Origin of the sequence: Tardiphaga sp. 172_B4_N1_3, from assembly GCF_052076035.1 — a bacterium.
Taxonomy (GTDB): Bacteria; Pseudomonadota; Alphaproteobacteria; order Rhizobiales; family Xanthobacteraceae; genus Tardiphaga; species Tardiphaga robiniae.
This window is the reverse complement of the sequence record NZ_CP197238.1, coordinates 171,126-401,811: the sequence shown is the minus strand read 5'-3', so window position 1 is coordinate 401,811 and position 230,686 is coordinate 171,126. Positions and strand designations below refer to the sequence as shown.

190 protein-coding genes, 1 tRNA gene and 1 pseudogene (2 of these 192 only partly in view) are annotated in these 230,686 nt (G+C 61.2%); 79 read left to right on the top strand and 113 right to left on the bottom strand.

All coding sequences use genetic code 11. The features are described 5' to 3' along the window. From AB7783_RS01755 to AB7783_RS01675, 17 genes are all read right to left on the bottom strand, one after another. Positions 1–8,380: the 5' portion of a filamentous haemagglutinin family protein gene (locus tag AB7783_RS01755; protein WP_441276644.1), read on the bottom strand. It extends 3,032 nt beyond the left edge of the window; only the first 8,380 of its 11,412 coding nucleotides appear in the window; its start codon is at positions 8,378–8,380; its stop codon lies off the left edge, out of view. Between the two features lie 317 nt (positions 8,381–8,697). Continuing rightward, positions 8,698–9,714 carry a FecR family protein gene (locus AB7783_RS01750; protein ID WP_441276643.1) on the bottom strand — a complete coding sequence of 339 codons (1,017 nt, stop codon included), beginning with the start codon at positions 9,712–9,714 and terminating at the stop codon, positions 8,698–8,700. A gap of 20 nt (positions 9,715–9,734) precedes the next feature. Next, on the bottom strand, positions 9,735–10,286 hold the full coding sequence (locus AB7783_RS01745) for an RNA polymerase sigma factor (protein ID WP_441276642.1): 552 nt from the start codon (positions 10,284–10,286) through the stop codon (positions 9,735–9,737). A 142-nt stretch (positions 10,287–10,428) separates the two neighbouring features. Beyond that, the gene (locus tag AB7783_RS01740) at positions 10,429–11,151 is read right to left on the bottom strand and encodes an energy transducer TonB (RefSeq protein WP_441276641.1); all 723 of its coding nucleotides are present in this window, start codon (positions 11,149–11,151) and stop codon (positions 10,429–10,431) included. 485 nt (positions 11,152–11,636) lie between these two features. Continuing rightward, complete coding sequence (locus AB7783_RS01735; RefSeq protein WP_089267984.1) at positions 11,637–12,290, bottom strand: Crp/Fnr family transcriptional regulator; 654 nt, start codon at positions 12,288–12,290, stop codon at positions 11,637–11,639. An 85-nt stretch (positions 12,291–12,375) separates the two neighbouring features. After that, positions 12,376–14,370 carry a S8 family serine peptidase gene (locus AB7783_RS01730; protein ID WP_441276640.1) on the bottom strand — a complete coding sequence of 665 codons (1,995 nt, stop codon included), beginning with the start codon at positions 14,368–14,370 and terminating at the stop codon, positions 12,376–12,378. A 47-nt stretch (positions 14,371–14,417) separates the two neighbouring features. Next, positions 14,418–15,593, bottom strand: a complete 1,176-nt coding sequence (locus tag AB7783_RS01725; protein ID WP_441276639.1) for a phosphatase PAP2 family protein — start codon at positions 15,591–15,593, stop codon at positions 14,418–14,420. Between the two features lie 27 nt (positions 15,594–15,620). Beyond that, positions 15,621–17,360 (bottom strand): adenylate/guanylate cyclase domain-containing protein, encoded by a 1,740-nt coding sequence (locus AB7783_RS01720; protein WP_441276638.1) that lies wholly within the window; start codon positions 17,358–17,360, stop codon positions 15,621–15,623. 197 nt (positions 17,361–17,557) lie between these two features. Then, a complete protein-coding gene (locus AB7783_RS01715; RefSeq protein ID WP_441276637.1) occupies positions 17,558–17,893 on the bottom strand; it encodes a hypothetical protein in 336 nt (111 codons plus the stop codon). A 146-nt stretch (positions 17,894–18,039) separates the two neighbouring features. Then, positions 18,040–19,002 carry a hypothetical protein gene (locus AB7783_RS01710; RefSeq protein WP_441276636.1) on the bottom strand — a complete coding sequence of 321 codons (963 nt, stop codon included), beginning with the start codon at positions 19,000–19,002 and terminating at the stop codon, positions 18,040–18,042. 41 nt (positions 19,003–19,043) lie between these two features. Beyond that, positions 19,044–22,355, bottom strand: a complete 3,312-nt coding sequence (locus AB7783_RS01705) for a carboxyl transferase domain-containing protein (RefSeq protein ID WP_441276635.1) — start codon at positions 22,353–22,355, stop codon at positions 19,044–19,046. Between the two features lie 73 nt (positions 22,356–22,428). After that, complete coding sequence (locus tag AB7783_RS01700) at positions 22,429–24,144, bottom strand: AMP-binding protein (RefSeq protein ID WP_441276634.1); 1,716 nt, start codon at positions 24,142–24,144, stop codon at positions 22,429–22,431. 27 nt (positions 24,145–24,171) lie between these two features. After that, positions 24,172–25,047, bottom strand: coding sequence for an ABC transporter permease (locus tag AB7783_RS01695; RefSeq protein ID WP_441276633.1), 876 nt, complete (start codon positions 25,045–25,047; stop codon positions 24,172–24,174). Continuing rightward, the gene (locus AB7783_RS01690) at positions 25,044–26,000 is read right to left on the bottom strand and encodes an ABC transporter permease (protein WP_441276632.1); all 957 of its coding nucleotides are present in this window, start codon (positions 25,998–26,000) and stop codon (positions 25,044–25,046) included. The genes AB7783_RS01695 and AB7783_RS01690 overlap by 4 nt, the downstream gene beginning before the upstream one ends. A gap of 63 nt (positions 26,001–26,063) precedes the next feature. Further along, the gene (locus AB7783_RS01685; RefSeq protein ID WP_441276631.1) at positions 26,064–27,617 is read right to left on the bottom strand and encodes an ABC transporter substrate-binding protein; all 1,554 of its coding nucleotides are present in this window, start codon (positions 27,615–27,617) and stop codon (positions 26,064–26,066) included. A gap of 19 nt (positions 27,618–27,636) precedes the next feature. Beyond that, positions 27,637–28,659 (bottom strand): ABC transporter ATP-binding protein, encoded by a 1,023-nt coding sequence (locus AB7783_RS01680; protein WP_441276630.1) that lies wholly within the window; start codon positions 28,657–28,659, stop codon positions 27,637–27,639. Positions 28,660–28,667: 8 nt separating this feature from the next. Beyond that, positions 28,668–29,729 (bottom strand): ABC transporter ATP-binding protein, encoded by a 1,062-nt coding sequence (locus tag AB7783_RS01675; RefSeq protein ID WP_441276629.1) that lies wholly within the window; start codon positions 29,727–29,729, stop codon positions 28,668–28,670. A 349-nt stretch (positions 29,730–30,078) separates the two neighbouring features. On the opposite strand from AB7783_RS01675, the gene AB7783_RS01670 reads away from it, so the two are divergent. Continuing rightward, complete coding sequence (locus AB7783_RS01670) at positions 30,079–30,879, top strand: GntR family transcriptional regulator (protein WP_441276628.1); 801 nt, start codon at positions 30,079–30,081, stop codon at positions 30,877–30,879. Between the two features lie 105 nt (positions 30,880–30,984). Here AB7783_RS01670 and AB7783_RS01665 read toward each other — a convergent pair whose 3' ends face one another. Then, complete coding sequence (locus AB7783_RS01665; protein WP_441276627.1) at positions 30,985–39,318, bottom strand: ExeM/NucH family extracellular endonuclease; 8,334 nt, start codon at positions 39,316–39,318, stop codon at positions 30,985–30,987. Between the two features lie 568 nt (positions 39,319–39,886). Between AB7783_RS01665 and AB7783_RS01660 the strand changes: the two genes are divergently transcribed. From AB7783_RS01660 to AB7783_RS01650, 3 genes are all read left to right on the top strand, one after another. Beyond that, the gene (locus tag AB7783_RS01660) at positions 39,887–41,665 is read left to right on the top strand and encodes a type I secretion system permease/ATPase (protein WP_441276626.1); all 1,779 of its coding nucleotides are present in this window, start codon (positions 39,887–39,889) and stop codon (positions 41,663–41,665) included. A 10-nt stretch (positions 41,666–41,675) separates the two neighbouring features. Next, positions 41,676–43,001, top strand: coding sequence for an HlyD family type I secretion periplasmic adaptor subunit (locus tag AB7783_RS01655; RefSeq protein WP_441276625.1), 1,326 nt, complete (start codon positions 41,676–41,678; stop codon positions 42,999–43,001). A gap of 132 nt (positions 43,002–43,133) precedes the next feature. Continuing rightward, positions 43,134–43,454, top strand: coding sequence for a hypothetical protein (locus AB7783_RS01650; RefSeq protein WP_441276624.1), 321 nt, complete (start codon positions 43,134–43,136; stop codon positions 43,452–43,454). A 249-nt stretch (positions 43,455–43,703) separates the two neighbouring features. On the opposite strand, the gene AB7783_RS01645 is transcribed toward AB7783_RS01650, so the two are convergent. Together AB7783_RS01645 and AB7783_RS01640 are read right to left on the bottom strand one after the other, a co-directional pair. Then, positions 43,704–43,925 (bottom strand): hypothetical protein, encoded by a 222-nt coding sequence (locus AB7783_RS01645; protein ID WP_441276623.1) that lies wholly within the window; start codon positions 43,923–43,925, stop codon positions 43,704–43,706. A gap of 115 nt (positions 43,926–44,040) precedes the next feature. Next, complete coding sequence (locus AB7783_RS01640) at positions 44,041–44,220, bottom strand: hypothetical protein (RefSeq protein ID WP_089268001.1); 180 nt, start codon at positions 44,218–44,220, stop codon at positions 44,041–44,043. 300 nt (positions 44,221–44,520) lie between these two features. On the opposite strand from AB7783_RS01640, the gene AB7783_RS01635 reads away from it, so the two are divergent. Then, positions 44,521–46,023 carry an aldehyde dehydrogenase gene (locus AB7783_RS01635; protein ID WP_441276622.1) on the top strand — a complete coding sequence of 501 codons (1,503 nt, stop codon included), beginning with the start codon at positions 44,521–44,523 and terminating at the stop codon, positions 46,021–46,023. 56 nt (positions 46,024–46,079) lie between these two features. Here AB7783_RS01635 and AB7783_RS01630 read toward each other — a convergent pair whose 3' ends face one another. The 3 genes from AB7783_RS01630 to AB7783_RS01620 form a co-directional block, all read right to left on the bottom strand. Further along, complete coding sequence (locus tag AB7783_RS01630) at positions 46,080–47,060, bottom strand: aldo/keto reductase (RefSeq protein WP_441276621.1); 981 nt, start codon at positions 47,058–47,060, stop codon at positions 46,080–46,082. A gap of 32 nt (positions 47,061–47,092) precedes the next feature. After that, positions 47,093–47,944, bottom strand: coding sequence for an SDR family NAD(P)-dependent oxidoreductase (locus AB7783_RS01625; RefSeq protein ID WP_441276620.1), 852 nt, complete (start codon positions 47,942–47,944; stop codon positions 47,093–47,095). Between the two features lie 107 nt (positions 47,945–48,051). After that, positions 48,052–49,128 (bottom strand): substrate-binding domain-containing protein, encoded by a 1,077-nt coding sequence (locus AB7783_RS01620; RefSeq protein WP_441276619.1) that lies wholly within the window; start codon positions 49,126–49,128, stop codon positions 48,052–48,054. A gap of 129 nt (positions 49,129–49,257) precedes the next feature. Here AB7783_RS01620 and AB7783_RS01615 point away from each other — a divergent pair, with 129 nt between their 5' ends. From AB7783_RS01615 to AB7783_RS01605, 3 genes are all read left to right on the top strand, one after another. After that, positions 49,258–50,742 (top strand): aldehyde dehydrogenase family protein, encoded by a 1,485-nt coding sequence (locus AB7783_RS01615; RefSeq protein ID WP_441276618.1) that lies wholly within the window; start codon positions 49,258–49,260, stop codon positions 50,740–50,742. A gap of 97 nt (positions 50,743–50,839) precedes the next feature. Continuing rightward, positions 50,840–51,553, top strand: a complete 714-nt coding sequence (locus AB7783_RS01610; protein WP_441276617.1) for a glutamine amidotransferase — start codon at positions 50,840–50,842, stop codon at positions 51,551–51,553. A 152-nt stretch (positions 51,554–51,705) separates the two neighbouring features. Next, positions 51,706–53,199 carry an aldehyde dehydrogenase family protein gene (locus tag AB7783_RS01605; RefSeq protein ID WP_441276616.1) on the top strand — a complete coding sequence of 498 codons (1,494 nt, stop codon included), beginning with the start codon at positions 51,706–51,708 and terminating at the stop codon, positions 53,197–53,199. Positions 53,200–53,268: 69 nt separating this feature from the next. On the opposite strand, the gene AB7783_RS01600 is transcribed toward AB7783_RS01605, so the two are convergent. From AB7783_RS01600 to AB7783_RS01590, 3 genes are all read right to left on the bottom strand, one after another. Next, on the bottom strand, positions 53,269–54,786 hold the full coding sequence (locus AB7783_RS01600) for an acyl-CoA synthetase (protein ID WP_120288827.1): 1,518 nt from the start codon (positions 54,784–54,786) through the stop codon (positions 53,269–53,271). A gap of 83 nt (positions 54,787–54,869) precedes the next feature. Further along, positions 54,870–56,066 (bottom strand): ABC transporter substrate-binding protein, encoded by a 1,197-nt coding sequence (locus AB7783_RS01595; protein ID WP_441276615.1) that lies wholly within the window; start codon positions 56,064–56,066, stop codon positions 54,870–54,872. A 38-nt stretch (positions 56,067–56,104) separates the two neighbouring features. Further along, the gene (locus AB7783_RS01590) at positions 56,105–57,079 is read right to left on the bottom strand and encodes an NAD(P)H-dependent flavin oxidoreductase (protein WP_089268011.1); all 975 of its coding nucleotides are present in this window, start codon (positions 57,077–57,079) and stop codon (positions 56,105–56,107) included. Positions 57,080–57,174: 95 nt separating this feature from the next. On the opposite strand from AB7783_RS01590, the gene AB7783_RS01585 reads away from it, so the two are divergent. Continuing rightward, entirely contained in the window at positions 57,175–58,065 is an 891-nt protein-coding gene (locus AB7783_RS01585; protein WP_092149293.1) for a LysR family transcriptional regulator, read from the top strand. Here AB7783_RS01585 and hydA (AB7783_RS01580) read toward each other — a convergent pair. From hydA (AB7783_RS01580) to AB7783_RS01560, 5 genes are read right to left on the bottom strand one after another with little or no spacing between them, the layout of a single operon-like run. Then, complete coding sequence (gene hydA, locus AB7783_RS01580; RefSeq protein ID WP_441276614.1) at positions 58,051–59,475, bottom strand: dihydropyrimidinase; 1,425 nt, start codon at positions 59,473–59,475, stop codon at positions 58,051–58,053. The genes AB7783_RS01585 and hydA (AB7783_RS01580) overlap by 15 nt on opposite strands. A 48-nt stretch (positions 59,476–59,523) precedes the next feature. Beyond that, the gene (locus AB7783_RS01575) at positions 59,524–60,249 is read right to left on the bottom strand and encodes a maleate cis-trans isomerase family protein (RefSeq protein WP_068737385.1); all 726 of its coding nucleotides are present in this window, start codon (positions 60,247–60,249) and stop codon (positions 59,524–59,526) included. Next, entirely contained in the window at positions 60,246–61,034 is a 789-nt protein-coding gene (locus AB7783_RS01570) for an ABC transporter ATP-binding protein (protein ID WP_441276613.1), read from the bottom strand. Before AB7783_RS01570 ends, AB7783_RS01575 begins: the two co-directional genes overlap by 4 nt. Positions 61,035–61,037: 3 nt before the next feature. Continuing rightward, positions 61,038–61,853, bottom strand: coding sequence for an ABC transporter permease (locus tag AB7783_RS01565; protein ID WP_441231861.1), 816 nt, complete (start codon positions 61,851–61,853; stop codon positions 61,038–61,040). Between the two features lie 8 nt (positions 61,854–61,861). Next, the gene (locus AB7783_RS01560) at positions 61,862–62,866 is read right to left on the bottom strand and encodes an ABC transporter substrate-binding protein (RefSeq protein ID WP_441276612.1); all 1,005 of its coding nucleotides are present in this window, start codon (positions 62,864–62,866) and stop codon (positions 61,862–61,864) included. Between the two features lie 204 nt (positions 62,867–63,070). Here AB7783_RS01560 and AB7783_RS01555 point away from each other — a divergent pair, with 204 nt between their 5' ends. The 9 genes from AB7783_RS01555 (at position 63,071) to AB7783_RS01515 (ending at position 73,718) form a co-directional block, all read left to right on the top strand. Further along, a complete protein-coding gene (locus tag AB7783_RS01555) occupies positions 63,071–63,817 on the top strand; it encodes a GntR family transcriptional regulator (RefSeq protein ID WP_441276611.1) in 747 nt (248 codons plus the stop codon). Between the two features lie 145 nt (positions 63,818–63,962). Continuing rightward, complete coding sequence (locus AB7783_RS01550) at positions 63,963–64,937, top strand: NAD-dependent epimerase/dehydratase family protein (RefSeq protein WP_441276610.1); 975 nt, start codon at positions 63,963–63,965, stop codon at positions 64,935–64,937. A gap of 4 nt (positions 64,938–64,941) precedes the next feature. Next, positions 64,942–65,700, top strand: a complete 759-nt coding sequence (locus AB7783_RS01545) for an SDR family oxidoreductase (RefSeq protein WP_441276609.1) — start codon at positions 64,942–64,944, stop codon at positions 65,698–65,700. Beyond that, positions 65,697–67,127, top strand: coding sequence for an NAD(P)-binding domain-containing protein (locus AB7783_RS01540; RefSeq protein ID WP_441276608.1), 1,431 nt, complete (start codon positions 65,697–65,699; stop codon positions 67,125–67,127). The genes AB7783_RS01545 and AB7783_RS01540 overlap by 4 nt, the downstream gene beginning before the upstream one ends. Positions 67,128–67,277: 150 nt before the next feature. Continuing rightward, a complete protein-coding gene (locus tag AB7783_RS01535; RefSeq protein ID WP_441276607.1) occupies positions 67,278–68,894 on the top strand; it encodes an ABC transporter substrate-binding protein in 1,617 nt (538 codons plus the stop codon). Between the two features lie 112 nt (positions 68,895–69,006). Beyond that, positions 69,007–70,038: an ABC transporter permease gene (locus AB7783_RS01530; protein WP_170849808.1), complete on the top strand. Its 1,032-nt coding sequence runs from the start codon at positions 69,007–69,009 to the stop codon at positions 70,036–70,038. Further along, positions 70,035–70,883: an ABC transporter permease gene (locus AB7783_RS01525; RefSeq protein ID WP_068737405.1), complete on the top strand. Its 849-nt coding sequence runs from the start codon at positions 70,035–70,037 to the stop codon at positions 70,881–70,883. Before AB7783_RS01530 ends, AB7783_RS01525 begins: the two co-directional genes overlap by 4 nt. Then, positions 70,883–72,565 (top strand): nickel ABC transporter ATP-binding protein NikE, encoded by a 1,683-nt coding sequence (nikE, locus tag AB7783_RS01520; RefSeq protein WP_441276606.1) that lies wholly within the window; start codon positions 70,883–70,885, stop codon positions 72,563–72,565. Before AB7783_RS01525 ends, nikE begins: the two co-directional genes overlap by 1 nt. Before the next feature lie 175 nt (positions 72,566–72,740). After that, a complete protein-coding gene (locus AB7783_RS01515; protein WP_441276605.1) occupies positions 72,741–73,718 on the top strand; it encodes a Bug family tripartite tricarboxylate transporter substrate binding protein in 978 nt (325 codons plus the stop codon). A 50-nt stretch (positions 73,719–73,768) separates the two neighbouring features. On the opposite strand, the gene AB7783_RS01510 is transcribed toward AB7783_RS01515, so the two are convergent. The 7 genes from AB7783_RS01510 to AB7783_RS01480 all read right to left on the bottom strand — a co-directional run bounded on the left by AB7783_RS01510 (position 73,769) and on the right by AB7783_RS01480 (position 83,285). After that, entirely contained in the window at positions 73,769–75,424 is a 1,656-nt protein-coding gene (locus tag AB7783_RS01510) for a dipeptide ABC transporter ATP-binding protein (protein ID WP_441276604.1), read from the bottom strand. Between the two features lie 5 nt (positions 75,425–75,429). Beyond that, positions 75,430–76,260 carry an ABC transporter permease gene (locus tag AB7783_RS01505; protein WP_120289223.1) on the bottom strand — a complete coding sequence of 277 codons (831 nt, stop codon included), beginning with the start codon at positions 76,258–76,260 and terminating at the stop codon, positions 75,430–75,432. Positions 76,261–76,273: 13 nt separating this feature from the next. Beyond that, positions 76,274–77,296, bottom strand: coding sequence for an ABC transporter permease (locus AB7783_RS01500; RefSeq protein ID WP_441276603.1), 1,023 nt, complete (start codon positions 77,294–77,296; stop codon positions 76,274–76,276). Then, a complete protein-coding gene (locus AB7783_RS01495; protein WP_441276602.1) occupies positions 77,293–78,879 on the bottom strand; it encodes an ABC transporter substrate-binding protein in 1,587 nt (528 codons plus the stop codon). The genes AB7783_RS01500 and AB7783_RS01495 overlap by 4 nt, the downstream gene beginning before the upstream one ends. Positions 78,880–78,980: 101 nt before the next feature. Then, positions 78,981–80,567, bottom strand: a complete 1,587-nt coding sequence (locus AB7783_RS01490; protein WP_441276601.1) for an ABC transporter substrate-binding protein — start codon at positions 80,565–80,567, stop codon at positions 78,981–78,983. A 40-nt stretch (positions 80,568–80,607) separates the two neighbouring features. Further along, entirely contained in the window at positions 80,608–82,194 is a 1,587-nt protein-coding gene (locus AB7783_RS01485; RefSeq protein ID WP_441276600.1) for an ABC transporter substrate-binding protein, read from the bottom strand. Between the two features lie 161 nt (positions 82,195–82,355). Next, on the bottom strand, positions 82,356–83,285 hold the full coding sequence (locus tag AB7783_RS01480; protein WP_441276599.1) for a 2-hydroxyacid dehydrogenase: 930 nt from the start codon (positions 83,283–83,285) through the stop codon (positions 82,356–82,358). Positions 83,286–83,529: 244 nt separating this feature from the next. Here AB7783_RS01480 and AB7783_RS01475 point away from each other — a divergent pair, with 244 nt between their 5' ends. Next, on the top strand, positions 83,530–84,408 hold the full coding sequence (locus tag AB7783_RS01475; protein ID WP_441276598.1) for an AraC family transcriptional regulator: 879 nt from the start codon (positions 83,530–83,532) through the stop codon (positions 84,406–84,408). Between the two features lie 15 nt (positions 84,409–84,423). On the opposite strand, the gene AB7783_RS01470 is transcribed toward AB7783_RS01475, so the two are convergent. The 3 genes from AB7783_RS01470 to AB7783_RS01460 all read right to left on the bottom strand — a co-directional run bounded on the left by AB7783_RS01470 (position 84,424) and on the right by AB7783_RS01460 (position 86,646). Beyond that, entirely contained in the window at positions 84,424–84,633 is a 210-nt protein-coding gene (locus AB7783_RS01470) for a hypothetical protein (protein WP_139285955.1), read from the bottom strand. A 17-nt stretch (positions 84,634–84,650) separates the two neighbouring features. After that, complete coding sequence (locus AB7783_RS01465; RefSeq protein WP_068737424.1) at positions 84,651–84,869, bottom strand: hypothetical protein; 219 nt, start codon at positions 84,867–84,869, stop codon at positions 84,651–84,653. Between the two features lie 235 nt (positions 84,870–85,104). After that, positions 85,105–86,646 (bottom strand): acetolactate synthase large subunit, encoded by a 1,542-nt coding sequence (locus AB7783_RS01460; protein WP_089268028.1) that lies wholly within the window; start codon positions 86,644–86,646, stop codon positions 85,105–85,107. A gap of 239 nt (positions 86,647–86,885) precedes the next feature. On the opposite strand from AB7783_RS01460, the gene AB7783_RS01455 reads away from it, so the two are divergent. Then, positions 86,886–87,500: a L,D-transpeptidase gene (locus tag AB7783_RS01455; protein ID WP_081422064.1), complete on the top strand. Its 615-nt coding sequence runs from the start codon at positions 86,886–86,888 to the stop codon at positions 87,498–87,500. Between the two features lie 105 nt (positions 87,501–87,605). Next, the gene (locus AB7783_RS01450) at positions 87,606–88,424 is read left to right on the top strand and encodes a DUF2927 domain-containing protein (protein WP_089268029.1); all 819 of its coding nucleotides are present in this window, start codon (positions 87,606–87,608) and stop codon (positions 88,422–88,424) included. Between the two features lie 856 nt (positions 88,425–89,280). Here the strand turns inward: AB7783_RS01450 and AB7783_RS01445 are convergent. From AB7783_RS01445 to AB7783_RS01435, 3 genes are all read right to left on the bottom strand, one after another. Continuing rightward, positions 89,281–90,867: an MFS transporter gene (locus AB7783_RS01445; RefSeq protein WP_441276597.1), complete on the bottom strand. Its 1,587-nt coding sequence runs from the start codon at positions 90,865–90,867 to the stop codon at positions 89,281–89,283. Continuing rightward, positions 90,854–92,035, bottom strand: coding sequence for an HlyD family secretion protein (locus tag AB7783_RS01440; RefSeq protein ID WP_441276596.1), 1,182 nt, complete (start codon positions 92,033–92,035; stop codon positions 90,854–90,856). Before AB7783_RS01440 ends, AB7783_RS01445 begins: the two co-directional genes overlap by 14 nt. Before the next feature lie 125 nt (positions 92,036–92,160). Continuing rightward, positions 92,161–92,853: a MarR family winged helix-turn-helix transcriptional regulator gene (locus AB7783_RS01435; RefSeq protein WP_441276595.1), complete on the bottom strand. Its 693-nt coding sequence runs from the start codon at positions 92,851–92,853 to the stop codon at positions 92,161–92,163. A 143-nt stretch (positions 92,854–92,996) separates the two neighbouring features. On the opposite strand from AB7783_RS01435, the gene AB7783_RS01430 reads away from it, so the two are divergent. Then, positions 92,997–93,578, top strand: coding sequence for an amino acid synthesis family protein (locus AB7783_RS01430; RefSeq protein ID WP_068738529.1), 582 nt, complete (start codon positions 92,997–92,999; stop codon positions 93,576–93,578). Between the two features lie 49 nt (positions 93,579–93,627). Further along, a complete protein-coding gene (locus AB7783_RS01425; protein WP_441276594.1) occupies positions 93,628–94,827 on the top strand; it encodes an amidohydrolase family protein in 1,200 nt (399 codons plus the stop codon). A 245-nt stretch (positions 94,828–95,072) separates the two neighbouring features. Here the strand turns inward: AB7783_RS01425 and AB7783_RS01420 are convergent, their stop codons facing one another. Continuing rightward, the gene (locus tag AB7783_RS01420; RefSeq protein ID WP_441276593.1) at positions 95,073–96,581 is read right to left on the bottom strand and encodes a 4-hydroxyphenylacetate 3-hydroxylase family protein; all 1,509 of its coding nucleotides are present in this window, start codon (positions 96,579–96,581) and stop codon (positions 95,073–95,075) included. Positions 96,582–96,768: 187 nt separating this feature from the next. Between AB7783_RS01420 and AB7783_RS01415 the strand changes: the two genes are divergently transcribed. The 6 genes from AB7783_RS01415 to AB7783_RS01390 all read left to right on the top strand — a co-directional run bounded on the left by AB7783_RS01415 (position 96,769) and on the right by AB7783_RS01390 (position 102,374). Further along, a complete protein-coding gene (locus tag AB7783_RS01415) occupies positions 96,769–97,440 on the top strand; it encodes a MarR family winged helix-turn-helix transcriptional regulator (protein ID WP_158596773.1) in 672 nt (223 codons plus the stop codon). Between the two features lie 447 nt (positions 97,441–97,887). Next, on the top strand, positions 97,888–99,114 hold the full coding sequence (locus AB7783_RS01410) for an ABC transporter substrate-binding protein (protein WP_170849727.1): 1,227 nt from the start codon (positions 97,888–97,890) through the stop codon (positions 99,112–99,114). 89 nt (positions 99,115–99,203) lie between these two features. Further along, on the top strand, positions 99,204–100,082 hold the full coding sequence (locus AB7783_RS01405; protein WP_068738539.1) for a branched-chain amino acid ABC transporter permease: 879 nt from the start codon (positions 99,204–99,206) through the stop codon (positions 100,080–100,082). Beyond that, positions 100,082–100,918, top strand: coding sequence for a branched-chain amino acid ABC transporter permease (locus AB7783_RS01400; RefSeq protein WP_441276592.1), 837 nt, complete (start codon positions 100,082–100,084; stop codon positions 100,916–100,918). The genes AB7783_RS01405 and AB7783_RS01400 overlap by 1 nt, the downstream gene beginning before the upstream one ends. Beyond that, positions 100,915–101,667: an ABC transporter ATP-binding protein gene (locus tag AB7783_RS01395; RefSeq protein ID WP_320447283.1), complete on the top strand. Its 753-nt coding sequence runs from the start codon at positions 100,915–100,917 to the stop codon at positions 101,665–101,667. Before AB7783_RS01400 ends, AB7783_RS01395 begins: the two co-directional genes overlap by 4 nt. Then, positions 101,667–102,374, top strand: coding sequence for an ABC transporter ATP-binding protein (locus AB7783_RS01390; protein ID WP_441276591.1), 708 nt, complete (start codon positions 101,667–101,669; stop codon positions 102,372–102,374). Before AB7783_RS01395 ends, AB7783_RS01390 begins: the two co-directional genes overlap by 1 nt. A gap of 163 nt (positions 102,375–102,537) precedes the next feature. On the opposite strand, the gene AB7783_RS01385 is transcribed toward AB7783_RS01390, so the two are convergent. Both AB7783_RS01385 and hydA (AB7783_RS01380) read right to left on the bottom strand, forming a co-directional pair. Beyond that, positions 102,538–103,653 (bottom strand): DSD1 family PLP-dependent enzyme, encoded by a 1,116-nt coding sequence (locus tag AB7783_RS01385; RefSeq protein WP_441276590.1) that lies wholly within the window; start codon positions 103,651–103,653, stop codon positions 102,538–102,540. Continuing rightward, positions 103,653–105,119, bottom strand: coding sequence for a dihydropyrimidinase (hydA, locus tag AB7783_RS01380; RefSeq protein WP_441276589.1), 1,467 nt, complete (start codon positions 105,117–105,119; stop codon positions 103,653–103,655). The genes AB7783_RS01385 and hydA (AB7783_RS01380) overlap by 1 nt, the downstream gene beginning before the upstream one ends. Positions 105,120–105,218: 99 nt before the next feature. Between hydA (AB7783_RS01380) and AB7783_RS01375 the strand changes: the two genes are divergently transcribed. Next, positions 105,219–105,878: an aspartate/glutamate racemase family protein gene (locus tag AB7783_RS01375; protein ID WP_170849729.1), complete on the top strand. Its 660-nt coding sequence runs from the start codon at positions 105,219–105,221 to the stop codon at positions 105,876–105,878. A 247-nt stretch (positions 105,879–106,125) separates the two neighbouring features. On the opposite strand, the gene AB7783_RS01370 is transcribed toward AB7783_RS01375, so the two are convergent. Then, positions 106,126–107,055 (bottom strand): N-carbamoyl-D-amino-acid hydrolase, encoded by a 930-nt coding sequence (locus tag AB7783_RS01370; RefSeq protein WP_441276588.1) that lies wholly within the window; start codon positions 107,053–107,055, stop codon positions 106,126–106,128. A gap of 212 nt (positions 107,056–107,267) precedes the next feature. Here AB7783_RS01370 and AB7783_RS01365 point away from each other — a divergent pair, with 212 nt between their 5' ends. The 6 genes from AB7783_RS01365 to AB7783_RS01340 all read left to right on the top strand — a co-directional run bounded on the left by AB7783_RS01365 (position 107,268) and on the right by AB7783_RS01340 (position 115,317). After that, entirely contained in the window at positions 107,268–107,810 is a 543-nt protein-coding gene (locus tag AB7783_RS01365; protein ID WP_441276587.1) for a DUF4142 domain-containing protein, read from the top strand. A gap of 80 nt (positions 107,811–107,890) precedes the next feature. After that, on the top strand, positions 107,891–110,008 hold the full coding sequence (locus AB7783_RS01360; RefSeq protein WP_441276586.1) for a catalase: 2,118 nt from the start codon (positions 107,891–107,893) through the stop codon (positions 110,006–110,008). Between the two features lie 227 nt (positions 110,009–110,235). After that, the gene (locus AB7783_RS01355; RefSeq protein WP_441276585.1) at positions 110,236–111,849 is read left to right on the top strand and encodes an ABC transporter substrate-binding protein; all 1,614 of its coding nucleotides are present in this window, start codon (positions 110,236–110,238) and stop codon (positions 111,847–111,849) included. Between the two features lie 24 nt (positions 111,850–111,873). Beyond that, entirely contained in the window at positions 111,874–112,851 is a 978-nt protein-coding gene (locus AB7783_RS01350; protein WP_441276584.1) for an ABC transporter permease, read from the top strand. Between the two features lie 4 nt (positions 112,852–112,855). Continuing rightward, positions 112,856–113,686, top strand: a complete 831-nt coding sequence (locus AB7783_RS01345; RefSeq protein WP_120289215.1) for an ABC transporter permease — start codon at positions 112,856–112,858, stop codon at positions 113,684–113,686. Next, complete coding sequence (locus AB7783_RS01340) at positions 113,683–115,317, top strand: ABC transporter ATP-binding protein (protein WP_441276583.1); 1,635 nt, start codon at positions 113,683–113,685, stop codon at positions 115,315–115,317. The genes AB7783_RS01345 and AB7783_RS01340 overlap by 4 nt, the downstream gene beginning before the upstream one ends. Positions 115,318–115,515: 198 nt before the next feature. Here the strand turns inward: AB7783_RS01340 and AB7783_RS01335 are convergent, their stop codons facing one another. Then, positions 115,516–116,820 (bottom strand): NAD(P)/FAD-dependent oxidoreductase, encoded by a 1,305-nt coding sequence (locus tag AB7783_RS01335; RefSeq protein WP_441276582.1) that lies wholly within the window; start codon positions 116,818–116,820, stop codon positions 115,516–115,518. 123 nt (positions 116,821–116,943) lie between these two features. Between AB7783_RS01335 and AB7783_RS01330 the strand changes: the two genes are divergently transcribed. Next, complete coding sequence (locus tag AB7783_RS01330; protein ID WP_441276581.1) at positions 116,944–117,801, top strand: VOC family protein; 858 nt, start codon at positions 116,944–116,946, stop codon at positions 117,799–117,801. A 189-nt stretch (positions 117,802–117,990) separates the two neighbouring features. Here the strand turns inward: AB7783_RS01330 and AB7783_RS01325 are convergent, their stop codons facing one another. The 6 genes from AB7783_RS01325 to AB7783_RS01300 all read right to left on the bottom strand — a co-directional run bounded on the left by AB7783_RS01325 (position 117,991) and on the right by AB7783_RS01300 (position 122,919). Beyond that, a complete protein-coding gene (locus AB7783_RS01325; RefSeq protein WP_441276580.1) occupies positions 117,991–119,376 on the bottom strand; it encodes a M20 family metallopeptidase in 1,386 nt (461 codons plus the stop codon). Position 119,377: 1 nt separating this feature from the next. Next, positions 119,378–120,721, bottom strand: coding sequence for an aspartate aminotransferase family protein (locus tag AB7783_RS01320; protein WP_441276579.1), 1,344 nt, complete (start codon positions 120,719–120,721; stop codon positions 119,378–119,380). A 41-nt stretch (positions 120,722–120,762) separates the two neighbouring features. Further along, the gene (locus AB7783_RS01315; RefSeq protein WP_441276578.1) at positions 120,763–121,761 is read right to left on the bottom strand and encodes a phosphotransferase; all 999 of its coding nucleotides are present in this window, start codon (positions 121,759–121,761) and stop codon (positions 120,763–120,765) included. A 353-nt stretch (positions 121,762–122,114) separates the two neighbouring features. Continuing rightward, positions 122,115–122,351: a DUF6719 family protein gene (locus tag AB7783_RS01310; protein WP_184514296.1), complete on the bottom strand. Its 237-nt coding sequence runs from the start codon at positions 122,349–122,351 to the stop codon at positions 122,115–122,117. Positions 122,352–122,356: 5 nt separating this feature from the next. After that, positions 122,357–122,497 carry a hypothetical protein gene (locus AB7783_RS01305; protein WP_158596770.1) on the bottom strand — a complete coding sequence of 47 codons (141 nt, stop codon included), beginning with the start codon at positions 122,495–122,497 and terminating at the stop codon, positions 122,357–122,359. A gap of 161 nt (positions 122,498–122,658) precedes the next feature. Then, on the bottom strand, positions 122,659–122,919 hold the full coding sequence (locus tag AB7783_RS01300; RefSeq protein WP_141137206.1) for a hypothetical protein: 261 nt from the start codon (positions 122,917–122,919) through the stop codon (positions 122,659–122,661). A gap of 312 nt (positions 122,920–123,231) precedes the next feature. On the opposite strand from AB7783_RS01300, the gene AB7783_RS01295 reads away from it, so the two are divergent. Next, positions 123,232–123,630 carry a hypothetical protein gene (locus AB7783_RS01295; RefSeq protein ID WP_441276577.1) on the top strand — a complete coding sequence of 133 codons (399 nt, stop codon included), beginning with the start codon at positions 123,232–123,234 and terminating at the stop codon, positions 123,628–123,630. 39 nt (positions 123,631–123,669) lie between these two features. Here AB7783_RS01295 and AB7783_RS01290 read toward each other — a convergent pair whose 3' ends face one another. From AB7783_RS01290 to AB7783_RS01280, 3 genes are all read right to left on the bottom strand, one after another. Then, entirely contained in the window at positions 123,670–124,989 is a 1,320-nt protein-coding gene (locus AB7783_RS01290) for a UDP-glucose dehydrogenase family protein (RefSeq protein WP_089268057.1), read from the bottom strand. 71 nt (positions 124,990–125,060) lie between these two features. Beyond that, complete coding sequence (locus AB7783_RS01285; protein ID WP_441276576.1) at positions 125,061–125,852, bottom strand: FkbM family methyltransferase; 792 nt, start codon at positions 125,850–125,852, stop codon at positions 125,061–125,063. A gap of 126 nt (positions 125,853–125,978) precedes the next feature. Next, complete coding sequence (locus tag AB7783_RS01280; RefSeq protein WP_441276575.1) at positions 125,979–126,746, bottom strand: sugar transferase; 768 nt, start codon at positions 126,744–126,746, stop codon at positions 125,979–125,981. An 818-nt stretch (positions 126,747–127,564) separates the two neighbouring features. On the opposite strand from AB7783_RS01280, the gene AB7783_RS01275 reads away from it, so the two are divergent. The 9 genes from AB7783_RS01275 (at position 127,565) to AB7783_RS01235 (ending at position 139,222) form a co-directional block, all read left to right on the top strand. Continuing rightward, a complete protein-coding gene (locus tag AB7783_RS01275; protein WP_315844356.1) occupies positions 127,565–128,293 on the top strand; it encodes a metallophosphoesterase family protein in 729 nt (242 codons plus the stop codon). Positions 128,294–128,409: 116 nt separating this feature from the next. Next, on the top strand, positions 128,410–129,024 hold the full coding sequence (locus AB7783_RS01270; RefSeq protein ID WP_441276574.1) for a polysaccharide biosynthesis/export family protein: 615 nt from the start codon (positions 128,410–128,412) through the stop codon (positions 129,022–129,024). A 309-nt stretch (positions 129,025–129,333) separates the two neighbouring features. Then, entirely contained in the window at positions 129,334–130,758 is a 1,425-nt protein-coding gene (locus AB7783_RS01265; RefSeq protein WP_120288782.1) for an outer membrane beta-barrel protein, read from the top strand. After that, positions 130,739–133,051 carry a GumC family protein gene (locus AB7783_RS01260; RefSeq protein WP_120288781.1) on the top strand — a complete coding sequence of 771 codons (2,313 nt, stop codon included), beginning with the start codon at positions 130,739–130,741 and terminating at the stop codon, positions 133,049–133,051. The genes AB7783_RS01265 and AB7783_RS01260 overlap by 20 nt, the downstream gene beginning before the upstream one ends. After that, positions 133,048–134,469: a VpsF family polysaccharide biosynthesis protein gene (locus AB7783_RS01255; protein WP_441276573.1), complete on the top strand. Its 1,422-nt coding sequence runs from the start codon at positions 133,048–133,050 to the stop codon at positions 134,467–134,469. The genes AB7783_RS01260 and AB7783_RS01255 overlap by 4 nt, the downstream gene beginning before the upstream one ends. Beyond that, positions 134,466–135,548, top strand: coding sequence for a glycosyltransferase family 4 protein (locus tag AB7783_RS01250; protein WP_441231830.1), 1,083 nt, complete (start codon positions 134,466–134,468; stop codon positions 135,546–135,548). The genes AB7783_RS01255 and AB7783_RS01250 overlap by 4 nt, the downstream gene beginning before the upstream one ends. 68 nt (positions 135,549–135,616) lie before the next feature. Then, the gene (locus AB7783_RS01245; RefSeq protein WP_441276572.1) at positions 135,617–136,723 is read left to right on the top strand and encodes an acyltransferase family protein; all 1,107 of its coding nucleotides are present in this window, start codon (positions 135,617–135,619) and stop codon (positions 136,721–136,723) included. A 76-nt stretch (positions 136,724–136,799) separates the two neighbouring features. Further along, positions 136,800–137,780 carry an acyltransferase family protein gene (locus tag AB7783_RS01240; protein ID WP_441276571.1) on the top strand — a complete coding sequence of 327 codons (981 nt, stop codon included), beginning with the start codon at positions 136,800–136,802 and terminating at the stop codon, positions 137,778–137,780. Between the two features lie 2 nt (positions 137,781–137,782). Continuing rightward, complete coding sequence (locus AB7783_RS01235; RefSeq protein ID WP_441276570.1) at positions 137,783–139,222, top strand: oligosaccharide flippase family protein; 1,440 nt, start codon at positions 137,783–137,785, stop codon at positions 139,220–139,222. A 13-nt stretch (positions 139,223–139,235) separates the two neighbouring features. On the opposite strand, the gene AB7783_RS01230 is transcribed toward AB7783_RS01235, so the two are convergent. After that, entirely contained in the window at positions 139,236–140,399 is a 1,164-nt protein-coding gene (locus AB7783_RS01230) for an endo-1,4-beta-xylanase (protein WP_441276569.1), read from the bottom strand. A 45-nt stretch (positions 140,400–140,444) separates the two neighbouring features. Here AB7783_RS01230 and AB7783_RS01225 point away from each other — a divergent pair, with 45 nt between their 5' ends. From AB7783_RS01225 to AB7783_RS01200, 6 genes are all read left to right on the top strand, one after another. After that, entirely contained in the window at positions 140,445–141,335 is an 891-nt protein-coding gene (locus tag AB7783_RS01225) for a WecB/TagA/CpsF family glycosyltransferase (RefSeq protein WP_439057515.1), read from the top strand. Next, positions 141,332–142,612, top strand: a complete 1,281-nt coding sequence (locus AB7783_RS01220; protein ID WP_441276568.1) for a glycosyltransferase — start codon at positions 141,332–141,334, stop codon at positions 142,610–142,612. The genes AB7783_RS01225 and AB7783_RS01220 overlap by 4 nt, the downstream gene beginning before the upstream one ends. Before the next feature lie 8 nt (positions 142,613–142,620). After that, positions 142,621–143,811, top strand: coding sequence for a glycosyltransferase family 4 protein (locus AB7783_RS01215; RefSeq protein ID WP_441276567.1), 1,191 nt, complete (start codon positions 142,621–142,623; stop codon positions 143,809–143,811). Further along, positions 143,808–144,215, top strand: a complete 408-nt coding sequence (locus AB7783_RS01210) for a hypothetical protein (RefSeq protein WP_184514274.1) — start codon at positions 143,808–143,810, stop codon at positions 144,213–144,215. Before AB7783_RS01215 ends, AB7783_RS01210 begins: the two co-directional genes overlap by 4 nt. Before the next feature lie 19 nt (positions 144,216–144,234). Further along, complete coding sequence (locus AB7783_RS01205; RefSeq protein WP_441276566.1) at positions 144,235–144,630, top strand: hypothetical protein; 396 nt, start codon at positions 144,235–144,237, stop codon at positions 144,628–144,630. 251 nt (positions 144,631–144,881) lie between these two features. Further along, positions 144,882–146,057, top strand: a complete 1,176-nt coding sequence (locus AB7783_RS01200) for an acyl-CoA dehydrogenase family protein (RefSeq protein WP_441276565.1) — start codon at positions 144,882–144,884, stop codon at positions 146,055–146,057. On the opposite strand, the gene AB7783_RS01195 is transcribed toward AB7783_RS01200, so the two are convergent. From AB7783_RS01195 to AB7783_RS01170, 6 genes are all read right to left on the bottom strand, one after another. Continuing rightward, positions 146,054–146,512: a carboxymuconolactone decarboxylase family protein gene (locus AB7783_RS01195; RefSeq protein ID WP_441276564.1), complete on the bottom strand. Its 459-nt coding sequence runs from the start codon at positions 146,510–146,512 to the stop codon at positions 146,054–146,056. The two genes, AB7783_RS01200 and AB7783_RS01195, sit on opposite strands and share 4 nt — an antisense overlap. Positions 146,513–146,594: 82 nt before the next feature. Continuing rightward, positions 146,595–147,509, bottom strand: a complete 915-nt coding sequence (locus AB7783_RS01190) for a branched-chain amino acid ABC transporter permease (protein WP_439073764.1) — start codon at positions 147,507–147,509, stop codon at positions 146,595–146,597. Continuing rightward, positions 147,506–148,366: a branched-chain amino acid ABC transporter permease gene (locus tag AB7783_RS01185; RefSeq protein ID WP_439073766.1), complete on the bottom strand. Its 861-nt coding sequence runs from the start codon at positions 148,364–148,366 to the stop codon at positions 147,506–147,508. The genes AB7783_RS01190 and AB7783_RS01185 overlap by 4 nt, the downstream gene beginning before the upstream one ends. After that, positions 148,366–149,061 (bottom strand): ABC transporter ATP-binding protein, encoded by a 696-nt coding sequence (locus tag AB7783_RS01180; RefSeq protein ID WP_441276563.1) that lies wholly within the window; start codon positions 149,059–149,061, stop codon positions 148,366–148,368. The genes AB7783_RS01185 and AB7783_RS01180 overlap by 1 nt, the downstream gene beginning before the upstream one ends. A gap of 32 nt (positions 149,062–149,093) precedes the next feature. Beyond that, the gene (locus AB7783_RS01175; protein ID WP_441276562.1) at positions 149,094–149,852 is read right to left on the bottom strand and encodes an ABC transporter ATP-binding protein; all 759 of its coding nucleotides are present in this window, start codon (positions 149,850–149,852) and stop codon (positions 149,094–149,096) included. A gap of 4 nt (positions 149,853–149,856) precedes the next feature. Further along, positions 149,857–151,077, bottom strand: a complete 1,221-nt coding sequence (locus AB7783_RS01170; RefSeq protein WP_441276561.1) for an ABC transporter substrate-binding protein — start codon at positions 151,075–151,077, stop codon at positions 149,857–149,859. 561 nt (positions 151,078–151,638) lie between these two features. On the opposite strand from AB7783_RS01170, the gene AB7783_RS01165 reads away from it, so the two are divergent. From AB7783_RS01165 to AB7783_RS01135, 7 genes are all read left to right on the top strand, one after another. Continuing rightward, positions 151,639–152,646: an ABC transporter substrate-binding protein gene (locus tag AB7783_RS01165; protein WP_441276560.1), complete on the top strand. Its 1,008-nt coding sequence runs from the start codon at positions 151,639–151,641 to the stop codon at positions 152,644–152,646. A gap of 1 nt (position 152,647) precedes the next feature. Continuing rightward, positions 152,648–153,463, top strand: a complete 816-nt coding sequence (locus tag AB7783_RS01160) for an ABC transporter ATP-binding protein (protein WP_441276559.1) — start codon at positions 152,648–152,650, stop codon at positions 153,461–153,463. Continuing rightward, positions 153,456–154,280: an ABC transporter permease gene (locus AB7783_RS01155; protein WP_441276558.1), complete on the top strand. Its 825-nt coding sequence runs from the start codon at positions 153,456–153,458 to the stop codon at positions 154,278–154,280. Before AB7783_RS01160 ends, AB7783_RS01155 begins: the two co-directional genes overlap by 8 nt. Positions 154,281–154,493: 213 nt before the next feature. Then, on the top strand, positions 154,494–155,426 hold the full coding sequence (locus AB7783_RS01150; protein WP_231081183.1) for a sulfonate ABC transporter substrate-binding protein: 933 nt from the start codon (positions 154,494–154,496) through the stop codon (positions 155,424–155,426). After that, a complete protein-coding gene (gene ssuD, locus AB7783_RS01145) occupies positions 155,423–156,583 on the top strand; it encodes an FMNH2-dependent alkanesulfonate monooxygenase (protein ID WP_441276557.1) in 1,161 nt (386 codons plus the stop codon). Before AB7783_RS01150 ends, ssuD begins: the two co-directional genes overlap by 4 nt. Positions 156,584–156,642: 59 nt before the next feature. Then, positions 156,643–158,034, top strand: a complete 1,392-nt coding sequence (locus tag AB7783_RS01140) for an LLM class flavin-dependent oxidoreductase (protein ID WP_441276556.1) — start codon at positions 156,643–156,645, stop codon at positions 158,032–158,034. 64 nt (positions 158,035–158,098) lie between these two features. Next, positions 158,099–158,701 carry an RBBP9/YdeN family alpha/beta hydrolase gene (locus AB7783_RS01135; RefSeq protein WP_184514252.1) on the top strand — a complete coding sequence of 201 codons (603 nt, stop codon included), beginning with the start codon at positions 158,099–158,101 and terminating at the stop codon, positions 158,699–158,701. 28 nt (positions 158,702–158,729) lie between these two features. Here AB7783_RS01135 and AB7783_RS01130 read toward each other — a convergent pair whose 3' ends face one another. From AB7783_RS01130 to AB7783_RS01115, 4 genes are read right to left on the bottom strand one after another with little or no spacing between them, the layout of a single operon-like run. Beyond that, a complete protein-coding gene (locus AB7783_RS01130) occupies positions 158,730–160,499 on the bottom strand; it encodes a dipeptide ABC transporter ATP-binding protein (RefSeq protein WP_441276555.1) in 1,770 nt (589 codons plus the stop codon). Then, positions 160,496–161,410 carry an ABC transporter permease gene (locus tag AB7783_RS01125; protein ID WP_441276554.1) on the bottom strand — a complete coding sequence of 305 codons (915 nt, stop codon included), beginning with the start codon at positions 161,408–161,410 and terminating at the stop codon, positions 160,496–160,498. Before AB7783_RS01125 ends, AB7783_RS01130 begins: the two co-directional genes overlap by 4 nt. Further along, positions 161,407–162,324 (bottom strand): ABC transporter permease, encoded by a 918-nt coding sequence (locus AB7783_RS01120; RefSeq protein WP_441276553.1) that lies wholly within the window; start codon positions 162,322–162,324, stop codon positions 161,407–161,409. The genes AB7783_RS01125 and AB7783_RS01120 overlap by 4 nt, the downstream gene beginning before the upstream one ends. An 8-nt stretch (positions 162,325–162,332) precedes the next feature. Next, a complete protein-coding gene (locus tag AB7783_RS01115) occupies positions 162,333–163,952 on the bottom strand; it encodes an ABC transporter substrate-binding protein (RefSeq protein ID WP_441276552.1) in 1,620 nt (539 codons plus the stop codon). Between the two features lie 296 nt (positions 163,953–164,248). On the opposite strand from AB7783_RS01115, the gene AB7783_RS01110 reads away from it, so the two are divergent. Then, complete coding sequence (locus tag AB7783_RS01110) at positions 164,249–165,586, top strand: LLM class flavin-dependent oxidoreductase (protein WP_441276551.1); 1,338 nt, start codon at positions 164,249–164,251, stop codon at positions 165,584–165,586. 63 nt (positions 165,587–165,649) lie between these two features. Here the strand turns inward: AB7783_RS01110 and AB7783_RS01105 are convergent, their stop codons facing one another. Further along, positions 165,650–166,492 (bottom strand): CmcJ/NvfI family oxidoreductase, encoded by an 843-nt coding sequence (locus tag AB7783_RS01105; protein ID WP_184514243.1) that lies wholly within the window; start codon positions 166,490–166,492, stop codon positions 165,650–165,652. Between the two features lie 368 nt (positions 166,493–166,860). Between AB7783_RS01105 and AB7783_RS01100 the strand changes: the two genes are divergently transcribed. Then, on the top strand, positions 166,861–167,064 hold the full coding sequence (locus AB7783_RS01100; protein ID WP_441276550.1) for a hypothetical protein: 204 nt from the start codon (positions 166,861–166,863) through the stop codon (positions 167,062–167,064). A gap of 141 nt (positions 167,065–167,205) precedes the next feature. On the opposite strand, the gene AB7783_RS01095 is transcribed toward AB7783_RS01100, so the two are convergent. Further along, positions 167,206–168,093 (bottom strand): LLM class flavin-dependent oxidoreductase, encoded by an 888-nt coding sequence (locus AB7783_RS01095; RefSeq protein ID WP_441276549.1) that lies wholly within the window; start codon positions 168,091–168,093, stop codon positions 167,206–167,208. A gap of 450 nt (positions 168,094–168,543) precedes the next feature. Between AB7783_RS01095 and AB7783_RS01090 the strand changes: the two genes are divergently transcribed. The 5 genes from AB7783_RS01090 to AB7783_RS01070 all read left to right on the top strand — a co-directional run bounded on the left by AB7783_RS01090 (position 168,544) and on the right by AB7783_RS01070 (position 173,226). After that, a complete protein-coding gene (locus AB7783_RS01090) occupies positions 168,544–169,332 on the top strand; it encodes an ABC transporter permease subunit (protein WP_315844353.1) in 789 nt (262 codons plus the stop codon). Beyond that, complete coding sequence (locus AB7783_RS01085) at positions 169,329–170,042, top strand: ABC transporter ATP-binding protein (RefSeq protein WP_441276548.1); 714 nt, start codon at positions 169,329–169,331, stop codon at positions 170,040–170,042. Before AB7783_RS01090 ends, AB7783_RS01085 begins: the two co-directional genes overlap by 4 nt. 24 nt (positions 170,043–170,066) lie before the next feature. Beyond that, entirely contained in the window at positions 170,067–171,077 is a 1,011-nt protein-coding gene (locus tag AB7783_RS01080; RefSeq protein WP_441276547.1) for an NrtA/SsuA/CpmA family ABC transporter substrate-binding protein, read from the top strand. A 50-nt stretch (positions 171,078–171,127) separates the two neighbouring features. Beyond that, positions 171,128–172,348, top strand: coding sequence for an acyl-CoA dehydrogenase (locus AB7783_RS01075; protein WP_441276546.1), 1,221 nt, complete (start codon positions 171,128–171,130; stop codon positions 172,346–172,348). A 68-nt stretch (positions 172,349–172,416) separates the two neighbouring features. Further along, positions 172,417–173,226: a MetQ/NlpA family ABC transporter substrate-binding protein gene (locus AB7783_RS01070; protein WP_441276545.1), complete on the top strand. Its 810-nt coding sequence runs from the start codon at positions 172,417–172,419 to the stop codon at positions 173,224–173,226. 113 nt (positions 173,227–173,339) lie between these two features. Here the strand turns inward: AB7783_RS01070 and epsC are convergent, their stop codons facing one another. Then, positions 173,340–174,284: a serine O-acetyltransferase EpsC gene (epsC, locus tag AB7783_RS01065; RefSeq protein WP_441276544.1), complete on the bottom strand. Its 945-nt coding sequence runs from the start codon at positions 174,282–174,284 to the stop codon at positions 173,340–173,342. 559 nt (positions 174,285–174,843) lie between these two features. On the opposite strand from epsC, the gene AB7783_RS01060 reads away from it, so the two are divergent. The 5 genes from AB7783_RS01060 (at position 174,844) to AB7783_RS01040 (ending at position 181,701) form a co-directional block, all read left to right on the top strand. Beyond that, entirely contained in the window at positions 174,844–175,059 is a 216-nt protein-coding gene (locus AB7783_RS01060) for a hypothetical protein (protein WP_068738647.1), read from the top strand. Positions 175,060–175,166: 107 nt separating this feature from the next. Beyond that, the gene (locus AB7783_RS01055) at positions 175,167–175,406 is read left to right on the top strand and encodes a hypothetical protein (RefSeq protein ID WP_441279782.1); all 240 of its coding nucleotides are present in this window, start codon (positions 175,167–175,169) and stop codon (positions 175,404–175,406) included. A gap of 58 nt (positions 175,407–175,464) precedes the next feature. After that, entirely contained in the window at positions 175,465–176,535 is a 1,071-nt protein-coding gene (locus AB7783_RS01050) for an LLM class flavin-dependent oxidoreductase (protein ID WP_441276543.1), read from the top strand. 761 nt (positions 176,536–177,296) lie between these two features. Continuing rightward, on the top strand, positions 177,297–178,868 hold the full coding sequence (locus tag AB7783_RS01045) for a CYTH and CHAD domain-containing protein (protein WP_441276542.1): 1,572 nt from the start codon (positions 177,297–177,299) through the stop codon (positions 178,866–178,868). A gap of 391 nt (positions 178,869–179,259) precedes the next feature. Continuing rightward, positions 179,260–181,701 (top strand): sensor domain-containing protein, encoded by a 2,442-nt coding sequence (locus tag AB7783_RS01040; RefSeq protein WP_441276541.1) that lies wholly within the window; start codon positions 179,260–179,262, stop codon positions 181,699–181,701. Between the two features lie 262 nt (positions 181,702–181,963). Here the strand turns inward: AB7783_RS01040 and AB7783_RS01035 are convergent, their stop codons facing one another. From AB7783_RS01035 to AB7783_RS01025, 3 genes are all read right to left on the bottom strand, one after another. Continuing rightward, positions 181,964–182,335: a hypothetical protein gene (locus AB7783_RS01035; RefSeq protein ID WP_441276540.1), complete on the bottom strand. Its 372-nt coding sequence runs from the start codon at positions 182,333–182,335 to the stop codon at positions 181,964–181,966. A 228-nt stretch (positions 182,336–182,563) separates the two neighbouring features. Next, positions 182,564–183,787: an ATP-binding protein gene (locus AB7783_RS01030; RefSeq protein ID WP_441276539.1), complete on the bottom strand. Its 1,224-nt coding sequence runs from the start codon at positions 183,785–183,787 to the stop codon at positions 182,564–182,566. Then, a complete protein-coding gene (locus AB7783_RS01025) occupies positions 183,784–184,506 on the bottom strand; it encodes a response regulator transcription factor (protein WP_441276538.1) in 723 nt (240 codons plus the stop codon). The genes AB7783_RS01030 and AB7783_RS01025 overlap by 4 nt, the downstream gene beginning before the upstream one ends. 245 nt (positions 184,507–184,751) lie before the next feature. Here AB7783_RS01025 and AB7783_RS01020 point away from each other — a divergent pair, with 245 nt between their 5' ends. Next, on the top strand, positions 184,752–185,657 hold the full coding sequence (locus AB7783_RS01020) for a DUF3313 domain-containing protein (protein WP_441276537.1): 906 nt from the start codon (positions 184,752–184,754) through the stop codon (positions 185,655–185,657). A gap of 459 nt (positions 185,658–186,116) precedes the next feature. Here AB7783_RS01020 and AB7783_RS01015 read toward each other — a convergent pair whose 3' ends face one another. The 23 genes and pseudogenes from AB7783_RS01015 to AB7783_RS00905 all read right to left on the bottom strand — a co-directional run bounded on the left by AB7783_RS01015 (position 186,117) and on the right by AB7783_RS00905 (position 213,942). Continuing rightward, positions 186,117–189,185 carry an efflux RND transporter permease subunit gene (locus AB7783_RS01015; RefSeq protein ID WP_441276536.1) on the bottom strand — a complete coding sequence of 1,023 codons (3,069 nt, stop codon included), beginning with the start codon at positions 189,183–189,185 and terminating at the stop codon, positions 186,117–186,119. Further along, the gene (locus AB7783_RS01010) at positions 189,182–190,270 is read right to left on the bottom strand and encodes an efflux RND transporter periplasmic adaptor subunit (RefSeq protein ID WP_441276535.1); all 1,089 of its coding nucleotides are present in this window, start codon (positions 190,268–190,270) and stop codon (positions 189,182–189,184) included. Before AB7783_RS01010 ends, AB7783_RS01015 begins: the two co-directional genes overlap by 4 nt. 199 nt (positions 190,271–190,469) lie before the next feature. Further along, complete coding sequence (locus AB7783_RS01005; protein ID WP_441276534.1) at positions 190,470–191,582, bottom strand: patatin-like phospholipase family protein; 1,113 nt, start codon at positions 191,580–191,582, stop codon at positions 190,470–190,472. Positions 191,583–191,596: 14 nt separating this feature from the next. Further along, a complete protein-coding gene (locus AB7783_RS01000) occupies positions 191,597–192,097 on the bottom strand; it encodes a DUF2147 domain-containing protein (protein ID WP_441276533.1) in 501 nt (166 codons plus the stop codon). Positions 192,098–192,851: 754 nt separating this feature from the next. Further along, a complete protein-coding gene (locus tag AB7783_RS00995) occupies positions 192,852–193,325 on the bottom strand; it encodes a hypothetical protein (protein ID WP_441276532.1) in 474 nt (157 codons plus the stop codon). Positions 193,326–194,926: 1,601 nt separating this feature from the next. Further along, positions 194,927–195,682, bottom strand: coding sequence for an SDR family NAD(P)-dependent oxidoreductase (locus AB7783_RS00990; RefSeq protein ID WP_441276531.1), 756 nt, complete (start codon positions 195,680–195,682; stop codon positions 194,927–194,929). 47 nt (positions 195,683–195,729) lie between these two features. After that, positions 195,730–197,487, bottom strand: coding sequence for a nitrilase-related carbon-nitrogen hydrolase (locus AB7783_RS00985; RefSeq protein WP_441276530.1), 1,758 nt, complete (start codon positions 197,485–197,487; stop codon positions 195,730–195,732). A 15-nt stretch (positions 197,488–197,502) separates the two neighbouring features. Then, positions 197,503–198,492: an acetamidase/formamidase family protein gene (locus AB7783_RS00980; protein WP_120292939.1), complete on the bottom strand. Its 990-nt coding sequence runs from the start codon at positions 198,490–198,492 to the stop codon at positions 197,503–197,505. A gap of 45 nt (positions 198,493–198,537) precedes the next feature. After that, positions 198,538–199,251: an ABC transporter ATP-binding protein gene (locus AB7783_RS00975; RefSeq protein WP_175365722.1), complete on the bottom strand. Its 714-nt coding sequence runs from the start codon at positions 199,249–199,251 to the stop codon at positions 198,538–198,540. Then, the gene (locus AB7783_RS00970; protein WP_441276529.1) at positions 199,244–199,960 is read right to left on the bottom strand and encodes an ABC transporter ATP-binding protein; all 717 of its coding nucleotides are present in this window, start codon (positions 199,958–199,960) and stop codon (positions 199,244–199,246) included. Before AB7783_RS00970 ends, AB7783_RS00975 begins: the two co-directional genes overlap by 8 nt. Then, positions 199,960–201,024 carry a branched-chain amino acid ABC transporter permease gene (locus AB7783_RS00965; RefSeq protein ID WP_309944904.1) on the bottom strand — a complete coding sequence of 355 codons (1,065 nt, stop codon included), beginning with the start codon at positions 201,022–201,024 and terminating at the stop codon, positions 199,960–199,962. Before AB7783_RS00965 ends, AB7783_RS00970 begins: the two co-directional genes overlap by 1 nt. A gap of 13 nt (positions 201,025–201,037) precedes the next feature. Then, positions 201,038–201,910 carry an ABC transporter permease subunit gene (locus AB7783_RS00960; protein WP_441276528.1) on the bottom strand — a complete coding sequence of 291 codons (873 nt, stop codon included), beginning with the start codon at positions 201,908–201,910 and terminating at the stop codon, positions 201,038–201,040. A 107-nt stretch (positions 201,911–202,017) separates the two neighbouring features. Beyond that, a complete protein-coding gene (locus AB7783_RS00955; protein WP_120292931.1) occupies positions 202,018–203,256 on the bottom strand; it encodes an urea ABC transporter substrate-binding protein in 1,239 nt (412 codons plus the stop codon). Between the two features lie 11 nt (positions 203,257–203,267). Further along, the gene (locus tag AB7783_RS00950; RefSeq protein WP_309944902.1) at positions 203,268–203,933 is read right to left on the bottom strand and encodes an ANTAR domain-containing response regulator; all 666 of its coding nucleotides are present in this window, start codon (positions 203,931–203,933) and stop codon (positions 203,268–203,270) included. After that, positions 203,930–205,090, bottom strand: coding sequence for a transporter substrate-binding domain-containing protein (locus AB7783_RS00945; RefSeq protein WP_441276527.1), 1,161 nt, complete (start codon positions 205,088–205,090; stop codon positions 203,930–203,932). Before AB7783_RS00945 ends, AB7783_RS00950 begins: the two co-directional genes overlap by 4 nt. A gap of 528 nt (positions 205,091–205,618) precedes the next feature. Beyond that, positions 205,619–205,855: pseudogene (locus AB7783_RS00940) on the bottom strand (LysR substrate-binding domain-containing protein); the annotation flags it as partial. A gap of 56 nt (positions 205,856–205,911) precedes the next feature. Next, positions 205,912–206,889 (bottom strand): DMT family transporter, encoded by a 978-nt coding sequence (locus tag AB7783_RS00935; RefSeq protein ID WP_441276526.1) that lies wholly within the window; start codon positions 206,887–206,889, stop codon positions 205,912–205,914. Next, positions 206,838–207,647 (bottom strand): ABC transporter permease, encoded by an 810-nt coding sequence (locus AB7783_RS00930; RefSeq protein WP_441276525.1) that lies wholly within the window; start codon positions 207,645–207,647, stop codon positions 206,838–206,840. Before AB7783_RS00930 ends, AB7783_RS00935 begins: the two co-directional genes overlap by 52 nt. Next, positions 207,644–208,441 carry an ABC transporter ATP-binding protein gene (locus tag AB7783_RS00925; protein ID WP_441276524.1) on the bottom strand — a complete coding sequence of 266 codons (798 nt, stop codon included), beginning with the start codon at positions 208,439–208,441 and terminating at the stop codon, positions 207,644–207,646. The genes AB7783_RS00930 and AB7783_RS00925 overlap by 4 nt, the downstream gene beginning before the upstream one ends. A gap of 1 nt (position 208,442) precedes the next feature. Continuing rightward, positions 208,443–209,423 (bottom strand): ABC transporter substrate-binding protein, encoded by a 981-nt coding sequence (locus AB7783_RS00920; protein WP_441276523.1) that lies wholly within the window; start codon positions 209,421–209,423, stop codon positions 208,443–208,445. A gap of 19 nt (positions 209,424–209,442) precedes the next feature. Next, a complete protein-coding gene (locus tag AB7783_RS00915) occupies positions 209,443–210,111 on the bottom strand; it encodes a TetR/AcrR family transcriptional regulator (RefSeq protein ID WP_441276522.1) in 669 nt (222 codons plus the stop codon). Position 210,112: 1 nt separating this feature from the next. Then, the gene (locus tag AB7783_RS00910) at positions 210,113–211,861 is read right to left on the bottom strand and encodes a hydantoinase B/oxoprolinase family protein (RefSeq protein WP_439079843.1); all 1,749 of its coding nucleotides are present in this window, start codon (positions 211,859–211,861) and stop codon (positions 210,113–210,115) included. Then, the gene (locus AB7783_RS00905) at positions 211,858–213,942 is read right to left on the bottom strand and encodes a hydantoinase/oxoprolinase family protein (protein ID WP_441279621.1); all 2,085 of its coding nucleotides are present in this window, start codon (positions 213,940–213,942) and stop codon (positions 211,858–211,860) included. Before AB7783_RS00905 ends, AB7783_RS00910 begins: the two co-directional genes overlap by 4 nt. Before the next feature lie 512 nt (positions 213,943–214,454). On the opposite strand from AB7783_RS00905, the gene AB7783_RS00900 reads away from it, so the two are divergent. Next, positions 214,455–214,640 (top strand): hypothetical protein, encoded by a 186-nt coding sequence (locus tag AB7783_RS00900; protein WP_439079842.1) that lies wholly within the window; start codon positions 214,455–214,457, stop codon positions 214,638–214,640. 1,081 nt (positions 214,641–215,721) lie between these two features. On the opposite strand, the gene AB7783_RS00895 is transcribed toward AB7783_RS00900, so the two are convergent. Further along, positions 215,722–216,129, bottom strand: coding sequence for a BLUF domain-containing protein (locus AB7783_RS00895; RefSeq protein WP_441276521.1), 408 nt, complete (start codon positions 216,127–216,129; stop codon positions 215,722–215,724). Between the two features lie 580 nt (positions 216,130–216,709). Here AB7783_RS00895 and AB7783_RS00890 point away from each other — a divergent pair. Together AB7783_RS00890 and AB7783_RS00885 are read left to right on the top strand one after the other, a co-directional pair. After that, positions 216,710–217,114 (top strand): MgtC/SapB family protein, encoded by a 405-nt coding sequence (locus tag AB7783_RS00890; protein ID WP_441276520.1) that lies wholly within the window; start codon positions 216,710–216,712, stop codon positions 217,112–217,114. 40 nt (positions 217,115–217,154) lie between these two features. Then, positions 217,155–217,415: a hypothetical protein gene (locus AB7783_RS00885; protein ID WP_441276519.1), complete on the top strand. Its 261-nt coding sequence runs from the start codon at positions 217,155–217,157 to the stop codon at positions 217,413–217,415. Between the two features lie 568 nt (positions 217,416–217,983). Here AB7783_RS00885 and AB7783_RS00880 read toward each other — a convergent pair. From AB7783_RS00880 to AB7783_RS00870, 3 genes are all read right to left on the bottom strand, one after another. Next, entirely contained in the window at positions 217,984–218,199 is a 216-nt protein-coding gene (locus AB7783_RS00880) for a hypothetical protein (protein ID WP_441276518.1), read from the bottom strand. Positions 218,200–218,308: 109 nt separating this feature from the next. After that, positions 218,309–218,383: transfer RNA gene (locus AB7783_RS00875), tRNA-Glu, on the bottom strand. A 108-nt stretch (positions 218,384–218,491) separates the two neighbouring features. After that, on the bottom strand, positions 218,492–218,833 hold the full coding sequence (locus AB7783_RS00870; protein ID WP_089261503.1) for a hypothetical protein: 342 nt from the start codon (positions 218,831–218,833) through the stop codon (positions 218,492–218,494). A 67-nt stretch (positions 218,834–218,900) separates the two neighbouring features. Between AB7783_RS00870 and AB7783_RS00865 the strand changes: the two genes are divergently transcribed. Continuing rightward, the gene (locus AB7783_RS00865) at positions 218,901–219,911 is read left to right on the top strand and encodes an RluA family pseudouridine synthase (protein ID WP_175366979.1); all 1,011 of its coding nucleotides are present in this window, start codon (positions 218,901–218,903) and stop codon (positions 219,909–219,911) included. A gap of 213 nt (positions 219,912–220,124) precedes the next feature. Continuing rightward, positions 220,125–221,024 carry an RNA polymerase sigma factor RpoH gene (rpoH, locus tag AB7783_RS00860; protein ID WP_089261507.1) on the top strand — a complete coding sequence of 300 codons (900 nt, stop codon included), beginning with the start codon at positions 220,125–220,127 and terminating at the stop codon, positions 221,022–221,024. A 64-nt stretch (positions 221,025–221,088) separates the two neighbouring features. Here the strand turns inward: rpoH and AB7783_RS00855 are convergent, their stop codons facing one another. The 6 genes from AB7783_RS00855 to ureC form a co-directional block, all read right to left on the bottom strand. Continuing rightward, positions 221,089–222,738, bottom strand: coding sequence for an HWE histidine kinase domain-containing protein (locus AB7783_RS00855; RefSeq protein WP_120288708.1), 1,650 nt, complete (start codon positions 222,736–222,738; stop codon positions 221,089–221,091). A 258-nt stretch (positions 222,739–222,996) separates the two neighbouring features. Further along, positions 222,997–223,626, bottom strand: a complete 630-nt coding sequence (gene ureG, locus AB7783_RS00850) for an urease accessory protein UreG (protein WP_068733948.1) — start codon at positions 223,624–223,626, stop codon at positions 222,997–222,999. A 192-nt stretch (positions 223,627–223,818) separates the two neighbouring features. After that, positions 223,819–224,565 carry an urease accessory protein UreF gene (locus AB7783_RS00845; RefSeq protein ID WP_441229013.1) on the bottom strand — a complete coding sequence of 249 codons (747 nt, stop codon included), beginning with the start codon at positions 224,563–224,565 and terminating at the stop codon, positions 223,819–223,821. After that, a complete protein-coding gene (locus tag AB7783_RS00840) occupies positions 224,546–225,238 on the bottom strand; it encodes an urease accessory protein UreE (protein ID WP_441276517.1) in 693 nt (230 codons plus the stop codon). Before AB7783_RS00840 ends, AB7783_RS00845 begins: the two co-directional genes overlap by 20 nt. A 17-nt stretch (positions 225,239–225,255) precedes the next feature. After that, positions 225,256–225,555 (bottom strand): putative quinol monooxygenase, encoded by a 300-nt coding sequence (locus tag AB7783_RS00835; protein WP_439057446.1) that lies wholly within the window; start codon positions 225,553–225,555, stop codon positions 225,256–225,258. Positions 225,556–225,694: 139 nt separating this feature from the next. Then, entirely contained in the window at positions 225,695–227,407 is a 1,713-nt protein-coding gene (gene ureC, locus AB7783_RS00830) for an urease subunit alpha (RefSeq protein WP_441276516.1), read from the bottom strand. Between the two features lie 192 nt (positions 227,408–227,599). Between ureC and AB7783_RS00825 the strand changes: the two genes are divergently transcribed. After that, a complete protein-coding gene (locus AB7783_RS00825; protein WP_441276515.1) occupies positions 227,600–227,929 on the top strand; it encodes a hypothetical protein in 330 nt (109 codons plus the stop codon). Positions 227,930–227,933: 4 nt separating this feature from the next. Here the strand turns inward: AB7783_RS00825 and AB7783_RS00820 are convergent, their stop codons facing one another. The 5 genes from AB7783_RS00820 to urtD all read right to left on the bottom strand — a co-directional run. Continuing rightward, positions 227,934–228,239 carry an urease subunit beta gene (locus AB7783_RS00820; RefSeq protein ID WP_116663917.1) on the bottom strand — a complete coding sequence of 102 codons (306 nt, stop codon included), beginning with the start codon at positions 228,237–228,239 and terminating at the stop codon, positions 227,934–227,936. A gap of 109 nt (positions 228,240–228,348) precedes the next feature. After that, entirely contained in the window at positions 228,349–228,651 is a 303-nt protein-coding gene (locus tag AB7783_RS00815) for an urease subunit gamma (RefSeq protein ID WP_068733936.1), read from the bottom strand. A gap of 18 nt (positions 228,652–228,669) precedes the next feature. Further along, positions 228,670–229,506, bottom strand: coding sequence for an urease accessory protein UreD (locus tag AB7783_RS00810; RefSeq protein ID WP_441276514.1), 837 nt, complete (start codon positions 229,504–229,506; stop codon positions 228,670–228,672). Positions 229,507–229,530: 24 nt separating this feature from the next. Further along, the gene (gene urtE / locus AB7783_RS00805) at positions 229,531–230,226 is read right to left on the bottom strand and encodes an urea ABC transporter ATP-binding subunit UrtE (protein WP_068733931.1); all 696 of its coding nucleotides are present in this window, start codon (positions 230,224–230,226) and stop codon (positions 229,531–229,533) included. A 62-nt stretch (positions 230,227–230,288) separates the two neighbouring features. Then, positions 230,289–230,686, bottom strand: the 3' portion of a protein-coding gene (gene urtD, locus AB7783_RS00800) for an urea ABC transporter ATP-binding protein UrtD (RefSeq protein ID WP_441276513.1). It continues 451 nt past the right edge of the window; the window shows 398 of its 849 coding nt (coding positions 452–849); the start codon falls outside the window, past its right edge — the gene reads right to left on this strand; the stop codon is at positions 230,289–230,291.

The window sequence follows — 230,686 nt, the reverse complement described above, 5'->3', positions numbered from 1 at the left end:
GTGTCGTATAGAAATCGGCGAAGGTTGAGTACTTCGTTACGACATTGACCCGGCTGCTGGCCGTGATGAGCTTATAGTCGGTTACTCCCTTCGCTGCTGCGTAAGCCGTCCACAAGTTCATCAGATATGTGTAGCCCGCTTCGCCGGTCGTCCCCAGATTGATGACTGCGCTTGAATCGGCATTCAGGCGTGTGCCTGCCGCAGCCTCGAGGGTCGAGAGCCAGGACGTCGGGCTCACTGCGCCCGCTGCGTTCGGCTTCAAGAGAGCGCTGTAGCCCGGATCCACGTCCACGAGAGTTATGTCGGACACGGTCGTCCCGCCGCTGACATAGGAGATGGGCGATTGGGCACTCAGGATGATGCTGCCGGCGGCGCCGGCGGCGCGACGCGTCGGGTCGGCGCTCTGGCCCACCGGTGCTGCGCCGGCGACAAGAGTTTCGCTCCAGGACGTCGCGGCCACGGTGGTCCCGTCCGTCCTGGTGATTGAGGGCAACAGCACCGCAATGCCGAGCCCATTGGGTGATGCGGCGGCGGGCGTATTCGCTGCTGGATCGAAGGGGACCGCGGTACTCCCCGTCACCGGGGTCTGCGTCTTCAGAATGCCCTGCGTCGAGAAGTTGATGCCCGCATAGACGGCAGGAAGGGCCGTCAGCGCGTTGCTGTAGGCCGTAAGGTTGTTGCTCGTGTTGTTTCGCCCGCCGTTGAGAACGAGCGTCAGCGCCGAGCCCGTCGTTTTATTGAGTTCGATGTATCTGCTGTCCAGCGTATTGCCGAACTGGAAGAAGCCGTCGCTGATGCTGCCTTTGAGATCGATATTGCCTTCGGCACGCAATGTCAGCACGCCGGACTCGCCGCGGATGCTGCCGCCGGTGCGGTAGACCATCGTCGTGTAGTCGCGCAGGAGCCTGCCTTCCTGGCCCGCAACCACGTAAGCCTTACCCAATAGCGGGTCGATGGCCATGACGCCGGCCGCCATCGCGGCAGCCTGATCGACGGTGCCCGCGCCAAGGTTCCAGTTGGACTTGAGTACGATATCGCCGGCGTAATTGAGCTCCATCCCGGGGCGGGCGTGGAAGTTCGACTGGCTGGCTAGGCCGCCGAGACTGGCGTAAGCGGCGGAGATGTCAAAATCGCGCACGAACTCGACCAGCGTGCCGGCGCCGTAATCCGCCAGCACGTTGAGCTTGCCGGCGGCCGTGGCGGCAAGATCGAGCTCCGCCTGGCCGCTGCCGTTGATCTTCACACCGACGAAGTTGGGATTGCTTGCAAAGCTCGCGAGATCGAACTGCCTGAAGCCTTCGAGAACGATCTCGCGCGCGCCGGCAATGCTGCCGGCAAAGGCGACGTTCACAGTGTCGGCACCCGGCTGCACGATCACCGGCGCCCGCAGGGTGACCTTGCCGCCCTCGCCGCCCGCCACATCGATCAGGCCTCCCTGAACCGCAAGCGTGCCGCCCGAGATGCCGAGGGTCACGCGGCCGGAGCCGAGGTAATCCACGCTATCGGTCGCGCCTGCCCGCAGCACGGCGGCGCTGGTCATGGTGAGACCGTTGCCGCCATAGATGGCGATCGAGCCGCCGTAGCGGGCACGCGCATCGATCGAGCCGGCGACGGTCACGCGGCCATGGTCTGCTGCCAGCGTGAACGACTCCGTCACCGTCGTGCCGTCCAACGTGACGTCCCCGGTGCGGATGCGGAAGCCACGTGATCTGGAGAAGCCTGCCTCGTTCAGGCGCTCGTTCAGCGCCGCGAAGTTCGGCAGTTGCACGATGTCGAGCGAGAATGAGCCGCCACGTTGCCCGGCCGCCGCCTGCGCCTTGATCGTGCCGTCGAGCACCACCTGACTGCCATCCGATGTGATGGCGAGCGAACCTGCACCGCCGCCGCCCGGCTGCGCAGCGAAGTCGAGCACAGCACCAGTAGCCACCTGCACCGATCCGCCAACAGCCGTTAGCGCAATGCGCCCTGCATCTGTATATTCCGCGACGTCGAAGAATTGCTTGCCAAAGCCGCCAACATCGATCAGCGCGCCCGCCGTGAGGGTCACATCGCCATGCGTGGCGGTCAGCTCGACAGCGCCGCCCAAAGCGTTGGCGCGTCCGCCGAAGAGAATAGAACTGCCCGTCAAGCTCCAGCGTGCGCCGAGGCTGCCCTGGTCACGCGCCGGTATTGTCGTCCCATGCGCCGCAACGGTGAGCCCACCAGTCGTGGTCAGTGATTGCGCGGCGCCACCGCGGCCGGTCAGAAGCGGCGCGAACAGTGTCACTTCCGCATTGCCGGCATCGAGCGAGCCTTTGCCTTCGCCAACCATGCGTGTCGTACCGGTCAGCACCGCCGTATCGAATCCGCGCAGCGCCTTGGCACCCTGACCAAAAGCCAATTCCTCCGCGACGAGATTCAAGCGGCCATGACCGGCGCCGATCGGCTCGCTGAAGGTGCTCGTCGAATTCTCCAGCACCAGCCGGCCGGCGACAACATCGATAGTGCCCATGCCATAGCCGGCGAGAACTGCCGCATCGAATGTCACCGCACGCTGGCCGGACAAGTCCACTGCATTGTGGAAGTCGATGCTTGTATAGCTGCGCAGGACGAGATTCTCAGTGTTGCGCAGCATGGCCAACGCCGCCGGATCGAGCACCAGGCCGCTGCCGCCGCCAAAGCCGATGCGGCCGGACGCCACCGACAAGGTTGCGCCCGAAAGCTGCGCGCCAGGCCTCATATAGGTGTTGCGCGTAGCGTCAATCAGCAGGGCGTTGCCGCCCGCAAGCGTCGCACCCGCGCCGATTGTCACCACTCCGCCGGCAGCGAGGTCCACGTTCTCGCGGATTGCACGCACCGCGTCACCGTTGGACAGCCGGATCAGTGCCCCCCAATCCCGCGATGGCGCCGCGGAAGCGTCGCCCGCCACTTGCGGCGCCACCACGAGGTCGCCCGCTCCGCGCGGGGCTTCGCCGTTCGCGGCGATGACACTGCCAGCGCCGATGTCGATCGTCTCGCTCGCGGCCAGGATGATCTCCGGTCCCGTCAACGCCGAGCCGCTGCTGTTGCGCACGACGATGTCGTCGGCGGTCACGTCCACCCGCAAACCGCGCGTATCGCCGCTGCGCATGCCGCCAAGCAAGAGACTGCCGGCGCCAAAGTTCGACAGACTGGTGGCGTCGAGCACAAGATATCCGCTGGATCGCAGATCACCTGCATCCTGCTCCGCCCCGACGACTGCGATCTTCGCAGCTGCGATATCCACCAACCCGCCGCGGCCTGCCGCCTGCGAGCGCAATTGCCCGTTCAGGATCAGGTCCCGCGTCGCCTTGAACACCACCGCGCCACCATCCATGGGCAGTCTTGGCGTGACGATTTCCTTTCCGGTCAGGCGATACTGCGTCAGCTTGAATGCGTCGGAAGCAAAGAACGTATCGGCGAAAGCTTCGTTGTATTCGCTATATTTGCGGACGACGTCGCCCGACATCACGCGCCAGGACGACGGCAACTGATCGTGACTGCTGTCGAGCGCATTGCCGCGATAGCCTTTCACGATCGCGGAGCCGTCGGCCAGGTCCACGGATCCCCGAAGCGACGTGCCCTGTGAACCGCTCACCATCTGAACAGCGTATGCGTCCGGCAGCAGCGCGTAGCGTGCCGGCAAGAGCGTGTACCACCCCGCGGGGATACCATTGCCACCGTCGAGCCAGATGCGCTCACCGATCGCTGTCACCGGGCCCATTGCCGGCATGATCGCGTACATCCCCGGGCGCGCCAGCACATCATGCGAACCACCGGGGCCCGGTACATGCTCCCAAGCATGGAGATCGCCGCCGCCTCGGATATCGACAACCGATCCGGCCGCAAGATCGACACTCGGGGCCTCGAGCGTGATGCGCTTCTCCGGCGGGGTCGTGATAATCGTCGGCGAGCCGCTACCGGTGGGCAAGGTCCAGTTCTCATTGTTGCTGAGATTGCCATAAGGCAGCAACAGACCATCGCCGGTAACAGAAGTGACGCTTCCCGCGCCAAGGGTCAACTTGTCGGTGGCCTTCAGAACGATCTGACCAAAGGGGGCACGTAGCGTGCCGCCCTGCTCAATCACTGGCGCCTGCAGGGTCAAAGAGCCGCCCGCCGACAGCGCCACACCAGCGGCACCGTTCTGCTGCACGATGATCTTCTCGCTCGCCTTGATCGTCGCACTCGTTTGCGAGGCTGGATAGATTTGAGCAGCCCTCAAGACCAAAACGCCAGCCATGTCGAGCGACGCCGGCTGCGCCGCACTGTACGGGACGAGCTGAATATCGGTCGCTTCCAGCACCGCCTGCGCGAAGCCGCGGATGGCCGCCTGCTTCACGTCGATCACGGTGGCGGCGAGCGTCAGTGTGCCGTTCTGCGCTGGCGCGGCGGCAGATGTTCCGTACAGCGAAATGTAAGATGCCGACAGGCGCGCATCGGCGCCGTTGCCATTGACCAGCGCGCCGCTGATCGAGATCGAGCCCCCCATCGTGAGGTTGACACCGTCGAGCCGAACGTTACCGGCTGCAGTGAGAGTGAGATCGGCGAAACCGGACGATTGAAGAATGGACGGACGGAAGACCAACCCCGCTTGCGTGGCCGCGCTGTCAGACAGGATCAAGGACGCCGTGGAGGACAATGATACGGCACCGCCGCGCGCGCCGCTGCCGCCGGCCTGGCCGCGCCATGTTCCATCAATCACTCCCTGGCCCTTGACAGAAATGGAGCCGCCATTGCTGGCGAGTGTGACCGGCACGCTCCTGCGCGATCCGAGCGCCTCCCTCACCGGTACGTCGATTTCCCCGCTGGCGCCCGAGACGTCGATCATCGAACCCAATTCCAGTACGACAGAACTCGCATCCAAGGTCACAGAGCCGCCGCCGAGCACAGCGCCACCGCGCGCTCCCCGGCTATCCATTTCGATGACCGGCATACCGCTCGCCACGAGCGCAGCCGTGCTGGCGACGGTGACCATCCCCGACCCCGCCAAAACGTTGATCTTTCCGGCCAGCGCCTCAAGCCGGCCGTCGATCTTGATCGCGCCGCCGGCTGTACTACTCGGAACCGCGACGGTGATGCTGCCGCCGACATCGGTCGCAACCGTGGCCCCGGCTCCGATCGTCACATTGCGGCCCGTAAGCGAGAGCGACGTCGGCAAAAGGTCCGCGCGCTGCGACAACGGGAGCACGACAAGCGAGCCCATATCGGTAATCGATGTGCCCGAATCGAAGCGGGCGGTATCCGTCACCTCGACGCTGCGCGGGAGTTGCCTGATGGTGGCCCCGTCCGCAACGGTAATGTCGCCGCGCGACGTGACCTGAACCGAACGGAAACCAAGGTCGGAGTACAACGTCTCCGCCAGACGGACGGCGCCCACGGGCGCCGAAGCCGCGCCCCCGATCTGGAGGGACGAATTCGTGGTCACGGAAAGACTGCCGCCCGAGCCAGCCGCATAGCCACGCAGGTCGGCCTTCAAGAGTTCCGCAGCGTCGATGCCGGCAAAGGTGATCGTACCTGCGTCGCCCACTCGCAACTCGCGCTTGCCCTTCTGCAGTCTGTACCAGCCGCCGCCGGAGACATCGAGGACGGCGCCCGGCTCGAACCGCGCATTCATGACCTCGATGCTGCCGCCGCCGATAACCGGCGCCACTACCGTTGCAGCGTCCGCCCGTTGATTGATCCATTGACCGCTGACGTCGATGGAGGCGCCGGCGCCAAAATAGACGTTCTCCGCCTGATTGAGCTTGACGGTGCCGCCGGCAGCACGGATCGCTCCGTCGATCTTGAAGTTCTGGGTGTAGGCGTCCGTGGTGTTGGCTTGAACTATAAACGAGCTGCTTGGCGCCAACTCAAGCGTCGTGCCCTTCTCAAGCGTGAAGCTCTTCGAGACATAAAGTTCAGTCGTGCCGAAGCCCGCGGCAGCCAGCACATCGGAATCGAGATAGGTCGTGCGGCGCAGGAATGAGTCGTCAGGCGGCAAATTGATGCCGCTCGTGCCGCTATACCAGAAGGATGCGAGCGGCGACGTTGCGCTGAAGTCTGCCGGCAATTGGAGCGGGCTGTTCGATATGATCAGATTGGCCAGCAGCCACTGCCGATCGTCATCGCCCGTGCCGCCGAACTTCATGCTACCGGCCTGTGCCGGCTTGCCCGAGGCCGCCTGACGCTCGCCAACGACGACGCCACCCCAATAGCCGCCTTCGAGCACGACGCCTTCGGCCGCATGAAGTTGGATGGAGCCGGCGTTGCGGCCCTCCATGTAGCCGCGCTCGTAGCGAGCGCCCCCCCTGTCGAGCGGGCTCGTCCAGATCTCCGTGACACCCGCGCGGCCGTGCGAGCGGGTGAAGCCACCGGCGAACGCCACATAAGCCTGGTCTGGTCTTGCTTGTCCGATGTCGTAGACGCGCCCGTCAGCGCCGATCAGCTTGGTCGTTTTGATCCAGCCATCCGAATAGCGAACCGAGCCGCCCGAGACATCTAGGAGCGAGCCCGATCGCGTGATCAGTGAGCCGGCCGACTTCAGGGTGATAGAACCGCCCTGCGTCGATAGTTCGGCGATGGTCGTCTTACCCACGCCAAGCCATGCCGACACGTCGGCAAGCGGCGTTCCTTGCCAGGCTCCAGGAATGTCATTGCCGTTCTTGTCCTTCGCCCACCGCACGCCGGACATCAGGCCGTCGGAAAACGTCCCGCTTGCGCGCCGATCAACGTAGACCGTTTGTCCGCGCAGCCAGGAATCTCTGAAGAGCGGTGAATCGCGCAACTCGTTGATGCGCAACTCGGCTTGAACGACATTGCGCTCCATCGCGATCAAAATGTCTTGCAGTCCGGCAACGCTGAGATAGGCGTCCTCGCCGATATAGATGCGGCTGCCATCGCGCTTTCTCTCGCCGGTGACGGGATCGTCGGTAGCCCATCCATCTGTACTCGCCACCACGCTGATGGTGCCGGCAGGGACAATGACGTTCGCTTCACGCTCGATATTGATGAGATTGCCCCGCAATTCGACGCGGCCCGGGCTGTAGCGCGTGCCCGTCGATGTCAGCTCGATCTCGCTGGTGTCGGACAGATCCGGCATGGCCGCCGTCACGCTGCCCTGCGCCAATGTCACCGTGCCAGTCTTCCAAAACCATAAAATTCCAGCGGACGGATCGCAAAACGAGCTCGAATAACATCCCATGCCCTGACTAAAACCCTGCAAGCGGATCGAGCCGTCGCGGTTGTTGAGGGCAGTCAACGCCAGCAACGCGCCATTCTGCATGACATCGCGGGCGGTCAGGGTGATGTTGCCATGATCGGCCTGGGCGATGCCATTGTTCACCACGCGATAGCCAATAGAGGCGGCGCGCAGCTCCATCTCGGGAAGAATAATATTCCTTACGTCGGTACTGAAGGCATCGTTCTCAAGCGCCGCTTGGGCATAAGAAAACATCCAGCGCATCGGCGACGACGCCGCAACATCAAGGCCGCGAAAGGTGCTCTTGTTAGTAACAGGATCAGGCCATGCTGTACTGGTCCTGAGATAGATCTGCTCACCGGCGGCCATGATCACTTGACCCTCCGGCGCCAAAATCTGCCCCGAATTGACGACGTGCGGCGCGAACAGCATCGCCTTGCCACCACTCGCTGTCGTAATTTGCGCGCCGCCCTCCACCCGCACATCACCCGAAGCAGCGCCGATCACCGCTCCCGGTATCTGGGCGGGGTCGTAGATGGATCTGCCGTTTACGGGTGTCTGCTGCCCGAGATAGCCGAATTGCGGCATCGCGATGCTATTGCCGGACGCGTCGTTGAAAACATAAAGCTCCTTGTTGATGCCCGCCATGAACTGAGCATTGGAAAGGCTCAAGCTCGAAGCAACCAGCGTATTGACGTTGACCTGGCTCACGCCACCAAAGATGATGCCGTTGCGGTTGATCACATAGACCTGTCCCTCGGCTTTGATGGAGCCGAGGACCTGGCTCGGAGCGGCGCCGGAATCCACACGGTTCAGCGCGATCCAGTTCTTGGCATCGGCACCGCCGGCACGCTGGTCGAAATAAAGATCCGTCTCGCGGCCGACATTGAACTCCTTCCAGCTCAGGATCGCCTTCTGCTCGTTCTGCTTGACCGTGACCTGAGTGCGGCCACCATTTGCGGACTCAGTCGGCAAATTCGCGCCCTGCCACAATCCCGCACCGCCATCGGTCGCACCTGGTGTCGCGCCCGGCATCGCCACCAGACCACCGGCCTGCAGACCATTTTTCACCGTGTTCGGCGCGGTCCGTGCGAGATCACGGGCGGCCTGCTGCGCAGCCTGCATGGCCTGAAGAGACAGTGTCGCCCGCCTGAGCGAATTGCTCGCCTGCTGCGCAGCCTGCGAGGCTCCCTGTGCGGCCGCCATAGCTGCCGCCGACGGAGTTGGCGCCACCCCACCCAACGGACGGGAGAGCGCGTTGTCACTCGCCACAAAAAGCGCGACCGCGCTTACACCAGCGAACAGCACGGCGTGCTTCGACAGACGACGAACTGAAAAGGATCGCGGTGCGGCGTCAACAACGGGCAGAAACATGAATTGGCACTCTCTGGTCAATTGTCGGCCTTCACCCCCACGGCTTCAGCCAACCGTCGGACTTATCCGACGACCATAGACGAGTGAGCACCGGCAAGTGCGCAACGTACCGCGCCGATTTTTTCCAAACGAGCTCCGATCCGAACGGGTCAGCTCACGAGGACCACGCCGCCCGGAAGTGACACCACCCGCGCTCCGAATGTCGCTTTCAGCTGGGTGATCACCACCTCAAGCCGATCTAGCCGGAACTGCGCGGTGAAGCGCCTTTGCCCGAGCGCCTCATTCACCAGAATGATCCGGCCCGGCCGGTAGCGATTGATTTCTTCGACAACCCGCGCTAGCGGCTCGTTCTGAAACAACAGCTCTCCTTCGCGCCACGCAGTCACCGTAACGGGATCGACACTCTGGACGTGACCCAAATTGCGATCGTCATAGACGACCTGTTGCCTCTTCTTCAGTGTCGCAGAACGTCCTTCCTGCTGGACATCAACAAAGCCTTCAAGGCATGTCACACAGGTCTCGGAGCCATTGTGACGGATACTGAACTGGGCATCGTCGGCCCGAGCCCGGCCGTTGCCTGCAATCACTTCAACGGGCCTGGATCGTGTCGCGAATGCGGCCTCTCCCCCGATCAACTCGATCTGATCGCCTCCGTCGCTCGCAGCCCGGACGTTGAGGCTGGTTCGGGTATTCATGTCCACCGATGCGCGCTCCGCAAGCGCGATATGGCGACGTTCGCCCGTCACGGTCCGGTAGTCGGCAGCGAACTCGCCAGCTGATGGCCACAGTCCCATCGGCGGGCGAATGACCATGACAGCTGCCCCAGCCGCCGATAAGCCGAGAGCGCCGACCAAAAATGCGCGACGTCCAATCTGCATGCGCGTTCTGGCATCCGCTCCTGTGCCCATGGGACGCCCGGTTTGTGCAACATTCTCGATGGCCGTCCCCAACACGCGCCATCGCCCGCTCACCTGGGCAAAGGCCTCGGCATGGTGGGGGCTTTGTGCGCACCATACTCTCAGCGCCGCGACGTCTGCCTTGCTGGCGTGGCCCGACGTGATATGCAGGAGTTTGGTCCAGGCTTCGCGTCTCAGCGACTCAAGCTCGTCGTTTGAGCGGTCGGCAGCCATCATTGCTCCAGCGTTCTCATTGGCGAATGCGATCAAACTTGCGTCCTCTATGCTTCCTAAGACGCTCCAGTGGAATCGGATGCGCAATCGGAGGACGAATAGCCTTCACGGGCGAGTTGTGCATCCAGATATTCCACGGCGCGCTTCAGCTCATAGAGGACGGTACGTCTGGAAATTCCAAGCTGCTTGGCAATGGCTTGGTGGGTGAGCCCCTCAAGCCGAGAGGCAATAAGTATCATCCGCGACCGATCGGGCAATCCGCGGATCGCCCGTTCAACAATCTGAAGCTCGAGCCGCGCCTGTAACTCCAATGTCGGGTCAGTATACTCCCCGCCCGTTCCGAGCAGGGCATCGATTTCGGACCGACGCGCGCGACTGTTTTCGGCGCGCAAGCGATCCGTCGCAATATTGATGGCAATGCGCAACAGATACGCTGAAGGACGTTCGAGCGAGCCAACATGTCCTGGGCGATGCAGCCGCAGCCACGTCTCGTGCAGACTCTCGCTGGCGAGTTCCTCGGAGCCCAGCCGCCGTGTCAGCTTGGCCTTGAACTCCGCGTATCTGTCGGTGAGCAGATCACGTAGCAATGCCCACGTCGTTTCTGCCATAATCGGTAGCCTCGTCTGACAAATCAAGAACTCGAGTCCGCCAGATCAGGTACCGGCGCAAGCCATCCCGGTACGACAAATGCCAGATGGAGCGATTTTGACTATCAAGACTGCATGACAAATTGGCTACAGTCCGGGTCGCCTATCTGGTGGTCTGGGATGACCCGGCACAATCCCCCGTTTCGGACGGGGGGCGCGGCGCAACGGTGAGAATGAACGGTTGGGCCATTTCGGCAGGTGGAGCTGTGTTGATGCTGCCGCCCCGAAGCGCCTGGAGCAACGCAGTATCGAGGACCACGTCTCCGGTGGAAGCCACGAGCGCGCTATGCTGAATGACGCCGGTCGGGGCAATCCAGAATTCGAGCGCTACCTTGTATCGACCAGGGCGGGTCTGACTGTTTCGGCACAGCAGATCCAGAACGCCGTTCTGCAGCGCGCTTACGAAACCTCCATCGGGGTGGCTTGCTGGCACCTGTGCGCGATCTGGCTCTGCGCGCCCAGGAAGGATGGCGAATGCATCAACGTCCGTGCGGCGAACTAGGAGCCCTGTCTCTCCGAGCAACGTCTGCAGCGCGCGCCCCGGAGTAAGGCTGCCTTTAACCCCCCGCGATTGCCGGCCGGCCGTCAGCGCGGTCTCGTAGAAGATATGAACTCTAGCAGCGGAGCGGAAGGCATTCAGCGCCTGGTCCAGCGCCTGCGCCGGAATATCAAATTCCATGCTCCGTTCATCTGCGGCCGCAAATGGCGACAAGATCGCGAACACCACGCAGAAGATAAGCGCGTGCAGGCACCGCCTTAAAAACAGAGCGCGTAGCAGTCGCGGATTGAGCAAAATTCGAATATTTCGAACATCGGCAAAGGACATGAAAGCGGCAAATCGCTTGCTGGACTGCGGACCGAAGTCGTCAGCGGACCAATGCAGATTTGATAAAGTACTGGCAACACCGAGCCCCTAAGCTCATACGACCGAAATGTGACAGCTGTGTGTGCCGGGCAGAAACGATTCCATATCCATAGTGCGCCGCATCCGCTTGAGTTCGTTCTATGCCGCGTGTCTGTCTGGAATGGAGTGTCCGCTTCCTGTCCCCAAAGCTCTCTCACCGGAGATTGGCCGATCGTCAAACAATGCAAGGCGCTATTCTGCTCGTCACGCGCGCTAGTTGTTGATCGCTTCCTTCTCCCTCCGCTGCCGTGAGGCTGGTCATTTCGGACGGCGAAAGCGTCGAGTAATCGAGAACGCGGACATCGCTGTTCTTATCGTAAGTCTGCCGATCGCTCTCTTTGCGGCGCAGATATTTTCACCACTCCGCATTAAAATGCACGCCCGATTGGTAAAGGCATCGTCACGTTCTAACTTCGCGTGGCGATGTTTCTCAACGCCTGAGCATTGAGAAGGACAAGTGTACGATTCTTGACCAGAACCCAGCCGCGATCGGCCCAGGCGGATATGATTTTATTTGCGCGCTCCCGCGAAATGCCCACCATCTCGCTGACGCTCTGTTGCGTCATATTCACCACAAGGGATCCATCCATTTGCACATTCGGCTCCGCAAATTTTACGACGATATGGGCAAGACGAGCCTCGAGGCCGTGAAGGATCACCTCTTCCAGATGCTCGCTCGTCCATCTCAGGCGGGCGCATAACAAATCAATGAACTTAGCAGCCAAAGCAGGCTCGGTTCTAACCAAGGGGATTAGATCGCGCCGCGCAATTCCCCAGATTTCACAATCGCTGTTCGCGATTGCATCCGTTGTTCGGTCGAGGCCATCCAAAACAGCAATCTCGCCAAATGTCTGACCGGCACCGATCAGATTTAACACCGCGCTCTTACCGTCAGGAGAGGATGCACACATCCTCACCGAGCCTTCCACAACTCCGAACAGGCACGTCCCAGGGTCGCCGCGTCGAAAAATGTAGTCTCCCCGTGCGAAGGTCTGGAAAGACGCGCGATGAAACAGCTGGGCAACCGCCTCGGGCGCGAGGTCGCTGAAGATCGCGTTCATACGTATGGCCGCCTGACGGCCTGCTGATCTCGCTGGCTTCGCTTTCGACACCGCGATGTTCCCTGTACTCCGCACCGGTCCCAAATCAAGGTCTGTTTGGACGACCGCACCGATCCAGCCGGCCAGCCCCAATCCGTACAGCCAATGGTGAGCCGGGACCTGGCGCCTTTGTGTCTCCTGTTTTCGCGATGCGCTGTACGTCCGGACGATCGCAAGCAAGCTGCGCGATCATCAATTCCGAGATCAATCGCGTCACCTGCGGAGCTGCGACACTTGTCCCATTCATCGTCACAACGGATCCGCTACGCGTACCGGCGGCAAGTAGATTCCTGTGCACTGGCGACTCGTCTCCAACTGCCGACACATCGGGGCTTCGGATGGGGGACGTGCCATCTGATGTCGCGCGCCCTCCGGCCCCCGAATATTCACTGACGGTCTTGTCGCTGCGAAGATAAGCACCCACGACGATTGCGCGCGTCCCTGTCGCCAATGCGTTGATCGTACTTTCCCTCCGGACCGGGCTGGAGCCCTTGTCATCTTGCTCCAGTCGCCCGGCAAGATCGAAGCGCACGTAATTCTCGTCTTCAAGCCGAGATTGCCGCCCTGACAACGGATAGCCAAATGGCGTGTCGCCGCGCTGAACCCAGACATCGACTGTCGTGGCTACGCCCTTGTTTTTGAGTTCGATCAGCCAGGTCCCGGACGGAGCGGTCAGCGAGGGCATTCCGAGATCAGCCGTGGGGGCCATAGCAAGGAATATCTGCGATCGCTCCCCGACTGCAGTATAGTATTTCGCGAAAAACCGGAGCTGGCCTGATATGCGCCACTGCCAGTTCTGGTTAGCCCCAATCCAAGGACTGCGCTGGTTGGTCGGAGTGGTAATCCTTATGGCGATTTCGGGCTGGGACTTCTCTGTTGCCTGTTTGGGCAGCCACAGCTCCATAAAGCTGTTGGCCTTATTGTCGGGCTGCACGCGCCACCGCAAGCGCTTCGGCGGCTGGCCAGGGACTGATGCCTGAGGCAGTTCGACCAAGGCATGACATCGCGCCAGATAGTGATTTCCGGCTGGCAGAACGACCCTGAGCGGTGCAGTGCGTGACGCTATCAACTGATCGATCGCAGCTTCCAGCTGTGACGTGCCATCGTGCGGGCCGGCAATGGTCCCATAACTCAGATTGATGACCACAGGGATCGGACCCGTTCCTTCGGCCACCGAAATCTGATCCGCACGACTGAGTACATAAGAGATGGCGGCGTAGACATTCGGAGTCAGGAATGCGCCCGACGTCTCCTCTGTCACCCACTTCGGCAATTGAACGCCGATGATATAGGGAAGGCTGGGATCTTCGGGAGCCGCATGCTTTGGATCGAGCCCACAGGCGATGTCCATGACGTGCGTACCGTGCTTGGCGCGGCGAGCAGCCAGCTTCTGGCCGGCCAACCGATAGAACTCATCCTCATCCAGCAATCCAGTATGCGTGCAGGACGCCAGAAACTGATTGATCTCGTTCTCCTGCAACTCACGCCCCCAGCCGAATCCGGCCGGCCGGCCTGTATTTGTGTGATCGTCCTGGTTCCAGAAATACTTCACCCGCGATCGGCCATCCCGAAAGCGGAATCTCTCATGGGCGAACGCCAATCCGTCATCGATGATCGCGACAATTGCCCGCCGCGACGGACTCGTGGCAAGCAACTGCTGCCCGATCGGTTCAGTCTTCTCGAACAGATTCGTCGTCGGCGTTCCAAGCTCGATTCGATTGATCGAGGACAGTAGGGGCGCAAACTGTTTGGCGTCACCGCGCGATACCTTGCCGGAAACAAATGCGGAAAGAGCCTCACGTCTCGCAATCGCCATACAGCATGTTAGATCGGCACCTCTCAGCGAGGGTGGCGCCTCCTGATAGACCGCGGGAATTCGAATGAACTGATCTAGCCCCGAGCGCACGACGGAACGGGCAAGGGCTTCCACTGGTCCATCAAGCTCCAACAAGACCCAGAACCACTCACCCAGGAGATAAGCGAACTCCGTCAGCACTGCCCATTCGAGATAAGGTGAAACCCGCTTCCGTTGTTCTGCCATAACGCACACCTCGCGAATGCGATCGCCCTACCGCCATTTCCCAGCAGCTACTTCACCTCTGCAAGCGCCGCGTCCCACAGCCACTTCATAATCGGTGATACAGCTGGCGGCGTGGAGGCGAGAAAATCGACATAGGGCGGATCAATCACGGGGCTCAGCTTTTCCTGTCCATTTGCTGGATTATAGAAATCATGGAAATTGAAGTCCTGAGTAGCTCCGTATCGTCCGCCGTCAAAACGCCAGGCGTTGAACCTCGGCCCACCTTTCGCCCGCAGAATGAAATAGCGGGCAAGTGACAGTCCAAGCACCTGACCGGCCGCAGTATCGACCGGGAAATGGACACCCGCCACTGTGCGGTTGACCGCGATGCGCGCCGCCTGTCGCATCAACTGCTCACCTAGTCTCGGTTCGCGCCCGTACAGCTCCCACAGGATGCGCGCAATCATGTGATTTTCGGTTGAATGACCGCTCGGAAATGTACCGTGGCCCGGTGTCAGAATGATTGGTTGAACCTGAGACGACAGCTCATACGGTCGCCAGCACGCCAGAGCATGCTTGATGCGCATTTCCACCGCGGTCGCAAACCGAAGCGCAGCATCGAGCAGCTCGATCGTCTTCTTGGTGCGATCCGGATGCAAGTTCACGACCGAACTCCAGAACGCATATTGAGGGCCGAGCTGGGTCACGATTTCCGAAACACGATCCTCGCGAAGATCGGCGTATTGATCCAGAAAATCCAGCTGGCCTTTGAAAGTGTCGACCGGCGGGCGAATCAAAGTCGCAATTCGGTTCGATTTCGCTTTGGGGGACGGATCTGTCGCTGTGGTTTGAACGTGGAACTGCCAGACCGTGACCGACTTCTCGCTCGGTGTCCGGGAGACGTTCTTGCCCTGATGCTTGTAGCTGAATTTCTCTGAGTGGCTTGTAAAATGGAGGTGCGACAGCAGTTCGAAGTCTATGACCGCCGCCCGCACCCACGGCTCCCAGAGCGCGAGGTTCTTCTTGTCGTCCAGCGCACGTGGCGACCGATTGACGGTCTGACCGAGCCAGCTTCCGAGGATACCGTCGCGGTGCTTGACGAGTGCATCGGCAACCAGCGGCGACCCATAACTGCCGTAGGGCCCAGCGCCAGCACCGCCCGCGCCGCCTGCCCCTCCGGCACCGCCCGCTCCCCCAGCACCACCGGCGCCGCCTGCGCCTCCTGCACCGCCTTCAGGACCCATCGTGCACATGTTTTTGCTCCCGTTCTGCTAATTCGGTACTCCAGCTCCCTGCAATGCGCTCGACCAAATGCGACCAGTTTCATATCCCCCACTGGGGTGACGCTCGCGATATTTCGCGACGGTCAGGCCCGGCTCGAGTTTCATCAACTCGGTCACCGTCTTGCGCGCCTCTTGATGAAAGCCGAGCTGCCATTGCGCGATCGCCAGCGCGCGAAACGTGGATGTATGCGTGCGATTTGCGCGCAACGAACGGTTCGCAAGATCGATGGCGCGCTTGTATTGCCCGGCGGAGAGAGCAGCCGTTGCGGCCAGGGAATCGTAGAAGTATCTGTGAGGATCCAGCGGCGACAGTTTCAGCGCATGCTCGGTGTGTTCGACTGCCGACTTTCCTGCATCCTTGAAGGCGAGAAGCGTTCCCTTTAGCAGCCACGCCATCGCATCGTTGGGATTGACGCGCAGCGCGAGGTCATACTGCTCCTGCGCGACGTCAAATTGTTTCAGCAGATTGGTGTGAGCAAAGCCCATAACCACCAGCGCGAGGGAACAGCGCGGATCGGCACTCAGTGCTCGCCGCCCGCAATCGAGCGCCAGTTGCGTATCCGCACTCCAGTCATCGGTCCATCCCTGCTGGACCCGCAATATGTGCCACTTGGCCATCCATGCCCATGGTACGGCCTGGCGGGGCATGCGCTCGGTCAGGACATGGAGCATCTGACGCGACCTGTCAAAATCCTGCACCGAAAGGCGATGCATGAGTGCGATCGCCCCCATCAACAACGTGTAGCTCTCGACGGTCGGGAGTGATTGCGACTGCGCGCGTTCAAGCTCGCGCGCCATGATCGCCAAGCTGACCGCCGTTACAATACCCGCGACGGCACCGTCCTTTCCGCTGATCAAAGCCGTCGCGCTACAAACGAACGAATCAGACCAAACGATCGTCAGATTCGACGAAGATGCCAGTTCGAGGTTCACCCGCAACTTACTTCCGGCCTTGCGGTAAGAGCCCGACAGAACGTAGTTCGCCGTCAAATAGCTGCTGATCTCCTCGACCGAACTATCCCGCCCGCGAAAGACAGACGTCGACAGGCGCGAGATGACGTTCAGCTCCGATGAACGCGAAAGCGCGGATATGACTTCGTCGGCGAGCACTTCGCCAATGACCCGATGTTCCGGACCATCATCCAGCCCGGTAAAAGGTACGACCGCGACAGTGGCGCGCAACTTCGGCATTGATACAGTACCTGGCTCGATCACGGGTCGCGGCCCTGGTGGGCCGACACGATACGCTCGAACGGGTTCATGCACATGTTTAAGGTAACAAGCTCCCAAATCCTCGACGTCGGCATCCAATACAGGCACGAGTTGGTCGCGAACATCGGCCGATACAACAATTTCCCCCGGCCCCGCTAAACCTGTGAGCCGGGCTGCAAGGTTAACGTCAGCCCCGTAAACATCGTGCTCGTCCGCAAGAAGATGACCGACGTGCGCTCCTTCACGGACGAGGATATACTGATCTTGCGGAACGCCTTCATTGATAACCGCACACGCATTCTGGACTGCAAAGGCAGCTTTCACTGCGAGGGGGGATTGAGGGAATTCCATCAGGAGCCCATCCCCAAGGCTCTTTACAAGCCGCCCCTCGAACCGCGGCAGGATATCTTCATCTATCGTTTTAACGAGTTTACGCCATCGCTGTACGGTGCTGGCCTCGTTCTCTTCCATCAGTCGCACGGACTCGACCACGTCCACGAAGAGCAGTGTGCGCACCACCCATTCCGGATTCTCGAATGCGAGTGAAGCGCTTGATCTAGCCATCAGCCACGCTGGTCACTGTTCTGATCCGCACTCTTGTGCACTAATGCGCACAAACTCGGTATCGCGGACGGATCACACTCAATTTTGCCCGCCAAAAACTTGTTAGCTAGACTTGAACAACGGCGATTTCAGGACGCCGCTCCTGACGACTAGATTGCAACCACGTCGCCACGCGACTCGACTTTGATACGCCAGCCGTTGTCATCGATACCTGCCGCCGGACCGAATGGTGCTATCCCGATCATAGACCAGGAGTTCTTCAGCCGACAACTGCGACCTGCGCGTAGCGACGGCGCCTCCGCCCCTGACGACGGATGTACATCGTTAAAGCCTGAAACGATTTGCTTCATGATGGCAGGGACTGCGGCGGTTTGCCCAACCACGATCGCGCACATGAGGACGGCGCAAATCACTCCGGCCCCGATCATCAAGCGATGGTATAATCGACGATAGGACTGCTCCAGTTTATCTTCCGATGCACTCATGATTGCCTCCAGATAAGGCACATAGCCTTACTGCGTCCCGCTGGAGGTGGATGTGACGAGCGTCACATCCCGGGATGATTTTGTCTGATTGCCGACGCTCTTTGTCCCGGTTTGGCCGCCCCTTGAACCAAAGATAGCGTATCAGGCTACGCGCGGCTTCGAGGAAGCGCAGCGAATTCTTGGTCGTAGCTGGCGTAGGATTCCTTGAGCGTCGCCAGATTGAGCAGCATCGTCGCGACCAGCGCGTTCGAGCTATTGAAGACTTCGGTGCGCACCCACAGACTCTCGGTGCGTTTGCTGCCGGACATCGCGACGACCTTTCGGTCTATGCGGTAGTCTTCTCCAACAAACAGCGGACCTCGTAGCAACCGGATTTCCTGATCAGCGAACAGGCCGACTGCCGGCCCCTTGACCGGCAGACGATCCTTCTTGCTGCCGTGCTGAAATAACACACTGAGCATTTCCATCGGAATGATCGCGCGTCCCCATGGCGAATTGCCTGCGCTCTCGGGCGCGTAATATGGCGACGGCTCGGTGATGACTTTGAGCTTCTGTTCAAGCGAGAATGGATAGAGCTCGCCCATCTTCTGATCGAAATCCATCCGGACAATCTGCGGTGCTGTGGTCATGCCGACCGCGATGTCGCGCAGGATCACAGCATCTGTCAGCGGCTTCAGTTCGGTCAGCCGTATGTCGAGGGCGGAGGCTGGCGCATCGCGGCCGATTGAGGCACTGCCGCGCAACACTTCGGTGCCGTCACGCTTCGCCATCCTGATCGTGCAATAATGCCCGTCACCAATCGGCTTTTCGACAATGGCCTGTACCTCCTCGCCCTCAAAGGCGGCAGCACGATAATGCGCCGAGATACAGCCCGTCTCGAACCAGTCCTTGCCCCACAGTCGTTCGCAAAGCGGTGCAAACTGGCTGAAATGGGTCGGGCCCTCGATGGTCCCGCCCTTGAAGCCGAGCTTCTGCGCGGTGGCATCGTCGTGAATGGATGCGTGAGAGTCGTAAGTCTGCGCATGGAGCATCTGTCGGGGCTGTCGCCATGGGCCGATCAGTGCATTTCCGGCGTCCTCAATCACCGTATCGAATGCTTTTGATATCATTGGAAACTCCTCCGGGAATGTGAGCCGTCAGTTCGCTGTGGCTACCAGGTATCGACACAGGGGCGCTTGCGACCCTCGCGTTGCGGCGGCTTCGGCACCGAACGCAGGCCGGCCATCACCCAGCGGCGCGTTTCCGCGGGGTCGATGACATTGTCGATCTCGAACACCGACGCGATCGAGGTCGCCTTGCCGTTGGCATAGAGCTCAGCGACCTTATTCTTGTAATAGGCCTCGCGCTCCACCGGATCGGCGATCGCCTCCATTTCCTTGCGGAAGCCGAGCCGCACGTAGCCTTCCAGCCCCATGCCGCCGAATTCTCCGGTTGGCCACGCCGCCGTGAAGAACGAGGCGTGGAAACCGCCGCCGATCATCGACTGCGCGCCGAGTCCATAGCCCTTGCGCAGCACGATGCCGAACAACGGCACTGTGATGCTCGCGCCGGTGACGAACATACGCGCGACATGGCGCACGATCGCAGTCTTCTCCGCTTCCGGCCCGACCATGAAGCCCGGCGTGTCGCAGAGCGACACGATCGGAATGTCAAATGCATCGCAGAGCTGCAGAAAGCGCGCCGCCTTGTCTCCAGCCGCGGCGTCGATGGCACCGCCGAGATGTTTGGGATTGTTGGCAATCAGGCCGAATGGCTTACCCTCGATACGAATGAACGCGGTGATCATGCCGACGCCGAAATCGCGCCGGATTTCGAGCACGGAGTCCTCATCAGCGATCAGATCGATCACCGCGCGGATGTCATAGACGCGCAACCGGTTCTCCGGGATCGCACGTCGCAGCAGCCGCTGATCGGACGCACGCCATTCCGTCACAGCGCCCTGGAAGTAGGACAGATATTTCTGCGCGGCCCGTGTCGCTTCCTCCTCGTCCTCGACCAGAATATCGACGACGCCGTTCGGCGATTGGAACGACACCGGTCCGACTTCGGCCGGATGATAGACGCCGAGGCCCCCGCCTTCGATCATCGCAGGACCACCCATGCCGATCGAGGCGTTCTTCGTGGCGATGATAACGTCACAACAACCGAGCATCGCAGCATTGCCCGCGAAGCAATAGCCGGACACCACACCGACCACCGGGACGAGACCCGAAAGTTTGGCGAATTGCACGAAAGATGGCCCGTCGAGACCCGTCATGCCGAGCCGGTCGGTATCGCCGGGACGACCGCCGCCGCCTTCGGCATAGAACACTAGCGGCATTTTCCACTGCTCGACCAGCGACAGCATGCGGTCGATCTTCTTGTGGTTCATATGACCTTGGGTGCCGGCCAGCACCGTATAGTCATAGGAGATCACCATACAGCGTGCTTCGTGCTTGCCGAATTTCGCAGCATTGACCGTGGCCGTACCGGCGACCAGACCATCGGCCGGCGTGTTCTTGATGAGATCATCGACCGCGCGGCGCCGCCGCTGGCCGGCGATGGCGAGGCTGCCGTATTCCATGAAGGAGCCATCATCGACCAGTTGCGCAATATTCTCGCGCGCGGTGCGCTGATTGGTCTTGCGCCGGCGCTCGACCGAAGAGGGCCGGTTTTCATCGAGCGTGATCCCCTGGCGAGCAATCAGTTCAGCGAGGTCCGGCCGGATGTGGTCGAGATCGATCTCCGTTTCCTCGGTCGCGAGGTCGCCGGCCACGTCCTGCGGTTCGATATACAGAATGGGCTCGCCCTGCATTAGCGTGACGCCATCGGATGCCGCGATCCGGGTGACGCGACCGCCCTGCTCCGCAGTCACCAGATGCTCCATCTTCATGGATTCGATGATGGCGAGTTGCTGGCCGGGCCTGACAACATCGCCTTCGGCCACCGGGATGGACACGACCGTGCCCTGCAGCGGCGCCGCGACCGGGACCGATCCTTCCGGCGCGGGCTGTACGACGCCGGCGGAGGTCCGTGCATCACCGGTTGATCCGCTGACGGCGAATAGCGGCTTGCCCGCTGTCAGTGTGGCAGCGACCAGATCGGCGACGTTGCGATCGATGAAGCTGGTGTTGATCCGATTGGCCTGGAAATCGGCGTTGGCCAGGATCGCCCGCATCAACGGAATATTGGTGGCGACGCCCTCGATGCGGAATTCGCGCAGGGCTCGCGTGCCCTTGGCTATGGCGTCGGACCATTTCGACGACGGCGTGTGGACGATCACCTTGGCCAGCAACGAGTCGAAGGCAGCACTGGTCTTGTAACCGGCATAACCGAACGTATCGACACGCACGCCCGGGCCTGACGGTGGCTCGAAAATCGCGAGCGTGCCGCCGGTCGGTTTTGTGGCGCCGGTGGCATCCATGGTCTCCATATTGATGCGGAGCTGCATGGCGAAACCGCGCGGGCTCGGCACCGAGGCCTGATCGAGGCCGAGCGACGCCAGCGTGGCGCCGCCGGCAACGGCGAGCTGCGACCGCACCAGATCGACCGACAGCACTTCCTCGGTCACGGTGTGCTCGACTTGCAGCCGCGGATTGGCCTCGATAAAGGCGAAGGCGCCATCGCCCTCGCCAACCTCGCCATCGACCAGGAATTCGAACGTACCGAGGCTGTCATACTTCGCCTCCGCCGCAAGATTTTTGGCGGCTTCAACGATGCGGCTGCGCAATTTGTGTGACAGCGACGGACTCGGCGCTACTTCGACCAGCTTCTGATTGCGGCGCTGGATCGTGCATTCACGCTCCCAGAGCTGGCTGATATCGCCGTGACGATCGCCGATGATCTGCACTTCGATATGACGGGCATTGCGAATGAGACGCTCGACATAGACGCCGTCGTTGCCGAAGGCCGCCTTGGCCTCAGACTGACAACGCGCATAGGCGTCGTCGAGATCTGCGGCGCGTTCGACCACGCGCATGCCGCGGCCGCCGCCGCCAGCCATGGCCTTGATCATCACGGCGGCATTGCTCCCGAGCGATGTGAAGAACGCTTTCACCTCATCAAGCGTCGAGGGGCCCGTGGTGCCCGCGATGATCGGCACACCACAACGCTTGGCGAGTTGCTTGGCCGCAACCTTGTCGCCAAACAGCTGCAATGCCGCGGGTGACGGGCCGACAAAGGTGATGCCCTCTTCGGCGCAGCGGCGGGCCAGATCGGCGTTCTCGCTGAGAAAGCCGTAGCCCGGATGCAGCGCATCACAGCCGGTGGCTTTCGCTGCACCAATCACACCTTCGATGTCGAGATAAGCACGCGCACCACGGCCGGGGATTTCCGTAGACTCGTCGGCGATCCGTACATGCAGCGACAGCGCGTCATCGGCTGGATATATGGCAACGGTGGCAAGGCCGGCGTCCGCCGCGGCGCGCGCGATACGAATGGCGATCTCGCCGCGATTGGCAATCAGCAACTTGCGAAAGGGCATCAAAACTCTCCGTGAACAACAGACGCGATCCGGGGTGCCATCATCCACACCCAGGGCCATGTAACGTTTCGATTTACTGCGGCGCGTTTGCGTCGAGTTCCTGCTTCTTCACCTTGCCGGTGGCAGTCATCGGCAGCGCGTCGATGATGCGGATCTCAGGCACCTTGTAGACGGCCATCCGTTCGGCACACCACGCCTGCAGTTCCGCTGGCGTGATGGTGCCTCTCTCTTCCGGCTTGAGCTGGATGAATGCGACCGGCACTTGCCCCTTGCTGGCATCTTCACGGCCGACCACGCCCGATCCGAGAACCTTCGGATGCTGCCCGAGCAGCGCCTCGATCTCCGGCGGGAATACGCTCATGCCCTTGACCTTCAGCATCTCTTTGCGACGACCGAGGAAATGCAGGAAGCCGTCGGTATCGATGGTGCCGATATCACCCGTCCGCAGCCAGCCATCGATCAACGACTCCGCTGTTGCTTCCGGCTTATTCCAGTAGCTCTTCAGCAGAGACGGCGTGCGAACACGGATCTCGCCCTCGCCGCCGAGTGGCATCAGTTCGCCGGTTTCGAAATCGGTGATTTTGAACTCGGCACCTGGCACCGGGAGCCCAACGAAGATCGGCTGCGACAGAAGATCGAAATCATTATCCTGGAAACCGGCCGTAAGGGTGTTGGATGTATGGGTTTCGGTCATTCCCCACGACGCTTCGGTCAGGATCGTGCCGGTGAGATCCTTCCAGCGCTTGCGATAGGCCGGATTGAGCTTCTTCACGAAGGACACGACGCGCACCTGATTGAGCGACGACAGGTCGAATTCCCCGAACCGTGGATGGTCCATCAGTTCGACAGCGCCATCGACCGGCATCGCAGTGACATTGACCTTGTAGCAATCGATGGCCGACAGTGCCCCGATCGCATCCCAGCGCGCCAGCAGGACAAGCGTTGCGCCCGTAAACATCGGGAAGATCAGGCCGAAATTCTCACCGGCAATCCAGAACTCTGGAAAGAACGACAAGAAGACGCTGTCTTCATTAGCGACGACGGAGATGCCGTGATTGGCGGCGGCCGTATAGACCATATCGCGCTGGGTGTGCACGCAGCCCTTTGGCATGCCGGTGGTGCCACCGGTGTAATTCAGCGCGGCGATATCATCGAGCCCGGCGGGCGGAAGCGGCTTTGGCGCGGGCAGCACAGCCAGCGCCGGTAACAGATCGGTCGCACCGGAGATGACAATGCGCGGCGCACTGATCGAGTCAGGGACGGGAATGGTCGGCTTGGCCGGAAGTACATCCGCGAAACTGGTAACGATCACTTCGCGCAGCTTGGACTCGCTCCGCACCTGGTCCACCACTGGCGCCAGCTGATCCAGTGCCACGATGACTTCGGCGTCGGTATCATTCAATTCGTAGGACAATTCGAACGCGCGCGACAGCGGGCTGACGGGGACGTGGATAGCGCCAAGTTTGAGGATGCCGAAGAATACGATATGGAATTGCGGGCAATTCGGCAGGAACACCGCGACACGGTCGCCCTTGCGAACGCCCTTCTCCATCAGCAACGCCGCGAAACGATCACTCTGCGCGTCGAGTTCGGCATAGGTGGTGACGTGACCGTAAAAGATCACCGCAGGCTTTTCAGGATTGCGCTTGGCCCACGCGCGCAAATATTCGGTGAGCGCCACCTCGCCATGCAGATATTGCGGCTTGTCCGGCGTGCCCTTCGGCCAGGCCTTAGCCCACAGCTCGTGCAGCATGGCGAGATATTCAGTTTCTTTGGCGCTTGCGGTCATCACCGTCTTCCTTGTTCTTGGTCTTGGTCAATTACGTTTCATGGTCGGGTCGAGCGCTACGCGCAGCGATTCACCCAGTGTGTTGAAGGCCAGTGCGGTGAACAGGATGGCGAGGCCGGGCGGATACATCTGCTCGGGCGCGATTTCCATATTCTGATAGGCGCGCGCCAGCATCGAGCCCCAGCTCGGATCCGGCGGCTGGATGCCGAGGCCGAGGAAACTGAGGCTCGCTTCCGCCAGGAGCGCCGCGGCCAGCAACAGCGTGACCTGCACGATGACGGGCTGGATCGCGTTCGGCAGCACATGACGCCAAAGAATGCGTGGCGTTGATCCGCCGAAACAGCGCGCGGCATCGACATAAAGCTCATTGCGCACCACCAGCGTGCGCGCACGGACGAGGCGCGCAAGCTGCGGCGAAAACACGATGCCAACCGAGATCATGCCGTTGGTGAGGCCGATGCCGAGCGCACCTGTCACGGCGATCGCCAGCACGATGGCCGGGAACGACAGGAAGCTGTCGATAACACGGCTGATCACCGTATCGACCCAGCCGCCGAGATAGCCAGCGAGAATGCCGACTGGCACGCCGATCAAAACGGCGATCGTCACCGCAAGGAAACTCGCATAGAGCGACGCCATACCGCCATAGATCAGGCGACTGAGCGTATCGCGACCGAGATCGTCAGCACCCAGCCAATGTTGAGTCGACATGGTCGCCAACGCCGCGTCGAGATCCTGCGCAGCCGGCGCGTATGGCGAGATCCACGGGCCGAGGACCGAGATCATGAACAGCGCGACGAGGAAAGTCAGGCTGAAAGCACCGCGTAGATCACTGACGAACCAGCGTACAAAACCCGAGAAACGTCCCGGTCGACCTTCGGGCGCCATCACAGCATCCGTCATGACGAAATCCTCGGATCGAGGACGCTGTAGAGAATGTCCGTGAGCAGATTGAGCGTGACGACGATCAGGACCATGGTGAACACGACGCCCTGCACCACCGGGAAATCGCGGTTCATCGCGCCGTTGACGATCAATCCGCCCATGCCGGGAATCGCGAACACTGCCTCGACCACGACGGTCGCCGCGAGCAGGCGGTTCGCGAGCAGGCTGACGACGGTGAGCAGGTTGACGCTGACATTCTTCAAACCGTGACGCCACAGGATCGATGATGGCGGCAAACCCTTGGCGTGCAGCGTGCGAACCTGTTGCGACGACAGTATCTCGACGAGTGACGACCGCAATTGCCGCGCCACCTCGGCAATGCCGCCGGACGCAAGCGCTACCGCCGGCAGGATGGCATGACTGAGCGACGCCCATGGATCTTTCATGAGCGATACTGCACCCGTGGCCGGCAGCCAATTGAGCTGCAGCGAGAAGAACGCCACGAGCAGCATGCCGAGCCAAAAATTCGGCACGGCGACACCGAGTGAGGCAATCGCCATGACGAAGCCGTCGATCCTCGAGCCCGGCTTGGTTGCCGCGGCAATGCCCAGGGGGATGCCGACCAACATCGCCATGAATAGCGCGAGTGCGACGATCAGCAGCGTATGCGGCAGGCAGCGCTGGATCGAGGTCAGCACCGCTTCGTTGGAGATCAGCGAGCTGGAGAGATCGCCATGCGCCGCCTTCCAGAGCCACGAGCCATATTGCAGCAGGAATGGCTGGTTCAGTCCGTAGAGCTCGCGGATTTCGGCGATCCGCTGCTCCGACGCATTGTCGCCAGCAAGCGTCACCGCAACATCGCCCGGCACCAGCTTGAGCAGGCCGAACACGATGAAGGTTGACAGCACCACCACAGGGATTGTCTGCAGGAGGCGACGACCGATGATGCGGAAGCGTCCGGAATTCAACATGCGCAATTCACACCAGTTAAGGACGCCGCGATGATCGCGGCGCCGGTTGCTGTGTCGGACGGATTAGCCGAGCGAGATGTTTTCGAATTTCGGCTTGCCGAGCAGATTGGGCCTGAAGCCCTTCACCTTGGCGGACAGCGCATCGAGTTCAAACTGGAATGCGAGCGGTGCCGACAGGGCGTTCTCCACCGTAAATTTCTGGATCTTGGCGAACACATCGGCGCGCTTGGCGAGATCTTCGCTGACACGGCTCTCCTGGATCAACTTCGACAACTCCGGCTCGCCGCTACGGCCCGCATTGTAATAGGCGCCTTTGTCAAAGCTCAGCCCGTAGGTCATGCTCGGATCAGGACGCCCGGTCCATGCCGAGACAAGAAGGTCGAACTTCTTCTCGGTGGCGAAGAACTGCGCGCTGATTTCGGCAATGGTGCCGCGGGTGAATTTCAGGCGGATGCCAGCCTTGCCGAGCTGATCCTGGATCACCTCGCCACGCCGCACGGAATCCTGATCCATATAGCCGCCTATGGTCAGTTCGAGACCATCCTTGTAGCCGGCCTCGGCGAGCAGCTGCTTCGCTTTTTCCGTGTTGTTGGGATACATCCCCGCGACGTCCTTGTTGAACGCCCAGTGCGAGCTCGGCAGCGTCATGCGCGCCGGTTCGCCAAGGCCGTTGAGCGCCGCCTTGACGAAAGCATCGCGGTCGAGCGCGAAGTTGATCGCCTGACGGACCTTGACGTTGTCGAGCGGTGCGCGGCCGTAATTGAAGTAGACCTGAATGCAATACAACGTCGGCGAGCTGACAGTTTCCAGATTCTTGGCGCGCTCGATCACCGGCTTCAATCGCGCTGGCAGCTGGAACGCCATATCATTCTGGCCGGCGACGACCGAACGCAAAGCGGTAGCGTTTTCCGGAATGATGTTGAATTCGATGCCGTCCAGATAGGGCCGCCCCTGGCGCCAGTACTGATCATGGCGGGTGACGACGATGATCTCGTTGTCGTTCCAGCGTACGAATTTCCACGGCCCGGCGCCGACCGGCTTGCGGTCGGTCTCATTGCCGAGCGCCTTGATATTGGTCGGCGACACCATCATGCCAGCACGGTCCGACAGAATGGCCGGCAGTGCCGTGTCCGGATTCTTAAGCTTCAGCGTGACCTGCAGCGGACCGGTCACCTCAACCGCTTCCACGCTGGAGAGATCGGGCTTGACGTTGGAGCGCTGATCGGTGCGGTTGCGCTCGAGGTTGAATTTGACGGCCTCGGCATCCATCGGTGTGCCATCGTGGAATTTGATGCCGGCGCTGATGTCGAGCACCATGGTCTTCGGATCGGGGAACGACCATTTCGCCATGCCCGGCTTCGGCTTCAGCGTCTCGTAGTCCCACTCCACCAGCGTGTCATACATGGTCCACAGAATGCTGTGGTCGGAGCCGGCGCCGCCGGTGGCCGGATCGAGCGACGACGGATTGGCCGGCGCGGCGACCTTCAGCACGCCGCCCTTCTTGGCCTCTTGCGCCCAGGCCGGCAGGCCGAGTGCGCCGGTCACGGCAGCGCCGCCCATCAGCGCCAGAATGTCACGACGGCGTAGCGTCCGCTTGCTGAGGTCGATGGTGGTCATTCGATAATCCTCCCGTTGATTATGATGCGCGTTGCGCTTTTTGATTGTCTGGCGGTGGACCGTCCGCCGTGGCGAAATGGCAGGCCACGCGGTGTCCCGGCTTGACGTCGCGCCAGGCTGGCACTTCTTTGGCGCAACGCGGTTGCACCGACGGGCAGCGCGTGCGGAAACGGCAACCCGACGGCGGCGCCACCGGGCTCGGAATTTCACCTTCGAGAATGATGCGGCGGTCGACCCGCAAATGCGACGGCAACGGCACCGGCTCGGCCGACAGCAGCGCGCGCGTATAGGGATGCAGTGGCCGCTCGACCACATCCTCGGCCGGACCGAGCTCCATCAGCTTGCCGAGATAGGTGACGGCGATGCGGTCGGAGATGTGCGAGACCACCGAGATGTCATGGGTGATGAACACATAGGTCAGGCCGAATTCGCGCTGCAGATCGGCAAACAGATTGAGCACGTCGCCGCGGATGGAGACGTCGAGCGCCGCCACCACCTCGTCGCAAACGATGACCTTGGGCCGCAACGTCAGCACGCGCGCGATGTTAACGCGCTGCTTCTGGCCGCCGGACAGCTGATGCGGATAGCGATCGGCGGCTTCGGCGGCAAGGCCGACGCGCTCCAGCACCTCGATGCCACGGCGATGGCGCGAGGCATGATCGCCTTCGCCCATGATCTCCAGCGGCTCGACCACGCTGTCGATGATCGTCATGCGCGGATTGAGCGCGGCATTCGGATCCTGGAAGATAATCTGGTAATCGCGGCGGTGCTTGCGGAATGCGCTTGTGCTGAGGGCAGCCGGATCGGTGCCGTCATGCAGAATCTGGCCGTGACTCGGCGGCAGCAGCGACACCAGCGCACGGCCAAGCGTGGTCTTGCCCGAGCCAGACTCACCGATGATGCCAAAGGTCTCGCCAGCGCGGACCTCGAAATCTATGCCGTCGATCGCCTTGACTGTGTCGCGGCCATCGCGGGTCGGAAACAGGATCCGCAAGTCACGCACTGCGAGAATCCCGCCGCTGTCCCGCTTGTGGCTCCGCATGCCTGACATCAATTCACCGCCCCCGGCAGCACGAGTTCGGGAGCACGCCAGCAGCGCGCGGCACGGCCATTCCCGCTCTCGACCATCGGCTGTTTCTGCTCGCAGCCCGCAACGGCGTGGCTGCAGCGCGCGCGGAAGCGGCAGCCGGCGGGCATTGCATTGGGCGACGGTACGCGGCCGGGAATCGAGGCCAGCACGCCGCGGCGCGGGCTGAGGCTAGGCAGCGAGCGCAGCAGTCCGGATGTATAGGGATGACGCGGCTGCGTCAGCACATCGTCCACCGGGGCATCCTCGACGACCTCACCGGCATACATGGTGATCATGCGGGTGCAGGTTTCGGCGACGACGCCAAGATCATGGGTAATGAAGATCAATGCCGTGCCGGTGCGCTCGCTCAACGAACGCAAGAGATCGGTGATCTGCGCCTGCACGGTCACATCGAGCGCTGTGGTGGGCTCGTCGGCCACAAGCAGCTTCGGCTTGCAGATCAACGCCATCGCGATCATCACGCGCTGGCGCATGCCGCCCGAGAGTTGATGCGGATATTCGTCGCAGCGCCGCTCCGGCGCGGGGATACCGACTTCGCGCAACGCAGCGATGGCGCGCTCGCGCCCCTCCGCGCGACTGACCGGAAAATGGATGCGATAGGCTTCGCTGATCTGATCGCCGACCGTGAAGACAGGATCGAGCGCGCTCATCGGCTCCTGAAAAATCATCGCGATCTCACGGCCGCGCACGGCGCGCATGCGTCGCGGCGACAGAGTGGCTAGATTAATCCCGTTGAACAGGATATCGCCCTGAATGCGCGCCGACTGCGGCGGCAGCAGGCGCAGCAGCGAGAGGCCGGTAACGGTCTTGCCGCATCCGCTCTCACCAACCAAGCCAACGCGCTCGCCCGGCGCGATGGTGAAATTTACGTTCCGGGTGATCGGCAATGCGCCGCGCGCCGTCGTGAATGACAGCGAGAGATCACGCACTTCGAGCAAAGGCGGCTGCGGCGAAACGCCCGCGTCGGGCATTCCAGCAACGCGTGCTGACGAGGGAGCGGAGACGTCGATCGCGGCTGTCATCGCGCTTCGCCAGCCGGAGCACGACCCATTACGCCTCGCGTCATCCACTGCTGCAGGGTTTGCCGGTGCTGCACTTGCACATACGGATGAAAGCCGCAGACGCGTGTCTGTTGGGGTGTCGTCAGTCGGACACGCGCCGACGCGAACAGAGCCACCATGTTCACCTCCCTTGCCATCCCTGTTCTGCAGATCTTGCATCGGGACGTTCCATCGCGGTCCGGCTTGTGCCGGTATGTATTGAAGCGACAGTAACCCAATGAAAGGTCATCGACTGTCAATTGTCAACAATTGACTTCTGCGGTAGACAGGACCGTATGACGCGGCAAGCGTGCATCGGCAGGAGGCAGCCATGGCAGCGACACTTCGCAGGCCATTCAACGATAACCAGCACGACGTCGAACGGAGATTTGCACCGCGTACTATCCCCGACCAGGTTGCGGAGGAACTCGGTGCCGAAATCGTCTCCGGCCGTCGCAAAGCGGGCGAGCGTCTTGTCGAACTCGACCTGGCGCGCGATTTCGGCGTCAGCCGTGGCCCAATCCGTGAAGCGATCCGCATTCTCGAGCGCCGGCGCCTGGTCGACATCTTTCCGCGGCGCGGCGCCTATATCAGACCGCTGTCACTCAAATCGGTGGCTGACCTGTTTAATGTCCGCACCGCACTGTCGATGCTGGCGGTGCGCACCATGGCGACCACGCCGGTCGAAAGCTTCATCGACACACTGGCGCGCCGCTGCGACGAGTTGAGAGCCGGAGTCGAGATCGATGATCCGATGGCTTTCGCACGCACCACGACGCGGGCAGTAAAGACCATTGCACGCGGCTCGGGCAACGAACTGCTCGTCGAACTGCTCACCGACCTTGCCAATCAAACCGTATGGGAAACCATATGGAAGACGCCGCTGGACTATCAGACCCGCGACATCCGCCGACTCAGCGCCGATCTGATGGCATCGACGCTGAAGGCGATCCGGCAGCGGAAGCCGAATGTTGCAGTCACACATCTCGGTCAACTTCTGGAAAGTGATCGCGACCGCGCCTTGTCCACCCTATCGCGCATTCGCGGAGAGACATTCGACCTGAGTGCGCTAACACATAGCGATGGGCACGATAGTATGCCGGCGGACATTGCGCCCGCTCCGCGCGGATGAATTCGACGGGGCTGTAGGCTCAGACGGTAGCGCCTCGCAATTCATCGAGGCAAAAACGTAGGGTGCACACGGGGCGCCAGTAACGCCCCGTGTGCATGTCCGTCGCTAGACGAAGCGGAAGTCGTCAGCGGTGAGCGACGCCAGGCTGGTGTTGGCGAGCGTAACCGCATGGTTTTCATCCAGCGTCACCACGATGCTGCTGCCGACCTGGGCGGTGTGAGACATCACATCGGCATAGTCGGAGAACAGATCGCTGGAGAACTGGATGAAGTCCTTGGAAGATCCGCTCGCGGTGAAGTCGGTGATCATATCCTTTCCGAACCCGGCGGCGAACACGAACACGTCGGAGCCAGAACCGCCAGTCAGGATATCGTCGCCGGTTCCACCGCCGATGATGTCGTTGCCGGAGCCGGCATTCACCTTGTCCGCACCCACACCGGCCACGATGATGTCGTCGCCCGAGCCAGCATCGATGATGTCGTTGCCGTCGCCGCCATCGACGCTGTCATCGCCGGAGCCGGCCTTCAGTGTATCGTTGCCGATGCCGCCGGACACCACGTCGTCGCCGGAACCGCCGTCGATCGCGTCGTCACCAATGCCGCCGCTGAGCGCATCGTCACCCGCACCGCCATTGATGGTGTCGTTGCCGGCACCGCCATCGAAGGTGTCGTCACCGTTGCCGCCGGTAATTTGATCATTGCCCGCACCGAACAGGATCTCTTCGATGCCGGTGAAATGATCGGTCCCGATCCCGGCACCCGTCACCGTTCCAGCCGCGTAGTTGACCGTCAACGCTCCGGTAGCATCCGACAGGTCGAGCACATCGTAGCCGGCTCCGCCGTCGATCGTGTCGTTGCCGGCACCGCCGCGCAGGATGTCGTCGCCGTCACCGCCGTTCAGAACGTCGTTGCCCGCGCCCCCGATCAACGTGTTGGCACCGCTGGTTCCGATCAGAAGATCGTCATAGCCGGTCCCGATCGCATTCTCGATATTGCTGAAGTGATCGGCGCCGGCGAGATAGCCGGGGTAGTAAGCGAGCCCGGAGGCAAGATCGACCGTCACCTTGAAGGTGATCTGGCTGTAGTCGATTGTGTCGGTTCCGTCGCCGCCGTCATAGGTATCCAGCCCGCCGGTGCCGAGGAAAGTATCATTTCCGCTGCCGCCAAACACCAGATCATTGCCGGCAGAACCGGTGATCGCGTCGTCGCCGTTGGTGCCGATCACTAGCTTCCAGGCCCCATCGACAAAATTGAGCTGCTCGACATTACGCAGCGTGTCGATCCCGTCCGGCGCACCATTGCGCAGGTCGGTGACCTTGATGGAGCCGTCCGCGTTCAACGCGTAGCCGTGGTTGTTGAACGTTCCCGTGTAGAACACGGTATCGTTCCCTTCGCCACCATCGATGCTGTCATTGCCGCTATCACCATGAATGGTGTCAGCTCCAATGCCGCCGGCGATATCGTCATTGCCGGATCCGCCCTTGATTAGGTCATCGCCGTCATTGCCATAGAGCGTATCGTCGTCAGCCCCGCCATCGACCTGATCGTTGCCTGCACCGGCATAGATGTAGTCGTTGCCGTTTCCGCCGCTGAGGATGTCAGCACCGCCATATGCGTAGTCCATGGCCATCGTATCGCTGCCGTCGCCGCCATCGATCTCGAAGCCACCAGCCGAGGTGGAGAGAGCGACGTCGTCGCCGGTTCCGAGCAGGATCTTGCCGGTCACCGTCGCACCGACATAGAGGTTCACCTGGTCGTTGCCGGCGCCCATGTCGATGGCCGATCCACCGGTCGCGATGATCGAGCCGGAGTTGTTCAGGGTGTCCCTGGCTCCGCCCATCGATATGCCGCCGATGATCCGGCCCGTGCTGTTGTTGCCGACGAAATCCTCATAGTCGCCAACCAGATTGATCGCCTCATTGCCGCGCAGGTCGAAGCGGGCAGCGTCTTCCGCAGAGACGCCTTCCGGACCGTGACCGTCGCCGCGGATCAGGCCATCATTCACGATCGTGGACACACCCAGCGCGTTGCTGTTGCTGGAATTATCCACCTGGATAGCACGACCGTAACCGTAGATCTCGCCAGTAGCACTGTTGACGACGGAGCCTCCTCCGATGGCGATACCCTCGGAGACGTTCGGTTCGCCATCATGGTAGCCCTCGGCGCCGAGGCCGGCGATACGGCCGTAGTTCAGGACCTGCACCAGACCATCGACGTCGATGGCATCGCCATCGGAGTCGGACAGTTCCGCCGAGCGACCTTCCATCGTGCCGTGGTTGGTGATGAAGACCTTCTCGGCTTCAGAACCGCCATTGTCGATGTTCACCGCCGAGCCGTTGCGGCCGATCATCGTGCCTGAATTGACAACGGTCACAGCATTGTCGCCGGTCACGGCATGGCGCGAACCTTCCATCCAGGCGCCGGCATAGTTGTTGACCTTGCCGCCGGTATCACTCTGGAAGTCGATCAGGTCACCTCCGCCGACGAAGCCAGGATCGGTCGTGATGGTACCCCAGTTATTAACAATCCCGTCATTGCCGGGGCGGATCACGTCGGTGTCGCTCCCGTACTGGCGGATAATGCCGCCGGCGAGATTGTTGATCACCGCCGAAGCGCCGGCTCCATCGAAGCTGCGGAAGTCGATGACGCGACCGCCTGCTTCCATCACGCCAGCATTGTTGATCGTGATGGTCGCATCAGCGTGTCCCGCCTGTTGTGGGCTCAGCGCACCGCGAAGAATGCCGCCTGCTTCGTTGTTGAAGGTCAACGAGCCCGTCACACCGCTCGTGGTGTAGAGCACGCGGCTCGATCCTTCGATCAGGCCGGCATTGTCGACCACGGCGGCTCCGCCGCCCGACCAGAGGATGGCGGTGCCGGCGATCAGCTTGCCGCCAGCATGGACCGAGAGCAGATCGCCGTTGTTGACAGCCACGTTGCTGATGAGTGTGGCGCCGCCCTCGACTGTAACCGTGGAGTAGTCGCTGCCGGTAACCGACCAGGTACCTTCACTGACCACGAGATTTTCGACGTTGATGACAATGTTGCTGGTGTCGATGACGCCGGTACCGGAACCCACCAGTTTCAGGATGTCATTGCCGTCACCGCCATCGATCAACGCCGGCGCGTAATCGTCGGTCGAGACCACGATAATGTCGTCACCATCGCCGCCGGATGCGCTATCGCCGGCTCCGGCAACGAGCCGGTCGTTGCCAGCACCGCCGTCGAGGGTGTCGTAGCCTTCGCCGCCATCGATCTCATCGTCACCGGCGCCGCCGGAGAGCGTGTCGTCACCTTCGCCGCCGGCCAGGATGTCGTTGCCGGCATCGCCGCTGAGAGCGTCGTCACCTTCGCCACCGGTGAGATTGTCGTTTCCGGCACCGCCGAGCAACGTATCATCGCCCTCGCCGCCGTCGAGTTCGTCATTGCCGCCAAGACCCGTCAGCGTGTCATCGCCCTCGCCGCCGGAGATCGTATCGTTGCCGAGTGCGCCAGTGAGGATGTTGTCATCATCGTCGCCGACCAGCACGATCGGCTGCACGGAGAGCACCGTATCCGACCGATAGTCGAGGTTCTGGATTCGAGTGTCATGCGCGCGGTCGGTGTCGAGGACATCGTAAGCCGTTTCGGAATAGTGCGCCGCGAGATATTCGGCGAACGCGTCCTGTTCGGTGCCTTCGGCCGCAAAGTTAGCCACCTGACCAGCATCGGGAACGAGATTCGGAGACAGGTTCACAACATTTGCAAAGGCCGGATTGGCCGCAATGAAGCTCGCGAACGGATAGCCGTCGCCGCCCGTGAGCAGGAAGCTCAGCGTCACGACCCGGATCGCCATATTGGCATCGACAACGAGCTCACCGTTCTCGACCAGGGCAAGGACGGGATTGCCGTTCTCGTCGATCAGCGCCGCCGACTGAATACGGTTGCCGGCCGGGCTATCCTTGTCGAAGGAGTAAGCGATGCCGCCAACCTGAGCGAACTGACCGGGGGTGGCGCCATTCGCGGTCGCGGCCACCGCATGCTCCAGCACCGTCAGCAACTGTGTTGCCGTCACGGTGACCATGGACAAAGCATTGTTGAAGCGCAGCGAGTTGGCGATGTCGAGTTGCGAGATGTCGCCCTCTTCCTTGCCGACACCGGGATTGGCCGATGGCGGGTTTTCCTGGGCGACGCCGCCCACTGCGGAGACGCTGCCGATCGAATCGCGGACACCGCCGCCATTCTTGATCGAGACCATCACCGTCGCATCGGCCTTCTGGGCGTACCAGAGATTGGCGTCGGCCGTGAGGTCGCCCAGATTGGTCTCCTCGGTGCGGACCTCGCCGCGACGGCCTTCCAGATAGACATTGGTGCTGCCGAACAGATTGCCGTCCTGAGCGTCGATCACATTACCGACCCCCTGGGCGATGTCGTTGACGAGATCCCCCTTGCTGCCTTCGGCGAACGGATTGGCATCCGCCGCATCGATATCGCCGTCACCGTCGACGTCGATGACGTCGTCATAAAGATCGGCGACCTCTTCGTCAGTGGTCGCATAAGCACCGCTGACATTAGGATCGACACTTCCCGCGATAACGTTGCCATTGGCGTCGAAATCGACCACAAGCCGGCCAACATAGGAGTATTCGCCGTCAGTATTGACGATCAGCGTGGTGTTGCCGTCGGCATTATGGGTCACGATCGGGTAAGTGCCATCGGCGGTGTCGCCCGGACGCAGCGTATCCTGCGCATCGGCAAGCAGCGTGTTCGATCCGCCCGAGATGATGATGTCGACGCCGTGCAGCAGCGGTGCAAGCGCCTGCTCGAACGCGATCTGCTGGAGATGGCTGACCAGGATGATCTTGTTGATACCCTGGGCGATCAGGCTGTCGATAGTTGGCTGCAGGATCGCAGCAAGTGCGACCATGTCGTCAACATCGTCGCCGATCACCTCGACGCCGCCGGTTGAGGAAATGCTTTCGACGATCTGGGTAGTGGCGCCCACCACGCCGATCTTTTCGCCGCCCTCCTCGATGATGGTCGCAGGCGCGATCTTCTTGCCGATGCCGGCGGCCGGCGGGAAGCCGGAATAATTGTCAGCGTTCTGGATGAGGTTGGTGTAGAGGCCGGCAAGATTGGAATCGCCTGAGAAATCCAGATTGGCAGATAGGAAGGGGAACTGTGCGCCCGGGAAGCCGGCAGTTTGCCGAATGATCGCTGCGAGCGGATTTGTGCCTGCGTCGAATTCGTGATTTCCGATCGCCGAGGCCTGCACGCCGATGATGTTCAGCATCGAGATGTCAGCACTACCGAAGCCCGGCGTGATGTTCAGCGTGCCGCTGGCAAGACCGTAATAGGTCTCGAGCGCGGTCTCATATACTTCCTTCAACGAGGCGTCGCTGCCGGCGCTGAAGAACGGGCCGGGGATGAAGTTGTCGCCCGACGACAGCGTGATCGAATTCGCCTGTGTCTCTTCGAGGTAATCGACGATGGCGGCGAAATTGCCGGCGCGATCGACCGCATCGAGACCGGCCTCGAAATCCGACGCATGCAGGATCTGCAGCCTGTAGGTCGACGGCGTCTGGTTCTGGTTCAGATCGAGGCCAACGATGACGGGATCGTGGTCGGAAACGCGGACATTCGTATCGGCATCGAAGATCGCCGGATCGCGCGAAAAGTCCGTGTTGTAGTCGAGGGCATCGGCCTCATCGGCATTGATGTGCCAGGTGGTGACGCCAGTAACCTGCGACGACAGGCTGTCATTCGCGAACGCGTAATCGAGGGTGCCGGTTTGACCGTCGAAGACGTAGGAATAAGCACCGTCCTCCCGGCCATGCAGGTTTTCATAGCCTGCGTTCTCGATGATGCCCGTTGCCTGCTCCTTGGCGTAGCTGTTGAAATCGCCGAGCATCAGCACGTCGCTATCGCCGGAGCCGGTCGGGTCGCTGTTGGCCCAAGCGGTGAGCGCAGTCGCTGCGAGCTCGCGCTGGTTCTGCCAGTTGCCCTGACCGTCACCCTGGTCAGCATCGAGGCCGGTGCCGGTGCCGCTCTTGGATTTGAGGTGGTTGGCGATTGCGGTGAAAGTTTCACCAGTGGCGATCTGCTCGAACGTCACCGCGAGCGCATTGCGGCTGGTATTCGCGCCGTCGAAGATGTGCCCGACGGTGCTCTGGCTCAGCAGGCCAGAAAGCCCGAGTCCGGGCAGATCGGCATCGTTGAGGATCGCGACCGTCGTCCCGTCCGCGATTTTCACATCCGCGGTCTTGTAGATGAAGCCGACCGCGATCGCATCACCACCAACAAACTGCTGACCGGGATTGACCCAGGCATAGGCGCCGGGGCCTGCAGCGGCATTGAGCTGGCCGACCAGATATTCGATCGCATTTCCCGACGAGCCGGGAAGAAAATCGTTCTCCAGCTCAGTCAGCGCCAGCACGTCGGCGTCCATTGCAAGAATGGTATCGACGAGCTTGCCGGTCTGGCGCGAGAATTCGACGGCGTCGTTGGCGCCGCGCGGCTCCTGACCGATGGCGGTGCTGGCGCCATTGTCCAGCGTCTTGAAGAAATTGAGGACGTTGAAGCTTGCGACCTGGAGCGTGCCGCCGACATCTTCGGGCGCAGCAGTCCGCGGCGCGGCGCCGTCTTCAAACGTATTGGTGCCGCTCTCAACCGAGCGGACCCGCCAGGTCGCGCCCGATGCGGCATTGCCAGCCCACTGATAGTCCAGCACGCCGGTCAGCCCGGTGATAGTGTCCCCCATCCGCGGCGCCGTCGCCGTGTTGTAGGTCGGGCCGAAGCCGTCGAGATTGCTGATGGCCGCGTTCTGGGCGTTCAGGCCATCATCATAGGTGATGGTGCGCGAGCCGAGTTCGGCCAGATAGGCCTGGTAGGCTGCAGCGTCCGGCGCATTTTCCTGAGTGAACTGGGCCGGGCGATCGCCTGCCACGAGCTTGATTTCATTGAAGCGATCGAGGTTGAACTGCTCGGTAATCACGAGTGTCTCTGGCAGCGTGACCAGCATGCCCTCATAGGCTTCGAGGTTCGGCTGATAGTCGCCGTCCTGGCTCAGCGTGGTGCCGGCACCCGGCAAATCGATCACGGTCGCCATCGTGTTGATATCGGCAACTGCTCCCGCTTCAACCACGGAAATGTTGGTCGCGGTGAGTTCGGTGAGACCGAAATACTCGCTGATCGAACCGGTGACACGGACACGGTCGCCGACGGCCACGTCACCGTTGCCGCCGAATACGAAGATGGCTTCAGAGGTCAGGACATTGCCGTCGGAGTCGGTCACCTCTTCCTGAACATAGAAGCCGTTCAGGTTGCGGCTGTTGTCGCCGTCCCCATTCTGCAAATCACCGACGACGATGGCTTCGACAGTGACCGTCTGGCCGACCATTCCGCTGGTGGCGCCCGTACCCTGGATGGCGCTGATCTTGGTGATCGCGACGTCATCATTGACGATGGTGCCGGTGGCTCGCGCGGTGCCGATCGTGATCGCCACGGCGGTGGAATTGGAAGCGCTCTGAAGCGTCAGCGTGAAATTTTCATTCGGCTCGCTGGTGGTGTCACCGGCGACCATAACGGTCACCGTTGCCGAGCCCTGCCCAGCCGGGATCACGCCGCTAAAGCTGCTCGGCACGCTTCCAACAAAATCCGATGCGTCGGTCTGCGCAGAGGCAATGGTTCCGGAGAATGAGACATCGCCATCGGTGCCACCACTGCGCTCCACGGTGAATTGATAGACCGTCGAGCCGCTATTGCCCTCGTCATGCGAGACCGACACCGTGCCTGCAGAAAAGCCGACAGTCTGACCTACGACCGGGGTGCTGGCATTGCTCGTGACGCGGATATCGTCGATCCCGACCCACTCGTCATTGCCACCGGCATTGGTGGTGAGAATCCGGACCTGCAAGTCCGCGTGACCATTGACTTCGGACGGCAGCAGTAAATTGAAAGGCGTCACTTGAGTTGCGGCATTCGCGGTAGTCACGTCGGCAGCGTAGCCACCCGGCACATTCGTCCAGGACCCGGCGGAACCGACCCGGTACTGCACGGCAATTGGCTGGGACGCATCGTCTGCGCTGCCGTCGAGATCGCGCGCATTGAAGGTCAGTCGCACATTATCGCGGCCGCTCGCATCGAGATAAAGCACGAGGCTCGGTGCGTCGGCAGTACCCGAGCCGTTCAGTGCAATGGTCGGATTGGCAACAGCGAATTCCGCTACGCCGCCATTGGTAAGAGAATTCGGGGCAGTCTGATTGGCGATCACATCGACGGCGCCGAGTCCAGCGCCGGTCAATGTCCGCGGATCGGTGCCAGTTGGCGAACCAGCGTTGATGTCACCGAGATAGCCGACGATCGATGGAACGGAAGACCAATTATCATCGGCGTTGATTGCGCCGGCATTGGACCAATCCTGGACGAGATCGCTAACGGCAAGGGCGTGATATGTCGTTGACATGAAATCGGCTTCCATCGTTGAGGCGTGCGTCGAACATCGCTCGCTTCGCAGAATGCGAAGACGCGCGACCGACTGCCTTTGGTTAACGAAAAGTTAATGCGCCGGATGTAGCCACGTCGATTTAACAGCCGCGTGACTGGTTTCTAACGCCGCAGTGAAGCCACGCGCCGACCGCTCTTTTTGCTCGACTATACAAAGGCGACACAGCAAATCGCGACATCGTGCCACACCCGCAAAAGTGCAAAGCGTTGCGGGTTGCTCCACCGCGGATTGGTCGCAGTTCGCATCGTAGAACGATGAAACTGATCGAACTACACTGAATTACTTCGAGCTCCCGATCGATCGTGCGGCAAAACAGCGGCCGAGGTCCGCGCACGCAATGCGCAAGAAAGGATGTGCTTGCTGTTGCAATGTATTCTCGCGCACATCACCCACCATTCACGTGGCTGATCGCGCGACAGAAAATTGCACGCGGACGCAATTCACACGCTGTCACGCAGTTGACGCTGAAGCCAGATAACGAACTCGATCGGCGCGCATCGCTGTCGCTTACTGGCCCAGGTGAAATATGACCGCAGCAATTTCGGCAGACAGAACAGCCGGATCGAAGCACCAAGATCTTCCGAGTGCCGCTCTCGCATCATGTCGTAGCGCGTTCCTGTCTGTCGGGTTGTTCTCCGCCGTGGTCAACATCCTGATGCTGACCGGATCCATTTACATGCTGCAGGTCTATGACCGCGTCATTCCCTCGCGCAGCATTCCTACTCTCGTATCGCTCTCGATTATCGTAATTGCGATCTACGCCGTGCAGGGTGTTTTCGACTGGTTGCGCCAGCGGATCCTGACGCGCATCGGAGCTGCACTTGATGGCGCGTTGTGGGAGCCGGTGAATTCCGCCATTTTGCGATCACCTTTGAAGTCCAGCCGCGGCGGCGGCGTTCAACTCGCTCATGATCTGGATTCAGTGCGTGGGTTCCTATCCGGCCTCGGGCCGACAACGCTGTTCGATCTGCCGTGGATGCCGCTATATCTCGCCGGGTGCTTCCTGCTGCATCCGTATCTTGGATGGACGCTGGTCGGTGGCGCAACCATTCTGTTCGGCATTGCTCTTGTTACGGAAATTCTGACACGGAAGCCCACGCGAGAAGCATCCCGCCATGCCGCCATACGCAACATCCAGCTGGAGGCGGGACGCCGCAATGCCGAGGTCGTCGCCGCCCTCGGCATTGAGCGACGAGTCATCTCACGCATCGGCGCAGCCAATGCGGATCAGATCGCTGCTCAGCAGCACGGTTCCGATATTGCCGGTGCACTTGGCACGCTATCGAAGACCCTGCGGTTCATCTTGCAATCGGCATTGCTCGGACTAGGCGCTTGGCTGGTAATCGAAGGACAGGCCAGCAGTGGTGTCATGATTGCCTCCTCGATCATGGGCAGCCGTGCGCTGGCTCCCGTCGAACTGGCGATCTCGGTTTGGCGTCCTTTCGTCGGCGCCCGCCAGGCCTGGCAGCGGTTACGCGACGCGCTGTCGTCTCAAGACGAGAGCCCTTCTGCCGTTGCGCCAGAACGTGCTCAACACATTCTCACGGTCGATCAGGTTTTCATTATCGCACCGGGTGGCGCCAAGGCCATCGTTCAGAATGCCACGTTCCAACTCAAAGCCGGCCAGGCTGTTGGAATCATCGGACCGTCGGCGTCGGGCAAATCCACATTGGCGCGTGCGCTGGTCGGGATCTGGCCTGCAGCGCGCGGCGAGATCCGCCTCGATGGCGCAACCCTCGACCAGTGGCCCGCCGAAATTCGGGGCGGCTTGATGGGCTATTTGCCGCAAGACGTCGAATTGTTCGACGGCACGGTGGCTGAGAACATTGCCCGCTTCGATCCGGAGATGGATGGACCGACCGTCATTGCCGCCGCAAAAGCCGCGGGTGCCTATGACATGATCCTTAACCTGCCAAAGGGCTTCGAAATGCGAATCGGTGAAGCCGGCGCTGCCCTCTCGGGTGGACAGCGGCAACGGGTAGCGCTTGCACGTGCGCTCTACAGGGACCCGTTCATGGTGGTGCTCGACGAACCGAATGCCAATCTCGACGTCGAAGGCGACGCAGCACTGACTCAGGCAATCAAGGGCGTACGTGAACGCGGCGGAATCGCCATCATTGTCGCACACCGCCCGGCGGCTCTCGCAGGGGTCGATCTCGTGATGACGCTCGCCAATGGCCAGGTCCAGGCATTTGGTCCGAAAGATGAAGTTCTGCGCAAGGCGCTTGCCTCGCAACACCCTGCAAACCAGGTGGCGCCACAGCCGGTGCACGAAGTCCGCATGACCGCTGACGGCCGAAGCTGAGGAAACCCTGATGCCAAATTCTGCAACGCCCAACTCAAGCCGCCCTGATCCCTTCCGCGATATCCGGCGAACTGCATATGCGGGACTGGCTATACTCGCCGTGGCGATCTCCACCGCTGGCGTGTGGGCGGCAACCGCGCCACTCGCGAGCGCGGTGATAGCGCCGGCACAGATCGTCGTCGATAGCAACGTGCGCAGGATTCAGCATCCGACCGGCGGGGTGGTCGCCGAAATTCTTGTCAATGATGGGGACCGCGTACGCGCAGGCGACGTTCTGGTCCGGCTTGACGAGACCATGACGCGAGCCAACCTGGCGCTGATCGAAAACCAGCTCAACCAGTTCTGGACGCGCCGAGCGCGGCTGCGCGCGGAACAGGATGGCCGCGACGCCTTCGTGATACCGGGCGAGCTTGCGGACCGTATCGAATTGCCCGCGATCGCCGACATCATCACCGGTGAAACGAGCCTGTTGCTCAGACGACGCGAAGCCGTCAGCGGCCAACAGTCGCAACTGCGCGAGCGCACGTCGCAGATCGGTGAGGAGATCCATGGCCTTGCCGCTCAGATCGAGTCGAAGCGCGAACAGATCCGACTGATCCAGCGCGAACTCGAAGGGGTTCGCCAGCTCTTCGAGAAAAATCTAATTCCCTACGCACGGCTGACCACACTCGAACGCGAAGCCGCGCGGCTGATCGGCGAGGAAGGACAATTGATCGCCGAAACGGCGCGGGCCAAAGGCCGCATCACCGAGACAGAACTGCAGACGCTTCAGGTCGTGCAGGATCAGCGACGCGAGATCGCGACCGAGCTGCGCGAGGTGGAGATCAAGATGGCCGATCTCTCCGAGCGCCGGATCGCAGCAGTCGATCAACTCGCACGCGTGATGCTGCGGGCGCCGCAGGACGGGATGGTTCACCAGAAGACGATCCATACGGTGGGCGGCGTTATTACTGCGGGCGAACAGTTGATGCTTATCGTTCCGGAGAAAGATTCTCTCGTGGTCGAGGCGCGGGTCGATCCGCAAATGATTGACCGCCTCCGACTAGGTCAATCCGCGAAGCTGCGCTTCACCGCTTTCGATTCCGCGATCACACCGGATCTCAACGGAAGGCTTACCCGCATAGCGGCCGATCTCACAAAAGACCAGCAGTCCGGCGCGTCCTATTATGTAGCGCGCATTAGCCTCATCGACGGAGAACTCGCCAAACTCGGCGGGAAGGCACTTGTGCCGGGCATGCCGGTCGAAGCCTATATTCAGAATGGCTCCCGTACCGCGTTCGCCTATCTCCGCAAGCCGATCGAGGACCAACTGGCTCGCTCGTTCCGTCACGACTGAATCGAGTCGCCCCGGCCTCAACCTCCGCATTGATGACCCCATCAATCTGCGCAAGGTTTTCCGTGACTATTCATTACCCATACCGCGGCACCCTTCCCTCAGCGTCAACCTAAGCGAATCGGCGGCGACATCATGGACAGGCATAAGGGACGCGAACTGTTGCTCGCAGATACGATAGCATTCCTGCAGGCGATCGGAGAAGGACTGGTGCTCGCCGTCAAGCTGAAGGCGCCGCTTTCGCCGGAGATCGTCGCCGCGGCCAGGTATTTGCGGGGATATCACGAGGGACCGAGACCGACGCAGATCGAAGAGCTGCGCAGGGAGCTCCGTACTGTCGTCGAGGTGTTCGGCAAGATGCAGTGCGCCCTGCGTCGCAGGCAACCGGGTGACAATCAGATCGCTGTCGACTGCACAACTGACAACGACGAGTCGATAATGAGGAAGGCCGCCTGACAGCCCAATCCACTGCTCTTGCTGCTCCACTGAACCCGAGCCGCGCTATCTGCGACTAATCGGTATGCCACATGCCCTGACACGCGCCTGGACGAGATTGATGGACTGGATCGAGAATGCCGTCCACTTCGTGGACTGGCTGACGGATGACCCATCCCCGACCAACAAATTTCTGGAAGAGCCGCCAATTAAGGAACGAGCCACACCGGACAAACGATCGACACGCTAGCGCGCAACGTCGCACGGATTTCAGTTGACCGAGACCGATCGCCGGCCACGGGAGCCGCGCCAGCTTGCTGGCGCATAGGGCAACGCCGTATATGCCGATGAGCGCCTCACCGCTGCGGCGCCACGCGACACGCGGTTCTTCGGCGCAAACATCCATCCGATCAGGCCAAGCGTCGTTTTGCACGCCGTCGCGGGCGTCGACGCTGCAATCGGTGTCGCCTTCAATCCAAATTGTCTGGGCATTCAAACCTCCATCCCGGAATTCCGATTACGCCAAAAGGGCGCTCCGAATCCCAGCCGAGATTGAATTTATACACCGCGAATCTTGTGGCGCACTTGCGCTGCATCAAGTCACCAATCAGTGCAGAACGGCGTGCGCCATCTGCTCATCGAACGGCCGTGCGGCCATCTGCGCACGCAGCTCGGCCAGTTCGGTCTCGAGTTGCTGATTGACGAGAATGAGTGCTGCCACGGTACCGCGGGTGTCGCCGTGGCAGGCGGCGATGAGATCGTCGACTTCCGCGTCTAACTTGGTCATTGAAAAAATCTCCTGCCGCGCTTTCGGTTGCCTTCAATAATCGGCTGAGCGTTGCATCAATATTAAACGATACCGGAGTCGTTGGCGTCATCGCCAACGTGCATGAATACCGGTTAAGAGCGCCTTTCCGGGCTCAAAGAATCCACAAGCGACTTTCTGCAATCGGTTTAAGCGACCCGTTTCAATCACCGCGCTGCAACCGCGCGTTGATCGCAAAATCACCTGTTTCTGATTAGTCATAGTCCGCCGAACCGGCTACCGCCGTCAGGCCGATCACGATGCAAATTCAAGGACATGCCAATGATGAACGATGGTCGCCCGTTCGGGCTTTATATCAATGGCCGGTTTCAGCCAGCCTCGACCGGCCGTACCATCAAGATCGAGAACCCGAAGGACTGCAGCCATCTGGCCGATGTCGCCGAGGGGGACGAAAAGGATATCGATCTGGCCATCGACGCCGCCGAACGCGCCGGCAAAATCTGGGCGGCGACACCGGGCGCGGTCCGCGGCGACATCATGCACCGGGCCGGCGAACTTCTGGCCAAAAAGCTCCCCGAACTGGTGACCATCGAGGTCGACCAGATCGGCCGCGCCCGCCGCGAAATGACTGCCCAGCTAGGCCGGCTGCCGGAATGGTTTCGCTATTTCGGCGCTCTGGCGCGCACCCATGAGGACACCGTCCCGCCGTTCGGCGGCAACTTCCTGAATTATACCCGCCGTGTCCCGCTCGGCGTCGTCGGCCATGTGACGCCATGGAATCATCCGCTCCTGATCCTCACCAAGAAGATCGCGCCGTCGATGGCGGCGGGCAATACGATGGTGGTGAAACCCAGCGAGCTGGCGCCGATTACACCGCTCCTGCTCGGCGACATCTTCAAGGAAGCCGGCGTGCCCGACGGCGTCTACAATGTCGTGCCCGGCTACGGTGCCACCGCCGGCAAGGCGCTGACCACCAGCAAGCGCATCAAAAAGATCGATCTCACCGGGGGCACCGAAACCGGCAAGATGGTGGCTTCAATGGCCGGTGCCAACCTCACCAAGGTGGCCGCCGAACTCGGCGGCAAGGCTGCGGTCATCCTGTTCGACGACACCTCAATCGAGCGCGGCGTCGCGGCGGCCCTGTTCGCCTCGTTCATCGCAACCGGTCAGACCTGCGTCCAGGGTGCGCGGCTGCTGGTGCAACGTTCCGTGCATGACACCGTGGTCGCCGAACTGGTGAAGCGCACTAACGCGATCCGGATCGGCGATCCGCAAGACATGGCGACGCAGATGGGCCCGCTGGTCTCGGCCAAGCAGCGCGAGCTGACCGAACGCTACGTCAAGATCGGACTCGAGGAAGGTGCGACGCTCGCCGCGGGCGGCAAGCGGCCGGACGGCAAGGCCTTCGAGAACGGCTATTATCATCAGCCGACGATCTTCACGAACGTGACCGGCAGCATGCGCATTGCGCAGGAAGAGATCTTCGGGCCAGTCGTCGTCGTGATCCCGTTCGACACCGAAGAGGAAGCCATCGCGCTATCCAATGGCACCGAATTCGGCCTGGCCACCTCGATCTGGACCCGCGACGTCACCCGCGCCCATCGCGTTGCGCATCGGCTGGAGAGTGGCATCGTCTGGATCAACGACCACCACCGCATCGATCCCTGCTCGCCCTGGGGCGGCTTCAAGATGAGCGGCATCGGCCGCGAGAACGGCATCGTCGCCTATGAGGAATACACCCAGATCCAGAACGTGATCGTCAATCTCTCGGACGAGCCGTTCGACTGGTATGCCGATGACGGGCAGGAAAAGCGGTATAGCTAAAGCACGCAAAAAGCGTAGGGCGGATTAGCGTAGCGTAATCCGCCCTACGCCTGCTGCTAGCCGAATCCCGCCACCGCATGCGGTACATACGGCGCTTCGAGCGAGGCGATCTCCTCACTCGTCAGCTTCAACGACAGCGCCGCCACCGCATCGGTCAGATGCGCCGGCTTCGATGCACCGATGATCGGTGAGGTGATGCCTTTTTTCTGCAGCAGCCAGGCCATCGCGACCTGCGCCTGCGGAACGCCGCGCGCCTTGGCGACCGCGGCCACCTGATCGACGATCTTGCGATCGGACTCCTCGGACTGCACATAGAGCGTCTTGCCGAATTCATCGGTATTTTGACGCTCGCTGGTCTCGTCCCAGGCCCGCGTCAGGCGCCCGCGCGCCAGCGGGCTCCACGGCATGACAGCGATCTTCTGGTCCGCGCAGAGCGGCAGCATCTCGCGCTCTTCCTCGCGGTTCAGCAGATTGACATGATTCTGCATGCTGACAAATTCAGTCCAGCCGTTCAGCCGCGACGTATACAGCGCCTTGGAGAATTGCCACGCATACATGCTGGACGCACCGATATAGCGGACCTTGCCGGCTTTCACGACATCGTGCAGCGCCTCCAGCGTCTCCTCGATGGGCGTATTCTTGTCGAGGCGATGGATCTGGTAGAGATCGATAAAGTCGGTGCCGAGCCGGCGCAGGCTGTGGTCGACTTCCGTCATGATCGCCTTGCGCGACAGGCCCATGCCGTTCGGGCCCTTGCGCATGCGGTTGTAAACCTTGGTCGCCAGCACCACATCGTCACGGCGCGTGAAGTCCTTCAGCGCGCGACCGACGATCTCTTCCGAGGTGCCATCCGAATAGACATTCGCCGTGTCGAAGAAATTGATGCCGAGCTCAATCGCCTGCTTGATCAGCGGCCGGCTCTTGTCCTCGTCCAGCGTCCATGCATGCGCGCCGCGATCGGAGATGCCATAGGTCATGCACCCCAGACACAGGCGCGAGACATCCAGACCGGTATTTCCAAATTTGACGTAGTCCACGGCGTTTCTCCCTTGTCGTTCTATTTGGTTTTCTATTTGCGTTTCACGAAGTCTGCGAAGGCATCGGCATAATCGGGGTGCCAGCGCGACAGCGCCGGTCTGTTCTCGACGACGTCGCCGATGGCCCACAACATGCGGCGCGCGTCGAGCGCGCGCGGCACATCGTTGTCTGGGCAGAGAATGTAGAAGTCGCTGGCTTCGAGCCGTTGCATCATGAAGTCCACGGTCTGCTCGGCTGTCCACGCTGCATCCGGCTTCTCGCTGCGCCCGCCAGCTGCGAGCGGCGTGAAGACAAAGCCGGGGATCAGCAGATGTGCGGAGACCTGACATCCCTCGGTGTTGCGCAGCTCGTGCGCCAGCGCTTCGGTATAGGCTTTCACGCCGGCCTTGGAGACATTGTAGGCGGGATTGCCGGGCGGCGTTGTGATGCCCTGCTTGGAGCCCGTATTGATGATCAGGCCCGGCCGCTTGCGCGCGATCATGTCCACAGCGAAGGCCTGACAACCATTGACGATGCCCCACAGATTGACGCCGAGCAACCGCTCCCAATTCTCGCGCGGACCGAGCGCCGAGGTCGGCAGCTGAATGCCGGCATTGTTCATCAGCACATCGCAGCCGCCGAAACGGGCCTGCACATCGGCCGCGAGTCTGGTCATCGCGCCGACGTCACTGACATCGACAGCGGCCGTCATCACATCGTCGCGCCCGCCGCGCGCCACACCGGCGATCTTGCCAGCCGCCTCAGCCAAACGATCCTCGCCAAGATCCACGATGCAGATGCGCATTCCCAAGCGCGCAAACGCCGTCGCTGCGGCCAAGCCGATGCCAGACGCACCTCCAGTAACGACGGCAACAGAACCTGCGGACAGAGCGGGATGGGACATGGTGTTCTCCAGAACTGGGAGGTTTGCGCAAATGCGTATAGCATCAACGCGCGCCTTGGCATCTCACAACAGCGCTAACGCATGGACAGGCGTCCGTTCGCGCATGGCTACGACTTCTTCCCGTGAAACACCTCGTTCACGGTCTTGATCGCGCCGGTGTCCGACGCGGCATAGCCAGGCAGCTTGACCAGCCCGTCATGAAACTCTGCGCTGCGCAGCAATGCGAGGATATGCTTCATCGGCTCCTGGTCGAGCAGCGTCTCGCGGCAAACGAAATAGTAATCCTCGGTCAGCAACCGCACGAAATCCAGCCCGAATTGCCGCGCCGCAGCCTCGACGCCGAAGGCGACGTCGGCCATGTCGCTAGCGACATAAGCGGCAACGGCCGCATGGGTGAACTCCACCTGCTGATAACCGTTGATCTGCTCGGGATCGATCTTGTGTTGACGAAGCAACTGATCGAACAGCAGCCCCGTGCCGGAATCCTGATCGCGATTGACGAAGCGGATCGCGGGATTGATCAGCGCTTCCATCGATGTGATGCGCAGCGGATTGCCGGGCTTCACCATGAGGCCCATTTCGCGGGTCGCGAAACCGACGACGCGATGGACGCGGTTGTCGACCCACTCCTTGCAGGCATTGACGCTGCGCTTGCGCAATTCGCCGCGCGGCAGATGCACGCCGGCGAGATCGCAGGTGTTATGCGCCAGCGACACCAGCGAGGTCTGGTTGCTGACATAGCGCAGATCGATGCCCGTGCCCGCCGTGGTGTTCAGCATCTCGCGCAATTTCGACACGGCAAAACCGTGACTGGCATGAACGCGGATGACCGCAGGATGGTTGGGCAGCAGCTCCTTGAGTTCGGTCGCCAGTTCCTGCGCCAGATTGTCGAGCTGCGGTCCGAGCCGCGTTTCCAGCCGTTCGCCGGCCCAGACCAGTTTCTCGCCAAATGCCGTCAGCTTGGTGCCCTTGCCCTTGCTCCGCTCGACCACCGGCACGCCGAAGAAGGCCGACCAGTCATTCACCAGGCTCCACGCATGGCGGTAGGACAGCTGGTTGCGGCTGGCCGCGAGCGTCAGCTTGCCGGTTTCGTTGATGTCCTTGAGAAAGCCGAGCATCACCGATGTCGGCTGGCGCGAACCCGGCTTGCGGAATCGCCAGATGGTTTCGATATCGATGCGCATCGTGCTTCCTATCGCCCTGCCACCTATGTTCGCGATTGCATATGTGCCGCCGCGCCGTGACTCACGTTCTCATATTTACTGTCGATGCCCCTCCTGATCCGATCGTCGAAACATCGGGAGGTATACACTATGCCAGAGATCTCACATGCCGATCTTGCCATTTCTGCATCGTCGAAACTGACGCGCAAACGGCTCCTCATCGACGGCCAGCAGGTCGAGCCGTTGTCCGGCCGATATTTCGATGTCCTCAATCCCGCGACGGGCGAGATCATCGCCGTCGTCGCCGAAGCCGACGCCAGCGATATCGATCGTGCGGTCCGCGCGGCGCGCAGGGCGCTCGAGGGTCCGTGGGGCCGCATGCGCGCGGCCGATCGCGGACTCGTGCTGCAGCGTTTCGCACAACTGCTGGAAGATCACGCGCAGGAACTGATCGCGCTGGAAAGTCTCGACACCGGCAAGCCGCTCGCCGCCGTGCAGCGCCAGGACCTGCCTGCCGCCATCGACACGCTGCGCTACTATGCGGGCTGGGCCGACAAGATCAACGGACAGGTGATCCCGGCGCGCCATGACGCGCTGACCTATACGGTGCGCGAACCGATCGGCGTCGTCGGCGCCATCGTGCCGTGGAATTTCCCGCTGATGATCGGAATGTGGAAGATCGCGCCGGCGCTGGCCTGCGGCTGCACCGTGGTGCTGAAGCCTGCGGAGATCACGCCGCTGTCGGCGCTGCGGATCGGTGAACTGGCACTGGAAGCGGGCCTGCCGCCCGGCACGCTGAATATCGTGCCGGGATTTGGCAAGACCGCCGGCCGCGCCATGGTCGATCACCCCGACATCGACAAGATCACCTTCACGGGATCGCCGACCGTCGGCCGCGAAATCCTCGCCGGCGCCGCCGGCAATCTGAAACGCGTCACGCTCGAACTCGGGGGCAAATCGGCCAATGTGATCTTCGACGACGCGGACCTGGATTCCGCCACTAAGGCCGCCGCTTCCGGCATCTTCTTCAATTCCGGCCAGGTCTGCTCGGCCGGTTCGCGCATTCTCGCGCATGCGTCGGTCTATGACGAGGTCGTGGAGCGCATGACGACCCGCGCCAAGGCCATCCGCGTCGGCGATCCCGCGCTGTGCGGTACGACAATGGGACCTATCGTCTCCGAACTGCAGATGAAGCGGGTGCTGGAATATGTCGATATCGGCACCAAGGAAGGCGCGACTGTGACGACCGGCGGCACCCGGATCGGCGACCGCGGCTATTTCGTCGCGCCTACGGTATTCGCCAATGTCGACCACGAAATGCGTGTCTCGCAGGAGGAGATCTTCGGCCCGGTCGTCAGCATTGTCCGGTTCTTCGACGAGGCCGACGCCATCAGTAAGGCCAATGGCACGAAATACAGCCTTGCGGCCGGCGTCTGGAGCTCGGACATCGGCCGCGTGCAGCGCTTCGCCAAACAGGTGAAAGCCGGCACCGTGTGGATCAACACCTATGGCTATACGGATGTCCGGCTCCCCTGGGGCGGCTCGCGCGATTCCGGCTTCGGCCGCGAACATGGCGATGCGGCGCTGGAGAACTTTACCGAGCCCAAGGCCGTCTGGATGAATCTCAACGTCTGAGGCACCCAGCGCATCCGTGCGTCGCGCAATTGGTTGTTGATCGTTATATTCTTATGGATATAACGATTGCCGGTCAATTGCGCGTGAGCCCTTTTTCATGAACCGTCACCGGCGTTCTGCCGTCGCCCTGCGTCATGTCGCTTTCGAGGACCTGGGCCTGCTGTCGTCGGTACTGGATCGTGAGGGATGGGACGTCTCGTTCTGCGATGCCGCCATCGACGATGTGTCGCACCGCTCCATCGTGGATGCCGATCTGCTGATCGTTCTGGGCGGCCCCATCGGCGTCTATGAGGCCGACGCCTACCCGTTCCTGACACGTGAGATCGCGCTGCTGGAACGGCGTCTCGCGCAGGAGCGCCCGACGCTCGGCATCTGCCTTGGCGCACAATTGATGGCCCGCGCGCTCGGCGCCCGCGTTTATGCCGGCGGCATCAAGGAGATCGGCTGGGGCCAGGTATCCCCGACCAAGCAGGGCGCGGCCTCATGCCTCGCGCCGCTGGCAGAGGATGGCGCCAGCGTTCTGCATTGGCATGGCGACACCTTCGATCTGCCGGAGGGTGCCATCCGTCTGGCTTCGAACGATGCCTATGACAATCAGGCCTTTGCCTATGGTCGCCATGCACTGGCGCTGCAGTTCCATCTCGAAGCCGATCCACGGCAGCTCGAGGAATGGTATGTCGGTCACGCGGTCGAACTGGCCGCCGCCGGCATTCCCATCGCGCAACTGCGTTCAAGCACCGCTGCCGTCGCCAACCGACTGCCAGTTCAGGCCGATCGCATTTTCACGCGCTGGATCCACGAGATCAGTTGAACGATTCCAAGCATCAATTCACGATCATGAATTGGTCGCGAAGACCTCCCATGCAAGTCGTTTGAGGTTCCGCGCCTTTACCCGTTTCGCGAAAACGATATATTTCGCGCGCTACAACGGCACTTCAAACAAACGTCCGGGAGGATCACATTATGGGCTTGATGCAGCCAATCTCTGCCACCGCGCACCCTTACGCGAACGGCTCCTACAAGCAGATGCTGATCGACGGCAAATGGCAGGACGCCCAATCCGGCAAGAAGTTCGAGACGCATAATCCGGCCACCGGCGAACTGCTCGCCACCGTCGCCGAAGGCGATGCTGGGGATATCGACCTTGCGGTCGCCGCAGCACGCCGCGCCTTCGAAGGCCCGTGGAGCAAGGCCAAGCCCTACGAGCGCCAGGCGCTGCTGCTGAAATTCGCCGAGCTCGTCGAGAAGCATTTTGACGAACTCGCTTTGCTCGATACGCTCGACATGGGCGCGCCTGTCATGCGCACCTTCGCGGGCAAGCAGCGCATCCTCGGCATGCTGCGCTTCTATGCCGGCCAGGCCACGCTGATCTATGGCGAGACCATCGAGAACTCGCTCCCAGGCGAGATCTTCTCCTACACGCTGAAGGAGCCCGTCGGCGTCGTCGGCGCGATCATTCCGTGGAACTCGCCGCTGTCAGCCAGCATCTGGAAGATCGGCCCTGCCATCGCCACCGGCTGCACCATCGTGCTGAAGCCGGCGGAAGAAGCCCCGCTGACCTCGCTACGCCTCGGTGAGCTGGCCTTGGAAGCCGGCTTCCCAGCGGGCGTCATCAACGTCGTGCCAGGCTATGGCGAAACCGCCGGCGCCGCGCTGGCCTCGCATATGGACGTCAACAAGGTCGCTTTCACCGGTTCCCACTTCACCGGCCAGTCGATCATCCGCGCCTCGGCCGGCAACCTCAAGCGCGTGTCGCTCGAGCTCGGCGGCAAGTCGCCGAACATCGTGTTCTCGGATGCCGACCTCGATGCCGCCGTCCCCGGTGCTGCCATGGCAGTGTTCGCGAATTCAGGCCAGATCTGCAGCGCCGGTACGCGTTTGTTCGTCGAAAAGAAGATCTATGACGAATTCGTTGGCCGCGTCGCCGAATTCGCCAAGAAGCTGAAGGTCGGCAACGGTGCCAACCCCGACACCCAGCTCGGGCCATTGGTCTCCAAGGAACAGCTCGACCGCGTCACCGGCTATCTCACCACCGGAAGCGGCGAAGGCGCCAAGGCGCTGTCCGGCGGTGGCCGCCTGATGGATGGCGAACTGTCGAAGGGCTTCTTCGTGCAGCCGACCGTGTTCGCCAACGTCCAGGACAGCATGAAGATCGCGCAGGAAGAGATCTTCGGGCCGGTGATTTCGGCGATCTCCTTCACCGACATGGACGAACTGGTGCAGCGCGCCAACAACACCACCTTCGGCCTCGGCAGCGGCGTCTGGACCAGGGATGTCAGCAAGGCGCATCGCCTCGCGAAGTCCCTGCAGGCCGGCTCGGTCTGGATCAATTGCTATCAGGCGATGGATCCTGCCGTGCCGTTTGGCGGCTACAAGATGAGTGGCTACGGACGCGAGTCCGGCGTGCACCACATCGACGAATATCTCAACATCAAGGCGGTCTGGATCAACACCTGACGCGCCGTGATCGCATGAAGAAAGGCGCCGAGCGACGAGCTCGGCGCCTTTCTGCTGCATCATTAGCGATCAAGTCACCGGAGCCGATCCATACTGATCCCGCAGCTTGCGCTTGAAGATCTTGCCGGTCGATTCACGCGGCAGCGCATCATGGAAATGGATTTCCTTCGGCACTTTGAAGTTGGCGAGCTTCTGCTTAAGCCAGGCCTGGATCTCCGGCACGGTGAGCGTCACGCCGCTTTCGAGTTCGACGCAGCCCACCAGCCGTTCGCCGAACTCGTCATCAGGCACACCGAACACCGCGCAGTCGCGCACGCCGTCCATGCCGATCAGCGTGTTCTCGATCTCGGCGGGATAGATGTTGACGCCGCCGGAGATGACCATGTCGCGCTTGCGATCACACATGAAGAGATAGCCGTCCTCGTCGAGATAGCCGACGTCACCGACGCTGATCAGGCCCTCACGGCCGGCTTCGGCCCGTGCGTCGGGGCGGCCCTGATAGTTGAAATCCGGCACCGAGGTCTGCCGCATAAAGATTTCACCGGGCACATTGACCGGACATTCCTTGCCGTCCACATCGAAGATCTTGACCACGCCCCCCTCGATGGTGCGGCCGACCGTGCCCGGCTTCCTCAGCGCCTCCTCCGACGAATGCCAGATCGGCACCCCGGTTTCGGTGGAGCCGAGATATTCGTTGATCACCGGTCCCCACCACGCAATCATCGCCTGCTTCACATGGATCGGGCACGGCGCTGCGCCATGGATGATGAAGCGCAGCGACGACAGGTCGTAGCGCGACTTCACCTCGTCCGGCAGACGCAGCAGCCGCACGAACATAGTCGGCACCATATGCATGTTGGTGATGCGGTGCTTCTCGGTGAGCTGCAGCAGATCCTCTGGATCGAAACGCGGTTCGAGCACGATCGTGCTGCCATGACGGAATGCCATCAGCCCGTAGGAGCTTGGCGCCGAGTGATACATCGGCCCGTTCATCAGGATGATCTGATCCTCGTTCGGCTTCAGCCCATAGGCGATGCCGCCGACGCGCTCGGATGCCGCAGCCTGTTCCGGCGTCATGGCCGCGCGGGTCACGCCCTTGGGACGGCCCGTGGTGCCCGACGTGTAGAACATGGTCAGCGCGCGCTTCGGCGCGTTCTCCACCGGCGCATGCAACTCGCGCCAGACATCGAAGTCCGTGGCGCCTGCAGGCACCTCGGTCGCAGCTTCGGCAACACCATAGGCGACTGCGATCTCCGGCGGCGTGCGGACGATCAGGATCGGAAATCCCGCCGGCAAATTATCTTTGATCTGCGGCAAAAGATCAGCGTGGCAGACCAGCAGCTTCGCGCCACTGTCAGCAAGAACATAGCTGACCTCTTCACCTTTCAGATGCCAGTTGATCGGGACCACGCGCGCGCCGAGCGCACCTGCGCCGAACGCAGTCTCGAACAGCGCGAAATCGTTGCGCAGCATCATGCCGACCGGCGCATCGGCGCCTGCGCCGAGGCTCTTGAACCCGGTCGCCACCTTGGCGATGCGCTGCATGATGTCCGGATAGCTGATCGCCCGGTCGCCGCTGATAATCATTGTCCGCCCTTATATTGTTCTTGAATCGATCGAAGCCATCGCTGGCTTCGATCCTTGTTCTGTCGATGTGATGGTACAGATGCTCACTGGTCGTCGAGCAATTCGCCGAAGCCTTCCCAGTTCTTGCCGTTGAAACGGCGCAGCCGCAGTTGCTGGAACGAAAGATAATCATCCTTGTCGGTATTGACCGTGACGCCCGACAGCAACAGCGGCAGCTTGACGTTCTTCATCGACGTCGCCTGACGCAGGATATTCTCCCGGCTGACGTCATCGCCGCACGCTTTCAGGATATGCGTGATGAGATGCGCATTCAGGAAGCCGGTCGCATAATTGGTGTTGCGCGGATCGGCTGACGGCAGGCTCTCTTTCATGAAAGCGAAATAGGCCTTCACGTCCTCGTCGTTGGCCCATGACGCGTCGTTGATGTCTTTCTGATAACTCGACGTGATCAGGCCAGTGGCGTTATCCAGACCTGCCGGCTCCAGAAAGGTGATCGACGAGGCGGACGTGGGGACGAACATCAGGTCCGGCTTCCAGCCGATTTCCGCAACGCCCTTGATCATCTGCGACGAGAATTTGCCAACCACCGCGCCAAACAGCACATTCGCGCCGGACGACTTGAGCGCCGCAAGCTGCGACGAGATCGTCGGCGCACTGGTCTCATAGGTCGCTTCGGATACGATCATACTGGCGGCCTTGTCGCCCAGCGCACGTTTAAAGCCAGCCACATAGTCTTTGCCGAGATCGTCGTTCTGCGCGAGAATGGCGATCTTGGCATCCGGCTTGGTCTTCAACACGTGCTTGGCGTAGACAACGCCTTCCGATTCATAGGCGGCCATGCCCGGCATGGTCCACGGAAAACCTTTCGGATCCGCCCATTTGGTCGCGCCTGATAGCACGAACAGCTGCGGGATTTTCTTGCTGTTCAAATAGCGATGCACCGCGTTGTTGGTCGCGGTGCCGAGCGTCCCGAACATCATCAGAACCTCATCCTGCTCCACCAGTTTGCGGGTCTGCTCCACGGTCTTCGGCGGCGAATAGGCGTCATCGAGACTGATGAACTTGATCTTGCGCCCGTTGATGCCGCCTTCGGCGTTGAGCTTGGTAAAATAGGCTTCCTGCGCGCGGCCGATCACGCCGAAGCCCGAGAGCGGACCGCTATAGGGAAGCGTCTGCCCGATCTTGATCTCTTCCTTGCTGTTGGCCGCAGCTTGCGTCGGCGCATTCACGCAGACGGCAAAAGCGAACAGCCAAAGCGTCCTCAGCATGACTGATGTCATGATTGTCTTCTCCCCGTTATATTTTTATCGGGCCGCGCTTATGCGCGTGCCCGTCTCGCAAAGTCTCCGGTCGCTTCCGCATATTCGCGCTTCAGGCGATCCACGAGTTCTGCCACCGGGGGAGCATCAACGATCTGGCCGATACCCTGGCCGCAACCCCAGATGTCCTTCCAGGCCTTGACCTTCATGTTACCGCCGGAGCCGAAGTTCATCTTGGTCTTGTCAGCCACCGGAAGATTGTCGGGATCGAGGCCGGCGGCTGCGATGGACGGGCCGAGATAGTTGCCGTGAATACCGGTGAACAGGTTGGTGTAGACCGTGTCATGCGCGGCGAATTCGGTCAGCGCCTTCTTGTAGGCCGGGTCGGCATTAGCTTCTTCGGTCGCAATGAAGCGCGTGCCCATATAAGCGAGGTCTGCGCCGAGCGCGAGCGCCGACGCAATCCCGTAACCGTCGGAGATTGCACCAGATACCAGCACAGTCCCCTTGAACCACTGCTTCACTTCGCGCACCAGCGCAAAGGGCGACAGCGTGCCGGCATGGCCACCCGCACCGGCGCAGACCAGGATCAGTCCATCGACGCCCTGCTCGGCTGCCTTGCGCGCATGCTTGACGTTGATAACGTCATGAAACACGACGCCGCCATAGGAATGCGCGGCCTCGACGATCTCCGAGGGCGGGCGCAACGAGGTGATGATGATCGGAACCTTGTGCTTCACACAGGTTTCCATGTCCTTCATCAACCGGTCGTTGGACGCGTGGCAGATCTGGTTCACCGCATAGGGCGCGACCTTCTTGCCGGGATTCTTCGCTTTGTATTCGCCGAGCTCATCCTCGATGCGCGTCAGCCACTGATCGAGCACTTCCACCGGCCGCGCATTCAGCGCTGGAAACGAACCGACGATACCGGCCTTGCATTGCGCAATGACGAGTTCAGGACCGGAGACGATGAACAGCGGGGAACCGAGCACAGGCAGCTCGAGGGTGCCATCGAGAGCTTTGGGGAGCGACATAAGCGTTTCCTTATATTTTTATAATCGAACTATAGGGGTTGACCGCCCGCGCGTGTTGTTCGAATTTGAACAATAAGCCATCCGGATTTGATCACATGGACTGGGATCTTTGTCGCACCTTCAATGCCGTGGTCGACGCCGGAAGCTATCTCGGCGCGTCCAGGCAGTTGCGCACCAGCCACCCGACCGTCAGCCGCGAGGTCGCGGCGCTGGAGAAGCAACTTGGCACCAAGCTGTTCGTGCGCTCCGACGAAGGGCTGGTGCTGACGGCGCGTGGCCGGCGCTTTCATGAGAGCACCAAAGCGATGGCCGAGGCCGCGCTGAAAGCGGAAGCCGCCGCCGGCGCGTCGGGCCAGAGCGCACGCGGCGTGGTCAAGGTGTCCATCGGGCCGACGCTCGCGAATTTCTGGCTGATGCCGCATATCGGCGCCTTCATCCGCCAGCATCCGCATGTCGAGATCCAGCTGGTGACGCATCCCTTCCCGGTCAGCGTGCGCAAGCGCGAGGCCGACATCGTGCTGCGGCTGTATCAGACCGGCGACGAAAATCTCACCGGGCGGAAAATTGCCAAGCTCGGCGTTGGCTTCTACGCCTCGCGCGATTACGCAGCGCGATGCCCGCTGCCCGAACAGCGGGCCGCTTGGAAGGACCACACTGTCATCGGCTTCGCCGACAAATCGTCGAATTCCGAACTCGGACGCTGGAGCGACCACATTACCAAGGACGCCACCGTCGCCATCCGCTGCTCGTCGCAGGCCGACATGCTCGCAGCGGTCCGCGCAGGGATCGGCATCTGCGTGCTGTCATGCATCGTCGGCGACGCCCATCCGGATCTAGTCCGCGTCGCACCGCAGAAGCTGGCCAGCCTCTCAGACATCTGGCTGCTGGCCCATCCGGACCTCGTCGATCAGCCGTCGGTGCGCGCCGTGCTGGAATTCATCACGGCCTGCGCGCGCGACGATCGTGCGCTGTTACGCGGCCGATGATGTCGCGCCCTTGCCGGGAAATGGCGCCGCACGGCTGACATAGCGTCCCTCGCCTTTTCCGCCGACGAGCTTGCCGTCGCGCGTCACGAATTTCCCGCGCAGCATCGTCGCCACCGGCCAGCCCGTAATCTCCAAACCTTCATAAGGTGTGTAATCGGCGCCGTGATGCAGGTTCGCCTGGGTGAGCATTGCTTGGCGCTTCGGATCCCACAGCGCGATATCGGCATCGTAGCCGATGGCGATGGAGCCCTTGCCGGTGAGGCCATAGGTCTTCGCATGATTGGTCGATGTCAGCGCCACGAACTGGTTGAGCGTGATGCGGCCCTTGCTGACACCTTCCGAGAACAGGATCGGAAGCCGCGTCTCAACACCGGGAATGCCATTCGGAATCCAGCGGAAGCTGGTACGCGCGTTGGCTGGTTGCTTACCCTGCACGTCGTCATAGCGAAACGGGCAATGATCCGACGAGAACAGTGTGAATACGCCCTGCTGTAGACCTTCCCAGCACGCCTGCTGGCTGGCGAGATCGCGCGGTGGCGGCGAGCAGACATATTTCGCGCCCTCCATACCCAGATCTTTCAGGTCTTCTTCGGTCAGCACCAGATATTGCGGACAGGTCTCGCCATGGATCGTCAACCCGCGCATCTGAGCGCGGCGGATCTCTTCCATGGACTCCCGATTGGAGACATGAACCACTACCATCGACACATCGACCAGTTCCGCCAGCGAGATAGCCCGGTGCGTGGCCTCGCGCTCAACGACGATAGGCCGCGACTTGGCGTGAAAATACGGGCCGACATTGCCGTCGCGTTCGAGCCTGTCGACCAGAAAGCGGATGGCGTCGTAATTCTCCGCATGAACCTGAACCAGTGCACCGGATTCACGCGCCACGGCCAGTACCTGCAGGATCTGCAGATCGCTCAGCGCGAGGTCTTCATAGGTCATGAAGACCTTGAGCGAAGTGTAGCCATCGGCGATCAAGGCTGGCAGCTCCTGCCCGAGTACCGCTTCACTGGGATCGGCGATGATCAGGTGGAAGGAATGATCGATATGGCAATTCTGATCGGCAAGCGTGTGATAATTCTTCAACGCCTCGCGGATCGGTTGGCCCTTCGCCTGCAGACAGTAAGGCATCACGAAAGTGTTGCCGCCGAAGGCTGCGGCGCGCGTGGCGCTTTCGAAATCGTCGGCCATCACGATGCCGGGGCCAGATGGTTGCGCAATATGAACGTGGCTGTCGATACCGCCGGGCAGCACCAGCAGACCGGTTGCATCGACCGTCTCGTTCGCGTCGGTCAGCGCTTCGCCGATGGCAACGATGCGGCCGTTCCTGATGCCGACATCGGCTTTATAGGTTTCGCTCGCGGTTGCAATGGTGCCATGACGAATGACGGTATCGAAAGCGGTCATGAGCAAAACCTCATCAATTCAGCAACGCAGGTTGCATACAGACAAATACTAGACTTGCTGAAACAGCGATCCCCATTGGGTGACGCGTTTGGTATCGACGCCAGCCATCTTCAGGCATTTCCAGACCACCGTGGCAATGGTGTCGTAGACCGGAATGCCCGTCTCCCTTTCCAGTTTCGCCGCGGATGGTGCAACTCTCAAATTGGTGCAGATGATCGTGATAGCGTCTGGCTTTTCCTTGGCCACGTCCCGCGTCATATCCTCAAGTTGCACAACGGGCACTTCGGAGAACGAGAAGTTATCCTGCAAGCCGAGATGGCGTTCACCCTGGCACGCAAACCCCAGCTTTTCATAATTCTCCAGAATCTTGGCCTGAACGTCGTCCAGATATGGCGTCACGTACCCCAGACGCTTCACCTTTTGATGTTCAAGAATCTCATTGAGAGCCAACATCGACGTCGTCGCAGGAATCCCGGTTGCTGCGGTGATCTGCTCACACAGGCGGACATCCGCCTCAAAGCCGAGCCAGCCAGAGGATGTTCCATTCCAGCCGATGACATCGACCTTCGCATGAGCCAGCAATTCTGCGGCCCGCAGGATTTCCGAATTGTCGAATTGGGCGAGCGCCTTGTTCGACAGCGCGATCTCCGTGACCTTGAAACGCGAGAAATGCGCCGAGACTTCGGGCAATTCGCCAAGCATAGCAGTCGTGATCGGCTCCAGCGCCGTGTTCGACGAAGGCGTCAGCATTCCGAGAAGCACACGTTTGGTCATGAATGATCCAGAGTTTCGAGGGAGGTTTTTTCCCGTTCCGATCGAAGCAGATCGAGAACGTGACGTTTGATTTCATTGAACTGCGGACTGGTGATGTCGCGTGGCCGCGGCAGATCGAGCGGGATGATTTCGCGGATGCGGCCAGGACGTGCGCTCATCACGGCAACATGCGTGCCCAGCGTCAGTGCTTCGTCGATACCGTGCGTCACGAAAACGATCGTGCCCTGGTGTTCCTGCCAGATCCGGACGAGTTCATTCTGCATATCCATCCGGGTCTGCTCATCGAGCGCGCCGAACGGCTCATCCATCAGGATGACCTGCGGATTCATCAGCAATGCACGGGCGATGCCGACGCGCTGATTCATGCCGCCTGACAGTTCGGACGGATAATGATTTTCAAATCCCGTGAGCCCGACCATGTCGATATAGCGCTGTGCTGTTTCGCGGCGCACGGCCTTCTGGCCACCGCGCAGCAGCAGGTGGAAGCCGACATTCTCCCAGACCGGGAGCCACGGCATCAGGTTGGCCTGCTGAAACACCACGCCGCGCTCCGAACCGGGCGCCGTGATCAATTGACCATCGACGGTGACGGTGCCGGATGACGGCTTCTCGAAGCCTGCGATCATATTGAGAAGCGTGGACTTGCCGCATCCGCTGGGGCCGAGCAGACAGAGAAACTGATTCTTCTCCACCTTGATATTTATGTGGTCGAGAGCCGTGACATCGGCCTTGCGTTTCGCGTCCTTGAAGATTTTGGAGACACCGGAGATTTCGATCGTCGCCATGACCTAGCTCTCTCCGCTCTGGATCGTCGTGTTGCGCTGCCAGTGCAGCACGCGCGCCATCACGAGACGGATGCCGAAGTCGCTGAGAAAACCGAGCAGACCGATACTGGCCATCGCAGCCAGCACAAGGTCGTAGCGCAGGAAATAATAGGAATCCCACAGCACATAGCCGAGACCGCTTTTCACAGCGACCATCTCCGCCGTCACCGTCAGCATCCAGGCCGAGCCGATGCCGATCCGCAGACCGGCAAAGATGCTGGGCAGCGCGGCCGGCAGCACGATGAAGCGCAGCAGTTGGCGATTGCCGCCGCCGACCATCGCGCCGGCGCGGATCAGATTGCGATCGCAGGTCTTCACGCCGTGAATCGTATTGAGCAGGATCGGAAAAAACGCACCGAGGAACACCAGGAAAATCGCCGGCTTGTTGGCGATGCCGAACCAGATGATGGCAAGCGGAATCCACGACACCGGCGGGATCGGCCGCAGCGTCTGCAGCGTCGGCTCGATGATCACCTCGACAGTGCGGGACCATCCGATGGCGACTCCGATCGACACGGCCAGCGCCGTGGCGATGGCGAAACCCGCAAGAACGCGCGACAGGCTGGCGAGCATGTCGAACAGCCAGTTGCCGCTATAGGTCTGGGTATTGCCATCGGTGCCGAACACCCAATCCGCCCAGGCCCACGCCACGGTCGACGGGGCCGGCAGCAGTGCTGCTGGCAGCGCACCCGATCGGGAAAACGCTTCCCAGCCGGCGAGGATCAGGACCGGCACGATATACCGATCCAGTCGTCTGAACATTGCGAGAGCCCGGAGCATGACCAGGCTCAGTAGCCGAGTTCGGATTTCGGCTTGCCCGTGGCGGCCTCCAGGAAGCGGTAGTCCATGTTCTTCTCGACAGCCGCCGAAACGTCGGAATTGATGTATTTCAGGTCGCGCATCATCGCCGCGATGGCGAGCGCCGATGCGCGGTACATCTTCGGATCCGGATCGAGGTTTTCGACAGCGCCTGTGGCGATGGCCTTGTCGAGGCCGGTGATCTTGGAGATCACTTCGATTAGGGCACCCTTGTCCGCCGCGACGAATTCATCGACTTTCACAACCGCACGCACGGTCTCTTCGAGCTGCTTCGGTTTGTCCTTGACGACATCCGACCGCGTCAGAATCAGGTTGGTGAGCTTTCCCGCAGCCTGATCGTAGGGAAGGCCGAACATCTTGGCGGCCTTGGCCTGAAGGATCTGGGTGGCGAAGGGCTCCACGGTGCAGATCAGCTCGATTTCGCCGCGACGCAGCGCCTGAAGGTGATCGGAGGGATTGGGAATGTTGACGAACTGCACATCCTTGTTGATGTCGATGCCCTGCTTGGCAAAGGCGCCGCGCATATGAATGTCCTGCGCGTTGCCGCGGGACGCCGCGACGCGGAATGGCTTTCCCGCTGTCTTGTAGTCAGCGATGACTTTCTTGAGCGAAGCCCAGTCATTCGGAACGATCGACAGATCATTACCGACCAACATTGCCGAACCGCCATTGACCTGCCCGGAGATGGCGACCACGTCGAAACCCTTGTCGAGTGCGATCGCATAATGAAGATAGGTCACCTGGGCGACGTCGATGTTCTTCGAGACAAGCGCAGTCAGCGCATCCGTGCCTGTGTTAAATCCAACCGCATCGATCTGAACGCCCTTGGCGTATTGCGGGGTGAGCGACATCGGTGTGCAATGCGCACATTTCGCATAGCCGAGCTTGATCACCGACTCGGACTGGGCCATCGCGGCCGGGGCAATCGATGCCAAACAAAGCGTAATCAGAATGCCGAGCAGATTTTTCTTCATCGTCGCAATCTCCGGAGCGGGTGGCGGTGAATTCACGATACGTCCACACTCAGCAAGCCCCATGCCAATCCGGATACGATATACAATCACAAAATTATCTAGTAATATCAATTACTATGAATTATCATTATCTCGCCTTCGATGCTGCATTTTTGGGCGAAGGATGTCGTTTGGAGGCAACCTCGCCACCCGAGAGACTGAACCATGAGTGAGATTGCCCCACGCGCGAAGCTTCGCACGCGCTTCAAGCCGACACGGCTGAAGCTCTCCTCGGATCATTCAAAACGGCCGCTGGACCGTATGTCGCTGCACGATCAACTCGTCGCGAAGGTGCGCGAAATGATTGTCGATGGCGAACTCCAGGCCGGAGCCCCTTTGCCAGAAAAGATGTTGTGCGAAACGTTCGGCGTATCGCGCACACCCTTGCGCGAAGCATTCAAGATACTGGCCTCCGAAGGGCTGATCGAACTGCGCCCTCACCGCACCCCTGTCGTCACCCCGGTCGACAGGGAAGAAATCGCAAACAGCTTTGCAATCATGGTCGCACTGGACGGCGTTGCAGGCGCCGAGGCAGCAATGCGCGCGACGGATGAAGATATTGCCCGGCTCAGTGCGATGCACGACGAGCTTGTTACCCTTCATCGCGAAGCATCGCGCCCAGCCTATTTCAGGCTGAACCAGGACATCCATATCGAGATTACCAGGCTCGCCAAAAATCCCGTGCTCCTCAATATCTGGACGACGTTGAACGCGAATATCTATCGGGCAAGGGCCACTGCCAATTATGACGCGGCACGGTGGACGGAATCCGTAAGGGAACACGAGGCTTTCATGGCTCTGCTTCGCGCGCGCGACGCGCAAGGATTTGCAGCCTCCCTCAGTGCGCATACGCGCAAGACGGGCGATGCCGTTCTTGCGACATTGAAGATTGCGACCGACGCGAAGACCTAGCAGGCCTCTATCACGACGAACAAAGCCTGGGCCCGTATCGCTGCACACCGCATAATCGCCAAGCGCCTGCAAAACGTGCTTTGGGCATGGAGCGCAATGGTCCAAACAGGGGCGAAGGACCGCCCCGCGGTTCATAGGCTGATCGATGAAGATTCTCGTTTTTGGCGGCACCGGCTTTGTCGGATTGAATATCGCAGAAGCCCTGTTGAAGCGCGGCCATGTGGTGACCCTGTTCGACCGTTCGGGCCTGCCACCGGCGGCGCAGCTTGCCTTCGCTGACTATGGCGATAGGCTTTCGGTGATCATCGGCGATGTGCTCGACCGGACATTGATCGACAGTGTCGTCACCACCGGTTTCGATGCCATCGTTCTCGGCGCTGCGATCACGGCAAGCACAGAGCGCGATGCCGCCGATCCGGAAAGCATCCTGCAAGTCAACCTGATGGCGCAAACGCCGATCCTCGCGGCAGCACGCCGTCATGGCGTCAAACGCGTGATCAATCTGTCATCTGCCGGCGCCTACGGCGCCTCCGCGTTCAAATATCCTGTTCTCGACGAAGAACTGCCCTGCGATCCCGTCTCACTCTACGCCATCACCAAATTCGCATCCGAGAAGGTCGCGGCTCGCCTCGCCGCGCTCTGGCAGACCGACTTCATCAGCGTGCGACTCAGCGCCGTGTTCGGACCATGGGAGCGTGCAACGGGCGTACGCGATACACTCAGCCCGCTGATGCAGATTTTCACGGCACAGGCCAAACAGAGCGAAGCCATTCTGGCGCGCTCGGGTGTGCGGGACTGGATCTATGCGCCCGATGTCGCTGATGCCATGACTTTGCTGATCGAGGCGCCGAAGACGCAGCATCGCCTCTACAACATCTCAACCGCCACGCCGTGGTCGGCGCTGGAATGGGGACAGCAATTGGCAGAATCCAATCCGGGCTTTGTTTGCCGCCTGGCGAGCACCTGCGAAACTCCAACCATCGATCTGCACAGTGACAGCGACAGGGCACCGCTATCGGTCGCGCGGTTGGAGCAGGAATTCGGGTGGCGCGCCAAATTCGGCTGCGCCGACTCAGCCGCGGATCTGATCGACTGGTCGGCGCGGCATAGCGTAAGGTGATGACATGAGGCTTCAGGGACGTACAGCAATCATCACCGGCGGAGGCTCCGGCATCGGTCAGGCCAGTGCCAGACTGTTCGCGCAGGAAGGCGCGTTCGTCGCGCTGGTGGATCGCGATGAGGCCGCATTGAAAGAAACACTGGTGACACTGCCCAACGCGACCAAGGCGTCGATGCATCTCGGCGATGTCGGCGACGGCGATTTTGCGCAGACAGTCACCGGCGAGATCATTGCGCTGCGTGGTCAGCTCGACGTGTTGATGACCTCGGCCGGGTTCTCCTGCGGCGGCACCGTCTTGACCACGGCTCCCGAGGACTGGGACGCCGTGTTTCGCACCAATGTCGGCGGCACCTGGCTATGGGCGCGCGCGGCCATTCCGCAGATGCAAAAGCAGGGCAAGGGATCGATCATCACGCTGGCCTCGCAATTGGCCATTGCCGGCGGCAAGGGCAATAGCGCCTATATCGCAGCCAAAGGCGCGATCATCAGCCTGACACGCACCATGGCTGTGGATTTCGCCACCGACGGCATTCGCGTCAACGCCATCGCGCCGGGTGCTATCGACACGCCACTGCTGCGCCGCAGTTTCGCGCGCCATGCGGACCCCGAACCCGTGCGCGATGCCTCGCGCAATCGTCACGCCATGAAGCGTTTCGGTCTGGCCGAAGAAGTCGCGCAGACCGCGCTGCATCTGGCGAGCGATGCATCCTCGTTCACGACCGGCACGGTCATGCCGGTCGATGGCGGATGGCTCGCAGCATGAGCGACGCTCTCGCAGCGCTGGAAGCGCAGGTCCGCGACGATCTCCACAAGATCGCCCATCCGAACATGCCGTGGCTGCAGCCGAAATCCGCGCCGGATGGCACGCCCGCGCTGGACGTCCTCATCGTCGGCGCCGGCCAGGGCGGCGTCACAGCGGCCTTTGGCCTGTTGCGGTCGCAGGTCACCAACATACTCGTTGTCGACAAAAGCGCCGAAGGCCGCGAAGGCCCCTGGCGCACCTACGCCCGCATGCCGACGCTGCGTAGCCCCAAACACTTCACCGGCCCTGATCTGGATATCCCCGCTCTCACCTATCAGTCATGGCACGAAGCCATGTTCGGGAAGGATCACTGGCAGGCGCTCGATCGCATCCCGCGCGGACACTGGGCGGACTATCTGCTGTGGTTCAGGCGCATCACCGGCGTGCCTGTACGCAATGGCTGCGAGGTCCTGGACATTGGGCCTGCCGCCAACGGCTTGCTTGCAGCAACCGTACAAAGCGCCGGCGGCATCGAAATCATCCATGCGCGCAAGGTGCTGCTGGCGACCGGACAGGAAGGCATGGGCGACTGGATGATCCCGGAGCAACTCCAGCACCTGCCATCATCGCTTTGCGTGAATGCATCCGCGGATATCGATTTCGAAGCTCTGCGCGGCAAGACCGTCGCCGTGATCGGCGCCGGCGCATCCGCCTTCGACAATGCGGCAACCGCGCTCGAAGCCGGCGCTGAGGTGCACCTGTTGTGCCGCCGCGCGGAAATCCAGATCGTGCAGCCCTACCACTGGCTAACCTTCCGCGGGTTGCTGCGTCACTTCAGCGAGCTCGACGATGCCTGGCGCTGGCGCTTCATGCGCCGGCTCATGGATTTGCGCGAAGGCTTCCCACAGCCGACCTGGGATCGCTGTGCACGGCATGCCGGCTTCCATCTCCACGAAAACGCGCCCGTTCAGTCGGCACAAAAAATAGGCAACCAAGTTACATTGCAGACGCCACAGGGTACCTTCACCGCAGACCTCGTGATCTGCGGAACCGGAATCGACATGGATTTTCCAGGCCGTCGTGAGCTACAGAGCTGCGCCGGCAATATCGCGATCTGGTCTGATCGCTACCAGCCGCCGGATACCGAGTTCAGCCCGCGCCTCGGCCATTTTCCATATCTCGGCGATGATTACGCGCTGATGGAACGCGTTCCCGGCACCACGCCGTGGATCGCCGACATCCATCTTTTCGCAATTGCGTCCACCATGAGCTTCGGTCCGTCGGGGTCATCGATCAATGCGATGACCACCGCGATCCCGAAACTGGTGCATGGTCTGACGCGCGGCTTGTTCCGCGCGGATATCGAGCGATACTGGACCGCGTTCGAGGCCTACGACGTTCCACAAGTGACCATTGCAAGGGCGACGGAAGCTGCGGCAAAAAGCTAAAGGACCAAATTATCCCGACGGGGAAAGTTCTCCGCTTGGCACCTATCGACCATCGTTTGGCGCGTTCCTTGCTTCAGTGGATGCGTCGCTCGACAGCCTCGGCACTGACGAGTCCGTTCAGAGTTTCCGTCGAATTCAGAGGATAGGGTTATGGGACTGATCTATTCCAAGCAGATGCTCGGCGCCGCCGCAGCGCTGGCATTTTTCACCGCTGCCGTTCCTGCCAAGGCGCAGACCCGCGCCGAGACGCTGCGTTACGTGACCGGCGCCGCCGTCAACACGCTCGATCCCAATATTCCCGGCTCGACCCGCGAAGCCTTCGCTGTCAGCCTCTCGACCTATGATCGTCTGGTGTCGTTCGGCCGCAAGCAACTGAATGGCAAATGGGTGTTCGATCTGGACACCATCCGCGGCGAACTCGCAGAGTCCTACACGGTCAGCCCGGATGGCCTGAAAATCACCTTCAAGCTGCGCAGCGATGCGAAATTCCAGGACGGTTCGCCGGTCACGGCCGAAGACGTGAAGTGGTCGCTCGACCGCGCCGTCACCGCCAAGATCCTTGGCAAGGCGCAGCTGCTGACCGGTTCGCTCACCGATGCCAGCCAGTTCAAGGTGATCGATCCCACGACATTCGAAGTAACACTGCCGCAGCCGGACAAACTGGCGCTGCCAAACCTCGCCACGGTCTATCCGATCATCATCAACTCGAAACTCGCCAAGGCCCACGCCACCGAGGAAGATCCGTGGGCACAGGCTTGGCTCAAGGAAAACACCGCCGGGTCCGGCGCCTATATCGTCGAGACCTTCAAGCCCGGCGAGCAGGTCATCCTCAAGCGTAATGACGCATGGAATCGCGCGCCCGGCAGTAAGCAGGCCTTCTTCAAGCGCCTGATCATCCAATCGGTGCCAGAGCCGGCAACGCGCGCCAACCTAGTTGAGAAGGGTGACGCTGATATCGTCATCGACCTGCAGGCCAGCGATGCGCAGGCGTTAGAGGCCAAGGGCAAGCTGCAGGTGATCTCGACGCCGCAGTATAACGCCATCACCTTCATCTCGATGAACAACCAGATGCCGCCCTTCGACAAGCCGGACGTGCGCCGTGCCGTGGCATATGCGCTGCCTTATGACGACATGTTCAAGGCGGCGCTGTTCAGCCGCGGTGATTTGCTGGCCGGCGCGACCTGGGCCGACGGCAAGCCGCCATCGGGCGCGTTCCCGATCAAGCAGCCGATCAAACTCGATATCGAAAAGGCCAAGGCCTATCTGAAGGCCGCAGGCTATCCGGACGGTTTCTCGACCACGTTCAGCTTCAATGTCGGCCAGTCGGCGACGGCTGAGCCGATGGCTGCACTGCTAAAGGAATCGCTAGCCAAGATCGGCATCAAGGTCGATATCCAGAAGCTGCCGGACGCACAGATGTCGACGCAGATCACCGAGAAGAAGCTACCCTTCTTCACCGAAGGCATCGTTGCCTGGCTGCCGTCGACCGACTACTTCTACCGCAACTTCTACACCGGCAATCAGCGCTGGAACTACAGCTCTATCGACAATGCCGAACTGACCGCGGTCGCGCAGAAGGCTCGTTTCGAGGCTGACAAGGCCAAGTACGAAGCCGACGGCAAGGTGCTGAACGCGATGAATTTCGACCTGATGCCCCAGATTCCGCTGTGGCAGCCGAGCCAGGACGCGGTGATGGCCTCGAACCTGACGGGCTACACTTATCAGTTCCATCGCCAGGTCGATTACCGCGACCTCAGCCGGAAGTGATTTTCCGAGCACCATGCGAGCGAATCCCGAAGCGCCCCTCAGCGGCGCTTCGGATCTACGCAGCTTGCGAACTTACCTGCAGTGAGCTGCCCATGACTACGAGTAACCAATCATGACGACTCTGGGCGCAACGGCCATCCGTGCAGCGCGACGCTTCGCATCCTCGCTTCCTGCATTGTTCGGCGTGCTGATCTTCACCTTCCTGCTGATGCGCGTCTTGCCGGGCGATCCCGCCGTGTTCTTTGCCTCGGGACCCAACTCCGGCAAGGAAGAGATCGAGACCATCCGCAAACAGATGGGTCTCGACAAGCCCGTCCCACAGCAACTGTTCCTTTATCTGTATGATGTCGGCCGCGGCAATCTTGGCCGTTCGCTGATGACAGGCCAGAATGTCACAAAGGACTTGCGTGAGCGCCTGCCAGCCTCCCTCGAACTCACCTTCTCGGCACTTCTGATCGCACTTGTTCTCGCAATCCCGCTGGGTGTCCTTGCAGCACTGAAACCAGGATCGCTGGTCGATCACGGCGTGAGGCTCTTCTGCGCGCTCGGGGTCTGTGTCCCGACCTTCGTGTCGGGCCTGCTGCTGATCTATATCTTCTATTATCTGTTCGGCGTGTCGCCCGATCCGACCGGGCGCGTCGATATCTTCACGACGCTGCCGCCAGCACATACCGGTTTCCTGTTGATCGACTTTGCGCTCGCCGGCGACTTCGATGGCTGGTGGGCCGCGTTCAAGCAATTGATCCTGCCGGCCTGTACCATGGCGCTGTTTGTTATCGCGCCATTGGCGCGTATCACCCGCGCCTCGATGCTGGCCTCGCTCGGCAGCGACTTCGTTCGCACCGCGCGTTCTGTCGGCCTGTCATGGTGGCGGATCATCGTCACCTATGCGCTGCGTAATGCGATCCTGCCTGTCATCACCATTGCCGGCATCGTGTTCTCGACCATGCTCGGCGCCAATGTGCTGGTGGAGAAAGTGTTTTCCTGGCCAGGCGTCGCCTCCTACGCGCTCGACGCGCTGCTGTCGTCGGACTACGCACCGGTGCAAGGCTTCGTGCTGCTGATGGCGTCGGTCTTCGTTATCGTCAATCTCGTTGTCGATGTGCTCTACGGCATCGCCGATCCCAGGATCTCCATCGGATGAGCAGCGCAACACTTCAACACGCCGCCTTCATCCTGCGTGGCAACCCCATCACCGGCATCGCCGCCATCGGCGCCGCGCTGCTGATCTTTGTCGGCATCTTCGGTCCGTGGATCGTACCCTATGATCCCATCGCATCGAACGTTCAAAACGCCCTAATGCCGCCGAGTGCCGCGCATTGGGCCGGCACCGACCAGCTCGGCCGTGATGTGTTCAGCCGCATCATCGTCGCCGCACAGCTCGACCTTGCCATCGCCGTCTCTGCGGTCGGCATCTCCTTCGCGCTGGGCGCCGTCATCGGTGCCCTCTGCGGCTATTCGGGCGGCAAGCTGGATCGCGCTGTTGGCCGCTTCGTCGACGTGCTGATGGCATTCCCGCTATTCGTGCTGGCCATGGCCATGGTCGCTGCCCTCGGCAATCGCGTCGAGAACATCGTGATCGCCACCGCAATCATCAACCTGCCGTTCTATATCCGCTTTGCACGCGCAGAAGTGAACGTGCGCCGCAACCTCGGCTGGGTCGAGGCCGCTCGCGCTTGCGGCGACAGCCATGTCTCGGTGGTGCTGCGCTTTCTGTTGCCCAATGTGCTGCCGGCCATGGTGGTGCAGATGTCGCTCAATCTCGGCTGGGCCATCATCAATGCCGCCGGTCTCTCGTTCATTGGCCTTGGCGTGAAACCACCGACGCCGGAATGGGGCATTATGGTCGCGGAAGGCGCGCGCTTCATCTCCACCGGAAAATGGTGGCTGGTAGCGTTCCCCGGCCTGGCGCTGATGCTCGCCGTGCTTTGCTTCAATCTGCTCGGCGACGGGCTGCGTGATATTCTTGATCCGAGACAGCGAACGTGATGACGACACCAAAACCGCTGCTCGATATGGAGAATCTTCAGGTCACCTTTTCAACGCGCCGCGGCCCGGTTGAGGCCGTGCGCGGAATTTCGTTGTCGCTTGCCGAGGGCGAAACGCTGGGGATCGTCGGTGAGAGCGGCTCCGGAAAATCCGTCACGGGTTTTGCGATGACGCGCCTGCTGGATGCATCGGGTAAAATTTCCGGCGGCCGCATCAGTTTCCGTGATCGCGACATCACCAAGATGACCAGCGCCAGCCTGCGCGAGATGCACGGCTCGGCGATGGCCATGATCTTCCAGAATCCGCGCGGCGCGCTGAACCCGATCCGCGCGATCGGCCAGCAGATCGCCGATGCCATTCTGGCGCATCGCAAGATCTCCGCATCGGAGGCTCGAGCAGAATCGCTCGAACTGCTGCGCGCCGTGAAAATCCGCGATCCCGAAAAGCGGATGAACGCCTATCCGCACGAACTCTCTGGCGGCATGTGCCAACGCGTCATGATCGCCATGGCGATATCCAGCAATCCGGCACTACTAATTGCCGACGAACCGACCACCGGCCTCGACGTCACCACGCAGAAAGTGGTGATGGATCTCCTCGCCAGCATCGCCGCCGAGCGGGGCATGGCGACGATCCTCATCACCCACGATCTGGGCCTCGCCGCCCGCTATTGCCGCCGCGTCGTGGTGATGGAACAGGGCAGACTGGTTGAGGAGGCCGACGCCTTGACGCTGTTCCGGTCGCCGCAGCATCCCTACACCAAGCGGCTCGTCGCAGCGTCGCCAACCGCGACCTCGCGGGTAGAGGATCTCGTGACCGACGACGAGAAGCTGCTGGTGCCGGCCGTCCCCCTCGCTCCGCCGCCAAAGCCGGCGCATGGCACGCCGCCGCTGCTGGAAGTTCTCGATCTCGTCAAACGTTTCGACGACGGCACTGTCGGTGTCGCAAATTTCTCGATGGCCATCGCGCCCGGCGAAAGCGTCGGCCTGGTCGGCGAGTCCGGCTCCGGCAAGAGCACGACCTCGCGCATGATCTGCCGCCTGCTCGATCAGAGCGAAGGCACCATCAATTTCAACGGCCAGTCGATCAGCCATATTCCCGCGCGCGAATTCCACCGGGCGCCGCAGCGCCGCGAGATCCAGATCGTCTTCCAGGACCCGAACGACAGCCTTAATCCGCGTTTCAACGCCTTCGACTGTATCGCGCATCCGCTGATCCGCCTGCTCGGCATGCGCAATGGAGCGGCGTTGCGCCAGCGCGTCGGCGAATGCGCTCACCGCGTCGGCCTGCCTGCCAATCTGCTGGAACGGTTTCCGCACCAGCTGTCGGGCGGCCAGAAAGCCCGCATCGGCATCGCGCGCGCGATTGCCTGCCGGCCGAAGCTTCTGGTGCTGGACGAGCCGACGGCCGCGCTCGACGTCTCCGTTCAGGCCGTGGTGTTGCAGCTCCTTGACCGGTTGCGCCGCGAAGACAATCTCGCCTTCCTGTTCGTCAGCCACGATCTCAACGTCGTGCGCATGATGTGTCAGCGGACCATCGTGCTGCGCAACGGCGCCATCGTCGAAGAAGGCGAGAGTCATCAGCTGTTCGACAGCCCGAAAACCTCCTATACTCGCGAGCTCGTCGATGCAGTTCCGCATATCGAGATGATCGCCGCGGAAAAAATGGCCGCCGGCGCCTAGCCGCGGGTGGCCAGCGGCGAAAGGCCCCAACTGTCGGCCTTGTCCGGTTCCATTGGCGTAACCATACAGACTATAGTGTGAGTTGTACCGGCGCCGGATACCTTGCATCCGCGCCTTATCTCGCAGAACATAAGACCAAGCGTCCCCAATGACGCAATAAAATCGGGAGGATTCCGTGCGGATCAAAGTCGTTCACGTTGCCTTGCTTGCCGTCATGGCGAGCTGTTCTGCGATCACGACCGGCGCGCACGCCCAGTGGCCGCAAAAACAAGTCACCTTCATCGTTCCCTTCGCTGCCGGCGGCGGCACCGATGCCTTTGCGCGGCCACTGGCGGCGCAGCTCGACACCCAGCTCGGCAAGCGCGTCATCATCGAGAACCGCGCCGGTGCCGGCGGCACGGTCGGCGCCTCGGCGGCCGCCAAGGCCGCACCGGACGGCTACACCTTCTTCATGGGTGCCGCGCATCACGCGATCGCGCCGTCGCTCTATCCCACCCTTGACTACGACATCGAGAAGGACTTCATCCCGGTGGCGCTGATCGCACGGCCGCCACAGGTCATCGTGGTCAATCCCGACAAGGTCTCCGCCAAGACGCTCGGTGAATTCATCGCCTATGCGAAGGCCAATCCGGACAAGCTCTCTTATGGATCGGCCGGCGCCGGCACCACGCATCATCTGGCCGGCGAGCTGTTCAAGATCCTGACCCAGACCAAGATCCAGCACGTGCCCTATCGCGGCGCCGGACCGGCCATGCAGGACCTGATCGCCGGTCACGTGCCCGTCGTGTTCGACGGTCTCGGCTCATCGGCTGCGCCAATCCGCGCCGGACAACTCCGCGCGCTGGCGATCGCAGCTCCGAAGCGCGTGGCAGCCTTCCCCGATCTGCCGACCGCGGCGGAAGCCGGTTTGCCGAATTATGAAGTCGCCACCTGGTACGGGCTGTTCGCCCCCAAGGGCACGCCGCCCGACGTGGTCGAGCGCATGGCGAAGGAATTGAAAGCTGCATTGCAGGTGCCGGCGATCAAGGAAGCGTGGGAACGCAACGGCTCCGATGTGCCCGATGTGGCCGGTGCCGACTTCGGCAAGATGGTGTCGGCCGAGGTGGCGCGCTGGCGCAAGGTCGTAACCGAGGCCAACGTCAAGCTGGATTGACCTGGTAGAATTACAAAGCCCGCCAAACGCAGAGTCTGGCGGGCCTAATTTTATGCGGAAGCGACTTCTGCCTGCCTGGCACCTGGACCAGCAAACATCGCACGGCCGGGAATCGCATCCAGCAGCGCACGCGTATAAGCGTCGCTCGGATTCTGGAAGATCTTCTGCGTTTCGCCCTGCTCGACGATCTCGCCGCGCCGCATCACCACGATGCGGTCGGCGATTTCAGCGGCGACACGCAAGTCATGAGTGATGAAGATCATGGCGAGGTTCATCTCCTCGCGCAGTTCGGCGAGAAGCTGCAGCACCTGCGCCTGCACCGACACGTCGAGCGCCGAGACGGCTTCATCTGCGACCAACACCGAAGGCTTCAGGGCCAGCGCACGCGCGATACAGATGCGCTGCCGCTGACCGCCGGAGAATTCGTGCGGATAGCGGTTGGCTGCGCTCTCCTGTAGGCCAACGCGGGCCAGCAGGCGCTTGGCATCGGCCATGGCTTCCTTGGAGGGCGTGCCATAGGCAATCGGGCCGCCGGCAATCGCGTCGCCGACCTTCTGCCGCGGATCGAGAGCCGCGAAGGGATCCTGGAACACGATCTGAATCTTGCGGCGCATCTGGCGCAACCGCTCGCCGCGCTGTGACAGCAGATCCTTGCCATCGAAATGAACCGAGCCAGTGTCAGGCTCGATCAGCCGCATGATCAACCGACCCAGCGTGGACTTGCCCGAACCGGACTCGCCGACGATGGCCACGGTCTCGCGCGCCTTCAGACCAAGCGAGATGTTCTGCACTGCATCGGTCCGACGCGGCGGCAGGAACATGCCCTGCTTGGTGATGAAGGTCTTGTTCAGGCCGACCGCATCCAGCAATGGCTCGCCCGTGATCTTGCGATCAGCTTTGGTCAGCGAGCGCGCGCCGGGGACGGCGGCGATCAGGCTCTTGGTGTAATCGTCCTTCGGATTACGCAGGACCTCGTCGACGGTGCCCTGCTCAACGACACGGCCGTTGCGCATGACCACGACGCGATCAGCGACATCGGCAACGACGCCAAAATCGTGGGTGATCAGCAGCACGCCCATGCCGCGCTCCGACTGAAGCTTCTTCACCAGCGCGAGAATCTGCTTCTGCGTGGTGACGTCGAGCGCCGTGGTCGGCTCGTCGGCCAGCAGCAACGCCGGATTATTCGCCATCGCCATCGCGATCATGATGCGCTGACGCTGGCCGCCCGAGAGCTGGAACGGAAAGCTGCGCGCGAGCGCCACCGGATCCGGCAGGCCAACGTCCCGGATCAACTCCTGCACGCGCGCATCCACCGCCTCTTTGGACGGCGTCGGCTTGGTGTGTGTGATGATCGATTCCGCAATCTGCTGGCCGACACGGGCCAGCGGATTGAGCGCGCTGAGTGGCTCCTGGAAAATCATCGAGATCGCGCCGCCGCGCAGCTTGCGCATTGTCGGCTCATCGGCCTTGGCGATGTCGTTACCATTGAAGCTGATGCTGCCCTGCGCAACGCCCGTTCGGTCGGGCAGCAGTCGCAGGATCGCATGTGCGGTCATAGACTTGCCGGAGCCGGACTCTCCGACCAGGCAGACGATCTCATTGCGGTTGACAGTCAGCGACACGCCTTCGATCGCAAAAGGACGATCAGCGCCCGGCGGCAGGCTGATGGAGACGTTCTCGATGGCAAGCAGTGTTTTGTCGGTCATGAATACTATCGCTTGCGTGAGATACGGGGGTTCAGCGTGTCGTTGAGACCTTCACCCACGAGATTGATGGCGAGCACGGTGAGCAGGATGGCGAGGCCGGGAAACACGCTCATCCACCATGCCTGACGGATCACGGTACGGGCGGCACCGATCATGAAGCCCCACGACATCAGGTTGGGGTCGCCGAGACCCATGAAACTCAAGGCGCTCTCGATCAGGATGGCGCTGGCAACCGCGAGCGATCCGGTGACGATAATCGGCGAGATCGCGTTCGGCAGGATGCGCCGCAGCACCACGGTCAGCGGACGCTGGCCCTGGCAGACCGCAGCCTGGACGAATTCACGTCCACGCAACCGCATGAATTCCGCGCGCGTCAAACGTGCCAGCGGCGGCCAGCTGACAATGCCAATGGCGAAGATGATGTTGGAGATCTTCGGCCCGATGGTCGCGACCAGCAAGATGGCGAGAATGAAGCCCGGGATGGTCTGGAACAGCTCGGTGATGCGCATCATCACCTCATCGACCTTGCCGCCGAAATAGCCGGCGGTTGCGCCGATGGTGACGCCGATAACCAGCGAGGTCAGCGTCGAGATGACGCCGATGATCAGCGAAATCCGCGCACCATGCGCGATGCCGGCCGCCACGTCGCGACCGAGCATGTCGGAGCCAAGCCAGAGCCCTTCGCTGAACGGCGGCTGGAACGGCGCGCCGACCATGTCCCAGGGATCGTCGGGGAACAGCCACGGGGCCGTCACCGCGAGGAGGACCACCGCGAGGAGGACGATCAGACCAATCATCCCGGTGGGATGGCGGAGAAACGATTTGAGCGTAGACATCATATAATCCCGTTCACGATGCCGCGCGCACGGAGACGCGCGGATCGATCACCCGGTAGATCGCATCGGTGAGCAGATTGAGCGCGATCACGATCACCGACATCACCAGGAACACGCCCAGCAACACCGGATAATCGCGTTGCAAGAGCGCGTCATAGATCAGACGGCCGAGACCCGGCCAGGCGAACACGGTCTCGATCACCACCGCACCGCCCACCAGTGCACCAGCCTGCATGCCGGCAACGGTTACGATGGGCAGCATCGCATTGCGCAGAATATGTCGAATGATGATGCGGCCCTGCTTCAGGCCCTTGGCCTTGGCGGTCTTGATGAAATCCTGATGGGTGACGTCCAGCACCGACGAGCGCATCAGGCGGGTGTAGATCGCGAGATAGACGGCCGCGAGTGACACCGCCGGCAGGATCAAATGCCAACCGATGTCGACCATGCGCTGCAGTGCGGTCATCGGCACACCGATGGTCACGTAACCAAACGCCGGCAGCCAATCGAGTTGCACCGAAAACAGCAAAACCAGCATCAGGCCAAGCCAAAACACCGGCGTTGCATAAAGCAGCAACGACACGACGGTCAGCACCGTGTCGGACCACTTGCCGGCGCGGACACCGGCTAGCGTGCCAAGAATGATGCCTGACAGAAGCGCGAGGCTGAAAGCCGTCGCCGTCAGCAGTAGCGTCGCTGGCAAGCGCTCGAGAATGAGCGACGCCACGGTCCGCTGCTGGCGATAGGAATAGCCGAGGTCCAGCGTCACGACGCGCTTCAGATAGGTGGCGAGCTGAATCGGATAGGGCTTGTCGAGCCCGTATTCAGCGCGCAGCTGCGCCAGAAGCTTTTCGTCGGATGCGCCGCTCTGGCCGGCGATCACCTGCGCGGGATCGCCGGGTGCGGCGTGCACCAGAATGAAGTTGAAGGTCGCAATGACCAGAACGACCGCGACGAATTTGACAACCCATCCCGCTAGCGCGAGGGCGATCGCGAAAACGCGACCGCCTTTTGCATCGACCGATACCGCCGTCATCCGAAGCTCACGTCGCTGAACGATTCATGCACGCCGATCGCTGTTGCAGTCACGTTCTTGAGGCGCTTCTCGATAAAGGTCGGATAGGCCTGCTCGAACATCCAGACCACCGGAACGTCCTCGACCAGAATCTTCTGCACCTGGCTGTAGAGTTCCTGACGCTTGGCCTCGGATGTAGAGGTTGCGGCTTCCTCGAACAGACGGTCGGCTTCCGGATTGGAATAGCCTGCCGTGTTCGAGAATAGGATGCCCTTCTTGATATTCGACGAGATGTAGGTGCGCGACACGCCGAGTGCGGGATCGCCGAACTGATAGACCAGGTTGCCCGTCATCTCGTAGTCCCAGTTGCTGAACTTCTCGGCCCAGCCACCGACATCGGTGTTCTCGATCTGCACGTCGATGCCGACGCGGCCGAGCGACTGGCGAATGAACTCAGCCGCGCGCTGATAGATTTCGCCGTAGGGCGGGGTCAGATACTTGATCGTGACCCGCTTACCGCCAACACCGGGCTTCAAGCCCATGTCGTCGAGCAGCGCCTTCGCCTTGTCCAGCGAGTAGTCGTAGCGCTTGACGTCCTTCTCGTAGAACCTGGTCGCCGACGACACCGGACCGGTCGCGACCTTGGGCAGGCCGAAGTAAACGCGCTGCGCCATCGATTTCAGATCGAGCGCATAGGCAATAGCCTGACGGAAACGCTTGTCGTCCATCGGCTTGATGCGGTTGTTGAGCTCGAGCCACTGATGCGGTGCGAAATATTCGTAGCCCTTGGTGGTCATCTCGAAATTCGGCAGCTTCGACAGCCGCGCCACATCGAACATTTCGATGTCGTTCCACTGCGTCAGCTGGATCTTACCCTGCTCCAGCGCGACGGCGCGCGATGCCGAGTCGGGAATGATGCGGTAGATGATTTCGTCGAGATACGGCTGATCCTTGCGGTAGTAGCCTTCGTGTTTGACGAGATGAACGTGCGAGCCCTTCACCCATTCCTTGAGCTTGAACGGGCCTGAGCCGATCGCCTGTGCATTGGCCGGGTTCTTGCGATATTCGGTGCCGTCATAGATATGCTTGGGCACGATCGGACCCGTCGTGCAGTCGAGCGCGGTCAGGAACGGGGCAAAGGTCGACTTCAGCTTGAACACCACGGTGAGCGGATCCGGCGCATCGGCCTTTTCGATGCGCGAGTAAATACCGCGCGCACGTGCATGGGTCTCCGGCAGCAGCTTGGTCATCGAGAAGATGACGTCGTCAGCCGTCAGCGGCTTGCCGTCATGAAAGGTAATGCCGGGGAACAGTTTGAATGTATAAGTCAGGCCGTCCGGCGACACTTCCCACGACTGTGCGAGACCGGGAAGCGGCTTGAGATCGGGGCTGTAGCGCAGCAGGCTCTCATAAATCTTGCCGCCCAGTGTCAGCGTCGGCTGCTGCTGGTTCAGTGCCGTGACGAGGATCGGAGGCTCTGGCTGAATGATCGTGTTCAGCGTGCCGCCCTTGGTCTGGCCAGCGGCACGAGTGATGCCGAGGGGGATACCCGAGAGCGCAACCGCGCTCACGCCCATCAGCTTCGCGAATTCACGTCTATTCATAGCCTCTTCCTTTAAACATTGACGCCTGACAGTGGCTGTAGCCGGACGCTTGCACGTCCGGCTACAGCCAAGCCATCAAGTGACTTTCAGTAACTTCGGCTTCAACCGAGCGTCACGGCTCCAAAAGTCTCGTGCACACCGATGCCGGTGGTGATGACGTTCTTCAACCGCTTGTCGATGAAGTTGGGGAAGTCTTGCTCGACCATCCATGCGATCGGGACTTCTTCTACGACGATTTTCTGCACGGCCGTATAGAGTTCCTGACGTTTGGCGTCAGTGGTCGCCACGGCGGCTTCCTCGAATAGCCGGTCTACTTCCGGATTGGAATAGCCCGCGATATTTGAGAACAGAATGCCCTTGCGGATATTCGCCGTAATGTAACTGCGCGACACGCCAAGCGCGGGATCGCCGAACTGGTACAGCAGATTACAGGTCATCTCGTAATTCCAGTTGCTGGTCCGCTCGGCCCAGCCGGCAAGATCAAGATTCTCCAGTTGCAGATCGATGCCGACACGACCTAACGACTGCTTGAAATATTCAGCCGAGCGCTGCCAGATTTCGCCGTAGGGCGGAACCAGGAACTTGATGGTGACGCGCTTGCCGTCGGCGCCGGGCTTCAGGCCCATCTCGTCGAGCAGGGCTTTCGCCTTGTCCAGCGAGTAGTCGTACTGCTTGACATCTTTTTCGTAGAACCGGGTCTTCGACGAAACGGGTCCGGTCGCCACCTTCCCGAGATTGAAGAACACGCGTTGCAGCAGCGCTTTGCGATCGACCGCGAACATGACCGCCTGACGGAAGCGCTTGTCGTCCATCGGCTTGACGCGAAGATTGAACTCCAGCCAGAAATGCGGCGCGAAAAACTCGTAGCCCTTGGTGGTCATTTCGACATTGGGTAGCTTCGAAAGACGCGCGACATCGAACAGTTCAACGTCGGTCCACTGCGTCAATTGGACCTTGCCCTGTTCGAGCGCGACGGCGCGCGATGCGCCGTCCGGAATGACGCGGTAGATGATCTCGTCGAGATGCGGCTCGCCCTTGCGGTAATAGCCTTCGTGCTTGACGAGATGAACGTGTGAGCCCTTGACCCATTCCTTGAGTTTGAACGGGCCCGAGCCGATCGCCTGCGCATTGGCCGGGTTCTTGCGGAAATCGGTGCCGTCATAGATGTGCTTCGGCACGATCGGCGCGGTGGTGCAATCGAATGAATTGAGGAACGGCGCGAACGGCGCTTTCAGCGTGAACACGACCGTGAGTGGATCGGGCGCTTCAGCCTTTTCGATGCGCAGGAAGGTGCCGCGCGCACGCGCATGGGTTTCGACGAGGACCTTGGTCACCGAGAACACCACGTCTTCCGACGTCAACGGCTTGCCGTCATGGAAGGTGATGCCTGGAAACAGCTTGAACGTATAGACGAGGCCATCGGGTGAAACGGTCCAGGACTCAGCGAGACCGGGCAGCGGCTTGAGATCGGCGCCGTAGCGGAGCAGGCTCTCATAGATCTTGCCGCCCAGCGTCAGCGTCGGCTGCTGCTGGTTGAGCGCCGTCACCAGGATCGGCGGCTCGGGCTGGATGATTGTATTGAGCGTGCCGCCCCTGGTCTGACCCACGGCGCGGGTGACGCCGAGGGGAATTCCCGAAAGCGCCGCCGCACTCAAACCCAATAGCTTCGCAAATTCACGTCTGTTCATCTTAATTCCTTTGTAGCAAAGATATTTGAAGCGCTCAACGTCATCCGAAGCTCACCGCCCCGAACGTCTCGTGCACCCCGATCGCCGTCGACAACACGTTCTTCAGCCGCTTGTCGATGAAGTTCGGATAGTCCTGCTCGAACGTCCAGACCACTGGAACATCCTCAACGAGAATTCTCTGGACCTGGCTATAGAGCTCCTGCCGCTTGTCATCGGATGTTGCCACGGCTGCTTCTTCGAACAGGCGATCAACTTCCGGATTGGAATAGCCGGCAGTGTTCGAGAACAGAATGCCCTTCTTGATATTCGATGTGATGTAGGTGCGCGCGACGCCGAGCGCGGGATCGCCGAACTGGTAGACCAGGTTGCCGGTCATATCGTAATCCCAATCGGCGAACTTTTGCGCCCAGCCGGCGATATCGGTGGTCTGCAATTGCAGATCGATGCCGACGCGCCCGAGTGACTGGCGCAGGAATTCGGCGGCCCGCGTATTGGCCTCGCTGACCGGCGAGATCAGATAGCGCAGCGTGACGCGCTTGCCATCCGGACCCGGCTTCAGCCCCATCTCGTCGAGCAGCGCTTTCGCCTTATCGACAGAGTAGTCATAGGTCTTGACGTTCTTGTCGTAGAACCGTGTCTTCGACGAGATCGGGCCGGTCGCCAGCTTGCCGAGCCCGAAATAGATTCGCTGCAGCATCGCCTTACGGTCGATCGCATGCATCACGGCCTGACGAAAACGCTTGTCGTCCATCGGCTTGATGCGATTATTGAGTTCGATCCATTGATGCGGCGCAAAGAACTCGTAGCCCTTGGTGGACACCTCGTAATTCGGCAGTTTCGACAGCCGCGGCACCTCGAAGAATTCGATATCGCCCCACTGCGTCAGCTGCACCTTGCCCTGCTCGACCGCCACGGTACGCGACGCACCATCGGGGATCGCGCGGTAGATGATTTCGTCGAGATAGGGCTCGCCGGGCCGATGGTATCCTTCGTGCCGGACAAAATGGATGTGCGATCCCTTGACCCACTCCTTGAGCTTGAACGGACCGCAGCCGATTGCCTGCGCATTGGCGGGATTCTTGCGATAGTCGGTCCCCTCATAGATGTGCTTCGGCAGGATCGGCGCCGTGGTGCAATCCAGCGACGTCAGGAACGGCGCGAAGGGCGACTTCAGCGTGAAGATCACCGTCAGTGGATCGGGCGCTTCCGCCTTTGCGATGCGCGCAAATGTCACGCGACCGCGCGCATGGGTTTCCATCAGCACCTTGGTCATGGTGAAAATCACGTCTTCCGACGTCAGCGGCTTGCCGTCGTGAAACGTGATGTTCGGGAACAGCTTGAATGTGTAGGTCAGCCCGTCCGGCGAAACCTCCCAGGATTTGGCGAGGCCGGGAATTGGCTTGAGATCGAAATCGTAGCGCAGCAGGCTCTCATAGAGTTTGCCGCCGACGGTGAGGGTCGGCTGTTGCTGATTGATCGCCGTAACCAGGATCGGCGGTTCGGGCTGAATGATCGTATTGAGCGTACCGCCTCTGGTCTGCCCCGTGGCGCGGGCGATGCCGAGCGGGATGCCCGACAGCGCCGTAGCGCTCAGACCCAGCAATTTCGCAAACTCACGTCGATTCATTCAGCTCTCCCGATGGACACAGAGGGTTGAACGTCAGGGTTGCACTGACGCGCAAGGATGAGCTTGCAAAATTCAAGCCGCCGCCGTCGCCGGGCCGATCATCATCGCGATCGGGCCGGCGTTGTCTGAGAACCGAGCATGTTCCGTAAATGAGCAGGCATTCAGTATCCCAGTGCCGGATCGACGCGGTTGAGTAGAATCTCTCCAGCCTTGAGACGGCGGATATTCTCGGCAATCTGGTCGGCAATGACGCGCGGTTTGGCCAATCCGGCCATGTGCGGCGTCACCAGAATACCCGGCTCCGTCCAGAGAGGATTGTCAGGCTGCAGCGGCTCCTTGTCGAACACGTCGAGAACCGCGCCGCGCAGATGGCCCGATCGCAATGAGGCAACGAGGTCTGGAACGTTCAGATGCTCGCCTCGGCTGCAGAGGATAAGTGCCGCCCCTTTCGGCAGGCGGGCAAAGCGATCAGCATTCAGGATTCCCATCGTGCTCTGCGTTAGCGGCAGCAGGCAGACGAGGATATCGGTCTGTGCCAGGAAATCGTCGAGCGCGGCGTCGCCGGCGAAGACGTCCACACTCTCGACCTGTTTTGCGGAGCGCGACCAGCCGGAGACCTTGTAGCCGACCGATTTCAGCAGAGTGGCAGCCTGGATTCCGAGGGTGCCGAGACCGAGGATGCCGACGCGCTTGTCGGCGGCAGCGACCTGATCGTAGCGATGCCAGTGCCCATTACGGGCATTGGTGGAGACGCGGTCGAATTCGCGGTGAAAATACAGCGTGCCCCACAGCACATATTCGGCCATCGCCTTGCCCAGCAGCGGATCCACGATCCGGCAAAGCGGCCGGTCCGGCAGCGCCGTGTCGGACAACACATTGTCCACACCGGCGGCGATGGAGTGGATCAGCCGCAAATTCGGCATGGTCGCCATCACGCCCGCGGGTGGTTTCCAGCAGACCACAACCTCCCCATCGAGCGCCCCCTCTTCCGGCCAAGTGGTCACGAGCGCGCCGGGAACCACCCGCTTCAGGTGGTCTTCCAGAAAGCCCATCGTGTTGGACAGGGTTGTCATGAGAGTAATGCGGGTCATCGAATTCCTGCGTTTGTTTCTGCCCGAGCCTTTTCCGTTCCGATTGAATCGGAACGGGGCTCAGGATTGTTGTTTTACGCGTTTTCTTAACGCGAACCGGTACCCACTTCGCTGGAAAACGCGCTAGTGGCATGAAGCCTGCTTTGAGAATGGCAACGTCCGGAACGATGCGCTCAAAACCTCTATCCTAGGGTACGATGTCGGCGCATCATCTCCGTCTTCACAGGGTCAGGATTTGTCGCGTATGGGCCATATCTCTTCAATTTCGTGCAACACGCCGCGCCAGCGCGTCGCGCCGCCGGCCATGGTGAGTTTTTCCGGGTTCGAGGCCAGCGGCCGCCGCGCCGATGCACTCCAGGGCGCACAACGCCCGGTGGTTGCGATGGCTGCCGAATTCTCCTCGGGCGGCGTCGGAGTCCGGCACAGCCACCGCCGCGCGCAATTTCTCCACGGCCTGACCGGGGTCATGACCGTGATCACGGAAACCGGCAGTTGGACCGTATCGCCGCAGCACGCGCTGTGGATCCCGCCCGGCGTCGTCCATCAAAGCCGCTGCTGGGGCACCGTGCAGCTCCGCACGCTTTACGTCGAACCCGACGTGACGGTCGGCCTGCCGACCTCGTGTCAATTGATGGAAGTGTCGTCGCTGGTACGCGCGCTGCTCAACGAGGCCGTCACCTTCCCGACCGAATACGATATGGATGGCCGCGAAGGCCAGATCATGAATTTGATGCTTGCCGAAATCGGCCGCATGCCTGCGGTGCCATTGCGTGCGCCGATGCCGCAGGATCGCCGCCTCGCGCGGATCTGCGAGGCGATCCTGCGCGAGCCCGGCAACAATCAGGATCTGGAATCCTGGTCGCAAATCGGCGGCCTCGGCCGACGGACGCTGACGCGGCTGTTTCGCCGCGAGACCGGCATGAGCTTCGCCGAATGGCGCCAGCAGGTGCGATTGATGGAAGCATTGTCGCGCCTGACCATGCGCGAGCCGGTGACCAATGTGGCGCTCGATCTCGGCTATGATAGTCCAAGTGCCTTCAGCGCTATGTTCCGTCGCTCGATGGGAATTTCACCACGCGACTATCTACGCTGGAGCGAACAGACGGAGGACTTGGCAACGTGACCGACGCGCACCTCCTTAGGACTCGACCGCTGGCCGCGCTTCCATCGAAGCACGCAATCGGCGAATACCGGCTTCGATTTCGCGGATGTCGTCGTCGAGCTGCCCAAGCAACACGCCGAAATTGAAGTCCATTCTGTTGCGGACGGACGCCGCCAGCGTTTCGCGATGCACCTTGAGATCTTGCAACGCACTTAGCTGGTTCGTATCGACATAGGCGGCAACCACAAGCTCAATCGCGCTTTTCACCGCAACGCTTTCTTCTCGGCTTCATCGATTTGCGCTTTCAGCCGCGCCTTGGTCGCGCGAACACCGGGGAATGGTGCTCCGAGCCGGCGTGCCTGGATCTGAACGGAACTCTGCGGTCGTTTCATGATCACCGCGGCTCTGGCCAGCGATACTTTACGCGCGATAAGCCCTTTCAGAATTTCAATCTGTTCGTCGTCCCAACGATTTTTTGCCATCTGATCTTATGAGTGCGCTGAAATAACTTGTCTGTGCGGTAGCTGTCCCTCTGCAACGCGATGTTCACAACTATTGTTCCCGATGCGCCAGGTTGCAGAGCACAATCCCTGCCGGAGAAAGCGCTGCGTGGAGTTGCGCCGAAAAAAGGCTCCGGAGTGATCCGGAGCCTTTCTCTATTTGGCAGGCACCCCGCTTGGTAGCGGGGTATTTGTCAGCTGCGATGATAACCGCCGCTTACATCACCACTTCGATCAGCTTCGGACCCTTCGCGGCGATCGCGTTAGCGAGCGCTTTATTGAAGTCGTCGACGTTCGACACCGAAACGCCGGGGACGCCCATGCCTTTGGCGAGCGACACCCAGTCGAGCGTCGGACGGTCGAGATTGAGCATATCGAGCGCGCGCTGGCCGGGCTCGCCGGCATCGACGCCTGCGAATTCACCGAGCAGGATTTGATACTTGCGGTTGGCGAACACGATGGTGGTGATGTCGAGCTCTTCGCGGGCCTGCGTCCACAGCGACTGCAGCGTGTACATCGCGCTGCCGTCACCGACCATGCAGATCACCTTGCGGTCCGGGCAGGCCACGGCGGCGCCGGTGGCGACCGGGGTCGAGAAGCCGATCGAGCCGCCCATGTTCTGCAGCCAGTCATGCGGCGCAGCCGCTGCGGTCGGCGGGAAGAATCCGCGACCGGTGGTCAACGACTCATCGACCATGATGGCGTTTTCCGGGATCGCATAGGCAATCGCCTGCGCAATCGTGGTGTGGTTCAGCGCGCCGGTCGGCTTCACCAGTTCGGCGAGCTTCTGCGGCTTCACATCCGACGGCTTGGCGCCGAGCGCGCCGGCCAGTGCTTCGAGCGCAGCGATCGAGTTCTCGCCGCCGGCGGTGATGCGATGCACTTCGCAGCCTTCCGGCTTCAGCATGCTCGGCTTGTTCGGATAGGCGAAGAAGGCGACGGGATCGTTGGCTTCCACCAGCACGATGTTCTTGAAGTCCTTCAGCAGCGGAAGTGCGGCTTCGATCACATAGGGAATGCGATCGATGGAGAAGCGGCCACGGCCGCGCGCCATGCGCGGATTGTAGGTCTGGCCCATCACCTTGCAGCCGGTCTTGCCGGCGATCTGCTCGGCCAGCGCCAGGCCCTTTTCGGTCAGCCCCTGGCCGGTCATCAGCAGCAGGGTCGAGGCGCCACCGTCCTTCATGATCCTGGCGGCAGTCTCGACGGCCTGTGCCGAATAGCCGGCGCTCTGCTTCTCGGCAGGCACCGGCGCCACACCATCGGCCGCGCCCCATGCGGTGTCAGCGGGCAGGATCAGCGTCGCGATCTGGCGATCCTTGGCGGCGGCAATTGCTGCGGCGCCGTCCTTGGCCACCGACTTGGAATCCGGCGAGGTGTGCACCCACTGCGACATCGGGCGGGCGAGGCCCTCGATGTCCGAGGTCAGCGGCGCGTTGTATTCGATGTGATAGACGGCATGCTGGCCGACGATGTTGACGATGCCCGAATTGGCCTTCTTGGCATTGTGCAGGTTGGCAAGGCCATTGGCGAGGCCGGGACCGAGATGCAGCAGCGTCGAGGCCGGGGTGCCCTTCATGCGGAAGTAGCCATCCGCCGCGCCGGTGACGACGCCTTCGAACAGGCCGAGCACGCAGCGCATGCCTTCGACGCGGTCGAGCGCCGCAACGAAATGCATTTCCGACGTTCCCGGATTGGCAAAGCAGACATCCACATTGCCCGCCACCAATGTCCGCACCAGGCTTTCCGCACCGTTCATCGTCTCACTCCGTTTGATTCAGGGTCGTATCTCGGTTTCTTGATCTCGGGGGCTGATGAACCATTGTTCGGAGGGCCCGTCAAAGGGTCGGAACGCAAGGCTTCGTTGTGAGGGCCGCGGGACGGGCTGAACGCCGGTTATTATCGCTCCATCCGGGCTGTCCTCACACGGCCGTGGGTTGCGGATCGGGGCGATTTATGGCCTGTCTTGGGCCTCAATTTTTTCTGGCGAGGACCATGATGAAGCGCCTTTTTGCTCTCTTTTTTGCCGCAGCCGCGTTCACCACAATTGCGTTTCCTGCCGATGCACGCGTTCGCAACCAGCCGCCGGCACAGGACTTCGAGGTCGACGACGGCCCGTCGCTCTCCAACTTCTTCTCCAATTTCGGCAATGGCGGCGGCAACAGCTCCGGCCCGATCCAGCGCCAGACCGTCGGCTTCCACAGCAATTACGCCCCTGGGACCATCGTCGTGAACACCGCCGAGCGCCGGCTCTATCTGGTGCAGCCGGGCGGCCAGGCGCTGCGCTATGGCATCGGCGTCGGCCGCGATGGCTTCCGCTGGGGCGGCGTCCACCGCGTCACCGCCAAGAAGGAATGGCCGAGCTGGACCCCGCCGGCCCAGATGCTCGCCCGCCGGCCCGACCTGCCCCGCCACATGCCCGGCGGCATCGACAACCCGCTCGGCGCCCGCGCCATGTATCTCGGCTCGACGCTGTACCGCATCCACGGCTCCAACGAGCCGGAGACCATCGGGCAGGCCGTGTCCTCGGGCTGCTTCCGCATGACCAATGACGATGTCACCGATCTCTATAACCGCGTCTCGGTCGGCGCGACGGTGATCGTCAAGAACTGAGCTTGAGCTGAGAACGAAGGCTTCCTGCGGGAAGCCTTCGAATAGTCCGCGGGGGCGGCACTGAACGCTTGCGCAAATACGCGCATTGCGAGAACTTGAGTAATAATGCCCGCCCCGACACCAGATCGATTCATCGTCCGGACGATTGCCGCGCTGCTGGCGCTAGCGTCTTTGACCGCCTTCGTGCCGCAGCCGTCTTATGCCGGTGCGAGCGAGCCGCCCGCCGTTACGGCGCGCCAGCGCACCGAGAAGAAAACCTTTACCGACAGCGAGATCATCGACGGTTTTTTCAAGACCGCCTTTGGCGCCGAATATCACCTCGCCGGCCGCGTCGACCGCATCCGCAAATATGAGCTTCCGGTGCGGGTCTTCGCCGAGGGCCGTGCCGACCGCAAGGCTCAAATCGCCAAGGTTGTGACCGACATCGCGCGCCGGGTGCAGCATCTCAACATCGCCATGGCGGACAACCGCGACGACGCCAATGTGCTGGTGAAGCTGGTGCGCGACCGCGATCTCTATCGCACCATCTCGACCTTCTACGGCACCGACCGGGCCAACGAGATCCGCGACTCCCTCGACCCGCAATGCCTGTCCGGCTTCCGCAAGAACGAGGCCTTCGAGATCGAACGCTCCGACGTGATCCTCACCGTCGACAATGGCGACTTCGTCTTTCTCGACTGCGCCTATGAGGAATTGCTGCAGTCGCTGGGCCCGATCAACGATACCAGTACGGTGCCGTGGACGATGTTCAACGACAACGTCCAGATGGGCTTCTTCGACGTCTACGACCAGTACATCCTCAACATCCTCTACGATCCCCGCATCAAGGCCGGCATGACCGTGCAGGAGGTCAAGGACGTGCTGCCGCAGGTGCTCACTGACGTGCGGATCTGGGTGAGCAAGGTGAACGAGCTGCAGGATTAGCGGCGCTTCTCTTATCCCTCCCCCCGCGCGAAGCGAAGCTTCGCCAGGCGGGGGGATTCCACGAACGCCTGCGCGTCCCAGCTTCTTCGAATGTCAAACAGCCACTGCTCGTCAGACATGCGTCATCGCCCCCATTGTTTGCGGCGCGGGGGCGCCGTCGTTGCTTGCATTCCCGCCCCCTGTGAGAGGGCGTGCGGAACGCCGGGTGCCCGTTGCACCCTTGGGCCTGATGCGAATGCGGTCTTCCGCAGGTTAGTGTGCATCAGGACTTTCGGAGGCGCCGAGCAAGTGCCCGGCGTTCCGCATGCGGTGTTTTTTCGGTTGCTTGCACATCTGCCATGGCGAACGGTCCCATCACCAAAATTAATGTCCCAGGGCGGAGGGACAGGGTAGCCTCAAGCGACTGGGCCGAACGCGTTTCGATTTGGTCGTCCGTCACGCTGTCCAGGGCTCTTTCCATCCGAAGGTCGGCCGTCTCCTTGCCAGTGGCAGTGCTGGCGCAGATCCGTCCTGCCCGAAGACAAACGTTCCCCCATGAACCGCGTGACGCCGCATCTCCGGCGTCCACCGCATCCCACCCCGCGAACGTGACGATCGCGATCGCCCCTCTCGGTGGGGCAGGACGGAGGGGAATATAAGCCTGATAGGGATGCTGTCAATGAGAGATAGGAAAAAATGTTTGGGTGCTGTCTTGCCGCCCCACACTGTCATTCCGGGGCGCGGGCGCACCTTTGCGCACGCGAACCCGGAATCCCAGCATGTTCAGCGCAAAACAGTCCGAGATTCCGGGTTCGTGCTCTGCCGGCTTCGCCGGCGACGCACGCCCCGGAATGACGAGTGAGGTCGCCTCGTCCTCTCACCCCCGCGACTTCGGCGTGAACGGTCCCTTCGGCGCGTTGCCGATCAACGACACGACGATCAGCGCTGCCATCGCGAACCAGAAGGTGAGCCAGAAGCCGTCGATATAGGCCAGCGTATTGGCCTCGCGCTGCACGAGGCTTGCGAGCGTGCCGATGCCGCGGGCTTGGGCAAGGCCCTCGCCATGGCTGGCGAAGCGGCCGGTGAGTTTGGCAAGAATGCCGACGACATCGGCATCGCCGCTGGCGACATGCTGGCCGAGCAGATTCGAATGGATCTGCTCGCGCACGCGCAGCCAGGTGCCCATCAACGCAATACCGATCTCGGCACCGCCGAGGCGGAAGACCTGGATATAGGCCGCAAAGGCGGTGGCGCGCGACGGATCGGAATTCGACAGTGCGATGATCACGATGGGAAGCAGCGTGAAGCTCTGCCCAAGCGACTGCAACATCACCATCGGGATGAAATCGCCAAGCGCCCATTCATGGGTGAGCTGCGTGCCCAGGAGGGCGGCGGCGGCGAATGCCGCAAGGCCAATGATCAGCGTCAGCTTCACGTCGTAGTAGCGAATGAGCCAGATCGACAGCGGCACCAGCACGATCATCGGCACGACGGCATAGAGCAGAAACAACATGCCGGACTGCTCCGGCCGCAACAGCGCGATGTTGGTGAGAAAATTCGGCGCCAACGATGAATTGGACAGGCTGGTCATGGTGTAGAGAATGATCGTCAGCAGCGCGAGACCGATATTGCGCGACAGCAGCACCTCGGCATGCGCCCATGGCCGTTTGACCACCGACTCATTGATGAAGAAGCCGACGGTCAGGACCGTGCCGCCGCCAAGCAGCGCCACCACCGTACCCGAACCCAGCCAGTCCAGCCGGTTGCCCTGATCGAGCCCGGCATAGATCATGGCCATGCCGGTGCCGAGCAAGAGCATGCCGCCCCAATCCGCCTCGCACAGCACGAAGCGGTTGATCGGCTCGCGCGGTGTGCCGAGCCAGACGAACAGCGCGAGCAGCGGCGCGATGATGACATCCTGCCAGAACATCCATTGCCAGCCGATGTGGCTGACATAGAAGCCGACCAGTGCAGTGCCGGAATTGAGCGAGAAGCCGACGCGAATGGAATAGATCGCAATGGCCGGTAGCCACCACTTCATCGGCAGATTGCGAAAGATGATCAGCAGCGTTGCCGGCACGAAGGTGCCAAGCAGCATGCCGTGCACGATGTTCAGCACCAGCAGCAGATTGTAGTCGCGCACCAGCGGGATCACCAGCGAGATCGCCGCATAGACCAGGGCAGGAATGCCGAGCACGCGGCGCAGCCCGAACACGGTGGCCATCCAGGCCACCGCCGGCGCGATGAAGATCTGCGACGCGGTGCCGGCGGTGGAGAGCCACGCGCCTTCATCGAAACTCAACCCCAGCGCCCCGCGCAGATCGGCGAGGCCGATGGAGAAGATTCGCGTATCGAAATTGGCAAGGAACGCGCCGAGCAGCACTGCCCCGACCGCAAAGATCGGATGGTGCGAAACGCCCCCGGTCGAGACCGGGCCGCTTTCGATGACCTTACTTTCCGCCATTGCCGGCCGCCGGCGCGTCGGTGTTGATGCTGGCGGTCACCGACATGCCCGGCAGCAACCGGTCGAGCAGCGGCTGTCCCTTGTCGAGCGTGATGCGGACCGGCACGCGCTGCACGACCTTGGTGAAATTGCCGGTGGCGTTATCCGGCGGCAGCAAGGCGAATTGCGATCCCGACGCCGGCGAGACGCGCTCGACACGGCCACGCAGGGTCTCCGCCGAGAACGTATCGACGACGATGTCGACGGGCTGGCCGGGCTTCACGCGGGTAAGCTGCGTTTCCTTGAAATTGGCGATCACATAGACGTCGGGCAGCGGCACGATGCTGATCAGGCTGGAGCCGATATTGACATAATCGCCCGGCTGCACCTGACGCTCGCTGACCACGCCATCGAAGGGCGCCACGATCTTCGTATAACCGAGGCGTAGTCTGGCGGCATCGAGCGTCGCCTTGGCGCCGAGCAGATCGGCGGCGCGCTGTTTGCGCGTGCCAGCGAGAACTTCGAGCTGATGTTTTTGCGCAGCGATCACCGCGCCACTCGCCTTTACATCAGCCTGTGCCTTGGCATAGGCGGCGGTTGCCTGTTCGAAGCGCTGCCGCGTGCCGGCTTCGGTCTGCGTCAGCGAAGCCTGACGTTCCCGCTCCTGTTGCGCCTGCACTTCCATCGCCTGCGCCGACACGCGCTGCGCCTCGGCCTGCGCGATGGTGGCGTATTGCAGCTCGACCTGGTTGGCGAGATTGTCCAGCGCCGCCTGCGCACCGGCGACGCCGGCTTCGGCTTGCGCTACCTGCGCCTCGTAATCCGCGGGATCGATCTGGATCAGCAGATCGCCGGCTTTGACGTGCTGGAAGTCGTTCACCGGCACGGCTTTCACGGCACCGGCCACGCGGCTCGACAGCCGCGTTGTCTGCGCGCGGATATAGGCATCATTGGTGGTTTGCACCGCGCGGTTGCCCATCCAGATGTCCCAGCGGGTGGTGGCCAGAACGATGAAGACAACCGCGGCAGCAACGGCCAGCAGCGGAATCGCAAGACGACGCCACGCCTGCTGTGCTGGCGTCAGCGCCGCAGCCTGTGCGGGCGGTTGCGCAGCCGGTTGTGCCGGTGTCGGCGCAACAGGTTGTGACGGCGCCGGTTGCGGCGTTGGGGATGCATCAAGCTGGGACATGTCTTCCTCGCAGCGACTGAGTGACATTATGTCTCATGTCGTCGCACCCGATTCAATCGCCCGATATCGGCAATCCATACCGGTGCCGCAGCATTCGGGTCGATTCGTACCAAAGACCGCAGATTTTATATCTTTTTGCGGCGTGCCGGTTTGTCGCCGCCCTGAGATGGCGCCGGAGTATCCAGACCACGCGGCTGCAGATAGCGTTGCAGCGCAATGGCGCGCTCGCTGGATTCGACGAGTCGCTCGACGCTCCCCAGCAATTGATGAAATTCGTCCGCGTTGAGACAATCGAATTGCACGTCGTTGACCTGACGCTGCGTCGGATTGAGGCTTGCCAGCAGCGCATCGCCGGCCTGCGTCACCATGAGACGCAGGCGCCTGCGATCGGCGGGATCGACGAGCTTGTCGAGCAATCCCATCTGCTGCAGCTTGTTGGACACCGTGGTGACGAAAGCGCCGCTGAGATGCAGATGCGCTGCGAGTTCGCGCACGCTGACATCGCCTTCAGCGGCCAGATATTTGACCGAGATCAGCACAGTGTATTCGATCCCCGCCAGGCCGATCGCGGCGGCATGCCCCTCACGCACGGTCTCGTGACGCGCGAGGAACGCCAGCAATGTGTGCACGAGTTGCCGGAATGCATGATCGGAGCCATCGACCAGCAGCGCCTTGCGCGACGTGGTCAGCGCCGGGGCCGGAAGTTTGGCCTTGAGCGCGGTTTTGGCTCCCGTCTTCACTGCGGGCTTGGCCGCGGCCTTTTCGGATTTACGCAGTGCCGGCGTCTTGGAGAGCGGCGCAACCTTGGAACGAGACATACCGCTTCCCAGTGAACGATCCGCTACAGGATTGGCTGGCGCCCCCTGCTTCGTCAAGCGATTCTGCATACCTTCTTAACGAAGCTATTGATCAAATGCATTTACTGGGTCAGGATCGGCGCCAAATCTGACGGGAGAACATCATGAAACTGGATATCAGGCGCCTGCTCTGCTTCACCGACCACAAGGAGGTCGAGGCCGGCCACCGGCACGACCAGCCGCTGCGCCGCGTCGCCGCCGTGGCCATCGTCGCCAATCCCTATGCCGGACGCTATGTCGAAGACCTCTCCGAGGCAATTGCCGCCAGTGTCGAGGTCGGCGCCGTGCTGGCCAAGCTCGCGGTCGAGGCGATGGGATCGTACAAGGTGGAGAGCTACGGCAAGGGCGGCGTCGTTGGCCTCGGCGGCGAACTCGAACATGCCAATGCGATGCTGACCACGACTTTCGCGACGCCGCTGCGCGAGGCCGTGGGCGGCGCCGAAGCGTGGATCCCCTCTTTCACCAAGCTCGCCGCTCCCGGCTGCCTGATCGACGTTCCCCTGGCGCACAAGGACGCGCTCTATGTCCGCTCGCATTATGACGGCGTCTCGGTGACGCTGCCACCCGATGCGCCGGCGGCTGATGAAGTTGCGCTGATCGTCTGTCTCGCCAATCGTGGGCGGCTCAATGCGCGGGTCGGCGGGTTGAATGCGAGGGATATCGGCGGCAAGGACGGCTTGCGCTAGGCTGCGGCTTTGTGCGGCCTTGGACGGCCTTGAGATTGCGGAGACGGGTATGAAAACGGCCATCGTCAATATCGGCACCATCGTCACCGGTGATCTCAAGGCGCCGTTCGCCGACGGCGACGGCATGCTGATGCAGGACGGGCGCATCAGCGCGATCGGCACGCTGTCCTCGGACCAGGTGTCATCGGCCGATGTGGTGATCGACGCCGCCGGCACCACGGCGATTCCCGGTCTGATCGACAGCCACGTCCACATCACCTTCGGCGATTATACGCCGAGGCAGCGCGTGGTCGGCTATCTCGAAAGCTACGTGCATGGCGGCACGACAACGTCCATCACGGCATCCGAGGTGCACGTCCCCGGCCGCCCCAAGGATCCCGCCGGCGTCAAGGCACTCGCGCTGGCCGCCCGCGCCTGTTTCCTCGACTATCGCCCCGGCGGCATGCGCGTCCATGCCGGCTCGATCATCCTCGAGCCGGGACTGACAGAGGCCGATCTGGAAGAACTGGTGAAGGCCGGCTTGTGGCTTGCCAAGGCCGGCTTCGGCGCATTCGAGACACCGTTCGACTATGCGCCCTTGATGCTCGCCGCGCGCAAGCTCGGCATGGTCACCACCATGCATACCGGCGGCTCATCGATCCCCGGCTCATCGGGCATCTGGGCCGAACATGTACTGAAGTCGAATCCGAGCGTGTCGTTTCACGTCAATGGCGGACCGGTGGCGATGCCGGAAGCCGGCTTTGCACGGCTGGTGAATGAAAGCGACATCGCGCTGCAGCTCTGCACCGCCGGCAATCTGCGCACCGCGCTGCTGACGGCGAAGCTGCTCGACGAAGCCGGGCAGCCAGAGCGACTGCTGATCGCGACCGACACACCGACCGGCAGCGGGATCATGCCGCTCGGTATGTTCTACACCATCAGCCATCTCGCCAGCCTGGGCGGCATGCCGCCCGAACAGGCGATTGCGGCGGCGACGGGGAATAATGCAACGGTCTATCGGCTCAACAACGGTTTCCTGAAGACCGGTAGGGATGCCGACGTGGTGCTGATCGACGCTTGCGCCGGCGGCTCGCAGGACGATGCACTATCGGCGCTTGTGAATGGCGATGTGCCGGCAGTCAGCGCCGTGATCACCGACGGCGTGCCGCGCTTCGTCGGCCGCAGCCGGAACACGCCGGCGGGAATGCGGAATGTGCGCGTGGCAGAGACGAGATTGCCGCGGGATTTTTCAGGCGCTGCGGCGCATTGATCGGATTTACGCTGGAGTCGCGACAAGCGCTGCAAGCTCCCTCTCCCCGTTCTGCACGGGGAGAGGGGTGGGGTGAGGGGCAGGGCACAAGACTCGCCGCAATTAATCCCTCGCAGATCGGCACGTTCTCCGAACTGCACATACTGCGCTTGTATTGAACACCGAGAATGGCCCCTCACCCGCCGCGAAGACGCGGCGACCTCTCCCCGTAAAGGACGGGGAGAGGTTAAGGAAGCGACTGCGCTTTAGTTGCTGTCCTTGAACTCCGGCAAATCATACTTCGCCGTCATCTTCTCGGCCATGCCGCCCGCCCGCTCCCAGTCATAGGTGCGATAGCTATGGCCGCGGGTGACGAACTGGGCGCCGGCATAGAACATTTCATATTGCAGATGGCGCGAGGCGAATTCGGAGCCGACGGCGTCCCAGGTCAGCTTCAACAGCTTGACGCGGTCCTGGCCCGACATCGCCGGCGAGATCTGGGTCAGTCCGATAATGTCCGCGATTTCCGGATTGCTGAAATCATCCACCGAGGACGGCAGCATCAAGAGCGCACCACCGGCAAGTTCGCGGATGGCGCTGATGATCTGCGGATACATCTCCTGCGACTGCACCTGCGCCGCATAGAGCAGATGCTTGTTGGGGAGGAAATAGTCGCCGCGCATCGCGCCGCCGGCTTCCATGCCGAGCACCATGCCCTCGATCAGCGCCGCCTGCGATGCGAGCTTGCCGAGCGTCTCCATGACAGGCGGGAAATTGATCGTGCCGATAGTCTTGGCGATGCCGCGCGCGAGGCCGACCAGGAAACGCAGTTTCACCGACAGGCGGATCTGCGCCTGATAGTTCTGATAGACATGGGCCGGTGTGTCATGGAGCTGGGCGCGGCACATATCGGTGTTACCAAGCAGGAACACGCGCTCCCACGGCACTTTCACGTCGTCGAAGAACACCAGTGCGTCGTTCTCGTCATAGCGATAGGCCAGCGGATTGTCGTATTCGTTCGGCGCATGGGCCTCGAACGATTTCCGCGACAGCATCTTGAGGCCCTTGGTCCCCATCGGCAGCGCGCAGGAGAACGCCAGATGCTCCTCGCCCGGCCGCAGCGGCTGGCCGGAGCCGACAAAGATCTCGTTGGCCATGATGGCTGACGTGGCGAACAGTTTTGCACCGCGGATGGTGATGCCCGACGCATCCTCGTCGACAATGCGCGCCACCATGTCCTGCGCATTCTTGCCCTGATCGCCGAACGCCTTGGAGCGATCGCCCTGCACATTGTTGATCACATAGGTCAGGAACAGGTCGCTCTTGCGGGCGTAGTCGTACCAGTCGCGGAACGCTTGTGCGCGTTTCGGGTCGTAATTGTCGAACACCTCGATGCCCATCATCATGCCGGACATGGACGAGGCCACGTGATCGGGCGAGCGGCCAAGGAAGCCGCCGGACAGTTCGGCCCATTCCACCAGCGCCTTGCGGCGCTCGACCAGTTCCGCGTAGCTGGTCGGCAGTTGCCAGGCGCGATTGACCCGGCGGCCACCACCGACATCGAAGGTCATGCGTTCGATATTGGCGGGGTCGGCCTGATAGTCATACAGCGCGCCGGCCGAGGCGACCGCATGGCGATAGGCCGGATGGGTCGAGACGTCGTCGACCTTCTTGCCGTCGAGATAGACCGCACGGCCGTCGCGCACAGCGGCGACATGCTCGGCGCCAGTCTTGACGCCGGCAACTGCCGCCCCGGATCCAAATGCCTTGTTCATCACTTTTCTCCGTCACCTGCTGCCGGCCGCGCGCCGGTCATCACTATTAATAGCTATCATCCGAAGCTATTTTGAACCCGTTGTCAAGCGGACCTGTGGCATTCGCACACTTGCATCGTTCGTCGTGATTGCAATTACCGCGCGAAGCCGCCAAGCTCGGGCAAGTTTTGATACATGGGATCATCACGTGGCCAAATCCGCAGCGCGCTCCACTTCGATCGGCAAATCAGTTGGCAAGGAGATCAGCAAGAAGCCTGCCACAGGCCGGCCGGCGTCCCGCGCCGCATTGACGGTCTCCCGTCCGGAGCTGCTGGTGGACGGTTCGGATGCCCAGTTCCGCCGCCTCGTCCACAGCCTGTTCGGCTTTCTGGTCCGCCATCAGACCTTGCGCGAAGGTCACGCCGCCGTCATCGGCCTCGCCGGCATCGAATACACGACCTTGATTTCGATCCGGCATCTGTCGGCGCAAGGCGACGTCCATGTGCGCGCCGTCGCCGATCACCTGCATCTGAGCGGCGCCTTCGTCACCACGGTGACCAACAAGCTCGAAACCAAAGGGCTGATCACCAAGACCTCGCACACCGGCGACCGCCGCCGCATCAGCCTCGTGGTGACGCCGCATGGCGCCGAATTGCTGGAGCGACTGGCGCCGACTCAGGCGCAGGTCAACGACGTGCAGTTCGGCTGCCTCGGCACCCGGGAATTCCACCAGTTGCTGGACATGGTGCAGCGGCTCGTCGATTCCAGCGACCGCGCCATTGCGTTGCAGCGTTATCTGGCCGACACCAATGTGAAGCAGCTCTCCCCCGAGGCCCAATCGATCGCCGTCGCCAAGCGCGGCAAGCCGCGCAAGGGCTGAATCTGGCCTGCAATCTGACCCGCGTCAGAACCGGCGGTTGCACACGGCCAAGGCCCCGGGGGTAGCCACTGCCCGCGCCGCCATTGCTGCGACAAAACGGCGCCCGTGCGCGCTGCCCCTGCCCGCCCAGGGGCGACACGGGAATCAGCCGCGACGCGCCCGCAACACCAAACACCCGTGAAACAGGCAATTGCGCGCATTCCCGCCAGCTTCGAATTGCTGCATTTCCGGGCCGCACTGCCGCATAAATTAGCTTCTTAAGAGAACTATTTTATAAAGATACTCAGAATGACGATTGTCAAAGCCTGAAATTTATTGGACGATCCAACCAACGCTGTCATTCCGCTGTCACAGCCGGCGATGGCACATGGCGTGCATAGAAATCTTTATCTGGATTATGCTGCGGATCACTGCAGCAAAAGCATCAGCAGAAGAGGACGATCGTCGATGTCACGGATCAAATCGAATTTGCCGCGCGTATTGGGCACAGTTGCCGCCGTCACGCTTTCCGCCATGGTTGGCGGTCAGGCATGGGCGCAGGAAATCGCCATCGGCGCGGTGGTGCCGAGCTCCGGTCCGTTCGCCGAGTGGGGCCGCAGCAACACCGTGACGCTGAAGATGCTGGAACAGCAGACCAACGATGCCGGCGGCATCAATGGCGCGAAGCTGAAGATCACCATTCTCGACGACGCCGCCAAGCCGGCGCAGGCCGCAAGCTCGCTGCGCAAACTGGCCGGCGACGAAAAGGTTCTCGCCGTGGCCGGCCCGCTGACCTCAAGCGCTGCCGAAGTGACCTTCCCGGTCGCCAATGAAATGAAGGTGGTCTCCACCTCGCAGGCCTCCTCGAAGCCGGGCGTGGCGAAGCTCAACCGTCCGTGGGCGTTCCGTAACACCATCGACGAAGGCGTGCTCGCCAAGACCACCGTGCCGTTCTACAAGAAGGCCTTCAACATCAAGACCGTCGCCGTGATCTTCGACGCCAAGGACGCCACGGCGTCCACCGTCGGCAAGGTGATCATGCCGGCCGTGCTGAAGGCCAATGACATCATCGTCGCCAACGAGAACGATCTGCTGTCGTTCAACACCGGCGACCTCGACGTCTCCGCACAGGTCACCAAACTGAAGGCCCTCAACCCCGACGGCGTCGTTGTCAGCGCCGATTACAGCCAGGCCATCACCGTGCTGCGCGAAATGAAGCGCCAGGGTCTGATCAAGCCGGTGGTCGGCGCCACCCAGCTGATCTCGTCGGCGATTCTCAAGGCTGCGCCGGAAATCCCGGTGATCGCGCCTGCGACCTTCTACGCCACCATGACAGGCCCGGCACCGGAGAAATTCACGGCCACCCTGACGCCGCTGCTGCGCAAGGAATCGGGCCTGCCGAAGGACATCGAGCCCTCGATGTATGACGCCAACATCTACGAGATCGTCTCGATGTATATCGACGCGATCAAGAAGACTGGCGTCACCGGCAAGCCGGCCGATCTCGAAGCCGACCGCACCAAGATCCGCGATCACCTTGCCAAGCTCGAAGGCTTCGCCGGTCTCGGCGGCCCGATCGGCTTCAACGACGACGGCGACGCGATCAAGGCCTTCTACGTGCTGCAGGGCCAGAACGGCGCCTGGGACACCAAGGTCAAGGGCTGCAGCTCCGCGCCCGGCCACCCGGCCTGCTGATCTCTCACATGATCCACGCCGCTGCGGCCGGGAAGTCCTCCCGGCCGCAGTCATGATGACGACCACCTGATTTAACGATTGCGATTCCCATGCTGATACAGCAACTCGTCAACGGCCTGACGCTCGGAGCGGTCTATACGCTGCTGGCGCTGTCGTTCTCGCTCGTGATGGGCATTCTTGGCATTCTCAATCTCGCGATTGCCGAACTGTTCATGATCGGCGGCTATCTCGGCTTCACGCTGATCACCGCAGGCTTCCCGCTTCCGGTCGCCGTGCTCGGCGGCATGCTCGGCGCAGCCGTGATCGCCATTGCCATCGAGAAGATCGGCTACCAGCCGCTGCGCGATGCGCCGCTGGTGACGCCGATGCTGTCGACGCTGGGTTTCTCGATCATCCTGCAGAATGTCGCCACCAATATCTGGGGCTCGGATCCTGCCCAGCTCCCCGACGAGTATTTCGGCAAGCAATATGCGCTCGGCCCGGTCAATATCGGCGAGATGCAGCTGATCGTTCTCGTCGCCACCGTCGTGCTGGTCGCGCTGGTTGCCTATATCGTGCAGAAGACCCCGATGGGCCGCGCGCTGCGCGCCGTGGCCGAGAACCGCGAGGTCGCACGAATCCTGGGCGTCTCCGCTGACCGCCTGACCATGCTGGCCTTCATCCTGTCGGGCTCGCTCGCCGGCGTCGCCGGCGTATTGATCGCGCTGCATTACGGCACCATCACGCCCTATCTCGGCGTCGAGATCGGCCTCAAGGCCATCGCCGTGATGGTGATCGGCGGCACCCGCCAGATCTGGGGCGCGCTGGTCGCGGGTCCCTTGATCGGCATCGCCGAAGTGCTGACGGTTGCTTACGGCGGCTCGCAGGTGCGCGACTTCGTCGTCTACGGCTTCATGATTTTGATTCTGTTGCTGCGTCCGCAGGGCCTGCTCGGCGGCGCGCGATCCGATCAGGGGCAGCGCGTCTGATGTCGACCTATTACGCAAGCCTGCTCGCCGAGTCCGGCATCCTCCTGCTCGGCGCACTCAGCGTCTATATCATCCTCGCCACCGGCCAGCTCTCGCTCGGCAACGGCGCCTTCATGGGAATCGGCGCTTACCTGTCGTCCTACCTCACCGTCGCGCTGAACGTGCCGCTGACGCTCGCCCTGGTGATCTCGGCGATCGCCGCCGGCATCATAGGCGCCATCGTTGCCTTCCCCGCGCTGCGCCTCAAAGGCATCTATCTCGCCATGGCCACCGTCGGCTTCGGCGAAATGGTGCGCAGCTTCTTCCTCAATTTCGACGCCATGGGCGGCTCCGGCGGTTATCGCGGCATGCAGCACATCTCGGTCGGCTATGTCTGGCTGTGGGCCGGCGGCATCCTGATCGCCGTGATGCTGCTGGAGCGCTCGCGCGTCTGGCTGGAAATGCAGGCGGTGCATGACGACGAGACCGCCGCGGGCCTGATCGGCCTCAACACCACCGTGACCAAGATCGGCGCCTTCGGTGTCGGCGCCGCGGTGGCCGCCATCTCCGGCGGATTGTTCGCGCATCACAACGTCTATATCGAACCGGCCAATTTTGGCTTCGATCGCTCGATCGAATTCGTGCTGGCCGTGATCCTCGGCGGCTCCACCGTCGGACCGGGCTCGCTGGTCGGCTCTCTCCTTTTGGTGTTCCTCCCCGAATTCCTGCGCCCGATCGCCGACTGGCGCCTCGCCGCCTTCGGCACGCTGCTGATCCTCGTGCTGCTGGTACGGCGTCAAGGCATTCTCGATCGTTCGCTGATCCGCACACTGACCTTCCGGAGGGCCGCGGCATGAGCACGCCCCTGCTTCAACTCACCGGTGTCACCAAGACGTTCGGCGGCATCCACGCGCTGTCCGGCATGGTCTGCGAAGTGCCGGAAGGCAAGATCGTCGGCGTGATCGGCCCGAACGGCGCCGGCAAGACGACCTTGTTCAACACCATCACCGGCGCCTATCGCGCCGATGCCGGCGAAGTCAAACTCAAGGGCGTCGACGTCACGCAGTGGCCGTCCTATCGCATCGTGCGCGAGGGCATCGCCCGCACCTTCCAGAACATCCGCCTGTTCGGCAGCATGACAGTGTGGGAACATCTGCTGGTGGCGCAGCCGCATAGCGAAAGCGCATGGCGGCGTCTGCTGCCGATCTCCTGGGCCAATCCGGCGGCGCAGGAACGCGCCGAGGAAGTGATGGCGTTCTTCGGCCTCACCGAACTGCGCGACCGCCCGGCCAAGTCGCTGCCCTACGGCATCCAGCGCAAGGTGGAGATGGCGCGCGCCGTCACCGCCAGGCCGAAGCTGCTGCTACTGGATGAACCCGTCGCCGGCATGAACCACGACGAGGCCGAGGAAATCCGCGCGCTGATGATCCGCTTGCGCGACACCGGCCTCACCATTCTCCTGATCGAACACGACATGAATTTCGTGATGCGGCTCTGCGACTATCTCTATGTCCTCGATTTCGGCGTGCTGATCGCCGAAGGCAAGCCCGAAGAAGTGCGCGCCAACCCGGTCGTCCTCGACGCCTATCTCGGAAAGGACGACTGATGCTCACGATCCGGGGCTTGCAGGTCCGCTACGGCGCCATCACCGCCGTGCGCGGCGTCGATCTCGACATCAAGCAGGGCGAGATCGTCGCGCTGCTCGGCGCCAATGGCGCCGGCAAGAGCACCATCGCGCGGTCCATTGCAGGGCTGCTGCCGTTCCAGGGCGACATCACCTATCAGGGCGAGAAGCTCGTGCCGAATGCGGCCGAAAAGAATCTCCGCCGTGGCATCGCGCTGGTGCCGGAAGGCCGCGGCATTCTCGCGCGCATGACGGTCTATGAAAATCTGCTGATGGGTATCTACACCCGCCCGGACAAATCCGAAGCGATGGCCGATGTCGGCCGGATGCTGGAGCGCTTCCCGATCCTCGGCAAGCGCCGTGACGGTCTCGCAAGTCTGTTGTCCGGCGGCGAACAGCAGATGCTGGCGATCGGCCGCGCGCTGCTGTCGAAGCCGAAGCTGCTGCTGCTGGACGAACCCTCGCTCGGCCTGGCGCCGCTGATGACGGATACGCTGTTCAAGATGATCGCGCAGTTTCGCGACGAAGGCCTGACGGTGCTGCTGGTGGAGCAGAAGGCGCGGCAGACGCTGAAGATCGTCGACCGGGCTTATCTGTTGGAGACTGGACGCGTGGTGACGTCAGGCACGGCGCAGGCGCTGATCAATGATCCGACGGTCTCGGATGCGTTTTTGGGTGGGACGCATTAACGCAGTACTTGTCTTAGCCACACTCTGTCATTCCGGGGCGCGGCCGACTCTTGTCGGACGCGAGCCCGGAATCCCGAGATAGTTGAAACGCCGGGGAGCCAAACACTCCGGGATTCCGGGTTCGCGAACTACGTTCGCGTCCCGGAATGACGAGTGTGGGGCGCTACGCCCCGTACCGCGCCAGCACCGGCCAGGTCTCGACGCCATTGTTATGCCCGACCACCTGATACGCCGCGTGCAAATTCACCGTGGGATCGCAATGCGTGGTCAGCAGCAATACGCGACTGCCGAGCTTCGGCGCCTCCACACCCGCCGGCATGGTGATCATGCCGTGCTCGTCGCCGCCGAAGCGATAGGTCGACCCTTCCGGCACACCCAACATCAGCGACGGCACCGGGCCATTGAAGGCCATCGCCTTGACGCCGGCATCGACGGTGAATTCGCCGGCGCGATTGACCGACGTGACCGTCGCGAGAATAAACAGACCTGGATCGTAAGGCAGCGCACCACCCTCGTGCTCCAACTTGCCGTAGTCGGAATCCATGAAGACATAGGAACCGACCTGCAGCTCCGTAAAGGTGCCCGTTGCATCATAGACGCAGGCGCCCGTGCCGCTGCCAGTGACGATCTCGGCCTTGATGCCGGCCTCCGTCAGCACATGCAGATGCTCGTCGAGCATGGCGCGCACGCGCCCAGCGCCTGCCCTGCGCTCCCCGGAGTCGATCATGTGCTGCACATGACCCGCAAAACCCTGGATGCCACCGAATGTCATGCCCGGCGTGGCTTCGATCAGTTGCGCGAGCGCGAGTGTCGATGCTGTGTCAACGACACCGGTGCGGCGCTGGCCGACATCGATATCGATCAGCACCTGCAGAGGACGGCTGCCGGCATCGAGCAATTCATGCAGCACGTGAATCTGGTCGGCGTGATCGACGACGATGCTGATATCGGATTGGTCGGCGACAGCGGCCAGACGCGCGAGCTTCGGTCGGTCGGCCACCGGCGTGGTCAGCAACAGCCCTGTGATGCCAGCCTGCGCAAAGGCCTCGATCTCGGCGACCGTCGCGCAGGAAATGCCCACCGCTCCGGCCTCGATCTGCAACTGTGCGATGCGTGTGGACTTGTGGGTCTTGGCATGCGGGCGAAGCGCAACGCCATGCGCTTTGGCGAAGTCGGCCATGGCCGTGATGTTGCGCTGAAGAGCAGACGCATCCAGCACCAGCGCAGGCGTCTGGATATCCACAAAAGCCGGCAGATTGGGATCGAGCGTGTTTGGCATCACAGCAACTTCGCGCCGAAGTTCTTCGCCGGGTCCATCTCGGCGGCAAGCCTGCCTGACGGTGTCGCGGCCTTGCCGCCCTCGCGCAGCATCAGGCGTCCCTCGCCCGGCTTGCTGGTGAACGTATTGCCATCGACCAGCACGCGGCCGCGCAGCAGGACCTTCTCGGGCCAGCCGGTGACGGCGCGGCTGGAGAACGGCGAGAAGCCGGCGAGATCGTGCATCATCTCGTCCGAGAGCGTGACCTTGCGGGCGGGATCCCAGATCGCGATGTCGGCATCGTTGCCGATGGCGATGGAGCCCTTCTTCGGCAGGTTGTAGATCTGCGCCGGCGCAGTCGATGTGAGCTCGACGAATTTCGACAGGCCGAGGCGCCCCTTCGACACCATCGCGTCGAACAGCAGCGGCAGGCGTACTTCGAGGCCCGGCAGACCGTTGGCGACCTGCTTGAAGGTCGGATTCGGGCCGGCGCGGAGCTTGCCGGTCTCGTCATAGCGATAGGGCGCGTGATCCGACGAGATCAGTTGCAGATCGCCGAGCGCCAGCGCGTGCCACAGCGCCTCCTGATCGTCCGTGGTGCGCGCCGGCGGGCTGCACATCCACTTCGCGCCTTCGGCGCCGGGCTTGTCCATGTCCTCGGCGGTCAGGAACAGATATTGCGGGCAGGTCTCGGCGAAAATCTTGACGCCGCGGCCGCGCGCCTCGCGGATCACGGCGGCGCCTTCGCGCGTCGAGACGTGGAAGATCATCACCGGCTGATCGAGCAATTCGCTGAACGCAATCAGCCGCGTGAAGGCTTCGGATTCCGACACGCGCGCATGGCTGACAGCGTGATATTTCGGCGCGGTATAGCCCTTGTCGATCAGGCGCTTCACCATCCAGGCGATGACGCCGTGGTTCTCGGCGTGAACACAGACCAGCGCTTTGGCTTCGCGCGCTGCGCCGAGGATATCCAGCAACTTCTCGTCGTCGACCTTCAGCCGGTCATAGGTCATGAAAATCTTGATCGAGGAATGGCCTTCCTTGACCAGCGCCGGAATATCCTCGGCAATGACCTTGTCGGTGACGTCGGAGACGATGATGTGGAAGGCGTAGTCGATCATCGCGCCCTTCTTCGCCAGCGCCGTATAGTCGGTGACGACCTCCTGCACATCCATGCCGACATGCTGGGCGGCGAAGGAAATCACGCTGGTGGTGCCGCCGAACGCCGCCGAGCGTGTCGCGCTCTCGAAAGTATCGGCATTCATGATGCCCGCGGCTGAGAGCTGTTCGATATGGGCATGGGCATCGACGCCGCCCGGCAGCACCAGCTTGCCTGTTGCATCGATCTCTTTTTTGCCGGCTGCAAGCCCGCTGCCCAGCGCCACGATGGTCTCACCGGTAATACCGACATCGGCGGCAAACACATCGCTCGATGTGGCGACGGTGCCACCGCGGATTACGAGGTCGTAGACGGGATCGGACAAGGGCAGAACTCCAGGGATGAGATCAGATATGCGAACATTTTAGAGGCTTTGAGGATGCGCACTTTCCGGTAATACTGCTGTCCTGACAAGGAGCCGAATATGCAGCCCCGCAAGAAGATTCTGGTGGTCAATCCGAACAGCAATCCGCAGGTGACGCGCAACCTCGCGGAGGCGTTGCAACCGGTGATGTTCGAGGCCGGGCCCGAGATCGAATGCGTCACGCTGGCGGAAGGACCATTGGGCGTGCAGACGCAGGCCGATCTCGAAAGCGTCACGATACCTCTGAGCCGGCTGGTGGCAGCGGACAATTCGGCCGATGCCTTCGTCATCGCCTGCTATTCCGATCCCGGCCTGCATGTCTGCCGCGAGGCGACGCAGCGCCCTGTATTCGGCATCGCCGAATCCGGTGTGCTGACCGCGCTGTCACGCGGCGACCGCTTCGGCGTCATCGCAGTGGCGCAGGGCTCGATCGGCCGGCACATGCGTTATCTCCGCCAGATGTGCCTGATGGATCGCTTCGCCGGCGAACGTCCGCTCAACATGAGTGTGGCGGAAGCGGCCTCCGGCGATGACACGCTGGCGCGTATGATCAAGGTCGGCCGCCAGTTGAAGGACGAAGACGGCGCCAATGCCGTGGTGATGGGCTGCGCCGGCATGTCGCGTCATCGCAGCGCGCTCGAGGATGCGCTCGGCATTCCGGTGATCGATCCGACCCAGGCTGCGGTGAGCATGGCCATCGGCACGGTGATGTTTCAGTAAGTTTGAGCTCCGGCAGTGAGCTCCCTCTCCCCGCTCTTGCGCGGGGAGAGGGGTGGGGTGAGGGGCGAGGCACGAACCTCGGCCGAAACTCGGCAGCAATGCACTGCTCAGTGAGCGACACGAGAATCCGACATTAACGCGACTGCGGTGAACCGCCCCTCACCCGCCGCGAAGACGCGGCGACCTCTCCCCGCGCAAAGCGGGGAGAGGTTAGGTCAGCGCTTCTCGTCGATTTAAGAGCGTCGCCTTACTCCGGCGGCAGAACCACGCCCGTCTGGCTGGTGATCCGGCCATAGTGCTCGATGCGGCGGTGACGCTTGAAGTCGAAGATGGTGTCCTTGCCGAATTTCGTGTCGTCGAGATCGACGGTGCAAACCAGCAGCTCATCGCCTTCGGTCTTGGCTTCGGCGAGAATGACGCCATTGGGATCGACGATCAGCGAACCGCCGATCAGGGGATGACCGTCTTCATCGCCGGCCTTGGCGACGGCGACGACGAAGGTCGAGTTCTGATAGGCGCCGGCCTGCACCGACAGGCGGTTGTGGAACAGGCGCTGCTCCGGCCCCTCGACCGACTTCTGCGAATTCACCGACGGCGTGTTGTAGCCGAGCACGATCATCTCGACGCCCTGCAGGCCCATCACGCGATAGGATTCCGGCCAGCGGCGGTCGTTGCACACCATCATGCCGAAGATGCCGTCCAAAGCGCGGAAGACGGGAAAGCCGAGATCGCCCGGTTCGAAATAGCGCTTTTCCAGATGCTGGAAGGCACGCTCGGTATCGAATTCGACATGGCCGGGCAGATGCACCTTGCGATATTTTCCGACGATCTTGCCGGTCTTGTCGGTGAGGATCTGGGTGTTGAAGTGATGACCGTCGGGCGTCAGTTCGGCGTAGCCGATGGACAGCGCGATACCGGCCTTGGCGGCGGCGTCGAACAGCGGCTGGGTCGCGGCGTTGGGCATTTCGGATTCGAACCAGGTATCCACTTCGGTCTGGTCGGTCATGTACCAGCGCGGGAAAAATGTCGTCAGCGCCAGTTCCGGGTAGACGACGAGGTCGGCGCCCTTCCCCTTGGCTTCGTCCAGCAGCGCCAGCATGCGCTTGACCACGGCCTCGCGGCTTTCGGCTTTCTGAATTGGGCCCAGTTGGGCAGCGGCGACGGTAAGCTTACGCATAAAATTATCCGGGTTCGAGTTGCGTGCGGTTTGTACCAGAACCGAAAGCAATGATCGAGCCAACACGAGGCCCTTCCGGCACGGTTGGGACCGGGCGGCCCAGACAGGCCTGATCCGGGCCTTCGCCCCCATGACTCATTTGGTCCGGAACACAACACGATTGATCCGGTTGTGCTGACACCTGATGCCCTCGTCCAAACAGTGGAAAAATCATGAAACGCCGCACCCTTATTGCCGCGAGCCTGTTGCTCGTGTCCTCCGCCCTCGCCCCAGCCGTTTACGCACAGTCCGTCGGCGAAAAGACGGGCGTCAATTCCGTTCTCGGTGTCAGCCCGAGCACCCCTGATTTCGTCAAGCAGGTCGCGATCAGCGACATGTTCGAGATCCAGTCCAACACGCTGGCGGAAAGCAAGGGAAATGCCGCCGAGAAATCCTTTGCAGCCATGATGGTGAAAGATCACACCAAGACCAGCACCGAGCTGAAGGCGATGGTCAGCAGCGACAAGGTCAAGGCCGAACTTCCGGCAGCGCTCGACAGCGCGCATCAAAGTAAGCTCGACAAGTTGAAGGAACAAAGCGGAGCTGACTTCAGCAAGAACTTCAATTCGATCCAGGTCGACGCCCACAAGGACGCGGTTGATCTGTTCGAGCGCTACGCCAAAAGCGGCGACAATGCCGAATTGAAGGACTGGGCCGGAAAGACGCTGCCGGCGCTGAAGCATCACCTCGAAATGGCGCAGAACCTCGGCAAGTAGCGCCTGCCCAACGCCGAACTCCCTGAGGCCCGCGAACGCAATCGCGGGCCCTTCTCCCGGTAACTTCTGCGAGACATCCCATGGCCAAATCATCGACGCCCAAGAGCGACACCACCAATGTGACGATTCACGATCAGACACTTGTTCGCGGTGAAGGCGGCGAACTCCATCAGATCGCCGGACCAGATGACGCGTTGCTGACAACGGCCCAGGGCGGCCCGGTTTTCGACGATCAAAACTCGCTCAAGGCCGGATCGCGCGGACCGACATTGCTCGAGGATTTTCACTTTCGTGAAAAGATCTTCCATTTCGATCACGAACGGATTCCCGAACGCGTGGTCCATGCACGCGGTTATGCCGCGCATGGCTTCTTCGAAAATTACGGTTCACTTGCCAAGCATACCCGCGCAGATCTGTTTCAGCGCGCAGGCGAGCGAACGCCTGCCTTCGTTCGTTTCTCGACGGTCGCGGGCAGCAAGGGCTCGTTCGACCTCGCACGCGACGTGCGCGGTTTTGCCGTCAAAATCTATACCCAAGAGGGCAACTGGGACCTGGTCGGCAACAACATCCCGGTGTTCTTCATCCAGGATGCAATCAAGTTTCCCGATCTGGTTCATGCCGTGAAGGAAGAGCCCGACAGCGCCTTCCCTCAGGCGCAGTCGGCGCATGACAACTTCTGGGATTTCATTTCGCTGACGCCCGAAAGCATGCACATGGTCATGTGGCAGATGTCGGACCGAACGATTCCCCGCTCTTTCCGCTTCATGGAGGGGTTCGGCGTCCATACGTTCCGCTTCGTAAACGCCAAGGACGAATCGACCTTCGTCAAATTCCACTGGAAGCCGAAGCTCGGTCTGCAATCGGTGCTGTGGAACGAGGCCGTCAAGATCAACGGCGCCGATCCGGATTTTCATCGCCGCGACTTGTGGAGCGCTATCCAGTCCGGTGACTATCCCGAATGGGAGCTGCGGGTGCAGCTGTTCAACAACGAGTTTGCTGACAAATTCGATTTCGACGTGCTCGACCCCACCAAGATCATCCCCGAAGAACTCGTGCCCCCTATCGCTATCGGCCGTCTGGTGCTGGACCGCATGCCGGACAATTTCTTTGCTGAGACCGAGCAGGTCGCGTTCATGACGCAGAATGTTCCGCCCGGCATCGACTTCACCAATGACCCGCTGCTGCAAGGCCGCAACTTCTCCTATCTGGATACACAGCTGAAGCGGCTCGGCAGTCCGAACTTCACCCATATCCCGATCAATGCTCCGAAATGTCCGTTCGGACATTTCCAGCAGGACGGGCACATGGCCATGCGCAACCCGGTCGGTCGCGTCAACTATCAGCCAAATTCGTTCGGTGTAGGCCCGCGCGAGTCAACCGCCAAAGGCTTCAAGACATTTGCTGACATAGAGCAAGGCGCGAAGCGTCGGCTGCGCGCGGAGAGCTTTGCGGATCACTACAGCCAGGCACGGCAGTTCTTCATCAGCCAGACCAGGGGCGAGCAACACCATATTGCCGCAGCGCTGACTTTCGAATTAAGCAAAGTGAAGACGCCGGTGATCCGCGAGCGCATGGTCGCGCATCTCCTGAACATCGATGAAGGACTGGCCAACAGGGTCGGCACCATGCTGGGTCTCCCGACGATGCCGAAGCCTGCTGACGCGGCGATGCCCACGCGGCAGGATCTGGCGGAGTCGCCAGCGCTCAGCATTGTCGCAAATGGCCCGCAGCGTTTCGAGGGCCGCAAGCTCGGCATCCTCGTCACCGACGGGGTCGATGCCAAGCTGCTTGCCGCCCTGCAAGGCGCGGTGACGGAGGCCGGCGCAACATACGAGATCATTGCGCCAAAGGTGAACGGGGTTGAAGCCAGCGATGGCAGCCTGGTCGCCGCCGACCAGATGATCGATGGTGGCCCGTCCGTTCTCTATGACGCAGTGGCCTTGCTCCCGGCGGAAGCCGGAATCGACGACCTCTTGCAGGAATCAACCGCCCGCGACTTCGTCACCGACGCCTTTGCCCACTGCAAGTTTATCGGACATTCCGAGGCCGCCGAGCGGTTGTTCGCCAAGGTGGGAATCGCGGACGACCTCGATGAAGGCGTCGTTGCGCTTGGCAGCGCCGACGACGTGGCGGGCTTCATGGACAAGCTGGCCAAGCTGCGGCTCTGGAGCCGCGAACCGAGCGTCAAGATGCGCTGAAACGTGCAGTTGCCCGCCCTGTGTGCGGGCCGGCATAACTTTTGAGCAAAGCTTTCAGATCGAAGCAATGGCGCGGCATTTTATGCTTGCGCCATTGCTATGTCTTGCAAGAATTCTCTGAGCCGCCGCAGCATTAGGGAATGACTTGGCCGCCGGTTATGCCCTAGGTTGCGCGGGCTATGCGCTGGTTCCATCTGCGCAGGCACGACGCAGGAGACTTCGACACCATGACCCGCCTGGAAATGACCCGCCGCACGGCGCTGCTGACCTCCGCCGCCATTGCCGCCAATGTCGCGAACCCGCTGCGCGCCTTCGCGCAGGAAACGCCCCGCAAGGGCGGCGTGTTCAATGTCCATTACGGTGCAGAACAGCGTCAGCTCAACCCCAGCATTCAGGCCTCCACCGGCGTCTACATCATCGGCGGAAAGATCCAGGAAGCGTTGGTCGATCTCGACGCCAATGGCCAGCCGGTCGGCGTGCTCGCGGAGAGCTGGGAATCCACGCCGGACGGCAAGACCATCACCTTCAAGTTGCGCAAGGGCGTGACCTGGCACGACGGCAAGCCATTCACCTCCGCCGACGTCCAATTCACCGCCATGAACATGTGGAAGAAGATCCTCAATTATGGATCGACCCTGCAGCTGTTCCTCACCGCGGTGGAAACGCCGGACGCGCAGACCGCGATCTTCAAATATGAGCGCCCTATGCCGCTCGGCCTGCTCCTGCGCGCACTGCCGGACCTCGGCTATATCTCCGCCAAGCACCTCTATGAGGGCAGCAGCGACATCCGCCAGAACCCGACCAACCTCGCCCCGGTCGGCACCGGCCCGTTCAAATTCGTCAAATATGAGCGCGGCCAATACATCATCGCCGAGCGCAACGAGAACTACTGGCGCCCGAACGCCCCCTATCTCGATCGCATCGTCTGGAAGGTCGTCACCGACCGCGCCGCGGCCGCCGCCCAGATGGAAGCCGGCGACATCCAGTACAGCCCGTTCACGGGTCTCACGATTTCCGACACGGCACGCCTGAGCAAGGACAAGCGCTTCATCGTCTCCACCAAGGGCAATGAAGGCAACGCGCGCACCAACACCATCGAGTTCAACTTCCGCCGCAAGGAGCTGGCCGATATCCGCGTCCGCCGCGCCATTGCGCATGCGATCAATGTGCCGTTCTTCATCGAGAACTTCCTTGGCGATTTCGCCAAGCTCGGCACCGGCCCGATCCCCTCGGTCTCCACCGACTTCTATCCGGGGCCGGATACGCCGCAATATGCCTATGACAAGAAGAAGGCAGCCGCGCTGCTCGACGAGGCCGGCTTCAAGGCAGGCAGCGGCGGCACCCGGTTCTCGCTGCGCCTGCTGCCCGCGCCATGGGGCGAGGACATCTCGCTGTGGGCGACCTTCATCCAGCAGTCGCTCGGCGAAGTCGGCATCCCCGTCGAGATCGTCCGCAACGATGGCGGCGGCTTCCTGAAGCAGGTCTATGACGATCACGCCTTCGACCTCTCAACCGGCTGGCACCAGTATCGCAACGATCCCGCCGTCTCGACCACGGTCTGGTATCGCTCCGGCCAGCCGAAGGGCGCGCCCTGGACCAACCAGTGGGACTGGAAGAACGACGCCATCGACAAGGTGATCGACGACGCGGCCACCGAGATCGATCCGGTCAAGCGCAAGGCGCTCTATGCGACCTTCGTCAAGGAAGCCAACACCGAACTGCCGGTGTGGATGCCGATCGAACAGATCTTCGTCACGGTGATTACGGCCAAGGCGCGTAACCATTCCAACACGCCGCGCTGGGGATCGTCGAGCTGGCACGATCTTTGGCTTTCCGCCTGAGCCAAACTTCGCCACAATAGCCAGATGCGCATCCTGAGCCTTGCGGGGCGGCGGCTCGCCGCCTCGATACCCACATTATTCCTGATCCTGATCGGCGTGTTCCTGCTGCTGCAATTCGCACCGGGAGACACCGTCGATGCCATGATGGCGCAGATGGGCGGCGGCGATGCCGCGACCGCCCGCGAGCTCCGCAAATTCTACGGGCTCGATCTCTCAATCCCGATGCAGCTCGGCAACTATCTGTGGCGGCTGATCCGGCTCGATCTCGGTTTCTCCTCGATCTACGGCAAGCCGGTGGCGACCGTGATCCTCGAACGTCTCCCGCCGACGATCCTGCTGATGACAGCGTCGCTGTCCTTCGCCTTCTTCTTCGGGCTGCTGCTTGGCGTCATCGCCGCACGCGGCGTCAACAAGTGGCCGGATACGCTGATCTCCACCCTCGGCCTCGTCTTCTACGCCACGCCGTCATTCTGGTTCGGCCTGATGGCCATCGTGGTGTTCTCGATCTATCTGCAGTGGCTGCCGGCCGGCGGCTTCGAGGATATCGGCGCCGTACAGACCGGATTTGGCCGCACTGTCGACATCGCGCTGCATCTGATCCTGCCGACGCTGACGCTGGGGCTGATCTTCCTCGCCATCTATCTGCGCATCATGCGCGCCTCGATGCTGGAAGTGCTCAATCTCGATTTCGTCCGCACCGCGCGCGCCAAGGGCCTCGACGAGACCCGCGTGGTGATCAAGCATGTGCTGCGCAACGCGCTGCTGCCGATGGTGACGCTGATCGGGCTGCAGGCCGGCACCATGCTCGGCGGTTCGGTCGTGGTGGAGAGCGTGTTCTCTTTGCCCGGTCTGGGGCGCTTGGCCTACGAGTCCGTCGTGCAGCGCGATCTCAACACGCTGCTCGGCATCGTCTTCGTCTCGGCGCTGCTCGTGATATTAGTCAATTTCCTCGTCGACCTTCTCTATGCCCGGCTCGATCCGCGCATCCAGGCGGAGGCATGAGATGATGGACGCGATCAAACGCTATTTCCGCAGCCCGGCCGCCGTCGTCGGCCTGCTGTTGCTGCTGGTGGTCATCGTGATGGCGATCACCGCGAGCTGGATCTATCCGCGCGATCCGCTGGCGCTGGCTGGCCGGCCGCTGATCTGGCCGTTCTCCAATCCGCGCTTCCTATTGGGCACCGATAATTCCGGCCGCGATATCGCGGCGCAGATTTTCTACGGCGCGCGCATCTCGCTGCTGATCGGCGGTGTGGCGACTGTCATCGCCGTCGTCATCGGCGTGCTGATCGGCGCTTTTGCCGGCTATTATGGCGGCTGGGTCGATACGGTCTTGATGCGCATCACCGAGGCGTTCCAGACTCTGCCGAATTTCGTGCTGCTGCTGGTGCTCGTCGCCGTGTTCGGCTCGACCATCACCACCGTTACCATCGCCGTCGGCATCGTCTCATGGCCAGCGCCGGCGCGATTGACGCGCGCAGAATTCATGTCGCTGCGCAGCCGCGAATTCGTCCAGGCCGGACGCACGCTGGGGATGAAAGATATTCAACTGATCCTCGGCGAGATCCTGCCCAATGCGCTGCCGCCGGTCATCGTCTATGCCAGCGTGGTGATGGCGCTGTCGATCCTGCTGGAAAGCGCACTCGCCTTCCTGCGCCTGTCCGATCCCAATGTGGCGTCATGGGGCAACCTCATTGGTCTCGGCCGCGACGTGCTGCGCGTGCAGTGGTATGTCTCCGCAATCCCCGGCATCGCCATCCTGCTCACGGTGCTCGCCGTATCGCTGGTCGGCCAGGGCCTCAACGATGCGCTTAATCCGAGACTGAAAAGCCGATGAGCGCCGTGGACAATCCGATCCTCACCATCGACGGGCTCAGCGTGAAGCTGCCCAAGGGCGCCGACCGCTCGCATGCGCTGAACGGCGTCTCGATGGCAATTGCTGCCAACGAGATCGTCTGCGTGGTCGGCGAGTCCGGCTCCGGCAAGTCTGTCATGGCCAATGCCATCATGCGGCTGTTGCCCGGCGAAGTTGCCATCGATGGCGGCCGCGTGCTGTTCGAGGGTAAGGACCTCGCCAGCGCGTCCAATGCCGAGATGCGCAAGGTGCGCGGCGCCGGCATCGCGATGATTTTCCAGGAGCCGATGACCGCGCTCAATCCGCTGCGCACCATCGGCGACCAGATCGGCGAGATGTTCGAGATCCACACCGAACTCTCCAAGACCGAGATCAAGGCGCGCGTGCTGGCGCTGCTGCAGGACGTGCGCATTCCCGATCCTGCTCAGGCCGCACGTGCCTATCCGCACGAACTCTCCGGCGGCCAGCGTCAGCGCGCGATGATCGCCATGGCGCTCGCTCTTGATCCGCGGCTGTTGATTGCCGATGAGCCAACCACCGCGCTCGACGTCACCACGCAGGCGCAGATCCTCAAGCTGATCAAGGAATTGCAGACCCGCAGGAATACGGCGGTGCTGTTCATCACCCACGATTTCGGCGTGGTCGCCGAAATCGCCGACCGCGTGGTGGTAATGCAGCATGGCAACGTGGTTGAACAAGGTGCCGTGAAGGATGTGCTGACCAATCCGCAGCATCCCTATACGCAGCAGCTGATCGCCGCGGTGCCTCCGCTGACGGCGCCGCCGCCGCGCGCACTGTCCGATGACATCATCCTGACGCTCGACAACGTGTCCAAGACCTATCGCAATGGCGGCTTTCTCGGCCGCGGCGTGCGCGTGACCCACGCGGTGAAGTCCGTGTCGTTGAAACTGCCGCGTGGTGCGACGCTCGGCATTGTCGGCGAGTCAGGTTCGGGCAAATCGACGCTGGCCCGCTGCATCATCAGGCTGATCGATCCCGATGGCGGCGCGATCGTGCTGGAAGGCAAGGACTGGGCGAAGCTCACGCGCGACGAGGTGCGCCGCGAGACCAAGCACATCCAAATGGTGTTTCAGGACCCGTTCGCCTCGCTGAACCCGCGCCGCAAGGCCGGCGATCTCGTGGCGCAAGGCCCGATCGTGCACGGTACGCCGCGTGCGCAGGCAGTGGCACAGGCGAAGGAGCTGTTTCGGCTGGTCGGCCTCGATCCGTCCGCCATCGATCGCTTCCCGCACGAATTCTCCGGCGGCCAACGCCAGCGTATCGGCCTTGCGCGCGCGCTCGCGCTGAAGCCGGACGTGCTGGTGGCGGATGAAGCCGTGTCCGCGCTCGACGTCTCCGTGCAGGCGCAGGTGTTGAAGATGCTGCACGAACTGCGCGAGCGGCTTGGGCTCTCGATCGTCTTTATCACGCACGATCTGCGCGTTGCCGCGCAGATTTGCGATCTCGTCGCTGTGATGAAAGACGGCGAAGTCGTCGAGCACGGATTGGCCGGCGAAGTATTCGGCAATCCGCAGCATGCCTATACGCAGGCCCTGCTGGCCTCGATCCCCGGCGGCGATTTCGCGCGCAGCCGGAAGCCGGTGACGGTGTAGCTTTTATTTGAGCGTTGCTGAAATCGCGCGCCGGCCGTGCGCTCCCTCTGCCCGCTCTTGCGGGGAGAGGGCTGGGGTGAGGGGCTCTTCGATCCGCGCGCGCCGGTGATGAGATTAGCATTGTGCCCTGCCCCTCACCCGCCGCGAAGACGCGGCGACCTCTCCCCGCGCAGAGCGGGGAGAGGTAAGGAAGAGCGATTACGCGATCTCCTTCGCGTCCCTGCGGCGATAGACCAGCAGCATGAAGGGCGCGAGCAGACGCATGAGCCCATGCGCCGCAATCGGCACCGGCTCGGAGAATGGCAGCGCCAGCTCGCTTTCCGGCACGCCGCGCACCACCTTCGAGAATTCATCACCGAGCGCCACCGACAGCGCGACACCGCGGCCGTTGCAGCCGGTCCAGCCATAGGCATTGGGCCCGAGCCTGTGCATGCGCGGCAGGAAATCCGTGGTCATGCCCACATAGCCGTTCCAGACATAATCGAACTGGACATCGCCGATCTGCGGCCACAGCCGCTTCAACCGTTCGGCGACCATCACTTTCAGTCGCTCCGTCTTATCGCCGAGACCAACCACATTGCCGCCGGTGACCAGACGGTTGCGCGCATCGTAACGCGCGAAATACAGCTCGCCATGCGTATCCGACATGGACTGACGGCCGGGGATGATGGTCTTGCGTGCCTCGTCCGACAGCGGCTGCGTCGCCATCTGCCAGGACAGCACCGGCATCACCTCACTCGCGATGCCCGGAGAGAGCTGCTTGGAGAATTCCCCGGTATAGGCATTGGTGGCGACGATCAGGCTACGCGCGCTGACTTGGCCATTCTTCGTCCTGACAATCCAGCGATCGCCCTTGCGCTCGTAACTCTCCACCGGCGAGCGCGCATAGATGCGGCCGCCCTGCTCCAGCACCACACGCGCAAGACCGCGCGCCAGCGCCAGCGGATTGATATGGCCGCCGGTCTTGTTCCAGAAGCCGCCGAACCACGCATCGGAGCCGAGCAGCCCGCGCATCTGCTCGCGTGACAGCAGCTCCACCGGCGCGCCGTGCTTCGACCACTGCCGCACGCGGCGCTCGGCGATCTTGATGCGGCCGGGCGAATGCACCGGCTGGATCCAGCCGTTCTGTTCGGCCTCGGCCTGGATCTGATAACGGCGCGTGAGGTCGAACAGGATCGAGGCGCTGTCGCGGATCAGCCCGACGAGGCGCTCGCCGGCGGCGCCGTAGCGCTTGATGATGTCTTCGGGATCGGGCCGCGACAGTGTCGGAATCACCTGACCGTTATTGCGCCCCGAGGCGCCCCATCCGGGCTCCATCGCCTCGACAACCGCAACATCGATACCGGCTTCGCGCAGATGCAGCGCCGTCGAGAGCCCCGTGAAGCCACCGCCGATGACGACCACATCGGCTTCGACCGGGCCTCTCAATTCCGGCAAATCAGGACCGGGAGGCGTGACGCCGGCCCAGAGCGACTTCGGCCAGGGCACAGTTGCGGTATCCATCGTCACGCCTTTCTGCAGCATCAATCGTGCATTGCGCCGCGCAACCGAACATAACCGTTCTCTTGCGGCACCCCTGCATTCTGCATAGTTTACGGCCCTGATCCATTGCAAGGTAATGAGCACGTGACGCTGAAAAACATCGTTGGAATCGACCACGCCGTGGTCGTCGTCAAGGACCTCGACGCTGCTGCTGCGAACTGGAAGAGCCTCGGCTTTACAGTGTCGCCGCGCGGCACCCACAGCGCCAAGATGGGCTCCGGCAATTACACCATGATGCTCGGCCCGGACTATGTGGAGCTGCTGGGCGTGCTTAACGAGACCGAGCACAACGCGCCGACGCGGGCGTTTCTCGCCAAGCGCGGCGACGGCATCGAGCGCATCGCCTTCACCACCACCGACGCCGCTGTCGGCGCCGAGGAAATCCGCGCGCGCGGTTACACGCCGATCGGCCCGACCGATTTCGAACGCCCGGTGACGATGCCGGACGGCAGCCTGAGCGCGGCGAAATTTGCCACCTATCAGTGGCCCTATGAAGAAGCGCCCGGTGGCCTCCGCATCTTCGCCTGCCAGCACAAGACCCGCGAGACGGTCTGGATTCCCGAGCTGCAGGTGCATGCCAACACGGCCAAGCGCCTGAAGAAGGTGTTCATCGTCACGCCGGAGCCGGAGAAGGACGCGCAGCATTTGGCGAAGCTGATCGACGGCGCTGCGCGCAGCGAAGCCGATGGCACTGTCGTCGTGCCGTCAGGCGGCGACCGCGCGGACTTTGTATTCGTCACCAAGGATGTATTGGCGAAGCACTTCCCCGGCACATCGCTGGCCGGCATCCCGGAGCGCGGCGGCATTTCGCTGGTGTTCGGCGTGGCGGATGTGGCGGCGGCCGAAAAGGCTGTGGGTTCAGCCGGCAGCCGCAGCGATATCGGCGTTGTCGTGCCGCCGAGCAAGGGCAATGGCGTGTTGCTGGCGTTTGTGAAGGATTGATCCTGCTTACCTCGCCCCGCTTGCGGGGAGAGGTCGACTTTCACTTGCGCGAGCAAGTGGAAGTCGGGTGAGGGGGAGCCAGTGTTTCACTCGCTGGCTCCCCCTCACCCGTCTCGAATGACCTTCGGTCATTCGATCCACCCTCTCCCCGCCTAGCGAAGCTTCGCTTCGCCGGGCGGGGCGAGGGACCTACGGCGCCCGGCTCTTCACTTCACCTAAATCCCAGAACAGCCCCGCCATGATGTTCAGCGCCTCCTCCGTCACCGGCAGGAGAATGTGCTCATCGGGCGCGTGCTGCGAGCAGCCGGGATAGGAATGCGGCACCCACACGGTGGGCAGGCCGAGAATATCCGTGAACACGTCATTCGGCAGCGAGCCGCCGAAATTCGGCAGCAGCGCCGGCGCGCTACCCGTCGTCTTGCGCACGGACTCCACGGCCCAGTCGACCCAGGGATTGTCGATATCGGTGCGCGACGCCGAAAAATATTGCGACTGGCTCACCTTGATATCAGCGAAGCCGTTTTCAGCGAGATACTTCTGTATGGCCGGCACGACATTCTCGATATCGGTGCCAACCACGAAGCGCAGCTGCAGCACCGCGCTTGCCTTGCCGGGAATGGCATTGGCGGGATTGTTGATATTGCCCGCATTGATCGCCAGCACTTCCAGCGTGTTCCAGGCATAGAGCCGCTCCGCCGGCGACAATCCGTCTTCGCCCCAATTGTCTGAAATGGCCGGTTCATCTGCGGTGGGTGCAACAACGACCTCGGCCAATGCGGCGCGAATGGCATTCGTGATCCGCGGCGGCTTCAGTGCGTCGAGCAGGATGCGGCCGTTCCTGTCGACCAGCGTCGCTATCGCCGAAGCGAGGATCGTCGCGGGATTAGCGAGCAGCCCGCCCCAGTTGCCGGAGTGATGCGCGCCGTCACGCAATTCAATATCGAGATGGATGCGGCGGCCACCACGGCAGCCGAGGAAGATCGTCGGACGCTCGGCAGAGAGACGCGGGCCATCGGAAGCCAGAAACAGGTCGGCCTTCAGCGCATCGCGATGGGCTTCGCAGACCTTCGGCAGATCGGGTGAGCCGATCTCCTCGCCCATCTCGATGATGAACTTGGCATTAAAGCCGAGCCTGCCGCCGCGCGCTTCATGCACGGCGCGGAGGGCCGCGATGTTGATGGCGTGCTGGCCTTTATTGTCGGCGGTGCCGCGGCCATAGGCGCGCTCGCCGACGGTGGTGCAGCGCCACGGATCGAGCCCGTCGCGCCACTCGCCTTCCATGCCGGGGACCACATCGCCATGGCCATACATCAGCACGGTCGGCAGGTCGTCGCTCTCATGATAGGTCGCGAGCAGATGTGGCCCGCGTCCCGATGGCGACGGGATGATGTCAGTCGTAAAGCCGAGTGCCGTGAAGGCCGGCGTCAGCTCCTGTTCGAGATAGGCGCGCAAATCGTCGGCGCGCTTGTCGCTCTGGCTCTCGGTCTTGTAGCCCACCATGCGATCGAGCGTGGCGAGGAAATCACCCGACGTGAACTGCGCGTTGACCCGCGCGATGGCATCGATCCGTGTCATCTCAGAGCGACGCCATCACGGCTTCGGCCTCGGTCAGCAGCCGGTCGGCATTTGCCTCGGTGAAGACCAGCGGCGGGCGAACCTTCAGAACATTGGCATGAGGGCCCGTCGCCGAGATCAGCACGCGACGTGCGCGCAGACCATTGACCACGGCAGATGCAGCGGCGGCATCCGGCTCTTTGGTGCTGCGATCCTTCACGAGTTCGACGCCGACATAGAGGCCGGAGCCACGGACGTCGCCGATCTGCTCATATTTCTTCGCCAGCGCATGGAAGCCGTCACGCAGGATCTTGCCGACGCGGAGCGAATTCTCGACCAGCTTCTCGTCGCGAATGACGTTCAGCACGGCCTGTGCGGCCGCCATCGCCACCGTATTGCCGCCGAACGTGTTGAAATAGCGGTTGTCGCGGCCGAATTTCTCGACGATCTCCGGCAGCATCACAGCAGCAGCAACGGGGTAGCCATTGCCCATCGGCTTGCCCATGGTGATGATATCAGGCGTGATGCCGTGGCGCTGATAGCCCCACAGTTTCTCGCCGCTGCGGCCGAAACCGGACTGCACTTCATCGGCGATGAACACGCCGCCAGCCTTGTGCACGACATCGATCACCGGCTTCAGCACGTCGGTCGGATGCGAGAAGATGCCATCGGACGAGAACATCGAATCCGCAATAAAGGCGGCAACGCCGGCACCGCGGCGCTGCAGGTCGACGATCTGCTCGGACACTTTCTCCGCCATCCAGGCACCGATCTTCTCCGGCGCAATGCGATAGGAATCCGGTGCCGGGACGCGACGCACGAAAGTGCCGAGCGGCGAATACGGCCCGAGCGACGGCGAGAAGCCCGCGGTCAGCTCCGAATTGCCGTGATAGGCCTCTTCGGTGATGATGATGCCCTGATTGCCGGTGTGATGCTTGGCCATGCGAACGGCGAGATCATTGGCTTCCGAGCCGGTGCAGGTGAACATCGCATGACGCTTGGGCCCGTCGAATGTGCCAAGCAGGTCTTCGGCGTAATCGAGAATACCCTTCTGGATGTAACGCGTATGGGTGCAGATGGTCTGCGCCTGCTGCGTGATCGCATCGACCACGCGCGGGTGGCAGTGACCGACCGACACCACGTTGTTGTAGGCGTCGAGATATTCGTTGCCCTCTGAATCATAGAGCAGCACGCCCTTGGCGCGCGCGACCTCGACCGGGTTGCTGTAGAACAGCCGGTAGGCTGGACCGAGCAGATCGCTGCGGCGCTTCACGAGCTCGCGGCTCTCCTCAGTGAGGCCGGTTGCCGTGGCGGGGTCGAAGCCGTTGACCATCTTGCCGCGCGGGGCGCTGGTGACTGCGGTCATGTTGTTGTTTCCTCTGGAAGCAGGGTCGGATGTGGCGGAGATTATCTGGCGAAGTCCATCAACTGATCGGAGATCTCGTCCATCGAGCGGGCGATGAACCAGTCCATCTGCACCCAGGTCTGCTCATTGTTGCGCAGAACATAGGCGGCGACGGACGGCACCCGGTTGGCCATGGCCGTGGACAGCAGCAGGCGCGTCGCCAGACGCGAGAAGATCAGATGCGGAATGAGGCTCAGTTCTTCCGCCGTCAGATCGGCGATGGAGAGATAGCCTTTCAGCAGATCGCGGCCATCGGCAAAGACATCGCCGTCCATCGCGACGGGCAACTGATTGAGCATCGCCGTCGATGCATCGATGGCGATCGCGGTGCGGACCGTGTCGCCGAAATCGATGATGCCGCTGACAAAACCCGGCAGCGACGCATCGACGACGACATTGGAGCGGGTAAAATCATTATGCAGCACCTGCATGCGGCACTGCTTGAGCCGGGTTTCGATGGCGGCGAAGCGCTCCAGTGCAGCCTCGACCTTGCGGCGCTGTGCGGCATCGGTGATTTCCGCCAGCAGATCGCGCAGCGTCAGCAGGTTCTTGACGTCCCATGCGACAACCCTTGAATCCGACGGATGGCTGAAATCGGCCAGCGCGAGGCGGAGCCGCGCCAGCAATTTGCCGATCTCGGCCCGACCCGACGCCGTGGACGGCACCTCGCTGAGAGGCTGGCCTTCGAGATAGGACATCATCCGCACCTGCCGGCGCTGGCCGGCACGATCCAGATAATTGAAATGCCGCTCGCCCTTGTCGTTGGGAATGACGCGCGGCACCGGCAGATCGGGCGCACGCGCCGCGACGTGATCGAGCACCTGCACCTGCAGATCAATCTCGGGAATGTCCTCGATGGGGTTCGCAACCTTCAGGATAAAGCGCGGCCCGCTTGCCGGCGCGATTCGGAAGGTGTCGTCCTTCTCGGTGGCAAAGCGCGTGGGACGGCCTTCGATGCCAAAACGCTCGCGGGCGAGATCGATGGCCTCATCATCCGTCATATTTATATACGATGCCGCGAGTCCGCCCTGCATTGCACCCGGACGCGCGGAAGGCTCAAATGTCACCTGAACTGATCCATCTCGATTCGGAACCCGGCACGTCGCGGCCGGTACGCGCGACCATAGCAATGCTGTTCCCGCTTGTCAGGGCGTCCGCGCGGATGCGGGCATTTTCGACGACTTAAGCCTGTATTTTCTGCCCTTGCTGCCCATTTGGGCATGGATGCCACGGAAGCCACATCCATCGCATATGCGCGGCATCGATCCGCCGGGCGCCGTCAACGCCTATAGCGTGGGCCGACCGGCCGGCGATACAGCAGGCGACGGCGTAAGCGCCGTTGCGGTGGCCTTGGCTATTTGCCCTTGACGGCGCCAGGCCGCACATCGCTGATCGGCACACAGCTCTTCTTGCGACGCTGGTTGTTCGGCGCACCTTGCACCTTCAGCACCTTGCCCGCCGAACACGAACCGTTGTCGACGAACACGGTCGCATACGGATCCATCATCAAAGGTTCGAAGGAGAGAAATTTTTGCGCGAAACACGGCTGGGCGACGGCCGTCAGGAACAGTCCAAGTAGAATAGTACGCACGACGATTATCTCACATAGATGACAAGACCGCCGATGATCACCAGGGCCGCGATAGCAAGAACATGGGCGCATGCAATCGAAACCGCCTCGACGGCGGAACCGACCTTCTGCCTGAGCTTCGACTCCTTGAATCGGAGCATAGGCATGCGAGACGCCACTTGCGCCTTGAAACGAGAGTCAGTCAATGAGCAGTCCCCAAATGCCGGCGCAAGATGTGTCCCACTTTGCCGACGAGCAAAGACTTGCGGTCAAATGAGGCGACAGTGAGTCAGGGTAACAGCTGACAATGATCGCCGGGATTCGTCGGTCAGTTGGATTCCATGATCCATGCCCTGCCCGCTTGCGCGACGGACGGCGCAACATCGCGGCCGCAGAACTCCGCAGCGCGCTCGAATTGTTCCTGAATTTCCGATGTTACCACCCCATTTGCGGCATCGAGTTCCCGCAGCGAGATGGTCGATGTGAAGGTTCCGGCAAAACAGCTGCAGAACTTTTTGGAATCGCTCGAAGGTTTGTTCGGTCGCTTGCGAAAGTGGTTCGAACAGCTTGTTTCCAGATTGTTCGCCATCTGATCGATTTCGTTCGCATAGATCGGGGACGCGATCACGGCGGCAAGTGCCAGTATAAATGTAGTTTGTCTCATAGTGCGATCATAACCTCGGTACTCCAGCAACGCATCGTCACTCTGTCGTCATCCTCAGGTTCCACGGGAGAAAGCTCGTGCTCACGCGCCTGTGTTCGGTATTCCGACATTCGGGGTTGAATTGTTGCAATTGTGACGGTTGAACAAATGAGCCGCATTGGCGATGTTCGCGGATGGGGCGGATGCCGAAAGTGATTGTGATTCTGCGATCTGAGCGCCGCATTATTCGCTTATTCAATGGGTTCTCTGCTACGCGACGATCTCGGCATTTCCAGCAGACATGTCAGGTCGATAACGCTACACTGTCCGGGATTGATTGCGCTGTTGCTTGCGCTCGAATTCCTGAGCACCAACTGGACCACGCCGTTGCAGGATAGCGGCATGCCCCATAGGGACGCCTTCATGGACAAGATCGCTCCGCATAAAGTCACGAAGGCCGATATCGTCTTCTCCGTCGGCCGCGGCCTCGTGATGGCCGCAGCTATCATCGGCGCCACATATTTCCTTGGAAGCTGGTATCTCGGCGGCAGCGACCTGGAATCGATCTACCAGACTGAAAGCTATAACGACGCCTCCACGACGCCGCGAAGCGAACATGCGACTGCGCCCGGCACGACGGAGGAAGCGACGCAGTAAGACACTGCGCGCCTCCCCTTATCTGCGCAGATGCGCGAGCTAGTAAGCCACTGCTTGCGGCCGCCCGACGCCGCTATAGAGAAATCCGTTCCGTGTCACTTCATCCGGCGAATAGATGTTGCGGAGATCGATGATCACCGGACAGGCCATGATCGCCGCCATCTCCTTCAGATCGAGCGCGCGGAACTGCTCCCATTCGGTGACGATGACCATGGCGTGACACCCGCGGGCGCATTCATAGGGCCCCTCGCAAAAGGTGACATTTTCGAACACCTTCTTCGCCTGCTCCATGCCCACGGGATCATAGACCCGCACCTCGGCGCCCATATCCTGCAGCGCCGTGATCAACGGGATCGACGGCGCGTCGCGCATGTCGTCGGTATTCGGCTTGAAGGTCACACCGAGAATGGCGATGGACTTGCCGCGCAGATTGCCGCCGAAGGCATGCGCCACCTTGCGCGCCATGGCGCGCTTGCGCTGGTCATTGACGGCAACCACGGTCTCGACGATGCGCAGCGGCGCTTCGTAATCCTGGCCCGTCTTGATCAGTGCCAGCGTGTCCTTCGGAAAACACGAGCCGCCATAGCCCGGTCCGGCGTGCAGGAATTTCAGGCCGATCCGGTTGTCGAGGCCGATGCCCCGCGCGACTTCCTGCACATTGGCACCGACTTTCTCGGCGAGATCGGCGATCTCGTTGATGAAGGCGACCTTGGTCGCCAGGAACGAGTTGGCGGCGTATTTGGTCAGTTCGGCCGTGCGGCGATCCGTATACATGATCGGCGACGAGTTGAGGTGCAGCGGCCGGTAGACTTCCGCCATGACATCCTTGGCGCGCTGATCGCTGGAACCGATCACGATACGGTCGGGATGTTTGAAGTCTCTGATAGCCGCGCCTTCGCGCAGAAATTCCGGATTCGAGACCACGGCGAATTCGGCGTCCGGGTTCTCCTCGCGAATGATGCGCTCGACCTCGTCGCCGGAACCGACCGGCACCGTCGACTTGTTGACCACCACGGTGAACTTCTTGATGGCTTTTGCGATCTCGCGCGCCGCTGCATAGACATAGGACAGGTCCGCATGGCCGTCACCGCGCCGCGACGGCGTGCCGACGGCGATGAAGACCACCTCGGCTGCACCGACGGCGGATGTGACATCAGTGACGAATTTCAGCCGTCCCTGCTTGGCATTGCTCGCGACCAGCGCATCGAGACCAGGCTCATGGATCGGAATCTCTCCGTTGTTCAGCGCATCGATCTTTCCCTGATCCGTATCGACGCAGGTGACGTGATGGCCGAAGTCCGAAAAGCACGCCCCCGACACGAGCCCCACATAGCCAGCGCCAATCATGGCAATTCGCATTGCATGTCCTGTCTTGTAAACAGTCCGCGGTCAGAACGACCCGGACATCCCCCGAGAATTCCGCATGCGCCTCAGCTGTTGAGGATCAACTCGCCGTCGAGATGCTGCGGAAAGAAAAAGAAGTTGTTGACGTAAGCTTGCCCGGGTTTACGGCCACCATTGGGCAACAGCGCATCGGCGTCCTGCATTTCCCCGGCGTTGAAATGATCGATGGAGACCACCTCGTCGTCCTGAAGGAAGAAGCCGCGATAGGATTTGTCGCGAAAGAAATCGAACACCGAGCGCGTCGCCTCGGCACGGTGACGATCCTCTGCCTCGACAAGGAAGACCGGCTGGCACCGGTCGATCAGGCCGACGGCTCCATGCAAGACGCTCAACTCGTGCCCCTCGACGTCCACCTTCACAAAGGACACGTCCTCGCGCACGACACCATCGAGACGCGCCAATGGAACATGCGTCGTGATCAGTTGCTTCACCGACGGCTCATATTGCTGTTCGAGCGATGCCCGCCCGTAAACAAGGCCATCCTCGCCTTGCGGTGTGTAGAGCTCGGCATCGCCTTCATGATCCGAGAGAGCCACTTCATGGATGCGAACATTGGACGCGGAGGTGCGCCGGAGCAGATCGGCCATCTCATGCGACGGCTCGAACGCATGGACCTGACCGGACAGCCGCGCCAGTTGCTGGGTGTAGAGACCGCAATTGGCGCCGACATCCACCGTGACGGCACCCTGCGGCACGATCTTGTCGAGATAGGCCAGTTCACGCTCCGCCGATTTGGGACGCTTCATGAAGCGCCAGCGCAGATACATCGACGGGAAAGCGTCTTTCAGAAGCTGCTTGGTCCGTTGCGTCGCCGTCATGGCTGTCACCCTTCGTTCGAGGCTGGTTTCAAGGCAAAACAATTCCGGGCGCCGGACGGAGGTCCGCCAGCGCAATGTCTGCAATGTGTGGTGTGATCGATGCCGCCGCTCAATCGGTCGTGGGCATCAGAAGGCATTACCGGAGAGGAATTCGCGCCGGACCGTCTGCACGATGATCATGATGTCCATACGCATCGACCATTTCTCGATATATTCGAGGTCGTAATCGATGCGCGAGATCGCCCGGGGCGCCTCCACGGTGCTGCCCCGGCAGCCGCTCACCTGGGCCAGACCGGTGATGCCGGGCCGTGCGCTGTGACGCGTAAAGTAATACGGCACGAGATCTTCATAGAGCACGTTGGCGGCCAGCATGCCCGGGACATGGGGCCGCGGCCCAACCAGAGACATATCGCCCTTGAGCACGTTGATCAGCTGCGGAATTTCGTCGAGGCTGGTCTTGCGCAGCAGCTTGCCGATCCGCGTCACCCGGGCGTCGCCTTCGACCGTCTGCTGAATGCCGCGCTTGTCGCCGGCATCGGTGCGCATCGAGCGGAACTTGTAGATCTTAAAGAAGCGGTTGCGGTAGCCGTAACGATACTGGGTGAAGAACACCGGCCCCGGCGAGGTCGCCTTGATGATGATTGCGATGGTGATCAGCAGCGGCGCGAGAAACAGCAGGGCCGAGCCCGCGGCCGCAATGTCGAACAATCGCTTGGCAATCGACTCCGACGGCTCGCACCGGGCAACCTGGTTCGTCCGGCGGCTGCGATAGGCGCTGTTCCGATAGGACCCGTGGCCGGCAAACTCGACCGGCCGCACTGAAATGAGCTGCCGCTCCTTCCAGAGCGGCGTCACCTTGTTGCGATCAAAACCAACTGAAACTGTAGAGGCCATGCTCTCGCTCCCTGCTGGAACTTTGGTGCGCGATAATCGAACAGAAACATGCCTATGTGGCAGGCATGCGAATTCAGAACTCTTCCCTTCGACGAACATTCGCAATTGCGAAACCATCTTCGTCGATCAGCAAGAACCTTCATCCCTGAAGATTTCTTAACTGTGCGAACGAATTAGGGCGGCAAAACGGTATTGGCGTGTAACATTACGCAGTCGCAATATTGATATAATTGTGCGGCGCGCAAAATTGTTTGTGCACTGAAGCGCTTAGATCGATTTGTACGTCTATTGCGCTGCATCACGCTCACAGCAGCCATGCAAAATAATTACATGGCGCAGATCGATGAATTGCATCGCATCGTTGCGAGATCGGGTGCATGATCTCTGCAATTAACAAATAGCCACCAAGCAGCAATCGATTCGAGCTTGATTTTTCACTCGATACTAAAGCGCGCCCATTATGTTGCGCACTGAGACTGCTCACTCCGCCAGATATTTCGGCATCGCCATGGTCGCTCGACGAACACCTCAGATGACTACAGGGGACATTTCATTTCCCCCGCGCGCGATCGCCGTGGATAAGGCGGCGATCTCAAGCCCTGTGGACAGTTCTACCAGCGATGTGCACAACGCATTCGGCCGCAAACTGCGAAACAGACTTCTTCTTATCAATGCGGCCGTCTGGGTCGCTGTGATCGTCGCCGTTCGCATCATTTTCTTCTGAGCTCATCGCTATCCCCAAAGCTTTATGAGTCCCAAGGCGTTGCGCGGCCGATTGAATTTGACCGCGACGGTTCCCTGATCGTAGCTTGCGCGAAATGCCGCGCTCCCTCTCCAGATCAGATTCGAACAAGGCGGCACTGCCGCCCGATACGCGTATCTATGCCATCGGTGACATTCACGGACGCGCCGACCTGCTGCAGGAAACCATCGCGCGCATCGATGAGGACATCCGACGTCGCCCGATCACCTATGCGGCGGAAGTCTATATCGGCGATTACATCGATCGTGGCGCGGATTCGAAAGGTGTGATCGATTTGCTGGCAGTCCGCATGGTGCACAACCATGCAATCTGCCTACGCGGCAATCACGAAGCCATCATGGAAGACTTCCTGGAGGATGCCAGCGTGCTTGAGCACTGGCGCCAACTGGGCGGACTTCAGACTCTCGCGTCCTATGGCGTTTCTCCATCACGCACGGCAACGGCGCGCGACGTGCAGAAAGCCTTTCATGCCGCATTCCCTCCGGCGCATGACGCTTTCTTGCGTTGCCTGCGGAACAATATCAGATGTGGCGACTTCTTGTTCGTTCACGCGGGCATTCGTCCCAATGTTCCGCTGTCGTCTCAAGATCCGCATGATCTGATGTGGATCAGGGACGAGTTTCTGGATTCAAAGCGCGATCATGGCGTCTATGTGGTGCACGGACACACGCCGGTTCCCCATGCAGATATTAGAGATAACCGTGTGAATATTGACACAGGTGCGTGGCGCAGCGGCATCCTCACGTGCATTGCCATCGAAGGCACAGAGATTCTGGTTCTCTAAGAAGACATTAGTACGCAATCTGCGCACTCTCTGAGTACGCCACATTCTTTCGCCGTTTTTTGCCGGACACTCTCGCGCAATTGTCGTCTGCATCAATTGTCATCGAATTGATGCAGATGATCACATTGATGTTGTGTTGGGGGTCTACCATGTTGCGAAAGAACCGATGCGCCGGCATTTTGATAGTACCGGTGCTTTCATTTTTCCTTGCTGGCGTCGCTCCGTCGATCGCGCTCGCACAGGACCAGCGGGTTTCTGCGGCTTCGCCGTCAGGCACCTATCTTCTTGGACCGACTGACCGCGTTCGTCTGAAGGTCTATGGCGAAGCTGATATCACCGGTGAATATGAAGTCGACAGCAACGGATTTGTATCGATTCCCCTTGCGGGCCACGTGAGGGCCGCAGGCCTGACCACACGGCAATTAGAGAAGGGCATCTCCTCCGCGTTGGCCAAGGGAATCGTGCGAGACCCACGCGTCAATGTGGAAATCGCGCTGTATCGACCCTTCTATATCCTCGGCGAAGTGAAGAAGAGTGGCGAATACCCTTATCGCATGGGCCTGACCGTGATGGACGCCGTCGCAACTGCCGGTGGATTCACCTATCGCGCCAATGAGAACAAAGTGTATTTGCGGCGATCGGGCTCAACCGTCGAAGAGATCTATGCGCTCGATTCGCCAGTCCTGGTATTTCCCGGCGACAATGTGCGTGTCCCAGAACGATACTTCTGAACTCATCATTTTTGATTTTGTCTGATGTGTAGTGACCGATGCGCGCCTTCATGTCGCGCGTCGCCATAGTCTCGACTTTTTGCGGTGCGTATTCTTGTGCAGTGCGACGAACTTTACTTCGTACTTCGCATTGTGGGCAGCAAAGAGAAGGGCGTTTCATCAGACGAGTGTTGAGTGCGCTAGTGGGGGCGCGACATTCATCACGGGCTTGCTGAGTTTGTAAGCGCCGGGATGAATTTCTAAGCGGCAATCAAGTCTCGACGACAATTCGATAGCGGAGGAATGCATGTCCTTCGCAAGGGATGAGTGATGAAATGTACGTTTGTATCAGCAGGATCGGAGGCGATCGGCGAAGGACCGGAGGGGCTGCGGCCGATTCCCGTCACGCGCCGCGCTCTCCGTATCGCGCCATGGCCGGTCACGGCGATTCTGCTTGGTATTGCATCACCCGCCAATGCCCAGGCGATCCCGGCAACCAGCGACGAGCTCGCGCCGCCCTGGAATGCGCAACGGATTTTCGAACCGTCCGCGCTGCCCGATCTGGTCGACCGGGATAACCGCGAAGCAGTAGCGCCAGAGGACATGCCAGTAAAAAAGCGACAGCAACCTGGTTATGAACCCGTCGGCATCCGCCAGGGATCCTGGATGTTCAACCCGTCGCTGATGACGGGCGCGCTCTATGACAGCAATGTGTTTGCCTCGAACACCCAGAAGCGCGGCGACGTTGCAGCGGTGATTGAACCCAGCCTGCGTGCGCACACGCTGTGGGAACGACACGGCATCGACATCAAGCTCAATTCACGAACCACGGCCTATAACGAAAATTCAAGCCTCGACCAGACCGATGTGAGCCTGAAGGGCGCCGGCTGGATCGATATCGCCAACGACATGGTCGTGCTGGGCAGTTTCCAGATCGCGCATCTCAACGAGGGTGTGGGTTCGCTGAGCTCGCCCTCCAATGCCGTGACACCGACTCCTTATAATCTGATGTCCGGCGACCTGACCGTCCGCAAGGAATTCAACCGGCTGGCGACATCGATCGGCGCACGCGTCGACTCCTACGATTACGGCACCGCGCGCGCGCAGGATGGCAGTCTGATCGACCAGAGCAGCCGCGACGGCCAGATCTATGCGCTTCACGGCCGCGTCGATTATGCGTTCTCGCCTGTGCTCGGCTGGTTCGGCGGCGTCGAAGGCAACCAGCGCAACATCCGCGGCGTACCCGGCCAGACGCTGGACTCCACCGGCTATCGCGCGTTGTCCGGCTTGACCGTCGGTTTCGGCAATCTGCTCCGCGGCGAGTTCGGCGGCGGCTATGTCGAGCAGCGCTTCGACAATCCTCTGATCGGCACCGTCGACGGACCGTCCTATCGCGCCAAGCTCACATGGAGCCCGACGCGATTGATGGACATCCACGTCAAGGCCGAACAACTGGTCACGCAGACATCCGATACCAGCTCGACCGGCGTGCTGGCCAATGCCGTGCAGGTTGGCGTCGACTACGAGCTGCGTCGCAACGTCATCCTGTCGCTGGCGGGCGCCTATGAGATCGATCGCTTCTTTGGCCAGGCCCGCAAGGACCGCGTGACCACGACCAATGCCAGCGTGAAGTATTTGATGAACCGGTTCAGCGCGATCTCGGCCTATCACCGCTACACATCGCGCGACAGCGATATACCCACCTTCAGTTACGACAAACACCAGGTAGGGCTCAATGTTACAGCGCAATTTTGATCAGCCTTATCCGGCGGCACCGGAACCGGTTCCGACGGCCGTTGCCGGTTGGCAGGCGCCGACCGTCGATCTCCGGGAAATGGCGCGCATCCTGCGCCGGCGCTGGCGCGCGGTCGTGCTGCCCGCCGCCGTGCTCGGCGGCATCGCCCTCGCTTATGTGGCGACGGCGACCACACTCTATACTGCGAACTCCACCGTACTGGTCGATCCCCGGCGCGCCAATGTGGTCGAAACCAATCAATCGGTGCTGACCAATTTCGGCACGGACGATGCGACCATCGAAAGCCAGACGCTGCTGATCCAGTCGCTCACGATCCTGCAGCGCGTGGTCGACAAGTTGAAGCTGACGCAGGATCTCGAGTTCATGCCAAAGCCCGGCCTGCTCGATCCGATCCGCAATCTGTTCCGCAGCAGCAGTCCGGTCGATGGCGTGAGCCCCGAAGACGCCGCGCGTGCATACTCTATATATCTGCTCCAGCGCCGCATGAAGGTGACACGACAAGGCACGACATTCCTGGTCGATATCGCCGTCAGCTCGGAATCGCCGCAGAAAGCCGCGACCATCGCCAATGCGGTGGCTGACGCCTATTTCGAGGAACAGGTCCGCGCCAAATTCGACGCGACGCGCATCGCAGCCAAATGGCTCGGCGGCCAGATCGATGCGCTGAAGAACCGCGTCGTCACCTCCGAACAGGCCGTCGCGGACTATCGTTCCGCCAATAACCTCGCGGTCTCGCAGGGCGTGACGGTCAACGACCAGCAGATCACCGATCTCAACAGCAAGCTGATTGCTGCCCGGGTGCAGACCGCCGAGGCGCGTGCCAAGTTCGATCAGGTGCAGCAATTGGCGAAAACCGGCGGCGATGCCGGCGGGCTCAATGCCGCCGTCTCCTCGGAGATGGTGACCAAGCTGCGCGCGCAATATGCCGATATCGCCAAGAACGAAGCCGACCTGACCAGCAAATATGGTCCGCGGCATCCGCAGGTCGCCAATGTGCGGGCGCAGCTCAAGGACACGCAGCGGCTGATCAACGAGGAAATCGGGCGCATCGTGCAGGGCACGGCGCATGATTATGACGTTGCGAAATCGCGCGAGGCGTCGCTGCAGGACAGTTTCGACAAGCTGCAGGGCGTGTCCAGCACGTCCGGTCAGGCCGTGGTCCGGCTGCATGAGCTGCAGCGCGAGGCCGAGGCCAACCGCACGCTCTATGAGTCATATCTGGCGCGCTCGAAGGAGACGACGGCGCAGGAAAGCCTGGAGATGCCGGACTCCCGCATCGTCAGCTTTGCCAGCATCCCGCTCAAGCCCTCCGCGCCGAAGACCATGCTTATTCTAGGCTTTGCCATCCTGCTCGGCCTCGGCGGCGGCACGGTGCTGGCATTCCTGACCGACTATCTCGACGGGCGGATCAAGACACTGGAACAGGCCGAAGAGATATCGGGCGTTCCCGCGCTGGCCGCTCTACCCTCGATCAGCAGTCGCGAACTCGCCGGGCGTGCCAAACGCGGCCGCACCGAACTCGGCAATTACGATCCGCGCACCATGCGGCTGCTGCCGGCTGCATTGCAGCCACCACTGATGCGCTATGCCATCGAGGAGCCCGGCACATTCTTCGCCGAAGCGATTCGCGCGGTGCGTCTGGCGATTCAGCGTGCGCGCAAGATCGACACGGTCAAGGTCGTGCTGGTGACATCGGGCCTCGAAAGTGAAGGCAAGACAACCTTCGCCGGCAATCTCGCACTGTCCTTCGCCACGCTGGGCATCAAGACGCTGCTCATCGACGGCGATCTGCGCAATCCCGGCCTGACCCGCGCCGTCAGCCCCAATGCCGATGCCGGCCTGCTGCAGGTGGCGACCGGCGAAGTGTCGCTGGAGCGCGCCATCCTGCTCGATCGCAGCACCGGCCTCTCGATCCTGCCCTCGCCTGCCATCAAGGACGTCGATGCCATCACCGAGTTGATGTTCTCCGAGCAGATCGTCGAAATCCTCGACCGCCTGAAGTCGCATTATGAACTGATCATCATCGACTCGCCGCCGCTGATTCCGCTGGTCGACGGCCGCGCGCTGGCCGAGCTCGCCGACCGAATTTTGCTGGCCATGGCCTGGAATCAGACACCGCGCGAAGTCGTCGCCCACACGATGGAGCTGCTGGCTCCGGTGCATGATCGCATTCTCGGCACCGTGCTGACCCAGGTCGATCTCAGCAAGATCCGCTTCTACGACTATTATCGCAGCTCGGCCTATCTGAAGCCCTATGGCGTCGCCGCCGCCAGTGCGGGAGCCGCGCGTTGACATTGGCCCGGACCGCGCCGCTCAGGCTGCACCGCAACGGCGCCCATGCCGCGGCAGGCTCGCGTGCACGCGTTCCGCAACGACGCCAGATCGTCAACACTGCCCAACTCATTAATTTAATGATCGTCAGTGTGCTGCTGGGCGCCATCGTCGCGATTTTCACACTGTCCGGCGGCGTTCTGACTAATCTCAAGATTCACTATCTGACACCCGGCGGCAATTTTCTCGAGAAATTGCATCCCGGCACCTATGCGACATTCATCGCGACGCTTTTGCTGCTGATGCGCGACGGCGACCCGATCGGTGAGATCAACCGTGCCTTCACGGACGCCAAGCTTTTGCTGGTGCACCTGTTCTGCTGGTTCGTCCTGCTGATCCAGATGTTCGTGCTGGAACGCCCGTTCACGGTCATCATCGACACGTTCCTGCTGCCAGTGCTGCTGTGCGTGCTGATCTGGCGGCTGACGCCGGCGCAGCGGCGGCCGCTGGTCTGGGCCATCCATGCGACACTGCTGCTCAACATCCTGATTGGCTATTACGAATATTTCTCCGGCCATCGCATCATTCCGCTGACACTCGGCAGCGTGCTGGTGGTCGGTGAATGGCGCTCGGCTGCGCTCCTCGGCCATCCGCTGACGGCCTCGGGCATCGTCGGCGCCTATATCATGGCGCTGGTGCTGCGACCGGCCATCTGCCCGCCGATCATGATCCGCGTGCCATTGATCGCCTTCAGTCTGGGCTCGCTGATGGCCTTCGGCGGCCGTACCGCGCTGATGACGGTATTGTTCGTGTTGGCTTGCCTCGGTCTGCTTGAGACCATCCGGCTGATCCGCGGCAAGCGCGTGCCGCTGCTGTTCGCTGTCGGCGCAATCTGCTTTCTTTTTGCGGCGGCAGGCGTCGTGTTTGCTGCGCTCTATCTCGGCATCTTCGACAAGATGCTGCTGCGCTTCTCGTCGGACAAAGGCAGCGCCCTGGCGCGCTTTGCGACCTTCGACATGCTCAATCATTTCCAGTGGAGCGAACTGATCCTCGGACCCAATCCGGTTCGCGTGAACGCGCTGCAGTCGCAGCTCGGTTTAAATTATGGCATTGAGAACTTCTGGGTGTCCTGCATCGTACAATTCGGCCTGATCCACACCATCCTGATCACGCTGGGCCTGACCTGCTTCTTCATCGAACTGCTGCGCCGGTCGGACCGCGCGGCCTTCGCCATCTTGCTGCTGATCCTGATGATTGCGGCAAGCTCGGTGAGCTTCTCGTCGAAGAACATCCAGCTCGCGCAGCTCGTTCTGCTCATCGCGCTGCTGTTGCCGCGCGAACGCGCGCCAGCCGTGGCGCCACCCCGCCATGTCCATCAGCGGCCGCCGATGGCGGCCCCGCATGTCCGCGCCGTCCCCCGGGATCAGGAGTTTGCATGACTATCTATGTCGATCACACCCATCTCGGACGCCATGTGACCGGGCTCGAACGGATCACACTGGAGCTGTTCTCGGAACAGGCGCTGGCGCCGCTCGATGTGGTGCCCATCACCTCGCGCGGCACCGGCCAGATGGTGGCGACGCAGACTTTCGGTCTGCCGATGCGCCTGGCGTCTCCCTCGTCGTTCCTGCTGTGCCCTGGCTTTCCGCCAAGCCCGCTGCTGCGGATGTTTTCATCACGTGTGCTGCCCTATATGCACGACGACTTCCTGCTGACGCGACAGGCCGATCTCAATGCCCGCGCGCGACTCTATATGGCGACACCCTTCAAGATCGCGCTCAAGAACTATCCGCGCTTCCTGACCAATTCGCGCGACACCCAGCGCAAGCTCGCCGAGCATTGTCGCCCCGACGCCGAGATCACGCTGTATCGCCCGCCGGTGCGCAATGTGTTCAAGCTGGAATCCGCCGAGCGCGCCGAGCGCGAGCCCGAGACGTCGCCGCTGCGCGTCGTGGCGCTCGGCACCGTGGAGCCACGCAAGAACTTCATCGCCGCGGCCAATATCGTCCGTGAATTGCGCCAACACGGTTTTCCCGGCGCCACCCTCGACATCGTTGGCCGCAAGGGCTGGGGCGATGACTGGAAGACGCTGGAACGCATGTCGTGCGTGACCTTGCATGGCTATCAATCGTCCGAGAACGTGGCGCGCATTCTCAATGAGGCCGATATTTTCCTGTGCACCTCGCATGATGAAGGTCTCGGCTTGCCGCTGCTCGAAGCCCAATATGCCGGCCTGCCGATCGTGGCACCGAATGCGCCTGTTTTCCATGAAGTACTGGGCACATCCGGCATCTTCATCGATCCGTCGGACCACGGCACCGCAGCGTCACAGATCGGCGGGGCTATCGCGGCTTCTCAGTGGCGCAGGCAGTATGTTGCGGCAGCGACCGAGAACCTCGCGCGCTGGAACGCGCTGGCAGCGAGCGACCACGACATCGTCATCGACCTGATCGCCGAACTCGCCGGCGGGCAGCTGGCCGGCCGTCGTTCGGCGGCGAAGCCCAACGTCGCGCATTAGGAACGCGACGCCGGCGTCCATGCCGGATCGGGGCCACGCCTGGTCCGTTCAACAGGGGATATTGCTTCTTGCAGGATATCGACACCAGCACACGACATCTGGACGGGCTGCGCATCGTTGCGGCCAGCGCCGTCGTGGTCCTGCACTATTCGGATTACATCAAGGAACTGCCAGTTGGTCGCTTCATGGTGGACCACACCTGGCACTTCAATCTGTTCGTCGATCTGTTCTTCGTCATCTCCGGCTTCGTCATTGCCAGCCAGTATCTGGCGAAAGTTGGCTCACCCGCCGCGGTCGGCCGCTTCCTGTGGCGGCGCCTGGCGCGGATCTATCCGCTGCATCTGGCGACGCTGGCTTTCTATATCCTGATCGCACTGGCGCTTCATGCGGGCATCGCCAAGACCGACAACCCGGCGCGCTATCCATTCTCCGATCTGCCGGCGCAGTTCCTGCTGCTGCACGCCATCGATGGCGACCGGCTGACCTTCAATTTTCCGAGCTGGTCGCTGTCGGCAGAGTTCTTCTGCTACGTGCTGTTTCCGCTGATGGTGCTGACGATCGCGCGGAGCAGGACGGTGATTGTGGCCCTCGTCGTGCTGCCGCTGCTGGCCAACAGCATCTATGCCGTTGCCATGGGCACCGAGCCCTGGCCGGACTGGATCAACAAGGGCGGCGCCTTCCGCGCTTTGCCTGCCTTCAATCTCGGCATCGCCTGCTGGCTGTTTCGCGACCGGATTGCGCGGCTTCCGGCGATGCCGGGCCTGCTGACCGCGGCCCTCGTCCTGTTCCTCATCTTCGGCGCGCAGCTTCCGATCATGGCAGCGCTCGCAGTCATCTATCTCATCGCTGCACTCGCCATCCATCACGACCTCTCCAGCCAGACCACCCTGTTCTCGCGCCTTGGCTTTGAGCGCTGGTCGTCGCTGACCTATTCCTCTTACATGCTGCATATTCCAGTCGCGACCGTCGTCCTCACGCTGGCGGCACGCTTCCTTGCCCCCGTCATTCCCGGCGGCAAGCTCGCCCTGGTGCCGCTGGCCATCGCCGTTCTTGCCGCCGCCAGCATTCTGTCCCTGCGCTATTTCGAGACGCCCATGCGGCGCGCGCTCAATGAGGCTTATGATCGCCATTTCAGCACGCGAATTGCCGCGGCGACGGTGCCAAGGCAGACGTGAACTGATGGTCAATGCAACGCAGATAATGTCCGGAACGGCGCGGCCGCTGGCTCAAACGAGGACGGCCAGCCGGGACGTGGCCATCGACAGCATGCGCGGCCTCGCCATTCTGATGGTGATCGGCATCCATTCGCTGCAGCAACCGCTCGATGCATCGTGGAAGACCATGCTCGATGCGGCTCTGCGCCCCTGTGTGCCGATCTTCCTGTTCGCATCCGGCTATCTGACCGCTCTGTCGGGCCGCGTTCCACTCGGCAAGCGCGTCATGGCCGCATTGATCCCCTACGCCATCGCTTTCGCTGCGGCCTATCTCTACATGGCGCTGCAGAACCCGGCGATGGATCACCGCCCAACGACAACGGCTGCCCGTTTCGTGCTCGCTTACGTGTTCGTGTATTATTATGTCTTCGTCTATCTCGGCTGTACGCTCATGCTCTGGCTGACCCTATGGTTTGCCCATCGTGTGCCGACCCAAGCCAATGAGCGACTGCGCCTCGTCCTGATGCTCGCCCTCGTCTTCGGACTGATTATCGGCAGCTATGTCGATCCCCTGCTGATACAGCGCGGGCTGTCCGAAGGGCTGATCGAGGAAGTGCGCATGCGTGATATCCCGTTCTGGTTCAGCTTCGTGGCGCTGGGAATGCTGGTCGCCGGATCGACGGCGCGGCTGGCCCTTCCACGGATGCGCCTGACGCTGACCGCGGCGGCACTGCTGGCCTATGTGATCTATGTGGCAGCGAGACTGCTCAAGATCGGCGACGCCGCCGATTATGATTCGATGGCGTTCTTCGGCTATGCGGCGGCGCTCTGCGTCCTGTTGCTCGCACTCGGCATCCGCGCGCCGGTCCTGGCCATGCTCGGGTCCGGCAGCTACTTCATCTATCTCTGGCATATTTTCATTGTCATGGCCTTGCGCGATCATGGCGGACTGCGCCAGTTCGGCCCGGTTGCGGGGACATTTCTGATGTATGCCATCACCGTCGCCCTGAGCCTTGTCGCGTTGCTCGCCGTGCAACGATGGGCGCCGCCGCGCGCGGCCCGCTGGCTCGGAGCCTGACCATGCTACTGAAGCGCACGATCCTTTATCTTCCGGCCCAGATCGTCGGGCCGATGTTCCAGCTGATCGCGATGATCGTGTGGACCCATGTGGTCAACGAGCATACGCTGGGTGTGATCACGCTGATCACGGCAACGCATGAGCTGCTGCAGATCGCGTTCCTCGCCTGGTGGTCGCAATATGCGCTGCGTTTCTTCGGTCGCTATCAGGATGGCGAACAGGCCGAACGCTTCTATCGCACCGAGAATGTCGTCATTCTTGTTTCGCTGGTGCTGCAGAGCGCCGCCGTGATCGGCGTGCTCTATACGGTCATCGCGACTGACACCAACCCGGCGCTGCTCGGAGCGACCGTCGCTTACGTCATCAGCCGCTCGCTCAATCTCTATATCGCCGAACGCGCCCGGGTCCGGCACCAGATCGGCGTCTACTCGATCCAGCAGATCGTCGGACCGTCGATCGGCTTCATTCTTGGCCTGATACTCATCAAGCTGATCGGCCCATCGCCGGAATGGCCGCTGCTGGGCTATGCCGCCGCGCAGCTCTTTGCCGCTTTGGTCGTCCTGCCCCACATCGGCTACAGCCGCCGCCTGTGGCCGATCGATCGCGAGATCATTCGCCATGCGGTGAGCTACGGCATTCCGCTGATCATCGGCGGTGCGCTGGGCTGGGTCGGCCTCAATGCGTCGCGCTTTATCGTCAACGACATGCTCGGCGTCGCCGCCGCTGGTCTTTTTGCCGTCGGTTATGGTCTGGGCCAGCGCGCCGCGGCAGTGGCTGCGATGCTGGTGACGGCAGCGGCTTTCCCGCTGGCGGTCAAGAGCATGGAGCAAGGTGGCAGCAAAGCCGCAATGCGCCAACTTGCCGACAACAGTGCACTGCTCATCGGCATTCTGGCGCCGAGCATTGCGGGCATCTTCCTGCTACGGGCCGAGATCGTGCACCTACTGATCGCCACGCCGTTTCAACAGGTGACGCTGGCAATTCTGCCTCTCTCGGCCCTGGCCGGTTCGATCCGCAACATCCGCGCCCATTTCGGCGATCAGGTGTTTCTCCTGCACAGCAAGACCCAGCTGATGATCGTCGTGTCAAGCATCGACGCACTGGTGACGATCGTGGCGAGCTTCATCTGTATCCACTATTGGGGACTTGTCGGCGCGGCCGGCGCGACAGTGCTGTCCGCCATTGCCGCAGCGCTGGTCAGTTTCATCATCGGTTTTTCGAAATTCGGCCTGACCCTGCCCTGGGCGCATCTCGCCCGCATCGTCCTCGCAACTGGGGCCATGGCGGTACTGCTGACGCAACTGCCCGAAGCGCCCAACCATGTCTTGCTGGCAGCACATGTCGCCGCAGGCGCGGCGATCTACGTGTTGGTCCTTGCCATCCTTTACGGGCCGACGTTGCTTCGGATGCTGCGCCGGCAGCCGCAACTTTCGGAGCTCTAATGTCGTGAAATCGTCACGACCGTTTGGCGGTCTCCAGCGCACGGGCCATTGCGTACCACAGCGGCTTTTTCTGCATGTTCTCATCGAACGGCAGCGGCCGTGGCAGTCGTTCTGCGAGAGGATTCTTCTTTCTCGCGGCGTCCGTATAGAATGAATAGTGATCGGACAGCTGCCACGCGATCACGGCCTTGACCGCCGGGACCTGCAGCACCGTCTCGAGGAATTTCCCGCCGGTCTCCGCAATCATCTTGTCGCGCGTGGCTACATCATCAGGGAACGTGTCGTCGCGGACATCGAATTCGGTGATGTAGATGTCGACCTTGCGTTCGGCGAGCACGTGGACGAATTCGAGAAACCGCTGGGGATCATGCGGATAGCGCGGCTGCAAGTGGCCCTGCAGGCCGACCACATCGAGCCGGACGCCGGCATGCTGCAACTCGTCGACCAGACGCAACAATCCCGCGCGCACCGCGAGACCGACATCATCATCGCGTTCCGCCTGTGCCTCATTGAGCACAAGTTTAGTCTTCTTATCCACAGCACCGGCCCGCGCGAAGGCGCGCCTGATATAATCAGTGCCAAAGGCATCGTACCATGGGCCAAGGCGATAGCCGCCGGGTGCCTTGTGACCGGGCCAGAACGGCTCATTCACGACGTCCCATGACTGCAATTGGCCGGCATAGCGCCCGGCGACTTCATCGATATAACTATCGAAGAAGGCCTGTCGCTCGGAATTGCTCATGGACTTGATCCATTGCGGAACCCATTCGTTCCAGATCAGACAATGACCGCGCATGGGAATGCGATTGCTCGCACAAAATTGTAGCAATCGATCGGCGCTCTCGAATCGCTTCGGACCCGCCATCGGCGCAAGCGTGCCCATTTTCAGAGCGATGTCCGTCGTTATAATTTTCGTCTGTGTTGTGTAAAGCTCACGATATCCGACATCCTTGTCGATCACCGGCCCCGCAGCCGCGCCAAACATCAAACCATTTTTTGCCGCAATTGTACCAAGGCTCTGCATTTGAGTCGCGCCGAGTGCATGTTGTTGCATAGCGACTGTCGCGCCGGCGATGACTGCGAGCGACTTTCTCCTTGAACATTCGAACATATCCACTCTCCATCGATTCAAAATCGTGACTGCTATCTTTTCCATATTGCGCGACAGCATCGCCATCGTTGCGTCGCAATAGTTCGTTTTGATGTCCATGACGTCGGGGAGATGATTTTCGACTCACTTTTCTTTGCTGCATCGGCAGCAAGCAGGTGTGCACTTCGTTCAAGCGTACCTCGGCTACATCGTCATCAGGGGACCGACATGTCGAAGACGCAGGCGCCACACGCCAAAAATCTCACCGTTGACGGAGTCACCGTGAACGTTTCATCGCTCGATGAAGCCGTTTTATCGATCGTAGAAGCGGCCGAACGCGGCGATAACTTCAGTGTATGCACGCTCAATCTCGATCATGTCGTACATCTGCAACAAAAGCCCGACTTTCGCGCGGCCTACCGGCGCGCACGCTTCGTGACTGCGGATGGCTTTCCGATCGTCGTTCTCAGTCATCTGCTCGGCAAACCTATTTCACGAACAACCGGTGCTGATCTTGCCGCTCCCTTGTGCGAAGCTGCAGGCAAGAAGGGGCTTCCCATCTTTCTGTTCGGTTCCGACAGGCCAACGCTGGACAAGACTGCAGCAGAATTGCGCAAACGATATCAGGGCTTGCAGATCGTCGGCACCTTCGCGCCTGGTCGCAACTTCGAGGCCTATTCAGCGGAAGCCGATACAGCGATTGCACAGATCCGCGCATCCGGTGCAAAGCTCTGCTTCCTCGCGCTGGGCGCGCCACGACAGGAAGTGTTTGCGTCGCGCTGTATCGATGAGTTGGACGGGACGGGCTGCCTGTGTTTCGGCGCGGCGCTGGACTTCATCGCAGGTACACAGGTTCGCGCACCGATGTTCACCCAACGTGCCGGTCTCGAATGGGCCTGGCGCATGTTGCGAGATCCGCGCCGCCTTGCGCCCCGTTACGCACGCTGCGCTGCCGCCGTGCCACGTTTGATCGCCAGTACGCTTCCACAAATCCTGAACGCTCGCATGAGGAAAGCCGCATGACCTCGACACTCACTCTGGGTCTTCGCGCCCGGAACGCCGCGCCGGCCAAGCAACGCTACCAGATCTGCCTCATTCACCCGTTCGATCCGCGCGGCCAGAAGGTGGGTGGGCTCGAGACCTATATCCGCGACTTCATCACCTTCCATCCCACGGACACGGACATCCTGTTCGTTGGCGTGGATTCGATCGGCGACCTCAAGCTCGGCGAAGTGCGACGGCTGACTTTCCGCGGGCGCGACTTCGACTTTCTCCCGATCCTGCACTATTCCGACCAGCAGGCCCGAGAGGCCGCGCGCACCATCCGCTCGTCACTCACTGGCCAGTTCTTCATGGCTTTGCTGCGCTATTTCGGCCCTGTCTCGCGGCTGATCCGCGAGCGCGGCTGCACGGTTGATCTGCGCCGCGTCGAATTTTCCTGGCTGCCGACGCTGCTGCGCCGCCCCTTCATCCAGATGCTGCATGGCGAGGGCGCGCCGAAGCTGCAAATGGATTCGCTCTTGAAGAAATATTCGTTCGTGCACAATATCGGCGAGCGTTTCGCCGTCACGACCAGCGCAAAATTTCTGTGCGTGAACCCGTTCATCACCGAACGGCTGCAAAAGACATATCCCGGTCAGAGCGGCAAGATCGACACGTTGTGGACCTGGGTCAATACCGACATCTTCAAGCCACAGCCGTTTCCAGCGATGACTGAGCCGTTCCGAATCATCTTCGCGGGGCGCCTTGACGAATTCAAGGATCCGCCATTGATGTTCAGCATCATCGCCCGCCTGCGCGAGCGGCTGCATGGCCATCTCGAATTCCATTATATCGGGACCAGCGATCCGCATCGCTTTGCCGAATTCGCCGCGATCGAAGACATCACGATCCGGCACGGCTTCAAGGACGCTGTCGGCATGGCCGCAACACTGGCCAATGCCCATGCAGGCATCCTGACGTCGGAGTTCGAGGGCATGCCGCGTTGCGTGCTCGAGACGCTTGCGGTCGGCCGCCCGGTCGTCGCGGTGCACCTGCCGCAGCTGGAATCGGTGATCCATGATGGCGAGAGCGGCTATCTCATTTCCCGCAGCTCATCCCGCGACGAGATGATCGAGAACCTGGCTCAACGTTTCCTCGATACCCGCGATGCGATCGGCACCGGCGAGATCAACCCGGTGCAGGTTGCCAGCGCGATCGATAATTTCACACCAGCAACACAGCTGGCGCGCGTCTTTACCTATCACCAGGACATCCAGAATGCGCGCAACATGACGATGACGCCCTCCGCGGCACACTGAGGTTATTTGTGAATATCCTGTTGCTATCGAGCGAATATGCTCCCGCACGCGGCGGGATAGGCACCTACGCCCATGAGATCGCATTGGCCGCAACGCAGCTCGGCGCGCGGGTGACGCTGGTCGCTCCCGATTACGCACAGGATATGTCAGCCGACGATCGCGCCATGCCCTTCGCAATCCACCGCTTCAGCGGCGGATTGCATTCGGCGCGCGATCTGCCCGCCAAGATCATGCTGGCGCGCAGCCGGATCGGTACGGCCCCGTTCGATGTGGTGCATGCCGCCGACTGGCCGTTCTTCATTCCGGTCGCACTCGCGCGCGGCCGCACGCCGGCGCGGATGCTGATGACGGTGCACGGTACAGAGATCAATGAGACGCAGACGCCACTGAAGCGACTGGCGATCCGGTTCAGTGGCGTGTTCGGGCCACGCACCGAGGTCGCTGCCAATAGCAACTTCACACGCGAGCTGTTTCGCAAAAGATTCACGATCGACGAACGCCGCATTCATGCCATTCGCCTTGGCGTCTCCGATTTCTGGTCCGGCCGGCGCAGCGACCGCGCTGCCACACGCGCGATCTATGACATTGCGCCAGACCGGATCGTCATGGTCACTGTGGCGCGGCTCACGCGGCGCAAGGGACATCATCTCACGCTCGCCGCCCTCGCGCAGCTTCCTGACGAATTACGTCAGCGCGTCACCTGGCTGGTCATCGGTCCGCAAGGAGAAGCTGACTATGTCGATGAGATTCGCGGCATGATCGCTGCGTCGGACTGCAACATCAGGCTACTCGGCGCGCTATCGAATGAAGAAATTCGCGATATCTACGGTGCGGCGGACTTCTTTTGTCTGACCGGTGTGCCGGATTCGTCCGGCCGCGTCGAAGGCTTCGGTCTCGTCTATCTTGAGGCCGGTGCCACGGGCCTGCCGAGCGTCGCAAGCAATATCGGAGGTGTGCCCGATGCGGTGCTCGCCGGCCAGTCTGGCCTTCTGGTCGCCCCCCGCGTCGACATGATCGCCCATGTGATCCGGCAATTGGCCGAGGACGATGAGCTGCGGGCGCGCCTCGGCGCTGGCGCCGCCGCACATGCGCGTGATCTGTCGTGGGAACGCTGTGCCGCAGAAACCTATGGTTTGAAGCGGCCATCGCCATCGGAGGATGCCTTGCAGACCGGATCGGAGCTGAGGGCATCGGCATGAAACAGCTCGCTGCCATCGTCACATTGCTCGTGCTCACCGCAGGCGCCGCGCATGCCGACAATTGCAACAAGAGCCGGGAATATCTGCTCGGCGGCCTTGCGGGCGATCTCACCATGCCGCCCCAGGCCTATGAAGGCCTGTTCAAGGTCTGCACCGCGACGGCGACGATGCCGAACGTCAAAGATGCCTACATCCTGAAGGATGGGGCCATCGCGGTGATTCCGAAACAGGACACGGTGGCCGCCACCGCGGCGACGTTGTCGCGATTCTGCGACGCCAACCCCAGAGCCACGCTACGCTTCATCTCCGCCAAGGAGCTCGTGCTAACGAAATCGACATCGGGCATTGTGCAGATGTCGTCAGGCTCCGCAACATCGTGTAAGAAGATCAAGGGTCTCACCTGAGCCAGAGGGAAATGCCGCCATGCTGAAGCGCATCTTTCGCTCCTCGTCCGAGACATTCCGGACACGCTCCCCGGAACGCGACCGCATCACCGATGAACGGCTGGTTCTTGCCATTGCAGCGACCATCGACTCCGGCCTGCGCAGCTCAGAATATGAGCATGACGGCCTGAAGCGTCGGCTGGAAGACGTCATCTCCATCGCCGCAATTGTCGGCGGTAACGAGATCGAGGACGTCAACAGCCAGTCGGACCCGCGGGCAGAACTTCTGCAGAAATCGGACGACGAGATTCGCATCGGCGAAGCACGGCTGCGGACGCTCGAAAACAATATCGAGCATTTCAGATCGCTGAAACGGGACCTGAGACGGCGTTTCCCGGGCATCAATCTCGATGCCACCGAGCCGGCGCCGAAATAGCGGTTTTCCACCGATCAAGACCAGCCGCTCAAGATTCGACCGATCAGCACGCCATACGCGGGTCAGTGACGCCACGACACGCTTCAGGGTGATCGATGCCTCGTAGCCGAGTTCGATGCGATCGGGCATACTGATCCTGTAAATGCTATCCCTCACCTCGTCGCCGGCCACCACCCGTACCGTGATCGGCCCCGCCTGCCTCAATCCCGCCCCAGGGCTTCGCCCAAGGGGCGACCGGAGTATCTGCTTCCATGACTGACCGCGCCGACGCCATTGCCGCCAGGATCGAGACCTTCATCCGCGCCGAAGTCATCCCCTATGAGAAAGATCCGCGGACAGGTGCTCACGGCCCGAGCGACGAACTGGTGCAAGAGCTGCGCGACAAGGCCTGCAAGGCTGGCGTTTTGACCCCGCACATTCTCGCGGATGGATCGCATCTGACGCAGCGCGAAACGGCAAAGGCCCTGATCAAATCCGGTCTTTCGCCGCTGGGTCCGCTTGCCTGCAACACGATGGCGCCCGATGAGGGCAATATGTATCTGCTCGGCAAGGTTGGCACCGCCGAACAGAAGACGCGTTTTCTGGAACCGCTGGTGTCGGGCAAAGCACGTTCGGCATTCTTCATGACCGAGCCGGCAGACGAAGGCGGCGCCGGCTCCGATCCGTCGATGATGCAGACCACCTGCAAACTCGATGGCAATCACTGGGTCATCAACGGGCGGAAGAAGTTCATCACCGGCGCGGAAGGCGCCAAGGTCGGGATCGTCATGGCGAAGTCCGATGACGGCGCCTGCATGTTCCTCGTCGATCTGCCAGATCCTGCGATCCGCACCCTGCGCGTGCTGGATACGATCGACAATTCGATGCCCGGCGGCCATGCAGAGATCGAGATCGAAAACCTGCGTGTCCCGGCAGACCAGATGCTTGGCGCGTCAGGCGACGGTTTCAAATACGCACAGATCCGCCTCAGCCCGGCGCGCCTGTCGCATTGCATGCGTTGGCTGGGTCTTGCGATCCGCGCCAACGAGATCGCGACCGACTATGCCTGTCGTCGCCATGCGTTCGGAAAGGCCCTGATCGATCACGAAGGCGTCGGCTTCATGCTGGCGGAAAACCTGATTGATCTCAAACAGTCGGAACTAATGATCGACTGGTGCGCCGACGTGCTCGACACCGGCTCGCTCGGCACGGCCGAAAGCTCGATGGCCAAGGTCGCCGTGTCGGAAGCGCTGATGCGGATCGCCGACCGTTGCGTGCAAGTGATGGGCGGCACCGGTGTTTCAGGCGAAACAATCGTCGAACAGGCCTTCCGCGAAATCCGCGCCTTCCGCATCTATGACGGCCCGACTGAAGTCCACAAATGGTCGCTCGCCAAGAAGATCAAGCGCGACTGGAAGACCGATCAGCCAGGCATACCGGCCGCCTAGACGTCGACCTCGACCTGGAGCACGTCGTTGAAGCGGTTGAACGCACCGCATAGCGCGATGCGCCAGGTCAGTTCGACGATCTGCGCGTCGTTGAAATGCGCGCGCAGGCGCTCGAACATCGCGTCGCGGATTCGATGCCAGTTGCTGCTGACCGCGATCGCGTATTCGACCACGAGCCGATCGACTTCGGTGAGTTCAGGATGCTTCTCCCAGTCGAGCAGGTTTGCCGCACCTTCCGTCGTGATACCTTCAACCGCGAGTTTCGGCGTGTGCTGCGCAACGCAGAAGTCGCATTGATTGACCAGCGAGACAGCGACAATGGCGAGTTCGAGATATCGCTTGGGTAGCACGCCTTCGTCGGCCAGTTGGGTGAGAAGGCGCCACATGTGCTCGAACACCGGCAGCCGGTTGGCCATTGCGGCGGCTTGGCCCTCGAACGGGCCATATGTGGTCATGCGATCCCACAAAGCCCTTAGGTGCTCGGGCAGCTGATCTCTTTTTTGCAGGGCAACGCGGGCCATATCGAAACTCCGGTTATCAGAAACGAGAGGATGTCTTGTCCGCGAGCGCAGAGCGCGGCTCGCGGCCAAAACCATCCGGCTTGAAGATCAGCAATACCACCAGCCCCACGCCAACGAGGAACAGGCGAATGGCGGCGAGTTCGGACGCCCCAAGACCAGGAACGAGGTCTATCAGAAACCGGCTGCCTTCCAGAAGGAAGATCAGTGTGAAGGCGCTGGCAACGACGCCGCGGTTGCTGCCGCGCCCGCCCACCACCACGGCCATGAAGGCATAAGCGGTGACGATCGGGCCGAATTGCGTGGGGTCGATGTAACTGTAATAGAATGCGTGCAAGCTGCCTGCGAGACCGAGGATCGCGCCGCCGATGGCAAACACCCGCACGCGGACGGCGAGCACGGACTTGCCGAGCGCTTCCACGACTCCGGGGTCGTCGCGCGTCGCACGCACAAGGCGCCCGAAGGGGGAGCGGGCCAGCGCCTGCAGGACGGTGTAGACGATCAGCACGGCCAGCAACGCCAGAAGCAAAAAGCCTGTATCGCCCCAACCGCGGGGCCACCATGCCTGGAACGGTCGTTCGATCCCCGAAACACCGAGCATGCCGCGGGTCAGCCAGCCTTCGTAGCTGATGACGAGGCGTAGGCATTCAGCGAAACCAAGCGTCACGATAGCGAGATAATCTTCGGACAACCGCACGGAGATGAGCGCGCTGACCGCACTCAACGCTGCCACGCCGAGCATGGCCATCCCCAGAGCGACCAGAGGTGGCAGCCCCTGCACCGTCAGCAAACCGGCGATATAGGCGCCGAGCATGTAGAAGCCGAACAGGCCGAAATTGACCAGACCGCCCATTCCCCATTGCAGATTAAGCGCGAGCCCTGCCAGCGCAGCCATCGCAACAAGCGTCAGAGTGGCGATGAGATAGACCGTCATTTGGTAACCCACCGCGTTCCAAACAGGCCCCAAGGCCGCACGAGCAGAAGCGCGACCATCACAAGGAATGTCACGATCATCCGGTAGTGCACGGGCATCACCAGCGTCGCCAGTTCCTCCGCAATACCGAGTGTCAGCGCGCCGGCGACGGCGGCCATCGGATTGGCAATGCCGCCGAGAATGGCCGCTGTGAACACAGGCAGCAGATAAGTCCAGCCCATCTGCGGCTCGACATTGGCATCCAGCCCGACGAGCACGCCGGACAGCGTTGTCAACATTCCGGCGATCAGCCAGACATAGGCGACGACGCGTGACCGCGAGATGCCGCGCACTGCTGCAAGGTCCGGGTTATCCGCCACGGCGCGCATCATTCTGCCAAGCCGCGTAAAGCGAAAAATGATCCACACCACAGCGAGCGCCGCAATGACCGTAACGAGAATGGTGAGCTGTTCGTGGTTCAGCCGGATATCGCCAAAACGCATCGGTCGCGCCACAGGCACGTTATAGGCCCGCGGCGAATTGCCGGCAAAGAAACGGATCACATTCTCCAGCGCGATGGCGACTCCCATGGAGGCCACCAGCAGCGTCACGCCCCCTCGATTGCGAAGCGGGCGATAGGCAAGCCAGTCGATACCGACAGCGATCACCGCAAAGAGTGCCGCGCCGGCACTAGCCGCAAGCCACAGCGGCATGCCCAGTAGGACATTGCCGATATAGACGAGATAGGCGCCGCAGGAGAGATAGGATCCAACCGCATAATTGGCAAAGCGCAACACGCTGAACGTCAGCGACAGCGCAAGCGCAGGCAATGCCAGCAACAGACCGGCGACAATGCCGTTGACGAGAAGCTGACCCATCACACCCCTCCGAGATAGAGGCGGCGGATATCCGGATCGGCGAGCACTTCGGCAGCGGGCGCGGCGAGGCGTATCCGCCCACCCACCAGAACCACGCCGTGATCCGCAGCGCCGAGGCCGAGGCGCGTATTCTGCTCGACGATCAGCAGCGTCACTCCCGAGGCAGCCACCCGGCCTATCACCTCGAACAAAATCTCCGCATTGCGCGGTGACAATCCGGCGGAAGGTTCGTCCAGCGCCAAAACAGATGGCTCAGGCATCAGCGCCGCGGCCATCGCCACCATCTGCCGCTGGCCACCGCTGAGATGCCCGGCCGTGCTGCGAAGTTTAACGCGGATCTCCGGAAACAGGTCGAGCACGGCATCGAGGCGCACGCCGAACGATGGCGCCGAACGTGATGCCACGAATTCATAACCGACTTGCAGATTTTCCAGCACGCTCATGTTGCGGAAGATGTTGGCCTCCTGCGGCACGTAAGCGAGGCCCCGCGCGGCACGCGCAGGCGCACCGAGCGTCGTGACGTTCGCTTCACCGAACAGCACTTGGCCTGAGATCGGACGCAACAGGCCAACGGCCGTCTTCATCAGCGTCGATTTGCCGGAGCCGTTGGGGCCGACCACGACAAGTGTTTCACCTGCGCGAACCGAGAAGCTCACGCCATGCAGGATCGGGTGGCCGCCATAGCCAGCCACCACGTCGCACAATTCCAGTCCTGTTGCGGAGGTCGTTATGACTGCGCCCCCAGATAGGCCGACGCCACCTCCGTATTGGCGATGACATCGTCAAACCGGCCTTCGGTCAGCACCTGCCCCTCGGCCAGAACATAGACGTGGTCACACAGCAGACGGACCATGCCCATATTGTGCTCCACCAGACCGAAAGTGGTGCCTTCCGCGCGTAGCGCCTGAACGAATTCCACGATCTCGCCGATCCGCGTCGGGTTCACGCCCGCACTGGGCTCATCCATCAATACGATACGCGGATCGAGCACCAGCGCGCGGCAGATTTCCAGCAACTTCTTCTGCCCGCCCGATAGTGTACCGGCTGGCGCGTCTGCAAGTTTCCAGAGATCGACGCGCTGCAGCAGTGCGCGGGCCTTGTCGATGGCTGCGTCCTCCTCGTCACGCACCGCGCGGTGGGACCAGAGCAGCGACAGGACATTTTCTCCGCGCATATGAGGCTGCGCGACAAGGACGTTCTCAAGCACCGTGAGGCTCGCTAGTTCGCGCGAAAGCTGAAAGGTCCGCGCCAGCCCACGACGCGCCCGCCATGCCGGGCCATGCTGCGTCACGATCTCGCCGCCGAGCCGCACTTCGCCTGCGACAGGTCGCACCGCGCCGGCGAGCACGCCGAACAGCGTGGACTTGCCGGCCCCGTTGGGACCGATAAGTCCCGTGACGGCGCCCGCAGCGAGCTGTACCGATGCACCATTCAGCGCCTTGAAGCCGCCTTCATAGATCACACTAACATTGACGGCCTCGAGCATTGGTTCAGCGGATCTCGCCAACCAGTTTGCTGTCGCCTGCCTTGATCAGGAAGTGCCCGAAAGTCAGATCGGTCTGGTCGCCATTGGGGGCAAAGCGGAAATCCGACGCTGCGCCCGCATAACGGAACGGCTTGCCTGCACGCAGCGCCTTGAGCGCTTCGGCCGGATCTCCGATCGAGGGGGCGTCGGCATTCACGAGAGCGGGGACCTCCGCGCCAAAACGGGTGGCATCCACGCTCTTGGCCTTCTCGATGGCCAATGCCGTCAGCACGATCTGGTCGAACACCTGGGCACCGAAGGTCATGATGGTGCCGTCCGGCTTGCCGATTTCCTTCAGATAGCGGCTATAGGCGGCAGATTTGCCAACGGGCACCTGCTGGGTGTGATGCACGCCTTCAGCGACTTCGGCGCCGACGTTCTTGACGAACTGACCGTTGCTGCCCGCGGCATTGCCAAACGCATAGATCTTGCTGTCATAGCCCGAGCGGAAAGCTTCCTTGGCGATGGCACTGAGCTCGTTGATGTAGGCAGCAACGAACACGGCGTCCGGCTTCTTGCCGAAGATGCGCTCCACCTCGACCCGATAGGACGGCTGGCCAGCGTTGAAGCTGACTTCGTCCAGCACCTTGCCGCCGGCGTCCGTGAAGCTCTTGCGGAACGGCTGGATGGTGCTCTGCGTAAAGGGCGTCTGCAGCACGAGAATCGAGGCGGTCTTGATGCCGTCCTTGGCCATCGCCTTGCTGAAGGCCTCGCCCCAGCTCTTGCCATTGGTCTGGAAACGCCAGACCAGATTCTTGTTGTCGCCGTCGGTGATTTCATCGGCTGAACCGTTGACGGTGAGAAGCACGCCCTTCTCAAGCGTGATCGGCTTGACCGCCAGCGCGACGGCACTGCTCCATACGCCTGCGATCGATGCGACCTTGTCCACGTCAATCAGCTTGCGTGCGGCAGCGACACCGGCGGTCGGCTGCGTCTCGTCATCCGCCACGATCAGTTCCAGCGGGCGATCGAGAACCCCACCGGCGTCGTTGATAATTTTCACGGCGGCGCGAGCGGCTTGCTCTTCCTCCTGGCCGTAAGGTCCGCCGATCCCCGTCAACGGGGCCAGCAATCCGATACGAATCGGTGATTGCTGGGCGAGCGACATTGGCGGCGAAGCGAGGCTCGCTGCGAGCGCAACCGATGTAGCCAAAAGAGCGCGGCGGGACAGATACGAGGTAAGCACGATGATCTCCAGGATGCGTCACGGGCGAGCCCATGGAACAAATCTCTGCCCATGCCGGCCGTCGAACGCCGCAAGCCGTGAAACAGCCATGACATGCATGTCAATGCTACCCACGAAAGAAGCGCTTTTAGCCTCGTTTGCATCGCTATGGAACCTCGCGCGAACCGGGACACAGCCGGGAAAGAGATTTTTATTCTCGCACTCATAAGACGCATGGCGCTTACGATAACCTGAATGGGTGTATCGATTTCGTGTCTCCAATCCGCCCCGTATCACGGGACGTCAGCACAACTTCCGGCATGGAAGGAGCCGCGGGCAGGCCTCGTCAAACAGACAAGCTGGCTCTTCATTCGGTCGCCTATGGAGAGCAAACCGCCTTCTCTCTTCGCAAGGATTTCGAGAAAAACCGTCTCACTTCGATCGTTGCGCCAGTGGGCTTGTTCTGAAGATGGTGCCATCGCATCTGCGCGCTGGACGCATTGCCTGATTTCCTGAAGTGTAGTTGCAACTTCTCCAAAGCGCACACTTATGCCGCATCAGCAGGCACCGAAGAGACATATCATGAAGACAGCAAAATTTCTGCACGTCGGCGCGCTCGCATTGGGCTTTGTCGCGGCGACTATGCACGGCGTTCGCGCCGAGACGGCCCAACTCCGTATCGCGCAGCAATTCGGGATCGCCTATCTCCCGCTCATCGTCGCGAGCGAACGAGGTTTGATCGAGGACGAGGCCAAGGCACTTGGCATCACGCCGCCGAAGATCGAATGGCTGCGGCTCTCGGGCGCCGCATCGATGAATGAAGCTCTGATCTCCGGCGGGCTGGATTTCGCGACCGCCGGCATCACACCGATGATCCTGACCTGGGACAAGACGCGGACCACCGCCAAGATCATCGGTGTCGCCGCCTTGGGATCGATGGCCAATATCCTCACCACCAACAATCCGAACGTCAAGACACTGGCCGACTTCACCGAGAAGGACCGCATCGCGCTGCCGTCAGTCAAGGTCGGTTTCCAGCCGATCGTGCTGCAGATGGCGGCCGACAAGGCGTTCGGCAAATACGACAAGCTCGACGAACTCACCGTCAGTATGCCGCATCCGGACGCAACGGCGCAGATCCTGTCGGGTCGCTCCGAAATCACGGCACACTTCACCTCACCGCCGTTCTCGCAACAGCAACTCGCTAGCGGTAAGGTGCATCAGGTATTGAACAGCTACGACGTGCTCGGCGGCCCGCATACATTCAACGTGGTCTATGCCACCACCAAATTCGTCAACGACAATCCGAAGACGATCCAGGCCTTTGTGCGCGGCCTCGACCGCGCCAATGACTGGATCAAGGCCAATCCGAAAGAAGCCACCGCGCTCTACATCAAGGCCGAAAATTCGAAGCTCACGCCGGACTTCGTCGAGAGCATCATCCGCGACAAGAACATCAACTTCACCACGATTCCCGAAGGTGCGCAGAAATTCGCCGACTTCGAAGCCAAGGTCGGCCTCATCAAGCAGGCACCGGCGTCGTGGCGGGATCTGTTCTGGTCCGGCCTGGGCGAAAAGTCGGGAAGCTGACGTGAACGTCGCGCCGCGATCGGCTGACTTCATCGGTGACGCCGTAACGGCGCCGCTGCTGGCGCTGGATCATGTCAGTATCAGCTATCCCACCCGCGACGGCATCCTCACGGCTGTCGAGGATGTCAGCTTCACACTCTCGGCCAGCGAGCGGCTGGTGCTGCTCGGCCCGTCCGGCTGCGGCAAGTCCACGCTGCTGCGTACCGTCGGCGGTTTTTTGAAGCCCAGCGCCGGCGAGATCCGCCTGCACGGCCGGCGCATCGGCAGCCCCGGCCCTGACCGCATGACGGTGTTTCAGGAGTTCGACCAGTTGCTGCCGTGGCGCACGGTGCTGGGCAATGTCCGCTACGCGCTGGAGCGCGGCAAGTCGCTGCCGCGCCGGCAGGCGGAGGATGTCGCGCGTCATTGGCTCGGACGGGTTGGGCTGAAAAATTTCGTCGATGCCTATCCGCATACGCTGTCCGGCGGCATGAAGCAGCGCGTCGCCATTGCTCGTGCCTTCGCGCTCGAGCCTGCATTGCTCTTGATGGACGAGCCGTTCGCTGCACTGGATGCGCTGACGCGTCGACAGATGCAGGACGAACTGCTTAAGCTGTGCGAGGAGACCGGGAGCACGGCGCTATTCGTCACCCATGGCATCGACGAGGCGATCCGCGTCGGCACCCGCATCCTCGCACTGACGCCGCATCCCGGCCGGCTGGCCGCGACATTCGACGTGCCGCCCGACACCCGCATCCGCGGCACCGCGCGCTTCGCCGAGCTGGAACGACAGATCCAGCAGAGCGTTTTCGCCGATCCGGAAACCGAACATGTCTGATATCGCTGCGCCGAAACTGGTGCGCGCGCCCGCTTTACGGCGCGTGTTCGATGGTACGCCGTGGCGCCGTGCCGTGATCCTCGCGGGCTTCGCGCTGATCTGGGAGCTCTATGCACGCTGGCTGGACAATGCGCTGCTGCTGCCGACCATGGGCGCGACTTTGTCGGCGCTGTGGGCGGCTATCGTCTCCGGTGAACTGCCGGACCGCACCCTGACGTCGCTGCGCGTCCTGATCACCGGTTATGCGCTGGGCGTCGCCGTCGCCGCGATCCTTACCACCCTCGCCGCGCTGTCACGCTGGGGCAACGAAGCGCTCGGGCTGCTGACATCCATGTTCAATCCGCTTCCCGCCATCGCGCTGCTGCCCGTTGCATTGCTGTGGTTCGGCATCGGTACGCCGAGCCTGATCTTCGTCATCGTCCATTCGGTGCTGTGGCCGGTGGCGCTGGCCTGCTATGGCGGCTTCCTCGCCGTGCCGCCAACGCTGCGGATGGCAGGTCGCAATCTCGGCCTGTCCGGCGGTCGTTTCGTCGTGGAGATCCTGGTGCCTGCGGCGTTCCCGCAAATACTGTCGGGCCTGCGGATCGGCTGGGCCTTCGCATGGCGGACCTTGATCGCTGCCGAACTCGTGTTCGGCGTCAGCGCGCGCTCCGGCGGTCTCGGCTGGTTCATCTACACCAGCCGTGCACAGTTGGAGACGGCCAGCGTGTTCGCGGGACTGCTGACGGTGATCCTGATCGGCCTCGTCGTCGAAGGAGTCATCTTTCGTACATTGACGCGGATCACGGTGGAGCGCTGGGGCCAGGAGCAGGCCTGAGCGAGCAATCTGCGGCGGCAATACCGGAAGCACAACGTTCTCCGGATGGCGGCATTGTGCAGAGCGATCAACCCATGATCGTCCTGGTTTTTGGAATTCCCCAGATCGCTTGCTTGGGACTCTAATGCGTCATCAGTGATGGTGCCTTTCACGCCCCAATGCAGGACAACGACAATGCATGCCAGACGAATGATCTTGAAAGCCGCCATCGCCATGGGTCTCGGCGTGGCCGTCGTCTCCGCTCCCGCGCTGATCGGCTCCGGATCAGCACACGCGCAGGAGAAGACCGTCCGGATTGGCTTCCAGAAATACGGCAAGCTGGTTCTGCTGAAGAGCAAAGGCAGCCTTGAGCCACGCCTGAAGGCACTTGGCTGGAACATCAAATGGACGGAGTTTTCGGCAGGCCCCGCGCTGCTGGAAGCGATCAATGTCGGTGCGCTCGATTTCGGCAACACAGGCGAGGCGCCGCCGATCTTCGCGCAGGCCGCTGGCGCACCGATCCGCTATGTCGCCTACGAGCCGCCAGCGCCCAAGGGCGAAGCGATCCTGGTGCCGAAAGGTAGTCCGATCAAATCGGTCGCCGAGCTGAAGGGGAAAAAGGTCGCGCTCAACAAGGGCTCCAACGTTCACTATCTCCTCGTCAAGGCGCTGGAGAAAGCCAATGTCAAATATTCCGACATCACCCCGGTGTTCCTGGCGCCGGCTGACGCGCGCGCGGCGTTCGAGCGCGGAGCCGTGGATGCCTGGGTGATCTGGGATCCGTTCCAGGCAGCCGCTGAAGCCGCTATCGAGGCGACGGTTCTCGCCGACGGCACCGATACCGTGTCGAATTACCAGTTCTATCTGTCATCGCAGAAATTCCTGGAATCCGATCCCAAGGTGGTCGATGCGATTCTCGAAGGCCTGCGGGAAGTCGACGACTGGGCCAAGACAGACATCAAGGCCGTGGCCGAGCAGTTGAGCCCGTCGGTCGGCCTGCCGGTTCCTGTACTGGAGGTCGCGCTCAAGCGGCAGGCCTACGGGATCAAGCCGATTGATCGCAAGGTCATCACCGAGCAGCAGCAACTGGCCGATACGTTTCTCGCGCTCGGACTGATCCCGAAAGCCATTGCCGTAGCCGACGCCGCCGGGACACCCGCGCCATGACCGCAGTCGACGACGCTCTCAAGATCCTCTGGTTCCTGCCGACCAGCGGCGACGGCCACTATCTCGGAACCACGGCCGGTGCGCGCGAGGTCGACTTCGACTATCTGCGGCAGATTGCGCGTGCTGCGGACAAGCTTGGCTATTACGGGGCCCTGCTCCCGACCGGGCGCAATTGCGAAGACTCCTGGGTCATCGCATCGGCCATCGCGCCGTGGACGGAGCGATTGCGCTATCTCGTCGCCGTGCGACCCGGACTGCAGTCGCCCACAGTAGCAGCGCGCATGACTGCCACGCTGGATCGCCTGACCAACGGACGATTGCTCATCAACATCGTGACGGGCGGCGATGCCGTCGAGAACAAGGGCGATGGCGTCTTCCTCGATCACGACGAACGCTATGAGGTCACCCGTGAGTTTCTGAATGTTTACGCGCGGGAGCTCGCCGGCGAAGCCGTCACTGTCGCGGGCAAGCACATCACGGTCGAAGACGGCCGCATCCTCTATCCACCGATCCAGACGCCCCATCCTCCATTCTATTTTGGCGGCTCGTCGGATGCCGGCATCGATGTCGCCGTCGATACCGTCGACAAATACCTGACCTGGGGCGAGCCGCCGGCGCAGGTGGCGGAGAAGATTGCACGCGTGCGCGGGATCGCCGAGCAGCGCGGCCGCAAGATCACGTTCGGCATTAGGCTGCATGTCATCGTCCGCCATACCAACGAGGCGGCATGGAAGGCCGCCGACGAACTGATCGAACACCTCACCGACGACACGATCGCATCCGCGCAGCAAATTCTCGAGCGAATGGATTCCGTCGGCCAGCAGCGCATGTCGCAATTGCACGGCGGCCGGCGCGACCGGCTCGAGGTCAGCCCGAATCTGTGGGCCGGCGTTGGCCTGGTGCGCGGCGGCGCCGGCACGGCGCTGGTCGGCGATCCCGCCACCGTCGCCGCACGCATCCGCGAATATCAGGACCTGGGCATCGATACGTTCATCCTGTCCGGCTATCCGCATCTCGAAGAGGCCTATCGGTTTGCCGAACTGGTATTCCCGCTGCTGTCGCTGCAACAAACCAGCAATGTCCGGCAGTTCCGCGCCAATACCGGCCCGTTCGGAGAGCCACTCGCAGATCACCGCCGGGCGACCGCAAAAGTTTGATGCGCCACCAGCCTTGATCCCAGCGGCGCAATGACGCCGCGGCATCTGGAGGACACCACATGACCAAGCAGATTCGCCTCAACGCGTTCGCCATGAACTGCGTGGCGCACCAGTCGCCCGGCCTGTGGACGCATCCCGACGATCGCTCCAGCGACTATAATCGCCTGCCCTACTGGCTCGATCTGGCCAAAACTCTGGAACGCGGTCGTTTCGACGGCCTCTTCCTTGCAGATGTGCTCGGCGTCTACGACGTGTTCGGCGGCAATCCGGACGCGGCATTGCGCAATGCCGCGCAGGTGCCGGTCAACGACCCGCTGCTGCTGGTGTCGGCGATGGCTGCCGTCACCGATAATCTCGGATTCGGCGTGACCTGTACGCTGTCCTACGAGCCGCCCTATCCATTCGCCCGCCGGATGTCGACCCTCGATCACCTCACCGATGGCCGCATCGGCTGGAACATCGTTACCGGCTATCTCGACAGCGCCGCCAAGGGCATGGGCAAGGCCAGCCAGAATGCCCATGACGACCGATACAACGTCGCCGAAGAATATATGGAGGTCGTCTACAAACTGTGGGAAGGCAGCTGGGAAGACGACGCCGTGCAGCGCGACAAGGCGCGCGGCATCTTCACCGAGCCGTCGCGTGTTCACCGCGTCCAGCATTATGGCGAGAACTACACGCTCGACGCCATCCATCTCTCCGAACCGTCACCGCAACGAACGCCGGTGCTGTATCAGGCCGGAACGTCGCTGCGCGGAAAACTGTTCGCCGCACAACATGCCGAATGCGTGTTCATGTCCGGTCCGTCCGCAAAGGTGATCGCACCGCGCGTCGCTGCGATCCGCGCGCTTACGGCAGAGACCGGGCGCGACCCGTCGGAAATCCTGATGTTCAGCATGATGACGGTGATCCTCGGCCGCACCGAGGAGGAAGCCGCCGCGAAGCATACGGAGTATCGTCGCTACATCAACCATGAGGGCGCCCTGACGCTGATGTCCGGCTGGACCGGCGCCGATTTCTCGACCTATGAGCTCGACCAGAAGGTGGAGCACGTCCACAACGAGGCCGGCCGCACGGCGATGGACAATATCACCCGCGCCGATCCCGATCGCACCTGGACGGTGCGCGAGGTGGCCGAGCATGTCGGCATCGGCGGCATCGGGCCAATCGTGGTCGGAACGCCCGAACAGGTGGCTGACGCCATCGAGGACTGGGTCGCGCAGACCGACGTCGATGGTTTGAACCTCGCCTTCGCGATCTCGCCGGGCAGCTTCGAGGACATCGTCGATCTGCTGGTGCCGGAACTGACCCGGCGCGGCATCTACAAGAGTGCTTATGCGCCCGGCACGCTTCGCGAAAAACTGTTCGGTGCCGGTCACGCACGGCTGCAGGCGCCGCATCCAGCCTCCTCGTTCCGCCCCGCGCTGCCATCCGCTATCGCCGCGGAGTAACAGCCGAACGACGCGACATCGGCCTTGCGCTCGGGCTGGCACCAAACAGCAGAGGGATCGACGCATGCGGGGCGCTCTGATCATTCCGGGCCTTCACGGCTCGCCGGACGGCCACTGGCAGACCCTGTTGCAGAGCCATACGCCGTTTGCGCGCCGCGTCGAGCAGGACGACTGGGACGCACCTGTGCTCGATCGCTGGGTGGAGCGACTTCTGTCGAGCGCAGATGCCAATCCCGGCGCGATCGCAGTCGCCCACAGCCTCGGCTGTATCCTCATTGCCCATGCAGCGCTGCGGGTGCCGGACATCAAAATCGGCGGCGCACTTCTGGTCGCACCGGCCGATGTGGAAACGAACACCGACGCATTCCCGCAACTGCGCAACTTTGCACCGATGCCGACGACATCCCTGCCGTTTCCGAGCATCGTCGTCGCCAGCAGCAACGATCCCTTCATGTCGCTGCAACGGGCGCGCATGCTGGCCGAGAGCTGGGGCTCGGACTTCGTCAACATGGGCGATGCCGGCCACATCAATATCGCGTCGGGTTATGGCGCGTGGCCGGCCGCGCACCACCTGGTCGATACGCTGGCAGCGAAAGCCGAGACGGCACGGCACCCGCCACGGCCATTCCGAAACCGCACGACCGGCAAACGGGTGCCGGCGTCGTAGAGTATTTCAAGCCGTCTTGTCGTTCCGTTCAAACCGATCGTGCCGTCGAAGGGCCAGCTATCGCCGCATTGGCAGACGAACGCACGAAGGCACTCTCGATCGCGGGGATCGATGACAACAAGGCCCTGGTATAGTCATCGGCTGGGTTGGAAAAGACCTGATCGACCGGTCCGGCTTCGACGATCCGCCCGCGGTGAAACACCAGCACACGATCGGCGATATGCTGGACCACGCCGAGATCATGCGAGATGAAAAGCAGCGCGGTACCGAGGCGCGCCTGCAGTTCGCTCAGCAGGTCCAGCACCTGCGCCTGGATCGAAACATCCAGCGCCGACACCGGCTCGTCGCAAACGATGACGTCCGGCTCCGCTGCCAGTGCACGTGCAATGGAGACACGCTGCCGCTGGCCGCCCGACAGCGACCGCGGATAACGACCGAGATGACCGGCGTTCAGCCCGACCTGCTCGAGCAGCGCGACGATGCGGTCGCGCTTTGCGCGCGCATCGCCGGTCAGGTTTTCGGCAATCACATCAGCGACCCGGTAGCGCGGATCGAAACTGCTGAGGGCATCCTGCGGGATATATTGCAGCCTTGCGCGCAGCGCGCGCCGCTCGGCCTCCGCCACCCCGGACCAGCGCTGCCCGAGCAGGCGCACCTCGCCCTCATCCGGCGCGAGCAATCCGAGCACGATCTTGGCGCAGGTCGACTTGCCAGATCCGGATTCGCCGACGATGCCGACAACCTCGCCGGCCTTCATAGCAAAACTGACCCGATCCAGCGCCGGAAGCGGCGGCTCGCGGCCAGACGTCCGCCGCGATACGTATCGCTTCGATATGCCGTCCACCTGCAGCACCACGGCGTCATCCGATGGCTTGCGGGCCGGAAGCGGCTCGCGGACGATGATAGACCCGTTGGTGCCGCCGCCTTCGGCGGCGGCGACGTCAAACCGGGCGGAGGCGAGCAGATGTCCTTTTGAATCAGCGGATGGGATCGCAGCAAGAAGCTGGCGCGTATAGGGATGGCGCGGACGGCGCAAGACATCCGCCGTGGCTCCGCTGTCCACGATGCGGCCGTCGCGCATCACGATCACTCGATCGGCGATTCCAGCCACGACTGCGAGATCGTGGCTGATCAGCAGTAGCCCGGCGCCTTCCCGCACGCGCTCGGCCAATACGGCGAGCACCTGCGCCTGGACGGTGACGTCCAGCGATGTGGTCGGTTCGTCTGCGATGATGAGATCCGGGTCGGCCGCAATGGCCGAGGCGATCAGCGCACGCTGGCGCAAACCGCCGGAGAGCTGATGCGCATATTGCGTAGCCCGATGTTCGGGATCGGGAATGCCGACCTTGCGCAGCACATCGGTGACACGTGCGGCGACAGTGTGTCGCCCACGTAATGTCCGATGCGCGGAGAGCACCTCGCCGACTTCCTGGCCGATGGTGCGCAGCGGATCCAGCGACACCAGCGCGTCCTGCATGACCAGGCCCGTGACCGTGCCGCGCAGCTTGCGCCAGTCGGACTGGCGAAACTGCAACGCATTGCGGCCCTTGATCAGGAAGCGATCAGCGTTGGCCTCGGCCCCATCGCCGGACAGGTTGAGCAGACTGCGTGCCGTAATGCTCTTGCCCGATCCGGATTCGCCGACCAGCGCCACGCATTCGCCGCGGCGGATCGTCAGGTCGAAGTTCCGGACGATAGGCACGCCGTCATTGGCGCCGGCAAAACCGATGGAGAGGCCCTCGATATCGATTAGCAGATCATCGGGCTGTGGAACGACCAGATATGGTTTTTCCGTCATGCCAGCCGTCCTTCAAATCGTTTCTGGATGGCATTGCCGACCAGCGTGAAGGCGATCACCGTGAGCGTGATGGCGAGGCCGGGAAATACGCCCGGCCACCAAGCCACGCGCAGCACGTCGCGGCTCTCCGCCAGCATCACGCCCCATTCCGGCGTCGGCGGCTGCGGGCCGAGGCCGAGAAAGCTGAGGCCCGACACCGCGAGGATGGTGTTGCCGATATAGACCGTCGCGATTACCGGCACCGCGACCAAGACATTCGGCAGCACATGGCGGATGAAGATCTGCCAGCGGCCGAGGCCGTAGACGACGGCATGCGTCACATAATCGGCATCGCGCACCAATTGCGTTTGGGCCCGGATCACCCGGCCGAATTTCGGGATGCCGGCAATGCCCACCGCAATGGCGATGTTGAGCATACCCTGTCCCAGAAACGTGACCACCAGCATCGCCAGTAACACGCCGGGGAATGACGACAGCACGTCGAACACGCGCGACGTCGCCTCGTCGAGGAAACGGTTGCGCTGTCCGGCGAGAATGCCAAGCACGATGCCGAAGGCAAGACTGATCGCCATACCGCCGAGCCCGATCAACAGTGAATAGCGCGTGCCGTGGATAGTCCGCGCGAACACGTCGCGGCCAAGCCGGTCGGTGCCGAACAGATGCTCCCAGCTCGGCGCCTTCAGCCCTAGCGCGTAATCGCCGATCAGCGGATCGAACTGGGTGAAGGCGCGTGGGAATGCCGCGGCAAGAAGCAGCACGAACAGGAACGCCAGCGAGATCGCAAGGCCCGGCGACAGCAATCGCGGCGCGATCACGGCGGCCGTCGTCACCGGTTCCACCGCACCGGGCGGGTTAACCTGCGGGTCAAGCGCGATGGACAGGTCCGCGAGCGGACGGGTTTGCACGTTCATTGCGCCCTCAGTCTCGGGTCGATCAGCAGATACAGGATGTCGAGCAAGGTCGACGCGGCGACATGGATGAAAGCGGCCAGCAGCACCACGGCCAGCACCACCGGCACGTCATGGGTCAGCACGGCGCCGAGCGTCACGGTGCCGAGACCCGGACGCCCGAAGACTTTCTCCGTGATCACAGCGCCGCCGAGCAGTCCGCCGATCAGCCAGCCGCCGAGCGTCACCGCCGGCAGCAAGGCATGCCGGAGCACATGGCGCGCGCGGATCACGAGCTCGCCGACGCCGCGCGAACGCACCGTGGTGACGAAGGGCTGATCGAGCGTCTTCTCCATCGCCTCACGCAGCACCTGCGCCAGGAGGCCCGCCGTCGGCAATGCCAGTGTCAGCGACGGCAGCACAATCGATTTCCAGCCGCTAGCGCCGGATACCGGAAACCAGCGCAGCGTGAACGAGAACGCCATCAGCAGCAGAATGCCGAGCCAGAACACCGGCGTCGATGCGAGTACCAGTTCCAGAAAGGATGCGATCTGGCGCGAGATGCGCCCACGGCCGGCCGTCAACAGCGCCAGCGCGACTGCGATCACGATGGCCAGAAGTCCGCCGAGCAGCGCAAGCTGCACGGTCGGCATCAGTTGTGATCCCACGACCTCGGTGACGGGCTGACGCAGCACATAGGACGTGCCGAAATCGCCCTGCAGGATGCGCAGAAGAAAATCCAGGTACTGCGCGGGCAGACTGCGATCGAGCCCCCACTCCGCCGCAATCGCCTCGCGCAGCCCTGGATATTCCAGATCGCCCGCCAGGATATCCTGGATGCGTCCCGGCAAAGCGTGCAGCGCCAGGAACGCCGCCGTCACACTTGCCCAGGCCACCACGAGACCTGTGAGCAATCTGGAAATGATACGAGACCACATGATCTCGTCTACTTCGCCAGCCAGAAGTCATAGGCGCTCGACGGCGAGTCCAGACCCGCCTCGAAGCTCAGCCCGTTGACGTTGTTCTTCGCCGCCAGAAACCAGCTCGGAGCGAACATCGGCACGATGAAGGCCTGATCGACGCCGAGCTTCTGGATTTCATCGGTGAGAGCACGCTTCTTCGTCACATCGGTCGAGCGCAGCGCTTCATCGATCAGACCCGTAATCTGCGGATCCGGATTGGCGATGTTGGAATACAGAAACCCTTTGGAGCCGAGCATGTCCCACAACTCCCGCGCCGGATCCGATGGATTGTCGGTGTTCGGATAGATCGTCCAGTTGCCGTTGGCGTTGTTCTTGGCATATTCGCCAGCGGTGATGATGCGCAGGTTGAGATCGAAGCCGATATTCTTGCGCAGCGCGGCCTGGATGCCCTGGATCAGCACTTCGCGATTGTCGCGGACGTAAGGCTGCGGATAGCCGACGTCGATCTTCAAGCGTACGCCGTTCTTGGTGCGAAAGCCCTCAGAATCGCGGCCGGTCCAGCCGGCTTCGTCGAGCAGCTTGTTGGCGCCTGCGATATTGTTGCCCCACGCACCGACCAGCGCCTTGTTATAGGCCGGATTGGCCGGGCCGATGATGGACCATGCACGCGGCACGGTGCCGAGATAGACCTGCTTGACCAGCGGCTCGAGATCGAAACCGTCACGCAGCGCGCGCCGGACCCGCACGTCATCCGCCGGCGGAATGGTGTAGTTGATGTTGAACGTAAACGACGTGCTGGCGCCGGACGGGCCGGTCAGCAATTTGAACTCGGCCTGATCCGCGAACAGCGCCACATCGGTCGGCTGCACGCCTTCGATCAGATCGACCTGCCCCGACGTCAGCGCGCCCGCCCGCACCGCGGCCTCCGGCAAGAACCGCAGCGTCACGCGATCGAGATAGGCCGGACCGGTATGCGCGGCATACCCCGGCCCCCACTTGTAATCCTTGTTGCGCACGAACACCGCCGACTGGCCGCGGCTGTAGCGCTCGAATACGAACGGCCCGCTGCCCGCCAGCAGCGGCCCACCGCCGCACAGGTCGCCCTTGGCGAGGGCCTTTGGCGAGATGATGCCCAGTTTGACGTTGGACGTGGACTCCAGGAACGTCGAATCCGGCTGCGTCAGGATCAATTTGACGACATAGGGCGACACGACTTCGGCGCGATCGAAATATTGCAGCAGCGCGACTGCATTGGTGGCGTTTTCCGGCTTCTTGACGAAATCGTAATTCGCCTTCACCGCCGCCGCGTCGAACTTCTCGCCGTCGTGGAAGACGACGTCCTCGCGCAGCTTGTACGTATATTCCTTGCCGTCCGGCGAGATCGACCACTCAGTCGCCAGCCATGGCGCGAAGCTGCCATCGGTCTTCTTGCCAACCAGCGAGTCGATATAGTTGCGCGCCACGAAAAATGCAGCCTGCTGCGAGGCGCGATGCGGATCGAAGCAGCTCGGTTCGGTCGCAACGCCCCATGTAATGGCGCCGCCGGAAACCGGTTTGCCTTCCTGCGCCTGCGCAAGCTGTCCGCCCAGCATGACCGACGCGATGACGATCGCAGTGCGTGGCGAAATACTAATCTTCCTCATTGGGGACCGTCCGTTGGTGTTTTTCACTACCAACCGCAGCAGCAACGTCTCGCATTTTCTGAAGTGATCAATGGCATGGAGTTGCCACTTCATCTGAGCGCTGCAACGCGGTAGCAATTTGTAGCGCGATCTAAATCTGCAATCCGCGCAAAGACAATGCACTTCACGCGATCTCACCGTCGCGACATCAAGTTTGAAAGATCATTCGCGATGCGATGCGATCAGTGGGCGAATGTCATACGCGCAAGCCCAAAGACAACTGGATCGCTCTCCGCCCCGCCCATCAGGAATGCTCCATGAGTGAACGCAAACTGCACCTCAACGTGAACCTGCTCCATTCCGGGGTCTATGCATCGGCATGGCGGCTGCCTGACAGCGATCCCGGCGCATTCTACGACGTGCAGCATTATGTGAACGTCGCAAAGATCGCCGAGCGCGGAAAATTCGACGCGATCTTTCTCGCCGACACGCCGGCCATCACCGACCGCATCGACTTGCGGCCATTTCAATCCATGGAGCCGACAATCGTTCTGGCTAGCGTGGCTGCCGCGACCACGCATATCGGCCTGATCGCCACCGCATCCACGACCTATAACGAGCCATATAACATCGCACGGCGCTTCGCGACGCTCGACCATGCAAGCGGCGGCCGCGTCGGCTGGAATGCGGTGACCACGGCGGACGCCTCTGCGAGCCGCAATTTCGGCCTCTCGAACGTGCTCGAACACGGCTTGCGCTATGAGCGCGCGAAGGAATTCGCCGAAGTCGTGCATGCGCTGTGGGACAGCTGGGAAGACGACGCCTTTGTCGGCGACAAGGCGACAGCGCGTTTCGTCGATATATCGAAGGTCCACGCCATCGATCATCGCGGCACGCATTACACCGTGGCCGGTCCGCTGACCGTGCCGCGTTCGCCGCAGGGACGGCCGATCACCGTGCAGGCCGGCGGTTCAAGCGACGGCCGCGACCTCGCCGCGGCGCAGGCCGATGCGGTGTTCACGCTGTCCCAATCGATCGAGGATGGCGTCGCCTATGCGCGTGATCTGCGGGCGCGGGCCGTCGCCTATGGCCGCCCGTCGGATTCTATCGTGATCCTGCCGGGCCTCGCGACCATCATCGGCAGCACCGAGGCCGAAGCACAGCGACGGCAGGATGAGTTGTGGGACCTGGTACCGATCCAGTACAGCCTGTCCCGCCTGGCGGGAACACTGCATGTCTCGCCCGATATCCTCGAACTCGACAAGCCACTACCGGACATCCCACTGCCGGCCAATGCCAACCAGACGATGTTCAAGGGCACCGTCGCCATGGCCCGCAAGGATAATCTGACGGTGCGGCAACTGCTCAAGGCGCTGGGCGGCGGGGTCGGCCATCGCATCATCGTCGGAACGCCCGAGGCGATCGCCGACGATATCGAGGCCTGGTTCAGGGCCGGCGCCGCCGATGGCTTCAACCTGATGCCTGATGTACTCCCGACGGGCCTGGCCGTATTCGTCGACGAAGTCGTCCCCCTATTGCAAAAGCGCGGCATCTTCCGCCGCGACTACGAGGGCACCACGCTGCGCGACCACTTCGGACTCGAACGTCCGCCCAGCCGCTACGCGAAGCGCCCCGCAGCGGCCGTCACAGCGTGATAGCACCATAGTGACTGCTCCCGCCGCGATCGACGGGAGCAGTCACGGTCGCGTTAACCTGCCCTATGGCGCGTGGAACACCAGCGCGCGCAGCTCGATGCTCTCGCGCGGCGGCGCATCAGCAGGCGCGGTCGGATCGGCAAAGGCCGTGTGCGGAGCGAAACGTGCGACGCCGTCTTTGGTCGAATCGTAGCACTTCAGCAGCAATATCTCGTCGGGCGTCATATCCGGTACGTAGTACCAGCGATGCTGCGGATTGAATTTTACCGCATAGGTTTCACCGACCCGGTGCTGATAGACCAGATCCGATCCCACCAGCTCGTCAAAGCGAACGGTCCGCGCATCGGCGACGGCCAGCGGTGAATCCTTCAACGGGCCACGGATCGGACGCCATAGATTGATGATCTGCACGCGCCCCTTGAGCAATTCTTCCGCATCCTCCGGGAGCAGATCGCGGACACGTTGCGGACCCGATCTATCGGTGTGATCGACATGCACCCGGGCGACAGGCTGGCGCGGGCCTTCGCCGCGGTCATTGACGCCATCGACGCGCTTGCGCACGGTATGATCGAAGATGAAGACGCGGCTCGCGCCGGTGATGTCTTTCAGCAGCTTCTCGGCTTCGGGATAGTAGACGCCCTTGACGTTCTCATCATCGTAGAAGTCGGAGACCGCGCTGTGCTGGTGCGCCACCGCAAAGCCGTGTTCATCGAGCGACCACTGATCGATGCTCGGTCGCGCATCATGGATCGCAACCGCATGCGGCTCCGGCTCCGCAGTGGAACGCGGCTCGCCGACCGGAGGATCGAATGTATAGGTGCGAGGGCGGCCATTGATCGGTGCCAGGTAGTTCAGATCCGCGGTGACGAATGCACCGGCCGTGATCTTCTCGTTGAGCAGTCCCATGATGGTTCTCCCGATTGATATGGGCTCATCACACATTTCATGCGGCCCATTTGCTTCAATCTGATCCCGGAGACCCGCCGCGCCAATGGGGCGTTTCAAATAAGAACGTCATTTCCCGACAGCGTGAAAACGGATGATGCGATTTCAGCATCGGTATCGATTGAAGATGTTTAATGTTGTGATCACGATCATCGTGAACAACGTTCGGCGTCGGTCCTTCTGCGCACCCGGAACATCGCTTGCATCTGCAAGCATTTACGCCTCGTGGCCGACGCTCCGAAAGAAGGATTGGGAACCGTTCGGCCCAACTTTGGAATTCCCAAGCGCGCTGTGTGGAGCGTTAATGAGTGTCTTCAGGAGTCGAATTGATGCCACATCCGCCACGTCTCGCCGTCGCCATCGCAGGCGCTCTCGCGCTTGCGACGGCCGTCGAGACCTATCACGCCGCCCATCAGCCCAAGCCTGACACGTCCCGGAATACTGCAGCCACGGCGACGCCAGCCCAGCAACTCGATCACGCCCTGCAGGCGCTCCGCCTCGATACAGTCAGAGACAACGCGTCAGCCATGTAGACAGGAGAAGGGACCAAGGCATGTATCTCGGAAAGATGATCGTTTTGGTACTGGGACACGCGACGTTCCTCAGCCTGTTCGTGTGGTGGTTTGGCTAAGCGGGGCTCTCGCCTTCCGGCAAGACCGCTTCGCGGTGTCAACTCAACCGCGCGAGGTCTTCAGCAAAGCTGCCTTCCCCCTCACCCGTGGAAAGACTTGCTCGGCAAAACGCTGCATCTCGCTCTCCAATGGCTGGAATTGCAGCATGAATAACTCGATGCCGGCGGCATGGAACTCGCGGATACGGGCAGCGACCGTATCGTAGCTTCCCACCAGACCCGCAGCGGTCCCGCCATTGGTGCCGACCCGCGGTGACTTCTGCATCGTCTGCATCATCACGACCTTGGGATCGGTATTGGCCCGCTGAATGGCCTTCATCGGCGCGTCCTGCGCGGCGAGCGCCAGCAGACGCTGATGTGCCTGTTCGGCTTCTGCGTCAGTCTCACGCGTGATCACGAAGGCCGACAGGCCGAAACGCAGCGGTGTGTCGAAATTTTCGCCCTTGTGCGTCAGCCGCTCCCCGCTCGTCAGCTGCGCAACGATCGAGATCCATTCCTTGCCATAGGCGTAGCGATCGTCATGCTCGGCAAAGCCGATACCGGCCTTCTCCAACTCGGGCTTGTTCCAGGCATTGACCAGATTGAGCGCAAAGCGGCCGCGGCTGATATTCTCAATCTGCAGTGCCATCTTGGCCAGTACGACCGGATGGAAGAGATAGGGCTTGATCGCCGCGATGATCTCGATCCGGCTGGTCAGCGCAGCCAGCGCCGCTGCAGAGCTCCAGGTCTCGAGTTGATCGAGATCTTCCTGATGCGGATTGATGGTGTGCTGCGCGATCAGGGTCGAATCGTAACCTACTGCCTCGGCCTGCAGGACCAGCGCCTTGTTGCGCTCCCACGACGCATCATACGGCTCTTCAGTATCCTGATGCGCCGCCCGTGGCCCATGCACCGGTGCCCAGACGCCAAATCGAAGAGGATTCGTGCTCATTGTCTGCCTCATATTCACGTCGCTCTCGCCATAAGACGACCCGCACACAACAATGCAAGCACCGCCATGCACTCACGACATCAGCGGCAAAATAGCGCGGATCGAACGAGAAACTTCTTCTTCGCATGACGCATAGCACCACAAGAAAATTCCATTGCGCTTCGGGCCGATTGAATTTCAAGGCAACACGCAGCTTCATTTTCCAAAAACAAGCACTGCAAAAGATCGTTCACCTCTCAATCGCGTCGCTCGGATATCAAACTGATCTAATATCGCATGGAGAATGGTTTCGCCGAAGAAACTGAAGACGCTGCGCTTTTCGTTGCTCTATCATCGCCGCTGAATTTCAGAACTGCAGCAATGGATGGCAGGGTGAGCAACGTCGACTACGTCATTCAACAGGAGTATCGCGCGCCCGCAACGCCGACACCCGCGCGCCAAGCTTCCGCCATTGCCAAACCCGGCCTGAAGCCAAATCTGATCGTCCTGTCCTGGATCGCGCCCGTTATTCTCATTGTTGTATGGGAAGCGCTGGCGCAGGCCGGTTGGCTGTCGCCACAAGTCCTTCCTGCACCCTCGAAGGTGCTACGCACGGCGTGGAAACTGACCCTGTCCGGATCGCTGCTGAACGATCTCGGCGTCAGCCTGCTGCGTGCGGCCGCAGGCTTTGCAATCGGCGGCAGCATTGGCTTCATCCTCGGCACGCTGGTGGGCTTCTCGCGTATTGCCGAAGCGTTGATCGATCGCAGCGTGCAGATGATCCGTGCGATCCCGTTCCTCGCCCTCGTACCCCTCGTCATCGTCTGGTTCGGCGTCGGTGAAGGACAGAAGATCTTTCTGGTCTCCCTCGGCGTCGCCTTTCCGATCTATATCAATACCACGCTCGGCATTCGACAGATCGATCCAAAGCTGATCGAGCTTGGCCGCGTCCAGGGGCTGTCCACGCTGCAATTGATCCGGCGCATCATCCTGCCCGGCGCGCTGCCGTCGATCCTCACCGGTGTCCGCTATTCGCTGGCAACGGCATGGCTGGCGCTTGTGGTCGCTGAGACTGTCGGCGCGCAATCGGGCCTCGGGTTCCTCGCCATGGACGCCCGCGAATTCCTCCGCACCGACGTGATCGTGCTGACCATCGTGATCTACGCGCTAATCGGTGTTGCTGCCGACTCCATCGCCCGGCTGCTCGAACGCAAATTGCTCGCCTGGCATCCGAACTACGGCAAGGGCGCGCGATCATGAGCCCGACATCCGTGACATCTAGCGAAACCGCCGTAACCGTGAGCGGCCTGACGCGCGCCTATGGTCCGCGGGTGGTGATCGACAGGCTGGATCTCCGCATCGGGCGCGGTGAATTCGTCGCACTTCTCGGTGAGAGCGGCTGTGGCAAGACGACGTTGCTGCGCGCCCTCGCCGGCCTCGACCCGATCCAGGGCGGACATATCGATGCGCCAGGACGACCCGCCGTGGTGTTTCAGGAACATCGGCTACTGCCCTGGGATACGCTCTGGCAGAATGTCTCGCTCGGCCTTCCCGGCGCGGATCCGCGCAAGCGTGCCGCTGCCGCGCTAGTTGAGGTCGGTCTAGGCGACCGGCTGGACGACTGGCCGCGTAATCTGTCTGGCGGACAGGCGCAGCGCGTCGCCCTCGCCCGCGCACTGGTGCAGGAGCCCCGGCTGCTGTTGCTCGACGAGCCCTTCGCAGCGCTGGACGCGCTGACGCGAATTCGCATGCATGTGCTGGTCAAGGAGCTGGTCGCCCGCCACCAGCCCGGCGTTCTTCTCGTTACACATGACGTCGATGAAGCAATTGCTCTGGCCGACCGAATTCTGGTGATGCGCAACGGCGTGATCGCGTCCCAGCACCGCGCCGACACGCACGGCGAGCCAACTGCATCCCGCGATCAACTGCTTCGCGAACTCGGCGTCGCCACCAATCTCCAGGTCGCCTGATTCCACCTCACAGGAAGTTTTCTCATGTCAAACCCGTTCTTCACATCGTCACGCCGGGATTTTCTCAGTCTCGCGATGGCGGGTGTCAGCGCCTACGCCGGCATTCATCTCGCCAGCCATGACGACGCCATCGCGCAAAGCACCGGGCGAAAGACCGACAAGGTCCGTCTCACCTGGGGCTATCATGGCCTCACGCTGATCGCCAAGGAACGCGGCGAGTTCGAGAAGGCACTCGCCCAGCATGACATCAAGGTGGAATGGCTCGGCCCATTCCCGAACCACGCGCCGACCTTACAGGCAGTGACCGGTGACAGTGCTGATTTTGGCTTTGGCGGTAGCACCACGCCCGCGCTGGCGGCCATTATCGCCGGCTCGCCGCTCGTCTTCACCCAATTCGTGCTCTACGAGCCGCGCACGACGGCGATCATCGCCAAGGATGATTCCGGCATCAACAAGGTCGAGGATCTGGTCGGCAAGTCGGTCGCGGTCAACCGGTCCGGACTTGGCGAGTTCCTGCTCATCGCAGCGCTCGAGAAACACAAGGTCGACCGCTCCAAGGTGAAATTCGTCTATCTCAACCCGCCGGACGCAGCGCCGGCGCTCGCATCCGGCAAGGTGGATGCCTGGTCGATGTGGTCGCCGGGCGTCGACATCGCGCGGCTGGACTACAAGGCTCACGACGTCTTCCTTGCGGGACGCGACCTGCCGTTCCAGATCGACTTCTCCTCTTACGTGACGTCCCGCAAGTTCGCGAAGGACAATCCGGCCATCCTGCGGGCGCTCAACGCGGCCTATGAGAAGGAAGCGCAGTGGGTCAACAAGAACACCACCGACGCCGAACATCTCATCCAGAAGGTCGCGAAATATGACGACCGGATTCGCGACCAGTTCATTGAGCGCAAACGCAACTACACGCTCATCCCCGTGTCGGACAAGAAATTCGTCGGAGAGCTGCAAACCGCAGCGAACTGGCTGACCGAGCGAAAGGTCCTGCCCGAATCCGTCACCGTCTCGGATCATCTGGCCAGTCTTTAAGCCTCTGTCGCCGCTCGATCCTCCCACCGGAATCGCCGAGAAAGAATCCCATGAACAAGCCCACACCACATCACGCGTTCGACGTGTCGCAGCCGATCCGGATCGGCTCGTCCGATCTGCAACAATTGTTTGATCACATCGCGCAGGGCGAGGCAGAGCGCGAGCACGACCGTGTTCTGCCTTACGACATCATCGAGCTGATCCGCCGATCGCGGATCGGCGCGCTCCGCATTCCCAAAGCCGACGGCGGCGGCGGCAGTACCGTACGAGAACTGCTCACTACGGTCATCAGGTTGGCGGAAGCCGATGCCAATGTCGCGCATATCCTGCGCAATCACTATAGCGTGGTCGAGCGCCTGCTGGCCTCGCCGCCAAGCGCGCAGAATCGCAAGTGGCGCGACGACGTCGCGGCCGGCGCCATCATTGGCCTCGCCACCACCGAGCTCGGCAGCTCGCAGGTGGGGGACATCGCTCCCGCCACCACCGTCACGCCGGATGGCGACGGCTACCGCCTGAACGGCACCAAATATTACAGCACCGGCACGCTCTATGCAGACTACGTGCTGGTGCGCGTCGCGGACGGCAATGAAGCACTCGCGACCACGATCATTCCGGTCAAGCGCGAGGGTATCGAGCTGGTCGATGACTGGGATGGCTCGGGCCAGCGCCTGACCGGAAGCGGCACCACGCATTTCCGCAACGTCCGGGTCGAAGCGGCAGAACTGATCTTCGATCAGCCCAATATCGGCTATGGGGCCGCCTATCAGAACACATTCGCGCAACTCTATCTGACGGCCATCAATGCCGGCATCGCCGCAGCCATCCTGCGTGACGCCAGCGACCTGGTCAGGCGGCGCGCGCGCAGTTTCTATTACGCGCCCACGCTTCGCCCGCGCGAGGATCCCATCCTGCAGCAGACTATTGGCCAGATCGCAAGCAACGCGTTCGCGGCAGAAGCGACCGTACTGGCCGCGGCCGACGCGCTTGACGTATCGAGCAAGGTCCCTGATCGGGAAGATACCAAGCCGGCGCTGGATGCCGCCCTCGCATCGTCCAAAGCCAAAATAGTCGTCGACGAACTAGCTATCCGTAGTGGCAGCCTGCTGTTCGATGCCGGCGGCGCATCCGCGACCAAGAAGTCCGACAATCTTGACCGCCACTGGCGCAATGCGCGGACGCTGTCGTCGCACAACCCGGTGACCTACAAGGCGCAGGCTATCGGCGCCTATGAGGTCAACGGCACGCCGCTGCCGGCCAAGGGCTTCTTCTAGGCCATCCGGAACGCTGCGACATCGTAGCGAGCGCGGTACATTCACTTCATTCCCAACCTGGACACATCATGAAAGCTGCATCTCGATTTCTCATTCTCTCCCTTTCAGCGCTCGCACTGTCGTTACCCGCCCTGCAGGCCGGCGCCGCCGACAAGCCGCTCAAGGTCGGCGTTTCGGCAGGGCCCTATGGTGACATTCTTCGCGAGGCCGCGCGGCTTTCCGAGAAAGAGGGACTGAAGGCGGAGATCATCGAGTTCAGCGACTGGAACCAGCCCAATGCAGCACTACAGGCAGGCGACATCGACCTCAACAACTTCCAGCACCGCTTCTATCTCGCCAATCAATCGAAGGCGCGCGGCTACAAGCTCTCCGCCCTCGATGAATCGATCCTGGTGCCGGCCGGCGTCTTCTCCAAGAAATACACCAAGGCCTCCGACATTCCCGACGGGGCCAAGATCGCCATCCCCAACGATCCGACCAATGCAGCACGCGCATTGTTGCTGTTTCAGACAGCCGGACTGCTCAAGTTGAAGACCGATGCCGGCCTCTCGGCGAGCATTCTCGATGTGACTGAAAATCCGAAGAAGCTGCAGATCGTTGAAATCGACGCGGCCCAGTTGCCGCGGTCTCTCGATGACGTGGCAGCCGCCTTTGTGTCATCCAACTACGCCTATCTCGCTGGCCTGGACCTCAACAAGGCACTTGCGGCCGAGACCAGCGTCGTCGAAGCCAAGCCATATTACACCCTCGTCTTCGCCGCGCGTGACGATCGCAAAGACGATTCGCAGATCAAGAAATTCATCTCGATCTATCGTTCGCAGCCGGTGAAGGATTTCATCCGCACCAAGTTCAACGGCTCGATCCTCGCCGCCTGGTAATCCCAGCGGGAGGGCAGCTCGCGTGTTCTCCCTGACGCGATGTGGCATGGCCCTACCACGGGCCGCGCCTGTCGCGACAGCGGCAGCGTGCCAGCGCAACGGCTATCCAACCATCATCGCGGGCTGATCCTGCTGCGCACCGATGCCTGCGTCACGAAACTGTTGGGCGGTACGTCTTCGGTCAACCAGACATTGCCGCCGATGGTGGAGCCGCTTCCGACCACGATGCGTCCCAGAATGGTCGCGCCCGCATAGATGATGACATCGTCCTCGATGATCGGATGGCGCGCATTGCCCTTGATGGCCTTGCCCTCGTGATCGGTGGGGAAGTGCCGGGCTCCAAGCGTTACCGCCTGATAGATTCGGACGCGATCGCCGACGATGGCAGTTTCGCCGATCACGACGCCGGTGCCATGGTCGATGAAGATGCTGGCGCCAAGACGCGCGCCCGGGTGAATGTCGATTCCCGTTGCGCTATGCGCCAACTCGGCGATCAACCGCGCCACCATCGTCGCCCCGAGATTGTAAAGCAGGTGCGCGACGCGGTGATGGATGATCGCCACCATACCGGGATAGCCAATCAGGATTTCGGGGAAGCTCGTCGCAGCAGGATCTCCCACGAAGGCGGCCCTGAGATCGCTGACCAGCCTGCCTCGGATCTCCGGCAGCCGGGCGGCGAAGTCGCGCGTCAACGTAACGGCATCCTCAAAATGTCGCTCGGTCGGCGCGCCGTCGGAAACGAAAGTCTGCCCGCGGTAGACTTGCTCGAGCAAGCCATCCAGCGCGGCGCCCAATTTGCCTTCGACAAACGCGTCGATGCTTTCGGTGCCGAAATCGGAGCGGCCGTAATGCCGGGGAAACAATGCCTCGGTGAGGCTCTTGAGCACCTCCGCGAGGGCCTCGCGCGACGGCGCCCGTCTGCTCGGCCCACGCTGCCAGATATTATGGGCAACGTCGCGGGACTCGCGCAGCCCGGCAACGATCGTACCCAGGTCCCAAAGTGGCGCCGGACCGTCCCGATCTGTGTCTTGCTTGACGTCCTCGGCAACCCTCGACATCGCGGCTCCCCTGTTGCGATCTCACGCTGCTGCAACTGTGACTCATGAGCCGAGGACAAGGAATTCCAAAAGTGCAGCATTTTCGATACGTCCATGCTTCCTTCTCACGCGCCGGCCTCACGTCACATGCCTTCGCTTCCGGTACGATCGCGGTCGAGCACGCGAACCGGCATGCGCGCAGCTTCCAAGGCTGTGCAAGCTGCACGGCGGAACGATTTTACCGTGATCGGATGGCTGCTGCCGTCGCCAAACAGCCGTTCATTCGCCGCACATGCCTGCGCGCAGCATCGTCGTCATTGCGGTGCCACTAAATTTGGATGGCCATTTCATTGACGAACGAACGCCGACGTCGGATATTCCTCACACAGATTATGCACTTCGGAATGCCTGCAATGACCGCATATGAGACAACAGTAGTGAGCCAGTCGCGCAAGCGCGTGACCTGCCGCTGCGTGTCCGCGGCCACCGGCGCGTGTTGTTGATTCCGGCGTAACGACTCACACCGAACATCCCATCACTCATTGATAGGATCGCTGCCTCGGCGGCGAACAGAACGCGCATGTCGAATGCCTATGTCATCGAAGTCTTCAATCGCACTGCCGGAATCGTCGTCGCCGAAGAGCGCGGATTTCGTTTCTTTTCATCAGAACCTGCCTTCGACACGCTCGAAGGCGACCATTTCGGATCGGCCCGTGCAGCGGAACGCGCAGCGAAGGCACTCATGGACCAGCGAAGTCATAAGGCTAGCCAATCCCGTATCGCCACGGCTCGCTGAGTTCGAGACTGTCCTCGCCCGACCAGAACGACAATCAGCGTCGAACGAACAAAATTGCCCGGCGCAGACGGCATGGAGAATATTACTCCACGCCGGAACGCCCCGGCGTGCTGATCATCATTATTTCTGGCACGCGCTTGCGTAGACCGGATTTATCGCCTTGTTATCTGCAAATGTTGCGTTGGAGAACGATGATGCGTGAACTATCGGCGGAAGCCCGGTTACATAGCCGTGCGCGCGCGTCGTCGAACCGCACAGCGGTGCGCCTGCACACGGCTGCCGTTTACGGCGCATTTGCGCTGATCGCAGCCATCGTGTTCGGCGCGACATCGGTGCGCCCATTTTGACAACGGCACGGGACGGTGAGCCGCACGCAAACATGCGGTCCCATCGTCAGAGGACATCATGAGCGATCGTTCGGATTTTCTTTGGTACATCCCGAATGACGTGAAGGCAGGTCACCGCGGCGATGTCGTCGATCCAAACCACAACAGCGTCGAGACGCTTGTCGACCAGGCGCAAGCGCTGGAACGTCATGGGTGGAAAGGCGCGCTGATCGGAACCGGCTGGGGAAGACCGGACACATTCACTGTCGCGTCAGTGCTGGCGGCCCGAACGACGCGTTTCGAGCCGCTGATAGCCATCCGTCCCGGCTATTGGCAGCCGGCGCATTTTGCATCTGCCGCAGCCACACTGGATCAATTGAGCGGTGGCCGGGTTCGCATCAACATCGTCTCCGGCAAGGACAATCTGGCGGCTTATGGGGATGACGAAGCCGACGCGTCGCAGCGATATGCGCGGACCAAGGAGTTCATGCGCATCGTCCGGTGGCTGTGGACCGAAGAAAACGTCACCTATTCCGGCGCACATTTTCGCGTTTCCGACTCGACCGCCGCGCCGCGCATCATCCAGCGCGGCAATCGCCGACATCCGAAGCTGTATTTCGGCGGGGCGTCGGACGCGGCCGAGCATGTCGCCGCAACCGAAGCCGATGTCCAGCTGTTCTGGGGTGAGCCGCTTGGCGACGTCAAGCAGCGCATCGAGCGGCTCAAGACCTTGAGTCAGCGCCTCGATCGGGATCTCCCGCCTTTGGAGTTTGGACTCAGGATCACGACGCTTGTCCGGGAGAGCTCGGCCGAGGCTTGGGCTGCGGCGGAAGCCAAGGTTGCCGACATGGCGAGCAAAGCAGGCGCGGGCTGGAACGACCACGGCCCTGCCATCGCAATCGGCCAACGGCGACTGCTCGACCTGCAGGCCCGCGGCGACGTCCTCGACGACAATCTCTATACGGCACCGGGAAAATTCGGCGCAGCCGGCGCCGGCACGACCTGGCTGGTCGGTTCGGCATCCGAAGTGGCCAGCTCGCTGCAGAAATACCGCGATCTCGGAATCAAGTATTTCATCCTGTCCGACACGCCCTATCTGGCGGAGATCGAGCGGCAAGGCAAAATACTCCTGCCTTTGCTTCGGGATTGATTTGCACGGCACCATCCGTCCTGATCCGGATTGGCACCATCATTCTCTGTCCTGTTCGAACCAGCCCATTGCTATCTCGATCTGGTGCTCGATAAGCCTGAAGATGCGAATTATATAATTGATATCATTATATAATTTACGGGATCGCCTTTAGGCTCAATCGTGCCGAGGTCCGCTTTGCGGCCCCCTCCCGCTTCCGGAATGACGATGTAACCCGTCCGGAATACAGCGCCGGCTTCCGCTGGATCGCTTTCGCTTCGACGAGGTACCAGGCGGATATCGCTGCCCCGTTCGCGATACTCTGGCGCGTAAATTTAATTGCGGCGGCCTGCCGTAAGTGATTGAATTTTCAGCAACTCGACGCAACTAATGATGGAGATACTTTCGCCAGCGAGGTTACTGCCATGCTTGCCGAGAAGTTTTTTCTGGTGCTCGAGACAATCAAAAGTCACGCCTCCGATGATAAGCCATCCAATGGTAGATCATCTCCAGTCGTGACTGGTCCCGTACCGCAGATCCCGATCAAACCGCCAAGCGAAAAGCAAATTAAGGCCGCCAGCTGAGGCAGCGTTTTGCTTTTCACGAATGTGGGCGTTCGCACCATTCGAACAGCCCTGAGTCCCGCTGGTCCCGATCGATCCGGAAATTTCCGTCGTAATTTACCGCGTCATTCCATCGCCATCTTGGGCATGTCTTGCTAGTGTCATAAAATATGATGCGTGCTTCCGATGGAGTTACCATTGAACGCCCAGCAGCCAATCGTGCCCGATTCTGCTGGCGCAGCAATTGCTGTACGACCGGGTGAACAGGCGGAAATCGAACTTAAGCTGCTGGCGCCGCAAGCTATCCTCGAAAAACTGCGCGAGATCCCCGTCATCGTGCAGCATGCGCGCAATCGCGGCGTGGTCCGCCGGCTGGAGACAATTTATTACGACACACCCGAGGGGGCGCTGTTTCAACGCGGCATGTCGCTGCGCGTGCGACGCAGCGGCAAGCATTTCATTCAGACGCTGAAGCTTCTGCCCGACATCGGGCGGCCGTTGGCGCGACGACAGTGGGAAACACCGGTTGACGGCATGACTCCCGATCTGGCGCGGCTTCCTGTCGCCGAGATCGGAGATCCGCTGACGACGCTTACGCCCGATGCGCTCGTGCCAGCGTTTGCGACAAGAGTTCGCCGGCATGCACGGCAGCTCGATCTGCCTGATGCGTCAGTTGAAGTCGCCTTCGACGTGGGGACTATCGAGGCCGGTACGCGTCAAAAAGTCCTGTCCGAGATCGAGCTCGAATTGAAGAGCGGCAACGCCGGTGCGCTGTTTGATCTCGGAACGCAGTTGCTCGATGCCGCGCCGCTGCAGGTCGGCACACGAAGCAAGGCGGAACGCGGCTATGCGCTGGCGTTCGACGTCGTGCAACCGGCGGTGAAAGCCGAACCCGTCAACATCACTGCCGAGCACGCGGTTGACGACGTCATTGCGCTGCTGGCGGGCGCCTGCTGGCATCATCTCCTGCGCAATCATGCGGTGGCAAAGGAGGGATCCGACCCCGAAGGCGTGCACCAGATGCGCATCGCTCTGCGCCGGTTGCGCACGATCTGTGCGCTGTTCCGGCGCGAGATTCCATCGCCCTCGTTCGAGGCCATCAACAGCGAAGCGAGATGGCTGATGCGACAGCTCGGCCGAACCCGCGATTGGGACGTTTTCGCCACCACGATCGTTTCTCGCGTGGCGACGACCACGCCGGAGGTCGACTTCGGCGGCTTGCGCGAGGCAATCGAGCGGCAGCGCAAGTCGAGCTATGGCAGCCTTCAGGCGGTTCTCGACGATCCGCGCTACAGCCGTTTTCTGCTTTCGCTCGGGCACTGGGTCGAGCGCCGCAGCTGGCGCAACGATATCGACAGCGATGCGCTGGCTGTCCTGTCGCAGCCGATGCCGGCGCTCGCCGACAAAATTCTGGCGCGACAGCAGCGGAAGGTGCGCAAGCGTGGCACGCACTTCCGGCAGCTCGACACCGCTGCACGGCACAGTCTCAGGATCCAGCTCAAGAGGCTGCGCTATGCGGCGGAATTCTTCTTGCCACTTTACGCCGGCCATGCGCCCGCCAAGCGCTACGTGGCTCGGCTCGCCAGGCTCCAAAAGAATCTGGGACGCGTGTGCGACATCGCAAGTATCCGCGGATTGCTCGGTTCCGTCAGGCAGGACGATCAGGCCGCGCTTCACCTCGCCATCGGCACGGTCACCGGCTGGCAGGCCCGCGACGAGATTGCGGCCGCGAAAACGCTGCGCAAGAAATGGCGGCGCTTCAAGGCGACGCCGGCATTCTGGGGCCGGTAAAGTCGTCGCAGGGTCCCAAATCCGTTTCAGACCAACGAGCGGATGCTCGAGCGCGCACCTCAAATTGTGCGGCAAACGGCGGTCTACCTCCATTATGGAATATATTCCTTCGCACGTGCCGACGCTACGCCCGTTTGGTTTCAAGGGGCGCCGAATCCAGTTCGACGTTTTCAGCTGCTATTTACCCAAATTATACCAAGATGCAGGGCGCCCCCCTACTGCCGCCACTTCCGCTCAAATCTTTTAAAGCTGCATGCTACCAATCTAGCTGTATTATTGTGTGCGTTCGTCTTGGTGGGGAAAGATGGCCGTTCGTAGATTGTCATTGGGGCAGCCTCCAGAAGCGCGGCGCCGCTGGCATGAGGAGCGGTCGCTGCGGCGCGCAATGAGGATGGCTCGCGTAGGGTATTGGGAGTCGTACAGCGCTGCTGCGACCGATTTCTGGGTATCATCCGAATTCGCTTCCTTATACGACTTCCAGACGGTCGATGGCTCCATTGCTATTGCTACTTTGCAAGAACGTCACCTGCCTGAAAGCCGGAATATTTTAGAGGCGCATTATTCAGCGTGTTGGACAGAGGGGCGGCCATTTGCGGTACAGACGAGACTTCGCAAATCTGATGGCAGTCTGCTTGATTGCGTAGTGCACGGCGAACCAGATTTTAATTTAATCGGTCAGGTTCAGCGGGTATCCGGCATTGTCCGCGACGTCACTCTGGAAACGTCCGCGCTGCAGCGGTTAGCGGAGAGCGAACAGCGGCTTGCGGATTTCGTCAGCACCGCTTCGGACTGGTGCTGGGAGAGTGGCCCCGACCATCGGCTACTTCCCTATCCTAAGTCGCTCGATGGTAATGCAGCCTTGCAAACCGTCGCTTCCGGCGGAAGGGCACGCTGGGAATTGTCTTATCCACCCGAAGAGGAAGCCTCCATGGCCTGCCACAGAGCGGACATGGAAGCCCATCGCCCTTTTCGAGACTTTGTCTATACATCGGTTGGAAATGATGGCTCGCGGATCAGTATCTGCACAAGCGGCAAGCCAATCTTCGCCGATGACGGGACGTTCATAGGCTACCGCGGCACAGCGAGCGACATCACACAGCTTAGCGTAGCTAGAGCGTTGCTCGACCAGCGTACGCGGGCTCTGGAAGAAGCTCATCGCCTCGGCAAGATGGGGACCTGGAACTACCGCCTGGACACCGGCCGAACGGCGTGGTCGCCTGAACTCTATCAAATGCTTGGCTTGGACCCTGCCACGTTTGAACCAACCGATGAAAGCACAAGGCCCTATTTTCTAGACAACGATGCCGACTGTCTTCTGAAGATGCAGAAGCGTGTCCTTCGCAGCAGCATGATGGAGGCCACGGACATACGCGTCGTACACGCCGACGGCACGACGCGCGATCTGGCCGTAATCTGCAAGGCGGAAATTTCCCATGGAAAGATCATCGGCATAATTGGCACCGCTCAAGACGTCACCGATCGCAAAGAGGCTGAGCGCAGGCTCGAGCAGCTAGCCTATACCGATCCTTTGACAGGCCTCGCCAATCGCGCTCTTTTTAAGCGTGAACTTGCCAATCTTCTGGAAAGGTCCATCGCGGAAGGCGGGAACCGCGCGCTGTTACTCATCGACCTCGATCGCTTCAAAGAGGTCAATGATTCCTTCGGTCATTCCGGTGGCGATAGTTTGCTGACTCATGTGGCGGCAGTCCTTACGCAAGAGCTCAATCCGCAAGCGTTTATCGCCCGGATCGGCGGCGACGAATTTGCAGTGCTGACCGACGAGGGTTGCACGTCTACCAAAGCGCTGCTCATCCTTGCAAATCGGCTTATCGCTAAGTTATCGGTCCCCGTCGAACTCGCCGAAGGCGAGGCCTGCATTGGCGCGACCATCGGCATTGCCGTCTTGCCAGAACATGGGGCAACGGCGGAAAAAGCTTCCCGCAACGCAGACCTTGCGCTTTACATGGCCAAAGAGGCCGGACGCGGCCGAGCGCAGCTTTTTGAGCCCATTTACGCCCAGGCGGTTGATCAAAGGCTAGACCTGGGCCGACGCCTGCGCCACGCCGTAGAGACTGGGGGCCTCAGAGCACATTACCAGCCACAAGTTGATTTGAAGACCGGCCGCGTAAGTGGTTTCGAAGCGCTGCTGCGCTGGAATCATCCTGAGCGTGGGCCGATTTCGCCTTCGGAATTCATTCCCATCGCGGAAAGCACTGGCCTCATTGTTGATCTCGGCCATTGGGTGCTACGCAACGCCTGCAAACAAATGCGCAGTTGGTTAGATGCCGGGTTGCCGCCACGATCCGTTTCGGTGAACGTTTCTCCGGCCCAAATCTGGAACGGGGATTTTGAGACAGTAGTTTCGAGTGTACTCGCAGAGACTGGTCTTCCTTCAGAGTTGCTCTGCCTGGAACTGACCGAAAGTTTGTTTGTCGATCATACTAAGCAGAAAGTCAGTAGCACGCTTGCAGCCTTATCGAAGTTAGGCGTCCAGCTGGCGCTTGACGATTTTGGCTCCGGCTATTCTTCGCTCGGCTATTTGACGCGTCTTCCATTCAATTGTTTGAAGATAGATCGGACATTCGTGGACGGCATTGCAACGGTGCCGGAGAAACGTAAGTTGCTCGGAGGGATCATCGCTCTATCACATGGGCTGGGAATGAGTGTCGTGGCCGAAGGAGCCGAAATGGCGGCGGAGGTGGACTTGCTCGCCGCGTTCGATTGCGATTTCGTGCAGGGCTACGTCTTCTCTCCGCCCATCGCGGCCAAGCAAGCGCCTTTGGTGGCGGCCAACATAGAGCGCGAAGCCAGATGGATGAATCGAAAAGCATGACCTTCACTATGGAAGTGGAGCGTTTGCCATTGCGGTTTGTTTGGTCGAAACTATAAAACAGCCCGATGAGGCCGCAACGCGGTAATTGAAGTATCGGGTCGTATCAATATCTTCCGCGTGAGCAGACGAAGCGGCATACAGGTTTGCTAGCTCAGAACCGCCAACGGTAGCTGGACGGACTGCAAAACACAGCCGTGTTCGCTTCGCGCCAGAAGCGGTCGTCGCAAGATTGCATCTGGCCTCGCGCCGTTTCGATCTCGACCTAACGAGACGGCACGAAACCTAAAACGCAATCATCATCTCGGTGGCGTGCCGGCGCCGCTGCTCTCCAGGACGGCGACGAAGGTTGGTGCCGAACAAAATGCGAAAAGGTCGGCGCGTTGAGAATGTGGACATAGCTCATCGCTACCATGCTGACGTAAAGTTGAAGCGGATCAATACCGCGCCGAAAGACCCCCTCCTTCGCCTCGTGAAAGCACTTCTTTGATCGCCAACAGCAATGGCGATGACAGCGTCGAGACGCTTTTGACCGCGTCAGGAATTTCGCGCCAAGAAGGTTTTCGCTGGCGAGAATCCGGATGAAGAGCGGATTCGCCGCGAAATGGCTGTAGGTGGAATCAAAGAGCTCTATCATTGGCCGCCAGCGGCTCCATGTTATTCAGCTTGAGCCCTGTTCCTGCACGCGGATATCGTTGAACATAATTTCGAGCACACGGATGTACAGCGCATCCTTGCTGCCGAAGTAGTGATAGAGCATCCGCATGTTAGCATCGGCGCCGCGGGGTCCGCCGCAACTTCGTATTCCTCAGCCGATCAGGAAAATCGCGCTGGCACTAAGTCAATGATCTGACGTATTGTGAAACTATACGGTCGGCAGTTCTACGACCTGAAGCAGACCGCCCCCGAGCTTGTTGCTTATTTTGATGTCTCCTCCCGCCTTGCGAATGATATCGCGCGAGATCGATAGGCCCAGACCGGCACCAGGGATGTTCTGCGCGCGCGCAGGATCGGCACGGAAAAACGGTTCGAACACCTGATCCATCAGGTCCGCCGGTATCCCGGGGCCTTCATCACATATGGTAATCCGCGCCGTCTTGCCACCTACGACGCTTACGGTGCCTCGTTTTCCATGGGTAGCGGCGTTGATCAAAAGATTTCGCAATGCGCGCATCAGCGCGACGCGATTGCCCTGCACGCTCGCTTTGGCGGTGGAGTGGATTTCAATTTCAAATTTCTGGTGTCGTAGTTCCGTCGTTACGCTCTGCACCAGGTCCTCCATGCAGATGATCTCCGACGAGGCTTCGGTGATTTCCCCCCGAACCAACTCGATAGCACTATCTGCGATATGATCGAGCTCTTTGATGTCGCTAAACCACAATTCCCGTTCTTCTTCATTTTCAATAAATTCGGCCCTCAAGCTCATTCGCGTCAGCGGCGTGCGAAAGTCGTGACCCGCCCCGGCGATGAGGCGCATACGGCTTTCCATCGCTCGCTTTAGCCGGGCGGAAAGCAAATTAAGCGCTCGCGCAGTCGCCCGTACTTCGGCAGGCCCCCGCTCCGGTAGTTCTGGTAAGACGCCGTCGGGATTTACCATCTCGACGGCGCTCTCGAGCATGACCAACGGCCGGATCATCCGGTTGGCCGCAAGAACTCCGACGCCTCCGACGCCTATCGTGATGAAGAGAAGCCACCACACCAATTCAATGTCGGGCGGGGGATCGAGATCGACGATCAGCCATCCGCGCGATTCGACGCGCACCGATGCCGTCTGAAAACGCCTCGCTTCCAGACCTTCCTTTCGCGTGATGACGATGTCCAGTGGCGTGCCCAGTCGAGCGGTGAGGTCGCGAAACATCGCCGTCCGTTTGTCGTCCGTAGAACCATTCTCAGGCACAGCGGATAATTCTTTGCCCAGAGGATCATTGATCGCAAGGCGCTGCATGAGGATCAGTTGCCTGGCGAGCAGATCGACCACCTCTTCGTCCGGCGCTCTGAAGACGTACATCGTTGCAACCGTTATGCAGACGACGACGGTGACGATGGTCGTTACGAGAAGCAGAGCGATCTTCGCGCGAAGAGTATTCATTGCTGCTCTTCCAACTGAACGACCTTGGCAGCCAGTTGATAGCCGCCGTTTCTAACCGTCTTGAACAGCGAAGCGGCAACACCGTCTGACAGCTTGCGGCGCAGACGGCTGACCAAGACGTCAATCGAACGATCGAGCACGTCGCCGTCGCGGCCTCGCGTCAGATCAAGCAGTTGATCGCGTGTTAGCACACGACCAGGCCGGTCGAGAAAGGCGAGCAAAAGGTCAAATTCCGCTCCGGTGAGCTCGATATTTCCGCCATTGGGATCGATCACCGATCGGACGGAAGGATCGGCAGTGAATCCCTCGAACACATACCGGCTTGCATCGCTGTGCGTCGCGCGACTGTCGCGGCTGCGGCGCAGGACCGCGCGGATCCGCGCGACGAGTTCGCGCGCATTGAAGGGTTTGCCGAGATAGTCGTCGGCGCCGATCTCTAGGCCGATGATCCGATCGATATCCTCCTTCAGCGCTGTAAGCAGGATGATCGGGATATTCGACTTCGTAGCCCGCAGATCGCGGCAAAAGTCGAGCCCGGACCCGTCGGGCAACATCACGTCTAGAACGATGAGATCAATTTGATTGGTATTTATACGCTCGCGAGCCTCCGCGCATTTGGATGCGAGCTGCACGCGGAACCCTTGCTCCTGCACATAGCGCGCGAGAAGTTTTCGAATTTGGAGATCGTCATCTACAACGAGAATCTGCGGCACATGCATTGGATAGGATCCGAATAAACTCTAAGGAGCAATAATGGGCTCGACAAAGATTGGATAACAAGTTTTGTAACGAAATATGTCCTTCTCTGCGGCAAGTTGGTCTTTGACACAAAAATCGACTTAAAAGACATGCTCTGACACATTCGGCCGGAAACCGGGCAATCTGACAAGTCTATCAATACCTCAGTATCAACACTTAGGGGTATCGAATGGGCTTCCTTGCCAGTCTCCGTCGACCGACGGCTATGAAGACGGCTAAATTCCGTGAGCGGTTGGGTCCGATCGTGGATTCAGAAAAAATCCGCCCAAACTCCTCGTTGCCTTTCGCGATGCTTGCCATCGCGACCATCCTGCCAGGCTGCGCGACTACGCCCGCCGTTCAAGGCACGCGGTTGTCATCCTACGAGGGACTAAGTCCCTCCGACGGTAAACTCACAAAGTCCAAATTGATGATCCGGAAAGAGCAAGTCCTGGCGGCAAAGACGATCAACATATCTCCAACGATATTTCCATCGACCATCGCGCCGAAACTGTCTGGGGGCCAGCGCGTGCTAGTGTCGAACACTGTCGATCGAGCTCTGTGCATCAGTCTTAGCGACCGCTTCCGGGTCGTACTTCCGACCGAGCCTGCAGATCTCACGGTGCGCGCGACCGTTACGAAGGCAACGGAAACCGACGAAGTTGCAGCCGGTGTTTCCGCGATAGGATCGCTTAGCACCTCATTCATCGATATGGGCACCAACGTTCCCATACCCATTCCCCGCATACCCTATGGTCTTGGCGACCTTTCCATAGAAGCCGAGGCTATCGACGCTTCCGGGAGGCAGCAGGCTGCTATGCTGTGGGGCCGAGGCGCGGGGGTCCTCTTCAGTTCGCCGCGAGCATCGAAGGCAAGCGATGTCTATGAACTCGCATCGGCGTTTGGCGATGACTTCGGAAATTTACTAGTAAAAGGAGAAACTCCCTTCAAGTCCATGAACATCAACATTCCCTCCTGGCAGAAGATAAACTCGAATATCGGTCTGGCACCAAAGTATGCGGCCTGCGAGACGTACGGTCGCTCTCCGGGTCTTGTAGGTATGGCCGGCGCTAAGATCGGGCTGCCGCCCGAATGGACAGATAACGGACCGAGAGCATCTGTGAGGCCCTGACTAACATGGCGCGGCACGAAAGCGTGCCGCGCTCCTCTGGCTGGATTCCCGTTGTCGCGACTGCAACGACGGATGAGTTGTTCGTCAATTGGGGCGGTCGGGTCCATACGTCGTCCGGACCTGGCATCTACGCTTGACTAACGCGGCCCGGGCGAAAGGCGTACCGGGCGCGCCCCGCGTTGTCGTTCATCGCTCGTCGAATGCTGGCGGGCGAACTACGCATTTTGATCGGACGGAAGCATCGAGCAGCTTGCTAGCGTCTTCAGTCAGATCGAAGCCGAACGACGGGCGCGACGCCTCGCTTCTGAAGTCATACGACAGCACGGGCCCGGACTCGGCGGTGCGCTTGAGTGAACCAGCGCTATCTCGATGATCTCGATGACACACCGCTTTCCCTCTGCGAACGACCGCCCCAGTAGGACGACTAGACGCCCGATTTTCCGTCGGGCGTCTCTTGCTTTACCGCCCCTGAAAACGTCGGCTTATCCAACGTTCGCAGTCGTCCATCACCGTGAAGAAAGCTGGAACGTATATCAGGCTCAAGATCGTCGAACTGATCAACCCTCCGATGATGGCGATCGCCATAGGCGCCCGTCTTTCGGATTCGGCCCCTATTCCTAATGCGATCGGTAGCATGCCAGCCGCCATGGCGAGGGTCGTCATGACAATCGGACGGGCTCGCTTCCGCGCGGCCTCCATCAGCGCCTCCGCACGCTCCAACCCCCGATCGCGCCGGGCTACGATCACATATTCGACGAGTAGGATCGAGTTCTTGGCTGCGATACCCATCAAAGTTAGAATTCCGATAAGGACAGGCAATGAGATGGATGTTTGCGTAAGGAGCAACAGGCCAAACGCTCCAGCCAACGACGACGGAAGCGCTGTCAGAATTGTCATCGGCTGGATGAAGCCGTTGAATAGAAGTGCGAGAACGATAAAGAGCAACACGACGCCAGTGCTAATTGCGAGAGTGAAGCTATTGAACAATTCTTCCATACGCTCGGAATCGCCGGCCGGTTTCTGAATGACCGATGGCGACAAGACCCTGATCGATGGCATTTTCGCTACCAGGTCCTCTGCCTCCCCCACTGTCAGTCCGGTCAATTGCGCTTCCACGGTCTCGCTACGGGTGCGATCCAGACGGTCTATTTGAATCGATCCGGCGCCCAGAACGAAATCGGCAACCGACGACAACGGCACTGGCTTTTCGAAAGCGGGGACCTGCAGAATGGAGAGACGCGAGAGGTCCTTACGCCCGGCCTCGTCCAACATCACACGGATCGGAATTTGCCTAACGTCGAGGCTGAACTTGGCAAGATTCTGTTCGATGTCCCCCACCGTGGCAATATTGACGGTCCGCGCGATTGTCGTCGTGGAAACACCGAGAGCGGCTGCCTTGTCTTTCTTCGGGATGATCTGAAGCTCGGGCCTGGCGAGGCTACCGTTCACGGTGACGCTGCGAAACCCTGGCGTCGAGCGCATGTCTCGTGCTAATCGTTCCGCAGATGCGGACAGCAACGCGGCCTCATCGCTTAGCAGCGAAATCTGGATCGTCGCGGCGGACGCCCCGTCTCCACCGAAGCGCGCCCGCGCACCCGCGACGCGAAACAACTCCGAAAACATAGCAGTCTCGAATGCTTGCTGCGAAAGCGTCCTTTCGCCACGCGGCACCAGATTGATCGTGACCGTCGCCTTCCTTACTTCGCCGATCGAGGTGGTCAGATCGCCTGGGCCGGATACGCTCGATATCTGCGCCCCGATCGTTGAAAAGACGGAAGCAACCTCCGGCCGCACCTTGAACACTCCAACAATTTTCCGGGTCGCGGCATCGGTTTCCTCAAGGGTCGCACCGGGAGCCAGTTCGACGGTGAGAATGGAGCGGCCGCGATCGGCGGTCGGCATGAAATCGGCCGGAAGATGCAATACAAGCGGAAGCGTCGCTAGGACGAATACCGGCCCGGCGACGACGGTGATCCAGCGACGCCGCAAAGTCCACTGTAGTGTCCGTACGTAAGCGGAGACCCAGGCGGGTTCACGTTGCTCGTTCGTATCGCCTCTCAAGAGGTAGGCCGCCATCAAGGGCGTCAATAGGCGTGCTACGACCAGCGAGAAGAACACGGCGCTGCAGACAGCGATCGAAAACGCCTTGAAGAACTGCCCGGGAATTCCCGGCATCAGACCCACTGGTAGAAACACCGCGATGATAGCGAAGGTGGTCGCGACGACGGCAAGCCCGATCTCGTCGGCAGCCTCGATTGCCGCGTCGTAAACGCTTTTGCCGGATTCCCTAATATGTCGAACGATATTCTCAATTTCTACAATGGAGTCATCGACCAGGATGCCGACAACCAGTGCGATTCCCAGCAGGGAGATATTATTGAGCGACTGGTTCAGGACATACATGATCGCGAAGGTGGGGATTAGCGACAGCGGAAGCGCGAGACCCGAGATGAGTGTGGCGCGAAAGTCGCGCAGAAATAGCCAGACGACCAAGACCGCCAGCATCGCTCCGATCAAAAGCGCTTCGATGGCAGCATCGTATCCCTCGATCACGACATCGACCGACGACGTGACTTCGACTATCTTCATTTTAGGATATCTGGCCGCGAGTTCGGATATCCGCTTTCGGACGGCTTGAGCCACGGCGACTTCGCCGGAGCCAACGGCGCGGAAGACGCTGAAGCTGACTACCTCACGATTGTCGAACCGAGCCCGTTGCCGAGGTTCCGCCCATGAATGATCAATCGTGCCGAGATCGGACAGCTTGATGCTTCGGCCGTCGCTGAAGGCGAAGCGCGTATCGCGTAGCGAGGCGACATCCGGAACGCTTCCAACAGTACGGATTGCCTGCTCCGAGCTCCCTAAAGTCGCACGGCCGCCCGGCTGATTGATGTTCTGGGCCTTAATGAGGTCGGACACCTCGTAAGCCGTCAAGCCAAACGCCGCCAGACGGTCGGGGTCGAGCCTGACCGATATTTCTGCCTCGACACCGCCCGACCGCGAGACGCGTGCCACGCCTGGAACCGCGAGGACTGCTCTGGCGACGTCGCTATCGACGAACCAGCTCAGGTCGTCGGGCGGTACTCCGGGCCCATCCACGATGAAAGTCAGGATCGCCTGCTGCGTCGCTTCGACACGTTGTATGACGGGATCGAGCACACCTTGGGGCAGCTTCGAGCGAATGGACATAACGGCATTCCGGACGTCATTGGTCGCCCGGTCAATGTCCGTGCCTATGGCGAATTCGACGCTGCTGAAAGACATCCCTTCGTTCACGCTCGACCGTACGCGATTGGCATTGCCGAGCCCAGCAACGCTGTCCTCCACTACGCGTGTAATCTGCGTCTCGACCTCTGTGGGCGCTGCACCGATCCATGCGACGTTTACCGTCACAACGGGAACGTCGATGTCGGGCATTGCGTTCAGCCGAAGCTTAGAAAACGAGACCACCCCGGCAAGAGTGAGCAGGATGAACAGGACGATCGTGGCGACGGGGTTGCGGATTGCCCACGCGGACATGTTGGTCATTGGACCGGATTTCTCACAGAGGCTGTCTCAACGTTTACTACGTCGCCATCGCTGAGCAGCCCAGCTCCCTCAGTGACGATGCGCTCGCCAGCGCCGACACCGCTCAGGATCTCGACGCTGCTACCGCCGAGCTGGCCGATGCCAATCTCGGCCAGCGACACGACGTTTCCCGAGGCGATCTTGAACACGTGGGCCTTTGCGTCCCGCCAAACCAGCGCCTTGAGGGGCGCGGTCAAAGCAAGCCTGCTCTCGGCTGAGATTTCTACCCTAGCGAACATCCCTGGCTTCAATTTCGAATTGGCCGGCAGCATGACACGAACTGTTCCCAGCCGGGTCTTGGGGTCAACGATCGGCGAAACCATCCGCACGCGCCCCTCTTCCTGAATACCCCCCGGCCCGACAATCATCACCGATTGCCCGACGGCCATTGCGAGGAGATCGGATTCAAGCACTCGGGCATCTACTTCGATACGCGAATCCTGGATGAGCCGAAACAGTTCGGTCCCGCTCTGGATCACCTGCCCCGTTGTGACCGCGCGAGATGCAATGATTCCCGCTGCGGGCGCGACGACCGTCATCTGCCTATGACGCGCCTCGATCTGAACCTGCTGCGCCTGCGCAGCTTCCAGCTTGGCTTCCGTCGTCCGGACGAGCGTTTCGCGGAGCTCAATCGTCTGGGCACTTATCGTCCCCGGCGTCACAAGACGCGCGCGCCCGGCATCCGACCGCGCATTGACGAGAGCGGCCTCGAGCTCGAAGATCACCGCCTTCTGCTTAGCGAATTCCGCAGCGATCTGATCGTCATTCAGACGTACCAGAACCTGTCCTTTCGCAACGATCTCGTTTTCATCGACCAGAATATCGCTGACGGAAACACCGCTGGCCTCCGTCGCGATCGGTATCTCGCGCCAGGCCACGACATTTCCGGTCGCGGTGATCCGTTTGGCGATATGCGACGCCTCGACAGAGACCGTCTTCACGGTCATCGTCGCGGAAGAGCCGCGTGCATTCACCATAGGCTGAAGAAGGACCGCCATTGTGATACTGCCAATCACGCTGCGCCAGTGTTTGGAGGTGGCGTTCATTAATCTATGTTCCTCTTCGCGTAGGATCGCGTGCGACCGTTTCGGTGCATCGACTGCCCTGATAAGAAGATAGACCTTGGGCGTTGCTCTCAATGGACGAAGCGTGTCCGAGTATTTGTACCGAAGCTGAATTTGTGTCGAACTTTTGCTGGCCAAGCAAGCACTGGTGACCACGCTACCCGGTAAGCGAACGAAAGACTTAAAAACCGAATGCATGACGGCTTTGGAGGGAACGCTCGAAACCTCGTCCGGAGGACGCTTTCAGCATCCCGAATTCATAAAGTGCCTCCATATACTTCTGGTCGAACGTTGCAACGCCCGGCGGCGTGGGGAGGTGCGCGTCGATTGCGGTCGCGTTACATTCCCAGCCGTTACGTTGGCAAAACGCAAAGGTCGAAACCATGGTACTGCGGGTATTCGCCTTGACCGCTGTCTGGAACGACCGCACTACGATCGGTAGCGTGTAGTCCGCTGTATAGGCGGGATCGTTGCTCAGTTTGCCGTTGATGATGACGAACAGCCGGGATTTCGCTATCCGGGTAGATGACATCAGCAATGTCTCCGGAACCGGTGTCACGTTCGAACTGACGCCTCCATCCACATGCATCTCGACATAGGCTTGGTCTCCGGAACTTACCTCGATAAACACCGGCGGAAAGATACCTGGTATGGCAGCAGATGCTGCGAGCAAGCTGCGAAACAAATCTTGGCGTTGCGGGCTGTTGCTGGCAGCGATCTCTCCCATGTTCCACAATGTCGTCGATTGCGTATCGACGTTCGTAGTTGCGATGATCAACCGCGTGCCTTCGCGGTGCCGGGCGGCCACTGCATCAATGAGCGCATCGTCGACATAACGCGCGATTAGTTCACGCAACGGTCCGGACTCGTAGACGCTTGACCCGATGATCGCGTCCACTCCAGCCCACTGCAACAGGTCGTCGGCCAGGCCCGCGGTCAGGGCTTTTCGAAGAACAGGATCGTAACGAGAGCCAAGAAATGCGAAGGGCGCGATTAGGGCACCTACGCTCGAACCGGTGACGACATCGAAATCAGGACGCTGGCCAGTCTTTGTCCATCCGGCAAGGAAACCGACTCCGTAAGAGCCATCTGCGCCACCTCCAGACAGCGCGAGGATCGTCAATGGTACACGGCTATCGCGGCCCTGAAACAGGCGTTGACTTTCCTGTGCCGTCAAACGTGCCTTGGAAATGTTGCGAATGACCGTCGCATTGGCCGACGCCAAGGGTGCGCGAGGAAGCGACGCGCAACCGCCCAAAAGTAACGTTAAGGTCAGCGCTACGAACGCGAGCATGTGCATAAAATCAATCAATCCTTGGCGGGCATTGCCATGAATTGACGGGTCTCGCGACTATCGGGAACGCGGCTCCATACTCGGGGTGCGCCAAACTTATCTGCAGTCAGATAGATTTGAACGATTAGGTTGTTGCCATCCTCGCTCAGGTCCATGCGAGCCCGGTACAAAAGACCATCCAATGGGTTCAAGATACGGCCGTTGTCATAGGCCAAGCCATCTTTCTTCATACCTACAATGAAGGTTAGACCAAGCGCCGGAGCGTCCTTTTGCGTTCCCCGGCATGCGGTGCAAAGCAGGCTTGCGGCGGCTTGGCCCGGCGTGAAAAAGACCTTGACGATCTGTCCTTCATATACGCCAGACCGAATGTAAATATTGAACCATCCGCTCGGGTTTCCGATGTCGTCGGAGATCTGCCAAATCCCTTCCGCACTCGGCAGCACCGATTGAACCGACTGAACCGGCACCAGTCCTGCGATCAAGGCAACGCTTGCAGGAATTCTAAAGAACTTCACCGTTCAGAGTCCCTGCCGATTGGTTTGTGGTGAGAACGATCATCGATGAGCGCTCGCTCGGACCAATTCGGGATCGATCTCAACTCGACGTCGGGGAAAGCCGTACGTTGCATTCTCGAACAGCCGATATGCTCAAGCCGCGAGGATCGTGCTCGCCGGGGGGGGGGGGGGGGGGGGGGGGGGATCCGATCTATCGAATTCGCAGATCTCCACGTTAGGAGGCCGGCGGCTTTTGCGATCAACCTTCGGAAAACATCCTCCTCCAAATGAATTGGAGCATGCAATGACATTAAGACACCGTTTTTCATCAGTCTCTGGAAGACGCCTCTGAACCAGCTCAACTTCTTCTCCATGCGGGACCGCGGTCCAACTCAACTTTTCTCACAGCGGAAACGTCTCGTTGGGCGTTGACTGAAGTAGGGCGCCACATGTCCGAAGATTTCAAACGACTGGATATTTGATGCGGAAGATTGCGTCGCTTGCAGGGATATTCAACTTCATTATCCGCTGGTCGCGGCGAACATCGAATCTCGATCCGGCAGGTAACATCACATAGAGAACAATTAGATCGATACTGTTGGTATCTATACGCCCCCCTGACCTTCGAACACCTAGAAGCGAGTTGCACGCGAAATCCCGGCTCCAGAATATAACGAGACAGGAGCACCCTAGTTTCAACGTCGTCATAGACAGCAAGAATTTGCGGAACGTTCATGGACGTCGAATCCTACCTCTCCATATAAATACAAGCGATTTATCGAGTCTCGCGCGACAGGTTAATCGAGACCTGTGAAACCCATGCTCCCGGCGATTCCATCGCAAACGATTGACGGTTTCCGTTCGTCCGAACAGTCAATAATGCCGTGATAGTATCGCTTTCGATCTTTGCATCGATGACACCGTCGATGCTTTGCCCTGAGATCTTGCCACCTTGGCGGTACTGGCTTTCAAACCAATTTCCCGAAAGCACTGAACCTCTTTGGTCGATATTGGCGCTCAGCTCCATCTTGTAAGCATCGCTCGCACAGCGCACATCCATCTTCACGGACTGCCCCTCATTTTTGACCGTGTAGTCTACCTTGCAACGGACGCGTTCGCGCGGTCCATCGGATGGCTTCATCAACCCCACGCCTGACCATGAACCGGCCAAATTGTCGAATCTGGGTTGCGCATGAGCAGGCGCCATGACTCCGATTGCGATCGGGATTGCCCAACTCAGATTCTGCATGATGCTTAACCTGTGCCTAAACATAACGTCGAATCCTTATTGTCCGGGTATTTGCGGGCTTTAGTCAAAAATCGAGAAGCGATTTCAGCAGCTTTATGCGCCTACAAATCTCAGCGTGTGAAATTTAGACGGCAGCGACGACTGACCTCGTGCGGAGGTCTGCTCTCGCGACGCGCGCTTGTTGTTTTCAGCATGTCGCTGGCACCTAACGACTAGCGATTTTCGGAATCGATCGGGGCCGATGAGATTGAGCGCGGTTGGGAATCTGGATTTCGCCTTGTCCGATCTCATTCCTGGCCACGACCATGCTCCGGCACAACACTACGAATGCGCGTGCAGTGATTGCCGTAACCGAACCGTGCGGCGGAACCTTGTTGCTCAGATTGCTCAACAACTCGAAATATTGCTCAACATCTCTCCATTGAGCGAAATGTGTCGGCGCTTCAACTATTTCCAATCTGATTCAGTTGACGACCGTTGCTTGCGGTGTCGCGCAACACGGTATTAGCAACGTGGACTGCGATATAACTATGCAATGCGACAACGGACCTCTGTCCAAACCACCGCAACACAATCAACATTCGGATATCTTGGTCTCAATACGCCACGCTTTTTGGCCCTCGCGTGTCCAATTTGCACGCGATCAATCATGCATGAAAACGCTCGCAGTTATATTTTTTCTAGCGCTGTCGGCTGTCGCCGTCGCAGTTGTTACGGACAGAATGATCAAGCAAGACAACCCCCATCTCGCCAATACCCGCTTCAAAGGTATGCACTAGCGTTCTCGATACAATTCGAACTCACGGCTGATGGACGCGACAGATTGCGCTCACGTCGGTGAGGGATCGCAAGGAACGACTTCGTCACGCGTGATTTAGCATATTGATATTCGGATTCGTTCTCGAGCGGCGAGCATGCGTCCTTCCATAAAGCAACTGGATATCACCAGCTAATGGGGGATGTATGGTCTATACTTCTGCACTCAGTGTCTATGGGCCAGGACTGGTTGGCCAGGTCGGCGCTACATGCTCTCTCGTCACTATGGTGGCGCCTCCACACCCGAGAAAGCCATTACTACATCCGGAAGCGGATGATCAGACTCGCAGGTGCTTGCTCTATGCGACCACATCTTGGTCGTGTTTGACCGTACTGCTGATCGATGGTCTGGGCGGAGCAGGAATACCGGAATAATTCGAAGAGCTATTGCCCCTTAGAGCCAGACTGTCGCCTTCGCGCCAGGAGCTGCCCATCGCCCAAGCTGAGCCGAAAAGCCCACTGCTTCACGATAGCTCGTAGCTGTCGTATCACCAGCCCCATAGCCGCCAATTAGAGGCACATGGGGCACCAACCGACTGAGCCCCACCTTCCAGCCCATTTCGTTTCCACGGTCGCAGTTTGGCGTTGGCGCCGGGTTGATGTCACTCATTGCAGAATGGCGAGATCACACCGAGTTAGCTGATCGCCGACGACTGTATAGGAAATTTCAGTTTCCTATACTGTCATCAGCGTGGATGAATTCTCATGTTTCTTAGTTCAGCAATGATCGTCGAACTATCCCGCTCCTCGAACTGATCGCGCCTCGTTTCGAAGCGGGTTCAGAGCTACACGGCCCTCGTCAGAGCACCGTCGATGATGAGGTTGGTACCCGAGATGCGGCTCGCGATCGGGCTAGCCACGAACACGACTCCGGCGGCCACTTCCTCCGCGGTTCCCATTCGACCGGTCGGATTCAAGCTCATGGCCGTCTTGTAAAGTTCGGGCGAGCCGTGTTCGATGCCCTGCCATATGCCGCCTTCGAAATAGGTGTTGCCGGGCGACACCGCGTTGACGCGGACGCCTTTGCCGGCGAGCTGATTGCTCAATCCCTTGGCATAGTGGATCAGTGCAGCCTTGAAGGCGCCGTAAGAGCCGGCGGCGAAATCGACCTCGAACCCGGAGACGCTGGAGACGATGACAATCGACGGCGTCTTCGATTTTTCCAGATAGGGAAGTGCGGCCGCCACCGCATTGACCGTGTGCATCATGTCGATGCGGAATGACTTTTCCCAGGTTTCCGCGGTATCGCCGACCGCCAGTGCGCTGACATTGCATACGAGGATATCGACACCGCCGAGCTCAGCGGCCGCGTTGTCAACCCATTGCTTGAGGGCGACGGGATCGGCGACATCGGTCGACTTGCCCCAGGCTTTGACGCTCTTCGCCTGCAAGGCCGCAACGACGCTGTCGATCTGCTCTTGTTGTCGCGCGCAAATGGCGACGTTGGCGCCCTCGCTAGCGAACATATCCGCAATCGCACGACCGATTCCCTTACTTCCGCCCGTCACGAGAGCGTTCGTGCCCTTCAATCCCAGATCCATGGTTCACTCCTCGGTTGAGATGCCTGACTGCTCGGCTTGCACGATTGTCATCGGTGCTCTCGCGCGTGCCACCCCGCAGCCTTCGTGATCAACCCGCGGTAGCTGTGCGGCATCCGCATAGCAACCAGATCTTTCCGGCGCACAACGTTGGTTGGATAGACGGTGTCGAGATTCGTGGTGTCCACCACCGCCGTCGCCGTCCCTTCGGTATCCGCCGCGATGGCTTCCCGACGCGGAAACTCGAAGGTGTCGGGGCCGAACACGCCGCTGAGGCCTGGATATCCGTTGCCGGGATCGAACACATTCGAGAACGCAAAAAACACGTTGTTCTCGCCGGCGCGAACCCGGAAGTGATGCCAGTGATAGAGATCGGCGCCGGTCGGGATCGGATAGTTCTGCGACACAAGCGATCCCACATGCGGGGTGCTGAAACGTTCCTTAATCGCTGCCGCGCAGACGATGAGATCACACCCCTTCAGCGCAAGGATGCGGCCGGCTTCAGGAAACGATGCATCGTGACCGATCAGAAGGCCGATGCGCCCGACCGACGTGTCGGCCACCACCCAGTCATCGCCGTGACGCGCCCAGGCACGCTCGGATTCCGTCAAGTGGGTCTTGCGGTAAACCGCGACAAGGCCTTCTGGCCCGATCAGGCACGCGCTGTTGTAGATCGCATCGCCGTTACGCTCGGCGATGCCGACGACAAGATACACCTTGAGCTGGGCGGCCAGACGGCAGAGCTGATCGGTCTCCGGCCCCGGAACAGTCTGCGCTCGCGCGCCGGGATTGTTGAGGCCGCTCAGCGCGAGTTCCGGAAACACGACGAGGTCGGCCTTGCCCTCAAGCTCCGCCTGCCGCGCAAGCGAGGTGATGCGCGCGAGATTTGCTTCGACGTCATCACCGGGACTCATCTGCGCGACCGCAACCCGCGACGTCCGCCCCGTCGGCCAGGGCTTGTGGCCGTACAACTTGAAGAAATCGCGAGGATTCCAGCTGAACGTATCGGACAGCAGCCCCGCATAGAGTTCGGGGCGGCGCTGAGAGAACACGGCTTCACCGCCAACACGCCGCGCGCGGGACGCGTCCAGATCCATGTCAGCTAGTGCGAAGCCGTCCCCGCCATCGATCAGGGCCGCAATTGTTCCGTCCGGCGCGATCACGCAACTGCCGCCGCTGAACTGGACGGTGCGTTCAAGTCCCCACCGATTGCTTTCGATCAGATAGCAACCGTTCTCGAACGCCCGGCTGATCCAATACGGAGCCGGTGTGCGCTCAGCGAGCCAGTTCGAGATATGGCAGATCACGTCGGCGCCCTGCAAGGCGACGAGACGCGCGGTCTCCACAAAGTGGATGTCCATGCAGATCAGCAGCGCGATGCGCCCGATCGGCGTGTCTAAGACCTGATGGCCGAGATCGCCTGCCGCCGACCATTTCGGCTCCGCAATATAGGGATGCGTCTTGCGATGCTGGCCAATCACACCTTCGGGTCCGATCAGCACCGCAGAGTTGAAATAGATGCTGTCGCTATCGACCTCCGGCATGCCGACAACAATGTAGCAGTCATATTTCCGCGCGAGCGCTGCGAAGCGATCCGTGGTCGGCCCCGGGATCGTCTCGACGAAAGGTGCGACCTCAGCCCGGTCGAACCAGCAATAGCCCGTGGTGCCCATCTCCGGCGTAACGATGAGCCGGGCGCCCGCTGTCGCCGCCGCTTCGCAGAGTTCGAGCAGCCGCGCGATATTGCGCTCCTTCTCGAACATGGTCGGTTCGAACTGAACCGTGGCAACCTTGTGCACGCGCGACATGATCGGCTTACCCTTTTAGACCAAAAATGATTTCTTGATCGAAGCGCCGAGCGTATATTTCGGATCCACCATGTTGCCGAGCCGGACGCGGCCGGTCTGGGTCAGTAGCATGTAGGCATCGATCTCCTCAAAGCCGTAATCGGCCGTCATCCAACGGCAAAGCTCGCGATAGGCGATGCGCGCAGCATCTTCCATCGGCCGCGCCGAGCCGATCGTCATGATGAAGTCCTTGGTCTCCAGCCGCGGCCAAGCAATGCTCCAGCCCTTGATCAGATCGATCTGGACCGTGGTCACGGTCGGATGCTCGATCGCGACGCCGCAGAGTTCGCCGTCGCCCTGCGCCGCGTGGCAGTCACCGAGATAGAGCAACGCGCCCTTGGTATTGACCGGCAGATAGATCACCGCACCGACACCGACGTCGGGCAGGTCCATGTTGCCGCCGTAATAGTCCGGCACCAGCGACGAAATCGCCTCGATCTCCGGCGAAGTGCCGATGGTGCCGATGAACGGCTCATAGGGCAGCGTGATCTTGTCGTTCCATTTGGTGCCGTTCTCGAGAGTGATCTCGAGCTTCTTGACGCGCTCGGGCAAAGCCGGATTGAGCAACGCGGTCTGGCCGGTGCCGACCAGCCCGCCGAATTCCGGCATGACGACAGTGGTGCCGCGCGGTTGCGGCCCACGCGGCACGATGCTCTCGATATAGACCGCGAGCGTATCGCCCTTCTCGGCTCCGTTGATCCAGATCGGCCCGTTCTGCGGGTTGAGAAAGGGAAAGTTGAGAATCTTCGAGGGGATGTCGGTCTCGTGCTTGATGGCGCCCTCGAACGCATCATGGGTTTCGGCGGAGACCACAGCGCCGGGATCGACCGTCAGCACAGGCCCTACGTAAGGGCCATAGACATAGTGGTACTTGCCCTGATCCTGTTCGGTGATCATGTGATGGGTGCCGGGTTTTCCCTTGGCGACGCCCTTGCTCGCCATGATCGAATTTTCCTGCCAGGCCATCGATTCACTCCTTCGTCTCTGTGTTGTTATGGGCGTGGGTTGGTTTCAGACCGCGAGATGACGGCGCATTTCTGCCTGATCGTCGAGCGCGGCCCGATCGAGGCTTGCGACGATGCGCCCCTTGTCCATCACGTAGCAGCGCTGCGCCATGGCGCGGATCATGTCGAGATTCTGCTCGACCAGGATGATAGTGACGCCGGTGCTGCGGTTGAGTTCGACCATGTTGCGGGCAATGTCCTGAACGATATTCGGCTGAATGCCTTCGGATGGCTCATCGAGCAAAATGAGGTGGGGATCGGCAATCAGCACACGCCCGATGGCGAGTTGCTGCTGCTGGCCACCGGACATGGTGCCGGCACGCTGGCTCCAGCGCTCCGCGAGGATCGGAAAGGCTTCCACGATCCGCCGCCGTCCCTCCTCGGGGATATCGCCCTTGATCGCAGCGCCGACGGCGATGTTTTCGGCCACCGTCAGGCGCGGAAACACGTCGCGCCCCTGTGGCACATAACCCATGCCAAGCCGCGCCCGTTTGTGCGGCGGCAACAGTTCGACGGCCTCGCCGCGATAGACAATCGAACCGCTCATCGCCGGCACGAGGCCAATCAGGCTTTTCATCAGCGTCGATTTGCCGACGCCGTTGCGGCCGATCACAGCGACGATCTCGCTCTCCCACACCTCGATTTCGAGGCCCTGCAACACCGGCTTGCCGCCGTAACCGGCGCGCAAGGCCTGCGTCGAGAGAATGACTTCCTTACGCATGGGCCTGCCCCAGATAGATAGCGGCGACGCGTTCGTCGGCGACGATCTCATCGATCGAGCCTTGCGCGAAGACCTGTCCAAGATGCAGCACCGTGACGCGCTGCGCGACCTGGCGCACGAAGGCCATGTCGTGCTCGATCGCCAACACTGTCATGCCGTCCGCATTCAATCGCTGCACCATCTCGCCCGTCTGATGCGTTTCTTCCGGCGACATGCCCGCAGTCGGCTCGTCGAGCAGCAACAGTTGCGGCTTCAGGCTGATCGCCATGCCGATTTCGAGCCACTGCTTCTGGCCGTGGCTCAGATTCCCGGCGATCTGCATCTGCTCGGCTTCAAGGTTGAGGAACGTCAGCAACCGATCGATCCCGCGCGCGAGCTCAACGCTGCGATGCGTCCGCTGCAGGGCGATTTCGAGGTTTTGTCGGACAGACAATCCCTTGAATACGCCAGGCACCTGGAATTTGACCGACAGCCCGCGGTGAATGCGCGCGAACGGTTTCAGCGCAGTGATGTTCTCGCCGGCGAACAGAATATCGCCGCTGCCGGGATGGTGTTCGCCTAGGATCAACCTAAACAGCGTACTCTTCCCCGCACCGTTCGGACCGATCAGGCAATGGATTTCACCGGCCTCAAGCACGAGATCGACCGAATTGGTGACATGCAAGCCGCCGAAATGTTTATTGAGTCCGCGAAGCTCGAGAAGCGCCATCAGACGTCTCCCTTGCTGCGGCGCGCAACGAGCCGGGAAATCAGATTCATGGCACCGAGCACGAGCCCGTTCGGCGCGATCAGCACGGTCAGGACCAGCAGCACACCCATGAACACCAGCGCGTATTGGCTGCCGTAAATGGTCAGGGCCTGGAAGGCCGCGAGCACCACCAGCGTGCCGATCACGGTCGACGTGAGATCGCTGCGGCCGCCGACCGCGACCCAGATCAACGGCAGCGCGGCCGCGGTCATGCCCATACTCGACGGCGTGATGTACTGTCCCCACGCCGTGTAAAGCACGCCGGAAATGCCCGCGAGCGCCGCTCCGATCACGAAGGTGATGAGCTGATATTTGCGCACGTCGTAGCCCAGCATCTCCGCGCGCTCCGGATTCTCGCGGATAGCAACGATGACATTGCCAAACGAGGAGTTCATCAGGATGCGCAGGCCGAGATAGACCAGCAGCAGCAATCCCAGCACGGCGTAATAGAGTCCGATATCGGCCAACAACACGATGTCGCCACCGGACCATGGGATCGTTAGCGGCGGCATCGCGCTCATGCCATTAAAGCCGTTGAGGCGCGCCGCGCCGATGCGCCACTCAGGGCCCGCGGTCTGGGCCATAAAGCGCTCCAGCATCAGCGTCACCGCCAGCGTGACAATACCGAGGAAGACGCCGGCAATACGGCCGAAGAACATGAAATAGCCGAGCAGCAACGCAAACAGCGCGGCGATCACGACCGCCAGCACCAGCGCGACCAAGGTGAACCCATAAGCCGAGCCGAAATTGAGCGTGAGGATGCCGTAGCTATAACCGGCAATGCCAAAAAAAGCGGTCTGCCCGAACGAGAGCGAACCGCCATAGCCCCAGATCACACACAGGCTGAGCGCGATGAACACCCAGACGAAGAAATACACGGTATTGCCGACCGTATAACCGTCGCTGAACAACGGATAGGCGCAGGCAATCGCGAACACGATGGCGAACGTAATCCAGAACGCCGGACCACGACCCACAGTCTGCGGGCCTTCGAGGCGGCGGAGGAAACCAGGCAAACCGTTCACAGCTGCGGATCCTTCAGGTTCGTTCGCGCAGCAGGAAGCCGGAGATGCCTTTCGGCAGGACCCGGACAACGATGATCACGGCGACCAGCAAACCGATCTGGCCAAATAATTGTCCCTGCCAGGAGGTCATCACCGACTTCACCACCGCGAGGATCGCGCCGGCCGGCGCGGTACCGAGGAATACGTCGGCCCCACCAATCACCACGGTGACGAAGGCCTCCATGATGAAGGTGGCGCCCATCGTCGGCACCAGCGTCATGGTGGGCGCGTACAGGCCACCTGCAAGACCGGCGAGCCCGGCACCGCAGGCAAAGGTGAGACTGTAGATCAGGCGGGTATCGACACCGAGAGCCGCGGCCATGTGCGGCACCTGGATGGTGGCGCGGGCAAGCACGCCGAAGCGCGTCCAGTTGAACAGCATATAGAGGCCGCCGAGTACGCCGAGCGCGGAGGCAAACAGCACGAGGCGATAGATGGAATAAGAATACTCGCCAACCTGAAAGCTGCCGAACGGCGTTCCGACGCCAGCCATGGACGAGCCCACCAAGATCAGCGTCCCCTGGGTCGCAATGAGGCTCAGGCCCCAGGTTGCCACGATGGTGTCGAGCGGCCGGTCATAGAGATGGCGGATCACCACGAGTTCGACTAGCGCGCCGACCAACGCGGCGACGATGGCCCCGGCCAAGATCGCCAGCGGCAGCGGCACGCCGAGATGGACGGTGGAAGCCGTCACATAGGCGCCGCACATGATGAACTCGCCATGGGCGAGATTGATCACGCCCATCATGCCGAAGATCACCGCCAGTCCGCATGCCGACAGCACGAGAAAAGCGAATGCATCGCCGAACTGATAGAGCGCCGAGAATATATGCGTTGCGATGTCCATGAACCAACCGGGATGATGCAAATTCGAAATGCGAGGGAAACTTCAGCTCTTCGAGAACACCGTCCCGGCAGGCAGACGTACCTGCCGGGGCGGCGCCGACGCCGATGTCAGGGTTTCGGCGGCGGGTTCGAGGGCGTGTACTGCGCCATAGGATCCTTCTTGGTCAGATCGCAACCGGCATCGCCCAGCCAGTACGGCTTGATGCCCTCCCACACTTTCGGAAACGAGATCGAATGATCGGCCCCGACCTTGGCGAGATAAATGGTGTGCGACATATGCTGGCTCTTCGGGTCGATACAGACCTTGCCCTCCGGCGCATCCATGCAGACATCACCGACCGCGATTACCTTGCGGATATCTTCCCGCTTGGTCGACTTCGCCCGTTCGACCATCTGCTTATAGAGATAGACTGCGAGATAGGAATTCTCGGCTTCCTGGTTCACATAGGGCTCGTTAGGGAACTTGGCCTTGAACTTGGTGTAGAATGCCTTGCTGGCCGGGGTATCGATTTCCTCGATGTAGTTGGTCGTGACGTACATGTCCTTCAGGCTTGGCGGCTTGAAGCGTTTGTGTTCGTAGCCCTGCCCGACGTTGACCGACGAGGCCATCGGCAGATTGACGTTGGCGGATGCCGCCTGCTCGTAATAAGAAGCCTGCGCAGTGCCAACCAGCAGCGTCACCACAAAATCAGGCTTTGCTTTCTGGATATTCTGGATGCTCTGTGAGAACTGGGACACGCCGAGCGGGATGAACTCCTCACCGGCCATCTTGCCGCCGTTCTCCTTGACGATGTTGCGCACCCACTCCGCCGATATCTGGCCGAAATTGTAATCCGCGGCGAGCGTGTAGACGTTCTTGCCGTACTTCTCCATCATGTAGGGAATGAGCGTGGAGAACTGCTGTTCCGGCACCGCACCGGTGACAATCATATGGCCGTCGCAAACGCCGCCTTCGTACTGATTGTTGTAGAATGCGAAGCCGTTGAACTGATCGACGATCGGGCGATAGGCCTCGCGCGAAGCGGACGAGAAGCCAGCGAATACTACGTCGACCTTGTCGCGCTGGAGCACACGCCGCATGAATTCCTGATAGCGTGTGTTGTCGGACTGGGTGTCGTAGGCGACCAGCTCAAGCGGCCGGCCGTCGATACCACCGGCCTTGTTGATCTCTTCGGCCGCGAGTTGGATCGCATGCACTTTTCCGATGGTAGCCACCGCGAAATCGCCGGACTGGTCCTCCAGCACCCCGAGCTTGATCGGGGTTTGCGCAAACGCCGCACCTGTCGCGAGAACAAGCGTCCCCGTGAGGGCTACGGCGCGCAGCCCCCGCAACACATTCTTGGTCATGTTGGTGTCTCCTACATCGCTTGCTTGTTGCCGCCTCGCAGCGTGATGCTGGTCGCGCGGCCGGGAATGTCGGGCGCACTTGCCCGCCTGCTCAGAAATTCCTCGCAGTAGAGTTCCAAGTTCTGCCGCGCGCGCATGCTCTCGCGGCGAAGCTGGGAATAGGCGCTCTCTTCATCGAGACCGTCTTGCTGCATCAAGAAGATCACCGCGCGGATCACCGCGCGACGGCTACGACGGCGTTCTTCGAGATCCTGAAGGCGGGCATGCATATCGCTACGCAACATGAACTGGTTCACGCCCATGAACAGTGAGGTGTAGACGGCGCCGCCGTGGACCGGCTTACGCAGGAAGGAAGTCGCGCCGAGATTGACCAACGCCTTCAGACGGCTCGGCGCCTCGACGCCGACCAGACCGATCACCGGCACCGGCGGCAGGCGTGAGATGGGATTGACCTCAATCGCCACCGCGCCTTCGAGATCGCCGTCAATGAACAGGATATCGCGCTCGGACTGCAGGTTGCCGACATCGATCTGCGCGCGGCCGTCGACGATCTCGGGATATTCGGTCGTCACACCAAGTTTGGCGAGGGTGGACTCGAGTGAGCCCTCTTTTCCACCGCGTCCGATGACGACAAGAGCGCGACCGCCTTTGAAGTTCTGCAGCAACCGGGATGTCATGATTGCACCACTCTGAGCACGGGAGAGCGCATTGCACTCGCAAAGCGCGGCGACGACTGAACGAGGTAGGGATCTGGCGCGATTGGGCTGCGTGCCTCCAGCAGCACTTCGAACTGCCCATTGAGGGTGGAACGGGCGATCCGCGGTGTCAGCCAGGCGTGATAGGTTTGCGGATCAATGCGCACGTCGCCCTGCGGCGCCAGCAAGCTCTGGCTGGCGACCGCGGCGCGCACGGCGCGTGCATCATCGGTACCCGCCTGCTCCAATGCTGCGGCCAGAAGCTTGACGGCGATGTAGGACGCTTCTGCGTCGGCGGACGATACTGGTCCGCCGGGGAAGGCCTTGGCATAGGCGGCGATGAATGCCGCATTCGCCGGAGATTCCAACGAGGAGAAATAGACGCTGGAGCTCAAGTGCCCGTCGATAGCCTCGTCGCCAATCTCCGCAAGCTCCGGCTCTGACAGCGTGCAGCTGGCCACCGGAATTTCATTGACCTGATCGATACCACGCGCGCGGCAGGCCGCGCGGAAAGCGCGGAAGAAGGCATAGGCGCTCGTACCGATCAGATTGTTGAAGACGAAATCTGGACGCTGCTCAAGGATCGCCGATATCACCTGGTCGAATTCGGTATCGCCCACGGACAGGTATCGCTCTGCGACCACGGCGCCTCCCCGCGCGGTCAGCGCCTCACGGAAGATGCGGTTGTTCTCCCAAGCCCAGATGTAGTTGGAGCCGACGCAGAATGCGCGAGTACCAACCCGCGAGGCGAGATACTCGACCAGTGGCAGCACGTGCTGGTTGGGCGATGCTCCGGTGTAGATCACATTGTCCGAACTCTCGAACCCTTCATAATGCGACGGATACCAGAGCAACCCGTCAAACTTCTCGAAGCAGGGAATGACCTCCTTGCGACTCGAAGACGTATAGCAGCCCAAAACTTGGCGGATGCCGGCGCCAAGCAGCTCGAGGCTAAGTGCGCGGTAACGTTCAAGATCGCCCGACGGGTTCACCACGACGGGCTCCAACGTCGCCGCACCGTCTGCCTCGGCATTCTCCTGGAACGCCAGCAACGCGCCGTTCAGCATCGAGCGTGCGACGACGCTGTAGGACCCTGTCGTCGAGAACATTATGCCGATGCGATAGTGCTTCCGCGCCATTAGCCGATCCAAAACAAAAAAAGCGCCCGCCGGCTGTGAAGCCGTGGGCGCCCTCGCCACCAACTGGACACGCTTGAATTTGAAGCGCGGTGTTGGAAATGGTTTGAACTTGTAGCGTTATCGGGCAGCTCTGCCCAACGCTTGCAGTTTAAGCTCCCTTAGAACGACCATACTGTCAAGCACGTTGTTACGGCGAGAGTTGCTTCAATTCATCCCTCGTTGCAGCAAAACTATGCAGGGCGCCGGGAAATTACACTGGTTGCACGAGCGCCAATGACAGTCATTGCGTCAGGATCCATTCAGACGGCAATGCGGAGCATCACCTACACTGCGACGTTGCGTGGCTCTTCGTCGATTCTGCATTTCGTCCTATTAGATGAGCGGCATCTGCGAGAGGAGCTCGCTGAGCGCGACCATGGAGCCGCAGGTCAATCAACTTTCGACGCGCTCGCGGTAATGCTCAAATACACTTGTAACGCCGCGGGATGAGATCCAGCCATTCAAGCACCAGTTCCCGCCCTATCGCCATCACAGCAGCTCACGTTTCAACAGTCCACCCAGCCAGTCCGCAAAGACCTGAAACCTCCGAGAGAGATGCTGACGGTGTGGATAGAGCAGTGCCATCGGCATCGGCGCAGCTCGATGATGGGGCATCACCTCGACGAGTTCGCCCGCGTCGAGGTGGCGCTTTACATCGTAGGCCGGGATCTGGATGAGGCCGAAGCTGGCAAGGCAGCAGGCGATATAAACTTCGGCACTGAAGACCTACCCGGGTTTCCAAATTCAAGGTTGGCTTCATTCTACGCAGCAATATCCGGTAGCTACGAAATCGCCTTTCTCTCTCGCCCCAGGCGTCCCAACAGGATCAATCCGGCGAAAATCGCCGCGATCCCGACGACGTGATACCAGGCGAGATGTTCGCCCAGCCACCAGATCGAAAACACTGCCGTACACAGCGGGCTGAGATACAGAAATCCTGCAGCACGCGTCGGTCCGTTAGTGGCTACGCCGTAGATATAGAACACGTTACCAAGCATGGTAGGACCCAATCCGGTATAGGCGATCGCGCCTAGGGCTATGGCCATGTCAGCGTTGGTCCAGGCGAACCATGGACCGCCGCTGGCAACCCATGTGACATAGACCGGCAACGACACGACCAGGAGACCTGCCCAGGCAGTCACCACCGTGAGCGGCAAGGTTTCGATTACGCGCGACCATTCCCGCACACGGATCGAGAACCACGCAAAGAAGATCGCTGCGAGAAGCGACCAGAGATTTCCAAGATTCAGTTGCAGCCCGGTCAGTCGCAGCAGATCGCCCTTGCTGATGATCAGGAGCGTGCCGACAAAAGCCAGAGCGAGCCCACCTTGGTCCATTCGGGCGATCTGCCCCTGCCCCATGATCCAGCCGATCAACACGACCCATACCGGCGTCGTGGCATTGATGAAGCCCACTTCGATGGCTGGGCTTTGATAGGCTCCGCCGATCAGAAGAAACGAAAACAGGCCGACGCCGACAACGCCACCGATCGTCAATTCGCCCAGCCGCGGCCGGATCTCAGGCCAGGCGCGCCGCAGGGACGACCACGCAATGACTGTGAGAATGACGAGAGCGGGCAGCCAGCGCCAGAACACCAGCGCCGGCAAAGGCGCCGCGTCACGCGCGGCCCGCGCGACCACATGGTTGCTGCCCCAGAGTGCCGCAGTCACTATCAGCGCAAGCGTACCGAGTGATCGCGAGCCGCCGTTCATGCCCGATCGGCGGATGACTGATGACGCCCGCGTTGCGAGACGTGCCATGGCAGGGATAGCCGCTCAGCATAGTCGACGAGAAAGAAGAGGATTGTTCCGACCACGCCCAACAACAGCAACGACACGAACACACGCACTGTATCGAACTGCCCTTGTGCAACAAGTATCTGAAAACCGATCCCCCGGCTGCCGGCCACGAACTCTCCGACGATGGCGCCCACCAGCGCGAACGAGATCGCCACTTTCATGCCCGCGAACAGACTCGGCAAAGCGCAGGGAAAGCGGATTTTTATCAATACGGCCCAAGGCGATGCCTTTGATACCTTGGCCAGCGCCAGCATGTCGGGATCCACCGACCGCAGGCCTAAAACCATATCGATGACGATCGGAAAGATCGCCAGCATTAACGCAATCGCCACCTTGGGCTCAGGACCGGTGCCCATCCAGATAACGAACAGCGGCGCCAGCGCCACTTTCGGGATCGAGTTGAGCGCCACGAGTAGCGTATAAATAGTCCGCTCGAGGAATTTCGAATAGACAATCCCAACCGCCAGCGCGACGCCGATGACGACCGCCAGTACAAAGCCGAGGCATGTCATCCAGAGCGTAAAGCCGAGATGACGCAGGAACAACCCAGGCGTCTCCAGAAACGCGGCAAAGATCGCCGACGGCGCCGGCAGGATCAGCGGCGACGGCTGGAAGACGTAAACCCCGATCTCCCACAGAACGAGAGCTCCGGCCAGCACGACGATGACGTCGCGTGTTTCGTTATCGCCCAGAAACAGACGCCTTGCGAAACGCATCATTCCTTGACGATCCCCAACTCGGCGAAGTGGTGACGGATCCGGTGCACATAGGCGGCGAATTCCGGCGTGTCGCGCACTGCAAGCAGGCGTGGCCGCGGGAGGTCGATGGTGATGACATCGACCACCATGCCAGGCGCCTTGCTCATCATGACAACGCGATCCGACAGGAAGACGGCTTCCGCAATCGAATGCGTGATGAACAAGAGCGTCTTGCGCGTGTCCTGCCAGATCTGCGCGAGCTCGATGTTGAGATCATCGCGGGTCATGGCATCGAGCGCGCCAAATGGCTCGTCCATCAGAAGCAGGTCGGGATCGGCTAGCAGTGCCCGGCAGATCGATGCGCGCTGTCGCATGCCGCCCGACAATTCCCACGGAAACCGATGCTCGAAGCCACCGAGGCCGAACCGGTTCAGCAAAGCCACCGCCCGCGCGCGTTCATCGGCGGTCGGTTTGCGGGTGAATTCGATCGACAGCAGGACATTGTCGAGAATGGTGCGCCAGTCCAGCAGGACATCGCGCTGGAACACGACGCCAAGCCGATCCGGCGTGCCGTCGAGCGGTTTGCCGCCGATGTCGATCGTTCCGGAGGTCGTCCCTTCGAGGCCGGCCACCAGCTTCAGCAAGGTGCTCTTGCCGCAGCCGGACGGGCCGACCACGCTGACGAATTCCTGTGGCCGGATATCGAGATTGATGTCGACCAAGGCCGCGACCGGCCCGCGTGGGGAGGCGTACGTCTTCCCCACGCGGCCAAGCGCGACATAGGCCGCCGTCTCTGATGAAGCAGGAGGCGCCATGTTACTCGACGAGGCTGTTGGTGTAGTAATCGGTCACTTTCCAGCCCGCCGGCAACACGCCCGCGGCTTCCATCGACTTGCCAGCCGCTTCCCAGTCCGCCTGTGCCTGCCAGCCGATCGGCTTGCCCTGCGACGCCGGCGTGTCGAAGTAATCCAGCGTCAGCTTGATTTGCCCGAGCAGCACCACGGGATCCAGCTTGGCGTCCGGACGCTCGGCGATCATCGCCTTCACGCCGTCCTCGGGATTGGTGCGCAGATGTTGCCAGGCACGCTGTTGCACTTCGATCAGGCGCTTCAACGCAGGTCCCTTGCTGGCGATCACCTCGTCACGTGCAACTAGGCCGTAACTCGGGAAAGCGATCCCGGCGTTCGACGCCAGCAGGCACTTCGAAGGTCGCGATGCTTCTGCGAGTGGAAGCGCCGAACCGACCGTGGACATCAGGCCATCGGACCGCTTGGCGATATACGTGCCCCACAATGCGGCAGGATCGACAACCTCGACCTTGAGATCGTCACGCGTCAGTCCGCCGGATTTCAGATAGACGTCTATGAAGGGCGCCCATGGGCTTGCCGCAAAGACGACGACGCTCTTACCGCGCAAATCGGCGACCTTCTCCATCGGCGACGTCTTGTCGACCAGAATGCAGAGATCGGTCTTGCGCTGGAACGTCGCGATCGAGCGAATAGTGGCGCCCTTGGCTCGCGCTGAGCCAACCAACCCCACCTGAACCTGACCGACATCCGCCTGCCCGGCATTGACCAACTGAATCGTATTGCCAGAGCCGCGACCATCCTGAATATCAACATCGAGCTTGGCTTCCTTGAACCAACCGCGGTTCTGAGCCAGATGCATGGCCGCCTGCACGCCCCACGGCGAGAAATCCAGCCGCACCGACAATTTATCCTGAGCCAGAGCAGGCGAAACACCCGCGCCGGCCGCAGCACCTAGAAGCATCAGGGTCGATAGAAAAAGCCTTCTCATATCCCAATCTCCGGTTTGATTACTCTGTGTCGGCGCCATCCGCTTCTGCCGGCGAATTCTGCGTCAAATAGCTCAGCACCATCTCGACGACGTGCTGGCGTCTCTTGAGCACACGTCGGCGCGCCGCGAGATCGCGGTCGAGCAGCCAGGACAATGTGTGCTGATTGGACAGAAAGAAGTAAGCGAGGCCGGAGATCGACATATAGAGATCGACCGCATCGACATTGGCGCGAAACACACCCTCGGTCTGGCCGCGTTTCAGCAGGATCTGGATCGTGTCGAGCAACCCGCGATAGAGCGGCTTGATGGTGCTCGAACTTTTGAGGTGCTGCGCATAATGGATGTTCTCGATGCTCATCAACCGGATTAGATCCGGCGTCGCAACGAAATGATCGAACGTGCTGCTGACCAGTCGCTTCATGCCTTTGACCGGCGGCAGACCGCGCAGGTCTTCGTCCTGCTGCTTAGTACGCAAGTCCGTATAGATGCGCTCGAGCACTGCCAGATAGAGCTCGTCCTTGGAGCCGAAATAATGGTAGATCAGGTTCTTGTTGACACCGGATTGTTCGGCGATGCGATCGACGCGCGCGCCGTTAAGCCCGTTGGAGACGAATTCGATCCGTGCCGCGTCCAGGATCTTGGCACGGCTCGCTTCCGGATTGCGGGTGATCTTGCTGGGCGCGGCCACACTAAGCTCCATGGCGCCCTTCCGGTAATGGCGGGGCGTCCCGTGAGGATCGTAGTGCCGCAGTTCCCTCGACGTCCAGCACGCCACGCGGGCCGAATGTCACAGCATAATGCTTTCGCGCGAACTCGGCCGTGATCTTGCCGTCCAGGAAATCCTCGCGCACATCGGAGGGATCACGCAGCAGCGGATTGCCGAAGCCGCCTGCACCGGCCTGCTCGTGGATCAGGAGCGCGCCCTCAGTGACATTCCGCGTGATCTTGCCAGGAATGGCACTACGCTCATTGCCGATCTCGATGTAGTTCTTCGACAAGCCGCCGGGCTCGCCCCCATTGAGACCATAGGGATGAAACTTGACGCGGTCGGTGCGCAATTGCAGCAACGCTTCCGGCGCGAGGATACGATAACTACGGCGAATGCCGACACCGCCGCGATATTGTCCAGCACCACAGCTGTCCGGCACGAACGAGTAATCCTCGATTCGCACCGGATGCTCAGCCTCCATCACTTCGACCGGCATGTTCGAGAGATTTTGCGAGGCATTGGTAACCGCTTCAAGCCCGTCTTTGTCGGGACGACCACCCCAGGCGCCGCAGATCATGTCGACGATGATGAAAGGCTGGCGGTTAGGTCGCAGGCCGCTGATACAAATGACGCTGTTGCCGCCCTCACCTGCGGCTGGCACCTTGTCCGGCACGATCTGCGCAAGTGCTCCGAGCATCGTATCGAACACGCGATACCCCGTCAGCGCACGTGCCGCGCACGGCCCAGGCATGATCGGGTTGAGCACGGAAGCTTCCGGCGCTTTCACTGTAATGCAACGAAAAAGGCCGACATTGTTCGGCACGTCCTTAGCCAGCACGCAGCGTATGCTGAGATAAGTCAGCGAATGTGTGAAACTGAGCGTCGAATTCAACGCTCCTTTCACCTGTGGCGAAGAGCCCGTGTAATCGACCAGCAGCGTACCGTCGCCGTTGACGGTGATTGCAACCTTGATAGGGATCGGCGTATCGGAAAATCCGTCATCATCGATATAGTCGATGAAACTGTACGTACCCTTCGGCCAGGTCTTGATCTCCTGCCGGGTCAATCGTTCCGCGTAGTCGAGCAGTTCCTGCATATAGGCGTCGACATCGTCCGCGCCGTAACGCTGCATCAGCTTCTCCAAGCCGCGCTTACCGACCTGAGCCGCCGCAAATTGCGCCGAAAGATCGCCCCAGACCCGATCCGGAACCCGAACGTTGATCTTGATCAGCGCCTCTAGCGTCGTGTTCAGCATACCGCGGTCATAGAGCTTGAGCGGCGGAATCCGCAGCCCTTCCTGATAGATCTCGGTCGAATCCGACGCGTTGGAGCCGGGCACGCGGCCGCCGACATCGGTGTGATGGCAGATCACCACGGCGAAGGCGCGCCGTTTGCCGCTGTGGAAAATCGGCACGAACATGAAGATGTCAGGCAGATGCATGCCGCCGTGATAGGGATCGTTCATGATGACGACGTCGCCGTCGTGCAGATCGCCTTCGTATTTGCCGAGCACGGAGGCCATGGCTTCTGGAATCGCGCCGAGATGCTGGGCGATGGTCTTGGCCTGCGCCACCATCTGGCCGTCGCCGGCACAGATTGCCGCGGAAAAATCCATCACGTCCTTGACGATTTCCGAACGCGCTATGCGCACGACCGTATAGGCCATGTCGTCGGCGATGGAATCCAGGCCGCTCTTGATGACCGCGAAGGTGATCGGATCGACTTTCATACCTCGAACTCCAGCACAATGCAGCCGATCGCATCCTTGTGCACCCGAGCATCGGGCGGCACGATGATGGTGGCGTCGAATTCCTCGATGATCAGAGGTCCCTGCCGTGGCGACATTCCGACCGCGCCGCGATCGACGATCTCGACCGCGACAGCGGCCTCGCCACGCGCGAAGGAAACGTCGCGGGTTCCGGAACGCGATGCGCGCTGCCGCGCGGCGATCTTCATGGCCGCAAAATCCAGGCGGTTCTCGCGCAGGCCGCGCCCGGCCACGCGCACTTTCATCAGTTCGATCGGCGTGGCGTCACGATAGCCATAGGTCTTGAAATACTCGGCGATGAACCGCTCACGGATCTGATCGAAATCTTCGCCCTCGAACGGCACCGTGAGTTCGGTGGCCTGACCTTCATGGCGCAAATCGGCTTCCCACAGAAACATCGTGCGTTCGGCCTGATAGCCATCGCCGGCGAGTTGCCCCGCCACTTGCTGTTGCAGCTCGGACTTGATCGCCTTGAGGTCGCTGACCTGCATCCCGTCGAGATATAGGCTGACGGTTTTCAGTGCGGTATGCTCAATATCGGAAGCCAGCATGCCCAGTGCGCTGAAAATTCCCGACATCGGCGGCACCACGACGCGAGGAATGCCCAACTGACGCGCGAGATCCGGCGCATGCACGCCCCCGTTGCCGCCAAATGCCATCAACGTGAGATCGCGCGGATCGCGACCACGCTCGACGGTGACGGCGCGCACGGCACGCGCCATCGCCGCATTGGCGACGGCACGAATGCCATGTGCGGCGTCCAGTAGAGTGAGGTCGAGCGGGTCGCCGACATAGGTACGGATGGCAGTCTCGCTTAGCTTGCTATCGATATTGAGATTGCCGCCAGCCAGCGACGTGGCGTTGATGAAACCGAGCACAACATTGGCATCTGTCACTGTCGGCTTTGTGTTGCCGAGCCCATAGCAGGCCGGGCCCGGAACGGCGCCTGCGGATTGCGGGCCGACGACCAGCAGGCCACCTTTGTCGATGCCGGCAATGGAGCCGCCGCCGGCGCCAACCTCGGCGATATCGATAGCCGGCACCTTGAGCATATAGCCGCCGGCCTTGATGAACCGGCTCGACGTCGAAATTCCATCGCGGAATTCGTATTCCGACGTCATGGTCGGGCGGCCGTCCTCGATAATGACCGCCTTGGCCGTGGTGCCGCCCATGTCGAACACGATGACGTCGCGATCGTCACGCGCGATGCCGAGCCGTGCCGCGCCGATGACGCCGCCCGCAGGACCGGACGCCACCACCAGCACCGGCTTCTCGCAGGTCACATTGGCAGCCAGCATGCCGCCATTCGAGGTCATGACCAGAATGGGCGCAGCCACGCCGATCGAGCGCAGACCCGATTCAAGCTTCTGCAGATAAGTGCGCATGGCCGACAACAGATATGCATTCACCACCGTCGTGCTGGTCCGCTCATATTCCTTCATCTCGGGCAGCACCGCGCAGGATGTCGTCACCAGCAATTGCGGGAAATTGGCCCGCAAAATCGCTTCGGCCTGCAATTCATGCGCCGGATTACGATAGCTGTTGATGAATGCGATAGCGACGGCCTCGATATCCTCGGCGAGTAGCGCCTCTCCGGCCGCGATGACGCTTGCTTCGGAGAGCGGCTCGACCGTCGTTCCGTCCGCCGCCATGCGTTCGGTCACTTCCATACGATACCGGCGCGGCACCAATGGCTGCGGCTTCACCCATGTCAGGTCGAACATGTCGGGCATCCGGATGCGCCCGATCTCCAGCACGTCCCGGAAGCCGCGCGTCGTGATCAGTCCAGTCTTGGCGCCCGACCGTTGCAGGATGGTATTCGATCCGACGGTGGTGCCGTGCAGCACTTCGGCCACAGCCGAAGGCGCAATCGATAGCTCCGCCAGCAGGCTTCCGACGCCGTCAACAACCGCCCGACTCGGATCGGCAGGCGTCGACGACACCTTGCTCTGATGGATCAGGCCAGACTCAAGGAACAATGCGATGTCGGTGAATGTCCCACCGATATCGACCGCAACCCGGATTTTTCCGCCTGACGCCATAGCCACTACCGCCCACCCGTCATTACTAACTAGTTAGTCAATAATCTTGACTAGAGGATGCAGAGTGTCAAGCTGCTGTTTTCGGCGCCTAGCGCTCGAAAAACAGGCTAAAGGCTCACTTTTGATCATGTGGGATTGGCTGGCGACGCACGACCAAGCGTAGGGTCGGGGTTCGGCTTCTTGATAGCTACGCTAACGTTCGCTGATGCGTCGGTCGGTTTATTGGATGAATATTTGACCGGCTGAAAGGCAGTAGCCAATAAGGCGAAGGCTATTTCTTCACTTTCCCCTTCTTCCTTGCAGCCTTCAGGGCACCGGCTTGCGCGCGGAACGCTTCAGCCAGATTCCGCATCCGTTCAGCGTGCTCGGTGTCTTCCGAGCGATGAGCTACGGCCTCGGCTTTCTCGGCCTACTTCCTCAGCGACTTCGTTGGTTTCATGCCGATGTTATACCGCAACGCGGGAAGTTGTTCCACGCTTCCACGCTCCCTCCGGACAGCGTAGGATCCGACAATGAAACAGTCCGACACTTACCGGGCGAATGCAGAGAACTGCGCGGAGATGGCTGCTGCATCCGATAGCGAGCCAGCCAGGAATCGTTTCAAGCGCATGGAAGCTGCATGGCTCGCGTTGGCCGAGGAAGAGGACTGGCTCGACGGCGAGACACCGCTGGAGAAGTCACCAGTTAATCGACAGTAACACTCCGCGAGCGGCGCCGGAGTTTATGATGCTGGCACCCTTCCGGGCAATCATAATGGCGCGACCGATGCATCTGCAGGTGCTGTGCGCCGTCGGGGCTTCTGGCCATATGTCCGTCTTCAGGCCCGTTATTGATTTCCTCTATGCAGGCCTCAACGGCACGCTCCCGCGTCAAATGTTTGGCGTCGCCAACCACTTTTGGGGCGTCCTCCGTCTTGGGATATGATCCAGCACCTATCCCGGGTCGGTCTTCTTGAACGCCGCAATCAATGCCCCGGTGCTTCACGATCGAGTCGAGTCCTTAATTGCGGCCAAACATACGACGGTGGCAGGACCGGCGCGACCAAGCCGCAAACGGGGAACCCTTTTATCGGCCTCCCAAAAAGAGCGAAGGAACCGCGTTGATCTGGCGCAGAATGGAGGCTGCACCTTAACCTCTCGCTCCTGTCTTCGTATTTGGATCAACGATGCAGCAAGAGGTGACGTTTTGACTTATGCCGATCAGATCGAAATAGCGATTGCAGATCAGGACATCGACAGGTTGATAAAATTTGCATACGGCGACACATGTAGGTGCACTACCGTCAAAGGTGAACCGATGTGCGTCTGCAAGATGTTGGCGACAGCACTTCGCTCCAAAGTTGTCCCGCGCTCACTTTTCGAAAACAGGATTGAGCGAGTTACCTCGATCTAACGGTCGATAGATTTCCGGCTCGAGTTAACGCAGGATGACAGCGACCGAATCTTGCCCCCAGAAGCCTCGCTTCGGTCGGCCCGGCGGTAGAGCGACCTACTCGCCGGGCCTTTAGGGAACAATGTGCCCTAACGTTGCTGTTCGAGCAGCCGGACAGCATCCTCCAGCATCGATGTGCCGGTCAGGCCCGACGCGCATTGCCCCAAGGGGGCGTGGGCAGGATTGCACGAGTCCGCCGATCCGAACATGAGCGCCTGGTGCAGGCAGGCGCTGGCATGACGCCAACATGAACAGCTAAATGGATCAGTCCGCGAAGCCGGTCAAGAAGATGAAGAAGTCGAAGACAATGTGAGAGCCATGGTGATCCGCGAGGGGCCCTTTCGCAGTTCACGTTTGACTTCTACTGCACGCCAGCAAGAAATCCAGAGCCGACATAGCATCCAAGTATCGCAGTTTGACGCGGCTATTAACTCCAACCACCTCGTCGACTAACGTTTGATCCGGCACGCGCATGAAGCCCATTGACCAGTTCGGAAATAGCCGGTCCCCAAATCCAAGGCCTCGTTGAAGCAAGCTGACATCGCGGTGCCGTGGGTCGACGCTGATACGATCGTATACCCCGATAACATCCTCCGGCTCTCCCTCAAGCACCTGAAGAAAGTCACCGTCCGAATGCACAAGCATGCCTGTGACGTGGGCCGCATTATTGCGAGCCCTCGCCTTCTGCAGTAGCTCGGAAAGATCACCGGAAGAAAATGCTTGATTTGCAGTGCTGAGGTATAAGATTCGAAACATGGCTTGCTCCAACATCCGTTAACGCCGGATACTGGAGAGAGTTCACTTAGCTCGCCTTCAAACCTGCTGCCCTCCAATATGACCTCCCGAAAGAAGAAAGCCCCAGCGACGTTTTCGCCTCAGCAGAGTGACGCATAAACCATCACCGCGCCACCATGACGATTTGCGTGACCCCAGTGTGCTCGCTTAACGGCACGACATCCCTTCGGACATGTTGCCCCAATAGCCGCACTGAGTGGCCGGTGCAGCGGGTCTGTTTAGGTGGAGCGGATCATGAGCATTGAGATCGCTGCGGAAGAGGATGAGAAATGCGGCAGCCAAGAGGGCAGCCGGAAGAAACATGAGTAATCGATTTTTCATGCCGCGCTTCTTACGCGATCGCGCCCCGTTTTCAAAATGACGCCCGTAGAATATCTATCGTGCACTCTTGGGTAAAAGTGCGCCTTGAAGCCAATCGGCCGTACCGCGCGACCAATATGGTTCGCCGCAGGATCCGCCGGACATACTGTTCTACGGGCATAACGTGGCTGCTGCTCTCGACAACGTTTCTGACGAACAGTCGAGATTGGGAGGTCTCCAAATGCTGGCAGAACCGGAAATGTTGCTGCGCCTGTTCTCAGCTGCCGCTCTCGGCAGCTTGATCGGTTTCGAGCAGGAACGCCTACTTTGGGCGGCGGGCATACGCACACACATGCTTGTTTGTGTCGGTGCATGCCTAATAATGCTAGTCTCTCAATATGGCTTCTCCAACATCCTCACTCATCAGAATATTGTGCTCGATCCGTCACGCATCGCAGCACAGGTCGTGTCCGGTATCGGATTTCTAGGCGCCGGCTCGATCCTGGCGCGCGGCGATATCGTCAAAGGACTAACCACGGCAGCAAGCATTTGGACAGTGGCCGCAATTGGGCTAGCTGTTGGCGGTGGACTATACCTCGCCGCTGGCGCCTCGAAAGATCAGTCTGATCATCCTGGTTGGCATTAAGCCATTGGAGGAAGCTTATCGCTCGCGAAATCAGTCTTGCATGCTCAAGATCGAGGTAGAAAATAATGGCCTGACACCAGAGTTATTGCGTGAAACTCTCGCACTGAGAGTCGGACAGGTAAAAAGATTTCTGGTCGAAAACCACGATCCAAATGGTATGGATCGACTATCGATACTTCTCACGAAGGTCTCCTCACGCGATATCGCAACATATCCTGAGAAACTTCGCGAGCTTGAAGGCGCGCGCGATGTTACCATCGTCAAGCGCGCAGATGCTAGCGCCGTCAATCTTCGCGATTAGTCTCGCTCGATCCAGAGCTATAACATCTGACGCACTAGATAAACAGGCGTTCCTTTCGTGAAGAGCGCCTGCAGCATGCCGAGGCGGGCGAACTCGTCCGCCGTACGGCGGCCTGGATCAAGACGTGCATCGCGTTCTGCCACGATGGCGTGTCAGCATCCACGGTATGGATTTCTACGATCCGGTCAGCGTGAGAATGACCAGACGGCGCGCTGGGCCTGATGAACAGTCGCCCCAAGAGTATCGAACTTCGTAACAAAGGATTTGATCGAGGCGGATTGCGGCGGAAGCTTGGCTTTCGGTCGAACTGCCTGATCGGTTATGTTTCCACGTTCGGCTAAAATTGGCGCAGTCTCCGGGCTTCCCACTTCGCCTCCATCTTCTGAAATTCAACGACCGCTTCGCGCAAAAAAGGCGCGTCACTGCATGACGCGCCTTAGATCCCTTTAGAGGTCCACCTGCTCAGACATGGCATGCATCATCCACCTCAATTCCAAGATACCGCACCGTACTTTCGAGTTTTGCGTGGCCTAAGAGCAATTGCACCGCTCGAAGATTTCCGGTTCTCTTATAAATCTGAGATGCTTTTGTCCGACCAGTACGCCTCGGTGTCGAGGTTGAGCCGCTCGGCAATCTCAATCGCCTTGCGTCCGCGCTTGTCGTCTACGACCGATATGCCGGTCGTCAGCCTCACGGGCACCCGCGTATCGAAGGCAGCATATTCCTCCGGCACGCGCCGCTGATAGTGCCAGACCCCGTTCCGCTTCGTCAGATACTCACTCACCCTGCACCCGTGTAGGACGCTATGTAGGACGAAACCGTCGCAACAAGGGCTTGAAGTGTCAATGGAATTGCGAAAACGCCTTGTTTATAAGGGGTTTCCGCGAAAGGCGTGGCGCTCCGTAAGGGAATCGAACCCTTATTTTAGCCTTGAGAGGGCCATGTCCTAACCGTTAGACGAACGGAGCGTGCGCGGGAGGGGATAGCCGGGAATGGCGGCGGCTGCAAGATGCTGGCGGCCCCTGCCCCCATCATGGTTATGGTCCCCAACCGAACCTAGTGGTCTCAAGCGAAATCTAGGGCTCGCTGGCGAATTTCAGCGTTCCCGCGGGTTTCAGGCTCTTGGCGTCGAAAGTGCGGATTTCGGTGCTGCCGCCGACGTCCAGTGTCAGCACGATCCGGTCGCCGGCTACCCCCGTGGAGAGGATTTTGGCGCCTTTCGGCAGGGTCGCGGTCGTCGCCGACGTCACGGTGCTTCCATCCGTGCGGAAAAGGCGGTAGCCGATCACGACGAGCAGCGCGCCGACGCCCAAGGCGGTGGTCAGGCCCGCGATCAGCATCATGCGGCGGACGCGCGCGATCATGGCGGCCTGTTCAAGGGTCGGTTCGGGCGCGCTATCGGCGGCGGGCTGGGTCATGCAAACACTCGTCTCTTAATTCACGGCTCTCGAAGCAACACGCTTCTGTCAGGTAAGGCTTTACGGAATGAACGATCAACGGCTGGATGTCACGGTGCAGGGCGACGAAGGCTCGACCCGGCTCGATCGCGTGCTCGCCGTGCGCAGCCCGGCTTTGTCGCGGTCGCGGCTGAAGGCGCTGATCCTCGCCGGCCAGGTGACGATCACCCGGTCGTCGCAGGACCCCACCCCCGTGCGCGACCCCGCTTATCATGTCGCTGCCGGCGATACGATCACAATCGACGTCCCGCCGGCCATCGCGCCGGAGCCTGAAGGCGAGGATATCGCCCTCGATATCGTGTTCGAGGACGAGGACATCATCGTCATCAACAAGCCCAAGGGCCTTGTCGTGCATCCCGCCGCCGGCCACGAGACCGGCACGCTGGTGAATGCTCTGATCGCCCATTGCGGCGCGTCTTTGTCGGGGATCGGCGGCGTCAAGCGGCCGGGCATCGTGCACCGGCTGGACAAGGACACCACCGGATTGATGGTGGTCGCCAAGAACGACGCCGCCCATGCGTCGCTGACGGCGCAATTCGCCGATCACGGCCGCACCAACGAGATGCGGCGCGGCTATATGGCCTTTGCCTGGGGTATCCCAAACCGGCCGCGCGGCACGGTGGAAGCGCCGATCGACCGGCATCCCCATGCCCGCGAGAAAATGGCCGTCCGCGAAGGTGGCCGCGATGCCGTCACCCATTGGGAAGTGCTGCAGGAATTCCCCGATCGCCACGGCAAGCCGATCGCCACCCTGCTCGCTTGCCAATTGGAGACCGGGCGGACGCACCAGATCCGCGTGCATCTGGCGCATATCCAGCATCCGCTGATGGGGGATTCGGTCTATGGCTCGCATTTCAAGACCAAGGCGTCGTCGCTGGGCGTAAAGAGCCGCGCCGCGCTGGAAGCGCTCGACCGGCAGGCGCTTCACGCCTATTTGCTGGCTCTGGAGCACCCTCGCACGGGCGAGATTCTGGAGTGGACCAGCGAGCTTCCTCACGATTTGGCGGTTCTGAGAGCCCATATGGCCGTGCCAGAATGACGCAGATGCATATAAAAAAGTAAGCCTTTCCAAACGCTTATATTGGCCCCACGGGAACGTGACAGGGAATTCACTTTCAATACGCTTGTAGTAGGGTGTATGTTGCACCTGCGTCAAATGAGACGCGGAACATCGCAGCCAGGGCGGCTTTAACAAAGCGCTCGCTGCCTGGCCCGCCGCTATCGGGGGTCTGAACCACTGGAGGGCATCATAATGGCCCGTACAGCTACCCTTCCGGTTCTCAATGGAGAATCCGGCCTCTCGCATTACCTCGCCGAGATCCGCAAGTTTCCGATGTTGGAACCTCAGCAGGAATATATGTTTGCCAAGCGTTGGCGCGAGCACGACGATCGCGACGCGGCACATCACCTTGTGACCAGCCATCTGCGACTCGTCGCCAAGATTGCCATGGGCTATCGCGGCTACGGTCTGCCGATCTCCGAAGTTGTCTCGGAAGGCAACGTCGGTTTGATGCAGGCTGTGAAACGCTTTGAGCCGGAGAAAGGCTTCCGCCTGGCCACCTACGCCATGTGGTGGATCAAGGCGTCGATTCAAGAGTACATCCTGCGTTCGTGGTCGCTCGTGAAGATGGGCACCACCGCGAACCAGAAGAAGCTGTTCTTCAACCTGCGTAAGGCGAAGAGCAAGATTTCCGCCCTGGACGAAGGCGATCTTCGCCCCGACCAGGTGAAGCTGATCGCCACGCGTCTCGGCGTGACGGAACAGGACGTGATCGACATGAACCGCCGCCTCGGTGGCGACGCGTCGCTCAACGCGCCGATCCGTGACGACGGCGAAGCCGGCGAATGGCAGGACTGGCTGGTCGATAACTCGCCCAATCAGGAAACCATCATGGCGGAGCACGAGGAATTCGATCATCGCCGTCAGGCGCTGAACGGCGCCATCGGTGTCCTCAACCCGCGCGAACGGCGCATCTTCGAGGCGCGTCGCCTCGCCGATGAACCGATGACGCTGGAAGATCTCGCCTCGGAGTTCGGCGTCTCGCGCGAGCGTGTCCGTCAGATCGAAGTCCGCGCCTTCGAGAAGGTGCAGACCGCGGTCAAGGGCACCATCGCCAAGGCGGAAGCTGCCGCTCTGGAAGCTGCGCACTAATAGGCGCGGTTGATACGACAAATACGAAAGCCGGCGGAAACGCCGGCTTTTTTGTTGGGGTCAATTATCTGATCGGCTTCGCCAGCGCTTCTGTCCGGTCGCGCTCGGTCATGTCGATTACCGTTTCGACGGGTGCCGTCAGTTCATAGACATAGGACACGTCGGTGAAGTAGCGCTTCGCCGTACCACCCAGCGCTTCCGGCGCCACGCGATCGAGCAGCACCAGACCGAAATCGCTGTCCGGGCGCCGCGTTGCTTCGCTGGTGTTGAACTCTTCCCAGCGGAAATTGAACAGCCCATCCGGCTCGCTGCCCGTAATCTCCCAATGCGCAACAATATGCGGATGCTTGCCCACCAGCGACAGGCCCTCGTCGGAATGCGAGGCCAGTTCAAAGAACAGCAGCGACAGGCTCTGCGCGGCGCGCGCGCTGACAATGATGTCCGGACCTTCCAGTGCGATACGGTCGGCATGCGGGATCGCACGCGCCTCGAACAGACCCTTGAGCTGCACGCCCTGCCACTGGCTCTCGCTCAGCAGCGACACGACATTCGACATCGCGTGAATACGACCGATCAGGAGATCTCGCGCGCTGTCCACGTCGGAGCCGTGACGCAACGTGCGTGTCACGATGGACTGGATCACCGCCAGAATGTTCTTCACGCGATGATTGAGCTCGTCGATGACGGCCGTCAGGCGACGTTCGAAGCCGATGCGGATCTCCACCTCGCGCCGCAGCCGCAGATTGGCGTAGGAGACATAGCCGAACAGCCCGCAAACGATGGCCGTCAGCGCGAGGCCGACCCCGCCGACGATGATCGCGATACGCTGCGCGCGCAGCTCGGTATTGATCTTCGGATAATAGCCTAGGGACCAGTCACGCCCGCCGAACGAAACCGTGCGCAGGACTGCCAGCGCAGGACCATTCGCCACCAGCGGGCGCGCCGTTACCCTGCCATCGTCGTCGGCGACGATTTCGCCATCAGCGACACGCGGATCTTTCAGTGCCACCGAGAACAATGACATCTCGTCATTGGCCAGCATCAACGGCCCAAGTTCATAGGAGAACGACACGAAGCCGGCCGGCGCCGGATCGCCTTCGGGCACAACTGGCGTCACCAGTACCAATCCCAGCGGTCCATCGGGCTGCTGCAGCGGCGTGGGGCTGGAGGCGACCGGCTTGCCCTCGTTCACGGCGCGCACCAGCGTTGGACCTGTGACGGGAGAGAAATTCAGGGCGCGACCGGCAAAGCCTTCGGTGACGGAATTGCGCGGCTCCACATCCATCAGCACGTCGAGCGGCTGCCCCAGCGCCCTGGCATCGAGGCGATCGTCGTTGTAACTGCGGATCGTAGGATTGCGGTAGCCAGCACTGGCCAGCTCCGCGCTGGCGGCCGCGAATTCGTTCGGCTGCAGGCGAGCGATCCAGGCGGCAATCGCGAAATCGGTCTTGAAGGCGTAGATCGAAGCCCGCAGCGGCTGCAGCATATTGGCCTTCATGACCGTCGGCGCACGAAACAGCCCGGCCGCGACGCGGGCCAGCAATTCGCGCTCGGTCAAACGCTCCTGCACCAGGCTGGCATGGATATCCACGGCCCGGCCCAGCGCGATATTCTCGATCGCCAGCTCCTGGTCATGCACGCGATAGGCCGCAAGGCCGGAGAGCAGAGCTCCGACCAGTGCCAGTAATGCGATGATGAAACCAAGCCGGACCACACGGATACTCGGGAAATTAGGACGTTGCTGCCGGGTCAGCGGCTCAGGAGTATGCCAATCATGCCGGAACAATTTGGTTCCAGCCCGATGGAAATTATTTCCGGACCGGACAAATCTTGAAAAACAGGCTTAACGCAATATCACACGACACATTGGCCGACGGGCATCGACCAGCCCGTCGTTATAGCCAACTCAATATGAACGCCTCAAGTCGAAGCCCGCTCGTGAGAACTACGACAGAGGCCTTATTCACAAGTCTCAGGCGACTGCCTTGGCCTTGAGGCCGCCCTTGCTCTCAATGAATGAGATAATCCGGTCGAGACCTTCCTGCGTCTTCATATTGGTCATCACGAAGGGCCTGACCCCGCGCATCCGTTTGGCATCGACGTCCATCTTCTCAAGCGAAGCCCCGACATAGGGCGCAAGGTCGATCTTGTTGATCACCAGCAGGTCCGAGCGCGTGATGCCCGGCCCCCCCTTGGAGGGGATCTTGTCGCCAGCCGCAACGTCGATAACGTAGATAGTGATATCGGCCAGTTCCGGCGAAAAGGTCGCCGCGAGGTTGTCGCCGCCGGATTCGATCAGCACCATGTCGAGATCGGGAAACTTGACGCGCATGTCGGCAACGGCGGCGAGGTTCATCGAGGCGTCCTCGCGGATCGCGGTATGCGGACAGCCGCCGGTTTCAACGCCAGCAATGCGATCCGCTGTCAGCGAGCCCGAGCGCACCAGATATTCGGCGTCCCACTTCGTGTAGATGTCATTGGTAATCGCCGCGATGTCGTAGCGCTCGCGCATGGTCTTGCACAGCAGGTCCATCAGCGCGGTCTTACCGGAGCCGACGGGACCGCCAATGCCGACGCGGAGCGGACCGTGAAAACTGGACATGTCAGGGGTACTTTCGGTTGAGGATAAAGCGACGACCCTCATCCTGAGGAGCGGCGGCTTCGCCGCGTCTCGAAGGATGCGCCAAGCAACTCATGGTTCGAGACGCGCGCCAAACGGCCCGCTCCTCCAGCCTGAACGCGATTGCGTTCAGGCGACCATGAGGGGTCTGGTGTGTGATTTGAGTTAGAGCCGTCATGACCTGAACAGCCGCGTATACTGCGTCTCGTGACGCATGCTGGCGATATCAGAGCGAAATGTCGCGCCGCCGAGATCGTCGAGGGATGCGGCCATAGCGCGATGGCCTGTGGTCACGACGACGGGCTCCAGCGCTGCAAGTACGCGCTGGCTGTCGGTCTGACCGAGCGGCACCAGCCGCGCGCCAGCGGAAATCCAGTTCGAGACCACCGCGTGGAAAAAACCATGCATGGTTGCCGACAGCGGAACGCCATGGGCAGCGCTCACAAGTCCGACGGCAACGGGATAGACAATCGGGCTGTCGCATATCGCGATCAGCCGCTCCATATCCTCATGCGACCAGGCATTGCGCGCGATCTCGATGAAGGCCTTGCCTTGCGTGGTGGTCTCCAGCTGACGTTCCCTTGATGGCACGAAGGCGCTGGCGAGTTCGGCAACCTCGCGCAATGCCTTGTCGTCGCCGTCAGATGCCGCGCGGTGCACATGAGCGAGAAACACGCCATCGCAAAACCCTGCGCCATCGGACAGCATCGCCGACAACCAGTCCTGCAGGCTGGCAGCATCGGTGATGTCGCCCGCTTCCACCGCCCATTCGATTCCGCTGGAATAAGAAAACGCGCCGACAGGAAAAGCCGGCGACAGCCAGGTCATCAGCCGGTACAGCGCAGCGCCTTCGTCGGCAGACAAGGCGAGAGAGTCGTTCAGCGAGCTAGTGTCCGCCGGTCTATTTGTGGTCATGAGCATGAGAGTGACGATGGTGGTCGTGCTTGCTGTCGTGATCATGGTGATGATCGTGATGATCGTGATTATCGTGATCGTGACTGCAATGCTCGTCATGGACATGCTGGTCATGGCCATGACCGGCATGACCGTGCGCGTCATGGCTGTGGCCACGGTGGTCGTGCCCATGATCGTCGTGACTGTGTCCATGGTCGTGATGAGCATGATCATGATGACCGTGATGCCCATGTCCGGCCGGCTCATGCGCAGCGGCATAGGCGCCGCCTTCGGGATCGAACGGTGCCTCGATCTCGATCACCTTGGCGCCGAGGCCCTTCACCATCTCCTCGATGACATGGTCGCTGCGGATACGCAGCCCCTTGGCCATGATCTGCGTCGGCAGATGGCGGTTGCCGAGATGCCAGGCGAGCCGCACCAGATGGCCGGGATCGGTACCCCGGATTTCGATCAGCGGCTCCGGCGCTGCGACCACCTCGATCAGGCGGCCGTCTTCCAGCACCAAAGCGTCGCCGCCCCGCAGGGCGACGGCGTTTTCGAGATCGAGCAGGAATTCCAGTCCGCGCGTCCCCGTCATCGCCATGCGGCGACGATGACGATCGTCGAAATCGAGAACGACGGTATCTGCCGCCGCCTCTGTCCAGTTGTATTGGCCTTTGACCTCAGTCGCGCGGATCATGAACTCTCTCGTTTGGTTTAACGCACCACGACGTCAGCCGGGGTGATGATTTCGATCTTCGGAGGCGCGTTGAAGCATTTCACCGCGACGCGGCCGAAAGTCTTCATATGTTCCTGCGTCCGGTGCGGCACCAGCGCCTCGGCATTCTCCCATTGCTCGACGAATACCATGCGGGTCGGATCGGTGACGCTCTCGTGCAGATCGTAGGCGATATTGCCCGCTTCCTTGCGGGTCTCGGCGATACAAGCCTTGGCAGCTTCGATCAGTTCGGCACGGGCTTCGGGTTTCACGGACAAAGTGGCAACGACGTAAATCAAGGGGAGTCCTCCCGGTTTGTTGTTATGGCTAAGAATGCCGGGACGGACATTAAGGGGTTATGGGAGGGGGAGGAAGGGGGGCTTTCGAAGACCTCTCATTCATCGTCCCCGCGAAGGCGGGGACGGCGACGGAGTGCTTTCAATACATAAAGTACCTCTGCGCCATCGGCAGCACTTCTGCCGGCTCGCAGGTCAAAAGCTCGCCATCGGCCCTCACCTCATAGGTCTCCGAATGCACCTCGATCTTCGGCGTCGCGCCGTTGTGGATCATGCTCTTCTTCGAGATGCCATCACGGACATTTTCCACCGCATAGAGCGACTTCTGGATGCCGAGCTTCTTGGCGAGACCGCCGGCCACCGCCGCACCCGATGTGAACACCACCGACGACTGCGTCAGCGCCCGGCCGAAGGCGCCGAACATGGGCTGGTAATGCACGGGCTGCGGCGTGGGAATGGACGCGTTCGGATCGCCCATCGGCGCCGCCACGATCGAGCCGCCCTTGATGACGAGATCGGGCTTCACGCCGAAGAAAGCCGGCGACCATAGCACGAGATCGGCCATCTTGCCCTTCTCCACCGAGCCGATCAGCTTCGAGACACCGTGGGCGATGGCGGGGTTGATGGTGTATTTGGCGATGTAGCGCTTGACGCGGAAATTGTCGTTGTTGCCCTTGTCTTCCTTCAGCGAGCCGCGCTGCTTCTTCATCTTGTCGGCGGTCTGCCACGTCCGGATGATCACTTCGCCGAGCCGGCCCATGGCCTGACTGTCCGACGACATCATCGAGAGCGCGCCGAGATCGTGCAGGATGTCTTCGGCAGCGATGGTCTCCTTGCGGATGCGGCTTTCGGCAAACGCCAGATCCTCCGCAATCGACGGATCGAGATGGTGGCACACCATCAGCATGTCCAGATGCTCGTCGATGGTGTTGCGCGTGAATGGCCGGGTCGGATTGGTCGAGGACGGCAGCACATTCTTGAGGCCCGCGACCTTGATGATATCGGGTGCGTGACCACCGCCGGCACCTTCCGTGTGGAAGGCGTGGATGGTGCGACCCTTGAAGGCCTTGATGGTGTCCTCGACGAAGCCGGACTCGTTCAGCGTGTCCGAATGCAGCATCACCTGCACGTCGTAGTCATCGGCGACGCTGAGGCAATTATCGATCGCGGCAGGCGTGGTGCCCCAGTCCTCGTGCAGCTTCAGCGCACAGGCGCCGGCATTGATCATTTCCACCAGTGGCGCGGGCTTCGAGGCATTGCCCTTGCCGGAAATACCGAGATTGACCGGGAACGCATCGAAGGACTGGATCATCCGCGCGATGTGCCATGGGCCGGGCGTACAGGTCGTCGCGAAGGTGCCGTGCGACGGGCCGGTGCCGCCCCCAAGCATCGAGGTGACGCCCGACATCAGCGCGTGTTCGATCTGCTGCGGGCAGATGAAATGGATGTGGCTGTCGAAGCCCCCGGCGGTGAGGATCTTGCCCTCGCCCGCGATGACATCGGTGCCCGGACCGACATTGATGGTCACGCCCGGCTGGATGTCGGGATTGCCGGCCTTGCCGATGGCGTGGACCATGCCGCCCTTGAGCGCCACGTCGGCCTTCACGATGCCCCAGTGATCGACGATCAACACATTGGTGATGACCGTGTCGACGGCGCCCTGCGCGCGTGTCGCCTGCGACTGCCCCATACCGTCGCGGATCACCTTGCCGCCGCCGAACTTCACCTCCTCGCCATAGATGGTGAAGTCCTTCTCCACCTCGATGATCAGATCGGTATCGGCGAGCCGCACGCGATCGCCGGTGGTCGGGCCGAACATGTCGGCATAGACGGAGCGTTTGATTTTCACGGGCATGAGATCAGGCCTTCCCAACGATGGAAGATAAGGAGAGTGGATTCGAACGCAGCGATGCCGCCGGGAACGCAAACATCCCGATCAGTGCGCAGCCTGCGCCTTCGTTCATTGACGGCGTGGCCCGCCACTTCCATAGCTTGGCGCACCCCAACGAGGCGCGCGGCGTCGGGATCTGAGACGGAGACCGATATCGTGAGATGGAAGAACGTCTATCCATTTGCTGCGACTTGCCTGCTGTTCGCACTGACGTTCTGGCTATACATGACCCGCGTCATGTGGCTCGGATTTCCGGATGGCTTCATTGCCGAACTGGACGCTGCCGAAGCGATCCTCGTCACCTGGTTCAACTGGTTCAGCATCGCTCTGGGCATCTGGTTTGTGATCCTTGGCATCCGATCGTTCCGTGACGATGTCGGACGTTGGTCATTGTACAGCTGTCTTCTGTTCGTCTCGGTCGTCCTGATATCGCTGGCCATCGATCGATACTTCCGCTCGTTCATGATGGACAGCGCCGGCGGCTAGGCGCTCAGAGCTTCCCCATCACATCGCCGCGGAAGCCGTAAACCGTGCGTTTGCCGGCGAGTTCGACCAACTGCACATCGCGGGTCTGGCCGGGCTCGAAGCGCACGGCCGTGCCGGCGGCGATGTCGAGACGCATGCCGCGGGCTTTTTTGCGGTCGAATTTCAGCGCCGGATTGGTTTCGAAGAAATGATAGTGCGAGCCGACCTGGATGGGCCGGTCGCCGGAATTTGCCACCGTCAGCGTGACGGTCTTGCGCCCGGCATTGAGTTCGATCTCGCCGTCCTGGATGAAGAGTTCGCCGGGGATCATGTGACCTCTCGATTTTCTCGGTGTCATGGCCGGGCTTGACTTGGCCATCCACGCCTTAGAGCGCTGAAAATGGATGCCCGGGTCAAGCCCGGGCATGACGGAGTTTGAACTAGCGGATCGGTTCGTGCACCGTGACGAGCTTCGTCCCGTCGGGGAATGTCGCTTCCACCTGAATGTCGTGGATCATCTCGGCGATGCCATCCATGCATTGCGCGCGGGTGATGACCTCGGCGCCGGATTTCATCAGCTCGGCAACGGTGCGGCCGTCGCGCGCGCCCTCGACGATGAAATCGGAGATGATGGCGATGGCTTCGGGATGGTTGAGCTTGACGCCGCGTTCCAGCCGGCGGCGCGCCACGATGGCGGCCATCGAGATCAGGAGCTTGTCTTTTTCGCGGGGAGAGAGATTCATGCGAACACTCTGATAGGTTTAGTTGAGCCACATGCGCGGCAGCATCGCGCCTGATCGTCCAAGCACCGCCATCATGTCGGCGCGCAGCTTCGCCGCATCTTGTGCACAGAAGCGGGCCATTGCAAAGCCGTTCCAGCAGGAGATACCAACCTCGCCGCCAGCGCCATCCGTGACTTCGCGTAGCCGCTCGATGAGTGCCTCGTCGCCGGGCACGATTAGCGCCGTGCCGATGGCCACCGCGCCATTGCCGATGGCCGGTCTGGCCAGTTTCGCGGCGATATCGCCATCCAGCCGCACGTTTTCCGCGAACACCAGCCTGCCACCGCGACGCAGGCGCCAGCGATCGACGAAAGACCCCGTCTGCATCACCTCACCCATGGCCGCACGACCGAACACCACGATCTCGCAAAGCAAAAGCGTCGCGCGATCGGCCAGATCGATATCGATGCGCCTGATGGTGCGGGCCTGATCGAACAGGATGGTTTCCTGCGGCAGCCAGGACAGATGCGCGCCGGCCCCGGCCTTCAGCGCGATGTTGATTTCGGCGGCGGGACCATGGGAGCGATAGACCTTCTCGGCGGCGGCGGTCGTCACAGTCAGGCTGGTGCCTTCGCCGGCCGCGATGTCGATATCGAAACGGTCCCCGCCTGCCGCGCCGCCGGCGGTGTTGACGAACATCGCGGAGAGGCCGTCGTCTTCGGGGGATGGAAAGCGCACGCGCAACGAACCAGATTCATGCAACTGCCGCCGCCGCGTCTTGCCTTCAGCGAAATGCACGTCAAATTTGACCGCGCCGCGGGCACGGTTGGCCGCAAAGATCGCCGATGACGACAGCGTGATGTTGTCAGCCTGCATGCATTCTCCGGCTTTGAGCCCGCGTTACAGCGCCATCTGGCGGCTGATCTCGGCGGGATCGAGCGTCGAGCGGTCGCAGGTGTATTTCACCGCGCCGCGATCCATCACGGCGAAGTTGTCGCCGAGTTCGCAGGCAAAGTCGAGATACTGCTCCACGAGGACGATGGCGATATTGCCGAGCGAGCGCAGATAGGAAATGGCGCGGCCGATATCCTTGATGATCGAGGGCTGGATGCCTTCGGTCGGCTCATCCAGCAGCAGAAGTTTCGGTCGCATCACCAGCGCACGGCCGATGGCGAGCTGCTGCTGCTGGCCGCCGGAGAGATCGCCGCCGCGCCGGCCGAGCATCGAGTTCAGCACCGGAAACAGTGAGAACACATCATCGGGAATATTGCGGTCGGCGCGCTTCAGCGGCGCATAGCCGGTCTTGAGGTTTTCTTCCACTGTGAGCAGCGGGAAGATCTCACGGCCCTGTGGTACGAAGGAGATGCCGCGCCGCGCCCGCTCGAACGGCTTCAGCGTCGAGATGTCCTGGCCATCGAAAGTGATCGAACCTGACGAGATCGCCTGCTGGCCGACCATGGCGCGCAGCAGCGAGGTCTTGCCGACGCCGTTGCGGCCAAGCACGCATGTGACCTTGCCGGGCTCCGCCGAGACCGTGACGCCGCGCAGCGCCTGGGCTGCACCGTAATAGAGGCTGATATTATCGACTTTCAGCATATGACCTAATCCTTGCGCATGATCTGGTCCGAAAACCGGTTTCCACTTTTCGGGATCATGCGTCAGCGCCCCAAATACACTTCGACCACGCGGTCGTTGGTCGACACCTGATCGATGGTGCCTTCGGCCAGCACGGTGCCTTCGTGCAGACACGTCACCTTGACGCCGAGTTCGCGCACGAAGGTCATGTCGTGCTCGACCACCATCACGGTCTTGTTGTCGCGGTTGATCGCCTTCAGCAGTTCGGCGGTCTGGTGCGTTTCCACATCGGTCATGCCGGCCACCGGCTCGTCCACCAGCAGCAGCTTCGGATCCTGCGCCAGCAGCATGCCGATTTCGAGCCACTGCTTCTGGCCATGCGAGAGATTGCCGGCGAGGCGATCGCGGGAGTCCGTGAGGCGAATGGTCTCAAGCACCTTGTCGATGCCCTCTGCCTCGCTCCGGCTGCCGCGCCAGAACA

Excerpts from the sequence above, each read along its gene's own strand:
- AB7783_RS01335 (WP_441276582.1), bottom strand. The coding sequence starts at position 116,820 with ATGGATACCGCAACTGTGCCCTGGCCGAAGTCGCTCTGGGCCGGCGTC.
- AB7783_RS01555 (WP_441276611.1), top strand. The coding sequence starts at position 63,071 with ATGAGTGAGATTGCCCCACGCGCGAAGCTTCGCACGCGCTTCAAGCCG.
- AB7783_RS00810 (WP_441276514.1), bottom strand. The coding sequence starts at position 229,506 with ATGCAGGCTGACAACATCACGCTGTCGTCATCGGCGATCTTTGCGGCC.
- AB7783_RS01075 (WP_441276546.1), top strand. The coding sequence starts at position 171,128 with ATGAACAAGCCCACACCACATCACGCGTTCGACGTGTCGCAGCCGATC.
- AB7783_RS01485 (WP_441276600.1), bottom strand. The coding sequence starts at position 82,194 with ATGAATCGACGTGAGTTTGCGAAATTGCTGGGTCTGAGCGCTACGGCG.
- AB7783_RS01300 (WP_141137206.1), bottom strand. The coding sequence starts at position 122,919 with ATGGCGAACAATCTGGAAACAAGCTGTTCGAACCACTTTCGCAAGCGA.
- AB7783_RS01285 (WP_441276576.1), bottom strand. The coding sequence starts at position 125,852 with ATGACGGCGACGCAACGGACCAAGCAGCTTCTGAAAGACGCTTTCCCG.
- AB7783_RS01595 (WP_441276615.1), bottom strand. The coding sequence starts at position 56,066 with ATGACATCAGTCATGCTGAGGACGCTTTGGCTGTTCGCTTTTGCCGTC.
- AB7783_RS01625 (WP_441276620.1), bottom strand. The coding sequence starts at position 47,944 with ATGTCCCATCCCGCTCTGTCCGCAGGTTCTGTTGCCGTCGTTACTGGA.
- AB7783_RS01340 (WP_441276583.1), top strand. The coding sequence starts at position 113,683 with ATGAGCGCCGTGGACAATCCGATCCTCACCATCGACGGGCTCAGCGTG.
- AB7783_RS01205 (WP_441276566.1), top strand. The coding sequence starts at position 144,235 with ATGCTGAAGCGCATCTTTCGCTCCTCGTCCGAGACATTCCGGACACGC.
- AB7783_RS01385 (WP_441276590.1), bottom strand. The coding sequence starts at position 103,653 with ATGCCAAACACGCTCGATCCCAATCTGCCGGCTTTTGTGGATATCCAG.
- AB7783_RS01140 (WP_441276556.1), top strand. The coding sequence starts at position 156,643 with ATGACCAAGCAGATTCGCCTCAACGCGTTCGCCATGAACTGCGTGGCG.
- AB7783_RS01305 (WP_158596770.1), bottom strand. The coding sequence starts at position 122,497 with ATGCCTATGCTCCGATTCAAGGAGTCGAAGCTCAGGCAGAAGGTCGGT.
- AB7783_RS01550 (WP_441276610.1), top strand. The coding sequence starts at position 63,963 with ATGAAGATTCTCGTTTTTGGCGGCACCGGCTTTGTCGGATTGAATATC.
- AB7783_RS01295 (WP_441276577.1), top strand. The coding sequence starts at position 123,232 with ATGGGTTCTCTGCTACGCGACGATCTCGGCATTTCCAGCAGACATGTC.
- AB7783_RS01745 (WP_441276642.1), bottom strand. The coding sequence starts at position 10,286 with ATGGCAGAAACGACGTGGGCATTGCTACGTGATCTGCTCACCGACAGA.
- AB7783_RS01620 (WP_441276619.1), bottom strand. The coding sequence starts at position 49,128 with ATGCGCATCGATATCGAAACCATCTGGCGATTCCGCAAGCCGGGTTCG.
- AB7783_RS01525 (WP_068737405.1), top strand. The coding sequence starts at position 70,035 with ATGAGCAGCGCAACACTTCAACACGCCGCCTTCATCCTGCGTGGCAAC.
- AB7783_RS01615 (WP_441276618.1), top strand. The coding sequence starts at position 49,258 with ATGCCAGAGATCTCACATGCCGATCTTGCCATTTCTGCATCGTCGAAA.
- AB7783_RS00840 (WP_441276517.1), bottom strand. The coding sequence starts at position 225,238 with ATGATCCGCGCGACTGAGGTCAAAGGCCAATACAACTGGACAGAGGCG.
- AB7783_RS01110 (WP_441276551.1), top strand. The coding sequence starts at position 164,249 with ATGAGTGAACGCAAACTGCACCTCAACGTGAACCTGCTCCATTCCGGG.
- AB7783_RS01200 (WP_441276565.1), top strand. The coding sequence starts at position 144,882 with ATGACTGACCGCGCCGACGCCATTGCCGCCAGGATCGAGACCTTCATC.
- AB7783_RS01155 (WP_441276558.1), top strand. The coding sequence starts at position 153,456 with ATGTCTGATATCGCTGCGCCGAAACTGGTGCGCGCGCCCGCTTTACGG.
- AB7783_RS00885 (WP_441276519.1), top strand. The coding sequence starts at position 217,155 with ATGCTCAAGATCGAGGTAGAAAATAATGGCCTGACACCAGAGTTATTG.
- AB7783_RS01510 (WP_441276604.1), bottom strand. The coding sequence starts at position 75,424 with ATGACCGACAAAACACTGCTTGCCATCGAGAACGTCTCCATCAGCCTG.
- AB7783_RS01370 (WP_441276588.1), bottom strand. The coding sequence starts at position 107,055 with ATGCGTAAGCTTACCGTCGCCGCTGCCCAACTGGGCCCAATTCAGAAA.
- AB7783_RS01695 (WP_441276633.1), bottom strand. The coding sequence starts at position 25,047 with ATGACGGATGCTGTGATGGCGCCCGAAGGTCGACCGGGACGTTTCTCG.
- AB7783_RS01290 (WP_089268057.1), bottom strand. The coding sequence starts at position 124,989 with ATGCGAATTGCCATGATTGGCGCTGGCTATGTGGGGCTCGTGTCGGGG.
- AB7783_RS00935 (WP_441276526.1), bottom strand. The coding sequence starts at position 206,889 with ATGGCACGTCTCGCAACGCGGGCGTCATCAGTCATCCGCCGATCGGGC.
- AB7783_RS00955 (WP_120292931.1), bottom strand. The coding sequence starts at position 203,256 with ATGACCAAGAATGTGTTGCGGGGGCTGCGCGCCGTAGCCCTCACGGGG.
- AB7783_RS01475 (WP_441276598.1), top strand. The coding sequence starts at position 83,530 with ATGGGCCATATCTCTTCAATTTCGTGCAACACGCCGCGCCAGCGCGTC.
- AB7783_RS01455 (WP_081422064.1), top strand. The coding sequence starts at position 86,886 with ATGAAGCGCCTTTTTGCTCTCTTTTTTGCCGCAGCCGCGTTCACCACA.
- AB7783_RS01220 (WP_441276568.1), top strand. The coding sequence starts at position 141,332 with ATGACCTCGACACTCACTCTGGGTCTTCGCGCCCGGAACGCCGCGCCG.
- AB7783_RS00980 (WP_120292939.1), bottom strand. The coding sequence starts at position 198,492 with ATGGCCTGGCAGGAAAATTCGATCATGGCGAGCAAGGGCGTCGCCAAG.
- AB7783_RS01350 (WP_441276584.1), top strand. The coding sequence starts at position 111,874 with ATGCGCATCCTGAGCCTTGCGGGGCGGCGGCTCGCCGCCTCGATACCC.
- AB7783_RS01425 (WP_441276594.1), top strand. The coding sequence starts at position 93,628 with ATGAAAACGGCCATCGTCAATATCGGCACCATCGTCACCGGTGATCTC.
- AB7783_RS01700 (WP_441276634.1), bottom strand. The coding sequence starts at position 24,144 with ATGACCGCAAGCGCCAAAGAAACTGAATATCTCGCCATGCTGCACGAG.
- hydA (WP_441276614.1), bottom strand. The coding sequence starts at position 59,475 with ATGACCGCTTTCGATACCGTCATTCGTCATGGCACCATTGCAACCGCG.
- AB7783_RS01680 (WP_441276630.1), bottom strand. The coding sequence starts at position 28,659 with ATGCGGAGCCACAAGCGGGACAGCGGCGGGATTCTCGCAGTGCGTGAC.
- AB7783_RS01015 (WP_441276536.1), bottom strand. The coding sequence starts at position 189,185 with ATGACCAACATGTCCGCGTGGGCAATCCGCAACCCCGTCGCCACGATC.
- AB7783_RS01735 (WP_089267984.1), bottom strand. The coding sequence starts at position 12,290 with ATGAACGCGATCTTCAGCGACCTCGCGCCCGAGGCGGTTGCCCAGCTG.
- AB7783_RS01675 (WP_441276629.1), bottom strand. The coding sequence starts at position 29,729 with ATGACAGCCGCGATCGACGTCTCCGCTCCCTCGTCAGCACGCGTTGCT.
- AB7783_RS00845 (WP_441229013.1), bottom strand. The coding sequence starts at position 224,565 with ATGCTCATGACCACAAATAGACCGGCGGACACTAGCTCGCTGAACGAC.
- AB7783_RS01710 (WP_441276636.1), bottom strand. The coding sequence starts at position 19,002 with ATGATATCAAAAGCATTCGATACGGTGATTGAGGACGCCGGAAATGCA.
- nikE (WP_441276606.1), top strand. The coding sequence starts at position 70,883 with ATGACGACACCAAAACCGCTGCTCGATATGGAGAATCTTCAGGTCACC.
- AB7783_RS01225 (WP_439057515.1), top strand. The coding sequence starts at position 140,445 with ATGATTTTCGACTCACTTTTCTTTGCTGCATCGGCAGCAAGCAGGTGT.
- AB7783_RS01390 (WP_441276591.1), top strand. The coding sequence starts at position 101,667 with ATGCTCACGATCCGGGGCTTGCAGGTCCGCTACGGCGCCATCACCGCC.
- AB7783_RS01490 (WP_441276601.1), bottom strand. The coding sequence starts at position 80,567 with ATGAACAGACGTGAATTTGCGAAGCTATTGGGTTTGAGTGCGGCGGCG.
- AB7783_RS00950 (WP_309944902.1), bottom strand. The coding sequence starts at position 203,933 with ATGACATCCCGGTTGCTGCAGAACTTCAAAGGCGGTCGCGCTCTTGTC.
- AB7783_RS01395 (WP_320447283.1), top strand. The coding sequence starts at position 100,915 with ATGAGCACGCCCCTGCTTCAACTCACCGGTGTCACCAAGACGTTCGGC.
- AB7783_RS01585 (WP_092149293.1), top strand. The coding sequence starts at position 57,175 with ATGGACTGGGATCTTTGTCGCACCTTCAATGCCGTGGTCGACGCCGGA.
- AB7783_RS00975 (WP_175365722.1), bottom strand. The coding sequence starts at position 199,251 with ATGCGTAAGGAAGTCATTCTCTCGACGCAGGCCTTGCGCGCCGGTTAC.
- AB7783_RS01125 (WP_441276554.1), bottom strand. The coding sequence starts at position 161,410 with ATGAACGTGCAAACCCGTCCGCTCGCGGACCTGTCCATCGCGCTTGAC.
- AB7783_RS01020 (WP_441276537.1), top strand. The coding sequence starts at position 184,752 with ATGAAGACGGCTAAATTCCGTGAGCGGTTGGGTCCGATCGTGGATTCA.
- AB7783_RS01730 (WP_441276640.1), bottom strand. The coding sequence starts at position 14,370 with ATGGCAGAACAACGGAAGCGGGTTTCACCTTATCTCGAATGGGCAGTG.
- AB7783_RS01185 (WP_439073766.1), bottom strand. The coding sequence starts at position 148,366 with ATGGGTCAGCTTCTCGTCAACGGCATTGTCGCCGGTCTGTTGCTGGCA.
- rpoH (WP_089261507.1), top strand. The coding sequence starts at position 220,125 with ATGGCCCGTACAGCTACCCTTCCGGTTCTCAATGGAGAATCCGGCCTC.
- AB7783_RS01440 (WP_441276596.1), bottom strand. The coding sequence starts at position 92,035 with ATGTCCCAGCTTGATGCATCCCCAACGCCGCAACCGGCGCCGTCACAA.
- AB7783_RS01315 (WP_441276578.1), bottom strand. The coding sequence starts at position 121,761 with ATGACGGATGATGAGGCCATCGATCTCGCCCGCGAGCGTTTTGGCATC.
- AB7783_RS01670 (WP_441276628.1), top strand. The coding sequence starts at position 30,079 with ATGGCAGCGACACTTCGCAGGCCATTCAACGATAACCAGCACGACGTC.
- AB7783_RS01655 (WP_441276625.1), top strand. The coding sequence starts at position 41,676 with ATGCCAAATTCTGCAACGCCCAACTCAAGCCGCCCTGATCCCTTCCGC.
- AB7783_RS00895 (WP_441276521.1), bottom strand. The coding sequence starts at position 216,129 with ATGTTTCGAATCTTATACCTCAGCACTGCAAATCAAGCATTTTCTTCC.
- AB7783_RS01465 (WP_068737424.1), bottom strand. The coding sequence starts at position 84,869 with ATGGCAAAAAATCGTTGGGACGACGAACAGATTGAAATTCTGAAAGGG.
- AB7783_RS01565 (WP_441231861.1), bottom strand. The coding sequence starts at position 61,853 with ATGCTCCGGGCTCTCGCAATGTTCAGACGACTGGATCGGTATATCGTG.
- AB7783_RS01275 (WP_315844356.1), top strand. The coding sequence starts at position 127,565 with ATGCCGCGCTCCCTCTCCAGATCAGATTCGAACAAGGCGGCACTGCCG.
- AB7783_RS00870 (WP_089261503.1), bottom strand. The coding sequence starts at position 218,833 with ATGACCCAGCCCGCCGCCGATAGCGCGCCCGAACCGACCCTTGAACAG.
- AB7783_RS00925 (WP_441276524.1), bottom strand. The coding sequence starts at position 208,441 with ATGGCGCCTCCTGCTTCATCAGAGACGGCGGCCTATGTCGCGCTTGGC.
- AB7783_RS00930 (WP_441276525.1), bottom strand. The coding sequence starts at position 207,647 with ATGATGCGTTTCGCAAGGCGTCTGTTTCTGGGCGATAACGAAACACGC.
- AB7783_RS01690 (WP_441276632.1), bottom strand. The coding sequence starts at position 26,000 with ATGTTGAATTCCGGACGCTTCCGCATCATCGGTCGTCGCCTCCTGCAG.
- AB7783_RS01150 (WP_231081183.1), top strand. The coding sequence starts at position 154,494 with ATGGGTCTCGGCGTGGCCGTCGTCTCCGCTCCCGCGCTGATCGGCTCC.
- AB7783_RS01570 (WP_441276613.1), bottom strand. The coding sequence starts at position 61,034 with ATGGCGACGATCGAAATCTCCGGTGTCTCCAAAATCTTCAAGGACGCG.
- AB7783_RS01400 (WP_441276592.1), top strand. The coding sequence starts at position 100,082 with ATGTCGACCTATTACGCAAGCCTGCTCGCCGAGTCCGGCATCCTCCTG.
- AB7783_RS00990 (WP_441276531.1), bottom strand. The coding sequence starts at position 195,682 with ATGGATCTGGGATTGAAGGGCACGAACGCTCTCGTGACGGGCGGAAGT.
- AB7783_RS01100 (WP_441276550.1), top strand. The coding sequence starts at position 166,861 with ATGCCACATCCGCCACGTCTCGCCGTCGCCATCGCAGGCGCTCTCGCG.
- AB7783_RS01560 (WP_441276612.1), bottom strand. The coding sequence starts at position 62,866 with ATGAAGAAAAATCTGCTCGGCATTCTGATTACGCTTTGTTTGGCATCG.
- AB7783_RS00960 (WP_441276528.1), bottom strand. The coding sequence starts at position 201,910 with ATGGACATCGCAACGCATATATTCTCGGCGCTCTATCAGTTCGGCGAT.
- AB7783_RS01280 (WP_441276575.1), bottom strand. The coding sequence starts at position 126,746 with ATGGCCTCTACAGTTTCAGTTGGTTTTGATCGCAACAAGGTGACGCCG.
- AB7783_RS01650 (WP_441276624.1), top strand. The coding sequence starts at position 43,134 with ATGGACAGGCATAAGGGACGCGAACTGTTGCTCGCAGATACGATAGCA.
- AB7783_RS01190 (WP_439073764.1), bottom strand. The coding sequence starts at position 147,509 with ATGACGGTCTATCTCATCGCCACTCTGACGCTTGTTGCGATGGCTGCG.
- AB7783_RS01605 (WP_441276616.1), top strand. The coding sequence starts at position 51,706 with ATGGGCTTGATGCAGCCAATCTCTGCCACCGCGCACCCTTACGCGAAC.
- AB7783_RS01270 (WP_441276574.1), top strand. The coding sequence starts at position 128,410 with ATGATCACATTGATGTTGTGTTGGGGGTCTACCATGTTGCGAAAGAAC.
- AB7783_RS01725 (WP_441276639.1), bottom strand. The coding sequence starts at position 15,593 with ATGGGTCCTGAAGGCGGTGCAGGAGGCGCAGGCGGCGCCGGTGGTGCT.
- AB7783_RS01175 (WP_441276562.1), bottom strand. The coding sequence starts at position 149,852 with ATGCTCGAGGCCGTCAATGTTAGTGTGATCTATGAAGGCGGCTTCAAG.
- AB7783_RS01235 (WP_441276570.1), top strand. The coding sequence starts at position 137,783 with ATGCTACTGAAGCGCACGATCCTTTATCTTCCGGCCCAGATCGTCGGG.
- AB7783_RS01105 (WP_184514243.1), bottom strand. The coding sequence starts at position 166,492 with ATGGGACTGCTCAACGAGAAGATCACGGCCGGTGCATTCGTCACCGCG.
- AB7783_RS01685 (WP_441276631.1), bottom strand. The coding sequence starts at position 27,617 with ATGACCACCATCGACCTCAGCAAGCGGACGCTACGCCGTCGTGACATT.
- AB7783_RS01230 (WP_441276569.1), bottom strand. The coding sequence starts at position 140,399 with ATGGCGATGCTGTCGCGCAATATGGAAAAGATAGCAGTCACGATTTTG.
- AB7783_RS01530 (WP_170849808.1), top strand. The coding sequence starts at position 69,007 with ATGACGACTCTGGGCGCAACGGCCATCCGTGCAGCGCGACGCTTCGCA.
- AB7783_RS01445 (WP_441276597.1), bottom strand. The coding sequence starts at position 90,867 with ATGGCGGAAAGTAAGGTCATCGAAAGCGGCCCGGTCTCGACCGGGGGC.
- AB7783_RS01250 (WP_441231830.1), top strand. The coding sequence starts at position 134,466 with ATGACTATCTATGTCGATCACACCCATCTCGGACGCCATGTGACCGGG.
- AB7783_RS01435 (WP_441276595.1), bottom strand. The coding sequence starts at position 92,853 with ATGTCTCGTTCCAAGGTTGCGCCGCTCTCCAAGACGCCGGCACTGCGT.
- AB7783_RS01115 (WP_441276552.1), bottom strand. The coding sequence starts at position 163,952 with ATGAGGAAGATTAGTATTTCGCCACGCACTGCGATCGTCATCGCGTCG.
- AB7783_RS01375 (WP_170849729.1), top strand. The coding sequence starts at position 105,219 with ATGCAGCCCCGCAAGAAGATTCTGGTGGTCAATCCGAACAGCAATCCG.
- AB7783_RS01705 (WP_441276635.1), bottom strand. The coding sequence starts at position 22,355 with ATGCCCTTTCGCAAGTTGCTGATTGCCAATCGCGGCGAGATCGCCATT.
- AB7783_RS00945 (WP_441276527.1), bottom strand. The coding sequence starts at position 205,090 with ATGGCGCGGAAGCACTATCGCATCGGCATAATGTTCTCGACGACAGGG.
- AB7783_RS01005 (WP_441276534.1), bottom strand. The coding sequence starts at position 191,582 with ATGCTCGCGTTCGTAGCGCTGACCTTAACGTTACTTTTGGGCGGTTGC.
- AB7783_RS01540 (WP_441276608.1), top strand. The coding sequence starts at position 65,697 with ATGAGCGACGCTCTCGCAGCGCTGGAAGCGCAGGTCCGCGACGATCTC.
- AB7783_RS01095 (WP_441276549.1), bottom strand. The coding sequence starts at position 168,093 with ATGAGCACGAATCCTCTTCGATTTGGCGTCTGGGCACCGGTGCATGGG.
- AB7783_RS01600 (WP_120288827.1), bottom strand. The coding sequence starts at position 54,786 with ATGATTATCAGCGGCGACCGGGCGATCAGCTATCCGGACATCATGCAG.
- AB7783_RS01010 (WP_441276535.1), bottom strand. The coding sequence starts at position 190,270 with ATGAACGCCACCTCCAAACACTGGCGCAGCGTGATTGGCAGTATCACA.
- AB7783_RS01610 (WP_441276617.1), top strand. The coding sequence starts at position 50,840 with ATGAACCGTCACCGGCGTTCTGCCGTCGCCCTGCGTCATGTCGCTTTC.
- AB7783_RS00985 (WP_441276530.1), bottom strand. The coding sequence starts at position 197,487 with ATGTCGCGCGTGCACAAGGTTGCCACGGTTCAGTTCGAACCGACCATG.
- AB7783_RS01040 (WP_441276541.1), top strand. The coding sequence starts at position 179,260 with ATGGCTCGCGTAGGGTATTGGGAGTCGTACAGCGCTGCTGCGACCGAT.
- AB7783_RS01460 (WP_089268028.1), bottom strand. The coding sequence starts at position 86,646 with ATGAACGGTGCGGAAAGCCTGGTGCGGACATTGGTGGCGGGCAATGTG.
- AB7783_RS01740 (WP_441276641.1), bottom strand. The coding sequence starts at position 11,151 with ATGTCCTTTGCCGATGTTCGAAATATTCGAATTTTGCTCAATCCGCGA.
- AB7783_RS01325 (WP_441276580.1), bottom strand. The coding sequence starts at position 119,376 with ATGACACGGATCGATGCCATCGCGCGGGTCAACGCGCAGTTCACGTCG.
- AB7783_RS01195 (WP_441276564.1), bottom strand. The coding sequence starts at position 146,512 with ATGACCACATATGGCCCGTTCGAGGGCCAAGCCGCCGCAATGGCCAAC.
- AB7783_RS01500 (WP_441276603.1), bottom strand. The coding sequence starts at position 77,296 with ATGACGGCGGTATCGGTCGATGCAAAAGGCGGTCGCGTTTTCGCGATC.
- AB7783_RS01210 (WP_184514274.1), top strand. The coding sequence starts at position 143,808 with ATGAAACAGCTCGCTGCCATCGTCACATTGCTCGTGCTCACCGCAGGC.
- AB7783_RS00865 (WP_175366979.1), top strand. The coding sequence starts at position 218,901 with ATGAACGATCAACGGCTGGATGTCACGGTGCAGGGCGACGAAGGCTCG.
- AB7783_RS01635 (WP_441276622.1), top strand. The coding sequence starts at position 44,521 with ATGATGAACGATGGTCGCCCGTTCGGGCTTTATATCAATGGCCGGTTT.
- AB7783_RS01505 (WP_120289223.1), bottom strand. The coding sequence starts at position 76,260 with ATGTCTACGCTCAAATCGTTTCTCCGCCATCCCACCGGGATGATTGGT.
- AB7783_RS01120 (WP_441276553.1), bottom strand. The coding sequence starts at position 162,324 with ATGTGGTCTCGTATCATTTCCAGATTGCTCACAGGTCTCGTGGTGGCC.
- epsC (WP_441276544.1), bottom strand. The coding sequence starts at position 174,284 with ATGTCGAGGGTTGCCGAGGACGTCAAGCAAGACACAGATCGGGACGGT.
- AB7783_RS01495 (WP_441276602.1), bottom strand. The coding sequence starts at position 78,879 with ATGAATAGACGTGAATTCGCGAAGCTGATGGGCGTGAGCGCGGTTGCG.
- AB7783_RS01265 (WP_120288782.1), top strand. The coding sequence starts at position 129,334 with ATGAAATGTACGTTTGTATCAGCAGGATCGGAGGCGATCGGCGAAGGA.
- AB7783_RS01430 (WP_068738529.1), top strand. The coding sequence starts at position 92,997 with ATGAAACTGGATATCAGGCGCCTGCTCTGCTTCACCGACCACAAGGAG.
- AB7783_RS01080 (WP_441276547.1), top strand. The coding sequence starts at position 170,067 with ATGTCAAACCCGTTCTTCACATCGTCACGCCGGGATTTTCTCAGTCTC.
- AB7783_RS01260 (WP_120288781.1), top strand. The coding sequence starts at position 130,739 with ATGTTACAGCGCAATTTTGATCAGCCTTATCCGGCGGCACCGGAACCG.
- AB7783_RS01030 (WP_441276539.1), bottom strand. The coding sequence starts at position 183,787 with ATGAATACTCTTCGCGCGAAGATCGCTCTGCTTCTCGTAACGACCATC.
- AB7783_RS00820 (WP_116663917.1), bottom strand. The coding sequence starts at position 228,239 with ATGATCCCCGGCGAACTCTTCATCCAGGACGGCGAGATCGAACTCAAT.
- AB7783_RS00920 (WP_441276523.1), bottom strand. The coding sequence starts at position 209,423 with ATGAGAAGGCTTTTTCTATCGACCCTGATGCTTCTAGGTGCTGCGGCC.
- AB7783_RS01665 (WP_441276627.1), bottom strand. The coding sequence starts at position 39,318 with ATGTCAACGACATATCACGCCCTTGCCGTTAGCGATCTCGTCCAGGAT.
- AB7783_RS01360 (WP_441276586.1), top strand. The coding sequence starts at position 107,891 with ATGGCCAAATCATCGACGCCCAAGAGCGACACCACCAATGTGACGATT.
- AB7783_RS01410 (WP_170849727.1), top strand. The coding sequence starts at position 97,888 with ATGTCACGGATCAAATCGAATTTGCCGCGCGTATTGGGCACAGTTGCC.
- AB7783_RS01420 (WP_441276593.1), bottom strand. The coding sequence starts at position 96,581 with ATGAACAAGGCATTTGGATCCGGGGCGGCAGTTGCCGGCGTCAAGACT.
- ssuD (WP_441276557.1), top strand. The coding sequence starts at position 155,423 with ATGACCGCAGTCGACGACGCTCTCAAGATCCTCTGGTTCCTGCCGACC.
- AB7783_RS01450 (WP_089268029.1), top strand. The coding sequence starts at position 87,606 with ATGCCCGCCCCGACACCAGATCGATTCATCGTCCGGACGATTGCCGCG.
- AB7783_RS00970 (WP_441276529.1), bottom strand. The coding sequence starts at position 199,960 with ATGGCGCTTCTCGAGCTTCGCGGACTCAATAAACATTTCGGCGGCTTG.
- AB7783_RS01025 (WP_441276538.1), bottom strand. The coding sequence starts at position 184,506 with ATGCATGTGCCGCAGATTCTCGTTGTAGATGACGATCTCCAAATTCGA.
- AB7783_RS00910 (WP_439079843.1), bottom strand. The coding sequence starts at position 211,861 with ATGAAAGTCGATCCGATCACCTTCGCGGTCATCAAGAGCGGCCTGGAT.
- AB7783_RS00995 (WP_441276532.1), bottom strand. The coding sequence starts at position 193,325 with ATGCAGAATCTGAGTTGGGCAATCCCGATCGCAATCGGAGTCATGGCG.
- AB7783_RS00905 (WP_441279621.1), bottom strand. The coding sequence starts at position 213,942 with ATGGCGTCAGGCGGAAAAATCCGGGTTGCGGTCGATATCGGTGGGACA.
- AB7783_RS01365 (WP_441276587.1), top strand. The coding sequence starts at position 107,268 with ATGAAACGCCGCACCCTTATTGCCGCGAGCCTGTTGCTCGTGTCCTCC.
- AB7783_RS00900 (WP_439079842.1), top strand. The coding sequence starts at position 214,455 with ATGAAACAGTCCGACACTTACCGGGCGAATGCAGAGAACTGCGCGGAG.
- AB7783_RS01135 (WP_184514252.1), top strand. The coding sequence starts at position 158,099 with ATGCGGGGCGCTCTGATCATTCCGGGCCTTCACGGCTCGCCGGACGGC.
- AB7783_RS01640 (WP_089268001.1), bottom strand. The coding sequence starts at position 44,220 with ATGACCAAGTTAGACGCGGAAGTCGACGATCTCATCGCCGCCTGCCAC.
- AB7783_RS01035 (WP_441276540.1), bottom strand. The coding sequence starts at position 182,335 with ATGATAGAGCTCTTTGATTCCACCTACAGCCATTTCGCGGCGAATCCG.
- AB7783_RS01355 (WP_441276585.1), top strand. The coding sequence starts at position 110,236 with ATGACCCGCCTGGAAATGACCCGCCGCACGGCGCTGCTGACCTCCGCC.
- AB7783_RS00815 (WP_068733936.1), bottom strand. The coding sequence starts at position 228,651 with ATGAATCTCTCTCCCCGCGAAAAAGACAAGCTCCTGATCTCGATGGCC.
- AB7783_RS01345 (WP_120289215.1), top strand. The coding sequence starts at position 112,856 with ATGGACGCGATCAAACGCTATTTCCGCAGCCCGGCCGCCGTCGTCGGC.
- AB7783_RS00890 (WP_441276520.1), top strand. The coding sequence starts at position 216,710 with ATGCTGGCAGAACCGGAAATGTTGCTGCGCCTGTTCTCAGCTGCCGCT.
- AB7783_RS01660 (WP_441276626.1), top strand. The coding sequence starts at position 39,887 with ATGACCGCAGCAATTTCGGCAGACAGAACAGCCGGATCGAAGCACCAA.
- AB7783_RS01545 (WP_441276609.1), top strand. The coding sequence starts at position 64,942 with ATGAGGCTTCAGGGACGTACAGCAATCATCACCGGCGGAGGCTCCGGC.
- ureC (WP_441276516.1), bottom strand. The coding sequence starts at position 227,407 with ATGCCCGTGAAAATCAAACGCTCCGTCTATGCCGACATGTTCGGCCCG.
- AB7783_RS01590 (WP_089268011.1), bottom strand. The coding sequence starts at position 57,079 with ATGTCGCTCCCCAAAGCTCTCGATGGCACCCTCGAGCTGCCTGTGCTC.
- AB7783_RS01645 (WP_441276623.1), bottom strand. The coding sequence starts at position 43,925 with ATGCCCAGACAATTTGGATTGAAGGCGACACCGATTGCAGCGTCGACG.
- AB7783_RS01320 (WP_441276579.1), bottom strand. The coding sequence starts at position 120,721 with ATGACCGCAGTCACCAGCGCCCCGCGCGGCAAGATGGTCAACGGCTTC.
- AB7783_RS01715 (WP_441276637.1), bottom strand. The coding sequence starts at position 17,893 with ATGAGTGCATCGGAAGATAAACTGGAGCAGTCCTATCGTCGATTATAC.
- AB7783_RS01130 (WP_441276555.1), bottom strand. The coding sequence starts at position 160,499 with ATGACGGAAAAACCATATCTGGTCGTTCCACAGCCCGATGATCTGCTA.
- AB7783_RS01060 (WP_068738647.1), top strand. The coding sequence starts at position 174,844 with ATGTCGAATGCCTATGTCATCGAAGTCTTCAATCGCACTGCCGGAATC.
- AB7783_RS01085 (WP_441276548.1), top strand. The coding sequence starts at position 169,329 with ATGAGCCCGACATCCGTGACATCTAGCGAAACCGCCGTAACCGTGAGC.
- AB7783_RS01480 (WP_441276599.1), bottom strand. The coding sequence starts at position 83,285 with ATGACCCGCATTACTCTCATGACAACCCTGTCCAACACGATGGGCTTT.
- AB7783_RS01050 (WP_441276543.1), top strand. The coding sequence starts at position 175,465 with ATGAGCGATCGTTCGGATTTTCTTTGGTACATCCCGAATGACGTGAAG.
- AB7783_RS01070 (WP_441276545.1), top strand. The coding sequence starts at position 172,417 with ATGAAAGCTGCATCTCGATTTCTCATTCTCTCCCTTTCAGCGCTCGCA.
- AB7783_RS01405 (WP_068738539.1), top strand. The coding sequence starts at position 99,204 with ATGCTGATACAGCAACTCGTCAACGGCCTGACGCTCGGAGCGGTCTAT.
- AB7783_RS01535 (WP_441276607.1), top strand. The coding sequence starts at position 67,278 with ATGGGACTGATCTATTCCAAGCAGATGCTCGGCGCCGCCGCAGCGCTG.
- ureG (WP_068733948.1), bottom strand. The coding sequence starts at position 223,626 with ATGTCCAGTTTTCACGGTCCGCTCCGCGTCGGCATTGGCGGTCCCGTC.
- AB7783_RS01165 (WP_441276560.1), top strand. The coding sequence starts at position 151,639 with ATGAAGACAGCAAAATTTCTGCACGTCGGCGCGCTCGCATTGGGCTTT.
- urtE (WP_068733931.1), bottom strand. The coding sequence starts at position 230,226 with ATGCTGAAAGTCGATAATATCAGCCTCTATTACGGTGCAGCCCAGGCG.
- AB7783_RS01575 (WP_068737385.1), bottom strand. The coding sequence starts at position 60,249 with ATGACCAAACGTGTGCTTCTCGGAATGCTGACGCCTTCGTCGAACACG.